Origin of the sequence: Paenibacillus sp. FSL M8-0334 (assembly GCF_038000405.1) — a bacterium.
Classification (GTDB): Bacteria; Bacillota; Bacilli; order Paenibacillales; family Paenibacillaceae; genus Paenibacillus_AQ; species Paenibacillus_AQ campinasensis.
On record NZ_JBBOCH010000001.1, the window covers coordinates 2,363,132 to 2,593,817 of the forward strand.

A 230,686-nucleotide genomic window follows, 5' to 3' on the forward strand; every position below is an offset into this window, starting at 1 on the left:
TGGATATCCGGGTGCAGGAGATGAATATCAGCCTGCTGGCCTTCCCGGGGCATAAAGGATTGCTTGGCCCGCAGGGGACAGGGGGGCTATACATCGCTCCGGATGTGGAACTTGAGCCTTTGCTGCATGGCGGCACCGGAAGTCAGTCGGAATCGATAGACCAGCCTTCAGTTCGGCCGGATCGTTATGAAGCGGGTACGCCGAATACGATAGGATATGCCGGATTACAGGCCGGGATAAAAAAAGTGCTGGAGTTGACGCCGTCTGCGATATATCATCATGAGTGGGAGCTTACGCAGTATGTGATGGAGGCGATGCTTCATCTTCGTGGCGTTCGTGTGCTCGGTCCCCGGTTAGGGGAGGCACGAACAGGCATCGTTGCTATGACATCGGACAGGTTAGGGGCGTCGGAACTTGCGTTCCGTCTGGACCGGGAGTATGGTATCGCCGTGCGTTCCGGTTACCACTGTACTCCGCTCGGACATATGGCCGCTGGTACAGAACAGACCGGAGCGGTAAGAGCAAGTGTGGGCTACTCAACGACGAAAGAGGATGTGGATCGCCTGATCATGGCGATGTCGGAAATTCATGGCTGAAGAGACAGGTCAAGATGAAGATGAAGAAGAGAAAGGAAGAAAGCATGGCAGAGTTGAATGAATTGATCATGGAGCAGCTGCATTGGTTTGTCGTCGTAATGGTCATGATCATCTTGATCTTATGGATTACAGTGATGGTTCAAGGCTTTAAGCTGAGGAAAATGAGACGTCGGTATGAGGCCATGATGGCCGGCAGCGGTGTGGAAGACCTGGAGTCGCTGCTTGTTAACTTGAAGATCCAGGTTGATCAGGCTGAAGAGAGTCAGAATCGGCATCAGACCATGCTGGAATCTATCACCAAAGAATTGAAAGGGATGAAATCGAAGGTTGGCATCATTCGCTATAATGCTTTTGGCGAGCGTGGCAACGATATGAGCTTCTCCCTGGCTATACTCAGTGAGCATGAGGATGGCGTTGTCTTAACCGGTTTGCATAACCGGGAGAGCTCTTATGTGTACGCAAAGCCTGTGGAAAAAGGGGAGTCCAAGTATCCGTTGTCTCCGGAGGAGAAAGAGGCTGTCAATCTTGCGCGGCAAGACGGATAGAGCGGCTCCACTCCTTAATCCCTGTAAAGACACAGTCGGAAATGATCTCCGACAGACGCATGACCAAACTTAACCGTGTGTTCTGCAGCACGAAGTATTCCATAAAGCCGCCTACGTTGACAATTCCCGTAACATGGATGTCGCCGACAGGCGGTAATTCTTTATGTACACCTGCTCCTGGCTTCAGCGGGCCGTCAGAGATCTGAATGGAGCCTACGCTGGAGGATTGTCCAAGACATGCGTCAATGCCGATGATAAACGGATTATCAAATCTGGTATAAATAGAGTTCAAGGTGTCCTCAAGATTCATGGCATGGACCGGTTCATCCAGTGTGCCGTAAAGATGGAACATGGAAGTTTGATAGCGGGCGAGAGAGGTTCCAACCAGGGGGCCAAGACAATCTCCTGTTGACCGGTCCGTCCCGATGCACACAATGACCAGAGGGCGATGCTGAACGCCGGCTGCGGATAAATGAAGCAGCAAACGATGAATAAGGGCTGAATGGATTTCCGGATCGGTATGTGGTAATTTTAAACTTGAAGTCTCCGCGCGAGACGTTATCTTGGATAACCGGTTCATAGAATCTTCCTTTCATCTGCTTTTGGTAGTATCAGTATATGGATGAAAGATTGTTTTTATACTTTGGGAATTAAAATGAAATGAAAAGTCGATTCTTCCTGATCATAAGACGGAAGGAGAGACATACATAAGTCATTCTCATTCCTGTATAATCAGGCTGATTGCTTCGGGTAGCGATGGCATGATTAGGGCATAGTGAAGAGGATGGAACCATGGAGGGATGACATAGTGGAAGGTGCGATGCTGATCGCTTTTGATTCCACTCAGCAGGCGCTGCGAGCAGAGATGCTGCTGGAGTATGCAGACATAGAGATTGACCTGTTTCCTACACCGAAAGAGATTACAGCAGGCTGCGCATTGTCGATTCAATTTCCGCCAGAGGCGTTAAATGATGTACAGGACATCATTGTTCATGAACAGGTGGAGATACGCGGCATTTTCAAACTGAATGAAGATCAGTTATATGTCGGTATCGACGAGTAGGAGGAGTAGACATGCGCCAGGGTATCGATTTATATATGTTGGCTAGCCTCGAGAGCGACCTTCGGGATGAGACCGACAAGTGGAAAACCATGGTGTGGAATTGGTTCACGAATGAGGCGATGTGGATGGACGTCCTGTTATCTGTCATCCGGGTGGTCCTCATCTTTCTGCTCACGCGCGTTGTAATTCGAATTGTGTGCAGGATGATAGACAACTTTATGGTGCGGCAGGAGAGAAGCCGGATACATGTCAATGCCAGACGTTTTGTCACTGTTGGGGAACTGCTCAAGAATGGAACGGCGATCGTCTGCAATTTTATAATGATTCTGATCATCCTGGCAGAGTTCAATTTCAAGCTGGGGCCGCTGCTGGCTGGAGCGGGTGTGCTTGGCCTGGCTATCGGGTTTGGTGCACAGAGCCTGGTGAAGGACGTGATCACCGGATTCTTCATTATATTCGAGGATCAATTTGCAGTCGGTGACGTGATCAAAATCGGGGAGTATCGAGGCACGGTAGAGATGATCGGACTGCGGACAACACGGGTGAAGGGGTTGAATGGAGAGACCTACATTATCCCCAATGGAATGATTACAAGTGTTACGAACTATTCCCTCTCCAATTCACTGGCTGTTGTGGATCTGCCGATGAAGAATGAGCAGCAGGTGAAAGACACCATCTCGATGATTCAGGAGGCGCTGCAAGGGCTTCAGGAGCGCTGCCCTGAACTGCATAAGGAACCGGACATCCTCGGCATTCAAGCGCTCGGTACCGCAGAGTATACGATCCGGATTGTGGCCGAATGCAGCCCGAATGCCCGGGATCTCGTCGAGCGCCAAATCTATATGGAGCTTAAACAGGCGTTGGAGGATCAACAGCGAGAAGAGTCTGCCTCTGATGCATAAGTTGGGCGTCACCGCGGCTGTATGTTATATAATAGAGATAGATAGAGATCATAGAAGTAGAATATAAAGGAGCTTGGAGCTATGGAGCGCAAGGTATTTCAATTGGGGGATATCGTTCAGATGAAAAAGCCGCATCCTTGCGGCAATAATGAAATGGAAATTATTAGGATGGGAATGGACATTCGTATCAAATGCACGAAATGCCAGCACAGTGTGCTGATCCCGCGCGCCAAATTTGAGAAGAATATGAAGAAGGTCATTCGCTCTGCCGCCAGCGCTGAGGGGGAAGGGGAGCAGTGAGAGCTACGCCTGACGCATAATAGGACTATGCATAAAGGAAAGTATAAATTTAAAATTAGCACAAAATCAGGATAAGTTTACACCACAATTCGAGACAAGCCTATTGACCTAATCAAGTCCTCATGGTATAATAAATCTTGCTGTGGAAAGGTACCCAAGAGGTCCAAGGGGGCTGACTCGAAATCAGCTAGGCGTCGCAAGGCGTGCGTGGGTTCGAATCCCACCCTTTCCGCCATTCCCGTTAACATATTCGCTGAAGCGATTTACGAACAACCTCATACATAGTTAGCGTGCTTTTGAATGATACTCAGCAGCTAACATCTTAGAGATTAGATACTCTTCACGATCAAGTGAAGGGTATTTTTTGATATTGTAGAGCAGGAAATATTGGGTTGGAGTGTCTTCCTCCGCGAAGGTCTCGACTTCTGTACCTGAGCAGGAGGGGGCAGGAATTCTTCTCTATGCTCATATTCGGTTGCTGCTGATCAAAAAAAGGAAGGACCCTTCTAGGTCCTTCCACTGGTTAGGCGGTGCTTGTGAATTGGAATTCTGGCATTCTACACGGAGTAGCAAACTACGGCAACTGCCTGGCTTTACCTAACGGAGAAGCTGCTGCTAGTTCCCTTGCGCTTGCATGAAGTGCAAAATCAGATATCCTATGCGTCGTTCAGCTGTTACGTTCAACGGAACCACACCTCTCTCATGCACCGCCTGATGTTATCATGTGCAATCGCTGGCTTTTTATGCGTGGTCATGGAACAGGTTTATTTTGGCTGAACCCGTCTCTTGTTGACCCATACCCGATCATCATTGGTGTTCTCGGGAAAGGTGTCTCCGCGTTTGAGCTTGATCTGCTGTGGATCCTCGATCCCCATCACGCGGTCACGTACGCCGGATTCGATGTATACGCCGTCATTGGGAGCTGTATCCCCGGCATGGAACTCGCTTTGTTCTCCCATATCCGTCACCATCCTTCTATATAGTTGTAGTGCATTAATTATCGTTCTCCAAAATCAATCGCTTCATGGCAGGGAAAGAGCGCCAGCACTTGCATCCGATCATCCGTTCTGCTATAGTATATTGGTGCGAGTTAGGCTCGCTCCTTGCTCTCAACATGGGATTGAGGGCCGAAGTCCATAAGGAGGTGAAAGATATGCGCAAATATGAAGTGATGTACATTATTCGTCCTGACATTGAACAAGAAGCTGTTCAAGCTGCAGTCGAAAAATTCCAAGGCATCATCTCCAACGGCGGAGAAATTACAAAGCATGATGTAATGGGTAAACGCCGTCTTGCGTATGAGATCAAGAAATTCCGTGATGGTGTTTATGTTCTGGTTAACTTCAGTGCAACTCCAGAAGTTGTAGCCGAACTTGAGCGCCTGATGAAAATTTCTGACGAAGTTATTCGTTATCTCATCACGAACGACGTTGCTTAATACGTGAAACGACCAGACTTTGTAATTGATTCGTTCTAGGGAGGGGATTGGATTGTTGAACCGCGTCATTTTAATTGGCCGACTGACTCGGGATCCCGAGCTGAGATATACTCCTTCAGGTGTTGCTGTCACACAATTCACACTGGCTGTAGATCGTCCGTTCACCGCACAAGGCGGAGAGCGTGAGGCGGATTTTATTCCAATCGTGACCTGGAGGCAGCTGGCGGAGACTTGCGCGAACTACTTGCGCAAAGGCCGTCTAACAGCTGTGGAAGGGCGCATTCAGGTGCGGAACTACGAGAACAACGAAGGTAAGCGTGTATACGTTACTGAAGTTATTGCGGACAATGTTCGTTTCTTGGAGTCCAACCGTGACAACAACGGAGGTGCTGCACCTCGTGAGGAATCACCATTCGGCGGCGGAAGCGGCGGTGGAAACCGCGGCAACAGCAGCGGTTATTCGCGCAACAATCAGGATCCTTTCTCCGACGAAGGAAAACCGATTGACATATCGGATGATGATTTGCCATTTTAATACGGAAAGGACTGACAAAGCATGGCTTTTAAACAAAGAGAAGGCGGAGACAACGACAAAAGACCGGCTCGCCGTGGCGGCCGCAACAAACGTCGTAAAGTATGTTTCTTCACTGTGAACAAAATTACTCACATTGACTATAAAGATACAGATCTGCTCAAGAAATTCATCAGCGAGCGCGGTAAAATCCTGCCTCGCCGTGTAACGGGCACAAGCGCGAAGTATCAACGCGCGCTGACGATTGCGATCAAACGCTCCCGTCAAATTGCATTGCTTCCATACACAACAGAATAATCTGTTGAGGGAATAAGCGGTCCAGCCGAACAAGGCGGGGCCGCTTTTTTATGTACTGTTTCGTTCCTTCCGGATAGATGTAAGACTGCGTGTACGATTGCAGATCGAGCAGCTGCGCTGGAGCGGAACGGTTCCAAGATGAAGGGGTTACGCTGTGTCCGCTGTCAGGACATTGTCTCCTGAGCGCGTACACTGAAAGAAGCAATATGTCATATTAATTGCAAGGTTGGAGTAACGCTTGAAAGTTTTAAAGCCCTGAAACAATGTCTTTTTATAATGGACAGTGTCTATTATAGAAAATACATATGCAATATAGGGAAATGGGGGTCATCTCCGTGCAAAGCCTGCTTAAACGGTTGAATCAAGCCATCCTTCGAAAAAATTCCTTCTATTATATATAGGTGAGTTTACAGCTCTCCTGAAAACTGAAATTTATTTATCTTAAATTACTTTCATTACATCGCCAACGGGTCTAAGAAATTAGGCAGGAAGCAAGGAGCGCTTCCGCCAGCAAGGACATGTCTTTTCAACATAAACATCGGTCCTATTACAAAGCGGTCTTCACTGAGAACGCGAAGCATACGTCCCCGTCGGGGAGCTTGCAGATGCGGACCAGTACACGGTGATGTCCACTCAGAGGAAACAAACGTACATGAGATGGTAGATGATAAATCTTGTATGGTCATGCATAATCCTCCTGCCCATTCCAAAGGCTAAAGGAAAAAGGAGGAATCCCCATGTGCAGACGTTACTCCTTGTCGGCAGGACTCGACGAGGTCAGTGAACATTTTGGAATAAGCCGGGTCAAGTATTATTATAAAAGCCGTTACAACATCAGTCCGACACAGACGGTTCCGATAGTGCTGCAGGAGCAGGAGGAGCGGACGCTCGACGAATACCGCTGGGGGCTGGTGCCGTATTGGGGAAAAGATGCGGTCAATGCGAATTTGCACACCGTGCATCAGAACCCGACCTACCGGAAAGCGATAGACACAAGACGCTGTATCATTCCGTGTAACGGATTGTATTATTGGCGGACAGTAGGCAAGAAAAGCTATGCGGTTCGCACGGTCATCGGTGCCCAGGAGCTTTTTGGCATTGCGGGACTGTATGAGACCTGGCGGGACGCGCAGGGAAAAGAGATGCGTACCTGTACGCTGCTGATGGCGGAGGCGAATGTGACCATTCGGGAATTTGATACGCGGATGCCGGCGATATTGACGAAGGATGATATTGATCACTGGCTTGACCCCGAGCGAAAGGGAATATACGCGATCGAGCCGTTGCTGCGCACTTATCATGGGCCTATGCGTGTATATCCGGTCACACCGCTCATTGCGGATGACAAGCATGACCATCAGCAGTGCATTGAGGAAATGGACTTGAAGCAAGCCTGGGTGAAACACGTCTAGTACGCGATCAAGCATGATCGAGCGACAGGGGTGGATCCGTGACATGTGAAGCTCCGAAACATGCAAACGGGTAAGACGGGTAAGAGAACGAGAACGATCCGGCCTAAGGGCCGGATTTTTATGTTGGATGGAATCTCGCAGCACATTGGGGTTATAATTTCTGCCACGGGTCACAACGGCCAATAATTCCGATTTTTCCGCTAGGTTAAAAGAACAGGTGGGCTTTTTACTAGGGTTGTCTAGGAATGAAGGGGCATCTTGCAATATTATATGTGTAATTATAAATAACATAAACATAACGTTAAAATCGCCATATATTAGAATTTGAGGTTTGCTATTGACGGATTAAGGGGTTTTGCGTAACATAAGTTTACATAAGTTGCATGCTGATTGCTGCAGTACAGTTAGAAAATGTTAAATGGAGGTTGATATTGTATACATTTTAAGTAAACTTAGGATTAACGATGGCAGCAAACCAATTCATTAACCTCTTTTGGACCGCGAAAAACATGTTTTTTTTTAAAATTGCAAAAAAGTAATTGACGTTACCTAATTTTACACGTATCATAACATTAATTTTATAGGCACCAGGTTGCTAGAGACTTTGGCACTAATTGACCAATGGTATATTTTCTGTAAGTCTTTCACTATTTTCTCAACAAGATTCGACAGCTATGAACCCATTCCCGAAATTATTCAAGGATGATTTCAATATTCGTCCTGATAATTTATAGCATTATCATTATTTAGAAGGAGGATTAGCATGAAAAAGAAAATGTCGTTACTGCTTGTGATCATGCTCATGACGGTTACGTTCCTGGCAGCATGCTCCGGCGGTGGTCAGACAGCAGAACAGCCAAGTCAAGGGGAGCAAACAGAACAAACTGAAGGCAACGGCGAAAACACAGAAACGCCGCCAGCCGAAGAAGGGGATCAGAGCCAAGGTTATTTCGAGGCTGAGAATCCTGAAGCTAACCCAGCATCAGCTCTTGCTCGTAAAGACACGCTGATCGTTGGTATGACAGCACCTAAAGGGGTATTCAACCCATTCTACAACCAAACGGTATATGACAGATATGTTGTCGACGTACTGTTTGATCCATGGGTAGTTGTTGAAGAGGACGGAACGTACACGAACCGTCTGGCAGAAAGCATTGATGTATCCGAAGACAAACTGACTTATACCTTTAAACTTAAAGAAGGCGTTACTTACACTGATGGAACGCCAGTTACAGTAAATGACTATGTGTTTGCACTGAAAGTGTATCATGACGCAAGCTATGATGGCCAAACTGATATTTTCCAAGCTAACATTGTTGGCGGGCAAGAGTATCATGATGGTACAGCTTCCGAAATTTCCGGTGTAAAAGTAATCGACGATTACACTGTTGAAGTAACAGTTTCCGAAGCAAATGCAATGACGAAAGACTATCTCAGCACAGTCTATTTCGCACCTGCACATTATTATGGTAAAGACTACAAGCAAGGCGACCTGGGCTACATGGCTGACCTCCATGACAAGCCGATTGGTAGCGGTCAGTACATTCTGAAGAATTTCAGACCGGGTCAAGAGGTTGTAATGGAAGCGAACCCTGACTACTTCCTGGGCGAGCCAAAAATCAAAAACCTGATCTACAAAACAACAACGGAAGAAACTCGCCTGGCGATGTTCCAGTCCGGCGAAATCGATATGGACCGCGTTACGGTTAATGAAGACAACATTGAAGAACTGAGAAACATGGGCTTCCTGGATATCAACATCTTCCCAACGAACGGTTATGGATATGTTGCTATGAACCATGAAAACCCTAAGTTCCAAGATGTGAAAGTTCGTCAAGCACTCCTGTACGGTCTGAACCGTGCGGAAATTGTTGAAATCATCTATGGTGACTATGCAAACGTACTGAACATTCCTCAGTCCAGCCTGTCTTGGGCATACACTGACGAAGGCATCGAGACTTATGAGTTTGATCCAGAAAAAGCGAAGCAGCTTCTTGATGAAGCAGGCTGGGTACCTGGCGCAGACGGTATTCGTGAGAAAGACGGCGTTCGTTTCGAGGTTAACTTCTCGGCAACGGCTGACAACCCGGTTATCGATGCACTGATTCCGGTTATGACTACAAACTACCAAGATCTCGGTATCAAAATTACAGCTGAGACCCTGGACTTCAACGCAATCATGGATAAGAAGGACAGAGGCGACTTCGAAATGTTCTTCGCAGCATGGGGCTTGACTCCGGATCCGAACAGCACAGTGTACACAACTGGTGGTCAGCAGAACGACCTGGGTTACTCCAACCCTGCGTATGACGAAGCGATGAGAGAAGGACTTTACGCATTCGATCTCGAAGATCGTAAAGCCGCTTATGCGAAAGCATACCAAGTGTTGAACCAAGACGTTCCAGATCTTCTGATCTATCAAAGACGTGACGCTTGGGCGATCAACAGCCGTGTAAACGGTATTGAAATTTCGCCTTACAAAGACTTCTGCGTTGATCTGTACAAAGCAGAGATCGAACAATAACAGCAGGAAACATATGCTCAGCTCGCAAGAGCTGGGCATATCCACTTATAAGCCGGGAGGAATATTATGAAGCAGTACATTATCCGGAGGCTGCTGCAGATCATTCCGACATTGATCGGAATCTCGATTCTTATTTTCACGATATCAGCAATGGTGCCTGGAGATTATATCACCGCAGTGGACAACCCGACGATGTCTGCCGAAAAAGCAGCACAGCTTCGGGAAATTTATGGTTTAGATAAGCCGCCGGTCGAACGTTATTTCACTTGGGCGGGCAATATGTTAAAGGGTAATCTCGGAGATTCCCTTCAGCACAAAAAACCAGTAACAACCGTTATGGGGAATTACGTATGGAATTCCTTTCTCGTTGCATTTGTTTCATTGATACTCAGCTGGATTATCGCGATCTTTGCCGGCGTATTCTCGGCCAAGTTCCAATATTCCTTGTTTGACAAGCTTATAACTCTCTTTGTTTTCCTATGTATGTCACTCCCATCCTTCTTTATAGGTCTTTTGCTCATCAAGTTTTTCGCGCTGGACTTGGGTTGGTTCCCGGTAGGGGGGATGACGACATCCGGAATGAACGGGAATACATGGGAACAGTTTGTTGATATCTTATGGCATATGGCGTTGCCGGTGACCGTGCTCACGATGCTTAGCACAGGCAGCCTGACGCGTTATTTCCGCACAAGCATGCTGGAGGTTATCCGTCAGGATTATATCCGTACAGCACGTGCCAAAGGATTGAAAGAACGCACCGTTGTATTCAAGCATGCGCTTCGCAATGCTCTGCTGCCGGCGATTACTTTGATGGGATTTGAATTGCCGGGACTGTTCGGCGGCGCAATCATTTTGGAGAAAATATTCATATGGCCAGGGGTTGGTCAGGTGTATCTGGAATCGATCAATATGCGGGATTATCCATTTTTGCTCGGTTTCACGATCTTTATCTCTCTCTTGACATTGATCGGTAACTTAGTATCCGATGTCTTGTACGGAGTCGCTGACCCTAGAATTCGCTTAAAGTAGGAGGAGATTCATTTGTCCGCAGAGACTGCACCACTAAATACGAATCTAACAGCTCCGAAAAGACGGCCGGATTCCCCGTGGAGAATGGCCATTCGCCGCTTTTCCAAAAACCGCCTTGCTGTCATCGGACTGTTCATACTCATTTTCATGTTTTTACTTTGTTTTATCGGCCCGCTATTCTCGCCATATTCCATGTTCGATTACAGCGTAGCTGATAAAAATTTACCCCCAAGCTCAAAGTACTGGCTGGGGACCGATAAGTTAGGGCGCGATATTTTACTGCGTATGATGCTGGCAGGCCAGATCTCGCTTACAGTCGGACTCGTAGCGACCGCGATTGCCGTTCTCATCGGAGCTACACTCGGCGCATTAGCCGGATTTTATCGTAGATGGGTAGATACTGTCATCATGCGTCTGGCTGATATTTTCATGGCGCTGCCAACACTTCCGATCCTGATTATTCTGGGTGCGGTATTGTCTGATTTGAAGGTTAATCCTGATGATCGAATATATTTCCTGATGTTGATTATCGGTGTATTGGGATGGAGTGGCATCTCCCGTCTCGTACGCGGTCAAATATTGACGCTCCGTGAGCAGGAATTTATGCAAGCTACCGAGGCGCTTGGTCTTAGAGACCGTCGGAAGATCTTCCGTCATCTGCTTCCTAACACAATTCCGATTGTGATTGTTTCTGCAACGCTGTTTGTTGCCGGTGCGATCATTTCGGAATCAGCACTGAGTTATCTTGGTATCGGTGTCGTTCCGCCAACGCCATCATGGGGCAATATGATTTCTGCCGCGAACAGTCTGATTGATTTCCGTAAGAGACCTTGGATGTGGATTCCACCTGGTACCTGTATTCTGATTACCGTTGTGGCGATTAATCTGATCGGTGACGGACTTCGGGATGCCCTTGACCCGAAAATGAAGAAGTAGGAGATGCGATATGGCCAAAGATTTAGTTGAATTTCGAAACTTAAAAACGCATTTTCAAACCTCAGCAGGCACCGTGAAAGCCGTCGACGATGTCAGCTTCAAAATTCGCGAAGGCGAAACCTTGTGCGTGGTTGGTGAGTCCGGCTGCGGTAAAAGCGTGACTGCGATGTCGCTGATGCGTTTGATTGACGTTCCTCCTGTTGGAGGAGAGATCCTGTTTGAAGGCAAAGATCTGTTGAAAATGAACAAGCGTGATATGAGTCTGATCCGTGGTAACGAGATCGCGATGATCTTCCAGGAGCCGATGACGTCGCTGAACCCTGTTCTGACGATTGGGGAGCAGATCGTGGAACCGATTATGCTTCACCAGCTCGTGAATCGGAAGGAAGCGAAGCAGCGTGCAATTGAGCTGATCAACCTCGTAGGCATTCCGCGTGCGGAGAAGATCTATGAGTCTTACCCCCATGAATTGAGTGGCGGTATGCGTCAGCGGATCATGATTGCGATTGCGCTAAGCTGTAATCCGAAGCTTCTGATCGCGGATGAGCCGACAACGGCGCTGGACGTTACGATTCAGGCTCAGATTCTCGATTTGATGCGCGATATCAAGGAGAAATTTAACACCGCCATCATGCTGATTACCCATGACCTTGGTGTCGTGGCTGAAATGGCTGATTATGTGGTGGTTATGTATGCAGGGAAGGTCATTGAGGAAGCTCCGGTGATCGAGTTGTTCCAGAGACCAAAGCATCCGTATACGAAGGGCTTGCTGAAAGCGAAGCCGGTTATTAACCAGAAGCAGGAACGATTGTACTCGATTCCGGGGCAGGTTCCAAACCCGGTTGATCTCGGGGACAACTGTCATTTCCATGACCGTTGCGAATTCTGTATGCAGATCTGTAAAGAGAAAATGCCTCCGCTTGGTACCGATCCGAACGGCCATAAGGTCGCCTGCTGGCTGTATGAAGAGGAGGGGAAAGTAGAATGAGTCAAGCACTGATTGAAGTTGATAATCTTAAAAAATACTTCCCTGTTACCGGCGGCATCCTGCAGCGTACCGTAGGCCATGTCCGGGCGGTAGACGGCGTTAGCTTCACGATCAACAAGGGTGAATCCTTTGGCCTTGTGGGTGAGTCAGGCTGCGGCAAGAGCACCATCGGGCGTACCATTCTGCGACTGCTGGAGAAGACGGAAGGCAAGGTTATCTTCCAAGGCCAAGATATTCATGAGTTGCCTAAGGAGAAACTGCGGACGCTGCGTCCGAAAATGCAAATCGTATTCCAGGACCCGTTCAGCTCCCTGAACCCAAGAATCAAGGTGGGTGAGGCGATTGGCGAGGCTCTTATTGACCATCGGTTAGTAAGCAGAAAAGATTTGAAGGCCCGGGTTATTGAGACGCTGGAAATCTGTGGACTTGCAGCGTATCACTATGACCGTTACCCGCATGAATTCTCAGGCGGTCAGCGTCAACGTATCGGGATTGCACGGGCGCTTATTATGAATCCGGATTTCATCGTAGCGGACGAACCGGTATCCGCCCTGGACGTATCGATTCAGGCTCAGATTATTAACCTGCTTAGCGATCTTCAGCGGGACCGGCAGCTGACCTATCTGTTCATCTCCCATGATCTCAGTGTGGTAGAGCATCTGTGCGACCGGATTGGCGTAATGTACCTCGGATCAATGGTGGAGATGGCGAGCAAGGAAGAGCTGTTCCGCAATCCGCTGCATCCGTACACGAAAGCGCTGCTGTCTGCGGTGCCTGTTCCGGATCCGACGCTGAAGAGAGAACGGATCGTCCTCACAGGGGACATTCCGAGCCCGGCGAACCCGCCTACAGGCTGCAAGTTCCATACTCGCTGCCCGCTGGCTTCCGACCTGTGCAAACAGCAGGTGCCGGAGTACCGGAATGTGGGCAACGATCATTTTGTTGCCTGCCACTACGCTTAATACAAATCATCGAAATCTCATATTTTCAGACTAGATGCCAGGCCTCCTCAAGTGATTCACTCGAGGAGGCCTGTTTGTCATGGCCAATGATACCGCGTTACATAAATTTCCACTTAACTTTTTTTGAAAAAATGCAGACCAAACGCCGTTTTCAACCGTCTTATATATATACGGAGGGCTTTTTCATGATGAAAAAACGGTGGCTTATTATCCTATGCATAGGTTTAGTGATATTTGTCGGTACGGTATTATTTTCAAATACAGAACGCCTCGGTTTTAAGCCTGCCATCAACGCGCAAGCGGTCGTTCTGATGGAGATTGACACAGGGCGGATTCTTGTCAATCACAATGGAGAGATGCCTTTGCCGCCTGCAAGCATGTCCAATTTGATGACAGAGCTGATCATTCTCGAAGATCTCAAGGCCGGAAGAATATCCTGGGACGACGAGGTTGCCATCAGCGAGGAAGCATCTACCATCGGAGGCGTTCAGCTGTCTCTTAAAGAAGGCGATGTGCTAACCGTTCGCGAGCTGTTTCAAAGCGTAGCGGTTTACTCGGCCAATGATGCCGCTATGGCGCTGGCTGAGCATGCATCCGGCTCCGAGAAGGCTTTCGTGCAGCGGATGAACGCCAAGGCGAAGGAGATTGGACTTTCGAGCCATACGCGCTTTAGCAGCGCATCCGCGATTGATGGCCGGGGAAGCGGGAAGGCCGGTTCAGGGCAGGATGAAGGGACTAGAATGACAGCAAGAGATACGGCGCTGCTGGCTGCGCATCTTATTGATCATCATCCCGATGTTCTCACTGCCTCGAGCCAGACACAACTGAAGATTGTGGGGCGTGATTTATACTTAAGCAACACGAACTGGATGCTCCCTTCCTTGAGAGGTCCCTACTCCTATGAGGGCACAGACGGGTTGAAAACAGGGTACAACGAACAGCTTGGCTACTGCTTTACAGGCACGGCGGAGAGACATGGAACGCGGCTGATCGCCGTCGTTATGGGAACGCCGACGAAGGAAGCCAGGTTTGAGGAAACGCGCAAGCTGTTTGAATACGGCTTCTCCAAAACATTAAGCTGGAAAGAAAGACTCGGAGACTGGATGACGCATCCGGTAGCGGCTGAGGCCGTCACTCACGAGTCTTTCTCACGCCTATAGGAATCTAGCATTCCATGTAATAGAAACTGAGGTACATGTTGTGAATACCGTCTGAGAGGTTCACATTTCACAAGCCGCTGGTTACAATAGAGCCCGGGGAGTAATGACGATGACTCACCGTTAGGTGACGTCCTGGCTCGCCAGAAGCTGCCTGTGACATGGCGTGATGACCTAGACCCAGTGTGTCAGAAGATAGCGTCCCGTTTAATAGTAAAAGGGAGGTTAGCGCCCTCTTCCCGGCGATGCCCTGGCTCTTGGAGAAGGATAAATAAATATTTTCATATAAAAGAAGGAATCTGACTCATGAAGAGGAAAACAATATATATTACCCTTGCAGTCCTGCTGGTTGCGGGTGCAACCGCATGGATGTTCCGAACCCAGCTAGCGGTGATGGCGTTCGATCTGTTCATGGCAGAAGAGGTTGAGAACTCCTTGCAGCGGTCGTATAAGCCGCTCGAAGGTAGTCAAGCGCCCGATCCGGTGATGCTTCAGAGCAAGCCGTTCTCGGTCATGCTGCTGGGAAGCGACCAGCGCGAGAATGAACCTGCCCGTTCAGACACGATGATCTATGCTGTTGTGCGTCCGAAAGAATCCAAGGTATTGCTCATATCGGTTCCACGCGACACGTATACCGACATTATCGGGCGTGGCAGCAAGGATAAGATTACGCATGCGTTTGCCTTTGGAGGCCACCAGATGGCCAAGGACACGATGGAGGCTTTCCTGGACCAGAGGATCGATTATTACGCCTCGATTAATTTCCAGGGTTTGAAAGATGTTGTTGATGCGATGGGCGGCGTGGCGCTGCCGATCGGCAAGGATATTGTCAATAAGGGAAGAGATCACGAGAAGTTCACGATAGAAGCCAACAAACCGATATATAACGGGGAAGAGGCTTTGAACTATGTAAGATATCGGGAGGATAGCGATTTTAACCGGGCCAAGCGTCAGCAGGTGTTTCTCGATGTGGCCGCCAAGCGGCTCAGACAGCCTGACCAGATTGGCAAGGTTCCGGAATTGATCGAGATTATGGGAGACAACTTCCAGACCGATATGCAGCCTAAATTTATCATTGATCTGGCCAAACAGATGCTGACCGGGGGCAAGGTCGATATGACCAGCTTTACGATTATGGGTGACGGGATGCGGATTGGCGGCATTTACTACAACGATCCCGACCTGGAGGATGTTCGCGAAGCCCGGGCGTTGATTGACAACTGGATGAATCCCGATACGAAGGCGGATCAGCTGCTGAAACCGCGCGATGCGGATGTACAAATATGACTGCGTTCCGCCGCCTCCGGCCGGACCGGATCGGCGGATTCGCGTGTCATTCCAATAATAGTGATTCAGCAGTCCGGAATTGGCTGCTGATTTTGTGTCCCCGATGAATGGGAATTGCCTCCAGCAACGTATGTATGGGTATAAGGGTAAAATGGCTTTTGGCAAAGGTCATAAGGAGGATAACAGAATGAATATCGCGTTCTTTCTATTACCGAAACAAGACGTGATTTGTTTAACGCTTGATTCCACGCTCAGGCAGACGCTGGAGCGGATGGAATACCACAGGTACACGGCTGTGCCTGTATTGAATGACAACGGGGAGTATGCCGGCACGGTAACCGAAGGGGACCTGCTGTGGCATATGAAGAACTCCGGCGGCAAGATTACTTTTGAGAACGCTTCAAAGTTTGTGCTTAAGGATGTCCCGTTTCGAATGGATATTAAGCCGGTGTCGATCGACGCCAACATGGAGGATTTAATCAATCTGGCGAAGGTGCAGAACTTTGTGCCGGTTGTGGACGATATGAACCGGTTTATCGGTATCGTCCGCCGCAGCCTGATTATTGAATATTGCGAACGATTTGTGTCCAAGGAGACGGTTGAGCCGCAAGGGGCTTCGTAAGAAGCCGGCAGTTGTACCGGCAGGGCGTGTAACCGCGATTGATGGCGGGAAGCACGTCCTATTTATTTGCAAACGGCAGGAAGAGAAGCTTATGCATCCGGGGCCGGGGGGCTTTGTGTGAGTGGGATTTTTTTGTGCTATAATGGAGAATAAAGCTTTTTCGGGGAGAGATGGGGATGTCAAATATGCCGAAAGACTTGGATGTAGCCAAACGGGCCAAAGTCATTGAATGGCTCAAAACGGAAGTGATTGACAATGTATCCCGGTTGTTCAAAGCTTTATGGGAAGGAAGTACCACCAAGGTTGCAGACAGTTTGGCAAGCCTGATGATGAGCTCCTACATACTAGGGCGCAGGCTGGGCATGTCGTATCGGGATTTAGACAGTCTCTTATTGGAGAAATTGAAAAAGCATAAGCAGGAAGGTCACCAGCTTGAGGATTGGTACCAGGACATATCCGCGCTAGAAGAACATTTGCGTAAGAGGTGAACATATTGAAACTTCGCTGGACTACAGCGGCTTGGAGCATCATCTATCTGTTGCTGCTGCTTTCGCTTGTAACACCATTTTCGATCGTGACCGCATTTTTGCTCGTTCTGCCGGTTGCGATTCTGTTTACGGCGTTAGATACTAGATCATTTATTGTGCACATCGCACCGGTATGGATTATTGCGATGTTGATTGAACCGTTTTTCCTGTTGCTGGCGCTGTATTTCTTAATACCGGGACTTGTGTTCGGGTACTTGTACCGCAAAAGAAGACCGGCGATGCAGGTGCTCAAATACGGGATCGCAGTCCTGCTGCTTGAGATGCTTGTCCTGCTGATGGTAAGCACAACCTTCTTCGAGTTGAGTTTGTCGCGGTATGTGGATGAGATCGTACAGATGACCACAGCTCCGCTGACAGAAATGGGTGTGAACAGCAGTCTGGGCAGCCAGTTCTGGACAGAGGCAGACACCGCCGCATTAAAGGACAGAACGATGCAGCTCGTGCCGTTTGCGATGATTATCAGCGCGTTCCTGATGACGGTGGTTACGCATGCGCTGGCCCGTCCGACCTTGAACAGCATGGGGCTGTCCGTACCCCGGTTGAAGCCGGCTAGAGAGTGGATGATGCCGCGCTCCTTGCTCTGGTATTACCTGCTTATTTTTTTCATAAGCTTGGCTGTCCGAAATTCGGATAACAACTTTATGCATTTGATTGTAGCCAACGCGATGCCGCTGCTGCAGATCTGTTTCATGATTCAGGCGCTGGGATTCTTCTATTTCCTCGCCCATGAGAAAAAGTGGCACCCCGTCATTCCGCTGTTGACGGCTATTCCGATTGTCCTGTTTCCACCGGCGATCATTGTCGGCATCATAGACCTGGCGTTTCCGCTTCGTCAAGCGATCAGTAAAAACAAAAGATAGGGTGATCAGTCATGCCTAAATTTCTGCAGAAACGCTGGCACGGCTATCATACCGTTTGGGCGTTCGCACTGGTACTCCTGCTAGTGATCCTGCTGTCTTACTATAATACGATTCTCGGCATCATCGCATTGCTGCTGGCGGTGGTTGGCGGCTACACGATGCTGAAGGCAGAGATGAAATTCCGCCGGGAGCTGGTGGATTACATCGGCGATCTGTCCTTTCGTATTCAGAGGGTCGAGGGCGAAGCCATCAGCGCTCTTCCAATCGGCATTGTGCTATACAGCGAAGACAAGACGGTGGAGTGGCATAATCAGTTCGTGCTGAACATGTTTCCTCACGAGAAGCTGGTCGGGCAGTCATTGAACGAACTGTTTCCGCAGCTGAGCACATCGATGCGTGATGCCAAGGATGGCAAGGAGCCTGCGCCCGAGAGGTTCCGGCTGGAAATCGCGCATGAGGACAAGCATTACGAAGCGACGGTTATTCCGGAGGAACGTCTAATCTATCTGGACGAGATTACCGAGCTGGCCGTGCTTCGTCAACGATACGAAGAAGAGCGGCTGGCGCTCGGAATTATTATGATGGACAACATGGACGAGGCTTCGCAGGGAATGGATGACCAGCAGCGGACTGCACTCATTGCCAAGGTGACCAGCGAAATTACGGATTGGGCGCGCGAGTTCAACGTATACCTGCGCAGACTGTCGTCAGACCGCTATTTGATGATGCTGAACAAGCGTTCGCTGGATGCGCTCGAGAACAGCCGTTTCGTGATTCTGGACGAGGTCCGGGAGATGACAGCGGAGCTGAAGGTGCCGCTCACCTTGAGCGTGGGGCTGGCCTTCGGCTCGGACGATATCACCGAGCTGGGTCAGCTAGCCCAGTCCAGTCTCGATATGGCGCTTGGACGGGGCGGGGATCAGGCCGCTGTGAAGGCTGGGCAACGCCTCTCCTTCTACGGAGGCAAATCCAATGCGGTGGAGAAGCGGACCAGGGTCCGGGCGCGGGTCATTTCCCATGCGCTGCGCGATCTGATGCAGGAGAGCGATCGCGTCATCATTATGGGGCATAAGCTGCCGGATATGGACGTGATCGGAGCTTCCATCGGCGTCCTGAAAGCGGCACAGCTGTACAATGTGGAGGCATTTATCGTGCTGGAGGGACTGAACCCGTCCATTCAGCGTTTGATGAGCGAGGTGCGCAAGGACGAGGCGCTCATGGACAGGTTCATCTCCCCGGAACAAGCGATGCAGCTGCTCAGCGAGCACTCCTTGCTCGTCGTTGTGGATACGCATAAGGCGTCGATGACGATGGAGCCGCGTCTGGTGGAGCGAGCCAGCCGGGTGGTCGTTATGGACCACCATCGCCGGGGCGAGGAGTTTATTAACGACGCGGTGCTTATATATCTTGAGCCCTATGCGTCGTCAACCTGTGAGCTGGTGACCGAAGTGCTGCAGTATATCCACGACCGCGTATCGCTGACGCCGCTGGAGGCCACGGCGATCCTGGCGGGTATTACGGTTGATACGAAGCATTATGCTCTGCACACCGGGTCCCGCACGTTTGAGGCGGCCGGTTTCCTGCGGCGGCATGGTGCCGACACGATGATGATCCAGCGGGTGATGAAAGAGGATTTGACGGAATTCATTGCCAAGGCAGAAATCGTGAAGCATGCTAGAATGGTATATGAACATATCGCACTTGCAGTCTCGAAGAGCGGGGAGAAGATTCCGCAGCTGCTTATAGCTCAGGTGGCAGATTTATTGCTGAATATGACCGATGTTCAAGCTTCATTCGTCATTAGCGAGCGCCCTGACGGCCGAATCGGCATCAGTGCCCGCTCGATGGGCAAGCTCAATGTCCAGGTCATCATGGAGCGGCTGGGCGGTGGCGGACACTTAACGAACGCCGCAGTCCAGCTGGATACGACGCTGGAGGAAGCAGAGGAGAGGCTGCTGGAAGTACTGGCAGACATTGAAGCGAAAGAGGGGTTATTCGAATGAAAGTCATTTTTATCAAAGATATGAAGGGTCAAGGCAAGAAAGGCGAGGTTAAAGAGGTCTCGGAAGGCTATGCAACGAATTTCCTGTTCCCGCGCGGCATCGCTCGTCCGGCGACAGAAGGCAATATGAAGACTTTGCAGCAGCAAAATGCCTCCGAACAGAAGCGGAAGGCGGAAGAGAAGGAAGAAGCGGTGCAGCTCGGCAAGAAGCTGGATGAGATGACCGTTGTGCTGAAAGCAAAAGCCGGCGAGGGCGGACGATTGTTCGGCGCCATTACGAGCAAGCAGATTGCCGAAGCGTTGGCTGAGCAGAAGATTAAAATCGACAAACGCAAAATTGAACTGGGTGAGCCGATCCGCACGCTTGGCGTAACACAGGTGCCGGTGAAACTGCATCCTGAGGTCAAAGCGACGCTCAAGGTTCAAATTACGGAGGAATAAGCATGGGGGGAGAACTCTATTTCGATCGGGTGCCTCCGCAAAACCTGGAGGCGGAGCAGGCGGTGCTGGGCGCCATCCTGCTGCAGAGCGAAGCGCTGATCACGGCGATGGAACGGGTGCAGAGCGAAGATTTCTACGACAAGACGCACCAGATGATCTACGAAGTGATGGTTCAGCTCGGGGAAGAGAATCAGCCGATCGATTTGGTGACTCTCACCTCCAGGCTTCAGGATAAAGGCCAGCTGGAGGAAGTGGGCGGCGTCAGCTATCTGGCGAAGCTGGCCCACGCGGTACCGACAGCTGCGAACGTCGACTACTACGCCCAGATTATCGAGGAGAAATCGATGCTGCGGCGTCTGATCCGGACAGCGACGCAAATCGTCAGCGAGGGCTATACCGGCGGGGATGACGTCGGTTCGCTGTTGAGCGAAGCCGAGCGGCGCATCCTGGAAATCTCGAACCGCCGTACGGGAAGCGGCTTTATCGCGATCCGGGATGTGCTGATGGAAGTGTTCGAGAAGGTGGAGACGCTGCACCAGAACCGGGGAAGCACGACGGGCATTCCGTCGGGATTCGTAGACCTCGACAAGATGACCAGCGGATTCCAGCGCAGTGACTTGATCATCGTGGCCGCCCGTCCATCGGTCGGGAAGACGGCCTTCGCCTTGAACATCGCCCAGAATGTGGCGATCCGGGCGAAGGAGACGGTTGCCATCTTCAGTCTGGAGATGTCTGCGCCGCAGCTCGTACAACGGATGATCTGTGCGGAGGCCAACCTGGATGCCGGCGTTATGCGAAACGGGGATTTCAAGGGCGACGAGGATTGGTCGAAGCTGACGATGGGCATTGCCGCCCTGTCGGAAGCGGAGATCTATATCGACGATACGCCGGGTGTGACCGTGGCCGATATCCGGGCCAAATGCCGCCGCCTCAAGAAGGAGAAGGGCCTCGGCATGATTCTGATCGACTATCTGCAGCTCATTCACGGCCGCGGCAAGCCGGGCGAGAACCGGCAGCAGGAAGTGTCCGAGATTTCGCGTACACTGAAGCAGATTGCGCGGGAACTGGAAGTGCCGGTCATTGCGCTGTCCCAGCTCAGCCGGGGCGTAGAGCAGCGTCAGGACAAGCGTCCGATGATGAGTGATCTTCGGGAATCCGGCTCGATCGAGCAGGACGCCGACATCGTGGCATTCTTGTACCGGGATGATTATTACAACCAGGAAACGGAGAAAAAGAACATCATCGAGATCATCATCGCCAAGCAGCGTAACGGTCCGGTCGGCACCGTGGAGCTGGTCTTCCTGAAGAACTTCAATAAATTCGTCAACTATGAACGTACACATGCTGATGCATTTGCCGCAGGGTGATTCAACCTTGCGGCTTTTTTGTGTGTTCTCGATGGTTCATATGTGCCGCGGGCTGTAAGATTGCGAGTATTCAAGGTCGTTTACCTGAGAGTTAACGGATTCAGTGTCCTGTTCTTGTCCTAATTCCGAACAATCATAAATTGGATAGTGGAATTGTTCGCTTTTGTATTTGACTTTGAAAATTGGGGCTGTTACACTGATATTGCTGCTTTAGTGCAGTGATGTTTGACTGATGGTCTTTTTTATCATGCCCTTATCATAAAGGGAGAGAGTCAAGGAATAATACAGGGTGTATGAACACCGACGGAGGAATGAATATGTCAACGGTAGTCGTTGTGGGAACGCAATGGGGAGATGAAGGGAAAGGGAAGATCACGGATTATTTGGCGGAAAGCGCTGACGTGGTCGCCCGTTACCAAGGCGGCAACAATGCCGGCCACACCATTCTGATTGACGGCAAAAAATTCAAGCTTAGCTTGATTCCATCCGGAGTTTTCTATAAAGATAAGATCTGTGTCATCGGCAACGGCATGGTAGTAAATCCGGCTGCGCTGATCGAAGAGATTCAATATATTCATGACAATGGCTTTACAACCGACAATCTGGTCATCAGTGACCGCGCGCACGTCATTATGCCTTATCACATGGTGCTGGATGCGCTGGAGGAAGATCGGAAGGGACCGAACAAGATCGGTACAACGCGCAAGGGGATCGGTCCTTGTTATATGGATAAGGCGGCGCGTAACGGCATCCGCATCTCGGATCTGATGGACCCGGAAGAGTTCGAACTGAGACTTCGCCATATGGTGAAGGAGAAGAATCAAGTGATCACCCAGGTATACGGCGGGGAAGCCCTGGATGTAGAAGAGATTCTGGAGCAATACCTCGGTTATGCGGAAGCCATCCGTCCGTATGTACGGGATACCTCCGTGGTGCTTAACGATGCGATTGACGATAACAAGAAGGTGCTGTTCGAAGGCGCGCAGGGCGTCATGCTGGACATCGACCAGGGGACCTATCCGTTTGTGACGTCCTCCAATCCGTCTGCGGGCGGGGTATGTATCGGCTCCGGCGTTGGCCCGTCGAAGATCCAGCAGGTGATCGGGGTAGCGAAATCCTACACGACCCGTGTGGGTGACGGTCCGTTCCCAACCGAGCTAAACAATGAGATCGGCGATTATATCCGTGAAAAAGGCCATGAATACGGCACCGTAACCGGCCGTGCGCGCCGTGTCGGCTGGTTCGACAGCGTCGTTGTCCGTCATGCTCGCCGCGTGAGCGGGATTACCGGCCTGTCGCTGAACTCGCTCGACGTGCTCAGCGGGCTGGAAACGGTCAAAATCTGCACCGCGTATCGCTATCGCGGCGAAGAGATTAGCCACTATCCTTCCAGCTTGAAGATGCTGGCTGAGTGTGAGGCCATATATGAAGAGCTTCCGGGCTGGAGCGAGGACATTACAGGCGCGAAGACACTGGATGATCTCCCGGCTAATACGCGCCGCTATGTGGAGCGCGTGTCGGAGCTGACGGGCATTCCGATTGCGATCTTCTCCGTGGGACGCAACCGTGAGCAGACGAATCAGGTGCTGCCGATTTACGAATAAGATGGAACTGAATGAACATACAGAGATGGAAGCCTGCCGGGATCGGCAGGCTTTTTCTTCATGCGGCTTCCCCTTCTTTTTTCGAGAAAATATGAAAGTCGGAGACTGAACCTATGAGATCCCGTCAATACTGGAACAAGAGAGAATCGGATCATAGAGTGGCCCGGTTTTGATGATGAGAGGGTGGGATAGAAGGAGGAAGTCCTGATGAATATGTTAAAATGGCTGCTCAAGCTATGTTTGTCTGCTATTTTGGTCAGTTTCTTAACCATTATGACGACGGGGTTCGTCGTCAATGCTTATATTCAGTCTCTGCTTGCGAGTTTTAATATTCAGCTGGAGGGGCAGCCTTTCGGCTTAAGCACGATGATGCAAAGCATGCTGGGTGATCGGGGGGCCACGGAGAAGAAGAACGCGGAATCGCCGGTCCAGAACGCCGCGGACAGCGGCCGGGGTGATGCTAACGATCCGTCCTCACATACGGCAGGGCAGTCGACCCCTGAGGGGGATGGAGCTGGCGGGGCGACGGGTCAGCTGGAGGAAGAGGAGTCCACCGCGACAGAAGGCCAGGGCGAGGTCACTGATGAAGATCAGCCTCCGGACAATTCACTCCCGGTCATGGGCGGTGTTGATAACCGATCTGAAGACTCAGGGCTGGAGAATGAGCAGCTTGTGATGACGCCGAATGATATTGTGGATAAGAAGGACAGCTTGCCTGTGGAGGACAAAGAGGAGATCTTCCTGATCCTGATGCAGCGGCTTCCGCAAGCGGAAATGCAAAAAATATCCGAGGCGATGGAGAACGGACTGACGACCGCAGAGCTGGAGGAAATCGAGCAGATTGTATCCAAATACTTGAATGAGGAAGAATTCGACCGATTGCTGACCAAGTTGCAGGAATAGACGATCATTCCGTGTTTTCGGATGCGTTGTCACGATTTTGTCACCAAATCGAATACTTTGTAAAATGGGAAAATTTATGAGACCCGCGCCTGGCGCGGGTTTTTCGCATTCTGTCGGAACTTGAAAAAAGGTTTGTGCCTGTGCTAAAGTAAACGGAGATCAAAAAGGTTAAAATTTTGATACCTTTTAAAGAATGATGTGCCAACTTACATAATCATTCGGATTAGAAATGACACTCAAAGGAGAGGGACATGAGAGGTTTCAAAGGATCGTGGTGGAAAGACAGCGCCCTGCTCAAAAAGGAAGCTCAAAGCTCTGCGGAGCCTCAGGCGTCCGGCAGTGCTTCGAAATCGCCATCCCATCCCGAACGTCGCGGGTGGTGGGCTAAGCAAAGCAAGTGGGTCTGGATCACGGCTGGAGCAATCATCATCGCCGGCTCAATTTATACAACAAGCAAAGCCTACGTTAATGCAAATACAATCCCCTACTATCATGTATATGTTGATGGCAAGCATGTGGGCGCCATCGAGGATGACGCCCAGCTCGATCAGCTATTTGAGGCTAAGCAGAAGGAATATCAGGACAAGTATCCGGGCACGTTCATGGTGCTGCAGACCGAAGGCATCACAACGAGAGCGGACCGTGGATACAAGCCGGAGATTGACAGTGAGCAGACGCTTCAGAAACTGGACGGTATGCTGCAGGCCTACGCGCGCGGTGTGGAGCTGAAGGTGAACGGCGAGACGGTGGCGGTCGTGAAGGATCAGGAGACGGCACAGGCAGCGCTGGAAGCTGCAAAGCTCAAGTATGCGCCGGATGCAGCTCAGGTAGAGACGAGCCAAGTCAAGTTCACCAAGGTCTCGGCGTCCGCTTCATCGGACAACAAGGCATCCGAGGGCAGTGAACTGAAGTCGGTTAACATTAAGGAGAGCATCGAGCTGGCCAGAACGAAGGCGAGTCCGGAGGAAGTGCTGGATGTGGAGGCCGCTGTCCAGGTGCTGACAGATACGAAGGATCAGCCAGTCATCTACACGGTGAAAGAGGGAGACACCATCTCCTCGATCGCACAGCAATACGGGATGACGAGTGCGGAAGTGATGGCGCTGAACCCGGAAGTTGAGGAAAAGTATGTGCAGATCGGCTCCGAGCTGCGATTGACCAAGCCGGAAGCGCCGATTACGGTACGAACGGTGGAAACAGTCACCGAGAAACAGCCGAGCAAGCCGGAGATCATCGTTCGCGAGAGCGATGAGCTTCCGAAGGGCACGCGCAAGGTCGTGCGCCCCGGGCGTGACGGTGTGAAGGTGGTCAACTATTCAGTGACCAAGGAGAACGGCCAGGTCGTGGCCAAGCAGTGGCTCGGCCAAGAGGTGGTGCAGGAAGCGCTGCCGGAGGTCGTCTACAAAGGCACGAAGGTTGAGAAACCTGCCGCGCCTGCGGTCCAAGCGTCAAGCAGCAAGCAGTTCGCTTGGCCGGTCAGCGGAGCAAGGGTGACCAGCTCCTTCGGCAGCCGCTGGGGAAGATCCCATGACGGGATCGATATTGTGGGCAATCGGACCATCAAGGCTTCGGCCGCCGGTAAAGTGGTATTTGCAGGCGAGCAGAGCGGATATGGCAAGGTGGTCATCGTCGATCACGGCAACGGCTACAGAACCCTGTACGGCCATTTAAACAGCATCTCCGTGCGTAATGGCCAGTCTCTGCAGCAGGGCTCTAAAGTCGGGGTTATGGGCAGCACAGGCCGCTCAACCGGCATCCATCTCCATTTCGAAATTCAAAAAAATGGAGTTCCGCAAAATCCGATGAAATATTTATAAATCTGTGATATACTTGTAGCGTCAATGTGACATAAGCCATTATGGTTTCATATATCATAACAGTAAAGCAGGCCGCTCCTTTGTTGGGGCGGCCTGCTTTATGTTTCGGGAAGCAGCTGGTAGGGGGTCGGGGATGGAGGACCGCCGTAGCGGGAATTCATCTTTCCGCCTGCAGTTGTCCGCCCTTTGCGCTGAATGAATCCGGGCAGAAGTGGCAAAGGGCTTCCAAAGGCATTCTCCAAGCTGATTTCCTCTCGCTCCGTCAGCAGCATCCCCGTCATTCATGCTGGCAGCATCCAGAAGCCTAAGCGCTGGTCCCCCAAAGAAGGAAGCGGTCCTGCTTGGGGGAGCGGGGGGGCGGGGATGGAGGGCAGCCGTAGCGGGAACTCATCTTTCCGCCTGCTGTTGTCCGCCCTTTGCTTTGAATGAATCCGGGCAGAAGTGGCAAAGGGCTTCCAAAGGCATTCTCCAAGCTGATTTCCTCTCGCTCCGCCAGCGGCATCCCCGTCATTCATGCTGGCAGCATCCAGAAGCCTAAGCAGCTGCTCCCCCAAAGAAGGAAGCGGTCCTGCTTGGGGGAGCAGGAGTGGGGATGGAGGGCAGCGGTAGCGGGAATTCATCTTTATAGGAACAGCACCCATAACGTCAGTATCCCGCTTAGGGATACCAGATAAGTCGTGACGACATGCTCCTTCGTTTCCGGGATATACTTCTTATCCATGTATCTTTTTACTCCGAGGAACACCGTGCCCCCGAGCAGCCACAGCTTGGTAGCCAGCGCCTTGTCGATGATTCCGCCCCAGTCGAGAACCATCATACTGATTACAAAAGCAATGAAACACACCAATATGCGAAAATAGCTGTCACTCCCCTCGGTATCGAAAAGCGATACCTTTTCGGTCACCAGCAGCCTGCGAAGGGCCGCTTGGAGGAAAACCAGGATAACAAAAATACCGGCAACTTCCATATAAATCGCCTCCAGAGCATCTGATTAAGTGTCCAGCCCTGCGTATACGTCTTATCTAGTTTTACGGACACTCGGCGCCTGTGGTTCCAATATCGGGTAACGGCGGCGGACAGGACGACCAGCCCAGCGAAAGGCAATACTCCAGCCAGATGAGCGGTCGAACACCGCGAGTCCCCGGGTATGGCCCAGCACCTTCCGTACGGCCGGGCAGACCGGAACTGCTTCCGTGGTAGGGTGTACCTGCGCCCTAGGTGTGGTAAAATGAAAAGAAGACCGTTCAAGTGAAGGTATGAGGTGAAAGGTATGCAGGGAACGATTCTGGTGGTGGATGACGAACAGCCCATTGCCGATATTTTAAAGTTTAATCTGGAGAAAGAGGGCTATGAGGTCATCTGCGCATTTGACGGCATCAGTGCGGTTGACATTGCGCTGACGCGGCATCCGGACTTGATGCTGCTCGACCTGATGCTGCCCGGCAAAGACGGTATGGACGTGTGCCGTGAGGTGCGTGCCGCCAACCTGCAGATCCCGATCATCATGCTGACGGCCAAGGACGGAGAGATCGACAAGGTGCTCGGACTGGAGCTTGGTGCGGACGATTATGTGACCAAGCCGTTCAGCACCAGGGAGCTGCTGGCCCGCGTGAAGGCGCAGATGCGCCGGCAGCACAAGCCGGATTTCGGTGGGGGACGAGCAGAGGAAGCTCATGACACGAGACAGGGGCTGCGGCTGTTTGACCTGTTTATTGATACCGATATGTACCTCGTCTATAAAGGCGGGGAAGCGCTGGACCTGACCCACCGGGAGTATGAGCTGGTCTATTATTTGGCCAAAAATGCAGGCAAAGTGATGACCCGGGAGCACCTGTTGCAGGCGGTGTGGGGATTTGAATATTTCGGCGATGTGCGGACGGTCGATGTGACGATTCGCCGCCTTCGCGAGAAGATCGAAGAGAATCCGAGCAAGCCGGAGTATATTCTGACCCGGCGGGGGCTTGGCTATTTGATGCGCAGCCCTAAAAACGGAGGCCTCTAATGAAATGGCTGTCCTTCTTCCGCACAATCCAGGCGAAGGTGATCATTATTTATGTGCTGCTCATTTTGATTGCCATGCAATTGATCGGGGTGTACTTTGTCAGCGCGATGAAAACCTCGCTCACCAGCAACTTCACCAAGGATTTGCAGGAGCGGGCGGAGCTGATGTCCGTGCTGGCTGCCAAGACGCTTGGCGGCGAGAATGAATCGGAGGATGACCCGGTGGAGAGTCTGCGCGTCATGGTGAACAATCTGTTCAACCTGAACGGGGCTGAGATCCAGGTGCTGGATTCGACGGGGCGGGTACTGACGACCTCGCTGCCGACACACGCGGATTATGTGGGAACGAAGAACACCCAGACGGTGGTCAGCCGGGCGCTGCAAGGGATCAGGGACAATGAGGAATACATTATTGATGATGATAACATCCGCAAAAAGGTGGTTGCCAAGCCGGTCATCTACAACGAAAAAATCGTAGGGGCCATCTACATCGTTGCGAGCATGAGCGAGCTGTATGGCACGATGCAGCGGATTAACAATATTTTTATATCCGGGATTCTGCTGGCGCTGGGATTGACCGCTGTGCTTGGCGTCATTCTGTCGCACACGATCACGCATCCGATCAAGGAGCTGACCCGGCATGCCCGTGCGGTGGCCGAAGGCCGCTTCACCGAGAAAACGCCGGTGTTCGGCAGTGATGAGATCGGCCAGCTCAGCCAGGCGTTCAATTATATGACAAGCCGTCTGCGCGAGGCTCTGTCACAGAATGAGGAGGAGAAGGAGAAGCTTGCCTCCATTCTGACCAACATGAGCGACGGTGTGATCGCTACCGACGATGCAGGCCGCGTGATCCTGATGAATCGCCGGGCCAGTGAAATGCTTGGCGTGGAGGGCGAGGAGCTGGCTGGCCGCGAGATTAGCTCCCTGCTGGGGCTGGAAGAGCCGGAGGCCGAGTCTCTCGCCAAAGGCGGCGAGGTTGGCTCGAAGCTGCTGGAGTTTGTGCCGCGCGAGGGCGGCCAGCCGGTGATGATGCGGGTGACGTTCACCCCGATTCATCGCCGGGAGATTGGCATTACAGGCACGATTGCGGTGCTTCAGGACGTTACCGAGCAGGAGAAGCTGGAGGCTTCGCGCCGGGAGTTCGTGGCCAATGTATCGCATGAGCTGCGCACGCCACTGACTACGATCAAGAGTTACACGGAAGCGCTGGAGAGCGGAGCGCTGGAAGATAAGCAGATGGGACCGCGATTTGTCGGTGTTATCCAGAATGAGACGGAGCGGATGATCCGGCTGGTCACCGATCTGCTCCATCTGTCGCGGCTGGATTCCAAGGAAGCGGCGCTGCATAAGGAGCCGACGGATATTTTGGAAATGCTGGAGGATGTAGAGGACAGGTTCTCTTTTCAAATGAAACAGAAACGCATTCGCACGCTGATTGAGATCAAACCGGGGGTATCCACCGCCATGCTGGACCGCGACGGGATTGACCAGGTGCTGGACAATCTGATCTCCAACGCCCTGAAGTATACGCCTGATGGCGGAACGATTACGATGGGAGCGGCGATCACCGAGGATGGAATGCTCTCGCTGTCCGTCAAGGATACAGGGATGGGGATCCCGAAGAAGGATCTGGACCGGATCTTCGAGCGCTTCTACCGGGTGGACAAAGCCCGGACGCGCAATCTCGGCGGGACGGGACTCGGCCTGTCCATTGCCCGGGAAATTGTAAGGGCCCACGGGGGCTCCATATCCTTGCAGTCTGAGCTTGAAAAAGGAACCGTCGTCACCTTTACACTGCCTCTGAAAGACGAAGGGGGGTCTGCGACGTGAAGGAGCGGCTCAAAACGATTGTGCTCACCGTGCTGGTCGTCAGCAGTCTGGTGCAGAGCTTCTTCCTCATCTATCGTCTGCCGGGCAACGACTCGGCCGTACAGTCCCCCAATGCCTACATCCGCACCGAGGAGATGGGGACGGAGGAAAAAGCCGAAAATCTGCTGTACCCGGATAAAATGATCGTCCATATGGGGGAGAGCAAGCATACGATTTTCTATCCGAATGATACGTTCTACAACCTGATCTACACCCGGCTCAAGGGACGCACCTTTGACAGCTTTCAGCGCCGCATGGTGACCAATATGGATTGGGAGAAGCTGCGGTCGGAAAGTCAGGGTATCGAGCTGAGCTTCGATTCCGGTGTCCCGGTCAGACTGCTGCAGCGAGTGATGCAGATTCGCCCGGATTCTACGTTTGAAGGCGAGAGCATCAACCGGATGTGGCTGTACAGCGTGGAGGGGGAGCCCAAGATTCATGTACTCTTCTTCAGTACAAAAGGGGATGCTGTCTACGAGGCGGGACAGGCCGACTTGACGCCGCAGGATGTGCAGCAGCTGGTGGATTTTGGCCAGAACTGGATGTCATACACGCTGACCGATGGCGGCTATTATTTGCCCGGTACCGATATGGATATGATCCGTGTCGACATGCCGCTTGGCATGTACACGATTGAGCAGATGCAGCGGAGCCTGTTCTTCGATCCGAGCATTACGCGCAATATCCGGGAGCGGGATGGCTCCCAGATCTACACTGACAGCAAGCGAAGCCTGCAGGTAGACCATGCCCAGAGCTGGATCAGCTATACGGATCCGGCAGCGCCGCCGTCGGGCGAGAGCAACCCCGGGAAGGATGTGCTGTCTGCGATTGATTTCGTGAATCAGCATGGCGGATGGAACGGCATCTTCCGGCTGAGCCGGGCGGATGAATCCGAGGACCGGACCCAGGTCGGATTCCAGCAGTATTATGGCGGGTATCCGATTCTGAATACGCGTGCTTTCCCGTTTGGCGTTATGGAGCTGGATCTGCAGCAGGGAACGGTCACGTCTTATGAACGCTCGCTCTTGTACTTGCAGGACGAGCCGCTGGCCAAGCAGGTGGTGAAATTGCCGGGCGGCGAGAAGCTGGCGGCAAGCCTTGAAGAACTGGTCGGCGAGGCCTCTATGGCTTCCATTGCTTCGATTGATCCGGCCTATGTTCCGGAAAGCCTGGACGATGGCGTACGGCTTAAGCCGGTATGGGCGGTAAGACTGGAGAATGGCAGCATTCGTACGGTCGCCGCTGTGGAGTGAAACCAGTGATGGCGAATCGCCAATTTCCGAGACCGGACGCAGGGTTAAGCTATATGTGAAGGAGGGAAGAAGATGGACTGGGGACGAGCCAAAAATGTGCTGATATACGCCTTTCTGCTGCTCAATCTGGTGCTCGGTTATCAGCTCTGGATTGATTATCGGGAACAGGCCGGCTCCGGTCTGGACTTCACCTCCCTGTCGCCAAGCACCCAGCGGATCATGGAGGACAACCGGATTCAGGTGCTCAGCCCGATTCCGACGGAGACGCCGCAGCTGCCCAAGATTGCGTATACGTTCAGTGCGCAGGAGCAGAGGGAACCGGTGGTGATGGACACCCCGGTGGATACGAAGCTGATCTACGCTGATGAGCGGGAGCTGCGAAGCGCGCTGGAGGGCCAGGTCGAAGAGCTGGATCAGTACCGCCATGATCCGCAGTCGGACAAGGAGAATGTATTCGTGTTCCGTCCGCTTGTGCTCAAGGAGTGGCCGCTGTTCAATGTGGAGCTTGAGTTCTATCATGAATCGCAGAAAATTCAGGCCTATCATGAGCCTGTGTTCGATATACAGCCTACCGATGATGTGGAGGAGCAGAAGGTGCTTCCGGCATCGAAGGCGCTGGAAACGTTGATTGAGCGGAATTTTATCCCGCCGGAATCGGTGGTCAGGGATATCCAGCTCGGCTACTATGGGCAATTGTTTAATACGGAGGTCCAGCTGGCCGCGCCAACCTGGCGGTTTACGCTGGATACGGGAGAAATGATCTATGTTCAGGGCATTAGTGGAGATGTCTTCACGCCCAAAAGCGATACAAAGGAGTAAACAGACTTATGGGGATTTCATTTTCCGTGCTGTCGAGCGGCTCGACGGGCAATGCAACGATTGTCCGCAACGAGGATACGACGCTGCTGATTGATGCCGGCCTTAGCGCACGGCGGATCAATGAGCTGCTGAAGGAACGGGAAGTCATGGGGGAAGAAATCGACGGCATTCTGGTCACGCATGAGCATTCCGATCATATTCGCGGCCTTGGCGCAGTGGCGCGCAAGTACAACTTGCCGATCTATGCCAATGAGAAGACATGGGAGGCCATGGAGAAGTCGATTGGCGCGATTGCGGAGGAGAACCGGATTGTGCTGGAAAGCCATGAGGTGAAGGATTTTGGCAGTCTGCGGGTAGAGCCCTTCGAGATTTCCCATGACGCTGCAGCGCCGGTCGGCTACTGTTTCTATGATGGGGATGAGAAGCTGGGCGTTGCGACAGATCTGGGCTATGTCAGTGATAAGGTGAAGAAGGCGCTGGACGGCTCTGACGTGCTGGTGCTGGAGGCGAATCATGATATCGAGATGCTGCGTATGGGACGTTATCCGTGGAACACCAAGCGCCGTATTCTTGGCGATATGGGCCATCTGTCCAACAATTCGGCAGGCGAAGCGTTAAGCGAGCTGCTGACCGGGGATACGAAGCGGGCTTATCTGGCCCACCTCAGTCTCGATCACAATATGATGGATTTAGCCAAAATGACGGTGCGCGACACAATGGAAGACGCGGGCTGTTTTTTCAAAGAGAGTGAGTTCAAGCTGTGTGATACGTATTATGACCGCCCGACGCCTTGGGATAAGGTAGGCGAGTAGAAGGGCCGTTTCTTGAAGCTGGTGCAAGATTTCATGCATGAAAGCTATCATTCCAATCATAGAATAGAACCGGGAACAAGGCTGCTTCTTCATCGAATAAGAGAGAACGCAGCCTTGGTTATGTGGGACAGCTGATAGCGGGGACAGCGGTTGGTTAAGATTTGCTCAGTTCATCCTGGGCCCGTCTGATCATCTCTCTGACCATCGGGCCGCCGATCCTGCCGCCGATTTTGCCGGCTTGCTCGGTTGTAAGGTCTCTGTTGCCCGCAGGCTTCAGAGGTATTCCCAACGAATCGGCTACTTCGTATTTCACTTCCTTCTGTGCGCTCGGATCGACATGAAAGCCTTCCTGTTTCATCACCTGGTTCATGAATTGCTGCATTTCCGGAGATCTGTGTCTGCGGGATCTTCTAGCCATCGAAGTTCAACCCTCCTTTATATGATTGCGAACAATCGCGTGTTCTTTAGCATTCCCTGCGGGGAACAAGAACATGAGTGCGGGATTTAGGAAGATCGGCCAAATATGAAACCCGAGGGCTTTTTAGCACGTATGAATAGGTATGCGCATCAGGGGATAACGGTTGTTAGAAGAGATTAGAAGGCTTGTCCGGGGCGAATTGATGAGGGGCCTACCCTTATTTTGGTTCTAAAGATACGCTGACATGAAGCTTCGCTCGTATGTTACAATAGGAGATAATGGCAGATGGAATGAGGCCGCTATAAATTCAGCATTTCTTGTTGTATAAACGGATATGCCATGCTTCGCACACCCTGTTTGTGGTAATAAAGAGTACAGGGTACTTTTTTAACAGTGGTGCGGGAACACATACCTTTTATGTATATAATTAGCAATCATTGGTTTGTCGGCTGTTTCGGTTTTTCGCACAAGCATTTCGTGAAAGAGTACGATAAGGATGCAACTTTTCGGGGATATCATCAGTTAAATACTATATAGAGATAAGCAACTGAATGTCAGGCGATCATAGATAGCTTGGACACGGTTTGATGGCAGGTTGTTTTAAGGCAAGTACGTTCGGACGTTGTCGTTCAGGCAGAATGTCTACAGCTGGAAATGTCTTGCGTTAAACAACGAGGGAGAGAGGGATCGCAATGGGATTGTTTGACGACGATTTTTATTCTACAAAAGTATCCAGACGAAGCAAAAATGCCAGCGAGGACCGATCCGAGCGAGTGAAATGGAGATCCAGCCGTCGCCGGAGGGGGCTGACTACATTTCAAATATCGGCGATCAGCTCGGTATGTAGTGCGTTGATTGCCGTCATGTTGTTCAGCTTGATCTCCGGAAGTCCGGCCGATAAGCCTGCTGTAACCTATGTGAATGGGGGACAACAGGTAGCGCAGTTCGAGGGAGACCCGTACGAGCGGCTTGCCAATGCCGCTGCGAAGGTGCGCCCGGCTGTCGTCAGTGTATTGACACATAAGAACAGGCCGCCGGTGGAAGAAGAGGATTCATCAACACTGCTGCCGGAGGAATTTGAACTGCCGGAAGGATTTGATTTTGGCGAGGATTTTGATTTTGGAGAAGAGTTCGGCTTGTCTGAGGAAGATGCGCTCGGTTCGGGTGTGATCTTCAAGAAGCTGGAGGGCAAGGCGTATATTATAACGAATAACCATGTGGTGGAAGGCGCGGACACGTATGAAGTGGTGACGGTGAACGGCGAGATCAAGCCGGCGACGCTGGTCGGCACGGATCGGGTCAGCGACATCGCCGTATTATCCATCGATGCGAAGGGCATTGACGAGATCGCCGAGTTCGGGGATTCCTCTAAGGTCAGACTCGGTGAGACGGTCATTGCGATCGGGAACCCGCTGGGGCTTGGCGGTACGCTGACCTCAGGCGTGGTGAGTTATACGAATCGCGTGATCCCGGTGTCGCTGAATCAGGACGGCATTTACGACTGGGAAGCTACGGTTATCCAGACGGATGCGGCGATTAATGAAGGGAACAGCGGCGGCGCTCTGGTCGATCTTAATGGCCGTGTGATTGGCATCAACACGATGAAGATTGCCGATACCGGCGTGGAAGGGCTCGGGTTCGCCATTCCGGTCAATGACATTACGGAGGTGGTGACGGAGCTGATGCTGAAAGGCTACATCGCCCGTCCATATCTCGGCGTATATACGGTAGATCTGGGCAATCCGTATGCTCCGCTGAGCAAGAAGGAGCGAGAGAACCTGAAGCTGCCGAAGGGTGTGACCGAGGGCGTTGTCATTCTGGATGCGCTTGGACCTGCCAAGGAAGCGGGGCTTAAGCTGAACGATGTCATCGTGAAGCTGGACGGCAAGCCGATCAATACCACGCTGGAGCTGCGCAAGCATCTGTATCGCGAGACGAAGGTCGGCAGCAGTATGACTGTTACCTTTTATCGTGAAGGGGTGCTGCAGTCGCTCAAGGTGAAGCTGGAGGAGAAGAAGGAGGATTAACCCGAGGAGCCTCGAATTGTTCTCGGCTGTGTAATCCGCTACCGGCGATGAGCTGATCGGACTGATCGGTGTAATAAATAATAGGTTAACTTAGAGAAATAGATAAATCATGAAAAAGGTTATCGAATAGACGCGGTACGGAAAGGGGCGCATCAGGCGCTCCTTTTCTGTTAAAGGCATTTCCTTTTTCCACCGAGTGTGGTAGAACAGAAGAGTGGCTATAATAGACATTACCCAACACGATGCGAAAGATAGAAAGGATGCTTAATTCATGTACGTCGTATGCAAGGAACATGTGGAGATTGCCATCGAGAATTTTGTGGACGAATACGAGGACGCCCCGGATATTGTGGATCTGAAGGAGACAGAGTTTTCGGACTGGGACCCACCGGTGAAGTGTGCGGAGTGCGAGAAGCATGCGGAATTTTTAGTTGTGTAGAGGCATCGCGCCAATGCGGCCTCAATAGCATAGATAGAGCCTGGGAAAGCGTGAGAGATCACGCTTTTTTTTGCACTTGTGGGTGGGTAGATGGATCTGAGAGGATGCGGCGGGACTGGAAGTACTCAGATGTGTTCTTTTGTGCTAAGAATGAAGAAGTGGGCGTTATGCCCTGCCGGATCGCAAGGTGTGTAACATCCAGATTGTGGATGGTAGAATGGAGCTATAGATGTTGTCTCGTGGTGATGTGAGCAGTATGGGGCGTTAGAGTTCAGGATTCGTCTGGAGAACACAGGATGGGATATATACATAATGTTGGGCGGCCTACGTACACTCAATAGAAGAAGCGGTGTGCAGGTGTGGTGTTGCGGTATATGCGATGCAGACTGCATAGGAGAAACCATAAAGGGGAGGGCTCGGGATGTCTACGGTTCATGAAGGACTGCTGCTGGAGTTTCCGGTGCTGGAAACGGCCAGACTGCGTTTGCGGGAGCTGACTTCAGGAGATGCAGAGGCGTTGTTCCGCCTGTTCGCATCGGAAGAGCTGATGAAATATTACGGGCGGTATCCGATGAGCGAGATCATCGAGGCAGAGGAAATGATAGAGCGTCACCGGCTGCTGTTCGAGGAGCTTCGCGGCATCCGCTGGGGGCTGGAGCTCAAAGAAAACGGGCAACTGATCGGAACAGCCGGGTTCCACGCCTGGGTGCCCCATTATAACCGGGCAGAGATCGGGTATGAGCTGGACTCGGTCTACCACGGACAAGGGCTTGCCAAGGAAGCGCTGACGGCAGCGATCCAGTATGCGTTTGAGGCGATGGGCCTGAACCGGATCGGAGCGTTGGTGTATCCGGAGAATGAGGCGTCCGCAGGGCTTCTGCTGAGGCTCGGGTTCGAGCTGGAAGGGCTGCTGAAGCAGTATGCACTGTTCCGTGACCGGTACCAGGATTTGAATATGTATGCGCTGCTCAGGGAGCAGTGGGAGCGTAGAGGCTGAAGGGCCCATGGCAAAGGCTGAGGGTTAGAGATTAAAGGACTGAAATAACTGAAAAACTGAAAGACTGAAAAACTAATGCAAACCCAAGGGCCAGAGGCGTCAGCCTGTGGATCAGATGAAGCAAATAGCAAATAGCATTGAACAATTACAGCGTACGATCTCGGGCAAGCCGGATATGATCGGTGATGTGATTTAGATACGTTGGATAGTTATTGAAGCAGAAACGAGGGGGCGGCAGCCGTGTTCATACAGATTGTAGGTGTCGGAAAGTTGAAGGAGAAGTATCTAGTGCAGGGCATTGCGGAATATGCCAAACGGCTCGGCCCTTATGTGAAATTCGAGATGCTGGAGGTGCCGGACGAGAAGGCGCCGGAGAATATGAGCGAAGCCGAGGTCCGGCAGGTGAAGGAACGCGAGGGCGAGCGGCTGCTCGCCCTGATCAAGAGCGAGGCGCATGTGATCGCCCTCGCCATCGACGGCAAGCTGTGGAGCTCCGAGGAGCTCGCCGCCGAACTGGACAAGCTCGCGACCTACGGCACGAGCCATGTCGTGTTCGTCATCGGCGGCAGCAACGGCCTCTCCGATGCCGTGCTGCGCCGCGCCCAGCAGAAGCTGAGCTTCGGGCGCATGACCCTCCCGCACCAGCTTATGCGCCTGGTGCTGGTGGAGCAGATTTATCGGGCGGTGAAGATAAATCGGGGGGAGCCGTATCATAAATAGTGGTAAAATAGAAAGGGATTTTCAGGACGAGACGTTTCGTCCGCAGGCGACAATCACCGGTGCAGAAGCAACGGTTATGCTTTGGCGTGCCTATCAATATGGCAATGACAACAAGAGATTGGCGGCGGGCAGACAACGACGAGTCCCACACCAACTCCATCCACACCAGCTAAAACTACACCGGACTCATCTGCACCATCTACACCTGTAGATCAACCATCTGAATCCACACCATCCGCAAAGTTTACGGTGGAAACACTGGTTGGTGGTTCAGGGGCTGGTGATGTGGATGGCCCTGTGCGGACAGCGAGAATCAAAGAGATTGACAGCTTGGTCGTAGATAAGAGCAACAATGTCTACTTCCTCACAGTTAGAAGATGAATATACGAAAATTCAATAGCTCTAACGGCACAGTAGAGACATTCAAGACGATAAATCAGGACTTCAATTGGGATTACAAGGATGCAGCTGGGAATGCGAAACACTATGACTACAAAAACCTGACACCTCTGAAGCTGGCTTACAATCCGGCCAGAAACAAGCTGTATCTGGTTGCAAAAATATCTTCAAAGACATTCATCTATGACATCACAGGCAGCGTCAGCGTAGCGGCCTATGACCTTGACCACGAAGAATCCCGTTTTGTGGACTTTATTGCTTTTTCTGATGCGGAGAGCGTCATGGCGTTACAGGCAGTCATGAATTCCATGTCTATGAAGGCAAGCTGACTCAATCACAGGTCGAGCGGATCGCCAGTAGTACAAGCTACAACGCTTTGGATTTGTCCGACTACTACGGCTATGCTCCTGTCGCCGCCGCGCATGCAACAGCGGACAGTCTGTATGTGTTTGGCCGGAGCTAGATGTACAATCTGCAACTGTTTCCTGTGAAAGTGATATGGTTGCTGAATATGCGGATATTCGATTCGACAGTGTAGCTGCGTACAACGGGAAGCTGTATATGAGCAATGCAGGAACCGTCTACGAAATGGGAACGGGCGGAAATATGACGACCATCGTGAAGATGACTTGATCTACAAGGACGGGACGCAGATTCGCCAAATGAAGCAGCTGGGCTTTGGTTTAGAGAATATATAGAACAGACACAGAGGAATGGAGTTTGCTTATCCTATATTTAGGAGCCCTTCAAGGACCGGAATTATCGGAACAATGCTAAATTCGATGGTGTATCGGTAAAATCAAAGCAATTCTGATTAAACACTCCCAATAGCATTAATTGATTATTATTTATGGTAGGGATGATTGTGGATAATACGGAATGCTCGATAAAGTTGCTCAATCAATATGGTTGTTTGCAATCCTTTGTCCATGTCCATTTGACTCAGCATCAGCTTCTCATCGTATGGTGCGGTTTCTTTGCCGATAATAATGGAGATATCCGATGTCCCCGAAACTCCTAACTTACCGATCTTCTCTGCAAGCTCTTCCGACGACAGCGATTGCTTGGTGCTGGCAACAAGTATCTTATAACTACTATCGCTGAGTTTCTTTTCAAGCTGATCTTCCCTTTTTAGATAAATCAGTTTAATGGTACAGTATTGAGTTAACCGTTTTTCGTATTCCTTAATGGCTTCAAGATAAAATTTGTCTACTCTTTCACCAATAACAAAAACTAAAAATTTCATATTGAGAACTCCATAATAAATTTAACGTCGATTGAATGTTTAAAACTAACTACTAAATAGGCCGTTCGAATTGATCTATTCAGTTTACCACAATGAATTAATAGTACATAGAGGGGATTTTTTGCAGGAAAATTGAACCAATTGTCGAAAAGGACAAATAAGAATATTAGCTAACCATATTTTTATGACGGGGGTCGAATATATGGCGGTTGTTAATGTATACAAGATTATACGTGATAGACATGAGGTCTTAAAAGCCTATTTAGATAAAGAGTATGTGGTAAAAGGAAAGAAGGAACTCAACCGCAAACATTTAAATTCTACTAACAAGGAAGAGTTAGAGGAAGTTAGTTATATTATGACTCTTTATATTGGAAGGGGCACAGATCCGAAGACATTAACCTGGAATTGGATACTTAGTGCTTTTGGTACTCAGGAAGTCACCATAGATAGAGCGCCTAAAGCTATTGTATTAATTGAGGTGGGGAATTTACTATATGCCATAACATTTGGTCATTCATACTACAAAATAGACCAGTTCTCCGATAAAGAGTGGGCATTTAATTTTGCTAGACGATTAAATTATTTAAACGTAAGAACTCTTGCTATAACCAATCCTAATTCAAAGAGGAACAGGACGGTAAATACCTACTTGGATTATGAGAATCTTGATTTAGGTAGTGGAGAAGCTTTAACAAAGTTGAAAGCAAAAATATTATTGCCAGAAGACTTTAATCTATTCTCCAATACACTTGAGATAGGAAACTCTATTAGATTAACCACAAAAAAAGAAAACTTAGAAAATATAGCTGATATAGTGAATTATATAGAGAATACCATCACTTACAATCAGGAAATAGTCAAAATACCGTATTTCAAATTGGTGAAAGACGAGGTCGAGATTAATAAGCTAAAGGAGTTAATGAAAAACGATATTGAAACCGATCCGATGATGATAGATTTTTCTGAATATCAGATACACGCTACACGTATAGTTTTCAGTGATAATCATGAATATGAATTAAAGTACAGAGAAAAAAGGAAAAAGTACGATGGGATAAACTATGCAACAGTAAAATCTTTTATCGAGGAATTTAAGTTGAATGAGCGGAATGACCTATTAGATATTAATGTAGTTGTATGGGTAGATGGAAAAAGCGAATATACAACTTCTATTGAGAACTTGATTTTCTATACGAATGATAATTCAAATTCTCTTCTCTCAGATGGGTCTTGGTATGTTTATAATGAAGACTACTTGCAGTATTTGAATGACTCCATTAGTGAAATCCCTGTGGAATACGAAGAGAAGTTTAATTATAGTAAGAAATTACATGAACAATTTGTAGAGAAGAAATTCCAAGAGGAGCGGCAAGACAGTAACTATAAAGGACTTAAGCCTGATGAGATCCGTAAAAAGATAAAACAAAAATATTATAAAGAAAGATATTACAATGATTGGTTGGTAGAACAAGATAAGAGTTATGCTAACTTTGACCGCGATCTTCAAGCGATAGGTAAGCATAAGGTTGAGGTTATGGATATTTATAGAAGTAATGAGATGTTCGCTGTTAAATTCGGGAGTACATCTAGTAAATTATGTTACGCGGTTGATCAGTCTCTGGAGGCCATAAGAGCATACCACAGAGGAGAGATAGTCAAAGATATTGTTATTGAGAATGTATATTTGTGGCTTGTACTTGAAAGAAAGGAACTGCCTTTACTAAATGGTAAACCTGATATAAACCAATTAAACTTACTAATATTAAAGAACAAGTTAGATCAGTGGAAAAAAGAGGTTCGTTTACTGGGGTATCGTCCTGTGATTAAAATAAATTACTCTCGAGAATAGCCGGAGGATTAATATGTACTTTCAAAAAACATTTGCTCACATTGAGGGGAATCCTAACCTTCGTGAACCACAAGTACAAGGATATTTAAGGGTGAAAGAATATTTTGAATCTCCAGTTGAACATAAACCAGCATTAGTTACTTTGCCAACAGGGGTTGGTAAAACGGGCTTAATGGCCATTCTGCCTTACGGTATAGCCAAGCACAGGGTGCTAATTGTTACTCCAAATCGGACAATTCGTAATACTGTTACTGATAGCCTTGACCCTAGATACGAACATAACTTCTGGTGGAATCGAAAAGTCATTAATATTCCAACCAACTTACCGGAAGTCATTGAATACGAAGGTGATCCAAGAACGCTGGAACAAGCAAAAATTGTGATCACCAATATTCATCGACTTCAATCCCACAATGCAAGTTCATTATTGCAAAAGGTTCCACGGGAGTTTTTCGATATGATTATTATCGACGAAGCACATCATTCTCCAGCAGCATCATGGGTAGAGATGGAAGAGTATTTCAATTCGGCAAAGATTGTTAAAATAACGGGTACTCCTTTTAGATCGGACAAAAAGGAAATCTATGCTGAGGATATTTATTCATATCCGCTCAGTCGGGCGATGATAAAAGGCTACGTGAAGCAGCTTGTAAAAAAAGAGTATATACCAGATCAGTTAACCTTCAAGGTACAAGGATTTCAGGAAGACGTATTATTGGAGGAAGTATTGAAACTAAAAGACAGCGACTGGGTGGAACGAACGGTAGCCTACTCAACACAGTGCAGTGAAGCTGTTGTAAAAAGAAGCCTCCAAATCATGACTGAGAAAAGAGAAGCAACAGGAGTACCTCATAAAATCATTGCTGTTGCTTGTTCCATTGAACATGCAAGGGAGATTAAACAGCTATACGAAGCGGCAGAATGTCCTGCATCAATTATACACAGTGACATGGAACCTTCTGAACAAGATCGGGAAAGGGTGGACTTTCACAATGATCGAACGCATGTAATTGTAAATGTCGGAATGCTTGGTGAAGGATACGACCATCCCTACATCTCTATTGCCGCGATATTCCGGCCATTTAAGAGCTTATCGGCATACGCACAATTTGCAGGAAGAGCACTACGTTCAATTCCGGACGCAAAAGACGCGGCAATAGATAATGTTGCACATCTCGTATACCACAACGCACTTGGACTTGAGGAACTGTGGGAGTACTACAGCAAAGAACAACAAAAGGCTGAGATCATCGATCGGTTAGAGCAGTTGTTCGAAGAGAACGAAGGTGAAGGCTCCTCTGACGGTAATGGTGGATCAGAGCCCGATGTAGGGGAAGCTAGACAATCAGAAACCTATAGAGAAGAACTGAAGACATTTGTTGGTGATGAAACCATATTGGAAGCGTACGAAGAGGCAATTCGCCAGAGCAGAAACAAGACCGAAGAAGCATTAGAAACATTAAGGTCAAAGGGTATTCCGGTTACAGACGAGATGATAAAACTTATTGAAGGGTCTACGTTTGAAGATATTGCGAAATCGAAAAGACCCGATCTTGAATTGAAAGAGCGTCGACAAGAATTAAAAACATACATTGAAAATGGAATTGCGGAAATATTAACTGCAAAGGGTCTAAACCCCAAAAGGAAAGCTGATGATATTGCTAAAAAATTGGGTTACTATCGTGATACACAATTGGCCTTAGATGGCCTCTGCGTCAAAATAATTAACGAACAATTGCTGAAGGCGATTGGGTATCCAAGAAAACAATGGTCTATTGCCGACTTCAAGCAAGCAAGACCATTGGCTGAAAAATATGTGGCTTATTTAGCGGAAAGACTTTAGAATGAGTTTATTAACCGAAAGGAGGGTAACAATTGCTTAGTGTGCAGGAATTAAAAGTAAAGTTAGCACATGTTCTTGCCAATAAGGGGATTCCTCCTTTTGTGTTGGCAAACAATATTAGCGAAGCAAATTACGATGAGATTTCCCTATACAAACGAGATCAAAGGATTATCGTTGACATGTACTGCAAAGATGAAGAAACAGGTGAGCCGCTACAATTTAGGTATATGTACAACAAGGAAGAGGTACTGCTTAAATCAGAAATGATAATAGCAGGACGTTCAAGTGTAATGTGGGATAGAGAAGCAGAAATAGCTAGTTTGAGCAAGCAAATTCTGCAAGCTGAAGCTTTGTCAAGTTAAAAGCATGAGGGGCCTAGGAGATGATCCAGGTCCCTTTGCTTTTGAGGTGTGTAGCGGAGTTTAGTTTACCCTAAAAACCGATACGGTGAGCCGTATCACAAGTAGGGCTAATTTTGTAGGTTGTTATAGAAATTGAACCAAAGTACTAATAAAGTAGAAATTATTTAGGTTATTCATTAAAGTCTATAATTATTCCAACGCGGCCGCAGTATCCACCTAATAAGAGAATACTATGAAGGAAGGGTAAATATGATAAAGAAAATCGTTGTAGATCGGTTTAAGCATTTAGATAATATTGATATTGAGTTAGGGAGAATGAACTTATTTGTAGGATCAAACAACGCAGGGAAAAGTAGCATACTTCAGGCAATACAATTTGCAATATCGGCAGTTCAGACAACCACGCTTGAGCCAAATACAAGATGGATTGAAGAAGCATTAAATACCTCGGTTGCACCTAACCAACTTGTTTATACTCCATTAAGGGACGTTTATGCACTTGCCCCAGGTGGAATTCTTAGAGAACCACGAGGTGAAGGGATAAGTGTTCAATTTATTGAAGCCGAAAGCGGTGCTGAAACTAGTGTTCTTGTTGGAAAGGGTAGAAATAAAAACTTAACTGTTAGAATATCAGGGAGAAATTTAGGGGAAAGATTACAAAGCATCAACGAACCATATAGTATATTTGTACCCGGATTAGCTGGCATACCAGCTGTCGAGGAATATAAAACTCCGGGAATTGTTAGGAAGGCTGCTGCACGAGGGGATGCGAATAACGTTTTTAGAAATATCCTGTGGTTGCTTAAGCAAAATGGTGATAATTGGGGTAGATTCGTAAACGATCTCAAAATGGTTTTTCCGTACCTTGATTTAGATGTTAATTTTGTCCCTGATAGGGATGAACATATTAACGCAAATATTAGTGTCAACCAAGTAGAACTTCCAATCGATTCAGCGGGAACGGGAGTATTACAAGCAATACAAATATTGAGCTATGTGAATTTGTATAGACCTAAAATGCTTATCTTAGATGAACCTGATTCCCATTTACACCCAAATAACCAAAGGAAACTTGCTGCAGTATTACGACAACTTACTGAGGAGCGGGATTTGCAAATTCTATTATCAACTCACTCTCGACATTTAATTGACGAGCTACTAGAAAGTAGTAAATTGCACTGGGTTCAAAACGGGAAGATAAAGATTGAGGATGATTATGATATTGTTCGCGTTCTAACAGATATTGGTGCATTAGATAGGGGGGAGAGACTTCTAAGGGATAGTATCAAGTATGTATTACTTACAGAAGATTCAGATATAAAGGGTATAAGAGCCTTGTTAATTTCTTCAGGTTATAATATTGATGAAGTTGATATATGGTCTTATGAAGGCTGTGCAAAAGTAGATATTGCTCTTGTATTAAATGCATTTATAAGAAAACATGCCCCATTAACCAAAGTCATCCTCCATAGGGATAGAGATTACTTAAACGAAGATGAAATACAAGATTATAGAACCAGAATTGAAAATACTGGTATGGCATGCTTTATTACTGAAGGTACGGATGTGGAATCTCATTTTTTGATTGCGGAGCATATAAATTTTATTTTCCACAAGTTACTAAAGAGCAAGCGCATAGAATGTTAGATGAAGCAACCAGTGAGGTTGAGAGTAAGTCATTGGAGAAATTTATTAATTCAAGGACTAGAATCGATATAAGAAGTCTAGGTCCGAATAATATTAACCCCGGAAGAATCGCAATAGATGCAAATCAGCTATATAACAGTAATAAAATCAGGTACAGGCACGGAAAGAAGGTTATGAATTATGTTAAATCAAAATTGCAACGTATAGTTGGAGGTGATATTGAAATTCTAGTTCCCTCTGTGTTTGTTAAGAGCGAATCTTTACATAGGGTAATTGATCCCGTTAGCAAATAATAAATAAGTGTATCCTCTGGACAATGTCCTGTTCGCTCTTGATGATTCTCATCAAGCATACCTCCTAAAAAAGAACATGAAGCCCCCGTGGAAAAGGGGGCTTCACTCTAGGTCACGAATATGATATATGACCAAAATTGCTTGAACCGGTTTTAAACTAACGAACAGTTTAATGACAACGCTTTTAGGATGCAACTTTTCCCTGTATGTCACGTTTGATCTAGTAGAGAATGTAAAAGGGGGGACATTGTGAGAACAAAGGCGAAGCTGCGCAGCCTCCTGATCACAGCAACCTGTTTGGTTGTAGGGTTGTTGTTTACCGCGTGCGGAAGTGACAAACAAGCTACATCGTCTTCCTTGAAGGAGTTTGTCGTTCCCATGGCGGGCGAGGAGAACGAATCCGGTATCGTTGAGGAAGATGAGAAGGCCGGTTCCGAGCAAGAGACTGATCATGTGATGGCAGATCGAACTGTAGGATACGCATTTCCCGAGTCTATCGAACTCCAGTTCAAGCCAGTAGAATTGACCGCACTTGTCAATTCGAAGATTGGGGAAGGATGGGTAAAGACCCGAACCGTTCCGTTCGGTTCGATCAATGGGGATCCCGTCGTGCTGGACGTGTATAAAGTGCCGGAAGATGATTTATGCGGATTCGATTACGAAAGAGTCGTGCTTCTAACCCACAAGAACGAGAATTACAGGTATCCAGACTGTTTTTCGTCCAGTATTGAACACGAAACTGCTGAACAACAGCAGGCGTTGTTTAGGCTGGATTATAAGCAGAAAGAGCAAGGGGTACAGTCTATTGTGCATGGAGCCGTTGAATTGGCTGCCAATGGACCAGGTCGAATGGCTTATTATTATTACGATGGCATGCAAGGAGAATGGTTCGGATTCGAAGATTGGGGTTACCCAAGGGTCTCTGATTTGGATGGCGATGGAGTCGAAGAGCTCATAAATCAATTCCCTGGGTTGCACATGAGCTGGCCGGATGTAACCATTTACCGATGGAGTGACCAAGGTCTTTCGTATAGTGATTCTATTAAGAGTACGCTCAGGATGCCGAATGTTTCCTTCAGCAGTGCCACGCTAGACGAGCAGACCAATCACATCAAGGTCACGGCCGTTATGAGCCTCGAACAAGAAGCGTATGAAGCGGCAAACTATTTTTATGAAAGAGGGAAGCTCCAGCGTCAACCAAAGTGAACCTGGACATTTATGGGTTTGTACTATACTGAGAACTGAGAGGCCATCCTTTGCAGGATGGCCTAAAACTTGCCGTTACAGACAACGAGGTGAGCCGTATCATAAGTGACGGCAAGGTTGATCCATCCTAATGCAAACTAGAAATACTTATGCCAAAATAAGATAAAAGGTTGGGATGTGAGAAGGTAATGAAAACAATTGGACTTATAGGTGGGATGAGTTGGGAATCATCTTTACTCTATTACCAAATCATTAATGAAAGGGTAAAAGAAAGGAAAGGTGGACACCACTCTGCAAAAAGTTTGATGTATTCCGTAGATTTTCAAGAAGTCAAGGATCTCCAGCATCAAGCAAATTGGACAGCGGCAACGAAGATCATGATTGAATCGGCACAAAAACTTGAAGCAGGTGGAGCAGATGTCATCGTCATATGCACGAATACGATGCACAAGATGGCGTTGGAAGTGATGAACTCGGTATCGATTCCTTTACTTCATATTGCAGATGCAACAGCAAATAAAATTATTAGCGATAAAATAAAAAAGGTGGCTTTGTTAGGGACCGCCTTTACTATGGAGGAAGAATTTTATAAGGGTAGGCTTATCAACCGGTTTGGACTTGAAGTTATGGTTCCGGATGAAGCAGATAGAGTGGTCATTCACGATATCATTTATCATGAACTTTGTCTTGGCATTATAAATGAACATTCAAAGAATAAATATTTAGAGATAATTGACAGTCTTATCCGTAAGGGAGCGGAAGCGGTTATTCTCGGATGTACGGAAATCACAATGCTCATTTCGCAAGAAGACTGCAATATCCCGATTTATGATACAACAAGACTTCATGCCGAGGCTGCCGTTGATTTTGCGTTAGGGGACGAGGCGTAAAATGAAGGCGATCCGTATGGACAGAATAGTAGAGCTGTATCATAAGTAAGCACAAACTCATCGCTAAAAGAAGCGTCAAAGAACAGTTCAATGTCCTTGACGCTTCATTTGGTTGGATGGCGCCAGCATACATAGTTATAATCTTTATCAGAACAGAGAGGGACACAATTATTTGATCAATTCTTCTAGCGAAACGGGGAATAACGGTTTTACCAACTCATAAACTGCCGCAGCATATTGTTGAATTTCATATTGTGAGTCATGGGCAAGCCTTTGATTGAGGAAGTGACAAACAGATTGAAGTGAGGCTGTCCAATAATACGCTGTGTACATTCCATACGCCGAAGGGATAAGCAGACGTGCTTGTTCAGGAGCGATATTGTTTTCTAGAGCCCATTCATAATCCTTTAGCCCTTGTTCAATCTGCCGAAGTAATCTTTGTGTGGCTTCAAGACCGATTGTATTAGTTACAGGCTCTCCGCTTCCTTGCTTGGAGTTCTCAGGCTTACTTCGCCAATCAGTTGGGTTAGGAACATAATTCTCTACATCAATCGTTATGTATCTTCTAGAAGCTTCATTCCAAGCATCCATTGTGTGGTCACTTCCCACTACGTACTTCCAATGTTGCCGAGCTACCATAAGGGGGGCGTAAACTTCAAATTGAATAGTAGCATGACGGAATGGGGACATGTGATCTTCCCTTGCTAAAAACTTGATAAGCTTAACATCGTTAGGTGTAAGTTCCTTTGATTCTTTTGCGTAGGAAACCCTTGCACTATTTACAACGGACAGATCCCCACCCATATGGTCTACGAGTCTGACATATCCTTTATCAAGCACATTGATTTTCATGATAAGGCATCCCTCCATCATATGTTTTCAAAGAAATATCATAACAAATAATGGGGAGGTGGACCAGACTCTTTAAGTGAAGATGGAACATGGTATGGTTATACTCACCCTAAATATTAATTTAAACTTTGTGGTCAAACCGTAGGACGAAGATAGCAAAAATATATTGCATCGTATCATAGCAGAGTTCAATTGACCGTAGGGGCAAGATACTCAGAATAGTGAAAGCCATTCCATTAGAGGAGTGGCTTCTTCTTTATCTACTGATGTAGATTTAGCGGTCAAGCTTTGTACTTAGATATATTGCAGAGAACCGTACAATTGTAGGAAAAAATTATTATATTGGAAAATATTGAGAAGGAGAAGCGGTATATCTTAACGAATACTATAAATTAATTTATAGATGGGGGAGGGACTCATTATGAATAGATGAATGGAAAGTCGCGGTCATACGAACGCCTACGATCAAACGTAATAATAAACTGATTAGCTACTAGGATAAGTCAGTGATTATATACTTCCTGAAGAATACCCGGATTTTGTTTAGAAGGTTTATATGTATACCGGCTTAACGAAAGCTGGTATAGCACAACTATAATCTATGGAGGTTTTAAAATGACTAATAAAAAGTTTTCTTTTAAAGCCCTCTCACTTATGCTGGTCTTTGCATTCATCGTATCCGCATTTTACCCGGCCTTGCCGGCAGATGCAGCCGCTAGAGGAGCATGGGCTCCTAATACTGCCTATGCAGTAAATGATACGGTAACGTATAACGGAAGCACGTATACCTGTCTTCAGGCACATACTTCCCTTGTAGGTTGGGAACCGTCCAATGTTCCTGCTTTATGGCAGAGAGGCGGTGGTGGAACTACACCTCCAACCACGCCACCAGCAACAAACGGCGTGACATTCTATGCAGATATAAACTATGGTGGAACAGCAGTAACCCTTGGAGTAGGTAATTATACATTGTCCCAGTTGAACGCACATGGAATTCCGAATGACTGGATGTCCTCTCTTAGGGTTCCTAGCGGTTGGACGGTTGAAGTATATGAGAATGATCATTTTGGAGGAACAAAGTGGACCTTTACCTCGGATACCTCCTGGGTCGGCAATGCGGCTAATGATAAAATGTCATCGGTTAAGATTTATACGGGCTCACCATCTCCTGGAGTAACAAAGCCTGCCGAGGTGCCGAGTCATATATGGACCTATGTCATGAATGCGGATAATGCTTACGGTAAAGGCGGGGATTTTGCTTTATTGCTAAGTGCGGTTATCAAAAAGGAAAGCAGTTTTGGAGCAGGTTTACCAGGTAGTCCATCGGCCGGCGACGGATTGATGCAGGTAGAGCCAAACACACGCAGTGCTTATTCATCTCAGTTCGTCTCAAAATTTGGCCGTGCCTATAATCACAGCAGTGAACAAGATCAGGTATACTTGGGTGCATTGATTTTAAATGATAAAATTGTTAGATTCGGCAACATATACAATGGCTTACTACACTATAACGGAGGAGATAACTGGTATCCGGGCGCAACGGACTCTTATGGCCGTCCTATTCTGGCAGATCAATATGCAAATTCAGTGTATGCCACATATAAGGGCTATGGAGGCAGGAATTAAGTCGAATAGGGAAATGCCCTGGGAAGACGCTGAGCGGATCAGCGTCTTTCTTGTGCTTGCGGGCATGGCTCATATGAGTGTTACAGCTTCCATCGGCATTTCATCTTAGTGACCGCCATGAATCAAGTCTACAACTTTACTGACAGCAGCTGTCAGTGTAGTTGTTCTATGATAATGACAACCACTCATTACAGGTGAAGGGTTGCTGTTATCTAATATGAACTTGATGAGGAGTGATTAGAAATGAATAATACCGTATATCTGTATGTTTTTGACACCATGTCCGATTGGGAAATCGGTTATTTAGCCGCTGAACTGAACTCTGGAAGATACTTCAGACGGGGTGTGGCTCCGGCCAAAATAGTCACGGTTGGGATAGATAAGATCCCGGTAACTACAATGGGCGGATTGAGAATAATGCCTGACGTTAGAGTGGATGAGTGCAGCATTAAAAGCGCAGATGCTCTGATTTTACCGGGCGGAAATACATGGACAGAAGCGGTTCATGCGCCCATATTAACAATGGCCGGGATGTGTTTAAGGGAAGGAATCATAGTTGGAGCAATTTGCGGCGCTACCTTAGGACTTGCTCAAGCAGGGTTGTTAGATTCACGTTGGCACACAAGCAATGACCTGGCCTACCTTAAAATGGTGTGCAATTGTTACACGGGCGAAGCCTATTACAAAATGGAATCTGCTGTCACCGACGGGAATTTGATCACTGCATCCGGAGTAGCTCCATTAGAATTTTCTGTTCATGTTTTAAAAGCGCTCGACGTTCTTCTTCCAAAAACATTAGACGCTTGGTATCGTCTTAACAAAACTCATGAACCTGAATATTTTTACGAGTTAATGAACTCAGTCCAATGACAGTATAGGAACTGTTGAACAGCCACATTTTCCTATAAGGCACAGCTCAGTGCTGTTCCCAAAAGCCAAAGAAGGAGCGGAGACATGCGCTCTTTCTTTCTTTACAAGTCAATGAATCGCATTCAGTTTGGTTTCGCTTTCCGTGCAGCACCGATCAGCATCGGAATAGCAATCACAAGTCCTAGGATCACCGTGACAATAGAGCCCTCCAGGCCAAAATCTCCCCCTGTGAGCCATGCTGCTCCGTGTGCCTGCACAGTAAACAACCCGTCCGCAGGGAGTCCGGATACAGGAATGCCAAGCAAACTTTCGAGTGCATTCCAGGCAAAATGCAGCCCCATGACAAACCACAAATTGCGCCGCCACAAAAATGCAGCTCCGAGCAGAACCCCTGCTTCCAGGGTGATGGCAACAGCGCTCCATAGCGTTGCTCCTGGATTTCCAAGATGGAAGGCCCCAAAGGTAAGTGAGGTTACCGCAAGTGCAATCCAGCTGCCCCCTAATTTCTGTATAGCTTGAAGCATTAATCCACGAAACACCAGTTCCTCGAGTATCGCTGCGCCCAGCGCGATTTCAATGGACGCCATGACAATAGAACCCGGATCTGCCGCCGCCGCCCATTGAAAGGAGTAGCCGCCGAGCATAACAATAATAAGCGTGGACGCTGCGATAAACATCGCCCCCGTGATGACGCCTCGGACAGCTTCCACCCCAGCATGCTGCCGGGATAGCTCTGGAATGGGCCGCCGAGCCACGTATTTCATAGTAAGCTTATATACCAGGATGGCTACTAAGCCCAACAGGAGGGTTAAGAGTAGGGAGCCAGCCCCTTCTATTCGCTGGGTAAGCACAAAGAGTAATCCTTGTATAAGAATAATGACGACTGCACCCACAAGCATCCAGATTATTGGGAAGCGAAGCAGCCTCTCTATGCTGCTGGACCTTATCTTCTTCATGTCTTTCATCAACTCCTATCACATTTGGTTAGTTATGAGTTTAGGCTGAAAAAGTCATAAAGCACAGTGCGCTTTGGTCATGACATGGTTACTTGTGATCCAATATGCCCGAATCTCGGGCTAAGCGGGCAGCTTCTCGCCTTCCCTTGACATGCAGCTTCGAATAAATCGTTGAGATGTAATTCTTAACGGTCCCTTCACTGAGAAAAAGCGCCTCGGCAATCTCCTGATTGCGCAGGCCGCAAGCACATACTCCACTTCTCTATAAGAGGTCAGCATAATAATCTTGATATCAGGTAATCGCTTCTTGATCAGGGCCGTTGCCGCCACGCCGTCCATGACAGGCATGTTGATATCCATCAGCACAATGTCGGGCTGAAACTGCTCGCATCCGTGTTAGGCCCCATTCCATGAACGGTAATATTTTTTTCATAACATCATCATACAGGAAATCCATAAACTTGGAACCATTGTAAACATATAGATAGGCTTATGTGAAGAAATCCAACAACATGCATTTATTGACTTTATATTATAAGGTTAGTACAATTTTGTTGGTCAACCAACCAAGAAAGGGCGGTATTATATGAGCACACAGGATAAAAGGAAAGCATTAATCGAGGCGGCTTACAAAGTATTTGTGAAAAAAGGATATGTTAACTCTACGATAAAAGATATCGCAAACGAAGCCAATATGACATCGGGACTTGTTCATTATTATTTTAAAAATAAAGAAGAGCTGCTGCTTTCCGTACAACATGAAGTCCAAAAGCATTACCACAGGCAATATGACAGACGGACAGAAGATGCTGTAAGCCACGAGGGACTTTTGCTTGAAATCAAATCCAGAGCGGAGGACAATCCTGACTGGTATCGTTGGAGATATGAAATTTATTCTTTGGGGATCAAAGACGAAGGTGGGCATCTTGAACAGCAAGTAGCGTCTATTCTCAAGAATGGGAGAGAAAGTCTTTCCACACCACTTCAGCACATATTAGGCGATTCCCATAATGCTTCTGCGCTTGCCAGTATACTGTTGGCTTGCTTCGATGGGTTAGCGCTTCAGAAAATTGTCGACGATGACTTTGATATTGACCACGCGTATCAATTTTTGGACGAACTCCTTGAGCTTTATTTAAGCCAGTCCCATTCTGTATAAATTCTCATGTGTTCACTTGTATATACAACTAAACTAACCCGAAAGGTGATCATATGAAAAAAATAGTAATCGGTTTATTCATCTTCCTACTCGTCGCTCCCTCCCTTTCTGTTGCCGCTCAAGATCGAGATACGGCTCAGCAAATCGAAACATTTATGAAAGAAGCGCTGGAGGAATATCGAATTCCCGGGGCTTCGTTAGCAATCGTACATAATGGCCAGACCATTTTTCAAGATAGCTGGGGAACAATGAGTGACGGGTCAACAGTAACGGAAGACACGACTTTTCTTATAGGTTCAGTAAGTAAGCCTTTGACATCTCTTGCAATCATGATGTTAGTGGAAGAGGGAAGAGTAAAGCTAGATGAACCGATAGAAGCTTACATCCCGTGGTTTAAGTATCGAACAGATGGAATGAAATCGATAACGGTGCGTCATCTATTAGAACAAACAAGCGGGATAAGCGCTTATGATGGATTGAAAGTGACAGATCAGCGAGGTCGTGATAAGGAGAAAGGTATAACTCAAGCCGTTACAGAGTTGAGTGGGGTAGAGTTAAGCCGTGTTCCGGGTGAGGCATATGAATATAATTCAGCCAATTATTTGCTCTTAGGAGCTATTATTGAAGCGGTGTCCAATCAGTCCTTCGCAGCATATATGGATACGCATATTTTCTCTCCTCTTGGCATGAACAACACGACTGCCAATTACGAAAGTGCGATAGACAAAGGATTTGTGCCCGGCTTTCATTCATGGGTCGGCAGACCCGTTAAAGGCGATGGCTTGTATGATCAATCGGGAGCGCCTTATGGTTATATGACTTCAACCGCCAGTGACCTTACCCAATTCATAAACTTCATGCTAAACGGCGGAGAATTATTAACAGAACAAAGTCTAGAACAATTACAAACCGCACCTGAACATGGCAAACGATATGGTTTGGGATGGCACTTCCCAAGAACGGGCAATACATATCCTTATCATACAGGTGCAACGCCTGAATATCGATCGGAGGTATTCTTTATACCCGAACAAAATTTGGGCGCCGTTCTTTTGACGAATAAATACCATGAATTAGAAGCTGTTTCGTATTTAAGTATCATGGAGGGAATTCGGGCCATTATGAACGGAGAGAATCCGGATTTGGCACAATTAGACGGTAGCACGCAATGGATTACACTTGGTGTTGTATTATTGTTGGCGATTGTATCTTTTCTTAGTTTATTCCGACTAAAACGTAGAACCACGATAAATAAAAAGTTATGGGTTACTATGGGTGTCTTCTCCATCACACTCGCTGTCGGACTGATTCCATTATTCACATATAGTATGGGTGTTTCGTGGAGGACGGTTGGTCTTTTCCTTCCAGACATCGAATTTCTCATTCAATGTCTGATTACGATACTGGCAATTCACGGTCTCTTAACCTTCGTTTTTATTGCAGTGAAACGAAAAAAACAACATCTGAATATCAGTCGATGAACTGGATAGCAATGAGGCTATAGTGTGTAGATCATTACCGAAACGGGTGTCATAAATACAAGTCTCTAAAAGCTATAGTATAATTGTTTATATGAATAACTGAAGAAGGAGGAATGATGGCAAGAGCGAAGCCATCGATACGAACGGAATTATGCATAAAGCTACGAATGTCTCCAGGCTCGATGAATAGAAATATTGACCAGGAGCAGAAGTAAAATAGGAACACGGACCTTGCGAGCTACTGTATTATGTTGAGGAAGGAATGATTACCATACAACTGGTGCTGGACAAGATTACGAAGCAGTTCAACGAGAAGCAGGTGCTTCAAGGTGTGGAGCATCGATTCGAGAAGGGGAAGATCTACGGACTGCTGGGACGGAATGGGGCAGGCAAAACGACACTGTTCAATTGCCTTAGCGGCGAACTGAAGATGGATAGCGGCCAATCCTTGTTAGTGACGGACGGCGAGACGCGCGAACTGCGTGAGCAGGATGTGGGGTACGTCTATTCGCTGCCGATCCTGCCGGAATTCCTGACAGGCTATGAATTCGTGAAGTTCTTCATCGAGGTGACCCGCCGTCAGCAGGTGACGATCGACCATTCGATTGATCAATATTTCGACATGATGAGCATGGCGGAGGAAGAGCGGCATCGCCTCATTAAAGGGTATTCCCACGGCATGAAGAACAAGCTGCAGATGCTGCTGTTCTTGATCACGAAGCCGCCGGTCATTCTATTGGATGAACCGCTCACATCCTTTGACGTTATCGTCGCGCTGGAGATGAAGAAGCTGCTCCGCGAGATGAAGCATAACCATATCCTTATTTTCTCTACTCATATTTTGCAGCTGGCATCCGACCTTTGCGATGAACTCGTGATTCTGAATCACGGTCGGCTGTCGTCTGTATCGCCCGAACTGTTGCGCAGTCCGGAGTTCGAGCAGAGCATCATCGAGCTGCTGAAGGACGAGAGCCATGTTGAAGGTTCTTAGTACGTTGCTCGCGATCCGGACGTCGTCAGCGATCAATTTATTCTTCTACTATTTCCAGAGGCTGCCCTTGATTGGCAAGGTGGTCAAGAGTTCCATCTATGCAAGAACAGACTTGAAGCGCTCGGCCGGTGTTCTGGTGTTCGTGGTGTTGTTCTTGTGGAGCTTTGTGTCCAAGCTGCTGTACCTATACTTTTTTGTCTATTGGCCGGTGACGGCGTTCAGCGAATGGACGCGCACTCACGATCCGCTCACGCTGTTCGTTCACGTCTTTGTACTGATTAGCTTACTGGTTGCTGGAGTCAGCAGTGCCAATGTGCTGGAACCGAAGCGGGAGAAGTATGTGGCGGTAAAGCTGATGCGAATGTCGCCCAAGCATTATATGCACGCGGCTTTGTCCTACCGTTATGTCGTGTTCTTCATCAGTTACCTGCCGGCGCTGCTGGTATTCGTGCTGCTGCTGCAGGGCACGGTGATGCTGGCGGTGATGCTTGCGGTTGCCGTCACAGGGTGGAGGGTGCTGTGCGAGTACTTCCATCTGAAGCTATTCGAGAGGACGGGGATGGTGCTGGTCAAGCAAATGGCCATTGTATGGACCGTCATTATCGTAGGCTATGCCGCTGCGTATTTGCCGTTGTTCCTCGAGAAGCTGCCGGTAGTCCAGCCACTCCCGATGCATGGGTTAACGGTGCTGGTGATAGCAGGGGTAGGAACATGGGCAGCCGTTCAGCTGATGCGGTATCGTCATTACCGGGAGGCAGTGGATGCCACCACGAAGCGGGATGACCCGTACTTGAACGTCAGTGCCATGATTGCGGATGCCAATAAAACGAGCGTTCAAGCCCAAGAGAGCGACTATGCAGAGGAAACCTTGCGGCGTGAGCCAGTGGAGGGCAAGGAGGGCTATGGTTATCTCAACGCGATTTTCTTCGCTAGACATCGCAGCCTGGTCCGCCGACCGGTCCGCAAGCGTCTTGCAATAGTGGCCGGTGTCGGTATCATCGGCTCGATCGTGATGGTGGCCATGAGCCGGATTCTGCCGGAGTCCCCGCAGTTGGAGCTGAACATGGTGTTCTCTATTTTGCCGATTGCGATGAGCTTCTTGGCGGTTGGGGAAGCAACGTGCAGAGCAATGTTCTATCATTGTGACATCAGCTTAACCCGTTACAGCTTCTACCGAGACGCCGCTTATGAGCATTTCATGATCCGGCTTCGCAAAATGCTTGGGCAGAATCTGCAAATTGCTGCTGTGGTGGGGGGCGCGCTGACGTTGTTAAGCTTCACGTCGGGCGGGGACCTGCTGCAATGGGATACCGTACTGCTATGGCTCAGCATTATTGGGCTGGCGGTCTTCTTCACCAACCATCATTTGTTTCTATACTATATCTTTCAGCCGTATTCCACGGATCTGAACGTGAAAAATCCGCTATACTTCGTCGTGACGATGGTTGTGTCGGGGATCTGTGGAGCCGCGGTCTTTATTCCGCTGCCGCCCGTTATTTTCACGAGCTTTGTTCTCGTGGTTACACTTGCTTATTTGGCGGTTTCGGCTGTATCCGTCCGCAAGTATGCACATCGAACGTTTAGAGTGAAGTAACCGGAGAGGTGATGGAATCGCGGCTATAATTCTAATGATTGTAGAGCGAATCCACGGGGGTCTGATCTCTTGACAATCGGATCTATATTCCATTAAGAAGGCACCCTCATTCGAGGGTGCTTTCTGATTTCAGTATGTTTCCTAAAGGCATTTTACATGGGGTAATAAATGGTCATACTTAAACGAGCTAATGTTACTCCGGAATTATAATAGGTGTGGGGCCGATCCGCTTTAAATCGAATAGAATCGCCATTGTTCAGCTTGTATTGGCAATCATTCACCGTAATAGTAACCTCCCCCTCGAAAACCGTAATAAATTCTTCGGTACCCTTTCTATGGGGATCTGAACTTAACTTCGCCGCTTTATCCATTTCGATAGAGTAAACTTCAAAACGTCTCTCCTCCTCAAAGGGAAAGGAGGGAAATACCCTATACCTTCCATTGTCTTCAGATAAGACCTGCATCTCATTTCTTAAAATCACTTTGGCATCAGGCTGTGGGTTATGAATTAAAGAAGTAAAGGAGACCTTTAATCCATTAGCAATTTTCCAAATCGTTGAAAGTGTCGGACTGGATTCTCCTCGTTCAATTTGTCCGATCATAGCTTTACTGACACCGCTTAATTCTGAGACCTTTTCTAAGCTTAGTTTTTCCTTCTCCCTAATCGCCTTTAAATTTCTTGCCAATATCATGTTGATTTCTTCCATAAAAATCACCCCTATGTAATTTACATTATAACGTCCGTTATGTACAATATATTGCAATAAGTTATATTGTACGTTTCATACATTATAACATACGAAAGAAGGGGGGGAGATCAACATGCCTATGTTATCATTCTTGTTGTTTGTTTTTGTGAATAGCTTTACCCCAGGCCCCAATAACTTTATGGCGATGTCGTTTGGGAACAAATATGGATTAAAGAAAACAATGACGTTTTGTTTAGGAGTAGGAGCAGGATTTTTTGCTCTTGCCTTATTGTGTAGTTTTTTTAACCTTGTGCTTATAAACCTGCTGCCAGTTATAAAGCTTCCACTGACCATTTTAGGTGTAGGATATATGCTTTATCTGGCTTTCAAAACACTTACCAGTAATAATGACAATCATCATGGTAGGGAGAGGAATGAAGGCAGGGATCGAAATCTTTTTGTAATGGGGGTATTACTCCAATTTATAAATCCAAAGGGCGTGCTTTATGGCATAACCGTGGTAGCAACCTTCCTTCTTCCTTATTATAATTCCTACTTTAGTTACTTTATTTTCTCACTCTTTTTGGGGGCGGTTGGAATAATGAGTTCTTGCAGTTGGGGCTTATTCGGCGTTATATTTCAAAAGGTTTTAGTACAGTATAGAAGACCGTTTAATGTAATTATGGCGTTGTTATTGGTATATAGTGCTATTTCAATAGTTTTGCATTAATGGGCAATGGCGGCTGCATAGCCGCCATTTTGTTTACGCCGATAGATCCGATACATGAAGAAACCGAACCCAGGCTTACAGCTCGATTTTCCAGTTGCCCATCATCTTGGCGACCTCCGGATCGCGGTACGATAAGAATAGACTCTCCCGTGTATCGAGAGCCGAAATGCGTTCCATATCGTCCGCGCTTAATGCAAAATCAAAAATGTTGAAATTCTCAATGATTCGTTCTTTGCGAACCGACTTTGGAATGACAACAATTTCTCGTTGAACAAGCCAGCGCAATACAATCTGTGCGACGGACTTGTTGTGTTGTTCAGCAATCGAAGTCAATACTTCGTTGCCGAACAGGTTGCCCCGTCCTTCCGCGAACGGCGCCCATGACTGGTGCTGCACGCCCTGCCCTTTCAAGAAGGCAGCGCTCTCTGTCTGCTGATAGAACGGATGCGTTTCAATCTGGTTGACGGCGGGGACGATTTCGTTATGCACAATCAGGTCCATCAGACGATCCGGCATGAAATTGCTGACCCCGATGGCCTTGATGATGCCTTCCCGGTACAGCTCTTCCATCGCCCGCCAAGTGCCGTAGTAATCGCCGAACGGCTGGTGAATCAGGTATAGATCGAGATAGTCCAGCTGCAGCTTCTTCAGGGATTTGGCAAACGCAAGCTTGGTACTCTCGTAGCCAGCATCCTGAACCCAGATCTTGGTCGTAATGAACAGCTCTTCACGCGGCACACCGCTGCGTTTGATCGCGCGTCCGACCGCTTCCTCGTTAAGGTAACCGGCGGCGGTGTCGATCAAGCGGTAACCGGCCGACAGTGCTTCGTACACGGCGTTCTCGCACTCTTCTGCATCGGGAATTTGGTAGACCCCGAAGCCTAGGACGGGCATTTTCACACCATTATTCAAAGTTACAGTTTGCATTGCGATTCCTCCTATGGTTCAAATGTATAACAGCAACTGGTGCGTATCCCCGAGCATCGGGGACTGGAGCGGGATTTCCGATTACGGCTCAGCTGCTTTACAATAAGCTTAGTGCCTTCGTGTAACACGAAGGCAAGAGGCTTTTATTTTTTTTAAGGGGGAATCCACATGTATACGGTCAAAGAAGCCGCTCAGATTACGGGACTCACGGAGCACGCCGTTCGCTTTTACACGGATAAAGGTTTGGTGCCAAGCATACAGCGCAATGCGCATAATATTCGATTATTCGACGAAGAATCGATCAACTGGCTGCATGGCATCAAATGCCTCAAGCAATCCGGGATGCCGATCGATGTCATTAAGAAGTACATCGATTTATGTCTCGAGGGGGATTCGACCATTCCGCAACGCTACGCACTCATGATGGAGCATAAAGAAGCAGCGCTCGCTAAGCTCGAAGAAGCCAAACGGCACGTTGCCCATTTGGTAGAGAAGACAGCGCTGTACCAGGGCATTCTGGAGAATCGCTCTCCAGATACAATGAACCCCGCGCACTGGGACAGAATTCAGCATATGCATGGGGATGTGTTTTACTCCAGCGCTGCGCGTAGAGCGTGAGATCGTTATAAGCCTCTCGATAAAAACTTTTTGGCAGGCATTGACAAGATCACCTCGCAAGAGATATATTGTGAATACACGATATGCACAATTTGGTGAGGAGGGATGGATGAGGTGCTTGCATTAGACATTCGAAATGTAAATAAGACATACCCCAATTTTCAACTTAGGAATGTATCGTTTCAGCTGGAGAAGGGCTATATTATGGGTTTTATCGGTGCGAACGGCGCAGGGAAGACCACAACGATCAAATCCATTCTGAATATGACCCGCATGGATAGCGGAGAAATTCATGTATTGGGGAGAAATATGGCCGAGTACGAACTTGAACTGAAGCAGGAGATTGGGTACGCCATGGGCGGTGTAGATTTCTACACCCGAAGCAAATTGAAGACATTGACCAATGTGATCAAGAAGTTCTATGCCAAATGGGACGAGGGAACCTACCGCAATTACCTTCGGAGATTCAAGCTGGATGAGAACAAAAGGATTGCCGAGCTATCGACGGGAATGAAGGTGAAATACAGCATTGCCATCGCCTTGTCCCACGGGGCAAAGCTTCTCATTCTCGATGAGCCGACAAGCGGGCTTGACCCGGTGGCAAGGAACGAGCTGTTGGATATTTTTCAAGGACTTGTCGCCGACGGGGAAATCAGCATTTTGTTCTCGACGCATATTACTTCAGATTTGGAGAAGTGTGCGGATTATATAACCTTCATTGTAGATGGGCAAATCGTCCACAGCGGGGAGAAGGAAGAGTTCAAAGAGTCCTATCTTCTTCTCAATGGTTCTGCAGCGCAGCTGAACCAGGTGAAGGACAGATTGATTTCCTATAGGATGAATTCTTTTGGATTTACAGGGTTGATTCCCGCGAGTGACTTCGATAACTCCTGGAACATAAAGGCGGCAACGCCGAGCCTGGAGGAGATCATGGTCTATTATGCGAAGAAGGAGGATGAGTATGTATAACCTGGTGATGAAGGATGTACGGCTGGCCGTGCCCCCCTTTTTCTTTCTGTTTCCTCTCTTGTTTGGTGCCTTAATGCTCATTCCCGGTTGGATTTACTTTGTGGTTCCGCTGTATTTCTGCTGGATCACGATTCCGAATGTGTTCAACCAATTTAAAGCGCAGAACGATTTGATGTTTACGTCGGTGATGCCTGTCGCCAAACGAGATATGGTAAAAGCAAGGGTAACCCTTGTCGTCGGCTTTGAACTGCTGCATATTGTGATTGCCGCGATCTTCGGTTCCATTTCGATGAGCTTATATCCGAATGTAACCTATTATTTTTTCCCGCCGAATATGGGTTTCTGGGGGTTAAACTTTGTCATGTTTGCGATCTTTAACCTCATCTTTATCCCGATGTTCTATAAGACGGCTTACAAATTCGGCTGGGCGCTGCTCGCCGCCGTTACGGCCGCCATGCTGTTCGCCGGAATCACCCAATGGATCGGCATTCAAAGCCCGGTTGTGAATGAGATTTTCTACGGAACCGGCGCGCAGCAAGTGAGGCTCCAGGCCTTCATCCTGATCTCTGGAATCGTGATCTTCGCGGCGCTTTCCGTCATCGCTAATCGGCTTGCGGTGAAACGATTCCTCCAAGTGGAAGTCTAATGAACATTGCAATCTCGAACGCATCGGACAAACCGATATACCAGCAGCTTTTTGAGCAAATCAGCGCCCAGATTCTGAAGGGAGAATTGGAAAACGGCTATTGTCTTCCACCGATCCGACAAGCGGCTCAGGAGCTTAGCATCAGTGTCATTACGGTCAAAAAGGCTTGGGAGGCACTGGAGCGATACGGGTTGATTCATACCGTAACAGGGAAGGGCTGTTTTGTCGCCGAACTATCTGCTGATCGAAAATTGGAGATTCGCAATGAAATGATCCTGAAGCAAATGCTTCTTGACACCCCGTATTACAAATCCTTCGGGCTTACCCTGGATGAAGCGATTGAGATGTTGAAGAAGGTATATTAGACAAGGAGGGAGCTGGTTGAGCAGCTCCTTTTTTTGCGATATGTATGAGCGAAAGAACCCCATCATATGGAAGGGTAAGGTTTTCACCTCTAAGATTTGTTCGTGAAAAGCAAAAAGCACAAGGATCTCCTTACGTGTCGGCATATACCAGATTGTTTTGTGCGATACTAACCGAAACATGAAGGATAGGGGTCGATGAAGAGATGAATGAATATCAACCGGGACAGATTGTGTATGTCATCATTCGTAACCCGCATGTCCAGGGTGTCGCGAATGTTCAGGAAGCTGCGGTAGTGAATGATCCTGACTCGCCAGGAAATTATGCGCTATTTATATATGAGACGTATTATCCATTGAACGATGAGGTCGCGGTATACTCAACAGCAAGTGAAGCTGAAGACGCTTATAGGGAGGCATTCGGTTTATCGGACATGGGGGCGTACTATGGTTAAGCCATTTGTGCCTCAACTCGTATATGTAGAGCCAAGGGCATTGGAATATCCGTTGGGACAAGAATTAATATCCAAGTTTGAAACAATGGGTATCGAAATTCGCGAGACAACCTCACATAACCAAATCCGAAACCTGCCGGGAGACAACGACTTTCAAAAATATAGAATAGCGAAGTCCACTTTAGTCGTCGGAGTTCGAAAAACCTTAAAGTTCGATACTTCAAAGCCCTCGGCTGAGTTTGCTATTCCGTTTGCAACAGGGTGCATGGGCCATTGTCATTATTGCTATTTACAAACGACGATGGGAAGTAAGCCGTACATTCGGACGTATGTCAATATTGACGATATCTTTGAAGCTGCGGATCAATATATGAAGGAAAGAGCCCCTGAGATTACAAGGTTTGAAGCATCATGTACCTCGGATATCGCGGGTATTGACCACTTAACCCATACACTTAAGAAGGCTATTGAGTATTTTGGCCAGTCTGAATTGGGGAAATTACGCTTCGTAACGAAGTTTGCCCATATTGATCATTTGCTTGATGCCAAGCATAATGGGCGGACTCGCTTTCGATTCAGTATGAACGACGAATATATTATTAAAAATTTTGAACCCGGTACATCCAGGCAGGCAGAGAGGATCGAAGCCGCCAGGAAGGTCGGGGAGGCAGGATATCCATTAGGTTTCATTATTGCCCCTATCTATTTGCATGACGGATGGAAAGAGGGTTACAAGGATATGTTCGAGAAATTAGAATCCGCACTCCCCCCTTCTTCCACTAAAGATTTGACCTTTGAGCTGATTCAGCATCGCTTTACTAAACCAGCGAAGAATGTCATTGAGAAGAACTATCCGATGACGAAGCTGGAGCTTGATGAATCCAAGAGGAAGTGGAAGTGGGGACGGTATGGAATTGGAAAATATGTGTACACCGATCAAGAGCAGGAGGATATTAAAGATACGCTAGGCAGGTATATCCAAACGTATTTTCCTAATGCAAGAATTGAATATTTTACGTAAACCCGATTCCTTCATGGATGATGCGGTTTCTCTCATTATCTGCACCGGCAAGTTATTTTTGGGCATCCAGAATAAACATAGAGGCGTCTTGTCCCATAAATAGCTTACTTCCAGAATAAAAAGTCTTGGATTGAATATGCTTATACCCTATTTTCGTCATGATGTGGGATAGCTCACCTTGATGGAATCCATTAGCGCCTAACGAAAGAGCTGGCGGAGAAATGCTACAAGTGGAGCTTGCTGGATTAAGGAGAATGCCACCCGGAATAAAATAGGAGCCGATCAGATACCCATTCCCAGGTGCATGTTCTATCCCGCTTGCGATATTATGGATGAAGGAAGTTATTGTTGGGGAGGGCATGTGATGAGCCAGGGAGTAACCGAATGTAACGTATCTTCGAAAAGGGCTTTGGCAGGCTGGACGGAGCACCGCTGTGTGCGCGTGGTTCACGAACCCATCGCAGACGTACCGTCCGATGAATGAGAAAATTCTAGTGGTGGAGGATGAACGGCAGATATCGGATGCTATCGCTTATGCGCTCAGAAGAGAGGGATATCGCGTCGAAGTGGTCGATCATGGCGCAGCGGCCATTCCGAAGATGCTTGAGTTTCGGCCGGATGCCGTTATTCTGGATGTGATGCTGCCGGGAATGGATGGCTACGATATTCTGAAGAAATTTCCTGACCGGGGCAGTACGGGCGTCATTATGCTTACGGCCAAGGAGGATATTGTCCACAAGGTGCTGGGACTGGAGCTCGGAGCGGATGATTATATGACCAAGCCGTTTGATATGCGAGAGCTGCTGGCTCGCTTGAAGTCACTGCTGCGGAGAATGCAGGCTGCAGCGGAGAAGCCGGAGCCGGAAGAGATCGACCTGGGCGGCGTGAGGCTGCATGTGGGCAGGCGAAGTGTGGTGGCAGGCGATATTCCTCTGGAGCTAACACCGAAGGAGTATGACCTATTGGCCCTATTGGCGGTAAACCCCGGCCGAGTGTATACGCGGGAGCAGCTGCTGGATTCGGTATGGGGAATGGACTACATCGGGGGCACACGCACCGTGGATATTCATGTCCAGCGAGTGAGAAAGAAACTCGGGGCGGAGTTCAGCGACCTGATCCAGACGGTTCATGGCGTCGGGTATAAAGCAGCAGGAGGGCGCAGTGACCAACAGCATAAGAATAAAATTTAGTGTTTTTCTGGCCGTCTTATTGCTGCTTACCGTATTTGTGTTGAGCCTGCTCGTATTGGAGGGAATCAAACGAAATCAGCAGAGCTCGTATGAGCAATATTTAGCCCAGCAGGCGGTCACGGCGAACATATTCTTTATCCAGACCATCCTGGCTGAACCGAGCAAGGTTCCTGAAGCGTTCCTTGCGTCCGAAGGAGAACAGTTTGCAGAGCGGCTGGCATTGATCAGCGGGCAGTCGGTTGTTCTATACGACCGGGAAGGGGCCGTCGTCAGCTCCAGGAGCCCCGCTCGTTTATCCGACGGCTTGAAGGAGACACTGACATTTGCACTTGACAATAAAACCGCTTATTGGGCTGAGCATGATTCCCTGTATTATATGACCCCGCTAAGGGTCGGTAACGATCAGGTGGGTGTCGTCCAGTTCTATTACTCCTTATCGGAGAACCTGGCGTTCTATAATCAAATCAGGCAGCTTTTTATTTGGATCGGCGGCGGCGTATTTATGCTTAGCTTTGTGCTGGCTTATGTCTATTTTAATTCATTCGCGAATACGATCATCCGGTTGAACCGCATGGTGAACAGTGTCCGGGAAGGTCGATATGAAACGACGGTCCTTAAACGCAAGGATGAGATGGGAACGCTCAGTGAAGGCATTCATGCCATGAGCGAGCAGATCAAGGGACATATCGAGCAGCAGAAGCAATTTATCGGCAACGTCACGCATGAGTTTAAAACGCCGCTCACCTCCGTGAAGGCCTATCTCGACTTGCTGGATATGTATCCGGACGATCCGAAGCTGTTGGAAACGGCAAAGGCGACTATAAGGAGCGAAACCGAGAGGCTGTACGAGATGGTCGATAAAGTGCTGCAGCTGTCTGCATTAGAGAAGTACGATTTCGAATTCAGCAAAGAGCGGCTGGATATACGGCAAGTGGTTGTACCGGTTCTGGACGGGTTGAAGGGGAAGATGGACAAGTTTGGCATTCAATTGGAACAACGTCTGACGGAAGTTTACGCCGAGGCGGATAAAGACATCCTGACCATTATCCTTGCTAACCTGTTGGACAATGCCATTAAGTACAATAAGCCTAGAGGGCGTATTGTGGTAAAGAATTACTTGAAGGACGGCCGGGCGGTCATTGAAGTTGCCGACACTGGCATCGGCATCCCGGATGAGGTGGCGCGGCAAATCTTCGAACCGTTCTATACCGTGGACAAGAACAGATCCCGGCAGAGCGGCGGGGTCGGCTTAGGGCTGGCACTTGCCAAGAAGTACGCCGAATCGCAGGAAGGCTCCGTCGAGCTGGTGCAGACCGGAACGGAAGGAACAACGTTCCGCGTCTCGTTGCCAGCCTGTGATTTCTCGGGTACGGGTGGACGGTAATATTTTCGAAACAATTGTTTACATCTTCGAAATAGGTGGCGGCGAATTCGGAAACAATCTCCTGATAGCATAAGGAGCAAGGAGGAGATGAACTTATGAAATATACAACGCTGCTAAAAGCTGTGTCGATATTGGCATTGCTGTTCACCATAACAGCCTGTGAAGAGGAGAAGGAGGGGAATACAACCGTCATTGAAAAGCCGGGCGGCACGATTACCGTCATTGAAGATGCCGGTGAACCCGCAGGCAGGCCGAGCATCAAGGTAGAGCGGATCGACCCGTATGAGAATATGCAAATTTCCGACTGGCTGGATGAAGATACGGTGATCGTTGCCAAGGACAACGAAGCTTTGGAGAAGATGAGCCTGGCAGAGCTGTCGGATGCTTACCCGAGAAGCCTGTATGTATACCATCTTGATACTAAGGAATATGAGCTGCTGAAGGAACGGGAGAACGCCTTTCTGGGGGAAGCTGCCTTATCCGCAGACAAAGGCTATCTGCTCTATAGCGAAGTTTCTTTAGGCGACCCGGTGTACTATATGATGAACCTTGATACGGGGGAGGAAGTCGGTCTTTACGGCGAATCGATTGGTGGAGCTATGAGCGCCAGATGGGCCGATAATGATACGATCATCGGTGCGGCATACAGCGGCGGTGCTTATATGGCGACTAAAGCAGGGGAGATCACAACGATTGATGAATTACAGGAGGAAGCGTTATTCATCGTTCACAAGATGAAGGATAAATGGTATTACAACACCAGTGCCGATGAAACCTTGCAGGTGCTGGACCTTGCAACCAAGGAGAAGGCAAGCCTCGGCTTGGAGCATGTGTACGATGTCGTACCATCGCCGAGCGGAGATCAGCTGCTTGTGCTGCAGCAGGTTGGGGATAGAAGCACACTGGTGTGGTGTGATGAGACCGGGGGCAATCGTAAGACGATTGCGGAAGGAGCCGAGCTTGGAGGCGTATCCTGGTCGCAGGATCAGCGGATGATTGCGTACAGCCTCAAAGCGGATGTCAGCGGGACGACTCACGGTCTTTATGTGTACGATATGCTAAGCGACGAGTCGACCCAGATTGCGGTGGGTATCGGAAATACCGTGACGCGATGGAGCCCGTCAGGCGAATCGCTGGCGTATACAGAATGGAGCGGGACGCAGTTTAATAGCCACATCGTTCATATAGATTCTTCATTGTAACTATAGTGAGTAAGAGGGGGGCTAGCCCCTCAGTACTGGCCTTGAGCGGATGTATTATAACCCGCCGCAGATGAATTCCCCGGTTGGCACGGATGAATTAGAAGTAGGGAAAGAACAGGTTGTTATGGGCCTTCGCCCGGGCATCCTTTCCGCGAATGCATATGATGATTATGCCTATTCGTTGGAAAGGAGCGATTATATATGGGGTTTTTTCCATCGCCTGGGGCCGGGGGAGGATTTCCGGGACCTCCAAGCGGGCCCGGTGTGCCGGGGGGACCGGGGATTCCAGGAGGATTTCCGGGGGCACCAGGACTTCCGGGGGGGACACCGGGAGGAGCTCAAATGCCGACAGCTCCCCCGCCGCCATTTGTACCGCAAATGCAGGCTACCCCTTTTGCCGTTGACCCTGGAGCGATCAGAGGTTGCCTGTTCCGCTACACATACGTATGGCTGAACAATGGTGAGCAATTCTGGTTCTTCCCGGTATTCGTCGGGCGCACTTCGGTTGCAGGGTTCAGATGGTTCGGTTTCTTCTGGGCGTACTTCGGCATCGATTTGAATCGGATTCGCTCGTTTACTTGCTTTTAACGCAGATGGCAGAAGGGAACAGCTTACGGGCTGTTCTCTTTTGTTATGCATCTTTCTGTATTTGAGGGAGGTCACAAGCGAACCTACTCTTCATGACCTTCGATATATAATTAGTGCTTTAGACCCGCATTAACTTGAGCTTGTAGTCGGGAATTGTCGAGAAATTGTATAGTTCTCAACGGTATAATGGGCGGGGACGCCACCAATATGGCGAATTTTACTAAATTATATTAGATGTGGTGGAGATGGCCAAGGAAAGGAGGCACAGCGACTGGCCTCTGCTCAAAATTTTAGGAGTGAGGAGATTTTCGCATTGAAACCAAAACGCAGTATAGGTAAAGCTACGATATCCTTCTGTCTGGCAGTCCTGCTTCTCTTGCAGACAGTGGTATTTCCTGCTGCTACATATGCGGACGTTGCATCCGGTTCGCCTGACGCGGCTGACTCACTGACGGTACCTGATGCGGTGAACGACGCGCCAGTCGAACCGCCAGCGGTAACTGACGCAGTGTATGATGTCCCGTCCTCTTTTGCGCTAACGGCCACGCCGGGCGACAAGACGGCGGTGTTGGCCAACGCCAATCCGACGTTTAATCTCACGGTGAAGCAGGGTAACCCTGCGGTTGTGATTCCGCTTGGAGGCGAGATTAACGGCCGGGAGGATTTTGTCCTTGAGCTGGATAATATCGCGGTGCCGACTATAGGCGACGATGTCAATGCTCCGCCTGAAAGCGTGATTCAGCAGGGGGATTATGCCATCCTGGATAAGGCGATCTACTTTCCGGATGTGAATTTGACACCTGCAGGCCCTTTAGCCATCAACGAGGGCAACCGGAAAATTGCAACCGTTCAGTTTTTTACCGATTCCATCAGAATTACGTTTGATGGCACAGAGGTATATGACGGCAGTAGACGCGACGTCAAAATCGGCTTCTCCGCTGCTGCCAAGGCTGCGGATCAGAGTCCGGGCGGCGGCGGCGATACGACCCTTTTCGGAGATGGATACAAGCTCCAAAACTCTGATTTGGTGCCGGAGTACAGCATTGACGTCAAGTCGGCAAGCAACGGTGGTGATAACAGTGAAATCAGCACCGCCCATTTTCAAGAAGGCATCATTACATGGCGGGTGGTAGTGACTGCTACCGACACAGACGATAAGACAATCCCCATGCCGCTGGATGGACTGACCTTCTCTGACCCGCTTGCGGATGTCGGTGTATATGTGCCTGGGTCCTTCAATGTAGATGGAGTTGCGGCAGATCCAATCTATGCTGCTGACCGCACAATTTCATATAAGTTCCCAGATGTATCCACGGTAGATAAAGTTAGGAACACGGCGACCATCACCTTCCAAACATGGATTCCCAAGGATAAGTATTACTATGAGAAGAACGGTGCATGGGATTCGTCTGGCTGGACTGCTGTGACCAACAGCGCAAAGCTATTGGGTGACAATGAGACCGATGTGAAGACTTCATCGAATACGCATCGGGTTGCTGTGCGTCCCAACTGGATTGTGGTGAGCGGCAAGCCTTCCAGAAGCGGCAACGATACTCTTATTACCTGGAATGTTGAGGTAAACAGGGCAATTAGCAATGGCCGGGTGCTCTCCAAAACCGGCTTGCAGAATGTTAAGATAACAGACATCCTGCCTGACGGGACAGAGTTTGAGTCGGCAACTTATAAGAACGGGGATAGTGGTGCAGTTACCCCAATTACCCGAAATGCCGCAGGCGAGTACGATATCGCAGGCGTCATCGGCGGAGATTTGGACGGCCCCCTCTATTTGACCGTTGTAACCAAGGTGTCAGACAGCAGCAAGTCAACCTTTGAATACAAGGCGCGCGCTAACTGGGAATTGGACGTTATGGATGGAGGAGATGCCATTCAGAACAATGATGCGACCGGTTGGACCGCTCCTGCTTCCGTTGTGGACATTTCGAGGGTTACCATCGGGGCACATGCTTTCACGAAAGTAGCCGAAGCAGACTCAAGCCTCGCGTACGCGCTGCACAACGTAGCCGGTGCGAAGTGGAAGATTAGTCTGACACTGCAGTACGATCTGGATAATCCGGTTGTCTATGATTTACTGATTCATGGTGATTCTCTTGCTGTATTGGATCATCTGGATACAAATCCGAATGTATCGCCGGAGACCTTGAATGCAATCAAGAGTCAAATCGACGACAAGCAGCTCTGGCAAAAGTATCGTAACAATTCGCTGACCGTGAGCAATGGGCTGACGGGTGAAGTGATCACCTTGACTGTAAATGGTGAGCCGGTCGCGGATCTTATCAAGGTAACTGGGTTTAAAGGAGAAGTAAGGGGTGATGTTTCATTCGAAACATTCACGACCAACCCGGACAACCTGTTCCGTCAAGATAGTAAAGGTGCGTGGAGCAATCGCGGCTTGCTCTTCGATGGTGACAGTTATCAGGCCAGATCTGATGCTACTGTAAAGAATTGGGTGCGAATGCTGAACAAGGAGATGCTGTATGCGAGTGCAGTTGACGAGAATGGCAATCCGCTAGGGAACATAGCTGCCGATTGGAACCGCAACTACAGCAACTGGAGCGCCAGTGTTTGGACGAGACCGATTGTCGTCAATGACCCGAATTTGTATTTGGACAACAGCCGTGGTGACAATTACGTTCTGGCAGGCTATGATCGCAAAGATAGAACGGTCACCTTCCGACTGGCAGTCAACATGCCGGGCTTCAATACAGAAGAGATGGCTAAAGACGGCGGCGTCCGCATAGCCAGCGACATCAAGCTAGTGGATACGTTGCCTGACGGATGGGAATTTGTAGATTATGCTCCCGGCGAAGCATATCGACTTTATAAAGGCAATACAGGTTATCATGGGAACGCTGGCTTGGGAAGACAAAGCGGCGGTGGTTATGGACAATATGCACAAGCAACAGAGATCATTCAGCCGAGCGATCCAAGACACGTGGTGAGCTTCACTAAGAACGGCAATGTAGGTTCTTTCTCCTTCTCCAAGCTGGAGAGTCCTTACGTCATTCTGGTGAAGGCGCGTCCAACCAATGCAGCGCTTGCGACCTATAATCTAGGCAATAATGATGCTGGTAAGAATCAGGCTGTGTTCTCCATGAAATGGGGAGACAAGCTGTATAGTGCCACCGAAGAGCACAGAATTATTGTGCCTATGAAGTCTCTAAGCAAGACGGGACAAAAGCCTGTTGCTGGTGTACAGGAATGGACCGTGAATTACACGCCACCGTTCGAGATGAAGCAAGGTGTCTATTTGCTGGATACCCTTGCCAACGGATTGAAGCTGCGCACAAATCCAGATGGCAGTCTATCTCTCGAACCTTCAGACATTGCTGTTTATCCTGGCAACCTGAAGCCGGATGGCACGCTGGAGCGTGACGGAGGACCGCTGAATCTTGCGGATCCGGATAGTGAGGTGAAGGTCACCGCGGGTACAGACCCAGCAACGGGGGGATCGACGCTCAGGTTTGATTTTGAAGACCCTAACAAGCTCTATCAGATCGTTTACCAGACCGAATCCCAGGGCATGCAGCCTGGAGCGGCCGGGAATTCCATCCGGCTGATGGGTGACGATACCCTTCCGCCGATCGAAGCACAGAGCAGTATTATGCTCGATACGAACGATGTGGCGGGAAGCTCTAATGAGAATGGTCTGCTCTATCTCTTGAAGGTTGGCCCCGACGGCAAAACACCGCTCAGTAAAGTAAAGTTCAGGTTGTTTAATCCTGACGGTACTCCAGCCCAGGCTATAGATGGCAAGCTGCTGGAGGAAAAAGAGACGGGCACGGACGGCAAGACGAATTTCATTATTCAGGTGCCGGGGGACTATGTACTCAAACAAACGTATATCGATCTCGAAACCTACTTGCCTACGACTACGGAATACCGGGTACGTATCATTGATGCGCCGGGCAAGCCTGTCCTTGTAGACGGCATCAAGGTGGATTCAAACAATCCGCTGATCGTGCCTACACCGGCCCAGGGCAAGCTCACCATCACCAATAAGGTGGAAGGCAACGGCAGCGATCCTGATAAGGATTTCGAGTTCACCGTAACCTTCACCGGCGAAGGTATGGATGGGGAGTACGCTTATAAGAAGCCGGATGATACGTATGGCACAATCAAGAGTGGTGACACAATCACCCTCAAAGATGGGCAATCTGTGGTGCTCCCTGCATTGCCTGCGGGCCTGATCTATACGGTTACAGAGGATGATTATACAACCGTTGATGGTTACACGACGGATCCGGAGACGAGAGAATGGTCCGGTACCATCGTGAATCAAGGTGACCATAAGGCAGACTTCGTTAACAAACGATACGTTCGCAATCTGATCGTCAGCAATACCGTTACAGGGGATGGCGCAGAATTGGATAAGCCGTTCAAGTATACGGTGACCTTTGACGGTACAGGAAAGGGTCAAGAGTACAACTACGAGCATTCAGACGGTACGACCGGCACGATCAAGTCCGGTGACACGTTCGAGCTCACGGATGGTGAGACCTTTACAATTCAGGATCTTCCAGAGAATTTGAAGTATACGATCACTCAGGAGGATTACCGGAACGACGGCTACGCGACTACACCTGAATGGTCTAATGAGGGAGTCATGGCGCGCGTCGATCGCCAGGCGGACTTCACCAATGAACGGACCGTGAACAAGCTGACGATCAGCAACATGGTCATGGGCAACGGCGGTGACAAGACGAAGACGTTCGAGTATACCGTCCTCTTTGAGGATACAGGCAAGGATGGAAGCTATACTTACGAGAAATCGGACGGCAGCACGGGCACGATCAAGTCCGGCGAATCCTTCACCCTTACCGATGGAGAGACATTGGAAATTGTGGGTCTGCCTAAGGATCTGAAATACACGGTAACGCAGAAGGACTACACAACGGACGAATACGTGACCCTGCCTAAAGAACGGTATTATACCGGGGTCATGGCGGGCCAAGATGAAATTGCTCCGTTCACGAACGTGCGAGTTATCGAAGGCGGCTTGATCATCAGCAACACAGTTGAAGGTAAAGACAACGACAAGGCCAAGCCGTTCAAGTACACGCTCACCTTCACAGGCGAGGGTGCGGACAAATCCTATGCCTATGAGAAGTCGGATGGCAGCACAGGAACGATCACGAGCGGAGACACCTTTGAGCTTACCGATGGTCAGATTTTCGTTATCGAAGGACTCCCGACTTATCTCAAGTACACGGTGACCCAGGATGATTATACGCAGGATGGCTATGTGACTAAGCCTGAAAGCTTCGAACACACAGGCACCATTCCGGAGAAATCAGACGCTGAGGCGCACTTTGTCAACATTCGCCCATATCTGGAAGGCGTACTGCGTGACAACAACACAGGCGAAGTCATTCCGAATGCACCGATCACGATTACGAATCTGAAGACAGGCGAGAAGCAGACGATTCAGACGAATGGGGAGGGTGAATATTCCGTCCCTGCCGAGGCGGACACCGACTACACGATCACGTATACGAAGGTGTATACAGTAGGCGGAAAAGATGTGCCTATCGAGTTCACGCAAAAAGCAAATGTGGACAGCAGTGTGACAGGCGAGACCGTGCCGGCGGATATTACGGCCGTAGGGATCGTTCTGTTCAAGCAGATGGACGGAACAACCGAGCTGTTCAATCCTTCGCTTACCAGTCAGATGCGCATCTACTTGAAGGATAAGGACGGCAATTATATTCAGGAGAACGGTCGCCCTAAGGCGTTCCCGCTGGCTTCGAACGGCACCTTCTCCATAGAAGACGAAGAGCTGAGAGCGCAGCAGTACACGATGGAAGTTCGCTATCTAGCTGACACGGGCGAGGAACTGCTCTTCAAGGTGACGCAGCTGGACGTGAAGGCTAACGGGGAGCTGAATATCTCCGAGGAGTTAGTCGACCCTTACGGTACGGTGTATGATGAAACGACAGGCGATGCCGTCACAGGCAAGAAAATTGAAGGAGCTATCGTAACCCTGTATTATGCGGATACGCAGCGGAATCGAGATAAAGGGCGTACTCCGGATACGAAGGTGACACTTCCTCCGGTTCCGAATTTCCCGCCACACGACAACAAGAGTCCAGAGCAGGATAGCGACGCAAATGGCTTCTATGCGTACATGGTATTCCCTGAAGCAGATTACTATCTGATCGTCACGAAGGAAGGATACGAGACGCACAGAAGTGATACGATTTCTGTCGATTATGACATTGTGAGATACGACGTACCAATGAAGCCGATCATTTCCGGCGGCGGACCGGGTCCTGTCAATCCTGCCCCAGAGCCGGAGAATCCAGGTCCTGTTAGCCCGGCCCCAGAGCCAGAGAATCCAGGTCCTGCCGACCCTGCTCCAGAGCCGGAGAACCCAGGTCCTGTCAGCCCTGCTCCAGAGCCAGAGAATCCAGGTCCCGTCAACCCTGCTCCAGAACCGGAGAATCCAGGTCCTGTTGATCCTGACCCTGTCAGCCCGGTTCCGAGTCAGCCTGGCAACATCGATAATGGATCTAACAACAGCGATCAGGTGACGGATCGCGAGGACAACGGCGCTGGTCATGACGGCGATGTAGCGGATAAGGATACGGGCAAAGGAAGTAACGAGCTGGACGATGCTCCGAAAACGGGAGACAACGGCCCATCGCCTATCGTCTACATGGTTCTGGCACTGATGTCCTTATTTACGATTGGATTCTGTTTATTCACAGGTAAGAAGAAGCAGCAAATTCAGTAAACGGAAAGGCGGTAAGAAGATGAGCAAGATTAAAAAAGTTCTTATCGCCGTTTCCTTCCTTGTGCTGGTATTTTCCCTTGTTAAGTTAGCGACAGCGTTCCTGGAGGGTTATGCCGAGCAGGGGAAAATCGATGAGCTGACCCAAATTTGGGAAGAATCGGACAAAGGAGAAGGGGAGGCGCTCCCCTCCCCTTTCATTATGAAAGCGAACGAGCCGGTCATGCTCCCCGAATTTCGAAAGCTCTACGAGAGGAACCCAGACATCGTCGGTTGGCTGAAGATCGACGGCACCCGAATTGAGTACCCGGTCATGCAGAATCTACAAGACGAGCAGTATTATCTCGAGCATGATTTCGATAAGAAGAAGAGCAATGGCGGCCTCCCCTTTTTGGACAAGCACAGCCGGATCCATGGTTCCGACATATTGCTGATTCATGGACATCATATGAAAAATGGCTGGATGTTCAAGGACTTGATGAAGTATAAGAAAGAAAGCTTCTATAAGGAGCATGCCACGTTCCAGTTCAGCACGCTTTACGAACAGGAAGAGTATGAGATTGTCGCCGTTATTCTGTCACAAGTGTATCGCAAATCGGATGATGTATTTAAATACTATCAGATCGAGAAGGTAAATACGCCCGCTGAGTTCGATTCGTATGTTCGGAATATCAAACAGCTTGCTCTTTACGAAACGGGGATCACCCCCCGTTATGGCGACAAGCTCATTGTATTGTCCACCTGCGAGTACTCGACCGAAAACGGTCGGTTGGCGGTGGTCGCTCGAAAGCTTAATTGACGATGTCGACATACAGCGTTCTAGCTGGAATAAATCGCGTTCTCCATTGGAGGGCGCGATTTTATTAGATTTCTAGAAAGTAATTCCCAGGTGTTGACAGGGGGCTTTATCCCATGTTAGGATCAACCTAATTGATACGAACGGAGGGGTTACGTGTGTTGAACTAATTCTTCGATATTCTTTGCACAATGAATTAAGCGGTGGTTTAAGGCTATTTAACGTGCAATCGTAATCGAAGAATGGTTTGCCTCATGGTAACCGGATTAGTTATATGCGACTGGGGATAGGGAATAATATCTCCGTTATGTCATATACAAGGATTTTAGGAGAACTCATTATATTGCGTTCATTCTCAAATTCTCTATTCGATTACAGCATGCACAGGCCAATAACCTGTGTTTTTTTATATTTCTATTAATCAGTGGAGGATTTAAATATGAACGAACGATTCATAAAAGTAGATGGAATTCATATATGTACAGACAGTTTTGGAGAGCCCGTTAATCCCGCCATTTTGTTGATTATGGGTGCCCAATCCTCAATGATTTGGTGGGAAGAAGAATTTTGCCAACGTTTGGCGGACACAGGGCGTTATGTCATTCGTTATGATAACCGCGATGTTGGACGTTCAACAACTTATGAGCCTGGTCACCCGGGCTATACATTTGAAGACATGGCTGATGATGCCGTTCGTGTATTGGATGCTTATAAGATTGAGCAAGCGCATATCATAGGCATGTCCATGGGCGGTATGCTGGCTCAAATGATTGCACTGCGGCACCCGGGAAGAGTTCTAACCATTACCCTCTTGGCAACGTCCAATTTTGCTCCGCATCTTCCTCCGATGGAGGAAAGGATTATGGATTTTTTCTCGAATATGGGGGTTATTGATTGGTCTGACAAACAATCGGTAGTCGAATTCGCAATCAATCGGTCCAAAATCTTAACGGGATCAAAGCATATTTGTAATGAGCAGAAAACAGGCATGCTGGCTGGAAAAGAGTTTGAAAGAAGTAACAATATAGCCAGCATGAGTAATCACGCCTTGGTGACTGGTGGAGAATCTTATCTGGCTCGGACGAGTGAAATCAACGTGCCCGCGCTCATTATACACGGTACAGAAGATCCCATTATCCCTTATGAACATGCAGAACATGTGGCCCAAGAAATTCCGGGCGCGGTTTTACTGACATTGGAAGGCGCAGGGCATGAACTTCATGAGGATGATTGGGATATCATCATCGATGCGGTTTCAGAGCTTACTTCAATGCCAAATTGAAAGCCCACAACTCTTGGTTCAATCCGATCACTCATCTCGACATTTAGGGTCGGCATTATTCATTAACAGGGAAGCGGAGAGGGCCTATTCAGAGGTCCCCTCCATTGTGCATTGAAGTGATCCGCGAAAGATATATAGGATTTCCGTCAATGGTTGCCGGATCCTATGAAGCGATGATATATTTTGGATAGATTTACGTCTATATCAATGAGAAAAATAATAATCGTTGAGAGAGGTGTGTTTCAACATGGGAACCACGAAGGTAAGCGTTGAAGCCGTGATTAAAGCACCGATTGAGAAGGTATGGACGTATTGGACGGAGCCCGAACACATTACAAAGTGGAATCAAGCATCTGAAGATTGGCATGCACCACGGGCTGAGAATGATTTGCGGGTCGGCGGGAAGTTCGTAACCCGAATGGAAGCAAAAGATGGCAGCATGGGATTTGACTTTTCCGGAGTGTATGACAACGTGAAGCCGCATACGTTGATTTCCTATACGATGGAGGATGGGAGAAGTGTTGAGATTGCCTTTCGATCCGAAGGAGAAGAAACGAAGGTCATTGAAACCTTTGACGCGGATAGCGCCCACCCTGTTGAATTTCAACAAGCTGGCTGGCAGGCGATCATGGACAATTTCAAAAGGTACACCGAATCACGCTAAGTAAGCCTCTGGGGGCGTATTTATTCGCAGAGGTTTCCATTTAGCTTCGGCTTATGTAAAAGCAGAAGGCACCCGATTTCATATCGGGTGCCTTCTTGAATGAAACTTCATATCTGCATTACTGTGCTTGCAGGCGCTGAATCCGGTCATCCAGGTCCGGATGCGAGGAGAACAGCATCATGCGCTTTTTCCCGCTGCTAATCTTCAGTGTGGCAAGGGATGAGGCCTCGCCTTCGTTGGCCTGATTCATATAGGCTTTAAGCGATTGGAGAGCATGGACCATTTTGTCCTTGCCGGCCAGATCGGCTCCTCCCCTGTCGGCATGATATTCGCGGTAGCGCGAGTAGGCCATGACCACCATGCTGCCGAGGATTGAGAATGCAATCTGGAACACGATCACAGCGATGAAATGAACGATCGGAGCCAGCTCTTCCTTGACAAGGCGGGATGCTGCCCATGCGGCGATGCGCGACAGGAACACCACGAACGTATTGACAACGCCCTGGAGCAGCGTCATGGTCACCATGTCGCCATTGGCGATATGAGCGACCTCATGGGCAACGACACCCTCTACAGCATCGCGGTCCATATTATCCAGCAGTCCGGTCGAGACAGCCACAAGCGAACGCTTCTTCGACGGTCCGGTTGCAAATGCGTTAACCTCTGGCGAATCATAGATGCCAACCTCCGGCATATGCATAAGACCAGCCGCCTTGGACAGGCGATCTACCATTTCGACGAGCTCGCGTTCTTCACTGGACAGATTGCCATGAGGGTCCAGAACTTGAACGTTCATCATCTTCTTGGCCATCCAGCGCGACATCGCTAACGAGATAAAGGCTCCCGTGAAACCGATGACGGCGCTGAAGGCGAGCAGCGAGCCCATGTTGAGGCCGCCTTGCTCATTAATATAGCCCCCGATGCCGAGCAGCGAGAGAATAATGCTGATCGTCACCAATACTAGAATATTCGTAAGAATGAAGAAAAAAATCCGTTTTGCCATGCGTCTCCTCCTAGCGCTTCTATTTGCACTTTGTTTCTACTATTTTAACATACTTTGCATGATGATCCCACGAGTTTTCGGGACCTTCGGCATCCGTCGGTGGCTTAAGACGTAAGAGGAGCCGTCCGATTAGGATTTGCGATCTGGTCAGCATGGCTCTCCAATGGGTTAAAGCACAACAATGATCATAAGCATACATTCAACGGGACTTATAATGGTATCAGGAGGGAGGCAAATGAATGAGTATATCCAACAGATGATCGATTGGATCGAAGAACATCTGAATGAGAAATTTTCGCTGGAGGACTTGGCTCGTTATATGGGGTATTCTCCGTATTATTGTTCTTTTAAATTTCATCAGGTAACAGGAATAAGCATGAGACGCTACATTCTTCTGAGAAGATTGTATTTATCTACAGAAGATTTAGCGAATCAGCGAAAAATTCTCGATGTGGCGCTGGATTATCATTATTCATCGCAGGAAGCCTACAGCAGGAGTTTTAAATCCGTATTTGGTGTCAGCCCAAGAGAATTTCAACGCCATCAAATGCCTGTTCAATCATTTGCCAAGCTCACAATATATCAGAGTGAGGACGGTCGTAGAATGAAAATAGCTAGAGAACATGAGGTTGAACAATTAAAGAAGAGGAAGATCGAATTATTCGACGACAATGTACTGAATATATTAAATGGTCAACTCATGTATGAGGCGTTTAAAAACAAAAAGCTCATGGGAGATTCTGATTATGCACCATTCAATGAAGCAATGTGTGTGAACGCCACGACATCATCTATTTTCGATCATGCTTTTATTAATACAAGAGCGGCAGGGCATCGTGAGTCCGTAGAAAATTACACCAACAAGGTCATAAGGCCCTTAGCTCCTTTGTTGGATAAACACTATGACTACATTGTTTTATGGTTTGGCGAAGACATGTTCTGCCAGATGAATCTTCTAACGCTCCTTGCTTATCTTGAACAGTCTCAGTATCAAGGTAAGGTGTTTTTTAATAGCTTTAGAGAGGATGAATTTAAAGTCAGCCAAACGGAGGTTCCTTTAGGAATCTATCATTCGGTCTATGAAGAAGTATTGGTCCAGCACAGGAATCCAAGCAATGAGCTGCTCCCCGTGATGTACCAGGCGATAGAGCTGTTCTTAGAGATGCAGAAAGAAGATAATCCAGTAATAAAATATATCTCAAACCATAAACACCTGCCTACAACGGAACTGCTGAAGCGATTATTTGAGGTTTTCCCAAACGTGGGATATGGAGATGCGCAGTATTTAGAGCTGATTCGCAAGGTAGAATGAACGGCCTTGTTGCTTCCGCGGTAAGCTTGTTATTCCTGCAGCTGTTATAATTATACAATATTCATATGCGTTTCAATTGCGAGAAACCAAAGGAGGGGCAAGGGTGGCAAAATGGGACAATATGCTGTCCATGCTATGGATGCTGCGGACCGGAAGGAAGCTCACAGCTGCGCAGATTGCAGACCATTTAGAGATCAGCGTCCGCACGGTGTACCGGTATATCGATGCATTATGCGCAAGTGGCGTGCCGGTGGTCGCGGAATCGGGACATGACGGCGGGATTCGCATTCTGGAGAGCTTCAAGGATACGCCGCCGTTGTTCTTCAGCGCCGAAGAGTTGAAGGCGCTGATGGATGCGTTTAAATTTGCCCAAGGTGCAGGCTATCCATATACGGAGGAGATTCTCAGCGTGCTTACGAAGGTGGAGAACGGGCTGCACGAAGAGCTGCACCATGATCTGTCCCGCCGAACGAGCGGCCTCGATGTGATTTCTCCGGCGCGGCCGCCCTCCCTCATTCCGCTGCTCAGGGAGCTCGAGCAGGCAGTGAAGGATGGGCGCACGGTCCGTATCGCTTATCGCAAAGCGAATGCGGAGCAGGAGGATGAACGTGAAGTCGATCCGTACGGGCTCGCATACGACCGGAACGAGTGGTACATCGTCGCGTTGTGCCACCGGTCGCAGGCGGTCCGAACGTTTCGCGTGGACCGAATTGCGCAGCTGATACCGACCGGGGCGCTGTTCGAGAAGCCTGAGCGCTTCTCCGCGTCCGCCTATTTCCGCGACCAGTCCAACCGGGATCGTGAGGCGGACGGACCGTTGACGGTCATCCGCATTGAGGGAGGGCAAGATGCGCTGAACGCGATTTGCCACCACTGGCATCTGCGCCATTATCTGACGGAACGTACTGATCGGGAGGCGCGGTTTCTGATCGATGCTCCGACGATGAACAAGTACCTTCCGATGTATCTGATGACGTTTGGTCCGGTTATTCGTGTCCGGGAACCGCTGGAGTTGAAGCGCCGGATTCGGGAAATGGCAAGCAGCATCGTACAGCTCTATGAGGATGTTGATCTCGTTTGAACTTCACTGACAGCCGTTGTCAGCGAACCGGGTATACGATAGAGACAGGACTTCGATAGCTTAACGACTAAAAGGATAAGGAAGGTGCATTATTCATGCTTAGACACTCAGATCAGTTATACGATTATCATGTGTGGGCGAACGATCGGGTGTTCGCTCATCTGGAGCAGCTTCCGGAGGAAGTGTTTCATGCGGAAGTCACAAGCGTGTTTCCGTCCATATCACAAGCACTCGGACATATCTACTTGTTTGATCAGCTATATCTGGATGTGCTCGGGGAAGTTCCGAATGAGGAGATTTTTGTGAAGATGCCAGGTTGGAAGGAGGAAACGCAGGGCAAGTCGGTAGGGGAGATGCGCCAGCTATTTGCGAACGTCACGGAGCGGTACCGCGACTTACTGCGTCGCATACCCGACCCCGACAAGGCGATGACGATCGAGCATCCACGATACGGACGTCTCGATACGCGTTTCTCCGACATCCTGCAGCATGTGGTGAATCACGGGACGTATCACCGAGGCAATGTCACGGCTATTCTGAGGCAGCAAGGGCATCCCGGGGTCCCGACTGATTATTTATTTTATTTGATGGAGCGGCAGGGATAACCGCTGGAATCGGCCCATGATTTATGGGCGGCTTTGCATGTTGATCCCTTGTGATCAAGTCGTGAAACGGGCGGAGGAGGCGAAGATGTTTCCCTCCTGCCCGTTTTGGGTTCCCTCTTATTCTTGAATCCGAATCTATACCTGGTCCTAGTGGTCATCCCCTTCTCTCAAACCACTTCTCCCTGAACGAAAGGGATAGCGATGCAAGGAGGGGGAGAAGACGGGACTTCTGTTTCCCTCATATCCATCCGTTCACCGCCTGCTTGGACGATATGAAGCTGCCTAGCTGCTTCCGCTTAGTGCGGGTGTGGTAGTGAACCTTTGTTCAACCTCATGCTATTGGAGTGTGACCTCAGGGTTGAGTGTGATTTCAAAGGCGCGCCACCAGATGAAATCCGGATTGTCGTAAGCAAGGCAAGCGCTGCTGTATTCTGCCAACGTCCACGCACACCCGTTTATCTCCTTGACACTGCATGCCGGAGCGGAGGTGCCGATTAGGAAAGCGTTCCTTCCGGCCAGTGTTGTCGTATGAATCTGCATTTGATCCCGGAGGATCGTGAACACATGCTGGTAAGCTGACTCCGTGTTAAAGAGACGCATGTTCTGATCAGCGAACGAGGCTTGCAGATTATCATAACGAATATGGCTTGGCGTTCTGGAATAGCTCCGGACTTCGGCTATAGCTAGCCTTTTATAGTAGTAATCCTTCAAAAACCGTTTGAACAGCAGCGATCCATGCGCGTTAACGGCCGACTTCAGCTCGGAGGCAGCGGTCTCTGTGACCAAGAAAGCATACCGTGCTTGCCCCATGCCAAGCGAGAGGCCCATAATGTTCCCGGCCGTATTCCATGCGCTATAACCCAGCAACCGTCCCGTATAATTGCTATCCAGCAGCGGTTCCGTAACCGCCTGATTGGCTGCGCCTCTTCCGGTGAAATCCATAACTACCGTTGCTATGGAGCTTTCTCCATTGGCATCGATACGGTTTACGGCACTGGACACCTGGGTTTCGTCTGTAATCGCCACAATTTCAATGTCTGGTGTGCTGTCTACATATAGGCCGTCAATCACATCGATATGACGAAGAATGTTGTGATGTACAGTCATGTATTCATAGTTGTTGATGATTGTGGAACCATGAGGACCGTAATATTGGATGGAAATTTTCGTTTTACTGCCTCCGCGATGCAGTTGATTAGCCATCCGTGCTACCAGCGAGTGACCCAGCCCGTCTGCATCAGGCAAAATAACAGCACGATCCGGATTCTGCCCCTCGCAACCGCCTAGATAAGTGTCAATGTAGTTCTCGACAAATCTAATTTCATTGATTTGCACACCTTCCTTGTTGGCATCGTCGACACCAATGGCCAGGAAATCGATATAACCGTGACGTACAAGCTGGTCGAGTACATAGTAGTTCGTTTTAAACTTATGTTGTCTAGTGTTATAGTAATGGCTTTTATTAAAATGAATGGTTTCGCCCAGCTCCGTGCCATCACTGGATACATTATAACCGCTCACAATGTCGCCAAAGTCTGTATATTCTCTTCGAGCTATACCCATGAAGCTACGAGACTCGGTGTACGCATCGTAAGAGAGTCCTTCCACATAAGAGGTGGTAGCGAGTCGCATAATGGTATCAAGCACATAGACCGGCTTGTCCGGATAAAGCTGTTTAATCTCACGGATCACATCAAGCAAGTCCGTGGTCTCCGAATCATAATGGGGATACGTCCCTGTTCCGCTTGTACGCAAACGTCTACTGCCGATTAACCCTCCATAAACAAGCATATCGATCGAAATAATGAAGCCCTGGACGGAAGAGGCATGGCGCTTTATGAACTGACGAATTTGTTCCGGTTTACCATAACTAGGAGCCGAGGTACCTATAAGCTGGGTGCCCGAAGCGTCTGCGACCGAATCAATTCGGTTGCGGATATCGTCCGCATTTGGCGTAATGAGGTTTAAGCCTGATGCTTGTCCCAATGTGATGACATCATCGAGGTTTACCGGACGATCATCCAAGGGTACATACAATACATTTTTCATTGGTCAACTCTCCTTTGATGATTGTGAAGTGGTATTCATTATATATATAGATAAATCTTTTGTTTCATTAACAATCATAAATTGTGTATTTATGAACTTTAGCATCAATAAAAAGGAGACCGGGGAAGTGCGAAGAATCATTTTAATAAGGGAGAGGTGAATGAGGAATGGATAAAAAAGCAGCGGCTATTGCAGCGAATGAAATGCCTGAAGGAACGCAGGTGATTTACGGACAGTACGCCGAACGAGGGGCTTATTATTCCTGTTCTTACCGGCCGGATATCGTATATGCCCAGTACGGGGATGTACAGAGACGGCTTCAGATTATTATGCCGCATCGTGCGGGGGCTCGTTTTCCTTTAGTTGTCTTCGTTCAAGGCTCGGCTTGGAGGAAACAAGACATTCATGTCAACATTCCAAACCTGTGCCATATTGCAGCGAAAGGGTATGTGGTAGCCAGTGTGGAGATTAGAGAGTCGGACATAGCGCCGTTCCCGGCCGCTCTTGAAGATGTGAAATGCGCGATCCGGTTTATGCGCACGAACGCAGCAGAGTACGGGGTCGATCCCAAGCGGGTTGCGGTATGGGGAGATTCATCGGGCGGGCACCTTGCCTTAATGACGGGACTTACCATAGGCGAATATGATAACGGCCTGTATAGTGAGCAGACAGATGAGGTGTGTGCAGTCATCGACTATTATGGCGTTACGGATCTGCTTACTCTAGGGAAGTATAATGACATTCTTGACCATGATGCAGCCGATTCACCAGAAGGGTTATTCATTGGAGGAAGAGTGCCGGACCACGTGGAACTGGCGAAGAAGGCTAGCCCCTTCCATCAGGATCTGGATAAGAAACTCCCACCATTTCTCATCATGCATGGAGACAGCGATAACATTGTCCATGTGAATCAGAGCATAGCGATGTACAAAGCGCTCCAGGAGCATGGACAGAGCGTGGTGTTCTATAAGGTGCTAGGTGCGGATCATGGGACAGGCTTTTGGAATCCGCAGGTGCTGGAGATAACGGAGAGATTCTTGTCAGCCCATTTATATCGTCCCATCCTTGATCCACCGCAATTTCAGCATGATCAGCATGAGGAATGAAATAAGTTGTACAGTGAGCCTTCCATCATACGTGGGGGGGCTTTCTTTTTCAGCGGGAACTTGCTATGATGAAATCACTTATTAAACGCGTTTAATAAGTCTCCGGAAGGATGGGATATTGTGCAATACAAGAAGCATTGGTCGATTCGGAAGATAAGAATTGGTAATGAAATCTGAATGGAGTCTAAGAATGGGAGCACACACAGGATGAGTACGCTTTTGTTATTGATAATTTATTTGGCCTTTATCAGCCTTGGGCTGCCCGATTCTCTGATAGGCGCATCGTGGCCTGTGATGCGGCAGGAGCTGGGCGCACCGATCGGAATGGCAGGACTGCTGTCGATGATGGTGACGGCGGGCACGATTGTATCCAGCTTGGTGAGTGGATTCGTTGTAAGCCGGTTTGGCACAGGCCGCGTGACGCTGGCGAGCTGCATTATGACGGCTGCGGCGCTGATAGGATTTTCTTATGCGCCATCGATCGCGTGGCTGATCGTGTGCGCCATTCCGCTCGGGCTCGGTGGAGGCGCGGTCGATGCCGCGCTGAATCATTATGTAGCGGCGCGCTATAAAGCCCACCATATGAGCTGGCTGCATTGTTTCTGGGGCATCGGAGCGACGGCCGGTCCGATGATTATGGCTGCATATTTGTCCGGAAATGCATCTTGGAGAGAGGGATATTTTGCCGTAGGGAGTATACAGTTTGCGCTGGTGATCATTCTGTTCGTTTCGCTCCCTTTATGGGGCTATATCGCCAAGCATCACTCCGGAGGTACGGAACGGCAGCCATCGGGCGGGCAGGAGCCCCACGATCTTACGGCGGGGAGCAAGCTTAAGAATGCAAGGGGAGTCAAATATGCCTTGGCCGCCTTTCTATTCTACTGCGGAGTGGAGACAACGGTGGGTCTGTGGGGGAGCAGCTATCTGGTCAGGGTACACGGGCTTCCGGCTGAGGAAGCCGCATTGTGGGTTTCGATATACTATGCGGGCATCACGATCGGAAGGTTCATCACCGGATTCATCACGTTCAAGGTCAGCAATCTGCTGCTCATTCGAACAGGTCAGATTATGACCTTTGTCGGCGGACTGCTTCTGTTGCTGCCGCTTCCGCCAGGCTTCGCGCTAAGCGGATTGCTGATGATCGGACTAGGACTCGCACCGATCTATCCGAGCATGCTGCATGAGACCCCTGCCCGATTCGGTGAGCGGCATGCAGGGAAGATCATGGGGTATCAGATGGCTGTTGCCTATACGGGGACGACGCTGTTGCCTCCGTTTCTGGGGGTGTTGGCCGGTTATACAACAATCGGCATATTCCCGCTCTATATCCTGTTTCTCGTTGCGGGAATGCTGTTATTCTCTGAAATTCTGAATTTCCTGATCAAGGGACGGAGTGAGGAAGGCCAAACCTGAGTCGATCGTGGTTCGAAAGGGAATAGAAACAACGGAGCACAATAATACCCCGGCGATCTTCGCCGGGGTATGTTATGTAATATGGAATTGCGCATACAAAAACACTGTGGTATGATAAAAAAACCGCCACTGCATCTTTTTGAAAAGATCATAAATAACCCATCTTATCTTTAATTTAATCTTAGCATCTGGTGCGGTGGTTTGTCAAATGTTTTTTTCGGAATAATCTGAAGGGGAGTGTGCGCTCGCATATGGTCAATGAGCAGGATTGGATTCAGGAACAGGAACGGCTGCATGTCGTAACGCAAAAGCTGCAAGCAAGAATTGCTGAGCTGGAGCCGGAGGTAGCTGGACTACAGAGTCACACGGCGGAAATTCGCCGACGCTTCTGGGAGGAAGTGACGGTGAATACAAGCACGGATGAGGATCTTGAAGAGACATTCTACAGCATTAAACAGCAGGAGGCATTGTTATCAGAGCGGGAGCGAAGCTACCGGCTGCGCGTGCAGCAATGGCACAACTTGAACCGGCTGCTCAAGTCGCCCTACTTCGGACGCATCGACTTCCAGGAGGATGGGCTCGGCTATCGTGAACAAATCTATATCGGTGTGTCCTCGTTCGTGGAGTCGGACGGGTTGAATTTTCTGATCTATGACTGGCGTACCCCCATTGCGAGCATGTATTACGATGCTTCCCCTGGACCTGCTGCATACGACACACCTGGCGGACGGATCACGGGAACGATGGAATTGAAGCGTCAATACCAGATTAAGGATGGTCAGCTTCTTAACGTGTTCGATACAAGCTTAACGATTGGCGACCAATTGCTGCAGCAGGTGCTGGGCAAGGGTGCGGACACACAAATGAAGAGCATCGTGGCTACCATCCAGAAGGAGCAGAATGCGATCATCCGTGACGACACCAGCCGAATGCTGATTGTGCAAGGGGCGGCAGGCAGCGGGAAAACCTCGGCGGCCCTGCAACGGGTCGCTTACTTGCTCTATAAACACCGGGAACGGTTAAAGGCAGACCAAATCGTTCTGTTCTCGCCCAATCCGATGTTTAACAGCTATGTATCAACCGTCCTTCCGGAGCTTGGCGAGGAAAATATGCAGCAGGCGACGTTTCAGGAATATCTGGAATACGGACTGGGTACAGGGCTGAAGTTGGAGGACCCGTTCGACCAGATCGAATACGTGTTGACAGAGCAGCACACACGCCAATACGAGGCCCGTCTGAAGGGGATTGCATATAAAGCTTCCGCGGAATTCCTCCAAGCGCTGAAGAATTATTCAGTGTGGCTAGGACGTGAAGGCATGTGCTTCAACAGCATCCGGTTTCGGGATCGCGAACTGATCGCTGCGAAACGGATGGAAGAACAGTTCTACAGCTATGATCCCTCCATCCGCCTGGCCAATCGCGTAGCGATGCTGCAGGAGTGGCTGCTGAAGGAGCTAACCTTGCTGGAGCGTAAGGAGCGGGAGGAGGATTGGGTCCAGGAGGAGCTGAATTACCTCGACAATGAGCAGTACGATGCCGTCCACAAAGAGCTGCACCAAGAGCGCGGGGTCTTCGATTTCGCCGAGCAATATGAGCAAATTCAGGAGAAGCTGCAGAACAAACGCCGCCGTGATGAAGGCGACTTCGATTATGCCGAACGGGAGGAAGAGCTGCTCGTCCGCGAGATTGTGAAGGCGCAGTTTCTACCGCTGAGACGAAGTGTAAAACGGATGGCGTTCATTGACATGCTCGGGTTGTATGCCCAGCTGTTTGGAAGCCAGGACGCATATACGAGAATGACGGGCGGGGCAGAAGTTCCGGAGTTATGGGCGGACATAGGCGAGCAGACCAGGGAGAAGCTAGGCCGATATGAACTGTTTTACGAGGATGCCACGCCGTTTCTGTATCTAAAAGAGCTGGTTGAGGGCATGCGCATGAACACGGAGGTCCGGCATGTCTTCGTTGATGAAGGGCAGGATTACTCCATGTTTCAATACGAATTTCTCAAGAAGCTGTTTCCCCATGCCCGCATGACGGTGCTTGGCGATTTCGGTCAGGCCATCTTCACACAGGCAACGGAGCTCTATGGCACGAACTCACCCTTGCTCCGGTTATATGGCGAGTCAGACACCCGGCTGATTCGGCTTGTGCGCAGTTATCGCTCCACCCGTGAGATTGTGGAATTCACCCGAGCGCTGCTGCCGGGCGGTCAGGATATCGTGCCTTTTGACAGAAGGGGGGCGAAGCCGCTTCTTATCAAGGCAAGCAGCAGCGGGGACCTGGTCATGCGAATGGCAGAGGATCTTGCGGCGCTTGAGGCCGAGGGCTACCAATCCATTGCTGTCATTACGAAGACCGCCGCCGAGAGCAGCGAAGCCTGGCATCGTCTAGAAGAGAGCGGTGCGTCCGTGCGGTTGGTCACGAAACAGACGCCTACCTTCGAGCATGGGGCGGTCGTCTTGCCCGCCTATCTGGCCAAAGGTGTTGAGTTCGACGCCGTTCTGATCTATGACGCCTCGGCACGGGTCTATCACCGGGAACGGGAGCGCAAGCTCTTTTATACGGCCTGCACTCGTGCTATGCACCGGTTACAGTTATATACGTCAGGGGAGTGGTCGCCATTCATTCAGGCGCTGGATGCATCGCTGTATGAGGTCCGGGCTGAAGGCGAGGGAGATTCCTCCGAAGTACCGGCAGAAGGCCGTTGAGGCCCATGACGGCTGTGCGCTGATCGTCCGTTCGCTCACACGAACCATTCACCCATCTAAACAATTCGATTCACACAACCCATTCGTCAATAGCCGATTCATGATCATGAATGAGCCATCCGCTCGGGATGGCTCTCTTTCTGTTTCTACAACCCTGGATCAGTATGGGGCTGTCCTCATCCAGACCTCAGTTAAATCTCCGAATCGATCGGCAGTTTCTTGATCGGGGCATAGATGTGGTAGGCGGCATCCAGATGCTGAACATCATCAAACACTTGAATAAGCTCGATATGCGAATCCTCGGTCTCCTGTCTGGTGATTTTCAGAAATCTTGCATAATCAGTTTTCAGCACGTCCCCAATGTCCAGGATATCTCCCGTATATTTGAATTTGGCACAGAAGAGCTGGGGGACATCCACGGTGAAATAATACGGCAGATCGATCTGCACTTCACGCGGAATGCCGAACAGCACCTTGAACCGGGTGGAGTGGGGCTCGCAGTTGGAATAGATCACATAGCATGGGTCGTCCGCGGTATCATCCATGTGATTGAACAGCATTTGGGCATGGGTTCGAATCCGCGCTTTGTAATCCCCGGCCAGGTCCACTTCAAAGGCGATGCCGCTCACCCGGAGCGTGCCCAGTTCCGTCTGAGTGAAATCGGTGACAATATCCCCGTTCACGTTCTTGACCGGTCTTTGTACAACAGCAGGAATCGGTTCAGGCGTAATAACGGCCTGCTCTGCTCGTAACGATTTGGGCGGCACCCCGTACTGACGCTTGAAGGCGCGTGTGAAAGAAGCTTGTGTACCGAAGCCCAGCTCATATGCGATGTTTGTCAGGGACATTGTTTTGTTGTGGATGAGCGGCAAGGACGCATTCAGCCTTCGCTTCAAGATGTACTGGCTTAACGAGCACCCCATCATCGCCGAGAACAAGCGGTGGAAATAAAATTTTGACATATGAAAAGCATCTGCAACGGAATCCAGTGACAAGGGCTGCTGCAAGTTGTCCTCGATATGCACCAGAGCCTGCTCGACCACTTTGTGATGGTCCATCGTCACCCCCCCTTCCGGGTTCTAGTGAATGTTGTGGTCAGTATACCACACCGCAATTAGCGGAGGATCAAATGATTTGTAAAATCAGAAGAACACGCTGCGGAGCCTGCATTCACCAGCCCCTGTCTTTACTGCGTTCCTTCCGGGGAGCAGCGTAGTACCGGCGCATTACAGCAAGATTTGAAAAGTAATGACGGGCTGGCCCTGGTACATTGGTGTCATACGGGAGGGCCAGAGGATATTTGCCTGGGCAAAATGGTCGCACACACCTTGGCATCTGGTCAGCATGCACCCCCGGTCATATAGATACTTGAATGGAGGTCGTCTCAATGGATATCAAGGATAACAAGCAAACAGGCAAGCCGCATATAACCGCATCCGGCCTGATGCGCGGTACCGGTGTATTTGCCATCTTGGCTGGACTGTTATACATCGCCATTCAGTTTATTCATCCTGCTGAGGAACTGTCCGCTGTCCGTACTGCCCCGTGGGTCATGGTTGCCGCTTTGAGCATGCTTATGTCCCTGTTCTTCCTGATCGGGTTGACCGGGATTTATGTGAAACAAGCGCAGGAGGCGGGCTGGCTCGGGGTGGCAGGATATCTGATCTTCAGCCTGTTCTGGCTGGCCTCGACCGCCTTCAGCTTCGTGGAAGTGTTTGTGCTGCCATTGCTGGCCACCGACGCACCACTATTCGTGGAAGGGTTCCTTGGGATTTTTGGCGGTGGCAGCAGCGAAGCTGACCTGGGCGCCCTTCCGGCATTGGCGCCAATAGCAGGGGGGCTGTACTTGCTGGGAGGTCTGTTGCTGGGGATCGCTACCTTTCGCTCCGGTGTTCTGCCCCGTGCGGCGGGGGCCCTGCTTGCGTTCGGGGCGGTGGTGACGCTCGCTGCTGCTGTCATTCCTCATCCGCTAGATCGGATTCTGGCCATTCCGATGGGGCTGGCCCTGATATGGCTGGGCTATGTGCTCAGCTCGGGTCGCGAGCGAAGTGCCGGTGTGTGAATGAAACCACAGGTTCATGATGGCCGGGGGCTCAAGCTTCCCGGTTATTTCCCATGTTCCCATAGGACAACAAGCTTCGGCGACCATATCATATATATGTCGTAACATCCAGTATCCGAAGGAAATCAAGCCCCTTCGTCGAACTGATATATAAGTAGCGAACGGAATAGTATAAATGGAACGCGCTTATATGCAGAGCGGGAAGAGAGGGGCGTGCGGGCAGCAATGAAGGACATTTTGAATAAATATATGAACAGACTGACCTCACTGAGTGAAGAGGAGCAGCAAGCCATTATCGAGGAGCTGAATATCGAGCACTTTAACAAAGGGGAGGTCCTGATTCGGCAAGGGGACATCCCCACGAAATGTTATTTCATCCTGCAGGGCTGCGTAAGGCAGTACTCGGTGGATGAAGAGGGACGGGAGATTACTTCGAATTTTTATACCGAAGAACAGGCGATAGCGGTTTTCAATCATCACCGGGAAGACAAGTCGTCAGACCATACATTCACCTGTGTGGAGGATGGCGTGATGGTTGTAGGCCAGCTCGACATTGAACAGGACATGTACAACAAATACACGCAATTAGAGACGATGACTCGCAGAATGATTGAAGAGAACTTAAGTCAGGTTCAGGCCGAGTTTGCCGTCTTTATCGCCTCATCGCCTGAAGAACGCTACAAAACGCTGTTGAAGAAGCGCCCTTCCCTCATCGACCGTGTGCCCCAGCACCAGCTGGCAAGTTATCTGGGGATGACCCCGGAGTCCCTGAGCAGAATCAAGAAGAGGGTGTTTCGGGACTCGATGTAGCCGGGGAGTCACGCAACGGACGCTTTCCTGTTCCCCCTCTGAACAGCAGCCATAGGGCGAAGCCCGCTTCTCCGGCTGTCATCGGCAGCATAAATACCATTTCAAGCACTGAGCCGATCCCCTCATGCTCCGCAAAAAAGATCTGAGCCCCGTGAACCAGGCCATAACCGGCTGAAGCAATCAGCAGCAGAATGCCAATCCATCTGGGCACATGGCCGGATTTCAGAGCCAGCAGCCCTAGAATCAGCAGGTGTCCGCCAAAGATAATTAAACCCACCGACCATATCTGTTCAAACGCTTCGAAATACAGCAATACCTGTGCTCCAACCTGCTCTTGCGTAAAACCCGATGACACGGCATCACCGCCGACCAGCAGCTGAACGAACAGCAGCTGCATAATCGCTATGCCCAGAATCGCCGAATACGTGATCCGAAGCCACCCGCCTAGCAGGGATAGATGGGGATGAGTAGGTTTGAAGAAGACATAACAGGCCCAGGCCACAACAATATCGCACAGTAAAATGACGAGCCAGCCCAAGATCTCTCCCCGAAAAAGAGCGCCGCTGGTGGTTACATGATTCAATGTGGCAGCTGCATCTCCAGGAACGAGCAAATTTCCATGGACATATCCATATGAAAACGCCGCGGCGATCATCATGATCACAAGTGCCGTACCGGCAATGAGCGCTGGTTTTCGCCGTCCCGCAATATCGTTTCTTAAAGGATTCATTCAGGCATTCCTCCCGATTGGTGATGACCCCATTGTAGCCGGTCAGGGCGGGATGTTCATTGACTTAAGTCAAGAGTTCGATTGAATGGACGGAGACCTTTCGAATACAAAAAAAGGCCTCAACGCCCACCATAAAGTGGGGATGAGGCCTTTTTGATTAAAAAATTACTGATTTCTTCTTTTCTCCAGTTCTTGCATGAATGCTTCTTCATTCTCAAACAATTCGACACCCATAAGGTAGGAGAGAATGCGCGGCAGGTTCGTGTTATCGATCAAACCAACGAATTCGTTGGCGCCTTTGCCGTACGCATACAATGGAAGCTCTTCTCCTGTATGATGACGGGATCCCCAGCTGATCAATGCGTGACCGGATACCACCGTTCCGACTTCATTAATGAGCGTAGTGGCATTATTCCAGTTGACGCTTGTCAATTGAGCAACATCCTCTTCGGTCAGCTTGAAACCAACAATAGGTTCAACAACTTGCTTCACATCAACCCAATAGGCTGTTGTAACGTTGCCATCTTCATCTTGTCCATAGGCTACTTGCAGTCCAATTAATTCGGCGATGGATTTCAGGTTGAAGTACGCTGTGCCATTCTCCACAAAGAAGTCGGATTCTTGCTCCTGCGAAGCAACTTTCACCGATTTCTCTGGCAGATTCACCGTAAATGCCGAATTCGCAATTTCAACATCGACAGTGAGATCAGTACCGTTGTAATCCAGTTTTCCGTCCAGCTGGTCAACGACTTCTCTCAGCGGCATGTAGATGTCATGATTAACTACCCGAACCGAGCTGCCAACATCGGTGGTGATTGCCTTGGAGAGCAGTTCCGCGCCGACGGTATTCACGCTTCCGGTTGCATTCTTCAATACAGCGATATTTTCTTGGTACCCGCCTGGCGTGTTACCGATGTTCATACCGCCTGTTTCGTGGTCGCCAACGACAACAACCAGCGTGTCCGAGTTTTCTCTGGCAAACTCAAGCGCGACGTCAACCGCTTCTTCAAATGCCAGCATGTCAGTAATCAGGGCGATAGGATCGTTGGCATGGCCGGCCCAATCAATCTGACTGCCCTCAACCATGAGAAAGAATCCTTTATCGTTCTTGCTAAGCGTATCCACTGCCAGCTTCGTCATTTCAGCCAAGCTTGGGACATTTTCTTTGTCGCGGTCAATTTCATACTTCAGATCACTCATGGCAAACAAGCCAAGAATTTGGTCTCCGTCTACTTGTCCAATTTCGCTGCGATTTGTAATATACTCATAACCCGCAGCCTTTGCTTCCTCTACCAAATTACGCTCCGGCTGTTTACCACCCTCAGACTCAGGCAAGAACATATCACGGCCACCGCCGAGAATAATATCGACATTATTGATATATTCAGTAGCAAGTGCCACTTCATTGCCGCGGCTTGGATCATGTGCCGTGAATACCGCAGGCGTTGCATGCGTAATCCGAGAAGTAGCAACCAGTCCCGTTGACTTGCCGCTCTCCCGAGCTGCGTCGAGAATCGAATCCGGTTTCACACCGTCCGGCGTAACCGAGATCACACCATTATTCGTTTTGTATCCGGTTGCCATCGCTGTACCTGCGGCGGCAGAATCCGTAACATTGGTATCTGCGGAGGCAGTCTTCATTAATCCTTTCACATAGCGTTCAAAGGACAGTTCCTCTCCCTTGTAAATCCGTGTTGCTGTCAAATAGCTGATACCCATGCCATCCGGAATTAACAGAATCACATTTTTTGCGCTGCCCTTTTCTTCCGCTCCGACAACGCTTACTAAACTGGTCCAAATGAGTACCGCTGCAATGAAAACCTTTGCGGATCTGCTGTAGAATTTCGAGAACATAATCTAACCTCCTACTAATCCATTGGAATAGCTTTACTATAATAGCAAAATATTAACGTATTATTCGAGGGAGGTTAAGATATTGTTAATTAAGGGTGTTTGTCTAGTCATTAAAATGATAACTTTAGTGTTTACAATCTGACTGTAGTCAGGTAGTATGTTTCCATACTGTAATTTTGGAGGTTCATATGGAAACGAAAGTGATAGAAGTCAGAAGGGCTGCTTTATGGGGGAGATCCTTTATTTTTATTATGGCTGCCAATGCCCTTCTGTTTATGGTGTTTGAAATGATGCTTCCGACATTACCACTGTTTGTCTCGCATCTTGGCGGAGGGGCTTCGGAAATAGGGATGGTAACGGGGGTGTTCATGTTCTCGGCGATCTTAATTCGTCCATTTACTGCGAAATTGGCAGCGCGTATAGATAAAAAGTATCTGCTGTTGATCGGCATCGCAATATGTGCGGCAATGACAGGTCTATACTACCTTGCGTCAGGTACGGCGATGATTTTGGTCCTCCGGGTCATCCATGGGTTTGGGTTTGGAATAGCGACCACGTACTTCGCTACCTTAGCGACAGAGAACATTCCAGTGGAACGCCGCGGGGAAGGAATGGGCTATTTTGGGGTAGGGGAGACCGTGGCGGTCTCGGTCGGACCTTTAATCGGGATGAGTGTGTTGACTCAATATGATTTTCACGGCCTCTTTTTCGGAGGGATGTTTATTTTGCTCCTGGCACTGCTGATGGCTGTGTTCGTCTCCCGGAAGCCGCATACTGGCACTGTGGAAGACCAACCGGAAGTTCCCTTTAAGCTGATTGAAAAAAGAGTACTCTTTCCTTCACTGCTCATCATGCTGATAGGGGTTGCGGCAGGCTCGATCATGTCGTTCATCGCGCTATACGCTGCCGAAAAAGGATTTGATAAGATAGCCTGGTTCTTCTTTATCGTTGCTTTGGCCAGCTTCGCGGTTCGCCTTGTATCCGGAAAAATGTTCGACCGTTTCGGCCCAGGCTCCGTGCTTGTACCCTCAGCTGTATTTATGGGTGTAGGCATCTGGTTGCTTACACAATCCGGAAGCGAAGCGTGGTTTCTCGTGTCGGCGGCCGTCTACGGACTAGGTTTCGGCGCTGTTTTTCCAGCGATTCAGACCTGGTGCATCAATCTGGTTGATGAACATGAGCATGAGAATGCGATGGCTTCCTTCTTCAACTTTTTTGACCTTGGCATAGGTGGAGGGGCGATGATTCTGGGCCTGGTTGCTTCAGCATTCTCCTATGAAGTAGTGTATGATGTAGCTATAGCCATCATGATCTTATACTTGCTTTTGTATATTGGTTATGCCAGAAGGAAGAGAAACGGATAAGTGAATGCATTGTGTCGGAGGTAAATCTAGTTGAGTAAAGACAAAATTAAGGAAATTGCGATTCAACACTTTAATCGTTACGGGTACGAGGGGACCCGGATGGCAAAGATCGCCGAAGAGGCAGGGATCCGCAAGCAGTCCCTTTCGTACCATTATTCGAGCAAGAAGGAGCTGCTGCTGGAGCTGTACGCGGAAGCAGTGCAAAGTGAAATCGAATTTGTGCATCATTATTTTCACCGTGCCGGCGGATGGTCTTGGGAAGACAGATTGTATAACTTCTTGGTGGAGCATAAGAACCGCTTCTTGATGCATCCTAACGTAAACTTAATGTTTGTGTTTTCATTTATCCCGCCACTTGAAGTGAATGACTATGTCTTATCTCAATACAGACGCTATCTTGCCGTGCTAAAAGGGGAGCTGACCGCGTTATTTGAGGAGGCTGGACATCCATCACCGGAGGAATGCTCGGTAGCCTATGTTACCCTATTGGACGGACTTGATGTGCAGCTGGTCTATGAGACACATCAATCGTACGAGCGCACGATGGCGATTGCTTGGAGCGTATTTCTTGCCGGAATACGGCATGTCTAAGCTAGATTCGGCGGCTAAAGGTACCTTCCATACACTATAAAACAAGAGGCTGTCCAGAAAGTCAGTGAAACCTGACTACTGGCAGCCTCTTTTTTTGTAAAACGCTAAAAATATGCGCAAAAAAACCGTCTTTTCCTGTAAAATGAAAGTTACCACACAACCATTTCAGAAAGGGACGGTTTTTATGCGTAATCAAATGACTACTACTAAACATTATAACATGCAACTCACATTTCCTCTAGAAAATATAGAAGGAAACATAGATTCTAAACGAAAGCTCACACCTGCTTTTAAAGCTTATGATAACAAGCAGATGCATATGATCTTGGATCTAGAATCACTAATCCCTTCCCACCATGTCGCTCGTATCATTGATGAAATGATTGAATCTATTCCTGACGAGCTGTTGTTTGCTCATTATGTTGGCGGTGGCCGTAGTTCCTACCATCCTAAAATGATGCTCAAAGTGATTCTTTATGGCTACTCTCAAAAAGTCTATTCCTGCCGTGGCATTGAAAAACTATTACAAGAAAACCTACCGGCGATGTGGCTAGCTGCGATGCAACAGCCGGACTTCCGCACCCTGAATGACTTCCGTGGTGTGCGAATGAAGAGCCTTATGGATGAGCTCTTTCAAACGATGATTAAAAAGCTCATCAACGACAATTTTATTACCATGGAGAACTACTTCTTGGATGGCACAAAGATTGAAGCTAATGCCAACAAGTATTCTTTTGTGTGGAAAAAATCTACGTTACGCTTTGAAGAGAAACTCAAAGAAAAGGTGCAGGCAACCCTTGCGCATATTCATACGCTCACGCAGCAAGAAGCTAGTGAAATGGTAGCTACCGATCCAGATGAGCTTCCTGTACAGCTTGAAGAAACAGCTGTTATTCTAGAAGAACAAGTAGAGCGCTTAACTGAACAGATCGCTCAAACCAATGACAGTGAAGCGAGAAAAGCCTTACGAAAAGAGCGTAGTGCCTGGAAACAGCCTCTGAAAAAGATTCGTCAAGACTTTCTTCCACGTCTGGCCAAGTATGATCAGCAGAAAGCTTGCTTTGGTGATCGCAATAGCTACTCCAAGACCGATCCAGACGCTACGTTTATGCGAATGAAAGAAGATCACATGAAAAATGGTCAACTTAAACCAGGTTACAATGTACAGATGGCAACGGAAAACCAATTTATTTTGTTTTATAGTCTTCACCAACGACCAACGGACACACGCTGCTTCATTCCGCATATGGAGCAACTTGCTGCGTCTTCTTTACCCATGCCTAAAACCGTGATTGCTGACGCTGGTTATGGTAGTGAGGAAAACTATTTGTACGCGTTAGGCGAAGAAAAAGAGACGCGATTTGATTTTCTTATTCCATATGGCAGCTATATGCACGAACAAACCAGACGCTACAAAAAGAACATGAAGCATGCAAGCAATTGGACGTATGAAGAGTTAGACGATCGCTTTATTTGCCCGAATGGTCGATACGTTTCGTTTAAGAAGTACCAGACGAAGAAGACACGCTCCGGCCTAGAGCAAAGCTTTAAGATTTACGAATGTGAGGATTGTAGCGATTGCCCATTAAAGGCAGCATGTACGAAAGCAAAGGGAAATCGTCAAGTACACTGGAACACGGTATGGGAAGAATTAAAGGCAAAGGCAAAAACAGCCCTTGAGGATGACGAGAAATCCGCGATCTATGCTCGACGTAAAGTCGAGGTTGAGAGTGTATTCGGTCACATCAAGGGCAATCGGTCGTTCCGCAGATTTTCCTTGCGGGGTCTAGAAAAAGTTCATACAGAGTTTGGGATTGTGGCCTTGGCCCACAATCTACTGAAAGTAGCAGGCATTCGCCTCGCTACATTCTTTCAAACGCAGGGACGTAAAAAGGTTGGACGGAGAAATGGTTCTCTTCTCGTCCAACCTTTTTACTTTAGGGACTTATTGGACAGCCCCATTCGTGCATCATAAGCGCGCGTTCCTGCTTATATGGATTATTCGGTTACTCCGGTCTGCCTTGCGTAACGCCGTGCACATAGGTGAACCAAGGCGTATCGAGCGCTCCCTGGCCCGGGTTATAGGTGAAGAAATACTCCACCGTATCCCCGTGCTGCAGGTTGTTCACCGGATAGGTGAAGTTTCCGTTTCCGGTTGGATGCATCGCCACATTCAGCTGACCGCCGTTATTGATCTTGTAGTGCAGATCAGCAAAGGTCGCGCCGTTGACATAGAACAACAGATCATCACCAGTCCGCTTCAGGCCGCGTACCTCATCGCCGATCACGATGGTGGAAGGCGATCCGGGGCCGTCCGGATTCTGTCCGCCTCCCCCTCCGCCTTCGCCGCCTTCTTTATACACACGTACATAGTCTACTTGAAGCGTAGCCGGGATGTCGCCCGGATTTGGCGCACGGCCGCCATCGAAGGTGCCGCCGAGGGCCAGGTTCACAATGAGATAGAACGGCTGGTCGAACGGCGCGTTCGGATTGTTCGGTGCAGCAAGCGAATACCATTGTTCTCTCGTTACCTTGAAGAAGAACTTGCCATCTACATACCATTTAATGTTGTCCTCTTCCCAAACGACAGAATAGACATGGTAGTCATTGGCGATGGTCTGTCCTTCAGGGAAATGATATTCACCGGACAGATGCGTGTTTGACGGCCATTGTCCGCCGAAGTGAACCGCGCCGGTGGAGGTTCCAGGCAGACGTCCTCTTGCTTCCATGATGTCAATTTCACCGGAGGATGCCCATGTGCCGTAGACATTGTCCTGCGGAAGCATCCAGAATGCCGGCCAGACCCCGTTGCCTGTCGGCAGCTTCGCGCGGAAGTCCACGCGGCCATACTGCAGGGTGAATTTATCCTTGGTGTTAATTTTGCCGGAGGAGTATGGTGCCACTCGGCCCGGGTCTTGAGGGAACGTTTTTGGATCTTCCAGGGCCCGGATATTTAGGTTACCACCTTGTACGAAAATATTTTGGGTGCTGTCCGTGTAATGCTGCAGCTCTGCATTACCCCAGCCCCATGTGTTCGGATCGTCATTGAGATAATACCCGACCTCATAATTCCATTTGCTATGGTCAAGCTGGGTTCCGTTAAATTCATCGTGCCAGATCAGGGTCATACCTTCAATATTCGGGTTGTCCGGCGTGCTGAGCGGAATGTCCTCCTGATCGCTTACGTCTGGACGAGGCGCGTTCGGATTGCCGATAAACGTGTAATAGACATAGTTATCGCCAATATTCCCGCCAGCCTGCCCGTTCAGCGGATAGCCGATGCGGATCTGCATGTCTTCCTGAATCGGCTGGAACCACAGGCCGTAGATATAGTCGGACCAGTAGCCCCACTGATTCGCATCGGACATGTTGTTGTAGCCGTTAGCAGAGTAAGAGAAGCCGCTTTGCGCGGAGTCGCTCAAGTCCACCCATTGTCCGTTTCTGTTGATCTGGTATACAAAATTTCCAAGCTCGGATGCAATTGGCGCACCGCCGTCAATTTTAGGCAGCGGAATACCGATTGCACCGCTGTTATCTGCCGTAAAGGTTGTGCCTTCATATGGAGTAATCATGTATGAATTCCTCACCGGTTCATTAAAGATGATGGTATAGATGACATTGGCCGAAGAGGTTTTCGACTCAAGCTTCACATGGATCGATTCGGTGACCGTGAACCAGTAACCGCCGCCGCCATCGGTGAATTGACCGAAGTTGCGGTCATAGATCCAGCCGCTGGCCGCATTGTTGTCGATATCAATCCATTCGCTGCTGTTGACAGGCTTGACGTACACCTTCAGATCATCGGCTACAGCCTCATAAGGAATGGCCGGATCGTTGTTGAAGATCGGATAGGTGAAACCGGCGCCGCCTGTAAAGCCTGCTGTGATCTCCGGTCCTTGTGTAGGCGTCATCGCCGTAATGGTCGTTCTGTTGATGTTCTGGAATTGAAGCGTGTAATTCAGCGTCACGCCATTCGCTTTGGAGAACAGTTGAATCTCTGTCGTTTCAGAGATGGTAAACCAGTAGCCGTTGAAGCCGCCATCGCTCCAGTGGCCCCAGTTCTGGTTATAGACAAAGCGGCTTACGCTGTCGATATCGACCCAATTGCCGCCGACTCTCACATTGACGCCTAAATCCTGGACAACATCCTGCAACGTGGCAGAGCCTCCGTTGAATATAGGCATGACAAATCCGTAGCTAGCCTGACCAACCCCGGATTTGGAAATGACAGGCCCGTCTGCTGGCGAAAAGTAATCCATAGAGGTAATGGTGGTTGCCGCTGCCTGAGCCTTCGATGCCGGCAACAGACCTACGCTGGCCACCATGACTACCGCTAAGAACAAACACCACACTTTTGACACCAAACGCTTCTCCGAAGAGTAAGATCGCCTCATAAATACCCTCCCTAAATAAAATAATAGTAGATGTCCTGGCTGAAAGGTCTCATAGGAAAACGCTTACACCAGAAACATCTTTATTCTATCGATAACGTCATCAGATGGATAGGTGCCATTTTTTTGGTTAGGTCCCATTATTTCGGGTCGTAAAACACAAGTCCACCATTGCCAAGACCTTGGACGTATGATAATTTTCGTGTATACGAGTAGAAAGGTGTAAGAGGGATCATCCACGCTGAAAGGAAATAGTACATTATGCCTAAAACCATTGTAGAGAAGCTGAATTTGCAAAAGTATCAGAAGACAGCCGTGTTGAATACGCCGGCAGGCGAGGAGAGTCTGGTTGAGCTGTCGGATGCGGATCACGAGCTAATCCAGGAGCAATACGACCTGATTTTTGCCTTCGTGCTGGATATGAATGCCTTTCAGCAGCTTATCGGGACCATCATCGCCGGGAATCGATTGCGTGAGGGCGGTCTCTTATATGCCGCCTATCCTAAAAAAGGAAACCGAGTATACCCGACTTATATTCACCGGGATTCGCTATTTGAGGGGGTTGGGGCGGACGAAGATGGCTATATCGGGACAAGCAGTCTCAAATTCAATCGCATGGTGGGGATGAACGAGGTATTTACGGTGGTAGGCTTTAAAAATGAAAGGAAAAAGGCCGTCTCGGGATCTGCGAAGCCAAGTCAAAGCGTGGATGATTACGTTTCCTTCATCCCGCAAATCGAAGAGGATTTGAGCGGTGCGCCGGCGGAGCTCGCGTTCTATCGTTCGCTTACGCCAGGGTATCGCAAGGATTGGGCCCGTTATGTATACAGCGCGATCCAGGAGCAGACGAGAGCGAAGCGCAGAGAAGAAATGATCGCTGTTCTGGCTCAAGGCTATAAAAGTATGGATCTTTATCGGCGGGGAAAAAGGTAACGCTGTTCGGCCAGGCAGGTTGTACAGTTTTTGTACAGAAGCGGTTGTTACAATGTGCTGGGACTCTATTCCCTCTAATAAATCATGAATGACCAAGATATAGGCGTCCTGTTGGAATGGAGGTAGACGGCTTGAACTGGCGAAGTGGACGCAAAGCGGTGTGGATAGGGCTATGCATATTGCTGGGGGCGGCTCTCGGAATCGGAGGCTGGCTGACCCGGGCGGGGGGAGAAAATCTGACGAAGCGTTTTATCATGACCCATATGACGAATCCGAACGGCACGTTGGCCACGTATTTACAAGGGGCCGATTCTGTCGTGCCTGAGCTGGCGGCTGGGCGAGAAGCGCTGTCCGAGTCCCTTGGGTTCTGGATGCAGGCGGCGCTGGCAAGTGATGATCTTGCCGAGTTTGAGAGAAGCTATGAACAGCTGGTCCAATACTTTATTGCCTCCGAGCCCCGCTACATTGCATGGAAGCTCAGCGGTGAGGGCGAGGCGCAAGTAAGCACGAATGCGCTTGGGGATGATTTGCGGATTATCGGGGCTTTGCTGGAAGGTGCCCGCAAGTGGGAGGAGCATCCTGAATGGATAGAGACAGCCCGCCAGCTTACGAATACATTATTAAGCCGCTCCGAGAAGAACGGCTACCTGGTGGATTTCTACGATTTTGCCAGAGCGGAAGCGCCGGACACGCTGAGTCTCGCTTATGTGGACTTGCCGGTGCTGGAAGCTCTTATGCAAGCGGGTCTGCTGGATAAGGAAGCGTACGGCCGATACCATGCGCTGCTGCAGGACATGCCGGATGACGGTGTATTTTTCCCCAAGTCCTATAACGTGGTGAGCGGGGAATACACTTATGTGTCCGAGGTGAACATGATTGATCAGCTGCTGGTGGCGATCTATGCGGGTGAAACGACAAAAGCGCAGTCGCTGCATTCGTTTCTGAAGCGGGAGTATGAACAGACCGGAATGGTCGCGGGACAGTATCGGCGGGCTGACCGGACAGCGGCGGTGGACTACGAATCCTCATCGGTGTATGGCCTGGCGATCGTATACTCGCTTCAGCAGGGAGACCCGGTGTTCGCTAACAAGCTGTATGAACAGATGCAGAGACTCAGGGGGCAGGATGAACGTTATCCCGGAGGGTATGTGTTTGAGGGAAATACGCATATTTTTGATAACTTGCTTCCTTTATTAGGGGAGTATGCAATTCGTAGGGGTGGACATGGAAAATAAAAAACTGATTCAGCGGATGGTGTGGGGCTACGTTCTGCTGCTTGCTTTGGCCATTGCAGGAAACGCTGGTTTATATCCATGTATTCATAAACCAGTCTTTCACCTGGATGGAGCTCGTGTTCGCCATAGGCTGCCTGGCTGCTCTGCTGCTCGGATTTCTGGCTCCTGCCGGCTTCTCGGCTGTGGTTACGTTCATATATATTGTTGCTTATTTTGTATGGCTGGCCACCTATGCCGAGGTGAACGTGTTATCCTTCTCCTTGCTGTGGCAGATCCCGGCCAATGTGGCTGCAGCGGCATTCATCAAGGCGGGGCTCGTTCGCAATAAACGGATGATGGAGAGGCTGGAGGAGCTTCAGCACAAACACCCGGAAGTTGACCTGGCGACGTTGCTGGGCAACAAGGAAGCTTTTAAAGAAACGCTGGTCAAGCAGTCGAATCTGGCCCATCGTTATTCGGAGACGTATAACTTTTGCCTGGCCATGTTCAAAATCGAATTTCTCCCGATGGTGCAAGAAGCGCTCGGCTCCCAAGGGTATGCCCGGCTGCTCGCGTCCTTGTCGGAAGCGATCCGGAAGCAAATTCGGTATGAAGATTACAAATTTGCCCTGGACGAGGGCAGGTTCATTGTGCTGCTGCCGATGACCAACCAGGCCTACCTAAAGGCGCTGACAGACCGGATCAAAAATGCCTTGATGGATATTCCGTTTCAGGACCGGAATGGCCGGGAGCTGAAGCTGGTGATCCGCGCCGGGGCGCTTGTGTTTGCCATTGTGCGGCGCTGGCGCTGCTCATCGCTACACTGACCTTCCGGGTTCGTGTCCATCGTAGATATGACCGGAGGAAGAACAGTGGCTGATCTCTTATTGGTTTTTTGCATACTGAGTATCTGGGCGGCGGTATTTCAGTCCATCGTCATTATGGGAGGGGCGGTCCGGTTCATTTTCAGACAGAGCCGCAAGGAGTGGGATATTCCGTCTCAGGATGAAATGGAGCACTTCCCCAAGGTGACCGTGCTCGTCCCTGCACATAATGAGGAGCTGGTGATCGCGGCTACGGCAGAGCATATTCTGCGGCTGAATTATCCGAAGGATAAAGTGCAGCTGATTGTCATTGCCGACAATTGCAGTGACCGCACGGCAGCGAAGCTCAAGGAGCTGAAGCAGAGGGAAGCCTACCGCGACCGGGACTTCATGATATTCGAACGCACGGGAACCGGCGGCAAGTCGGGAGCGCTGAACGATGCGCTCTTGCATGCCAAGCATGAGTGGGTATGCGTGTTTGATGCGGATGCGGCGCCGGAGCGGAACGCGCTGTATTTTTTGATTGAAAAAGCGCTGGAGGACCCGGACAGATACGGGGCGGTTTTTGGAAGGAACAAGGCGAGGAACCGCGGACAAAATTTTCTCTCCAAATGCATCAATCTGGAGCTCGTTACCGCACAGCGTATTTACCATACCGGGCTATGGGAGCTGTTCAGGCTGGGGACGATCCCCGGCACGAACTTTATTGTGAAGACGGAGCTGATCCGCGAAATCGGCGGCTGGGACACGGAGGCGATCACTGAGGATACGGCGATTTCCTTCGAGATTATGACGAGAGGTCAGCTGATCGCGCTGGCGCCTCAGGCGGAAGCCTATCAGCAGGAGCCGGAGCAGCTCAGCGTGTACCTGAAGCAGCGGGAGCGCTGGGCGAAAGGGAACTTTGCGGTTGTGATGGAGAATATCCACCATCTGTTTGGACGCTCAAGCTGGCGCATTAAGCTGCAGGTGCTGTATTATGCGGCGAGCTACTTCTGGTATCTGCTGTCCATTATCATCTCGGATATCATTATTGTCGTCAATCTCGTGTACTGGGGGATCTCGCTGTTTCATCCGGAAGTGGTATCCCCGTTCCAGTTCGCCGACGATCTGTATATTTACCTGATGATCGCCTGGGGGTTGATGTACTACCTCTTCGTATTACAGATCAATCTCGCGCTGGCGACGGATATCGGACAAAGCACGACGCAAAACTTTATTCTCTCCTGCTTGTCCTATTTCACATATGCCCAGCTGTTTGTGCTGGTGTCCATACGCGCGTTCTGTTCCCTGTTGATTGATAAGGTGACAGGGCGAAAAGTGAAATGGTACAAAACGCAGCGCTTCGGCTAATAGTAGAGCTCATAAGAAGCTCATGAGAGCCGCCCGATTTGCACCCACGTCGACTGCGCGCGCGAGAACAGCCTGTGAATATAATAGCTCAGGCTTGGCGAATCATGATAACCGTAGGACATCAGCGCCTTGGTATCCATGAAGCGCGCCTCGGTTGTAGGACTGCCCATGACAACGGAAATAAGCCGCTTCCCGTCTCTGGCCGCCGTTCCGGTAAAGCAATATCCGGCTGCGGCGGTATAACCGGTTTTCAGCCCGTCCAGTCCTTGGACGTGGTAGGACGGGTTCGTTGAATGCAGCATGTCGTTGGTGCTGAATACCGAAAGATCCCTGAACTCCAGCTCATACGCCTGGACCGCGCTGTAGTCGAGAATTTCCGGGAAATCGTTCACAAGATGGAAGGCAAGCGCCGCGACATCGGCGGCTGTCATCATCGTATTGCGCCCGGTTGCTTCCTCCGTGAGCCCGGTGGCATTCACAAATTGGGTGTAGCTGGACAGACCCAGCTCCCGGGCTTTGTTGTTCATCATGCGCACGAATTCAGTCTCGCTGCCGGCAATATGCTCGGCCAAGGCGACGGCGGCATTGTTGGCGGAGGGCAGGGCCATCCCGATGAACAGATCACGCACACGGAGCTGGTCCCCTGCCTGAATGGCGATGGAGGCACCGGTCGTGTGGGCTGCCTTACGGCTGACAGTCACATGCTCCTCCCACGTCAGGGCTCCGTTTCGGATATGCTCCAGGACGAGATATTCCGTCATCATCTTGGACATGCTCGCCACAGGATATGGCGTGTCTGTATCCTTGGCGTAGATCACTTCACCTGAGCGGGCATCGATCAGAATCGCAGCTCTTGCCGATACTTCAGGTCTCTTGCCGTATGTATGCCAGATAAGCAGGAACAGGGCAATGGCCAGGCAGACAAACAGCAGAAACAGCTGCCCCTCTCTGATTTTTCTCGTGCGTCGGGTTCTTTTCTTCATCGATCTTTGCTCCTATCCATACATGATTAAGGTCATTGTAATGGAGCGGATTAAAGAATCCGGAAGAAAATTCTAAAGAAATATAAAGATTGTTACGACTGCTTGTTCAGAAGCTGCAACTGGACGGTGAAGCAGGTCTTTTCACTGCTGCTGGACACGTCAATGGTGCCTTGATGCAGCTCGATAATATCTTTGGCAATGGCCAGTCCGAGCCCCGAACCGCCGGTTTCGGCCGATCTGGACTTCTCCACCCGGTAGAAGCGGTCAAAAATATGAGGCAGGTCGATCGCAGGAATCGGATCGCCGTAGTTCACAATGTCGATGATCAAGGTATCATCCTCATCCTTCAGAAAAATATCCAGGTATTTACCGTCTTTGCCGTAATGAATCGCATTGGAGAACAGATTCTCGAATACGCGCGCCAGTTTGTTGCTGTCACCGAGTACATATTTCTCCTCCGTCGAGTAAAATTGTCGGCATTCCACCCCGCTGCGCTCCAGCTCCAGGCGAAACTGCTGCTCCATCTGGCTGAGCATCTCCACCATATTGATCGGAATTTTCTCGAGGGATACGGTTTTGTTCCTCAATTTCGTGTATTCGAACAGATCATGAATCAGGTTGTTAAGCGCAGAAGCCCTGGCATATACAATTTGGGTATAGTAGCGGAGCTCGACCTCGTCCTTGTACTTGTCATTTTCAATCAGCGACAGGTAGCCCAGAATGGACGTCATCGGCGTTCGCAGGTCATGGGAGACGTTGGTGATCAGCTCGTTCTTGGTCATCTCCGCCTGCAGCTCCTCCTTCATCGATTGCTTCAGGCGATCGACAACGATCATGATATGGTCGGATAACAGGGCCAGGTCCTGGAAGGGCATCTCTTTCAGCCTGTCGTTAAAATTCCCCTCGGCAATAAACGCCACATCCTGGATCAACCGTGAGACACAGCGATCGTAGTAGGCTCTTCTTTCCCTGCGGTAGAACAGGTACAGGTACAAGAGCGTAAGCATCATCCATAGCACGAGATAGACCACGGGCTCTACCACCTGCAGCAATCGGTCCCACTTGCGGGGGCCAACGATATCTATAAAAGCATTTCTCGTATTGGTGAATACGAGGGAGTTGTATAAGATACTGGTGATGATATTCTCCAATAAGAGAAATGTCAGCATAGCCAGCCCTCCGGCCAGCACGATCAGGAATATTATTCTCCATCTCGGAAGGTCGCGCAGCAACCCCAGCAGTTGTTTATTCAATTTTATATCCCACTCCCCACACAGTATGAATGATCGACAAGCCGTTCATGGCAGACTCCAGCTTCTCCCTCAGGTTGCTTATGTGCACCATGACGGTCTTGGTGGACGCTGGTCCAGGCTCTTTCCATACCAATTCAAAGATCTCCTCCGAGCTGAACACCCGGCCGGGATGTGATGCCAGTAAATGCAAAATGCCAAACTCCAGCGAGGTCAGCTTGATCGTCTGCCCATCGACCTTGACGGTATGGGTCTTCTTGTTGATGGCCACATTGTGAACGACAATTTCGTCCTCTGAGCTGCTCATCGGCTTCGGATAGGCCCGCCGCAACAAAGCCTTCACCCGGACCACCAGCTCGAGCGGGTTGAACGGTTTGACCATGTAGTCATCGGCCCCGGTCATAAGGCCGTGGATCTTGTCCATATCCTCGGCTTTGGCGCTCAGCATTAGGATGGGGACGTTGCTCGTTTTGCGAATATGCTTGCAGACTTCAATCCCATCCACGTTCGGCATCATGACATCCAGCACGATCAGATCAATAGGGTGCCGGGCAAATTGGGACAAGGCATGCTCGCCGTCCTTGGCTGTATGAAGAGTATAGCCTTCGTTGGCCAGGTATAATTCGAGCAGCTCCAGAATTTTATCATCATCGTCTACGATTAGAATATCGGTCATGACTCATTCAATCCTCCACTTGGTATGCCGCAAAGGCGGATATCCCCGCGCTTGCCTGTCATCACATCAGTATGCACGGGAATTTATTTTATCTTAACACGGATTGTAAAGAAGAGAGATTCGAGGGTTCAAGGGAGGCGGCCTTCGGAGAAAAAAAGATAGGCTGTAGTCCGCGGAGGGGATGTTGTGATAAGCTCTCCTTATACGCGATGAGAGAACGGCGTGCTCGGTTTCACGGATGCCAGGCATCCTGCACAAATGACCACAGACGGGAGTAGAAGAACACGATGAGCAAATGGAAATTGGCTGTTATTGGCCTTGGGCATATGGGCAAGCATATGATTCATCGCTTGCTGCCACAGTTTACGGACAAGATCGAACTGGTGGCGTTATGCGACAATGACGAAGCAAGTTTGCGGCGCGAAGCAGAAGCGGCTGGAGGGAGCGCCCCTGCGCTATACACAGACTATCGGCTGCTGCTGGAAGAGATACCGCTCGATCTGGTCTATATCGCGGTTCCGCCATCCCTGCACTACAATGTGGCGCGGATCGCTTTTGAGAAGGGGATTCACGTCTTTCTGCGAGAAGCCGCTGGCCAACAGCCTAGCGGAGGCGAAGCGACTGCTGGAGCTGGCTGAGCAGGCACGGGTGAATCATGTGATTCACTTCTCGCTTCCGCTCGATCCGGCTGTACAGAAGCTGCAATCGCTCGTTCAGGAACGGGCCATCGGGAGCATTCAGCGTATGGAGCTCTACCTGGAGTTTCCGCAGTGGCCAAGAGCCTGGCAGCAGAATGCCTGGATTACGTCCCGGCATGAGGGCGGGTATTTGCTGGAAGTGGGCATCCACTGGATCAATATGATTCAGCAGGTGTTCGGCCCAATAACCCATGTTCAGAGCGAGGTCGAGTTTCCGGCGGATTCGAAACAATGCGAGAGCACCGTCAAGGCAACGATGCGGCTGCATCATGGCGTGGATATCCAGGTGTCGGGTACGGATCATCGTGAAGGGGAAGAGCGTGTCTCCCTGGTCGTTCACGGGGACGAGGGGACAATAGCGCTGGAGAACTGGCGCCATCTGTTCAAGGGCGGTAAGGGAGAAGAATTACAGCCTGTACCGGCCGAAGCGGAGGAGAGCAAGCTGCCCATCTTGAAGCAGATTCTTCGGATATTAGACGGGGAGCCGGGCCAGGTCTATGATTTCTATGATGGATATAACGCCCAGGTGGTGCTGGAAGCATTGCGCAAACCGGGGGAAGGCTTCACGGACTTGAGACCGCTGCTGCAGTCCAAGTGACGGATTTGACGATCTCGGGTCCGGATGGAAATTGTCCTCCGACTCAAGGTTATCGGGATGACATCGGGTGATTTGTATGCATGGTCGTACAAATCACCTTTTATTCGTTGAACTGGGCCGTCTTGTACAACAAATCGTATAAGTCATCCTGAGGCGAAGCATGCCGCGATCCTTTCTGTCTGAGCTGTAATCCGTGCGACCTCATGGCTTATAAAGAGGATGCAGATGCTCCCAGCAGGCTCTTCCTCTTGATCCCCTTTACGAGGGATTAATTTCCTTATAGATATCGTTTATAATGTAGGAGATTGTGGAAGAGAGCTTAGGCTAGCAAAATAATAGGGGTGAATGCGTTTGAAAAACAACAGTTCAAAAAGAATGGCGAGTTTTCTGATCTTATTTCTTGTATGTCATATTGCACTATTTCAACCAGTAGGTATGTCGGCTGCAGGGTCAGAATTCACGCAGTCCAGCACTCCAATAAGCTTAAGCTCCAGTACTGAACGGACCGTGGACTACATTCATAATCAGGATGGGTTTAGTTATAGCGGACTTATTCCGGCTCAACCGCTAGGCACAGAGATTGAAATGACGGGCTATCAGGATTGGCCGAGCGGTTTTACCAAAGATGGTTATGCCTTTGCTGGCGGGGTCTTTGACGGTCAGAGCATTTGGATGCTTCCTTTCAATGTCGATCAGGTTGTGAAAGTGGATAGCGTGACCGGCCAGATGACGGGGTACAACGACTGGCCTGCGAATCTTGATCTAGGGGGGAGCTACGGGGGCTTCTTCGTCGGGTCATTCAAGGGCGGGGCGTTTGACGGTGAGAACATCTGGATGGTCCCTTATAATGCCAGTCAGGTTGTTAAGGTGAACAAAGCAACGGGTGAGATGAGCGGCTATGAGAACTGGCCCGTGGGATTTACTAAAGGAGAAAATGCATTTTCAGGCGGGATCTATGCTGGATCAAGTCTGTGGCTTATTCCTGCGTCAGCTGATCGCGTTATCGAACTGAATACGGAAACGGGTGAGATGACCGGTTATGACGCTTGGCCCGCCGGATTTATGAAAAATCAGTATTCCTTTACGGGCGGTGTATATGACGGTCGAAATATTTGGCTGATTCCATACAATGCAGACCGGATTGTGAAGCTGGACACGGAAACAGGCGAGATGACAGACTATGACGCTTGGCCGGCCGGATTTACGAAGAATCCGTATGCCTTTGCGGGTGGTGTGTATGACGGTCAGAACGTTTGGCTGGTTCCTCTTAACGCTTTGCAGGTGTTGAAAGTCAATACGCTGACAGGGGAGATGACTAGCTACGACTTGCCTAGGGATGCTTGGCAAGGAGCCGGTGGGAGCATCTTTCAAGGTGGCGTGTATGATGGTCAAAGCATCTGGCTCCTTCCCTATTCGGATGGGATTGGGGTCGTGCGAATTGATAAAACGACAGGCGAAATGGCAACCTACAAGAATTGGCCAAGCGGCTTCTCAAAGGGGTTAGCTGCTTTTAATAGTGGTGTATTTGACGGCCAGAATATCTGGATGATCCCTTATAGTGCTGACCGTATCATCAAACTATTTTCGCTGACGTATACCATAGAGGAGATCCAGGATCAGCAAATGACTCCGCTAACGGTAGGGTATGAGCCGGGGACACCGGAAATCAAGACCATGACGATCACAAGGAATGGAACAGGGGAGTTAACAAGCCTTGCGGTGGCCTTAAGTGGAGCGGATGCTGATGCGTTTGAGATTAGCCAGCCCGCAGCTACAGCATTAAATCATGCAGCAGCGTCAACGACCTTTACCATTCAGGCGAAGGATGGACTGGCGCCAGGTACATACACAGGCTTAGTGACGGTCTCGGCCGACCATATGGAGGACGTTACCTTTACCATAACGCAAGTGGTTGCCGGAGTGTACGATAGTGTGATAAGTCCCGTAATGGCAAGTTTTGACAAAAATGTGACCTCTGCAACGTATGCCGATATAACAACAGAAGTAACATGGAAGGGAAATACGTTACTTGCGATAGAAAATGAGGGAGTGGCGCTGGTTCCTGATATAGATTATACGCTGGCAGATAACCTCGTAACGATCAAAAAGGAATACTTAGCCGGTCTGCCTCTAGGCGCCACGAGTCTGACGTTTACCTTTAGTGCAGGGGAGCCGCAGACACTGGTTATCACGGTCAGTGACTCGACACCCGTTATTGACGATGTCCCTGACAATGACGGTCCAAACGACGGTTCAAACGGTGGTCCAAGCGGCGGTTCAAATGGGGGCGCAACTGGCGGTACAAATGACGGCAGGGGGAGTAGCATGCCTCCAAATACCCACCTGATTTCGAAGGCTGGGGCAACCATTTCTTTTCAGGGGGGCCAGATTGTAATTCCTGAGGGAGCTTGGAACACATCCTTTTACCTTACGATTAACCGGCTGCGCAGCACAGAGGTTCTGGCTCTGGCCGATACACTCTCTTTAACAGGGAAAGAGCGGTTTGTTAGTGAAGTCATCGAGCTTAAAAAAGATCAAGCAGGGAAGTTTCATAAGGAAGTTACCCTACATTTGGAGTTAACAGAGGATGAGGATTTTGTTAATAGGGAAGGCATGAACGTGTCCCTTTACGGGTTGGACGGAGCAAATCAGGAATGGGTCGAGCTCAATAACGTTAAAGTGGACGAGGAGAAGCATAGCATCAGCGGAACGGTCGACCATTTTACTAAATTTGCGGCGATCGCCTCACAAGAGGAAGAGAAAGAAGCACCCGTACCTGTACCTGCTGTTCATTTATCCGATATTAGCGGACACTGGGCCGAGGAGAGCATCCATCGTCTGGTAGCTATGGGGGCCATTAGCGGTTATCCGGATGGAACCTTTCAACCGAATCAGCCCGTGACAAGATCAGAGTTCGTGACCATCTTGGTGCGAGCGTTTCAGCTTAAGCTAGAAGATGGACTTACGGCTTCGCCTCCTTTTGAAGATGTACAAGCGCATTGGGCGATTGAAGCGATCTCCGCCGCTTACGCTCACGATATCATTCAGGGCTATAGCAATACTTCCTTTGGTCCAGAGGATCGCATGACGCGCGAGCAGATGGCGGTTATGATCGGTAAGCTGCTGGGATTAGAAGCGACCACGTTCAACTCCATATTCGTGGATCAGGGGGCCATATCTGATTGGGCTAATCCAAGAGTGATGGCCGTAGTACAGCGCGGGATCATGAACGGGTATTCGAACCAGGCGTTTAGACCGGAAGCTTATGCTACAAGAGCGGAGGTCGCGGCTGTTATCCTTCGAGCTTTGGAGATAAAATAAGCATAATTCGCAGACGTGAGCGCTATGCGATCGAGCAGCCCTGTCATGCGGATTTAAGAAAAAGAAACCTATCCTTGGTAAAATGGCGGATTACCCAGCCACTAACCGAACAGGACAGGTTTCTTTTTTGTGCAGCTACCCGCGGATCCTCGTTTCTGCTTATGAATCTTTGCGGAGAATACCCCGCCAAATCACGTCGTTCGTGTCAACAACGCCGCCATTCCACCCGCATCTACTGGCGCTGCAGCGTGCGCATGAAAGCTTCGAGATTGCTGTGCAGGAAGCCAGTGTCCATCTCCATGCCGGTCATGCGGGCTTGAACGTCCCGCACAAAGCTCGTCAAGTCGCTGGTTGAAGTGCGGTCGAACCGGCCGGGGCCCGTGCTTCTCTGAAGCTCCTTCATCTGGTCGGCGGCGGCTTGTCGATATTCCGTTACCCAGTCCTCGCGCGCAGCCACCTTCCGGGCAAAGGTATCCAAGATGCTGCCCCAGTCGCCTCCGGTGGCTATCGCCTCCTGAAGCTGGGTCATGGTGTCCGGCTCGAATCGGCGCATCATCTCGCCCAGGTCGACATAATCATCAGGAGCGCCGACCGGTCTCTGTGCCGGAGTGTCATAACGGATGACATTGGTGTCAGGATCGACGGTGCCCGTGTTAGAGATCGCTGCGATGAGACGCATCGTATCCATCCATTGTGCAGCCGCATCCTTGTCCATGTAGTTGTCAGCTATGAATTGAGCCTGAGCAAGACCGAGCTCCACAAGTGCAGCCCGCTTATCCGTGTCTGTCTCGTTGGTGATGAAATTGGATTGAATAATGCCGTAAGCAGCCTCGCTTACCTGTGCCGGCTGATCCTGCAGCAGCTGCTTCAGCGAATCATGAATTTGAGCCGTTCCAAAATAAACAGCCGAATGATGCACAATAGCGGAATCGGCCAGCTGACGCGCACCGGGACTGATCTCGACCGAGTCCTTGTCATGCGGCCGCACGGGAGGCGCATCGGTCACTAACGCAAGCCGGTCGGGATGTGATTTGCGGGATGTGTAGAGATTCATGATGGTGTGTGGAGCATTTCCATTTACGTTCATCGTTATCTCACCCTATTACCTTCAATATTTACCTCTTATATCCATTTATATCGGACAAGTGAGCCGACATTTGAATATCCGCGGAAGAAAAAAAGCGGCCAGCTTGGCCGCTTGCAAGGAAATTCACGTTCGGGCATCATTACCCGCGGATGCTATAGGCAAAATGATATACGCGATCAATGGTATTCACGCTAGGCCGATCGGTCACTCTGGCCAGTACGCCGCAAAGATCAAAGTAGTGGGTGAAATTAATCGCTCCCGGCAAGAACTGGCTGAGGCTGGCGGTGGGAGACGGGAGAGATAGCGTAATGCTGAATTCCCCGCGGCTGTTGGTTGTAACAGTTCCGCTCCGATATCGATTGCCGCTGCCCTCGGTCCAATAGCTGTTCTCCCAGATCACTTCCACCTCTGCATTGGCTACAGCATAGTTATCGGACGTGGCCACCACGCCGTTGACTGTGAAGCTGTTTCCGGTAATCCGGTAGAATCGCCCGTAAGCATAGCTTGGATAATCGTTCGGACCGCCATTTGAGTTGTAACCGGTGATCACAATGCGGTCAGCCCGGAGAATCGGCTGTACATGGAGTGTGTAATTGGTATCGGAATAGCTGTTGGTTGTATACACCCGAAGGTAATAAGTGCCGGTACCTACAGCGGCTTTGTCAGTGTCGGAAGAGATCCGTGTCATGCGATTGCCGCTTAAGGCGCCGTACAGCTCCGCTTTGTAGCCGGCCGCGACAGAGGCCTGGTCCAGACTGATCTGGAATGCGTCATAATTGCGACTGGCTGGAACGGTGATTGCGTACCAATCCTGGTCCACTTCGGAGTTAATGGAGCGGCTGACAATGCTGGAACCTCCAAGCGCCACGGTGAACGGGTAAGCACGGAAAGCATTCTCATCCGTCTCGAACGGGTCATAGGTCGAACTCGTGGAGACCGTTAAATAGAACGGCTCGTTGATGCTTGCTCCGACCGCTCCATATACCTCCATCAGGTAGGCTTTAGGGGCGGAGGTCGTGTTCTTGGTGCCGACGTTCTCGGACAAGGTTCTGGCGCCGTCGGCATAGTTGTTCAGATGGGTTCCATAGATGGAATAATCAATAGGATTGGGGTTCAAATCACCGGTAGACATATCGAATTCATAAAGGTACAGATCGTAGTCGAGCTGTGCGAGTGCGGGGCTGTCAAGCTGAACCTGCAGGATATCTCCGGGATTTACGTAAAACGGGTATAAAAAGGCGGAGGTTCCTTCCTGCTGGATATAACCGATGTATGTAGAAGTCTCTGCCGAGGTGCTGATCGATTGCGGTGAGGCGTTCATTTCATGGGCGGATGATTTCGATTTTGTTGTGATCGAGTTCAGTGTTGCAGATAGGTCCGTTTGATGCTGCTTCAATTTCGTAGTATCCATCTCTGACTCGCTCTGGACAAGCTCGGTGATCATTTCTTCACTGGGCTGTAGTACCTCCGGTGGCGCGGCCGCCTCAAGATCTTCGCCGGTGATGACCGGGCCTTCCGGCAGGGGATCAGCAAATACCTGAAAGCTAAAGACGTGGATAACGAGTAGAATCATGGCCATGGTGAGGGAGAGTTTCTTTTTCATCAATTAGAACTCCTTTCAACCATCTAGAATATTTTAAATACAATTCCAGTATATTCTAAATATGATAGTTTGTTAAGGAGTTTCATAGATTGTTACATATATAGTCGTATTTCAACTATAACCATAAGCGGAACCTCTCTTGTAGCTGATGCGACATGTTCTGGTGGTAGTCCTTATCACGTAGATAGAGGCCGGTCTAAAGGGAATCCCGCAAGCGGCGAATGTCCCGAATTGGCGGCTGGCCGTACATGCGGGCATACTCGCGGCTGAATTGGGAGGGGCTTTCATACCCGACTTCGAAGGCAGCATCAGAAGCGTCCATCGAGGAAGAGAGAAGCAGGCGGCGCGCCTCTTGCAGGCGCAGCTGTTTCTGGTATCGGAGCGGGCTCATGCCTGTCACTTCTTTGAAAACTTCATAGAACGACGACTTGCTCATGGCCGCTTCTGCAGCCAGGTCGTCGATGCATAGCCGCTTCGCGAAGTTTCGGTTAAGCTGTTCGAGAACGCTCGCGATGCGCTGAGCATGACTGCCGATAAGAGCAAACTGCCTCATGCTGCCGCCTTGGTCGCTCTGAAGGATGCGGTAGATGATCTCGCGGATGATCATCGGGGCAAGAACCGGGATATCCTGCGGGGCATCGAGCAACCGGACAAGCCTTATAACCGCGTCGTTCAGCCCATCGTTCATCCGGCTGATGACCAGGCCACGCCGGGCCCCGGGTTCGGCGGGCGCCGATAATCCAGCCGTTTGGATGACATCCAGTAATCCGCGACGATCCAGCTGTAGTTGGAGGCATAGATAAGGGGCTTCCGGGGAGGCCTCAATCACTTGTCCGACAATCGGCAGATGAACTGAAGCCGTCAAATAACTGGACGGGTCGTAGCGGTAGCTCTCCTCCCCCAGCATCGCGATCTTGGCGCCCTGGGCTACGATGCAGAGCGATGGTTCGTATACAGAGTGCACAGGCTCCGACACCTGCGAAGACCGGATGATCCGCAACGACGGGATTGTGGTTTCATGGGTGCCGTCGGCAGCTGCGTATCGCTTCATCGCTTCAACGAGCTCCGCACTTGGGCCCGGCAGTTTATCAACCATCATTCATGCCCTCCGTTCCTGTTAGTCTACTCCTACCATTGTATGAATTTCCGGAAGATTAGGCAAACGGGGTGTAATATCCGGCTACCGCTGGCCTTCCTGCAGGCGTCATAATGAGTGTGTAAGTGATGTATGAGGTGAAGGGAGAGGGAAGAATGGGCAATCACGATCATCATCCGTACCCGCATCCGTATGTCGGCATGTGGGTCACTAGAGACGGATTCATACGGCATGAATTGCTGCCGAACGGACGCTATGACGAAGCGCGCGGCACCCGCCAAAGCGCTTATCAGGGCCGCTACACGATAGACGGGGACCATATCGAGTATGTGGATGATACGGGCTTTACGGCCGACGGGGATTTTCGGGAGGGTGTTCTGTATCACGCCGGCATGGTGCTCTATCGCGAAGAACGACATGAGAATGAGGAGGCATAAGACCATGTTGCCTATAAAGGATAAAGTGATCATCATTACAGGGGCGAGCAGCGGAATTGGGGAAGCGACCGCGCGTCTGCTCGCCAGCCGCGGTGCCCATGTCGTGCTGGGGGCTCGGCGGACAGAGCGACTGAAGGCGCTGGTATCCGCTATTGAGGCGGACGGCGGCTCGGCGGTGCATCAGGCGCTTGATGTGACCGATCCCAAGCAGATGGAGGCCATCGTCGCGCTGGCCCGTAAGCAGTATGGGCGGGTCGATGTGCTTGTGAACAACGCGGGAGTGATGCCATTGTCTCCGCTAGAAGCGTTGAAAATTGATGAGTGGAACCGCATGATCGACGTGAACATTCGTGGAGTCCTTCACGGTATAGCCGCAGTGCTGCCTGTTATGAAGGCTCAAGGAACCGGCCAGATCGTGAACATCGCTTCCATTGGCGCATATGAGGTATCGCCGACCGCGGCGGTTTATTGTGCAACGAAGTACGCGGTGCGTGCGATCACCGAGGGGCTTCGCCTCGAAGCCGGTCCGGGCATTCGCGTGACGCTTGTGTCGCCTGGTGTTACGGAGTCCGAGCTGGCGGACAGTATATCGGATGCGGGAGCTGCCGCGCTGATGAAGGAGTACCGCCGACATGCGATCCCGGCCTCAGCCATCGCAGGTGCGATCGCCTATGCGATTGAACAGCCCGCGGATGTGGATGTGAATGAACTTGTTGTGCGGCCTGCCGCGCAGCGGGCATAACGCCTTAAGCTGTCCGCTGCCTAAGCGGCGGGAAATGCGTACTGTCTGCCGCATATGCCAGCGTAGACGAAGCCCAGCCGTGAGGCTGGGCTTTTTTTGGGGCTATCTGTATATGCCAAGTTGGGGAGATTCGGATTAGGCTCGCATCATTCCTTTCCGAACAGCCCTTTATTAATCAGATGATACAGAATTTCCGCGATTTCCCGCGGGGACTTGTCCATGTCATTGCTGAGCCAAGCCTTCATCACATGGATGCATCCGCTAATAACGAATGTGCTCATGTATTCGGACAGATCCTCGTCAAGATGCTTCACGGCAGACCAGTGCTCCATAAAGTATTGATGGGCAAACGTCATGACCTTTAGCTGGAAGGAAGAATCCATTCTCTCGTTAAGCAGCGTTTGGCAGGTGTCTCGCTTGGAAGCAAAGTACTCCAACAAGTTTTCAAGCACGGGAAGGGCATCCTGTTCATTCTCATACTGGAACTGGTTCAGATATCCGGCCAAATCCTTTATAATTTCTTCCTCAATTTGCTCCAGCAGATCATATTGATCGGCATAATGAGCATAAAAAGTAGAACGGTTGATATCGGCCAGTTCGCAAATGTCCTTCACGGTAATGGAGGATAGTGGTCTTTCCTTCAATAGCTGGATCAAGCTGTCTCTAAGCACCATCCGTGTGTATTTTTTACGCCGGTCTAATGCAGCCATATCGAGCTCCTTCTTCCGTTTATCCAACATAATTCCCGATTGTGTCGGGTAACTTACGGATTCTAATGAACTGTATGTTGAGTAAGCAACACCGTGTCGATATAATGATAGCGTGTAGATGAATAATGGGCAAGAGAGGGTGCATTAGAATAAGTATGGCAGCAAGAATTCTCAAGTATAAAAAAGCCGTTGCGATCGTATTCGCTATACTTACGGTGATCTGCATCTTCGCACAGTTCGGGGTATCGGTCAATTACGATATGAAGGACTATTTGCCCGAAGGTGCTCCGTCCACAGCTGCGATGGACACGATGGAGAAGGAATTCGAAGGGAGTGTTCCTTCCAATCGTGTGATGATCCATGATGTCACGCTCCAAGAGGCGCTTGCGTTCAAGGAGGAGCTTGCGGCGATCGACGGCGTATCGGATGTAACCTGGCTTGATGATGCGTTCGATCTGAAGACGCCGATTGAAATGGCGGATGAAGAGACAGTAAGAACGTATTACAGGGACGGAACAGCCTTGTATATGTTCAGCATCCGGGATGGGGATGAAGTGGCGGTTACCGACGCCATATACAGCCTGATCGGCGAGGATAACGCCATGGCAGGGGAATCGGTGAACACGGCCACACAGCAGAAGATGGCAGGTTCGGAATCGCTGTTCGCAGCCGCGCTGCTCGTTCCGATCATTATCATCATTCTGGTGATCTCCACCACATCATGGGTGGAACCGCTGCTCTTTTTAACGGCAATAGGTGTCTCGATTCTCATTAATATGGGCACGAACCTGTTCCTGGGGGAAGTCTCGTTTATCACCCAGTCGGTCGCCCCGATACTGCAGCTGGCGGTGTCGCTCGATTATGCGATCTTCCTACTGCACAGCTTCTCTGACTACCGGAAGAAGGTAGCGGATCCGCAGGAAGCGATGCGGCTCGCGATGAAAAGCTCCTTCCCGGCGATTGCGGCCAGTGCATCGACGACCTTCTTTGGGTTCATTGCACTGTCGTTCATGAAGTTTGAAATCGGTTCGGACCTGGGCATTAATCTGGTCAAAGGAATTCTGCTCAGCTTCATTAGCGTCATGGTGTTCCTGCCTGCATTGACGCTGCTCTTCTACAAATGGATTGACAAGACCCAGCACAAACCGTTCATTCCGGCCATTAAAAATGTAGGCAAAGCCGTGGTGAAGGTCAGGGTTGGCAGCCTGCTTGTCGTTCTTCTGCTGGTGGTGCCAGCATTTCTCGCACAGGCGCAGACCACGTTCACTTATGGCATTGGCGATCAGCCCGAGACGACAAGAGCGGGCAAGGATATAGCCCAGATCAAGGCTCATTTCGGGGAAAGCACACCGATGGTGCTGCTGGTTCCTAAGGGGGATGTTGCCAAGGAAGAGGAGCTGGTGCGGGATCTGGAGGGCATTCAGCATGTTACAAGCGTGCTGGCATACGTCAACACCGTCAGTGCGGCGATTCCTCCAGAGTATCTGGACGCTTCGATCACGGAGCAGTTTTATTCCGAGCATTACAGCCGGATCATCCTCCAGACCAATACGAAGAATGAGGGCGAGGAGGCCTTCGGCTTAATTGAGAAGGTGCAGGAAACGGTGGCTTCTTATTATTCCGAGGATGTACATCTGGTCGGGGAAAGCGTGACCTTGTACGATATCAGAAATACGGTGCAGGAAGATAATCGACAGGTCAATCTGTTAACTCTTCTGACGATTGCCTTGGTGCTGCTGATTACCTTCAAATCGATCTCCATTCCAGTGATCCTGCTGTTAACGATTCAGTCAGCTGTGTGGATCAATCTGTCGGTTCCGTACTTCTCGGATACAACGCTGGTGTACGTAGGGTATCTGCTGATCAGCATCATTCAGCTGGCGGCAACCGTAGACTATGCGATTCTGCTTATGGATGCGTACCGGGAGCACCGGCAGGAGCTGACGGTTCGCGAAGCGATCAAGAAGACGCTGGATGAGAAAATATTTGCCATTGCGATTTCCGCTTCGATTCTGTCGAGTGTCGGGTTCATATTGTGGATCACCTCCTCCAACCCGATTGTAGGCTCGATTGGACTGCTGCTGGGAAGAGGCGCACTGCTTGCCTTTATTATGGTTATTTTCTTCCTGCCGGCATGTCTCGCAGTGTTTGATAAGTTGATTGCCACAACGACCTGGAAAGCAAATTTCTATAAGGAGAAAAGATGATGAAGAGTATACAAAGGGTTCTGCTAGTCTTCGCTGCTGTCATTCTACTGCTTCCGTCTTTTCTTGTGACAGCTTCACAGAACAGCAATAGCAGCACATCCAGTGAAGAGGTAGTGCAAGGGGCGGGGGTTGTCTCCGCCAAGGATGAAGTGGTTTATGCAAGGCTGGGGGCAACCGGCGATAAGCAAGAAATATATGTTGTCAACGTTCTGGACGTTGAACAAGCGGGGACAATTACAGATTACGGCACGTACACCAGCCTGAAAAATTTGACTGACATGTCCCCCCTGGAGCAAACAGGCGATGCGGTCGAAGTGGCCGCGCCGAAGGGGAAGTTCTATTATCAGGGGAATATGAACGATGCGGCATTGCCTTGGAATATTTCCGTGTCTTATCTGCTGGACGGGAAGGAGATTGCCCCTGAGGATCTCGCCGGCGCAGAGGGCCACGTGCAAATTAAGATTGAGACATCGTCGAACGAGGAAGTGGACGAGGTATTTTTCCAGAATTACTTGCTGCAGGTGTCGCTCTCGCTCGATACGAAGATTTTCCGCAATATCCAGGCACCTGACGGTGTCATAGCCAACGCAGGGAAGAATCAGCAAGTGACCTTCACCGTCATGCCCGAGAAGCATGCGAATCTGCTTGTCGAGGCGGATGCAGCCGGGTTCGAGCTGGACGGGATTGATATCACCGCCATTCCTTCCTCCATGTCGATCGACGCGCCGGATCTGGATGGGATGACGGAGGATATGGGCGCATTGACGAACGCCATCGGCGAAGTGCATGAAGGCGTCGGGGAGTTGCTGAACGGGGTCCATGAATTAAACGATGGCATGAAGGAACTCCACAGCGGCTCAGAGGAATACAAGAACGGCATTTCCACGATTCATCACTCCTCATCCGAGCTGGTGAATGCGTCCGGCAGCATCGCTCAGGCGCTCGATACATTGCATGCATCCCTGGACGGAGGGATGGACGAATCCGGTCTCGGGGACCTGAATCAGCTTGTGACCGGGCTTTCCCAGATTGCCGGCGGGCTTAGAGAGACCGCCACGGGGCTCGGTACTTTGCAAGAGAATTATGCGAAGGCGCATACCGCCTTGCAGTCGGCCATGGCGGCGATTCCGGAACAGGCGATATCGGAAGCGGACATTCAGCAGCTGTACGGCAGCGGGGCAGACCCTGCGGTTGTCGAGCGGCTGGTTGAGACGTATGCGGCCGCCCAGACCGCGAAGGGGACTTACTCGGCAGTGAAGGCAGGCCTTGATGCGGTTGATGGCGTGCTGGGACAAGTGCGCGCTTCCCTGGCCGAGATGGCCAATCAATTGGATGCGATGTCCCAAGGGCTGGCCGCTTCGCAGGGCGAGGCAGATGCTGCCGCAGCTTCATTCGTCCAGCTGCAGGAAGGAATCAAGCTCCTGTCTACGAATTATAAGGAGTTTCATGCCGGACTGGTCGAGTACACCGGGGGCATCAGCCAGCTGTCCAGTTCTTATGAAGAGATGCACAGCGGCCTAGGCGCGCTGTCCGAGGGCACCGCTGAGTTTGAGAACGGCATAGGCAAGCTGCATGACGGCACCGACGAGCTCTATGCTTCCACGAAGGATCTGCCGGATCAGATGAAGGACGAGGCTGACCGGATGATGGCCGAGTTCGACAAATCGGACTTTGAGCCGGTCTCCTATGTATCGCCGAAGAATACGACGATCAACACGGTTCAGTTTGTGTTCAAGACCGAAGGGATCAAGATTCCGGAGGTTGAAGAGACAGAGGCTCCGGAAGAGGCCAAGGCGGGCTTCTGGGACCGCTTCGCCAATCTGTTCAAAGGTTGGTTCTAGCTCGCTAGAATAGATTGGATTTGAGAGACATCCCGCATAGTGGCACCAGCCCGACAATGCTATAATGCTTGTAGATACTAGAGATAGAGATGAGAACTGACTCATAAACAGAAGGGGAGCCGACATCATTGAATATCGATATTGTCATTACGTTGTCGGTGCTGGTGCTGGCATCGGTCTTGTTTATATCCGGCAAGGTGCGCTCGGACATGGTGGCGATCGGCGCGTTGATTGCGCTGATGCTGTTCGGAATCTTAACCCCAACCGAGGCGCTGTCGGGCTTCTCCAGCACCGTGGTGATCATGATGGCCGGCCTGTTCGTGGTCGGCGGGGGAATCTTTCAGACTGGACTCGCCAAGCTGATCAGCGGCAAGCTACTCCAGCTGGCGGGGACGAGCGAGACCCGGCTGCTCATTGTCATAATGTTGGCGACAGGCTTTATGGGCACATTCATCAGCAACACGGGAACGATTGCGGTCATGATGCCTATTGTGGTCAGCATGGCGATGAGCGCCGGCGTCAATCCGGCTCGGCTGCTGATGCCGCTTGCGTTCGCCAGCAGCATGGGGGGAGCGCTCACCTTGATCGGGACACCGCCCAATCTTGTCATACAGGATGTGCTGGTGGCCGGAGGATTCGAAGGGCTGCGCTTCTTCTCCTTCACGCCGATCGGTCTGCTCGCCCTTGCCGTCGGGATCATCTGCATGCTGTTTCTGCGCAGGTGGCTGCCGAGGCAGGAGGATGGGCTGACGCAGCGATCGGAGGCTCGCTCCACGAAGGCGATTGCGGCGGAATATCGGCTGGGGCAGAATCTGTATCGCGTGCAGGTGAATGCCGATTCGCCACTATGCTCAAAAAGGTTAAAGGAACTGCGGTTGTCGGAACGGTATCATGTGAATATCATCGAAGTCCGGCGCAGGATGTCCATGAAGAATCAGTTCTTCAAGACGATTCCGCAGGAAGTGGCCACTTCGGAGACGGAGCTGCAGGAAGGGGATATTCTGTATGTTCATGGCGCCTTTGAAGATGTAAAGGTGCTGGCCGAGGATTGCGGGCTGATGCTTCTCGACCATCAAGCTGCAGAAGCTGCGCTCACCACTGGGGATATCGGGATAGCAGAGGTGTTGCTTGCTCCCTCCTCAACGCTCATTCACAAGCGGGTGGCCGAATCAGGATTTCGGGAGAAATTCCGGCTGAACATACTGGGGATCCGGCGCAAGGACGAGGTCATCCTGCATCATCTGAAGGATGAGCGGATGCGTTACGGAGATGCGATGCTGGTCCAGGGAGCGTGGAAGGATATCGCGCTGCTGGCCGAGGAGACAGATGTCGTTGTTGTCGGACAGCCTGCTGAGGAGGCGCGGAAGGTAACGCTTGACCATAAAGCGCCGATTGCCGCCGGCATTATGCTGCTCATGGTCGGCCTGCTCATTATTGATGTGATTCCGGCGGTAGCCTCGGTCATGATCTGCGCCGTCCTGATGGTGCTGTTCGGCTGTCTTCGCAGCATGGAGGATGCCTACAAAACGATGAACTGGGAAAGCATCGTATTGATTGGCGGCATGCTTCCTGTATCCATTGCGATTGAGAAGACGGGGGCAGCCGGCCTGTTATCCAATGGACTTGTGGACATGCTGGGAAGCTTCGGCCCGCATGTTATGCTCGCGGGAATCTATGCTCTAACATCGCTGCTGACGCTCTTCATCAGCAATACGGCGTGTGCCGTGCTTGTGGCACCGATCGCGCTGGCTTCCGCAGTGGAGCTCGGGGTCAGCCCGTATGCGTTCCTGTTCGCGGTGGCCATCGGAGCCAGCATGTGCTTTGCGGTTCCGTTCTCCACACCGCCGAATGCCTTGGTGATGTCGGCAGGACGTTATGCCTTCATGGATTTTGTCAAAGTGGGCTTACCGCTGCAGGTGATCGTCGCTGTAGTGATGATTACGGTGCTGCCGTTGTTTTTCCCGTTTTAAAAGGCATGATTTCCAGGCGTTAATAGTTGTGATTAGTCGTGATTTTCAGGCATTATATATTTCGGTAGACCCCTCGCAAGAGGGGTTTTTTCATATACCCACGAAGATGATTGGACATGGCCAAGTGGGCCATGCTGCCCGGTGATTGCCAGATGGCCGCGGGGGTGACCGGCTACCGAGAAGGGACATTGTGGGTGAGCCGCAGCATAAGGCTTGCTTATTGCTAAGGCATAAAGCTTGGTGTACCAGCCGGACGCATGCCTTATATGACTTGGCGATTCCGTCTTTTCTCTTATGGCTGATGCGAGCCCAGTCTTTTTCGGGCGGAATTGTTCTTGGGGGTCACCGGGATGTGCGGCATCGCTTTTCCGAGACCGTACTTCGGCATGTTTCTGTACATCGCTTCATAAGCACCGCCCTGCAGCTGATACGTTTCATGATATACGCCGACGGCAGGGTTATGGCCGACATGCTTATTGAAATTCTCCCATGCAGCCATGTGCTTCTTGTTATGGGCATAGGCAATCAGATCATCCACCGAACGCCAGTACTGGATCATCGCCGTGGTACGCAGCCCAAAATAACTCTCCATGGATAAGAAGCCCAGCTCCTCCTTGTGGGTATACAGCTCGCGAATCATGCCGGGCATAGCGTGAAACACAGGCAGCCACTTATGAACAGCCAGCGGCTTGTTAATCCGCATACCAATGATAAATACTACGATGTCCTCGCTGTTGTCCGTCGTATAGGGCCCTGTGAAAATAGAATTTCCCATCGTACCTCCTCTAATCAGCTTGAGTCATTTGCTTCCATCATACAACGCATTATATTGGAGGAGAACGGGAATGGCTGTGAAAATGCTGAATGAATGACTCCATAATCATTTACAAACCAACGGTCGGTATTTATAATGAGTGTATCACTTACTTTTGCATGGGAGGGGACCTATTGAAACAGGAGGAACGCAGACAACAGACGACGAGACGTTTAATGGAGGCGACCCGGGCGCTGATTGAAGAAAAGGGTTGTAATTCCATTACGATGCAGGACATCGTGGGCCGGTCCGGCCTGTCCAAGGGAGCGATTTTTCATTATGTGAAAAGCAAGGACGAGATCTTTGTATGGCTGCTGCAAGAAGGGCTTGAGGAAACAAACCAGCGTTTCATGAGCGAGATTGAGCAAGGGCACCGCCGCTTTGAGGAGCCGATGCAGCAGATCGCGGAAAGCATTATCCAATATGAGAATCCGCTTAACGTGACCAACAAGGTGCTGCTGTATTTGCTTGGCAAGGAAAAGGACCCTGTCGTTGGGGAGGCCTTGAAACTGTATTACGATCGGTCGGTGTATCTGTCCAGGCTGTGGATCGAGACAGGACAGCGCTACGGTGTTATTCCTGAATCGGTCGAGGCGGACAAAACGGCAGAGATGTTTACGCTGATGACGCTCGGTCTCCGGATCCGCTCCAGCATCCCGGGTACAGAGGCGGTCTTCAAAGCGCATGATATCACCGCGTGGATGACCAGTATGTTGAACCCTCCGAAAGAGGGGAAATAGAAAGGATGAGCGTATTATGGGAATGTGGTTAATCGTACACTTGATTGGTGTCCTCTTCATGGTCGGAAATGTGGTGACTGCGGCATTTTGGAAAATCAAGGCCGATCAGACCGGGAATCCGCATGTGATTCATCACACGGCCAAGCAAGTCATGTTGGCGGACTATGTGTTTACGATACCGGGCCTCGCCCTGATTATCCTATCTGGCGGGGTGATGGCCGGCGTATCAGGCTTCTCATGGTCGGGTCTGAACTGGCTTACGCTTTCACTAGGCCTGTTTGCCGTGACCGGAGTGATCTGGCTGGCTGTGCTCATTCCGCTCCAGCGCACAATGATCCGGCTGAGCGGCGAGAGTGCCAAGAGCGGTGTAATCTCTGCGGAATATAAGCGGGCATCCCGTTTATGGGCGATATATGGGACGGCCGCCACTTTATTACCGTTAGTCATTCTTTACTTGATGGTGATGAAAGGGTTTTAGGTTTAGGGGTGACGCTCGGTGGAGGGGTCTCGGGTGCGCATCATGCTGAGCAGGCTAGTCCCCCCGAATGCCAGTTGCCAAAATGGCCATGATTCGTTATGCTAGTTCCAAACTGAATAGAATGCGGGTGCTGGATGAAGTCCGGCTGAGATCAGAGCCTTGTGCTCGGGACCGTTAATCTGATCCAGGTAATGCTGGCGTAGAGAATATCGTTCGAATTGTTATAAGCCATTCGTGTATTCTCGAATGGTTTTTTTGCATATTCGGGAGAGAACGGGGCTAAGTTGTCCCGCCAATCCAGTGTCGTTCTCTGGATCGAACGTCGAGCTGTGATCAGGAATTTTGATAGATGCGGGAGTGATCCGACTTATGGGGAAGGAAAGTGGACTGAAGGAGCGTTATTCCAGACAGATGCTGTTCGCTCCGATTGGCGAGGAGGGCCAGCGGAAGCTTCTGGAAAGCACGGTTTGCATTATAGGGATGGGCGCGCTCGGCACGGTGCTGGCTAATCATATGGTTCGTTCCGGCGTCGGACGCGTTCGAATGGTGGACCGGGATTATGTAGAACCAAGCAATCTGCAGAGACAGATGCTGTTTGATGAAGCGGATGCGGCCGAGGCGCTGCCGAAAGTGGTGGCAGCCCGGAACAAGCTGCAGCGTATAAATTCAGAAATTGAGCTGGAAGCGGTATTCACGGACGTGACGCCAGCGAACGTGCTTGAACTGATTCAGGATGTGGATCTGGTGCTGGACGGAACGGATAATTTCCAGACCCGTTTTCTGCTGAATGATGCTTGTTTCTCGAAGCGCGTTCCGTTCGTGTATGGCGGGGCGGTGAGCTCGCGCGGGATGAGCGCTGTGTTCATCCCGGGGGTAACGCCATGTCTGCGCTGCTTCATCCAGTCGGCGGACGCCGGTGGGCAGACCTGTGACACGGTTGGAGTCATCTCGCCGATTGTCGATATTGTGGCTTCTTATCAGGCGGTGGAGGCGCTGAAGTACTTGAGCGGAGCCGCGGAGGCGAGAAGGGACAGCCTGCTGACACTGGATATATGGCATAACCAGTATTATGCGATGAAGCTTGGCAAGCCGAGGGAAGCCTGTCCTTGCTGCGGACTTAAGCAGTATCCGGCGCTCCGGGAGGAGGAAGCGACGCTGCTGTCACTGTGCGGCCGGGATTCTATCCAAATCTCGGGGCATGAGCCGTTTGACCTTGCGCTGTGGCATCAGCGCCTGAGTCCGGCTGTGCGGAACACGAAGGTGAATGATTATCTGCTCCGGGCGACGCTGCCGGAAGGCGAACGGCTGGTGCTGTTTGCAGATGGGCGGCTGCTCGTTCAGGGCACGGACGACCCGGCCAGGGCGAAGACGCTTGTGGCCCGTTATATCGGAAGCTGATGAATATGAGCAAGGAGGGTATCTAGACATGGTTGATTTTAGCTTGTACGCCATTACCGGCGAGAACTTCCATCCAGGTAGAGATCTGGTGGAAGTGATGGAGGAAGCGATCTTGGGCGGGGCGGATATTGTACAGTTCCGGGACAAGACAAGCAGCAAGGCCGAGATGTTGCATAAGGCGAAGGCGCTGCGGGTGTTAACACGCAAATACGGAATACCGTACATCGTGAATGATGATGTCGAGCTGGCGCTGGAAGTGGACGCAGACGGAATTCATCTTGGACAGGGAGATATGCCGATTGAAGAGGCCCGGCGGCGTGTCGGGGGCAAAATCATCGGCATCTCGACCCATGCGCTAGAGGAAGCGAGGCTGGCAGAGCAGCAGGGAGCCGATTACATTGGAGCCGGTCCGGTCTATGCGACGAAGACCAAGGCGGACGCTGTCAGCCCGGTTGGCTTATCCTATATTACCGAAGTGGCGGAGAACATCTCGATTCCCTTCGTGGCCATTGGCGGCATCAAGCTGAGCAATGTGGATGAGGTGATCCGTGCGGGAGCACGGCGTGTCTGCGCGATCAGCGAAATTGTCGGCAGTGATGATGTTACGGGCACATGCAGGGCGTTCATCGAGAAGCTAAAAAGCGAGGGGATGAGGGAATGGAGCTGATCATTAACGGCAGCAAGCGGGAGCTTCAGCTGGAGTCACGTACACTCGCTGAAGTGATCGACAAGCTGGGGCTCTCCGGCAAGCCGGTGGTGGCCGAGGTGGATGGCGAAGTGCTGGTGGCGGAGCAGTGGCCGGCTTTTGCAGTCATGCCAGGGATGAAAATCGAACTGGTTCATTTTGTAGGAGGGGGTTGAGCAGATGAGTGCAGATACTTGGCGGATCGGGAAGCATGAGATGTCGTCCCGCTTCTTTCTAGGAACCGGCCTGTTCCCGAGCCCGCTCGTGCAGCAGGAAGCCATTTCCGCCTCTGGCGCAGAAGTGCTGACCTTCGCTATTCGCAGAGTCAATCTGGATGCGGTCGAGGATGATTCCATTCTTCAGCATATCGAGCCTGGCGCATTTATCTTTCTTCCGAATACGTCCGGAGCCCGGACGGCGGATGAAGCTGTACGAATTGCCCGTCTCGCCAGAGCGTCAGGGCTGAGCGACTGGGTAAAGGTGGAGATCAGCGCAAGTGAGCGGACACTGCTGCCAGATCCGATTGAGACGCTGCGGGCGACGGAGATTCTGGTTCGTGAAGGATTTACGGTTCTTCCCTATATTTCGGATGACCCGATCATTTGCAGGAAGCTGGAAGAGGCCGGCGCAGCGGCGATTATGCCGGGCGGCGCTCCGATTGGCACCGGGCTCGGGATTCTGAATCCGTATAACATCGGTTTGATTGTGGAGGAGGCTCGGGTGCCGGTCATCATTGATGCCGGTCTGGGGACGGCCAGCGATGCTTCCCTTGCTATGGAGCTGGGCGCGTCCGCTGTTCTGATGAATACGCCGGTGGCCAAAGCGAAGGATCCTGTAGGCATGGCGAAAGCGATGAGGATGGCGATTGAGGCGGGCCGATTAGCGTACGTGTCCGGCCGGATGCCGAAGAAGCGGTATGCGTCCGCAAGCAGCGGCATGGCGTCACTGATCGTCAAATAAAGCCGCTCACTCCGCGCAGCGAAAGGGAATCATCCGGCTGCTGATGGGCTTCAACGGTCGTAATGGAGAGGCGGTGGGGGTGATGCCTGCCGGGTAACTCCTGCGCTAGGGTAGCTTTGGTGGCCGGGGCACCGTACAGTGGCGGGGGAAATTCCCGACTACAGGGGATAGAAAAAAGGAGCTGAGAAGATGAACGACACGATCATCGTCATGGGCGGCGGAATTATCGGGTTGTCCTGCGCGCTGGAGCTGCGCCGGCGCGGCGCAGAAGTGCGCCTGCTGGAAACGGCCTCCTGCGGCGGGCAGGCGTCGGGCGCAGCGGCCGGCATGCTGGCGCCATATTCGGAGAATCTGGAAGCTCCGGATGCGTTCTTTATGCTCTGCAGGGAAAGCTTGCAGCTGTATCCGGCCTGGCAGCAGCAGATTCGGGAGCTGACCGGAATGGACTTTGAGTATACCGCGTGCGGCAGCCTGTATGTTGCCTATCATGAAGCGGACCTGCTGGCGCTCGAAAGCCGAATGAACTGGCAGCGGGACTACGGCTCGAGCGCGGTTGTTTTGCAGGACCAGGAACTGTTTGACGCGGAGCCGGGACTGTCCCGCAAGGCGATAGCCGCGCTCCTGACGCCGGAGGAACACCATATTTATGCTCCGGATTTCGTCAAAGCGCTGAAGGCAGCCTGTTTGCAGGAAGGGGTTCGCATTCATGAGCATCTGGATGCTCTGGATCTGGTCGAGTGGAAGGATCGGATCGAGGTTCGGGCCCGCAGTGGTCGTGCTTTCACAGGAGATCAGCTGCTTGTCTGTACCGGAGCCTGGGCGGGCGCGATGTCGGACTTGCTCGGCGTCCGGATTCCTGTGCAGCCGATCCGGGGCCAGATCTGTGCTTACGCCTGGGGTGAGAACAGGACGCCGCTGAACCATATGGTTTTTTGCAGCCAAGGGTATATGGTGCAGAAAGGAAACGGTACACTGGTGTGCGGCGCGTCTGAAGATATCGCGGGCTTCGATTCCAGCGTGACTGAGCGCGGTATCCGCCGTCTGATGCAGTGGAACCATAAGGTGGTGCCCGTGCTTGAAGGGCTGAAGCCGTTTCACCGCTGGGCAGGGCTGAGGCCGTCGACGCTGGATGGCCAGCCGCTGATCGGCCGCCTGCCGCATGCGGATCGGGTGCTGCTGGCGGCAGGGCATTACCGCAACGGCATACTGCTCAGTCCCGTGACGGCGATGCTGGCTGCGGATTGTGCCGAGGGCAAGCCCCTCCCGGCATGGCAGCAGGCGTTCCGTCCCGACCGATTCGGGACGGCGGTCACCCGGGTGGATGCTGCTGGTGCTGCCCACGCAATGAGAAGGAGCTGCCCCTAGTTAGTTAGGGACAGCTCCTTTTGCTGTTGTCTGCTTTGGCCGTGGTGGTCCGGCCATGAGGCGATCATCAGTGATAAGCCAGCCCGAAGCGGCACGGCTTCTGGCTCTGTATGTATCGAGCGGAACGTCGATGATGACTAGAAAGATGGACCGGGAAGGCCGGCAGCGGTCGGAACAGACCTTGGCGGTTTATTCGGATCATTCCATGGCCAGACACCGGTGCTTCGGACTCTTAATGGCTAGCTTATATGCTTATAGTCTGTCTTCTGCTGGAACATGCCGGCTTCGAGGATCGCGAGATTGGCTTGTTCATTCAGACGCTGCTTCTCCGCGTATTTCCATTCATCTGCGGGGGAGGTTTTCAGTTCTCCACATACGTCGATGCCGACCACGTTCTTGCTCATGATGAGTGTGTGCAGTGCCACAATCAGCTGTTTCAGGCGCATTTTGCCATGATCCCAGTTGGTGACTGCATCAGCTTCATCCAGCACATCCTTGTCGATGCTGATATATATATCGTTCGTGCCAACGGCGGACAGCAGCTGCTCGGGATGTTTCAATTCAGGTAGCAGCACGGTTCTGGAACGATTGCCAGAACAGGATGGAAACGGGTCAGAGCGGACGCCTACCCAGACGACCTGCCGCATCGAGGGAAGATGGGCCATCGCTTCTGCTACCCATGAGCCGCATGTCAACATTCCCGGAAGCTGATCCGAACGCTTGGCATCGGTATGATTGTCGAATAAGACGAGGGTGAACGGGCGGTCAATCTCGCTGAGCAGGGCATAAGACACATAATGATAGTTGCCGCTGCCGATGTAGGTAATCCCGCTCGTCTTCCGGGCCGCCAGCCTGCGGCGGATCTCTTCCATCGCTTCTTGGGTGCAGAACAGATTGGTGGCCTCGATATTGGACAAATCAATCCACGCGTCGGCCCGCTCCGTTAGAGCAGGCTGCTGCTCGTACACATGATCAAAATCAAGCACCGTCACATCATGATGTAGAAGTCCCATGATCATCATCTCCTTACAGAAATAAGACTTCATGTTCATTCCGAATCGTTAAGGATGAGCGCTGCCATGATTAAGTTTATCATAAAATTTTGCCGTTTCTCATGTACAAGGTCACACGACTGTGTTCATCACTGCAGAGGAAGCAGCGACGGAGCGGATGTTCCCGGAGGCTCATGCCCAATATCGCTTCCTCTCGCCGCTCCAGTTCACCAGTGGGGAGCAGCCGGAGATGTCGGTCATGCTGGTCAGGATAGAGGCAGGCAAGTCGGACTATGATGAAATGGTCGTCCATGATTTTGTGGAATTTACCCCAAAGGGCGGGAACACGGGCGCCGTCGTTGATGGTTCGTGGGCCTGCCCTATTCCAATGATTCGGTTATAAGTCATGCGCCTATCCAATCTATAAAAAATTTAGATAAATATGATATTAAAATCTACAAATAATAGTGATACACTAGGAATAGGACATCTTGGATCCGAAGGGTGTGGCATGCTATGCAAGCGCGCCCTGGCTTATTGTGGCGTCTGAGCAGGAGCGCCTTTCATCCTTCCTGCAAAATCGTAGGGTAGAGGGACGGTAAATATGGACAACCGACAAACGAAAACCGACGTAATTTTAATTGGTGCGGGCATTATGAGCGCAACTTTGGGATCACTGCTGAAACAATTAGTACCCGAATGGGACATCACCGTATTTGAGAGGCGCTCGGCCGCAGGGGAGGAAAGTTCCAACGAATGGAACAATGCCGGAACCGGGCATTCTTCGCTGTGTGAGCTGAACTACACCGTGGAACAGCCAGACGGGTCTATCAATATTAGCAAAGCGATTCAAGTGAATGAAGAGTTTCAGTTCTCCAAGCAGTTCTGGGCTTATCTCGTCAACAGCGGCGTCATATCCAATCCGAAGGATTTTATTATGCCAGTGCCTCACATGAGCTTTGTTCAGGGGGAGTCGAATGTCGCTTTTCTGAAGAAAAGATTTGAAGCGCTTTCGGTTAATCCTCTGTTCGAGGGCATGGAATACTCGGATAATCCGGATCTGCTGAAGCAGTGGGTTCCGCTGATGATGAAGGACCGGATCGTGGATCAGCCGATTGCGGCTACACGGATTGAATCAGGCACCGATGTCAACTTTGGCGCTTTAACACGTTTACTATTTGATCATCTGCAGAAGAACAATGTCGGTATGCATTTCAATCATCAAGTTGATGATATTAAGCGAAATAGCGAAGGTTTATGGGAACTTAAGGTGCGGGATCTTGCCAGCGGCGCCGTTCGCCGTCATGCAGCCAAGTTCGTCTTTATCGGCGGCGGAGGCGGCAGCCTGCATTTGCTGCAGAAATCGGGCATTCCGGAAGGCAAGGGTATCGGAGGATTTCCGGTGAGCGGGCTGTTCATGGTATGTCACAATCCGGAGGTTGTGGCCCAGCATCATGCCAAAGTGTACGGAAAAGCGGCAGTAGGCGCTCCGCCGATGTCGGTTCCGCATTTGGATACCCGCGTCATTAACAACAAAGAGTCGCTGTTCTTCGGGCCATTCGCTGGCTTCTCGCCGAAGTTTCTGAAGTACGGCTCGATATTTGATCTAATCACCTCGGTGAAGCCGCATAATCTGGTGACGATGCTGGCTGCGGGTGCGAAGAACTTCCAGCTCACCAAATATTTGATCGGGCAGCTGATGCTGTCCAAGGAGCAGCGCCTCGAAGCGCTGCGCGAGTTCGTCCCTAATGCCAAGGGCGAGGACTGGGAGCTTGTGGTGGCTGGCCAGCGCGTTCAGATCATCAAAGATACAGCTTCCGGGAGAGGAACCCTGCAATTCGGGACGGAAGTGATCAGCGCTGCCGATGGTTCGATTGCTGCACTGCTCGGCGCCTCGCCGGGCGCATCGACCGCCGTGTCGGTCATGCTGGAGGTAATCTCCAAGTGCTTCCCGCAGCATATCAAGGCATGGGAGCCGAAGCTGAGAGAGATGATTCCTGCATACGGCACCTCCTTACTGCAAGAGCCTGCGCTGCTTCGGGAGATCCAGGCAGAGACATCGCGGACGCTGGGATTAACGAACGGCAATGGCGCGTCGGGTCACGGAGACAAGACATCTGCGCTTGCATAAGAATTATCTGTGAATAACATGAAAGAGGTTCGATTATGCTCGTCATGGAGCAATCGAACCTCTTTTTTTTTTTTGCATATCAGCTTCATGCTGGATGATGGCGATACTCGGGACAAGATACTTATAGCACTTTTGACAGAAAGGAACGGGTGCGTTCCTGCTGCGGGTTGGAGAACAGCTGATCAGGCGGCCCTTCCTCCACAATGCTTCCGCCCTCCATGAAGATGACGCGGTCTCCGACTTCACGGGCGAAGCCCATCTCATGCGTGACGACCACCATCGTCATGCCTTCCCGGGCGAGATCCTGCATGACCGTCAGCACTTCGCCGACCATCTCGGGATCAAGCGCCGACGTTGGCTCGTCAAACAGCATCACCTTCGGCTCCATCGCCAGCGCACGGGCAATGGCCACGCGCTGCGCCTGACCGCCAGACAGAGAGGCAGGATACATATTCGCCTTGTCCTCCAGGCCGACCTTGCGGAGCAGCTCCATCGCCTTCGCTCTGGCCTTGTCCGGCGCCCACTTCCGAACCCGGAGCGGAGCAAGTGTAATGTTATCCAAGACCTTCATGTGCGGAAACAGGTTGAACTGCTGGAATACCATACCGACTTCGGCGCGCATTTCAGTGATGTTGGTGTTCTTGTCCATCAGCGACTGGCCTTCGATGCTTATGTCACCGTGCTCGGGTACCTCAAGCAGATTGAGACAGCGCAGAAAGGTCGATTTGCCCGAGCCGGACGGCCCGATCACAACGACAACCTCCTGGGGCATGATGCGGGCATCGATCTCGCTTAGCACCGTAACCGAACCGAAGGACTTGCTCAGCTTCTTCACTTCGATGATAGGCTGCATGCTACATTCTCCTTTCGATATAGTTCAGCAGCTTGCTGAGGCTATAAGTCAGGATGAAATAGACCAGGGCCGCGGTCAGGTAAGGCTCCCAAATGCGGTAATACTGCCCGGACATCGCCTGGCTCCAGTACATGAGCTCCTGCGCCGCGATGACGGCCACCAGAGAGGAGTCCTTGATCAGCACGATGAACTCATTCCCGAAGGCCGGAATCATTCGTTTGATGGCCTGGGGCAGAATGACATATCGCATCGCTTGAACATTCGTCATGCCCAGCGACTGAGCGGCCTCCCGTTGCCCTTTATCAATGGACTGAATCCCGGCACGATAGATCTCTGCCGTATAGGCAGCCGAGTTGAGCGAGAGGGCGGTTATGGCTGCTATGAAAGGATCGGTGCGTCCAATAATCGCCGGAATTACCCCGAAATGGACGATAAAGATCTGAACAAACAGCGGGGTGCCCCGGAAGAAATTAATATAACTTTGAAAAGGCCATCTGATGTACCAGCGGCTTGACATCTTTCCGAATCCGATTCCAAGTCCAAGGATGGAGCCGAGAATGATCGAGAGGATCGAGATTCCGATCGTCAGCATCGTTCCCCGGAGGATCAGCGGCATGTAGTCGATAATAATGTCGAATCTGAAATCCATGCTATTCGCTCTTCCTTTCTGTCAATAAAAGAGCATGCGTGGTGTGATGCGTACGCATGCTCTTTCAGTGCTTATTGCGAAAGCCGGCCGCTGCTTACTCGGCCGCTTCCTGAAGTACCGTAATGTCCGGTGTTTCACCGAACCACTTCTCATAAATCTCGGCATATTTGCCGTTTTCGATCACCGTTTTGATCGCTGGGTCAAGCTTGGCCTTGAGCTCGCTGCCCTTCGGCAGGAGGATGGCATAGAACTCCGAACCGAAGTTCTCGACATCGGTAATGCCGATGAAATGCTTGGTCGGGTTGTTCTTGATGTACTCGCCCACGATGGCGTTGTCAGCGACTACGGCGTCAGCGCCGCCTTTGTCCAGCTCCATCAGCGCGACGGTGTTGCTGTCGAAGCGGCTGATATTCGGGTTGTTCTGTCCGAACAGCTCGCTGACGATAATGTCGGCCGTGGTGCCGCCCTGAACGGCGACCTTCTTGCCTTCCAGATCAAGCGCGCTCTGGATGTCGCTGCCTTCCTTCACCATGATCATGTTCGTGGATTCAAAATAAGGGATCGTATAATCATAGCTTGCCTTGCGGTCCTCCGTAATCGATACGGAAGAGATGCCTGCCTGATACTCGGTACCCTGTCTCACACTGGCTAGCATCGTATCCCAGCCGGTATTGGCAACTTCATACGGAAGGCCTGCCTCTTCCATGACCGCAGCCAGAAAATCAATGTCAAAGCCAACGATCTTGTCTTTGTCCATGTACTCCATCGGTGCATAGTTCGCGTCGGTCGCGAACTTAATCACTTGTTCTCCCTCTGAGGCGCCGCCTTGCGCACCTTCGCCGCTGCCGTTCGAATTCGATCCGCAGCCGACAATCGACACGGTCAATATGGCGGAGATGAGGAACAAACCCCATTTCTTCATGTTCATGTAAGAATCCCCCTATTTTTATGGATAACATCTTAAAGAGATTTTAGCAGAATCAGGTCAGTGTGACAATTAACTTTTCTGAACTGCGTGAGGTAATCTAACATGTGAAGGAATGCACATGTGGAAGGAACCGCCATCCCAACCCTTTGACCATGAAAAAAAGCGGCACGACGTTGTTCAACGTTGCACCGCTCATCGCTTGCTGCTTCAATAAATGTCTGTTACAGGGTGGTCTCCCCATCATAAGTAATGATTCGCTTGTACAGCTCAGGACGGCGGTCGCGGAATACTCCCCATTCGATCCGCATCGTCTCCAGCTCATCCAGATCGAACTCGGCGGTCAGCACCGTCTCCTCGGTCCGTCCAGCTTCGACGATTTTATTCCCTTGCGGTCCAGCGATGAAGGAAGAACCGTAGAAGTCAATGGCTGAATCCTCATCTTCCTCGCGGCCAATCCGGTTGGAGGCGATGACGGGAATCAGGTTGGCTGCTGCATGGCCCAGCATGCAGGTCTGCCAGTGATCCTTGGAATCGATGCTCGTATCCTGCGGCTCTGATCCGATCGCGGTCGGATAAAGCAGCAGTTCAGCGCCCATCAGCGCCATGACGCGGGCGGCTTCCGGATACCATTGGTCCCAGCAGATGCCTACGCCGATTTTGCCGTAACGGGTTTTCCACACCTGGAATCCGGTGTCGCCGGGGTTGAAATAGAACTTCTCTTCATAGCCCGGACCATCGGGGATGTGGCTCTTGCGATAGTGACCGAGCACTTCGCCATCGGCATCGATAACGGCCAGCGAGTTATAACGGGCATAGTTCTTCTTCTCGTAGAAGCTGATCGGCAGCACGACCTTCAGTTCCTTGGCCACCTGACGGAAATGATTCACCGCTTTGTTATGCTCAAGCTCTGTAGCATACGTATAATAATCCGACTTCTCCTTCTGGCAGAAATACGGGGTTTCGAACAATTCCTGAAGCAAAATAATTTGCGCACCCTGCCGGGCCGCTTCCCGAACGAGCTTATCCGCCTTGGCGATATTCTCTTCGATGCTGCCCGAGCAGCTCATTTGTGTCGCTGCAACCTTTACTTTTCTCAAGCGGTTCCCCTCCTTGTATCGTTTATCCCTACATTAGCTCGTCAGCTGCTGTTACGATCTTGCCGGCATTTGCTGGGTGATGCAGTGCACGTTTCCGCCCTCACCGATGATGGCCATGCCGTCGATCGTGCGAATTCGGCGATCCGGGAATACGGCCTGAAGCGTCTCGACCGCCAGACGGTCGGTTTCAGCAGCAGCGCCCCCGAATACCGGCAGGATGATTCCGCCATTCACGAAATAGAAATTCAAGTAGCTAAGCGTCAGGCGGCTCTCCTTGTAAAAGGCCTTCGGCGGCTGCAGGAGCTTCACAATTTCAAGGGCGCGTCCGCGCGCATCGCGTGCCTGCTCCAGAATCTGCAGATTTTCCTGGGTGATGGCGTAGTTCTCATCCTTCGGATCTTCGCACACTTGGAGAATGACTTTCCCCGGTGCCGCGAAGCAGGCGATGTTGTCAATATGACCATCGGTCTCGTCCCCATCCAGTCCGCGCTTTAGCCAAATGACCTTCTCGGTACCGGTATAGGCTTGTACCAATTCTTCGATTTGCTCCCGGCTTAGATCCGCGTTCCGATTCCGGTTCAGCAGGCATTCCTCGGTCGAGAGCAGCGTCCCGTCACCATCAACATGAATGGAGCCACCCTCCAGGATGAGCGGAGCATCGAACTGCTTGACGCCATAATGCTTCAGCAGCGCTGTAGGCACCGCGTTGTCCAAATCCCACGGCGCATATTTCTCGCCCCATGCGTTGAATTTCCAGTTCACACCCGCCAGCTCGCCCGATTCGTTCTTCACGAAGGTCGGGCCGTTGTCGCGCAGCCAGGCGTCACTGTGTTCCAGGGGAAGCAGCTCAATGTTGTCCTCACCCAGCATAAGCGATACTTTCTTCACTTCCTGAGGATCGACCAGAACGGTGACCGGCTCGAACTCAGCGATCGCCTTGATCACCTCGGCATAGCCGTTGCATACCGTTTCATAATCCTCCGGAAAAGTCATTGACTCCTGCACCGGCCAGGAAATCAGGGTTCGTTCATGCTCTGCCCATTCGGGCGGCATTCTATAATTTAACGCACTCGGATTCATCTCGTGTCCTCGACTCACTTTATTTAAAATTTGAAGGACCGGCACCCGGCCGGTCTCCCTAACCATAATACAATAAGATGTCGACTGTCTCAAACGATAAATTCAGCGGGATTATTCGAAAGATCATGCCGTCAGGCAGGGTCATCTGTTCGAGTTTAAGTCCAGCGGCAAAATGACTTGCTATTGGTCCGACTCAAGGAGGGGGTCAGGGCAATGTCTGCTCGTGGATACCGCTTGTTTCTTACTGTGTCCCGTTTCCAGCCTGACTATGAGCCTGAACCGGGCATAACCTTTTCGAACATAACAACACCGCCTTGTTAATAACAGGGCGGCATTGATGAGGGGGGACTTGTATCAAGCGTTCAGATCGTGCAGGCCAGGGCTGTGTTCATTAGGCATCTCGGGCATCATTGGTAGCGGGAACCCTTCCGGAGGCTGGGTGACCTGCAGACTGCCGCCGTTTCTGCTCGGCGTCTGGCCGCTGAATATTTCGCCAATGCGCGTGTTGTCGAGGCGGAAATTGAATTGGGCATTATGGAAGCCCATGTCGACGTATTTCTGACATTCCGGGTACTTGTGAATATCGTAATTCGGTACCGGGAACAGTTTGCCCCATTCCACACCGAGCGTTTCCAACGCCTTGGCAAACGCATTTTGATGGGCATTGTCGCGAACGATCAGAAAAGCAAGGGTTTCCCGAAACGTTTTATTGGTGCTCATCTCATAAATTCTTGATTTCTGAAGCACGCCTGTGGATTCCAGCACAAGATTGTCCATGAGATTGGCTACGAGATTCCCGTGATCGTACACATAGTTGCCGTTCCACGGGTTTCCGGCTGCATCAACCGGCAGGGAGCTTTGCGCGCCCATAATATAGTGGTGGGGGTTCGCATGCTTCACAGCTTCATCTAGCGGAGCGCCGTCAGCGCCAGCGTCGCCAACGCCTTCTGCTCCAGATCCCGTCAGCAGCTGGTTGATCGTATGCTGTACCAACTCCACATGGCTGATTTCTTCCAGGAACACACCGCGGATCAAATCGCGGAATTGCGTTGCCTTGCCCCGATAGTTGTTGCTCTGGAAGAAGAATTGCATCATCGTCCGCATTTCTCCGAATCTTCCCCCGAGCGTCTCCTGCAACACTTTGGCGGCCGCCGGGTCTGGCTTGTCCGGCACAATGATATTGATCAGGTCTTCCTTGTAAAAGTACATATCGTTTGCCTCCGATTTCCTGGGATGGTGAGTCATCTTCAGTTTTATTCGCTAACGCCGGTTCTATGCGGTCTGTTTGCAAGCAATCATTTCCATGCGGTGTGCCGGTTAGTCTCCATGAAGGGGATGCAATGATCTTCGGCCTGGAAGCATGAAATGGACGATTTCAGCGCATAATGGCATTGTTTCAACACCATGATTAAAGGAGCTGGACAGTATGGGAATATTAAGCGGCAACCCGAAGGACGAGCCTTTGCATTACGGTGAAGTATTCAGCATATGGGAAGCGTCCATGATGGCAAAAGGAAGCATTTCATGTTACGAAGCGTTTATGTATCATGCTGGGGACAAGGAGCTGAAAAAGCTCATTCAGGACTTTCTGGATCAAGCCAGGCTGGAAGTGAAGGAATGCGACGAGCTGCTGACGGATAACGGAATCTCTCCGTCGCCTATGCTGGCGGAACGCCCTGCTGCAGAGCTGGAGGACATCCCTCCAGGAGCCCGGTTCACCGATCCGGAGATCGCAGCCAAGCTGGCGGCGGATAATGCACTGGGTCTTGTCTCCTGCAGCAAGACGATGGGGCTTAGCATTAGGGAGGATGTAGGAGCTCTGTTTGCGAAGTATCATGTGACCAAAACAGCACTGGGACTTCGTGTTCTGCGTATGAACAAGGAGAAGGGGTGGCTGGTGCCGCCGCCGCTGGTTGCTAAACAACCGGAATAACCAGGCTAACATATCCAAATAGCAAAGAGGCTCCGCAGATCGTATGCAGAGCCTCTTTGCTATGGGTTCATGATGGAATGTTCAAAGCGGTTTGAATATTGGTCAGATCCCGCTCAATCTGTTCATTCATCTCATAAGGCTTGTAGAAGCCGCGTTCCATCATGTAGCCGATGATTTTCTCATGGGTGTCTACCGCTTCCTCCAGCTGCTGGATCAGAATGGACTTGATCTCCGGGCTGGCGCATTCGGTTACAGCCATCGCATAGTTTCGGACCCCGGTTTTGGCGCTAATGAGAAAATCCATGGCCACCATCTCGTCCGTCAGTTTATCCAGCCCCATAATGCGCTCAATAATTGGATTCACGATCTCATCTCCCTTATGTCCGAGTTGGCTAAAATATGGCTAAGCTCCTGGAGCTGCCTAGTAGATATCTCAACGTCATCCAGTAAAATTTGCTTCAGCTCCGGGTCAGACACGAGCAGCTTCATCGCTTTGGCTTTGGTCATGCAGAGCGTCTTGAAGGCTGCCAGTTCATGCACCTCCAGTGTCTCATGCAAACCGTAGGCGGCTGTATTCATTTGCGTTCTCCCTCCTAAAGTTATAATGGGTCATGGCTTCAGCACCACTTTGATGCAATTGTCTGTCTTGGTATCGAAGATGTCATACCCATGCTTCGCTTCGCTAAGCGGAATGACGTGGGTAATAATGTCGCTGGCATTGATTTTGCCGGAGGTGATCAGATCATACATATGCGGCATGTAGTGAATGACCGGTGCCTGGCCGGAGCGGATATTGATGTTGCGCAGCATGATGTCACCGAGCGGGAATCCGTTATAGCGTCCGCCATACACCCCGGTTATCTGAATCGTGCCGCCTTTGCGTACCGCCTGGGTGGCGATCACGAGCGCACTCATCGTCCCGCCCTGAAGCTTCAGCCCGCTGGCCAGAAACTCCATATCGCTCATCTTGCCGTCCATCCCGACGGCGTCGATGACGACATCCGCACCGCCTTTGGTGATCTCCTTGAGATAGGCGCCTACGTTCTCTTCCTGCTCGAAATTGACAATTTCTACGTTGTTGGTGCGCTTGGCGTGCTCCAGACGGTAGTTGACGTAATCAACAGCAATGACGCGCGAAGCGCCTTTCAGCCATGCGAATTTCTGGGCAATCAGCCCTACAGGGCCGCATCCGAGGACGATCACAACATCTCCCTTTTTGACGCCTGCGTTGTCCACACTCCAGAATGCGGTGGGCAGGACATCACTGATCAGGCACAGGTTCTCATCGGGCACCTCGCAGCTTTCCGGGATTTTGAAATGGGTGAAATTCGCGAACGGAACGCGCAAGTACTCGGCCTGTCCGCCGGGATACCCGCCAGCATTGCCGGAATAACCGAAATAGGCGCCGATCTGGCCGTTATCATTGGAATTGTCGCATTGGCTTTCCAGCTGATTTTTGCAGAAGAAGCATTCCCCGCACGCGATGGTGAAGGGGATGATGACACGGTCGCCTTTTTTCAGATGCGTAACCTCGGGGCCGACTTCTTCCACAATCCCCATCGGTTCATGGCCGATAATATAGTTCTCCTGGAGATTGGGGATCATCCCGTGAATCAGGTGCAGGTCTGAGCCGCATATGCCCGTACTCGATACTTTAATCACGATATCGTCAGGTTTTTCGATTTTGGGATCAGGGACGTCTTTGACAGTTACATTTTTAATGCCTTGGTAAGTTACGGCTTTCATGCTTGGTGTCCTCCTACATGCTCATCGGGCGTGCGATCGAACATCCCCTTGCGGCTGGTATCGTCAGGGAAGAGGTTCATCTGTCCAATCATGATGGTGTTTTTGGCAGCAAGCTGATCAAGCTGGTACTGTTCGGTCAGCTCATAAGGATGGAACCATTTCTTGCGCATCATCAGATCGGTAATTTCCTGGTGCAGTGCAATTCCTTGGCTTAACTGACGGCGGAGCAGGGAACGGGCTTCTGGCGATACGGTCTCGGTCAGCGCGATAGCCGTGTTGCGGACGCCTTCCTTCGCACGCATCAAGAAATCGACCGCGAGTGTCATATCGGCCATCTCCGGCATGTTAAGCGCGTTAATCGGATCCAAGTAATCGTTATTCATTGAAGTGGTCCTCCATCATTCAGGATGGGTTCCGGCCGACTTTCGGGTACTGGGGCCTGAAAAGGAACGCTTTCGTAGACCGACTGCAGCTCTTGAATCGCCTGTATGGATTGTTCTACATCTTTTTGCATCAGCGCCTTGAGCTCCTGGTCAAACACAAGGCCTTGCATCAACTTGGATTTGGCCAGGCACAATGTCTTAAAGTTGAGCACCTCGTGAAGGTCCATCGACTCATGAGGGGCGAGTGTACGTGGTTTCATAGCGATCGGGAGCACCTCCATCTTTTTTTCAGCGATAGCTTTCCCTTACGCCTGAGAGTTATGCTTTGGGCTTGTTCAGCGTCTGACATGGCGTTACTTGTGGGCAGGCAAAAGCGGGGAATAAGCGGCTTTTCAAATGATGGCGGGTGGCGGTAAGGTTCTAAGAGGCAGTTAGGACGGAGAAGTCGGAGAAAGAACGGTATAGATATGGGGACGGTTGTGGGGAAGGAAGGACGGCCAAGAGCTGTGATTGGCTCGCAGCCGCCCCTCGGTAATGCTCGGGGGATCAACCTTTTTCAACTCGTTGGTTGTGGGGCAGGTGAATATGGCGGGTTTCTTGTCTATTGGACATCAAGCTGTGCAGTGCCATTCCGATCATGACGATGATTACACCGCACCATGCTAAGGGAGAAGGGATCGGCATGGATAGAATCCAGAGCTCGCCGGCCAGGGCGAATAGCACCTCCATCGACTGGGTTGCCTCTACGGCAGCCAGCTGCTGCATATTTCCCCGCACCATGTCAGTCGCCTTGAAGAAGAGTACCGTAGCGATTACACCGGAGAGAAGCGCAACCAGCAGCGCCTGAAAGGTCTGCCCGGTGCTAGGCATCCCGACGGTCACAGCGCCGTAAACGGAGAGCAGCAGCCAGAACGGCAAACTGGCGATGGTCATACCTAACACACGCTGGGTGGTATCGAGCCGTCCTTCGCACAGTTCCATCATTTTGCGGTTTCCGAGCGGGTAGGCGAAGGAAGCGATCAGCACGGGCACAAATCCGAACAGCAGGTCACGGGTAGAAAGGCTTCCGGCATGATCCAGCTGCATCAGCACAATGCCCAGCAGGATGATGAGCGACATGCCCAGCCCCTTGATCGGAAGTGCTGCCCGGGCCTGGACAGGCCCTTGCGGTGTATGCCTCGTTTCGAAAAATAAAGGGGTCAGAAGCGCGCCCGATATGATGGTGATCTGCCAGGTGCCTGCAATCAGCCAGCCAGGCGAATACGCGGCGGCAAAGCATAGCGGGGCGTAAAACAAGCCGAACCCGATACAGCTCCATAGCAGCCATGCGCCGGGCTTTCTTCGAATCTCGTGCCAGAGCGGGCGCAGCTTGCGCCCTGCAAGCACGATGATTAAGAGAAAAGGAAGCATAAAGAGATACCGCAGCGAGGCGCTCCAGATCCAGCTGCCTCCGGACAGCTGCATCGATGAGTTAAGCACAAAGGTAAAGGCAAAAAAGAAAGCCGCGCCCATTCCGATCAAGACAGGTCTCAATAAAGACTCACCTCGGCTCCGTTGGTTGTGTCAGCAATTCGCCAAGACTTAACCAGTTTTCTTCGACAAGCCGAACCGTCTTCTCATACTCCTTGTTGCGGAGTGCCGACAGGATGCGCCGATGCTGCGCTACCGATCCGATCCCTTTAACATGATTGAATTGCGCGACCTCCAGACGGTGAATCTTCGGAACACAGCGCTCCAGGGCCAGCAGGATCTCCGGATTGGCAGCCGCATCAAGGAAAACGTGATGAAACCGGGTATCCGCCTCTATGGCCTGAATAACATCGCCCTGCTCAATGGCCAGCCGCAGTTCTTCATTGATCGCTTCCAGAGCGGCGATGTCCTCCTCCTGCATAATAGGACATGCGAGCCTTGCTGCTAATGCGTGCAGCGCGGCAACCACCGTAAATGCATGCTTCGCCTCCTCGAATTGGATGGGTGCCACAAACGTTGAAGAACCGGGGAGTGATCCTATAAGTCCTTCGTCTTCAAGCCTTTTCAATGCCTCTCTGACCGGGGTGCGGCTAATGCCGAACTGGTCGGCTAACTCCTTGTCGCTCAGCCGCTGGCCTGGCTGCAATTCCAGTGTGATAATCGACTTTTTTAATGCATGATAAACCTCATCGCGCAGGGACAGTCGTTTAATGGGTTTAATATGATTCGTATTCATAAAACCAATATATCGGATATCGCCTTTGGTTGCAATGCGGAGAAGTTGGATGTCGTGTTATTTTGGGAACATAAATAGCCCCCAACCGTCAGATTGGGGGAGAGTGGTTGGGGGCTAAGGATTAGATGTTGTTCATATGGAGACTATGACTTACTCGACGATGGTCTCACCGCCGTCATTCCGAGTGATATAGCTGTGATCCCGGGACGCTTCTTCAATATGATGGAATGCCCAGTGGGTCGTAGCTACATCGGTCCAAGAGGCTGTGACTTCGTACAGTGGGCCTCTTTGGAGAAGACGGTTGAATACAACCACCGCTTCAGCACGCGTTAATGTTTTGTTAGGCTGGAAGCTGCCATCCGGCATTCCTTCCATGTACCCAGCTACATATACATTCGCGATGTTGCCTTCAGCCCAGTGGCCGCGCACATCACTGAAGCTGTGATTCGCTTCTCCCGTCAGATTCTGCAGACGGGCAATGATGGTGGCCATTTCTGCACGGGAGATCGCTTTTTCCGGTTGGAAGCTGCCATCTGGCATTCCCTGCATTAGGCCAGTGACGGTCGCGAAACGAATGGCCTCGCTTGCCCAATGTGTTTCGGTTACGTCAGGGTAAGCGACAGCTGTACCTGCTGCCGGCAGATCCAGCACCCGAGACAGAATGGTAGCGATTTGGGCACGGGTCAAGGCTTGAGCCGGTTTAAAGGTTCCGTCCGGGAAGCCGACCATATAGGCGCTGTGTGTGCCTTCTGCACCCTGGTCCAGATTCAGGATCGTGAATGTGCTGAACTTCCCGATTTCAAACGTTAGACCTAGAACGCCTTCTGCATATTCGCCAAGTTCAGGTGTAACCAGCTTGCGCTCTCCATCACTATGCTCGATGAAGATGGCCAGATTCGACAGGAACAACGCCCGTTTAGAGGCATCTGCCGGAATATGGCTGCTGTTCATTGGCAAGGTGATCTGTACAGGACGGCTAGGCATGTTCGTTTCGATCGTGAATGGACGATCGACGACATAGATATTGCCATCATTCAATACTTCTCGAACGAGCTGTTCCTTCTTGGCCCGTTCTTCCACTTGCTTGCGCTCATCAACTTGCTTGATAGGCACGAGATGGAAGTACAGATTTTGATTCAAATCACGAAGCGATGCATTCGGAATGGTGATCATCCCGTTATCGGTGAAGATTTCGAGATGGAGTCCTGACTCGTGTACGGTTTTAAGTGCCGCCACAGGAAGCTCTACCCGTACATCCTTCACTTCGTCATTCTCATCAGGAATGACAATGCGAACTGCGGTTGAGCCTGCTGCCAGTGTTTTCTGGACGGCTTCAGTCGCCTTGGACGATTCAAATGTTACTTTATCACTCTTGGTGCCATCGGCATTGCTTGTCCGTTCGATAACGGTCTGAGCCACGACGCCTTTTCCGCTAGCTTCGACATTGACCGTAATTCTTTCAACATTAGACGGTGCTGGGCTAGGAGGAGGTGTAGTGATATTTCCGCTGCCTCCATTATTGCCGCTATTGCCGCCGTTTCCACCGCCATTGTTACCTCCACCGTTCGGAGCAGCTGCTCTCGTTACGTTAATGGTGTATGTGGAGGTTGTTCCGTCTTTCTCTGTAATAACCATCGTGATTTCATTACTTCCTACATTCAGAGCAATAGCCTCACTGGCTTGTCCACTGTTTACTACGATGCCATTCAATGTAATCGTTGCATCTGGGGTTACCGGATTTACCGTGAATCGAAGCTCGGTTGTGCTGTAGTCCACGTTCATCGAGTATTCATAAACATCTGCAGACACATTCGGATGAAGGGCGCCCGTAGATGGTATGATGAGCTTTCGTGCCAGTGCATTTCTTGCATCGCGTACTGCCTGAAGTGCTTTATTAACTTGCTCTTGTGTAGCATTTCCGTCATTGAGTACCCGGTTAGCTTCGTCCAGCGCATCCTGCAGAGCCTGCCAGGTGGCTGGTGTGTATTCTGCCTGAACCAGGTTTTCGTTGTTAATTTCGGTCACTTTGTTTTCTAGCGCCGTTTTATTGACGGTAGGAATGCGTTCGAGCTTGCTGCGTGCGTCTTCCAGAGCAGTAAGCGCGTCATCGACCTGCTGCTGTGTAGCATTTCCGTCATTGAGTACCCGGTTAGCTTCATCCAGTGCATCTTGCAGAGCCTGCCAGGTTGCTGGTGTGTATTCCGCCTCAACCAGGTTTTCGTTGCTAATTTCGGTCACTTTGTTTTCCAGCGCCGTTTTATTGACGGTAGGAATGCGTTCGAGCTTGCTGCGTGCGTCTTCCAGAGCAGTTAGAGCGTCATCGACCTGCTGCTGTGTAGCATTTCCGTCATTGAGTACCCGGTTAGCTTCATCCAGTGCATCCTGCAGAGCTTGCCAGGTTGCTGGTGTGTATTCCGCCTGAACCAGGTTTTCGTTGTTGATCTCGGTCACTTTGTTTTCCAGCGCCGTTTTATTGACGGCAGGAATGCGTTCGAGCTTGCTGCGTGCGTCTTCCAGAGCAGTAAGCGCGTCATCGACCTGCTGCTGTGTAGCATTTCCATCATTCAGTACCCGGTTAGCTTCATCCAGTGCATCCTGCAGAGCTTGCCAGGTTACTGGTGTGTATTCCGCCTGAACCAGGTTTTCGTTGCTAATTTCGGTCACTTTGTTTTCCAGCGCCGTTTTATCTACTACTACAAATTGTCTATTTACAGGTTCCGACTGAGTTTTCTTATTACTTGCTGAAACTGTGATCGTATATGCACCTGGATTGAGAGTATCATCTAATGGGAGTTCCCAGTTCCCGTTCGCGTCAGCGGTCCTTTTCTCAGTGATGACAAAAGACGGATCTGCTGGACTAACGATCTCAATAATGACTTCCGCAAAAGGTTCTGTTACACCCGTTCGCCGTCAGCGTTGTCCCCGTAATCTCACCATCGGTACTCGGTTGGCTTATTTCATTCTTGAATGATCGCCATACCAGAGTATTGTTTGCATCATAACTTGCAAGAAGAGCACCAGAGTCGGCAAACAGATTTTCAATACTGCCCAAGCCGGCATCTGTTGCTTGTCCAAACTGGGTCCCTGCTGTCATACTCTGTGTGGTAATACCTGCCTCTCCAGTAAACGGACCATCTAAAATAAGACTTTTATAGTTTGCCATATTAACGTTTAACGCTTTGCCCGTACTATTGGTATTCCCCGTGATCCGTGCCTCACCCGACATTACGAGCATACCACTAGGATTACTGCGGAAAGAAATTCCTCCACCAATATTGTCCGTGATTAGGCCCCCGGTCATAATAAATTGTGATCCACTATCCACCAAGACCGCCGCGCCGGTAGAAATATTTTCTCTAATTTCTCCACCTTTCATTTCTACGACCGATCCTGTGTTGTCGACATGAATTACGCTTCCAGAAAATCCTGAGTTACTTCCACGTAAAACAGCCCCTTCTTCGATAATCAGTCGTGAACCTCCAAAGACATTAACTATTCTTCCACTGATCCTCTGATTATTGAAATTGCTATCAATGATAATATTTTTTAATGTTAGCTCTCCTGAAGTTAAATCAAATTGCGTGTCTAGAGCGTTATTACCGCTTGGCTCACCACGCTTAATCATAACAGTATTTACTCCAGGAGCCGTTGTTATCGTAACGCGCTTGTCTAAATTAAGCTTAAGTGCCTCTGAGTTTTTAGTAGTTTGTGTGATGTCGTCCAGGAGATATATCGTTCCCCCGTCACTAACCTCTGTATAGGCCGTCTTTAAGGTAGCGTATGGCGTCGCTTCAGATCCATCACCATTGATGTCATCGCCCTTGCTACTGGATACGTAAACTGCCGAAGAAGCGGCATAGCTTACCGGAGCTCCTAAACTTACGCTAATGCCCGTAAAGACTAGCGTAAAAATCAGAAACATAATCCCGATTTTACGCAAATTAATATGGTGGGCGTGCATTCAGATCATTCCTTTCTAAGATGTCTCTAGTGTTACTATCGTACGTCGTTTTACGATTTCGATATCGTTGTCTTATGATCCATTTTCTTCATACACGTAGTTGCTTGATTATTCACCTTCCTTATTAAATGTAATGAAAAAACTACCCAAGATTTCACATGATTTCGCTAAAAAATATCAAAATTCGTCATTGTTAAATTTATCAAGGGGAACTCTACAAAAACTCTACAAAAACTCTACAACCTTGTTATCAAATTGAATTAACGATTAAATGGGCCTTGTTTTCAAGCCAGTTGCATAAAAATAACACCAACCGTGAAGGTTGGTGTGTCAGGATTCACCTTTTCTATTCATTTCGGATTCACTCTCACCTGCGAGCCTTTGCCGCTCGTCTGAATGCCGCTCTCTTTCACTCCGACATCCTTCAGGTCCATCAGCAGCCGCTCCAAAACCGCCTTGGCGGCGGCAGCTTCTTTGGCTCCGGTCGCTTTGACGACGAGCTGAACAGGCTTGCCTGAGCGGAGGTGTTTGTCTGCCTGGCGAAGCTTGGTGTCGTAGTCATGCTCCTCGATATGTGCAGTGAAGCGGAACTCCTTCACCTTTTCCTTGGCGCTCTTGCTCTTCCCGCTATTACGGCTGGCGTCCGGCTTGGTTGACGCTGCTTTCTTCTGTGCCAGGGCCTTTCCTCGACCTTTGGGAACCAAAGTGCATGGCGGAGGACTACTCATGAGCGAGGTGCAGACGAGATCCAGTCCTTGTGACCGTGCCATCGCGAGTGCTTCCTCTCTGGATACCACCCCGAGATGCTCACCGCTTAAGCCGGTTAGATCAACTTCGGAAGCTCTGATTTGTTCATTAATAAGTACTGCCACGTAGGATGCCTCCCAGAAATATAGTTACAGCTATCATATATGCAAGAGCTTTAACATTTCAAATAAAAGCGGGATACTCCCGGGGGGAACTGAACCAATGTTGATGCTAGAATATACCTGCTTAGTCATCTGAACCTCTATCCGTTTCCAGAAGAAGGAAATCATGTTATCTTTAATGAAGGGACCTGGACGTGTCATCATGCATGATGCTGATCAAGCTGCTAAGGCGTACCGGGGGAAATATAGCCATAGGTAGGAGGAGAGGATGATGTCCGTCGGAATTTTAGCGCATCTGTTGGGGAAGCAGCCGTATAAGGAGCTGGCACGGAAGGTCGCTGAATATGGGTTTCCGTATGTTCAGCTTGCGCTGTCCAAAGCGATTACGGATGTGGACTGCTCACTTGGAAAGCTCAGCCCGGGCTTGGCGAGTGAGATTGGCGGTGCTTTTGCGGAGCATCAGGTTCGTATAGCGGTGCTGGGCTGTTACGCAAGCCTGGTTGAACTGGATGATGACGTCTATCGGCATAATATCGACCGGTTTAAGGAGCATCTCCGCTGTGCGCGGCATTTTGGAGCTCCGATCGTGGCTACGGAGGTGGGTAAACCCGAGGATTCTGCTCGCTTGCCGCAATATTGGGAGCGGCTGCATCATGCGCTGGAGGAGCTGGTGGAAGAGGCCGAACGGTGGGGCGTAACGATTGGACTGGAGGCTGCGCAAGGGCATCTGATAGACTCGCCGGATACGATGGCCGCAACGCTCGAACGCTTCCCCTCCTCATGTGTAGGAGTCGTTATCGATCCGTGCAATTTATTAAACGCTTCCAATTATGAACGCCAGGACGAGGTTATCCAATCTGCCTTTAAGCAGTTCGGATCTCGCATCGTTAGCGCCCATGCCAAGGACCTGATCCTCCGTTCGGATGGAGAACTTAAGGAGACAGCGGCAGGGCTTGGAGAACTGCATTATCCGCTGTTTTGGGAGCTGCTGGAGCAGCATAAGCCGCATGGATTTGTCACGTTGGAGGGTGTTCGTGAGGAGCAGTGTGCAGCTGCGGCACAATTCGTATTCGAAGGCAGGACAGCAGCGAGAAGCAGCCGCTGAAGGGAGCTGCCAGGAGGCAGCCAGCGAGCGGTCCATTGTTGCTATAGCGGACGCTGTTCAGAAGTCGCCCCCAATGCAGCCAGAATTGACGTGAAAGCGTCACCGGCAAAGTGGAGAGGCGGCTGTCAAGAATGATATAATTTGCATAAGGGATGATAAGGTAGGAGGCAGAAATGATGCGAGAGGATTTAATCGAACAGCTGGAAACATGGCATGAGGAAGATGAATTCGAAGAAATTGTAGATGCCATCACGGAAATACCTGAGGAGGAAAGGGATTACGAGCTGATCAGCCATTTGGGGCGGGCGCTTAACAATCTGGAGCGTTACGAGGAAGCGGTGGAGCAGTTTCTCTTGATCGAGGAGGAAGGACGGGAGGACGCGTTGTGGCATTACCGCATCGGTCTGGCCTATTACTACTTGAAGCGCTACGAGGATGCCCGTCGTGCCTTTGAGCATGCAGATCGTCTGGAGCCTGACGATGAGGACACGCTGGAGTTCCTGGACTTGATCAAGAAGAAGGAAGAGAAGGCGAAGGCAGCCGCTGCTCGGGCCGCTCGATCAACTGCTGCCAGGAATGTCAGCGCAGCAGATTTTTGGGATGACAGTCACCCTGCGGCTGAACAATATACGATGGCTTCTCCGACAGATGGGCTGATCGCCTCGGTGGAAGAAGAGCTCGTATTCAAGCTGCCGCCGCATTATGTACATATGATGAAGCAGCATAATGGAGGAATTCCCCGCAAGCGCCTCTTCGTGCTCGGGGGGACAGGCTCGGAGGAGAAGGAGTCGATTACAATTTCAGGCATTCTCGGCATCGGACGGGAGAAGAAGCTTTCCCTTTGCGGATCCGCTGGCAGCCGGCATATCATTGAGCAGGGCGGCTACCCTGAGATCGGTGTTGTCATTGCAACATGTCCGTCGGACAGCGAGGTGGTCATGCTCGATTATCGTGAATCCGGTAACGACGGGGTTCCCGAGGTTGTCCATGTGGACAAGGCAGACGGTTACCGCATTACCCCGCTGGCGCCAAGCTTTGAGGCGTTTGTGAACGGCCTGCAGTCCGAGAACTGAGCAGAGTGCGAAAGCACGGAGCGTCTTAAGTCAAGACCAAGACAGCCGGAGACGGAGGTTTTGGTCTTTTTGCGTTGTCTGTTTATTTTGGGTCCGGCTTGCTTAACCTAACGTTGAAACAATCAACCACGAAGAACTGGAGTGAGAACAATGGCGAATGGTCAAACAACGGCACATCAGGAGGCAGTGGAGACGGTCCGGGAGCTGATCAAAGGGATTGATATAGCTATGCTGACAACCGTTTCTGAGGACGGGCTCGTTTCGCGCCCTATGAAGACGCAGGAGGTGGAGTTTGACGGTGATCTTTGGTTTCTGACCAAGGAAGATACGGACAAGTACCATCAGCTTCAAGACAATCCGCATGTCAACGTGGCTTATGTCGGGAAATCCTATGTTTCGATTCGCGGACAAGGCGAACGGATTGAGGATCGGGCGAAAATCAAGGAACTGTGGAACCCGGGATATGCCAAGCTGCTGCAAACGACAAGCGATGATCCGCAGCTTGTTCTGATCAAGGTGAAGGCGGAAGCGGCTGAATATTGGGAGACAGGCAACTGGACCAAAATGATGAAGCGGATGTTCTCCCAGCTTACAGGCGCCCGCTCTGAGACCGAGCTCAACCACACGGTCAATCTGAAGTAGCCGGAGGATCACATTTTTTCCTTCTTGCCGCGATCGCGGTGTATCACAGGGCCGCCCGCGAGGGCGGCTCTTCTACTTTCTAATATCATAAGAACCAGCTGCTCCTCGATTTCTGTTAAATCCAGCCCTTCTCCTCCGCAATCTGAACCGCCTGCTGTCGCGAGTCGGCTTCCAGCTTCTGAATGGCTGAGGATAGATAGTTTCTGACGGTGCCCTTGGTAAGATACAGGGCTTTGCTAATTTCGCTGGTGGTCATGCCTTTCTTGGTCAGGCGGAGCATTTCCACCTCCCGGTGGCTCAGCGGATTCTCTTCTCTCATGAAGAGCGCAGCTGCGAGATCCGTGCTGATCACGCGCTCGCCGGCGACTACCCGGCGGATGGCTTCAATCAGGTAATCAATCGGCTCATCCTTGAGCAGATAGCCTTCGACCCGGGCGTCCATCGCTTTTTGCAGGTAGCCGGGGCGGGCGAATGTGGTTACAATCATGACCTTGCAGGGCAAATCGGCTGCCCGGATACGCTCTGCCAGCTCCAGTCCGCTGATGCCTGGCATCTCAATGTCGAGCACGCATACATCAGGCTGATGGCGCTGGATCGCTTCCCAGGCCTCATTTCCGTCCGGCACCTCGGCAGCAACCTCGATATCTTCTTCAAATCGAAGCAGCGAGGTGAGCGCTCCTCGGAGCAGTTGCTGATCCTCGGCAATCACCACTCGAATCATGATGGCTTCTCCTCCTTCTCTTGCTGGCGGAACGGAAGCAGCAACGACACCACGGTCCCCCCGCCCTCAGCATCGTCCACGGTCAGGCTTCCCTGAAGCGACTTCATTCGCTCCATCATGGACGAAATTCCATTTCCGCTATTTCTTCCGCCAAGCCCTACACCGTCATCAGCAATCGTGACATGAACATGATCGCCGGCGGTATCAATTCGGATGAAGCAATGCTTGGCCTGGCTATGCTTGATAATGTTCGTTGTCGCCTCACGGACGCAGAGCGCAAGCATCGTCTCCTCGACGCTGGAGAGCAGCGGCAGCGTGCTGTGCCCCGCAGCCTCCAGCTGGATGCCTGCGGTTCTCAGCAGCTCCCGGGAGCGCTCGATTTCCTGAGTCAGGGAGATGAACTTCATGTCGGACACGAGCTCTCTCACCTGCTTCAGTGCGGTTCTTGATGAGGTCAGAATGTCCATCAGCTCCGCCTTGGCTTTGGAGGAGTCCCGATCGATCCAGCGGGCAGCCAGCTCGCTCTTCAGCTTGATCATGGCCAGGGTCTGTCCCAGCGTATCATGCAGATCTCTTGCAATTCGCTGCCGCTCCTCCTGCTGGATATAATGCTCCAGCTGCTGGTTGGCTGCATCCAGCTTGCCCTGGAGGCTTTTGGTACGCTCTATGATATGGATGACGACAGGCAGGATCATCTGCACAATCATGACAGGTAGAAAGGTAATGCTCTGTACAAAAGGATCATCCGCCTCGAGCCGCGAGACGATAAATGTCATGAGACCAATGGCTGCAATTCCGATCGTAATATGCCACTTCGACCTCGCTCTTCCCAGCAGGTCTGCGAACACAAATCCAAACACCAGCATGCTTGCACTAAGATGCACACCGAGCAGTGTCAGTATTGCAACGCCGGCAAGCACGGCCACCAGCAGATAGAAATCCCGCCGCCACAGCGCGACATAGAAGGCGATGAGGTAGGCTGTCAGCAGCCCCAGCTTCGCCCACAGGCCAAGCGCCGAAGGGGCGGTCAGCACCATATATAACAAAAACACGAGTGCGATGACATCAATGAGCAGATATTGCTTGATCTGATCCCGCGGGTATATTTTACTGATCATCCAACCCCTCCGCTTCTCCCATCCGTTTATCTTGAAGTGATCCCGCTGAGTAGACGCCTCCGTACAGCCTCCATCGGACCGAGCTTACAATAGCGCAGCCACAGCGAAGCGAACGTTAACTGTAGGGCGGATAGGGCAAGCCATATGAATAGGATGGCCCATGAGTCGAGCCTTCCTCCCAGTCCGAGCCCCCAGCCATAGAAGATGCAGGAAGCGATGATATTCTGCATGACATAACAGCTGAGCGACATTTTGCCGGCGTTCTCAAGCAAGTGCCACAGTCCGTTCCATTTGGTATATTGTATCATTTTTCCGATGAGGGCTATATAGCCGAGCGACAGCAGCGGAGCGAAGAGATAGCGCACGGTCAGGTCGAAGGCGCCGCCGGGAACAAATATAAGAAGGTTTAACGGAAGGCCCAGATAGAGCCCGATGGCGAGCAGTCTGGCGCGAATCTTCTTTCCCTTCTCGTCCGGTGCGAACGCACCTGCGCGCATGAGCCGAACACCCAGCAGAAATAGAAATATATTCATCGGAATCGTGAAAATAGCTTCCAGTCGCAGCACCAGGAAATGGGATAGGCGGTATTGTACTTGTTCCAGCCAAGTTCCGCTCTGATAGAGGGCGACCACTCCGGAATCGCTGCCGAACGATATGTTGCCACCTGCAGCGAGAAGGAGCGCGAGAATCGCCAGCATGAAGGCGGCATGGAGGCTCCCGATCAGGGCCATCGTCCGCTTGATCCACCGTTCGCCGCCTTTCACGATGAAGGCCGATATGAGCGCCGTAACGGCATAACTCATCAGAATATCGTACTCCATCACGAAGATGAAATGCAGCAGGCCTTCCATGAACAGAAACAGGACTACCCAGATGTACACGCCAGGCCAGGGCTTGCCCCGCCGCATAGCCTGACGGTACTTCAATTCCATCCCGACGCCGAACATGATGGTCAGCAGCCCAAGCAGCTTGCCGTTCACCAGAAACAGCACGATCATGCGGAGAAGATCGTTGCTTTCCCACCACCCGCTCTGATTGAAGGTTGTAATGAAAGACAAGTCCCCGAGATGGGCGAATATCCATATGTTGGTTCCCAGCGTGCCGAGAATTGCGAATCCTCGAAGAATGTCCAGGAGGCGAATCCGTTGAGGTTGTGTTTCCATCATTCTCACTCTTTCTATACATTAGGATAGGATGCCATTCTAGTGTAGCGAGACAGGAAGCAGTGGAACATTCACAGCTGTAAAGAGATTGATATGACAGGTGTCATCCATCCCCATTTCATTGTGCATTCTCACTATGATACAGTGGATACAACACGGTAAGGAGAAGGGCAGGTTATACGAGTCATGCAATTTCTAACCCGGGAGCTGGCACAGGAAATCGTGGAGCGCACGATGAGCATTCTAAACCGCAATATTAATGTCATGAATGAGAGCGGCGTCATCATCGGTTCGGGGGATCCGGAGCGAATCGGTCAGCTTCACGATGGCGCGCTGCTGGTGCTCAGGACAGGAGAGCGTGTCGAGATCGACCAGTTAAGGGCGGCGGAGCTGAAATCTTCAAGACCGGGCATCAATCTGCCTATCAGTTTTAACGGCCAGACTGTCGGCGTTGTAGGAATTACAGGAGAGCCCGAGGACATTCGCAACTATGCTGAGCTGGTCAGAATGGCAGCCGAGCTTGTACTGGAGCAGTCGTTCCTGCTTGAGAATGTTCAGTGGAAACAGCGGATTCAGAATGACATTGTCAACCAGCTGATCTCGGAAGAGAACGTGGATGAAGAGAGTGTCATTGAGCGGGCGAGAGCGGTAGGGATTGCGCTCAGGCAGCCGCGGATGGTCATTGTGCTCGATGGGCCTGATAGTACGGAAGCAGCAGTGCAGAAGCGGGTTCGGGCCGTTCAGTATGAAGTTGGCAGGTCGGATCTGATCGGTGTCACCTTCAATCATGAAATCGTCATTCTTAAATCGGTGCCTGAGGCGCCCCAAGCGCAAAATACGGAGCTGACACTGTTTCTGAAACGGCTCCTGCAGGTGGCGGGCGGCAGCGTTCTGATCGGATGCGGCAGTCTGGCTGAACGACCGAAGGGACTGCAAGCTTCCTTTAACCAAGCAAGAAGCGCGATCCAGGTTGGAGGCAGGCTCCGGGCCGGAGCGAGGGTATACCGGTACGAGGACTACCGGCTGGAGATTATGCTATCCCAACTCGCTTGGGAAGAGGAGGATCAGCAGGCTTTTGCCTTCTACGAGCAACTGCTGGGTCATGAGAAGAAGGGCGAGCTTGCGCATACGCTGGAGGTGTTCATCGAGGAGGGCGGGGAGCTGCACAGCATCGCGGAGCGATTGTTCATTCACCGAAACACACTGCGCTACCGGCTCGACAAAATTACAGAACTGACCGGCAGAGACCCCCGGAACTTGAAGGGATTGATGGAGCTGTACATCGCGCGGCTGTGGCATCACCTTCGTTAATTGTGCATATGCACAATAGATGCCGGGTTTTACGCATCATTTTTCATCCTGTCCGCCAATGTAATCGCATTCGGTAAACGCTTACAATAAAGGTGAAGCTTCACTATAACGTCAACATCGGGGAGGAATTCGCCGTGGAAGTAACCGTAAGCGCTTTGGGAGCTATATGTGCCTTAATCATAGCGATTGTATTGATTCTGAGAAAAGTGCCGCCAGCCTACGGCATGATCGCCGGTGCCTTAATCGGCGGGCTGATTGGCGGTGTCGATATTGCCAGTACGGTCAATCTGATGGTGGAAGGAGCCAAGGGCATTATTCCGGCGGTGCTGAGGATTATGGCAGCGGGCATACTTGCAGGCGTGCTGATCGAGTCAGGAGCCGCATCGTCCATCGCCGAGACCATCGTCAAGAAGCTGGGGGAATCGCGTGCGCTGCTCGCGCTGGCGGTGGCGACGATGATTCTGACCACGGTCGGGGTGTTCGTCGACGTTGCGGTCATTACCGTATCGCCGATTGCGCTGGCTATTGCGAGCCGCGCACAATTGTCCAAAACCGCCATACTGCTGGCGATGATTGGCGGCGGTAAAGCCGGCAACATCATGTCGCCGAATCCGAACGCCATCGCAGCTTCGGATGCATTCGGCATCCCGCTGACATCGATCATGGCTGCAGGGATCATCCCGGCAGTGTTCGGCATTGCGGTGACGTACATGCTGGCCAAGCGAATGGCGAACAAGGGCTCTGCTGTTTCGGACCGGGACATTGAAGCCTCCGGAGACAGCAGAATGCCGACTTTCCTGACGGCCCTGATCGCACCGCTGGTGACGATAGTCCTGCTGGCACTGCGGCCGCTGTTCAACATCAACATTGACCCGATGATCGCGCTGCCCGTTGGCGGACTGATTGGCGCGATCGCGATGGGGAAGGCAAGGAAGATCAACGAGTACGCAATTTCCGGTCTTGGCAAAATGTCGGGCGTCGCCATCATGCTGCTCGGTACAGGGACGCTGGCCGGCATTATCGCCAACTCATCCTTAAGAGATGTCATTATTGACGCGCTGAGCGCATCCGGTCTGCCGGCATATCTGCTGGCACCGATCTCCGGTATCTTCATGTCGGCGGCGACAGCCTCGACAACAGCCGGAACGGCGGTGGCCAGCGGCGTGTTCAGCAGCACCATTCTTGGACTCGGCATATCTGCACTGGCAGGGGCGGCGATGATTCATGCGGGAGCCACGGTGCTCGACCATATGCCGCACGGCAGCTTCTTCCATGCAACAGCTGGAAGTGTGAACATGAATATCAAGGAGCGTCTGAAGCTGGTGCCGTACGAGTCGGCTGTCGGTCTGACGCTGGCGGTGGTTTCAACCCTCCTGTTCGGTGTCTTTAAACTCTGGGGTTAGTGCGCATCGGCGGTTCGGTCATGAAGGAGAATGCCACAAAAAAGGGAGATGTCAACGATGAAGATAGTCATTGCTCCGGATTCGTTCAAGGAGAGCTTGTCCGCGCTGGAGGCGGCGGAGGCGATTGAGAAGGGGTTTCGATCGGTGTTTCCTGATGCCGATTATTATAAAATGCCGATGGCTGATGGAGGCGAGGGAACCGTTCGTTCCCTTGTTGACGCCACGGGCGGCACGATCATGGAACGGGTGGTTACAGGCCCGCTCGGCGAGCCGGCTCAGGCCTTCTTCGGCATCACGGGCGATGGCCGGACCGCGATCATCGAAATGGCCGCTGCTTCGGGCCTGCACCTCGTGCCTGCCGAGCGTCGCAACCCGCTCCTCACCTCAACCCGGGGAACCGGTGAACTGATTCGGTTCGCCCTGGAGGAGGGGGTGGAGCATATGATCATCGGGATTGGCGGAAGCGCCACGAACGATGGCGGGGCGGGGATGGTCCAGGCCTTGGGCGGCAGGCTGCTGGATCGCTCGGGAAGAGAGATTGGCCCCGGAGGCGGCGCGCTTTCCGACCTGCATGAGGTGGATATGTCCGGACTGGATGCCAGACTGGCGGGTGTTCGGATCGAGGTGGCCTGCGATGTGGATAATCCGTTAACGGGACCGCGAGGCGCATCGGCCGTGTTCGGCCCGCAGAAAGGCGCAACTCCGGATATGGTGCAGCTGCTGGATCGGAACCTGTCTCATTTTGCAGATGTAGCAGAGCAAGCGCTTGGCAAGACATTTCGGGAGAAGGAGGGCGCGGGGGCGGCAGGCGGCCTTGGCGCCGGACTGATCGCTTTCCTGAATGCGGATCTGCGGCGGGGAATCGATATCGTCCTGAATGCTTCACGCTTTGAGGACATCGTGAGGGATGCGGATCTGGTCATCACCGGGGAAGGCCGCATCGATCGTCAGACGATCTATGGCAAGACCCCGATCGGAGTTGCCAAGGCCGCGAAGAAGTATGACGTGCCAGTTATCGGGATCGCCGGCTCCTTGTCTGACGACAGCGCCGTCGTCCATGATCACGGCATCGACGCGCTGTTCAGCATCGTGCCCGGAGTGGTTACTTTGCCCGAGGCTTTTGAATCCGCCGCTGTGAATATGGAGCGGACGGCCAGGAACATTGCTGCCTCCATGAAGATGAGCTTGCGTATCACTCGGGCTATACAGTGACGACCCAGTCCAGTCAGGGACTGCAGCCGCCATCAGCACGCTTGAAGCCGCCGCAGTGCGTAATAAGGGGAACACACGGATGATGAGGAGCCTGCGGGGAACCGCGGGTTCTTTGTCATTTCTTCATGTTTTTCGTGCCAGTAAATGTTATATTCTCTATAGTCATGTGGAAGCCTACGAAGGATCAGATGAGATCGTCTTTTTAGTTCGGATTGTAGATAAAAGCCTAAGGTCACTGGTTAGGCAGAGGCCGAAGCAGGGTTATAGTTGAATAAGCATAAGCACATGGAAGGCATGGCCTGTCCGTGCCTTAGGGAAAGGAAGATTCGATGACGGATAAGGACGTTGGAACTGACAAGCGTGCAGGATGGAATCTGGATAACAGTTATGCCGGCCTGCCGGAGGTGATGTTCAGCAGGCAGGAACCGGAGCCAGTGGCATCGCCGAGGCTGGTGGTATTGAATGACTCGCTGGCGGCATCGCTCGGACTGGATGCTGCGGCGCTGAGAGTGAAGGATGGTGTAGAAGTGTTCGCCGGCAACCGGATACCGGAGGGGGCGGAGCCGCTCGCGCAAGCGTATGCGGGCCATCAGTTCGGTTATTTCACCAAGCTGGGGGACGGTCGTGCCGTGCTGCTCGGCGAGCAGCTGACTCCGCAGGGCGAGCGTGTGGATATTCAGCTGAAAGGGTCCGGCAGAACCCCGTACTCCCGCCAAGGGGATGGCCGGGCTGCGCTCGGCCCGATGCTGCGCGAATATATTATCAGTGAAGCGATGCACGCGCTTGGCATCCCGACGACGCGCAGTCTGGCGGTGGTAACGACCGGTGAGCCCGTCTTCCGCGAGACGGAGCTGCCTGGGGCGATTCTGACCCGCGTGGCGGAGAGTCATATTCGCGTCGGGACGTTTCAATATGCGGCCCGCTGGGGGACGGTGGAAGATTTGCGCGCGCTCGCGGATTATACGTGGCAGCGGCATTATGCGGATCGGGACCCTGGAGAGAACCGCTACGTATCGCTGATCCGGGAAGTAAGCGAGCGGCAGGCATCCCTGATCGCCAAGTGGCAGCTTGTCGGGTTTATTCACGGCGTTATGAATACCGATAATATGACGCTGAGCGGAGAGACAATTGATTACGGCCCCTGCGCCTTCATGGACATCTACGATCCGGCGACGGTGTTCAGCTCAATCGACACCCAAGGGAGATATGCGTACGGCAACCAGCCGGAGATCGGGGGCTGGAATCTGGCCCGCTTGGCCGAGGCGCTGCTGCCGCTGCTGCACGAGGACGAGGCGCAGGCGATTGCCATGGCAGAGGAGGCGCTGGGCCATTATGTGGACAGCTTCCATCGCCACTGGCTGGACGGCATGAGAGCGAAGCTGGGGTTATTCCATGCAGAGCCGGAGGACGAAGCGCTGGTGAAGCGCCTGCTTCAAGTGATGTACAAGCAGCGTGCTGACTACACCAATACGTTCCGGGCATTAAGTCTGGCCGAGCCGGAGAAGACTGTGCTGGCTGACATTGACGCATTCCAGGAGTGGTACAGCCAGTGGCAGTCCCGGTTAAGCAGGCAGGAGGAGTCTGCGGAGTCGGCCTATCAGCGGATGCGTCAGCACAATCCGTCCGTCATCCCGCGGAATCACCGGGTCGAGGAGGCACTTTCGGCAGCCGTGGAGCAAGGCGATTACCGTGTGATGCAGCAGCTCCTAAACGCACTGGCGCAGCCGTATGCTTATTTGCCCGAGCAGGAGACGTATTGCCGCGTTCCGGATCCATCCGGAAGGCCGTATCGCACTTATTGCGGTACGTAACTGATCCTCATGCAACACAATAAAGGGCCGTTTGCCTATGAGGCAAGCGGCCTTATTTGTATGAAACGTTCGTTCCTTATTTGTATGAAACGTTCGTTCCTTATTTGTATGAAACGTTCGTTCCTTATTTTGTATGAAACGTTCCTTATTGCGGAGATGGAGCTTACGTGCAGATGAAGTTAGTTGTGCAGTCAACGCTTATTGTGCGGATCGTTCAGATTATGCAGACGGCGTATGTCGTACTGATAATACGATGATGCAGAAGATTCTATGGAGAAATTCCCTGGCATGGCGCTAGTCCGCGATTTTGTAGCTGGGTCCGATGACATCAATGCGATTCGTCCATATGCCTCCGGTATACCCGTCCGGCAGCCGCTCAAGATCCTCCAAGGTGTCATAGCCCTCTGACCATTCGCCGTCGCCTCCCACGAGAATGACGCGTGTATTTACCTTCTCCATCCGGCTCAGGAATTTGTCCGGCCACCCCCATAGAAGACGTGCATATTTCTCGGGAATATGCAGCTGCGTGTTCCGGCACACGGCAGGGACGTACCCGGTCCAGCCCGCCCCTTCATAGGAGATGAGACAGCTTTTTAAGGTTTCTTTGGACATGGCCCGAACGGTGGGCAGCTCATTTTTTAACGTGTAGACCGGCATATCTCCCCCGTATACCGACAGGCGGCTGCGCTGCTCGGCAGGCAACCGGCGCAGAAATTCGGCGAGAAGAGCGCCTTCCTCGGGATCGTTGCTTTTGATATGCAGAAGGAACTCTCCTTCAGGGATGTCGCGCAGCACCTCGTCCAGCGAGGGCATAAGTCCAATTCCTTTTCCTCGGAACGGGTAGGTCTTACCGCCGTCAGCCGTGTATCCGTAACCGATATCCAGCTGCTTCAGCTCCTCCATCGTATAATCCTTGATCGCGCCGGCAGCTTCGGTTCGGCAATCGAGGGATGCATCATGGAACACCGCAAACTGCTGATCCTTGGTCATCTGGATATCCAGCTCGACGATGTCGGCGCCCGCCTCAAAGGCGGCCTTCATCGACGGGATCGTATTCTCCAGATAGGGGTGCTCCGGCTCGAATATCCACTCTGCCGTACAAGTGTCCGCTTCGATTCCCTCCATCGGGAAGGTCTGCCCAAGGCCGCGATGGGCCAGCAGCAGCGGCTCGCTGTCAGGGCTTTTTGTAAATATGGATGTATTATTGAGAAATAGAAACCCTGCTATCATGATGCCCACAAGCAAGAACTTTCGCGTTATTTTCCACTTTTTTTGTTTACGCACAGTATGATCCTCCTGAAACCAATTGAAATGTACGGTATGATAGAAATAGATTCTTCTTATGATGGTAGTGATTTTGGCAGCTTACTCAATAGATGAACTATAATAATTGCATGATAATTGATGGCGAATCATTCGCTGACGGCAGGAACAGGAGGGAAAAGGATGGATAGGTCCTCCTTTTTGATGGTGGAACGGGGCAATCCCTATGAACATGGAGATGTTATATTGCTGACCCGGCCGGTGACGGTGCTTGGCCGAAGAGGGACACAAGGGGCGCCGGATGTTTCCTTTGATAATATCTATGTATCTCGGAGGCATGCGGCCATAATCTACCGGGACGGCGGTTTCTTCATTCAGGACTTGGAGAGCAAGCATGGTACCTTCGTCAACCAGCGGCGGCTCGCACCGGGCGAAGAGGTTCCGCTGGCCAGCGGGGATTCCCTGGCGCTTGCGCGGGATATGGTAGCCCTCCGATTCTCGGTGCTCAGCACAGATGAGACGATGGACATGACCCCGTTTATGAAACAGCTGGCGTTGACGGAGAGCGGAGCGATCCGGCTCGATCCCTACAAGCAGGAGCTGATCTTCCGCGGGGAGACGTATGCTTTTTCCGAGAAGGAGTTCAAATGTGTGGAGCTGCTGTTTCATCATAAAGGGCAGTTTGTATCGAAGGAGCAGGTGAAGCTCTCGGTCTGGCCGGAGCGAAGCTATGGGGAGGATGAAATTCCGGATGTCAGCACGGAGGAGCTGAATGCGCTCATCTACCGGGTCCGGAAGAAAACAAAGGATTTGTTCCAGATTGAGAGCATCCGTGGCCGAGGATATATTCTGGACGTGGAAGAAGAGCAATGAGGTTGTGCCAGGGCAATGATATTCGGGACGCCATACATGTGACAAGCGGTTGAACAGGGGAGCGTTGTAGACGGTATTTCCTCTGGTGCGGATAGGCGGTTTCGGTGTTCGTTCACTCCGGCGGCTCTCCATTGCCGAACTACGGAAGTGTTCTTGTGCGCATTGGGTATACTTGGTGGAGTTGCGGGTTTGGTGATTTGGTGTTAGGTGTTTGGTGTTCGGGGGCTGACCTCCGTCTTGTGGTTATATGAATCACCGTATGGTGGATTTGTATGATTATTCGTACATAACACACCTTTATTCGATGAAATGGGCCGTTTTATATGATTCGTCACACAAAATTGGAGCTTTATATGAGCTGACAGGATATTTGTATGATAAATCGTACAAATGGATTGTCATCGCTGGATGTAGCATAGGCTTTGTACGATACATCGTACAAAGTCACCTGTGGCGCAGCACGCCCCGATCCTTCTGCCTGAGCAGGAGTGAGCGGGGCGTTGTTACTGTGCTGTGGCCTGTTTCCGTGTCGTGCACCCTATTAGCGTGCTATGCGCCTTGTTCATCTGCCTTGTCCCTGTCCTCGTTAATGCTCCTGTTTAGGCGTTGTGTCCCTGTTAATGAGCCGGGCTGCGGTCAACTTCCATTCGGGGAGTCTTCCCTGACGATGCCGACATAATCTCCAGCCTCGCCCGGGCATTTCTTCAACCGAGAACATGTTCCTTTTAAAAGTTGTCAACAATATTCATGACGAAACCGGGTTTTCCTTTCGTTGAGCCTTGGGTCACTATGTCTTAACATAGAGATGTCAGAGTTTCAAGACCACACATAAGGTTCAATTCATCATACAGGAGGTTAATATAATGTCCAACGAGACAAATAAAAACGCTTCCGGCGGCATTCGAGTCAAAGTACAGCAGCTCGGCCGTCTCCTGAGCGGCATGGTAATGCCTAACATCGGGGCGTTTATCGCTTGGGGACTCATTACCGCGCTGTTCATTCCAGACGGATGGTTCCCGAATGAAGCGTTTGCAAGCCTTGTCGGCCCGATGATCAACTATCTGCTCCCGCTCTTGATCGGTTATACCGGCGGACAGATGATCCACGGCAAGCGCGGTGCGGTTATCGGTGCGATTGCAACGATCGGGGTGATTGTAGGCTCGGACATTCCGATGTTCCTCGGCGCCATGATTGTAGGTCCGATTGCGGCCTGGATCTTGAAGCAATTCGACAAACTGGTTGACGGCAAAATCAAATCCGGTTTTGAAATGCTGGTCAACAACTTCTCGCTGGGGATCATCGGTGGCGTTCTGCTCCTCATATCCTACAGCGGTATCGGCCCGCTGGTTCAGGGCATCACAAGAGTTCTTGCCTCCGGCGTGGATGTTCTTGTCAATGCGAACCTGCTCCCGCTGGTCAACATCATCATTGAGCCGGCGAAGATTCTGTTCTTGAATAACGCAATCAATCACGGGATATTGAACCCGATCGCGGCGGAAGAATCCGCACGTCTGGGCAAATCGATTCTGTTCATGCTGGAATCGAACCCAGGACCGGGCCTTGGTATTCTGCTGGCCTTCTGGCTGGTGGGCCGCGGTTCGGCGAAATCCTCGGCGCCAGGTGCGGTTGTGATTCACTTCTTCGGCGGGATTCATGAGATTTACTTCCCTTACATTCTGATGAAGCCGGTTCTGATTCTTGCGGCGATTGCTGGTGGTGTATCCGGTACATTCACCTTCCAGCTCCTCGGTGCAGCGCTTAACGGACCGCCATCCCCGGGCAGCATCATTGCCTATCTGACTCTGGCGCCTAAAGGCGGGCTGATTCCGGTTCTGGCCGGTGTGCTGGTAGCAACAATCGTCTCCTTCCTGGTTGCGGCTGTGCTGCTTAGAACAGGCAAGAAGGATGAGGAAGAGCTTGATCTGCAAGAAGCTTCTGCGAAGATGAAAGAGATGAAGACCGGCGGCATGAACGATCAGGTTGCTCCTGCATCGGCAGCGGTTGCGAACGCACAGAAGGAGAATGTTAACAAAATCGTATTTGCATGCGACGCAGGAATGGGTTCAAGTGCCATGGGCGCTTCTGTTCTCAGAAAGAAACTGCAGCAGGCGGGTGTCGATATCACCGTCACGAATTCCGCGGTCAGCGAAATTCCGGATGATGCCGATATTGTTATTACACAGAAGACGCTGACGGATCGGGCGATTGCCAAAAATCCGAATGCCGAGCATATTTCGATTGACAACTTCCTGAAGAGCCCAAGATACGACGAGCTCGTAGAACGCTTGAAGGATAAATCATAATCCATGCCTTATGACACGCTGGCGCGTATGTGCCGGCGTTGTCTCCATTTCATGAGAAGAGGGGGGCAAGAATCCTGGGACAATTAACTGCTAGACAACGCCAGATCCTTCTGCTTTTGCTGAATAGAACCGAAGGGATGACCGCTGCTGAGATCGCCTCCGACATTGGCGTGAGCGTTAGAACGGTTCATCGGGAAATGGAAGAGATCGAAAGCGGGCTGCAGGGAGTCGGGGTTCTGCTTCACAAGAAGTCGGGAACAGGTATCCGGCTGGAGGGGAGTTCCCCCGAAGCGGTCACCGGCTTGAGGGAGCGTCTTCTGGCCGGCATGCCTGCCGACTATTCAGCCGAGGAGCGCAAGGTGCTTATTCTCTGCGCGCTGCTGGAGGCGGATGAGCCGATCAAGCTGTTTGCCCTTGGGCACAGCCTGAAGGTAACGGTAGGAACGATCAGCAATGATCTGGATGAGCTGGAGTCCTGGCTGGCCCGGTTTGAGCTGCAGGTGATCCGGCGCAGAGGGTACGGTGTCGAACTGGAGGGGACCGAGACCGAAAGGCGGCGGGCCATCTGCCGCTTAGCCTCTGAATATTTGGATTATTCGGATCTAATCGGGGATGGGGAAGCGAATCATCTTCAGCCGGTGACCGCGCGGCTATTGACGATGATTGGCAAGCCAGTCCTCCTGGATGTGGAAAGAAGTCTGTGGGATATGGACTGGGGCTGGACCGAGCGGCTTAACGAAAATGTATACACGCAGCTTCTGATCGCACTGTCCGTAGCGGTCAGCCGAATTCGCCAAAGGCATGATCTGGAAGTAACCGATCCAGTGACTGAAGATGCCCGCACGCCGCCTATGACAGAGGGGGCGCGGCAGTTTGCCGACAGGCTTCAGAAGACGCTGGGGCTATCGATGTCAGAGGCCGAGACGGCGCATATTTCAAGGCTGTTCGACGAGGCGAGGGAGCAGTCGGAAGGAACCGAATTGCCCCATGTCGATGTGGAGACGATGGAAATCGTCCATCGGCTGGTTGAGGCGGTTAGCAGGCGCACGGGCTTTCCGTTCGGGGAGGATCGCACGCTTCGGGACGGACTTGTGGAGCATGTCGGCAATGCCGTGAAGAGGCTGCGCGAAGGAACGCGCATCCGCAATCCGCTGCTCAGTCCGATCCGCAAGGATTACGAAGAACTGTTTACGGTCGCAAGACAATCGGTGGATGAGATTACGCAGGGGCTTGACGTGCCCGATGAGGAGATCGGCTTTCTCGTGATGCACTTCGGTGCCTCCATGGAACGTCTCAACCAGCTGGGCCACCATCTGAAGGCGATTCTCGTATGCTCCAGCGGGCTCAGCTCGTCGAGGCTGCTCGGGATTCGGTTATCCAAGGAGATGCCGCAGATTGAGGTGCTTGGCAATGCTTCCTGGTATGAGGCGGCCCGCATTCCGGAGGACGACTATGATCTGATCATCTCTACAATCGACCTCCCGCTGCCAGGCGAGAAGTATATCAAGTTAAGTCCTCTGCTGACGGCCGAGGACAAGGAGAAGCTGCTTCAGTATATACAGAATGAGGTTGCTCCCGCCGGGAGCAGACCGGTCATCAAGCGGGAAGAACAGCGGAAGACCGCCTCGCTGGAGCGCCTGCGGTCCCAGGCGCTGCTATTGAATGAGGTCGTGTCCCTGCTCGATGACTTCCATGTGCATCAGCTGGATAACCGGCCTCGGGATTTGGAGGGGACTCTGGCTGCGGCTTTGGCTATACTAAGCAAGCAAGGCGCAGTCAGCAATGCGGCGCATGTCAAGGCGCGCCTGCTGGAGCGGGAGCGGATGGGCACTCAGCTGATCCCCGACACCGCGCTGGCTCTGTTCCACACGCGCAGCCGGGAGGTTGCGAAACCTTCATTGTCTCTGTTCAGACTGGCCGCTCCCGTGCCGCTTGAAGACGGGGCGGAAGCGCGGGTCATTCTGATGATGCTGGCGCCTAAGAAGCTTCCGAAGGAGAGTCTTGAGGTGCTTAGCGAGATTAGTGCGATGCTGCTGGGCACCGAGCTGATTGAACTGATGGAGCGGGGCGGGGAGGAAGAGATCAAGTCTTATCTAGCCGAAGAGCTGCAGCTGTTTTTTCGTGACTGACCATATAATCAACTTACAGAAAGAGGGAGAAACAATGAGCAACATACTGTCGAAAGATAAAGTGATTCTGAATGGTACGGCACAAGACAAAACCGAGGCGATCCGCATGGCGGGCGAGCTGCTTGTGAAAGCAGGTCATGTGTCGGCCGATTATGTAGACAAAATGCTGGAGCGCGAAGAGATTGCCTCCACGTATATGGGGGGCGGACTGGCGATTCCTCATGGTACGAAAGAAGCCAAGAGCATGGTGGCTTCGACGGGGCTGTCGATCGTTCGTTTTCCGGAGGGTGTTGATTTTGGCGGCGATGAGCCGGCCTTTGTGGTTATCGGGATTGCCGCAGCGGGTGGCGACCATATGGAAATTCTGACGAATGTCGCGATGATCTTCACCGATGATGAGAGCATCGGCAAGGTGATGGACGCTACAACCGAGGAGGAGATCCTTGCCATCTTCGAAGGGGGCATGGGAGCATGAAGGCGGTCCACTTTGGAGCGGGGAATATCGGGCGCGGCTTCATCGGACTGCTGCTGTCACAGGCAGGATATGAGGTCTGCTTCCTTGATGTGAATGAGGGACTTGTGTCCGAACTGAAGCAGCGCGGGGAGTATCCGGTAACGCTCGCCAGCGAAGGCCAAGAGACTACGATTGTAAAAGGGGTCACCGCGCTGAATAGTGCCGCTGAGCCTGAAGCGGCGGCGCGCGCGGTTGCGGAGGCGGACCTGGTCACAACGGCCGTCGGGGTCAACATCCTTAAATTTATCGCTCCGACGATTGCCGAGGGATTAAAGCTCCGGGCGCAGTCCGAAGCAGCGCCGCTGCATGTCATCGCCTGCGAAAACGCCATTGGCGGAAGCACGCAGCTGAAGGAGCATGTCTACGGGCTGTTGGATGAGAGAACGAAGGCATGGGCGGACCGGGTAGTGGCTTTCCCTGATGCAGCTGTTGACCGCATCGTTCCGCTGCAGCAGCACGAGGATCGTCTCAAGGTGGTTGTTGAGCCGTTCTATGAGTGGGCGGTGGACCGTTCGCAAATGCTGGAGGGCTTCGTGCCTGTGGAGGGCGTGCATTATGTTGATCGCCTGGAGCCTTACATCGAACGCAAGCTGTTCACGGTGAATACCGGCCACTGCTCGGCGGCCTATGTAGGTTTTCTGAAAGGCTATGCAACGATTCAGGAAGCGATGAAGGATGAAGAAGTGGCCGGGCATGTCCGTGCCGTGCTGGAGGAGACAGGCGCGGCGCTGATCCACAAGCATGGCTTCGATCAGGCGGAGCACCAGGCCTACATCCGTACGATTCTGGAACGGTTTGCGAACCCGGCGCTCACAGATGAAGTGTCCCGTGTAGGACGCTCCCCAATCCGCAAGCTGTCCCCTGGAGATCGGCTCGTTTCCCCGGCAATGCTGGCTTTTGAGAGCGGGCTATCCTATAAGAGCCTGGCAAAATCGATGGCGGCAGCGCTGCTGTTCGACGTCCCTGGAGACCCGGAAAGCGTGGAACTGCAGGCCTCTGTGAAAGAAATCGGAGCCAGCGATACCGCGTCCAAATATACCGGCATTGCAGGAGAGCATCCGATTATGGGCGAGCTGATGAGCCAATATGAAGAGCTGCAAGCCGCGGTATCATAAACGATCGAATTGAACGAAGCCCCTTGATTCCATTGTCATGGATCAGGGGGCTTCTTTTAGTGTGGAGTTGTAATCATGAGTGAAGCGGGAAATCGACAGGATAAGCGTAGAAAATAAAACGCTCCGGTGCGTTCCCCAGGTATCGGAACGGATAGCAAGTGGAGACAACTAGCACCTCTGTGCCCATCGGGCGAATGACAGTGGTGTCGTCTTTATCTACAATATCCGTGCTCTGAATTTCATATTCGAACACCCCGTAGGGCAGCTTCACCACAAAACGGTCGCCTACGGACAGTTGGTCAAAATCGCGAAACACGGTGTCGCGATGCCCGGACAGCAGAATCTGCTCGTTGTCCGATGGAAGGGCGGTCGAAGTATAGTGGCCGACTCCGCGCTCAAGCATTTCATCATCCGTTCCCTCGACAATCGGAAGCTCTACGTCAAGCTGGGGAACATACAGCACACCGATGGCTTCGCCCAGCTCCGGCCGAAATTCGGTTCTGTCCATAAGCGGCCCGAATTGCGTTCCCTCAATGAAATTCTCCGCAAGCAAATCCCAGTTGGAGCTACTGCTTGGCTTTTCCCCGCTGCTGCGCAGCGTCGGGGAATGGAAAGAGACCTTCACCCGTTGGTATGACTGCTCACCAAGCATTCGGGCAACTGAAATTGGGTTTAGCCGTTGGTGTCAGCAGTTACAGAGCTGGTATTCAACCGACACAGACTATCTCTTTGAATTGTCAACCACTAATTTTTAGATTGAGTCTTTTAATCATTGAAGCTTTTTTATATGCCTAAAACGCCGACATAGAATGTAGAAACAGAGATTCGCTCAAGAGGAGTCCGATCGCGTATCAAGGTTCACTTTATTTCCGTTCTTGTTATCCATAATTCTTCTATATTTTCGATATTATGTTTCTGTAAGTATTCTTTGGTTCGTTCCTCCAACCCAGCTATGGCTTTGATCCAATTCGAATTATCTAGACCTAAATTTTGAATGCCAAGCTCCTTCGTCTCTAACCATTCATGATTTAAAATGGAGAATTGTCTAATGATCCCCTTTAATTCTTTATCCACAATGGTTTCATTAATCTCTGAAAAAAACAAAGCGATCTTCTGAGCATTCAAGGACGACAAACTGTAGGCAAAGTCCTCCTCTTTATAATCAAGTTTCACAGCCCGAGTCGCATTTTCTAAAATAATTCGTGAAATGGTTTCATTATTATAAGCCAATAGGTATGCCTGATCCGAAGACAGGGCACCCGTGCCTAAAATTGCCTCATAAATGTTGTTATTCTCATATAAGATTGTATTTAAAGACTGAAGATTTTGCATAATATCGCTTGAAATATAGGATTTATATTTTGCCTTGGCCTGATATTGGGTAATTGCTGCTATCATTAAGCAAATAATAAGTGCCGTCACGAATAAGCCTTTAATTTTGCTTTTATTCACATACCTATTCATATTTATCAAATCACCTCTGAATGTGTTAGTTACTTATAAGATATTCAGCATGACAGCAAAAATACGGCGACTATCTAGTCGCCGTCGTATTAGGCAGTTTATTTTGAAACATTATATTTAAAACTAACATCTTTACTACTTGAATTATACAATAATCCATCATAGTAAACATCCCATTTTGCTTTCATTACGCCGTTAGCTGTTGCAGAAGTTCCAGTCGAACTCTCATATTGAACTGTAGTTTGCAATAATAAATGATGACCAGTGTTAGCTCCAGAAATATCAGTATACTTAAACATCTGATGATTCCCTGAATTAGCACTTTCAACAACTGTTGGATTAGAGTTCAATTTAATATTAGTAGTCCCTAATTTTATAGTCTTATTGGTTCCTGTATCTATGATCGCATTTATCCATCCTGTAATTTCACTTATTGAAGGTAGGGCAGGAAGTGCAGTTGACCATGCCTTTTCTGCAATTTTCATTACGAGTGATGATCCAGTACTATAGCCGGAAAGTCTTCCATCTACGATGGCGTTAACAATTGTAGATTTTGCTCCAACACCTGTGCTTAATTTCACGTTTCTATAACGAAATGGATTATCTACATTTCTATTAGTGGTTCCATTTATAGTGACATGCTCTGCAATCTTAAAACTATTTGTCCACGTTGATTGATTGTTCACATCAAGCGCCTTCCACGAACCATAGGGTAGAGACCATGCTTGTACATAATCAGAACCGATATAGAACGACTTATAATATGTTGTGGTGTGGGTCCAGTCCGAGAAATAACCCACCGCATTTGGAGAAATTATTGATTTTTGAACTCCAAGTTGGTTCATTAATTTCTCATTCGTTGGAATTTCTTTATCCTCAAAAGGCTTAATTACATTAATAAACCAGAAAAAATCCTTTTCCGTTGCAATTCTCTCATCACTATCAATACTAATTGTTCTCAGCTTCTCTGGTATGTCTAATTCAAACAACAATATATTCCCTTTATTATCTGTTAAATATAATTTTAAATGAGGTGTTTGTTCGTATTCTTGGCTTGTAATAACTTTATCGGGAGAAGAGTCGTTATATATATCAAAAAGAAGTATTTCAAAGTTACCATTTCTATCCTTAAGATCCCCTACAACACTATTAATAAAATCTTGTCTTTTGTAACTATTATAAAGATATCCTTCAGCAAACATTTCATACTCTTGGTTACCATAGCTAATATTAGCATTTAAGCGAAGATTGTTCTCATGAAGATCAACACTATCTATCTTTATTTCTGCGTTTTTTTCAAGGTTTTTGAGTATATCAGGAGAACTATCTGGTGTTCCATAAAGTTCATTAAACTTGTCTACAGACACAACAATCCCTGATCCAGAAAGTTCGCTAGAAGTATCCTTTTCAGCGTAGGAAGAGATGGTAGAAGAAAGCGTTACTAGAACAAGCAATAAGGTAATAGCAATTTTTTTCACAAAATTCATCTCCTACTCTTAATATTGTGGCTTTGTTTCCACTAGTTCTATAGGGGTATCAACTGATGCTTCCAAAAAATCAAATGAACATTACACTAAACGTTATCGTACAAAACCTCCTTCCCAAGTCTAAAGCAGATATAATCTATAAATTCATTTTCTATTATAATATAAATTACCATTGGAGTAAATAATATAAATTATTGGGATTTTATGGTTTTCTCTTAAAATAAGAATATAATTACAGAATCATAGAAACAGCAACCAAGGCCAGAGTGAACTGTGACCTAGTTGAAATAAACCGCCTAGAGCTGTAGCTAGCAAGCAGATGACCTCTGAAATCATCGAGGGTCATCCTTATTAATGTCCACTGGTATCTTTCTGAGTTGTAATAGCTTATGTATTCCTTCACTTGCACTCTCACTTCATCAATAGTGTGGCAGTCGCTAAAATCAACGTCGTCTTTCAAGCGACCGAAGAATGATTCCATTGGGGCGTTGTCCCAGCAATTTCCTTTGCGCGACATCGACTGCTTAAATCCTTCATCAGCAATAAAAAGACGAGTTTTAGGATGCGTGTAATGCATCCCTTGGTCAGAGTGCAGGATCGCTACTGGATGAATGTTTCCATCTAATCGCTCTAAAAAGATGTTGTAATGTCTGCTCGACAATCGGAAGTCCGAGTGTTGCTGTCACGTTGTCGGCAAGGATCGGCAATTGTTGTGACACGATATAAATAAACTTGAAAGTGGTTCACAAAAGGTTCAATATAAAGATATATAATATTAAAAGTTTTAGAAGGATATGCAATAACCAACTTGATATGATTAATGGAGGGAATAGGATGGAGATCGGAATCAGTTCGTTTGTAGAGACATGGCCGGACCCCGTGACTGGAGAGGTGATGAGTCACGATCAGCGAATTCGCGAGGTTGTAGAGGAGATCGTCCTCGCCGATCAGGTAGGACTTGATGTATACGGAGTAGGAGAACATCATCGCAAGGATTATGCGGCCTCTTCTCCAGCGATGGTGCTGGCAGCAGCAGCGTCAATGACCAAATATATTCGCTTAACCAGTGCGGTTACCGTGCTGTCATCGGATGACCCGGTCCGTGTGTTTCAGGATTTTGCCACCTTGGATGCTATTTCGAACGGACGTGCAGAGATTATGGCAGGGCGCGGCTCGTTTATTGAGTCCTTCCCATTGTTCGGCTATGATCTGAATGATTATGACGAGCTTTTTGATGAAAAGCTGGACCTGCTTTTGAAGCTCCGGGAGTCGGAGAAGGTCACATGGTCCGGCAAGCATCGTCCGCCGATTCATAACCTGGGCATCTATCCGCGTCCGGTTCAGCAACCGCTGCCCGTATGGATCGGCAGCGGGGGCAACACGGAATCGGTCATTCGTGCAGGATTGCTTGGATTGCCGCTGGTGCTGGCGATCATTGGAGGAAGCCCGCTTCAGTTTGCCCCTCTTGTTAAGCTGTACAAGGAAGCGGCTGCGCATGCCGGCCATGATCCGGCGAAGCTGTCTGTCGCATCGCACTCCCACGGGTTCGTAGGGACGGAAACGGAGGCGGCTGCGGACAAGTTCTTCCCATCCACCCAGGTATGTATGAATGTGCTGGGGCGGGAGCGCGGCTGGGGCTATTATGATCGCGGCAGATTTGACGCTGCACGAAGCTTTGAGGGAGCACTTTATGTAGGGGATCCCGAACTGGTAGCCCAGAAGATCATCCACCTCCGCAAGCATGTCGGCATTACCCGCTTCATGCTTCATGTGCCTGTCGGAACGATGCCGCATGATGATGTAATGAACGCAATAGAGCTGCTTGGAACCGAGGTCGCGCCAAGGGTCCGTGAAGAGATCCGCCGCTGGGAGGCCGCTGGAGCGCCTGAAGAATAACCAGGGCAAGAACATAAGGGAAGGTAAGCAGCCTTATGACTATGCCTCTATTCCGTACAGGAGGCCGAATCGGAACGAACGAAAGTGCCCGTAAGATGGAGATCTTACGGGCACTTTTTCAATCGAGATCATGACTTTACGGGAATTGTCATCTCCAGCTCTTTAATATAATGTTTGATGACATTGCCCTCACTGTCCAATTTATATAGGCCGGAATTGTCTTCTTTAAACTCAGGCTTGTATGGCTTCACGGTGATGGACTTTGCGCTCTTATCCAGTCCCTCCAGAATGAAGTCATGGTACATGTCGTCATTCTTGTTGTTCTCATCCGTGCCTTTTCCGCTGAGCATCTTCAGCTCGTTTCCTTGGTCATCCACAAAATCGTAAGAGATGCTTTGATACTCTCCGCGGGTTTTCATATATCCTTTCAAGATCAGCTGTACTCGGGAAGAAGTGGACGTAAGAGATGCCTTCTTGAGCATCATGGTCATTTTACCCGATGTTTTGGTTACATTCGGCTGTAGCATAATCGGTTTCTCTGCCGACTTTTGGATCGGAATGTTCAGCTTAAATGGTTCTTTGGAACCTTTCAAGTGCACCTTAGCGGTGAGCGTGAACTTGTCCGGCAAAGCTTTGATATTGTCACCAAGCCAAGAAGCGTCGGTTAATGAGATCAGGACAGCGTTTTCGCCTACAGCGCTCCAACGCAAGTCCGGTCTATTAGCATGGCTGCTGCCGAGGCTATGGAGTGGCTTGCCGTCGATCAGCATCTCCATATTATCGATGGAACCTTCAGCATAGATCACTTCTTCGAGCTCAGGATCATATTTCCCGGTCATCTCGCCGGAGAACTCTTTTCCGCTCCGTACAAGTTTGACTTGGATGAGGTTGCCGTCGTGAATGGCCTTGGTAGCGCTGAGGGTAATCCCTCCTTGGGTCGTGCTGGCAATCGCGGAAGCTTTCTTGGTCTCCTTGTTTTGGACTGCTGTTTTGGCCGGAGCTGCTTCAACGTAGCTCCAAGCCGCTCCCCCCAGCATGATGGCTGCAAGTGCAGCGGTCGATAGAACTTTATATGCTTTTTTCATAATACCCTCCGTGGTTGTTTTCTTCTTTCTTGCGAATGGTGATGATGTCTCCGTCCGCATTTACTGCTGGCCGTACATTTTTTTCAGGCTGGCCCGATCTACAGGTACCGTGATTTCTAGATCCTGTACGTATGTTTTGATAATCTCGCTATTCTCATCGAGTTTATATGGACCGCTATTTGCGGAAGGGTCCTCGAACTCGGGCAGAAACGCTTTGAGTGTGATGTGAGCCGGCGCGTCTGCAAAGCGGTCAAACAGCAGTTCATCTCGCTGATGCTTTTGGCTGTTATCCTCGTAGACGCCCATACCGCCTACCATTCCGAGCACCCGGCCCTGATCATCCCATATCTCATAGAGCAAGCTATCGCTGTTGAGGCTTTTTGCTGAATCGGTCCGCTCGATATTCATTCGGATTACCGTTGTGATCGGTGTAAATGTAACCTCTTCGAGCGTCAATCGGAGACTGCCCCATTCCCTTGTCTCTCCTGAAGGCATCACAATAAGTTCATTGTTTTTGCGAACAGGAATTTCCATAATAAACGGCTCCGCAATTCCTTCAAGCGCGATCTTGGCCGTTAATTGAAACTGATCGGGGATGGCTGCTTTCCCACCGTTCAAGTAGGAGTAATCAAACAGTTCATACAGTACAGCATGAGGATCCAAGGTCGGCTTACCGATCAATGCCAGCCTACCCCCGTTGGATTCGTTATTCATGGTTTGGCCGTTGATAAGCACATTAACATCACGTATGGATCCTCTAGCTGATGTGCTTTCGTTATGATCCATCATCCCGTGGGCCAATCCTTCACCTTCCCGCTTCACGGCCATGGACAAGCGAATTCCATCATATGAGACCTCCGGGATGCTAAGCGTGACCCCTTCATGGGTAATCCTGGTATCCGTCATAGCTACCAGACCTCGTTCTTCTGCCGTTTGTAATCCCAGGTTGTTGGTTAGTTTAAAAATACTGCCGATCACTGGTATTCTCTTGAGCGATTCGGCCATGGCCGGGGATAGATACGCGCTGCTCATCACCCCAATGAAAGCAGCCGCGGCTACGGCTCCAACGACTCTCCGTATCTTTTTGCGAGAGCGGTGTTTTCGATCGGCCTTGGTCTGCATCGGGATTTCAGCCAAGGAAGCATAAACCTCATCCTGCCGGCGGCGAATCATATCGGGAACCTTGGGATGCAGCTGTTTTCCCGCTTCCCGGAGTTCTTTATCCAGTTCAATGTGTTTCATAAGACAGCTTCCCCTCCCGAGTATGCTTTACCCGATCCGCCAGGATCCCACGCGCTCTGTGAAGGCGCGCTCGAACCGCTCCCTCTGAAATATCCAATACGCCTGAGATCTGTTTGATGGGCAAGTCCTGAAAATAAAACAAATGAATCACGATGCGCAGCGATTCGTCCAAGCTCTCAACCGCTTCATGAAGATCGAGCTTGTGACTGTCTTCGTAATAACCAGCGGATCTTGACGCTTCAGGCACTTCAGCCATAGCTACGGTCTTAACACGATTCCGAAGCAGCTGATTGCACTCATTGATCAAGATTCGGATTACCCAGGTTTTGAAATACTTAGGTTTTTGCAATGTTGCCAAAGATTTATACGCCTTCAGTGTCGTTTCCTGAAATGCGTCCGCAATATCTTCATCACGTCTTACAATGGACTTTGCCAAGCGGTACAACTCGGGCTCCAGCCTCCGGAAGAGCCGGATGAAAGCTTCCCGATCCCCTCGCTGTGCTCCCTTGACTTCCAGTTCCATATCGTGCACGACTGTCATCTCCTTTTGAGGGCCCTCTATAAGATTAGATGGACCAGCATGCCTAAATGTTATATTTAGACCTGAAAAATGTATTTCTTTTGAATTCCGTATGGGCGATAAGCTGCCGAATCGCGTGATTGCCGGGAACCGCTGGGAGTAATTGCGGTGTACGGGCTGCATCTTTTCGATCGGTTTATTTTGTCATAGGAGCTTCGCTTTCGGCAATAAAACTTGCAGGTGAGGGATCAGGGATGTCCTATCAATGTAAAAGCTTCCTAGCTTACAACAGATGATAGATAAAATAATAGGCCTGCTAAAAAAGAAGGAGGCTTATTTATTATAGAGAGAAGTTCTCCTAACAGTCTTTCGCAAATCTTGCGTATGGCAGGTTGGAGATCTGTATATATGTGGGCAGGATCTAAGAGCTGTAAGTAAATAAATATCAGGAAATGAACTGGCTGTCGAGATCTATCGGCAGCCGGTTCTTTTATTAAGTCATACGACAATAACATGCAAAAGACCGAGTCTCAGAGGTTGAATCTTCTCAGGATTTACCTCACACCCACTATCAAAAGTGGCTGGGTGAATTCGAACCTCTCTACCGGTATCATTAAAAAAATCAAATCTCATACGAAACCCCTTCTCGAAGTAGCCATCTGCATGGCGATCATCATCACAGAACAAAGAACTCCTGTGTGAATACAGGAAAATATCATCATTTAGGCTGGGCCAATGGTTTGAATAAATAAGACGTGACAGGATTGATCACGATACTCGATCGATCCGATCACGTCTTATAGCTATTGGATCACAGCGATTCTTTAATCAATCGTTTGTAATACAGCACCGACAGGAAGCCGAAGATCGAATACAGCGCGGTGTACAGCAGCATAACGATTACCATCGGCGTCCACAGCTCGGTTCCGAAGAGGAACCAGCCGGACTTCACGGCGAAGTAGCTGTGCAACAGCCCGACGATCAGTGGGATACCGAAGTTGAACAATTGCTTGATCTGAATGCCGCGCAGCAGATTGCCTTGGGTAAAGCCGAGCTTTCGCAGAATGGTATAGTTCGGTTTCTCCTCTTCGCCTTCGTCCATTTGCTTGAAGTATAGAATACAGCCCGAAGTTATGAGGAAGGTCAGCCCCAGGAAACCGACGATGAACATGATCAGCCCCATACTGCTTTTCTGGTCGAATATCAACGCCGGCTGGGACATGTAACCTGATTGTTCCGAGAAGCCGAGGTCATGAAATATCGCGTCAGCCTTCCCCAGCATGGAAGCATCGGGAATATCGATCCCGATATACACGGAGCTTTTGGACTGGAGCTTGGGGTCCAGATCTTGAGCTAGCTGCGCATAGATGCTTTGGTCCACGATTGCGGTGGGCAGACCCAGCGAGAAATACTGGGATACGACCGCGTCCTTGTCCACTCCAACCAGTTGTTGAGGAATGGACAGGGTCAGCCCCCTCAGTTCGATCTGACCTGTGGAACGCAGTGACATGAACTGGTTCAGGGCATTGTTCGAGCCGGTAAACAGCGTCTCTTCAGGGGATACGTCGACCCCTTCCACCTGATGGTCGCTCACGACAGGGAGGATCATCGTATTGCCGAATTCTTCCCCGAGATCTGAGCCTACAATGCCGGCAACGTCAGCCTCGATCTGGATCACGTCCCGCCGCGTCTCAGTATATTCAATGTTCTCCCCATTCAGCGCTTGTGTAAACTTGGCCGCATCCTCGGGCAGCAGTAAGGAGAAATGATTCGGTACGCTGTGCCGAGCGGACTGCTCTGTTGAGTAATAGGCAATATAGCTAAGCGACAGCAGGCCGATGGCCAGCGCGGATACGGTCGTAATGATGGTGAGCAGCAGGGCGTTCGATTTCATCCGGAACATGATCGACGACAGGGATAATACGTGGTTCAGTGACAGGTAACCGCCTTTGCTTTTGCGAATGGCATTAAAAATAAAGCTGACCGACCCCTTGTAGAACAAATAGGTGCCGATAATGACCGAGCCGAGAATGAAGATCATCGTGGCGAACAGCTCGGTGGTGCCTGTAAGCTTACCTGAGAACAGGATGGAGGACACGTAGTATCCTGCCAGAATCATCACCATGCCGAGCAGACCGATGAGGATCTCCAGCACGGACATCCTTTTCACCCTGATCTCCGCTGTGGATACGACCCGGAACAGGGAGAGAATGCTCTGCCCCTTAATGAACATGTAGTTCATCAGCATAATGAGCAGATAGATGCAGCCGAACACAATCAGTGTCTGCCTCAGGGCGCCGGATGAGAAAGAGAGCGTGGCCTGTGCCTCCAGCCCGACCAATTTGAACAATATCATCAGAATCAGTCTGGAAAAGGAGAAGCCCAGAAATATCCCGATCAGTATGGAGCTGAAGTACAATATCAGATTCTCGCTGCTTAGGATTCGGAAGATCCGCCCCTTGGTCAGGCCGATCAGTTGAAACAGGCCGATTTCCTTGCTGCGGCGTTTAATAAAGATCGTGTTCGCATACAGCAGAAAGACGGCAACGATGGCTACCAACAGCACTGACGAGGCTCCAAGCGCCGCGGCACCTTTGATGGAGCCCTTGTACTCTTCCATAGCCGGGTCATATTGCAGGGTGACAAAAGAGAAATAGAGCGCCACGCTGAAGATCAACGCAAAGACGTAGAGATAATAGTTCTTTATATTCTTTTTCAAGTTCCGGAAGATGATGTAGTTGAGATTCATGCCTGGACACCGCCCAATACGCCCTGGGTACGGATAATATCGTTGAAGAAGTGTTGGCGCGTTTCCTCGCCCTTGTTCAGCTGGGTGTAGATTTGACCGTCTTTAATAAACACGACCCGGCTGCAGTAGCTGGCGGCCACCGGATCATGCGTGACCATAATGATGGTGGCGTTGATCTTTCGGTTCAGCTCGCTCAGCTTGTTCAAGAGATCCGAAGCGGATTTGGAATCGAGTGCTCCGGTCGGCTCATCCGCAAAAATAATGCTCGGATCATGGATGAACGCCCGTGCGGCCGAGGTACGCTGCTTCTGTCCGCCGGATATTTCATTCGGATACTTGCTTGCGATCTCGTAGATCCCAAGCTCGGAGGCGATCTGCTGGAACTTCTGATCCGCTTCCTTCTTCGATACCTTCATGATGGATAAAGGAAGCAGCACATTTTCCTTCACGGTGAGCGTGTCGAGCAGGTTGTAATCCTGAAAAATAAACCCCAGATGCTGCTTCCGAAATTCAGCCAGCTCCTTCTCCTTCATGCCGGTAAAATCTTTTCCTTCGATCTTGATGCTGCCAAGGCTCACCTTATCGATGGAGGACAGCACGTTCAGCAGTGTGGTCTTTCCGGAACCGGATGCGCCCATAATGCTGACAAACTCGCCCTTCTCCACGCGAAGGTCGATTCCTCGCAACACCTCCTGTTTGTTGAATTTATTTCCGTAGCTTTTATGAATTTGGGTTGCTTCCAATATCGCCATGTGTATCACTCCTTGAGCTTATCATAACCCGGCCTGGTCCTTGTTTTCCTTCGATTGAACGAACAAAAGCATAAAGGCATGTGACATTGTTGTCACATGCCTGTCGTCTGAACCACATCCTGGCTGCGGGGAAAGGTCAGCGTGAAGGTCGTTCCGGCTCCTAACTTCGATGCAACCTCGATCCGAATGGAGAGGGCATCGGCTGCTTTTCTGGCCAGATAGAGTCCCATGCCGGTCGACGCGGTATCCTTGTGCATGGAGGTCGAGGTGAAGCCTTTGTCATAAATCCGCGGTACATCCTTCGGGTCAATCCCGCGTCCGAAATCCCGGACGTGAAGCTGCACATGGCCCTCGTCATCCCAGCCGCTTGTCACGGAGATATCGGAGCCGTCGCTACTGTATTTTACCGCATTGGTCAGCAGCTGCCGGACGATAAACCCAAGCCATTTGGCGTCTGACAGCACCTCACTGCCCGGGATGTCGAGTTCAAAACCGAGGCCTTTTTGAAGGCACCAGGACTGCAAGGACTTGATCTCCTTGGAAAGGATGGGGGCAAGCGGGATTGTCTCGATGAACAAGTCATTCTCGATAAAGGCGATCCGCTTCTGGTGGAGCTGCTGATCCAGCAGCAGGTGCACACGGAGCCACTCGTACATCAGTCTGGACTTCAGTGAGGGGTCCTCCAGCCGCTCGATCATTAACTGCATCGTCGTCAGCGGGGTTTTCACTTCATGAATCCAGGACATCAGGTCGTCCTTCTCCCCCTCCAGCTCAGCCTTGTAGCCTGATACTTCCCGCCGATAGCGATTCGTTTGCTGGTGGAGAGCCTGCATGACGAGTTCCTCAAACGGACGTTCAGGGTGAGCAAGTGCACCCAGGTCATACGTGTCGTCCCAGGCAGCCAGTTGTCTGTAGAACCGGGTTTCCCTCTGGTATCTGACAAACAGGAACACAATGAACACGAGCGTTGACAAAAACACGATATACAGCAGGGAGCGAAGCGGGATCGAAATGTCGATGGCGGCCACGGACAGCACGAGCAGCTGCAGGAACAGGAACAACCCGATCCAGCTGAGCCGCTCCCGTAGATATTGCCTGATCATAGCTCGCCGGCCTCTTCCGTGGCGATATACCCTTGACCGACCTTCGTTTCAATGAACGAGGCCAGCCCGATGGACTCCAGCTTCTTGCGCAGCCGGTTCACATTGACGGTCAGCGTATTGTCACTGACAAACTGCTCGTTATCCCACAGGCTCTGAATGAGCTCTTCGCGGCGGACAATCTGATTTTTGCGCTCGATGAGCATCTTCAGAATATACATCTCGTTCTTCGTCAGCTCCACTGTGCCCGCTTCGTTCGTCATTGTATTCTTCACATATTCGACGGTGGCGCCGCGCCAGGTTCGCAGATCGATTCGCTCTGTATTATAGTTGTACACCCGGCGCAGGGTGGCCTGGATCTTCGCAATCAGCACCTCGAAATGGAACGGCTTCTGAATGAAGTCATCGGCCCCGAGCTGCATCGACATCACCATGTCGGTTGGATGGTCCCGCGAGGACAGAAAGATAATCGGCACATTGGAATGGGCCCGGATCATTCTGCACCAATGGAAGCCGTCGAACTTCGGCAGCTGGATATCGATGATGACCAGATCGGGCTGAATGTCAGCAAATTCCTGCATGACCTTCCCGAAGTCCTGTACGCCATAGACGTTGTAGGACCACTGCTGCAGCCGGTCTCTAATTTCATGGTATAGCGTGATATCGTCCTCAATGAGCATAATTTTAAACATGGAATCACCACATTTCTTGTCATCAGCTTGTCTTTATAGTGTATAGCAAAAGCGTGGGATGATGCTATCTACGCTTCCAGAATCAGATTCCGAGGAATGTTAGGTTTGTAGAGAAATTGTAAAGAACCCAACTATCCGCTGTATGAAGCCACCCACCGTCTTATTGTGCAGGGTCGGCTAATAGAAGGCTAGGGGCTGCTGTTTCTGTATCAAGTTGGCGGATAGATTGGTTATAAACAATTTTTCCCTACCCATCCATATATGAGCATGCCATAATGAAGGAGTATAGCGACTGGGGAGGGGGGTCACCTGTAGTGACCAGTACAATCCGGCCGCTGCAGCTCCCGGAGGATTACGAGGGGATTGCACGGCTGTTAAACAGTTATTGGCCTGAGCCGACGACGGCAGAGCGGCTGATGGAAGACGATGCTAAGATGTATACCGAGGGCCACACCTACCTGAATGCGGATGGACTGCTTGCAGGCTATGATCGGACTCGTAGGGTAGCCGTAACAGCGGCGGGTGAAATTGTTGGTTATTTGTTATCGTGGCGTGCTCCTTGGACTGAGCCTGGGCAGATCAACAATACGTTAATTGTGATGAAATCTTATCGCCGACAAGGAGTCGGTCAGCTCTTGGCTAGGCATGCGGCCCTTTGGAGCCAGGGTCTAGGCGCGAAGAGGCTGGTGTCAGAGATATGGGACGATTGTGAGGACTCGTTGCGCTTTGCCAGACATCAAGGATTCACTGTAGAGCGGCATACATACCAATCTGTCTTACCAATGGAGCATTTCGATAGGAGCAGCTTTGGCGGAGTGGAGCTATTTCGAAAGCTGGAAGGGCGCGGACTGAGATTTACAACCCTGAAAGATGAGTTCACCCCTCAGAATGAAGAAAAGCTGTATGAGCTATATAAAGAGACACTTGTTGATATTCCAGGCTTTCATGAGGAGGTGCCTCCGATTAGGGAATGGAGAACATGGCTTCTGGAAGTCGATGGTTACGCTCCGGATCAGGTGCTCATTGCAGCAGATCGTGACCGGTATATTGGCGTTACTAACGTGCTGTATAATCCGAGTACCAAGGGGATGTATCATGAGTATACTGGCGTTAGCAGGAAGTACCGGGGCCAAGGGATTGGGCTGGCATTGAAGCTGAAAGCGATACAGCTCGCCAAGCAGCGGGGGGCTGTGTACATCCGCACTGACAATGACTCTTTAAATGAGCCTATTCTGAGAATTAACAGTCAGCTCGGCTACAAACCTCTACGGGGACAATATAAAATTACCGCCAATATTGAAGATATAGTTCGCTGCTCGTCTTAACAAACGAGTGATCTGAACCCAAAAGAAGAATGCCATGCCTGTTCGTTGGTATTCTTCTTTTTGTTTTGTTTAAAATATCGATATGTATGCTGCATGCTGATTAAGGGAAGGCTTTGAACGTCGCTTTGGGGATAAAGGCTATAGATTGCCTTTTTCACACTATTGACGAATCACATGAAATACTATAGTATTATCTTTAAATTAAGAATTATTATTTAAAATTAAATGAGGGAGCCGGAAGGAACTTGTCGTTAACCAGACTTCCTATATATTTGGAGATGGAGGGCTTCAATCATGAATCAATTAAAAGGGATACATCACGTTACAGCCATTACGAGCAGCGCGGAGAAGAACTACGAGTTCTTCACCTATGTACTGGGCATGCGCCTCGTGAAGAAAACGGTGAATCAGGACGATATCCGGACCTATCATTTGTTTTTTGCCGATGACAAGGGAAGTGCCGGGACGGACATGACGTTTTTCGACTTTCCGGGAATTCCGAAGGGCATGCATGGCACGGACGAGATTTATAGAACGTCATTCCGGGTGCCAACCGATGCGGCGCTGGACTATTGGGTTAAACGCTTTGACCGGCTGCAGGTGAAACACAGAGGCATTCAAGAGCTATTCGGGAAAAAGGTGCTGGTGTTTGTCGATTTCGACGATCAAGAGTATCAGCTTATCTCTGATGAGCTGAACGAGGGCGTGGCATCGGGCACACCATGGCAGAATGGCCCGATTCCGCTGGAGTATGCGATTACCGGCCTAGGTCCGATTTTTGTCCGCGTCTCGAACTTTACGCAGTTCAAGGAAGTGTTGGAGAAGGTGCTTGCGTTCACCGAGATTGACCAGGCGGGCTCCCTGCATTTGTTCGAGGTCGGAGAAGGCGGAAACGGCGCGCAGGTTGTCGTTGATTACAACACGGTTCTTCCCCGGGCGCGCCAAGGCTTCGGTACGGTTCACCATGCAGCCTTCCGCGTGGAGGACCGCGCTGCACTGGAGCACTGGATCGAGCGTCTGGACAGCTTCAATTTCCGTCATTCGGGACATGTGGATCGCTTCTTCTTCGAATCCTTGTATACCCGGGTGGCTCCGCAGATTCTGTTTGAGTTCGCCACGGACGGCCCCGGCTTTATGGGCGATGAGCCTTACGAGACGCTTGGCGAGAAGCTGTCGCTGCCTCCGTTCCTGGAGTCCAAGCGGGAGCAGATCGAGCGAATGGTACGGCCGATTGATACGGTACGAAGCACGAGAACGTTCGTGAAGGAATAATCGCTTGGCACAGTAAGTGATGAATATGGCCCGGACAGCGGAAGAGGGGAGAGCGTTCCCGGATTTTGCTGTCCGGGCTTTTATCGTATGTTCAGCCGTTCCCCGCACTTGGGTCTCGAAACCCAGCTTCCCCAATTTACCGATTAAGTACATCAAATTTGGTTTAAAAAGAAATACTGAACAGAGTACGATAAACCAGATCAGGTTGGGGTGACACATATGAAAGGGAATCTCCTGAAAAATACGGTGTTTACTGTTGCTGCAATCATTATTGCGGTTCTCGCCGTATTAGGAGCCGTGATGCCGAACGCGTTTGGCGCAACCGCCAGCTTTTTATTCAATGTCACAACAAGCAGTTTCGGCTGGTTCTATCTGTTGTCCGTGTTCGTCATTATCATCTTTCTGATATGGGTGGCGGCGAGTAAATACGGAAACATCCGGCTCGGCGGCGATAAGCAGAAGCCCGATTATCCGTTCTTTACCTGGATCGGGATGCTGTTCTCTGCGGGCTTTGGGGTAGGTCTGGTGTTCTGGGGGGTTGCAGAGCCGATGAGCCATTTCTTCACCACACCGTTCTCCGGGGTGGAGCCACAGACCGAGTCAGCCGCACGGTTGGCGATGGGATATTCGTTCTTTCACTGGGGGATCAGCCAGTGGTCGGTATTTGCGCTGGTCGGGCTGGTGATTGCTTTTCTGCAGTTTCGCAAGGAGAAGAATGGGCTTGTATCTACGGCGCTTGAGCCTGTGACGGGGAACAAGCCTGCGGTGAGGAACACGATTGACATCCTGGCGGTCATCGCCACGGTGATGGGGATTGCGACTTCCATCGGGCTCGGTGTCATGCAGATGAGCGGTGGTCTGAACTCCATTATGGGTATCGGCAACAGCGTATGGATTCAGCTCGGACTTCTGGCGTTTATTTTTGTGGCCTATATGATCTCCTCCACGACGGGACTGGATAAAGGCATCCGGTATTTAAGCAATGTGAACCTGGGGCTGGCGCTTGTATTTCTGCTGTTTGTCTTTATACTGGGGCCTACTGTCTTTATTCTGGAGACCTTTACGCTGGCGCTCGGCGATTATGTGACGAATTTTGTGCAATACAGCCTTCGTTTGCAGCCTTATGTAGGCGGAACCTGGGTGCGCGACTGGACGATCTTCTACTGGGCGTGGGCGATTGCCTGGTCGCCTTATGTAGGCGCCTTTATCGCCAGGGTATCCCGGGGACGGACCATTCGCGAGTTCATCGTCGGCGTCATGGTTGTACCGCCGTTCATTGCCTGTCTGTGGATTGCGGCATTCGGCGGCACAGCCATCTGGTATGATCTCCATGGCGGGGCAGGCATCGCCAATGCGGTGCATGAGGATGTGACCTCGGCTTTGTTCCAGCTGTTCAATCAACTGCCGTTATCGACAATAACGTCGATTCTGTCTGTCCTGCTGATTCTGACCTTTCTGGTCACGTCGGCGGATTCGGCAACGTATATTTTGTCCAGCATGACCACCTTCGGCAGCCTGAACCCCCCGATGTTGATCAAGCTGGTATGGGGCACGCTGATGGCTGCGATTGCCGGGGTGCTGCTTTATACCGGTGGCCTGGAGGCGCTCCAGACCGCGTCGCTGATTGCAGCGCTTCCGTTCGCCGTACTGCTCCTGCTGCTGATCGTAGCGGTGGTTAAACTGCTGCGCCGCGAGCCGCTTCCGATTCGGAAGTCGGACCTGAAGCGATTTCGGCGCCTGGAGGAAGCGGCAAACAAAGAAAGGAAGTAAGAACAGGAAGCATCCAGTAGCAGTAAATAAACAGCCCCTATCCCGTTGCACATGCTGGATAGGGGCTTTCGCGTTATTTCTTTAGCAGCAGATACACAAAGTATGGAGCGCCGATCAAAGCGACCATAATGCCGCAGCAATGCCGTCAGGATCGGCCAGATTGTGCCCGATGGTGTCAGCCAGAAGCAGCATCCAGCCGCCGATCAATATGGCGACCGGAATGTACAGCTGGTTGCGCGAGCCGACCAGCGCCTTGGCGATATGCGGGCCCCGCATGCACTAACGACCAGCAGCGGCAAGAACCATATCCACTTCCGGCTCTTGTTCAAGTAGGTGGTTATCCTCTACTTCTCCTTTTAGCAAATGATAAGTGATGCATACAGGCTTTCCGGTCCGAGGGTCACGGCCGATCTCAGCATCAATATTGAAAACCTTTCTAAGCACGTCGTGAGTAATGACTTCTTCACTTGATCCAGTCTTTACAATCTGGCCATTCTTCATGGCGATGATGTAATCGGCAAATCGCGCCGCATGGTTAATATCATGGAGAACCATAACGATCGTCCGTTGCTGCTCTTCGTTCAGCTTCTGAAGAAGCTCAAGCACCTCAAGCTGGTGGGCCATATCCAGGTAAGTTGTAGGCTCATCCAGAAAGATCATTTCCGTTTCCTGTGCCAGCGCCATGGCGATCCACACGCGCTGACGCTGTCCACCGGACAGCGCATCCACGGAACGGTATTTATACTGCTGGGTTCCTGTTACTTCAAGCGCCCAGTCGATAACCTCCATATCCTGCTTTGACAGGCGTCCGAAACCCCGCTGATGAGGGAAGCGCCCGTAGGATACCAGCTCGCCTACCGTCAATCCGCCCGGTCCTTCCGGCGTCTGAGGCAGAATGGCCATCTTCTTGGCCAACAGCTTCGTATGTACCCTGGAAATGTCTTCGCCATCCAGTACCACGGAGCCGCCCTGATGCGGGATAATGCGGGTGATCGCTTTCAGCAAGGTCGATTTCCCGCAGCCGTTCGAGCCGATGATCGTTGTGATCTTCTTGTCGGGGATATCTACATTAAGACGGTTCAATATGAGGTTTTCACCATAGCCGACGTTTAATCGGTCGGTACTCAGGCGGGTCATATGAAAAGCACCTCCAAAGGTGGGATTTATTCATGATAATGATTCTCAATATCAGCCATAATATTAAACGCAGGCTTTCTTTTTGTCAATAAACTTCTTAATTATAAATTTAAAAAATATTAATTTATATAGGAAATAAAAATAATTTATGTTCATTTTTTTGACGAAAGCGGGGACGATTAAGCTTGTTTTTCTAAAGAAATCAGGCTTTAAAGATGAGGAAAAGATGAATATTTCATAAATCCGACATTGTAATTGGAGTAGATTGCACGTATACTAAATGATAATGATAATCATTTACGTTATTGGCTGAGAACAGGCCATGAATAATAGATCGGGAGTGAAGATGGATGAGCAATGAGATTTTTGACGTGACCGTCATCGGCGGTGGGCCAGCGGGACTGTATTCGGCTTTCTACAGTGGCCTGCGTGGGATGAAAACCAAGATTATCGAATATCAGCCGATGCTGGGCGGCAAAGTCCATGTGTATCCGGAAAAGATGATCTGGGATGTTGGCGGGCAGACGCCGATTCCCGGTGCGAAGCTGATTGAGCAGATGGTTCAACAGGGCTTAACTTTCAATCCGGAAGTGTTCCTGAATGAGAAGGTGGAATCGATTTCCCGAAATGCAGAGGGATTGTTTGAGCTTCATACGTCCAATTCAGGCATCCATCTGTCCAGAACCGTCATTGTGGCTGTTGGTGGCGGTATTCTGAATCCGCAGAAGCTGCAGATTGATGGCGCGGATCGCTTCGAGGTCTCCAATCTGAACTATACGGTCAAGTCGCTTCAGCACTTCAAGGGCAAAACGGTCATTGTATCCGGCGGCGGCAATTCGGCGGTCGATTGGGCCAACGAGCTCGAGCCGGTGGCGAAGAAGGTGTACCTTGCTTACCGCAAGGATGCGCTCAGCGGTCATGAAGCCCAGGTTGACCAGCTGCTGAACAGCTCCGTCACCTGCTTCTTCCACACCGAGATTACCAAACTGCTGGCCTCGGATAATCATGAGATGATCGAGCGTGTGGAGCTAACGAACAGCCAGACCGGCGAGGTTACTGTGGTTCCGGTGGATGAGGTCATCATCAACCACGGCTATGAGCGTGACATGTCGCTGCTGGAGAACAGCCAGCTGGACATTTCCCGGGTTGATGACTTCTATATCGCAGGCAATGCCCATTGTCAGTCATCCATTCCAGGCCTTTACGCAGCGGGGGATATCCTGCATTATGACGGCAAGCTGCATCTGATTGCAGGCGCATTCCAGGATGCGGCCAACGCGGTTAACAGCGCGAAGCGGTACATAGATCCGGAAGCGCATAAGAGCGCGATGGTATCTTCCCATAATGAAGTGTTTAAGGAACGGAACCGGGAGCTTGTGAAGCAGATGATCAAATCGTAGAGTGATGCATGCTGATCGCTTGGCAATGTTAGGAGCCCCGCTCTTTGCGTCCGATCCCTGGATCTGTAGGCCCTAGGGGAGGCAGGGACATGGGGGTGTAAGCTCCTGAGTTGCTGCATGGATCTATCCCAATTAGCTATATGATTTAAACATAGAGAGGAACCAGCTATTGAGCTGGTTCCTTTCTATGTTTCTATTTATGGTTTATTTTATTGGATCGTTAACATTTCTAGTATTGGCTCGTTGGAATTATCGCTAGGAATCGTTAATGTTAACCCTCCTAAAAAGGAGTGTACTAATAAAAACCAATATTATGTCCGCGGCAAAATCTTTAACTTCTAGTTTCAAAGCAGAGCGGGAAGTATAAGGATAGATAGACAATGAAGAAGAAGGGGGGACCCCTCATGAGCAAATGGAAGGCTACATCACAGGTTAAACGGTATGCAGGGATCAGCATCCTGCTGGGCGGCGTCCTGTTCATCATTGCTACGCTGATGCATCCTCCGGCCACAAATCCTTGGACAGGACATCATGTCATCGCTATGATATCCGACATGCTTGTCTATTGGCAGTGGGATCATAGTCTCATGCTGGCGGCGGTCATTCTGTGGCTCGGGGGCTTGTCCATGAGCGAGAGCTTCGCGGTTAACAGGCCGGCGGCAAGGATGGCTGCCCGGTTGTTTGTGGCAGCTCTGACGATCTGGGTTCTTGTACTAGCGATGGAACTGACAACCCTGCCTTCCCTTGCTCTGGAATGGCACCGGGTGGACGCCGGAACGGCAGCGCTTGGCGCAGGCTTGTTTGCCTTCGGCATCATGGCAGGCGACTTTGCCATGATGCTGGCATGGATTGGTATCGTTCTGCTGGGCTTTTCGCTGCTTGCAGAGGAAGCGATGAAGCCTGCCATCGCATGGGCGGGCATAGCTGCGGGCGCATGGGGAGCCGTCGGAATTCCGGCTGCACTGCTGCTTCCCGAGTGGAGTATAATGATCTACCCGGTGACTTCGGGTCCCGTGTTTCTGTGGACGCTTGTATTGGGCATCTGGATGGTGACCAGGCCGCGGGCTTGATGCAGTCTGTAACCAGTAATGGGCGTAAAGTAAGAACTAGGGAAGGCTGGTTGAAATATAAAAGGCCGCCTAAGCATGCCACCTCCCTGCCCATTCGATGTTACGCCCGTTTGAACCACAGCGAGCGGTAATCCACCCGTCCGTTGCTAGTCAGCCTCACCCCCTGCAGATGGCTGCCTGTCTTCACATATACATAGTGAGATCGGTGATACAGGTAGTGGATAAAGTGCTCCTGAAGAAGCTGCTCCTCCAGCTCCAGCATTTCTTCCCATGCACGCTCTGACCCGGATATCATTCGGGAGAACGTCTGATCCACAAGGTGACGGTAGGAAGGCGCAAGCTGTTTCAGAATAAAGCTGGTGTCGCTCTGATAAGTTCGGATAAAACTTACAAGCGGACTTTGGGCAAAAACGACCCCTGCTACCACCACATCGACTTCGGCAAGACGTTCGGGACGCATGAGTTCGTGGATGGGCACCACGGACACCCGACATCTTACGCCGAGTTGTTCCCACTGACGCTGCAGCCACAATGCCACCGGCCTGTGATCGGCTTTAGGACGCAATTCGGTGGAACAGATGTGCACGAGCTCTCCGTTGTAGCCTGATAGTCTCACCCATTCTCTTAACTGATGAATCGTCGGTCGGCTCGGGCGGAAAGCACTGCGCTCCTGACTGACATCGTAGAATAAGCTGTAGGCCGGCATGTATCGTTCCGAGTCCATCTCCTTGTCGATCCGCTCAATGGGAAGCGCCAAGCACAGCGCTTGTCGCAGCAGCAGGTTCTGATGCGGCCCCTGTTTATTCATGTTAAAGGTAAAATAAGATGCCCCATCCTCTATATTCTCAAGCTTGTCCCAATCCTCGCTATCACTGCAAGTTCCTTTGCGGTCACCGTCATCCGTCTGTTCCGGCGATCCGGCGAAGTTGTATTGATACCTCAGCAGCTCGCTTTCCTCTCGGGACAGGTCAGGTACCGTCAAGATTTCCACCCTGTCTAGCTCTGCCCGCCCCAGAAAATAAGATTCAAAGGCCTCAAGCACCAGCATCGTCCGGTCATGTTTGGCGATTCGAAAGGGGCCTGTTCCGACAGGCATGCGGTGAAAGGCTTCCGGATCCCTCTCCCATATGTCATAAGGAATAATAGAGGTTGCCGGAGAACGGAAATATTGTGGCAGAATCGCGCTTGGCACAGCCAGGGTAAAAGCCACCGTATGGCTGCCGAGCGCCTTCATATCGCTGATCTTCAACTGCTCCCAGAAGCTCCGGGTTAAGCGGTTAAGCTCGGGAAAACGCAGGAACGTCTGCACCACGTCCTCCGCGGTCAGCTCCCTTCCATGATGAAACCGCACACCTTTGCGAAGGTAGAATCTCCACTCCATCCCCCCATGAAGCCGTTCCCAGTGATGCGCCAGATGAGGCACGATCCGGTGTGTGCTGCGATCATACTGCACAAGCGTGTCAAACACATGCTCCACATAGTGACTGTCATGACGAGACAGAATGTAAGCCGGATCAAGGCTTACGATGCACGGATAGAAAGGATACCTGAGCACATCCAGCTCCTTGTTTCCCTCCATTTCCATCCGGTACCCCAATTGATGCCCGAGCCATGCATGAAACTGCTCCTTGACCCGATGATCGGCTTCTGAGATGACGGTTAACGCCATGTCATACTTTCCTTCCCGTACCCACTGCCGGGCCTCCTCTGCCTTCGCTTCATCTGGATGCACCAAGAAGGTGAGCTTGGAGGCTTTGCCCCGGCCTCTGGCAGCCTCCCACTGAATCCATTGCTGCTGCTGAAACTGCTTGATCAGCCATTTGGCATGCCGCGTGGTACAGCATAAGCAGTTCTGGATATCTTCCATCTTGGTCAAGCGGGTGAGATGAACCCTTCCATCTTGATCCTGTAGGTCAGAAGTGATGTAGGTTTCGTAAAGCCGGGTATAGTGCTCAATTAATTTCATGTCGACATCCTCTTCAAAAGGTGAGATTAAATCATAACCAGTTTACACTTTTTCCTCACCTTTTTTAACTCTACACTGAGATCACATAGAGAAACGGCTGGTTTAGCCGTGTAGAACAGGGGGATTTACACATGGATAAGAACACCAGGCTACCGAGGGTTGGTCCCAAAGCTGCTCCGTCGACCGCGCCGGCTTCGCTGTGGTCTAATCGGAACTTTTTATATTTATGGACAGGAACCATTCTTTCCAATTTTGGTTATCAAATCTATCTGGTGGCGCTGCCACTGTTGATCTATGATATGACGCGCTCGGCTCTGACGATGAGTATGATGCGGGCGATTGATTTCTTTCCGAACATTATGATCGGGATGGTTGCGGGTGTCATTGTGGACCGCTTCTCCCGGAAGCGGGTCATGTCGATCAGCGTGCTGTTGAGACTGTTTACATTAGCGGGAATCATGTTCTTGCTGTATGCCAATCGACTTGAGCTGTGGCATTTGTACGTGCTGGGATTTGTTTTGTCAGCGGCGGGTTATACATTTGGCAACTCGCATCACTCGGTGCTGCCCTTGCTGTTGGATAAGAAGCAGCTGACGGCAGCCAATGCTCAGCTCACCTTCGTAGATACCCTGATCATGATGGTTGGCCCCGGCGTTGCTGGGGTCCTGATCGCGGCTTTTTCCTATGAGGTCAGCTTTGGCATCTTTCTTGCCTGCATTGTACTGCTGTGGATTTGCGTTAGTCTGACTCGGATTCCGGAGACGGCGAGCAGGGCAACAGGCGCCAAATTCTCGGTTTGGAAGGAGATGAAGGAGGGCATAGATGCTCTCCTTGACAATAAAGTGCTGCTGACGCCTACGCTGGCGGTTCTCTTTAACAACTTCTCAGCCAGTCTGACCTCGGGGGTGCTGATGTTTTTTGCGGTGGATGTACTGCATGCCACCGATCAGCAGGTCGGCCTTATGATTGGTATGGGTGCTGCCGGCGGAATGGTGGGTTCCGTGTGTATTCCGTGGCTGCGGAAACGGTACGGTCGCGGCAGGCTGTATGTCGGCTGTGTGCTGACAGAGGTGTTGGGTTTTCTGCTGCTCGTATTTGCCTATGCTTGGTGGGTCATAGGCTTTGGCCTCTTTATTCGAACATTTGCCATTACGATGTCCAATGTCGTCTATTTCACAATTCGGCAGGAGTTCACGCCTAATCATCTGCTTGGCCGGGTGGCAGGAACCTCCTCCATGCTGATGAAGCTGGCTCTGCCCCTGGGCCTGTTTATTTCAGGAATATGGGCCGAGTACCTGCCGATTCCGTTGCTGTTTCTGATGTCGGCGGTGCTCACGTTCATGATGTTTTTGATCCTGCGGAAGCATTCGTTTGTCAACGTACAATAATTCCAGAGCATGAACCTTCGCCCAGGCTTGCGCATACGATGTAGGTACCAAACTTGCTGCCTGGAAAGGGCGTGAACATCGTATGGGGATTCACTTGACGGCAATACACTGGGTATACTTGGCTTTTATCGTGCTGATCATCACACTGCTGATCAGGCGTCGCGATACGACGATGGTGTGCATCACAGGTATTTTTGCGCTCGGGCTGCTGGCGGTCGGGTCGCTTAGCGGCTCCGTGTCCGGCGTCTTCGAGTCTTTCATCTACGCAACGAAAGAATTGATGGGCACCATCATGATCATATCCATCATTGTGGCGATGAGCAGGGTGCTGATTCGCACCGGTATTAATGAGACGATGGTCGCCCCATTAACCCGGTTTCTGAGAACACCTGCGATGGCCTATTGGGGAATCGGGCTAATTATGATGGTGACATCGTTCTTCTTCTGGCCATCCCCGGCTGTAGCGCTCATCGGCGCTGTGCTGCTGCCGGTAGCGATTCGGGTCGGGCTGCCTGCGATTGGAGCGGCCATGGCCATGAATCTGTTCGGACATGGAATTGCGCTATCGGGTGATTACATTATCCAGGGAGCACCTAAATTAACGGCCGATGCTGCAGGTCTTCCGGTGACGAGCGTGATGGCGGCAAGCGTGCCGCTGGTCATCGTCATGGGCGCGGTAACGACGTTCACAGCATTCTGGATCATGCGAAGAGAACAGCAGTTGGGCACTTTCAGAGACGGGCTGATCGCCGCCAACAACACGAAACATCCGCTCACGGAGCCTAAAGACGAAGGGGAAGGGATACAGCCGATTTCTCCAGGTATGAAAAAAGGGCTTGCCATCGCCATCCTGCTGTTGTTTGCGCTGGATGTGGCCACGATGTTTCTGCTGAATTTGCAGGGCGGTGACGCCACGGCCTTAGTGGGCGGTACAGCGGTGCTGATTCTGATGGTAATTACGCTGATGGCCCATCGGAATCGGGGGCTGGAGCAGATGACCTCCTACCTTATTGAAGGATTTATGTTCGGATTCAGAGTGTTCGGGCCTGTCGTTCCCATTGCGGCTTTCTTCTATCTTGGCGATGCTGCTTTCACTGAAATGTTCAGCGGTGATGCCCTCCCTGAGGCCTCACACGGCATTGTCAATGATCTGGGGCTGGCGCTGGCCAATACCGTTCCGCTCAATGGCGCGGTTGGCGCAGTGACGCTGACCATAACCGGGGCCATTACCGGACTGGACGGGTCCGGATTCTCGGGCATATCGCTGGCGGGCTCCATCGCCCAGCTCTTTGCCACGGCGATTGGTTCAGGCGCGGCGACATTGACAGCGCTGGGCCAAGTAGCAGCCATTTGGGTTGGCGGCGGCACGCTGATCCCCTGGGCGCTTATACCTGCTGCGGCGATCTGTGGAGTCAGTCCGTTTGAGCTGGCCAGACGGAATCTGAAGCCGGTCATGCTTGGCTTGGCTGTTACTACGGTTGTGGCTATGCTATTGATATAACCTTGTATTTATTCTTTAGAGGAGCCATAGTCAATAATAGTCATCTTTATGTCGTAAGAGATGGGGACGTGACTGAAAATATCATCCCAGTTGTCCTTCACCTTCTTCCAGACCTTGGGGTGCGAGATGCGAATCTGCTCTCCGAAGCCCGCAGCATCGGTATGATAGACATTCTGCAGCTTGTACAGAGCCTGTCCGAGCTGTTTGCGGGCTTGTTCCTCGAATTTTTCCTCGAGCTTCTGTAAAACAGTTGTCTGTTGAGGTGTGATGTCGGGCTGGCTCCAATCCTCAATCAGTCTGCCCTCCGAGCTAATTTTAATCTGAAAGGAGATGTCGTCTCCAGATACGATGGGGACGACCTTGGCGGAAGCATTCTTGATTTCGTAGGTAATGGCACGTCCATCTATCGTGTAGGTTTTAACAACACCACCAAATTTTTTTTCCGTAATCCAGGACAAACCTTCGACTTCCGCCTCGCTTAATTCACCGACCCACTTGTTGGTCTCCCCTTTGATAATGGCTGCACCTGATAGGTACTGTTCTCCTTCAGCGGACACGATATTTTGGAGCATGAAGCTGGATTTGGATCTAACGTTGTTTTCAAGCATGACCAAGGTGACTGGAGGTAGAATTTTCTGATTGCGGTAACGGTTGCGGTGGGCATCTCTTAGCCTGAAGGCCGGAATTTCTCCGGGGTGTTGGGAATTTAACACCTCAGAAGCTTTGCCGTGACTGATCATAACCAGACAGCTCTCTCGAATGTCATTATCCCTGAATATGGAGTCAAAGATCTGTCCCATGCCGTACTGCTTGGCCAGTTCGCTGGACACTACAACGACCTTCAGGTGAAGTCCGACCAACGGCCGTTCATTCCGTAATGCGAATTGGCGGAACACCTGTAGGATCGAATCTCCGGTCAGCTGTTGATTTTGATAGGACCCCCCTTGTGAACCGGATGAGGGGCTGCCTTGACCGCCTTGCTTCTGAGAACTTCCGGCCGGGGCAATTTGTACCGTGACTGTCACTGTGTTCATTTTGGGGTAGTGGCCACCCTGTTCGTTGGCTTCCTGTTCAAATTTTGAAGGACTACCTACATCGAGTCCAAGCCCAATGTATACACTCTGATCCTCTATTTCTCTGTGCCCCCAGCAACCGGTTGTAATCACCTGCAGCACAATGAAGGTCAGCATCAGCCCAATTCGCATGGTTCTGCTCATTTCCGCCTCATTCCTTTCTTTCGGATGACGCTGACAAGGAGAAGTATAGGCGGAAAGCCGCCGAACAAGATGATCGATGCTACACCTAGCATTTCCCCCAGCTTGACGGTCTCCATAAGAGTTTTCGGGACCATGGATACAATAAAGATCAATGGCAGCGTCACAAACAGGAGTGAATTTGGTTTTTTATTAAACATCGTCGAACATCCAAGAGAAGCAGCGTAGTGCATAATTGAGAAGGAGGTGAACATCTGCATAATCCAAATAACCAGCATCAGCGATTCGAAGCGTTCAAAGATGAGTCCTTGGTATTCGTAGCTCCGAACAAGAGTAAGGGTTGGATAGGTTTTGTTTGCGGTTGCATATAGGCCTAGGACGCCTATGGATAGAATCACTGTAATCAAAATGATCATTGTGGGTATCCATACACCGGCGTGCAGGGCGCGTATTCCTTGTTTCGGTGTTTTCATAAAAGCTATGAGAATGAATAGAATCTCGTAGCCGGTAAGGGCCGAAAGAGCAGGCATGATCCCGTGAAGAACAGGTGTGATGCCTGCCCCCAGCACGGGCCGCAACTGCTTGATATCGAATAGGTTTAGGCTGGACAGAATGCACACCATGAAAAAAATAAGGGTAATCGGCAACACGATTTCATTAAGCCTGGCCATGCTGTTGATGCCGCCAACGTTCAGGTAGAGGGCAATCCACATAAAAGCCATAATAATGGACCATCTTGGCGTGCCTTCAAGCAGAAAATCGCTGGTGACTTCGGTCATCATTCTGAGCTCATAGGCAGACATGGTGATGAAATAGACGATCATAATAATGATAATCACATAGGCTACCGATTTCCCTGTAATTTCCGGCATGAACTCATAGAGCGTCTTTCCCCTGAATCGCTGGCATAACCAGAGGATGAACAAGCCCGCCAAGAAGCAGATGAGGCCGCTAAGGATGACGGATATCCATATATCCGGAGTCCGGGCGGCTTCAAGCAGGTTCCTCGAAATCGTCATAATACTAGCGCCGAGGGTATAGTTAATCACTAGAACAGCTGCCTGTGCAGTGGTGATTTGATCTGTATGTTTGTTCGTTGTGCTGACCATAGAAGCAAACCTCTTTCTACTCAGTTCGTCCTGCGATCCTTATCACGGGGATTAAGCATGGCTGGGCGCTGTTTTAAGATTTTCAAAGGGGAGCGGATAACATAATCCTTCCAGTCCCGAAAACGATACGGCACCAATGGACTTAGATATGGGATGCCAAAGCTCCTCAGTTTCACCAAGTGAGAGCAGATCAGGAGGAAAAACATGATCACACCATACAACCCGAATATGCCTGCAAAGATCATAGCGGTAAAACGGAGAATGCGAAGCGTGATACCCGCACTGTATACAGGGATGGTGAAAGAGGATATCGCCGTTACCGCTACGACAATGATCAGAAACGGACTTACGATCCCGGCATTGACAGCCGCATCGCCAATGATAAGACCCCCGACGATACCCATGGCGGGGCCGATCGGCTTAGGCAGGCGGATCCCGGCCTCACGAAGAATCTCTATCGACAGCTCCATAATGAAGGCCTCGATAATGGACGGGAAAGGCAGCCCTTGTCTAGACTCGACGATGGACAGCGCAAGGCTGGTTGGTATCATACCGGAGTGATACGATATGAACGAAATGTACAGCGACGGGGCCCATAAGGCCAGGAATGCGGCAGAAAACCTCAAGAGTCGAACGAAGGAGCCTGAGATCCATCGTTCATAATAATCCTCCGGGGATTGCAATAGCATGCTGAACGTAACGGGCATGATTAAGGCAAACGGCGTCCCGTCCAGCAAAATAGCGGCTCTGCCTTCGAGAATAGCCCCGATAACTCTGTCCGGTCTCTCCGTATTTTGCAGTTGCTGAAACGGGCTTAGCGTGCTGTCCTCTATCAGCTGTTCGATATACCCTGAATCCATAGGGTCATCGATGGCCATTCTGCGTATCCGCGAATCAATCTCGTTGATCAGCTCCTGGTTGGCAATATCCTTCATATAGATGAGAACAAGCTCCTTCTTAACGCGGGTGCCCACCTCGTACTTCTTCATTACCATTCCTTCATCCTTGCCATGCATACGGAGCAGCCCCATGTTCTCGCCAATTCTTTCCGTGAATCCGATGCGTGGGCCGCGAAGGAGCGCTTCTGAAATAGGGTCCTCCACGTTTCGACTTTTTCCTTTGGCCATTCCGACGAGGAAGAATCCCTTCATACCCTCAATCAGCAAGCCTGAGCTTCCGTTCAGTACTCCCTGCACGAACGGTTGTAGCTTCTCACCCCATCGAAGATGACTGACGGTGAGGAGGTGGCTTTCTAAATAAGCTTGGATTGACTCGCTGGACTGCTCGAAATCCTCCCGGTCTGCCTCGGGGACTCCTTCTCTCATTAATGGAGCGATCAGATGGCTGTCAATCAGGTTGCTGTTCGCTAATCCTTCCACATAGACAACGACGGCCCGGCAGGAGGTTCCTCTGATGGTGAATTCGCGAAAATGGACATCTGCATTATGCGCCATGCTTTCTTGAAGCATTTGCAGATCTTGGTCGTATTGCCCTGTTCCCGAAATTTCGGATAGACTTGATTCCCGCTTAACATTCTTGCTCTTGTCTAAATGAAGGGAGAACACGGACCGAATGGAGTCTCGCAATCTTCTCGAGACCCATACAAACAAGATGGGGATGAGGATAACGAGGGTAGATTGTACAAAAACACTCCATTTCGGAATATAGAACATTACGGTAGACAGCAACCTGATCACCCCGATTCTGGCATGGTAGATATCAGGTGTATTTTTACCACAGGTTGGAGTGTTTATTCCTTTATTTTCTTTTCCACGCATAATTTATGAAACATATCGATATGCATAAGGCCGGTCGGGGGCGTGTTGCCCGCGGTTGCATACCGATGTAAGGACTGCGGAACGGGTCGCTGCGTCCGTGCATCTGCGTCCGATACGGCAGGGATGTTCTTCGAGCATCCACCGTGCCGCGGCCGTTACTCGCCAGAGAGCAGACATCCTAGCGGCATTGGCGCATGCCAGGAACTCCCCTTGTGTTTATGCGGAAATTTTGGGACAATAAAGAGCGGATGTTAAAAACCAAGGCACGCGCCATCATGCATCGTGCTTCATGAATAGAAAGAGGAAGATCAATGAACAAACCATCCATTTATGGATTAACTTTTGAACAGTTAACGGACTGGCTCGGTGAACGGGGACATCGGAAGTTCCGGGCAGGGCAGGTATGGGAGCAGCTCTATCGCAAACGGGTGTCGGCTTTTTCCGATATGACCGAGGTGCGGGAGGACTGCGTGAAGCTGCTTGAGGATCATTATGAGATTATGACCTTGAAGGAGCATACGAAGCAGGAGGCGCTCGACGGAACCGTCAAGTTTCTGTTCCAATTGGTGGACGGAAATCTGATTGAGACCGTGCTGATGCGGCATAAATTCGGCTTGTCCGTCTGTGTGACGACCCAGGTAGGCTGCAACATCGGGTGCAGCTTCTGCGCCAGCGGCCTGTTGAAGAAGAGCAGGGACCTGACCTCGGGTGAGATTGTGGAGCAGGTGATGCAGGTTCAGCATCATCTGGATCAAGTCGGCAAGGGCGAGAAGGTCAGCCACATCGTTGTGATGGGCATCGGCGAGCCGTTTGACAATTATGTGCACATGGCGAATTTCATTCGCGTCATTAAAGATCATAAGGGGCTGGCGATCGGCCCGCGCCACATCACAGTCTCGACCAGCGGCCTGGCGGATAAAATCGTGGAGTTTGCCGACAGCGATCTGAACGTGAATCTGGCGATTTCGCTGCACGCTCCGAACAATGAACTGCGTACTCGCATTATGAAGATTAATAAAGCCATTCCGATCGAGAAGCTGATGACCGCCATTGATTACTATCTGGATAAAACGAATCGGCGCATCACGCTGGAGTACATCCTGCTCAAGGATGTCAACGATCAGCCGGAGCATGCGCTAGAACTGGCCGAGCTTGTAGGTGAGCGGCGGCATCTGGCTAACGTCAACCTCATCCCGTACAATCCGGTCGATGAGCACAGCCAGTATCAGCGCAGCTCCAAGGAGACCATCACCGCTTTCTACGATACGCTCAAGAAGCAGGGGATCAGCTGCAGCGTGCGTCTGGAGCACGGTACCGATATTGATGCCGCCTGCGGGCAGCTGCGCAGCAAGCAGATCAAGAAGGCGCAGTGATCGGGGAAATCATCGGAATTACGAGAAAATCCGCTAGAAATAGCGGATTTTTTTGTTGAGAATAACAATTGAACAACCTATGAAGTGGGTTTTGAGGTAAAATATAACTGAATCATTACATAGAGATGCTACTGAAGGCGAACGATGGCCGAGTGTATTCAGCAATAAGTGAGGGGACGACGACGTGCATTATTTTTTAGTCTATATCCTGTCGATGCTGTTAGGAGTAGGGCTAATCATGTATGGAAACCGAGGAAACAAGAGGCTGGAGAAGTACACGGGCATTTTCATCGTTAGTTTAAATGTGCTTGTTCCGGTCTTGGGTTTTATTGCCGGTGTGATCGACGGATTCAAATCGTAGTGAGGGTGGCTTGAATTTCAAGCCGATATCGCAATTGGAGGGAATATGAAGGACATTGTATATATACTGTATGTCGTTATCCTAGGCGGCATCGCGGTGTTCACGGGGGAGATTGTCACGTTTGTTATGCTGGGCGTCATTCTGATTGCTCTGCATAATATACTGAAGGTTCAACAAGAAATTTCAAGGAAGCTGGATCGTCTGAATCAGCGAGAGAGGGAATAGCTCCCGAGCCCGATCGACGCATTAGAGGGATATCGTCCGATAAATTGTACACCGTCGTCCAGTGACGAACAACGCCCCAATCCTTTCTGCCTGAGCAGGAGTGATCGGGGCGTTGTTTAGTATAGAGCAACGTATGGGATTATACAGCCAGTGTGAATGAACCGCATCCCATCCTCAAGGCAGTCTCTCGAATCTATTCTCTTGGGCATCAATTAACGCTAATTTGTAATTCAGCTTCTCCAGCGCTTTCATGAGCCTGCTGATTTGATCCTCCACTTTGTTCTTCTGGCTGAGGAGCATCATTTTTCTTAGAGGCAGTGTCCGATTTCCGCTTTTGTACAGCTCGGCATACTCTTTGATCTCGGCCAGAGGCAGTCCTGTCGAACGAAGGGCTTGAACCATCTCAACACAATCGACGTAGTGGTCGCTGAATTTGCGAACGCCGTTAGCGTCCCGGTCAACAGCGGGCAGTACGCCTTCTTTCTCATAGAAACGGAGTGTATACGGGGAAATGCCGGTTCTTTCCACAACTTCCTTCATCGTAAAAGCCATAAGCTATCGTCACCGCCTTTGTGTGCTTAGAGGTACTCTAATCTTATTGTACAGTCCGCGCTTGCTTTCCGTCCAATCTCCTCCCGCCGTTACAGGCATCAGGGTATGCATTTGACTTCGAGCAACTGTAACCCGGTAAGCTTAGAGAGAAATCTGAACTGAGGAAGAGGAGGGTTTACCCGTGACCAAAACAGTATTGATTACAGGCAGCTCCACCGGGCTTGGTTATACGGCAGCACAGAAATTTGCCCGAGAAGGATGGAATGTCATTGCGACCATGCGCAAGCCGGATCAAAGGCTGGCGGAGATCTACCCGGAGCGGATTGCCGTCTACGAGCTGGATGTGACGAAGCCGGCGACGATTAAAGCTGCGATCCAGGCAGGTGTGGAGAGGTTCGGCCGGATTGATGCGGTCGTGAATAACGCCGGTGTCAGTGTCCTGTCGATATTCGAAGCAACACCGATGGAGGTGGTGCGCAGCGTTTACGATACGAATGTCTTCGGCGTCATGAATGTCATCCAGGCGATTACGCCCTATTTTCGTGAACAAGGGGGTGGAACGATCGTTAACGTCACCTCGAATGTCGGCTTCACATCCAATCCGCTGTTGTCGATTTATGTGTCTACCAAGCATGCGGTTGAAGGGCTGACTGAATCTCTGTCCTACGAACTGGAATCGCAAAATATCAAGATTAAGCTTGTGGAGCCGGGCGCGATGCGCACGACAAACTTTGCTGCGAATACGATGGCTGCGACCGAAGGTGTGTCGGTCCCGCCCGCGTATAAGCCTTATTATGATTATATGATGAATACGATGATGAACTATCCGTTTGATAATGCGGACGAGAACCAGGTTGCGGATCAGGTGTATGCCGCTGCCTGTGATCCGTCCATTCGGCTGCGCTACCTTGCAGGGCCGGATGCGGAGGAAACGGCGAGACTGAGGTGGACCCGCTCGGAAGAAGAGTATATGGCGACGATGCGTGATTTGCTGGGACAAACGGCTTGGCGCAACAGCCGGCCTGATGTTGAACAATGATGTGCAACTCTCTGTGACAAAGGTGGCTTGGAACATGGAAGATAGACTGCATCCTGAACTGAAGTCGATGTTTGCTGGTTTGCCGGAAGTTATCTACACGAGGGAGAACCTGGAGGAGAAAAGAATGGAGATGCAGCAATTTGCTGCGGCCATGGCGGCGACGCTGCCTGTGCATGAGGGGGTTCTGACCTCGGAACGGTATATTCCATGCGTGGCGGACGGTCCGGACGTCCGGATCAAAATTTACGAGCCGCGAGAGAAGAAGGGCGCGCTTCCGGGCCTTCTCTATATTCATGGCGGCGGATATATCCTCGGATCCGCTGATATGATGGATCCCGCTATGAAGCAGATGGTATCCGAGCTCGAATGCATCATCGTGTCAGTAGATTATCGGCTAGCGCCTGAGCATCCGTATCCGGCACCGCTGGAGGATTGCTATGCCGCGCTGAAGTGGTTCGCGGACCATGCCGAACAACTGGGAGGTGACAACTCCCGAATTGCTGTGATGGGCCCGAGCGCCGGCGGCGGATTGACCGCTGCGCTCTCCCTCCTGGCCAGAGATCGGCAGGGGCCTGCGATCATGTTCCAGATGCCTCTATATCCGATGATCGATGATCGGATGGTTACCCCGTCCAGCCAGACGATCACGGACGACCGGGTATGGAGCAAGGCCAAGACAGAACTGGCCTGGTCGTTGTATTTAGGGGAACGCGAAGACGGAGCGATCTCTCCCTATGCGGCCCCGGCTCGCGCAACCGACTTGTCCGGTCTTCCTCCAACGTATATCTGCGTTGGCGATCTGGACCCGTTTCGCGACGAAACGATCGAGTATGTGACCAGGTTGGCCGAGGCAGGAGTGCCTACGGAATTCCATCTCTACCCGGGGTGTTTTCATGGCTTCGAGGAGTATGTTCCCGGCGCCGAGATCAGTCAGCGTGCTGTGAATGAATACAAGACAGCATTGAAGCAAGCCTTGCATAAGTAACGATGCATGTGCATCCGCATGCGCCGGCATGATATAAGGATACGGGGAAGAAGCTGTGCACCATCCCGATCAGGTTAGCCAACAGCGGATTTGGGATATATACAACAATGTCGCGGTCAGCGCAATGCTGACCGCGACATTGTTTAATGTTTCGGGCGAATCCTTACTATAATGGGGCTCCGGTCTGCTCCTGGCGATAAGGCGGCTTGCCATTGCTGCCGGGGCTCTTCTTCTTCCTTCCCTGCGCGCCGATCAGCAGTGAACCGAACGGCAGCAGGCTGGCCAATTTGGCGATGCCAATCGAGCCTGCGGCAACGATCAGGAAGGTGATGAGGGTCGCGATCAGATGCGAGCCCTCCAGCTGCATCGGCCGGGTGACCCCGGAGACCAGCATCAGCACAAACGCATGGGCGAGGAATCCGCCGAATGAATGGCGGCCGACGAACAGCATGAACCGCTTCATCATCCCGCCATGCCGGTCGATGATGACGGCCAGGCCATAGACAGCCATCAACTGGGCGACAATGAGCAGGAAGATGGTCGGCCGCAGGTAAGTAGAGGCCCCCAGCATCATGCTCGTTGTCGATATCCCCAGCAGCTCATATCCCGCCCAGATGTACAGGAGAATGAACGCCAGTCCGCTTGCCAGCAGACTGCTGACGGCAACCCGGCGAAACCGGTCCAGTCCGTACGCGCACACCGCTCCGAGCAGAAAATAGAAGAAATAGAACACAAACCATTTGGACCGATGGACCATCAGCCATTCCCAGAAACCCCCGATGGCGGCAGCGCTGGCGCCGGCCCGGTAATAGGAAAACCAGGTCAGTGCCCCGTATACGATAGCCGCACCTGCCACCAGCATAAGAGTGCGCCGGAATGCCTGCTCAGGCTCCCGCTGAATGAAGCTGTGCACAGGCTTGGCCAGTCTCAGCAGCAGCGGCAGCAGCAGGTAAAACTGGAAGATCATCAGGATGAACCACAGATGATAGCCATAGCTTGGCTCTACCAGCTGACGGACAAGCGTGGTCCACGTGCCGGCTGCGGTGAACGAATGGCCGGATATGATGCTGACGGACACCCAATAAATGACGGTCCACGTCAGGAACGGTACCAGAATATCGGTTGCCCGCTTCCGCACGTACGTTAGATAATTCAGCTTCTCCGCGTAGTTATAGAACAGGATCAGCCCGGACAGAAACACGAAGGTCGGCGTGCCAAACCGGGTGAAGTGAAACAGCATGCCCAGCATGACCGCATCCGGCTGCGCGATGTCCGGTCTATATATATATTCTGCAATGCAATGCTGCATTGTGATCGCCATGAAAGCCATTGCCCGCAGCAAGGTCACTTCCTCAATGCGCTCTTTTCTCATCGTCTCCCCTCCGTTCTCTCTATTTACAAATCTGTGAGATGATGTCATGTTCGTTCGAGCCATTATAACAAAAAAACTGCGAAAAAGGCACACCTCATCCAGTTCCATATTCATCCCCCTGTTCTTCAAAGCAAGGCGCTCGAAAAATCACATTGACAATCGAGCAAGCCCGGCGATAATATATACTGAACGTTCGGTATAAATGAATGAATACACAAGAGATGAACCTGGGGGAGCGAGAGATGAAAGCATTGGCAACCAGAAACAACGGAGCGATTTTATTGCTCATGTTTAATATATTTATAGGATTTGTAGGTGTCGGTCTGGTCATTCCGATCATGCCAACCTATATGAATGTGCTGGGTATTTCCGGAACGATGGTCGGTTTTCTCGTGGCTGTATTTTCGTTAACTCAATTTCTGGTGGCCCCGTATGCGGGAAGCTGGTCAGATCGTTATGGGCGTAAATGGATCATCGTTGCCGGCCTGTTCATATTTGCGTTATCCGAACTGCTCTTCGGTCTGGCAACGAATGCGCTGCTGCTCTTTATCGCAAGAATGCTCGGCGGCGTATCCGTCGCCTTTATCATGCCTGCTGTCATGGCTTATGTAGTCGATATTACGACAGAGGAGGATCGCGGCATGGGCATGGGCTGGATCAATGCGGCGATCTCGACCGGTTTTATCATCGGGCCGGCCATCGGCGGCTTTCTTGCCGAGTATGGTCTGCGGGTGCCTTTCTTTGCAGCGGCGGGAGCTGCAGCCTTGTCCGGTCTCGTGTCTATGCTGATTCTGCCGGAATCGCTGGACAAGAGCACGCGACTTGCCGCACAGAACCGGGAGGAACAGAAGGAGTCCCAGCTCGTGCAGCTGATGGGGTCTTATCGTACGCCTTATTTTACCGGGCTGTTGATCATCCTGATCATTTCGCTCGGACTATCACAGTTTGAGACGGTGCTGGGACTTTTCGTAGATCATAAATACGGGTATACCCCTGGCCAAATTGCGTGGCTGATCGCGGTTGGCGCTATCGTTGGCGCGGTGATGCAGCTCACCCTGTTTGGGCGATTGATCCATTGGATCGGGGAGAAGAGGCTGACGGTATATTGCCTGTTATTGATGGCCATATTCATGGTAACCACGATTTTCTCCGCGCAATATTGGATGATGCTCGTATCCGTGACGATCGTTTTCCTGGCGGTCGACTTCGTACGTCCGGCCATCAGCACGTATTTTTCCAGGATAGCGGGGAATGAGCAAGGGCTTGTCGCCGGGCTGAATGCGTCCTATACCAGTCTGGGGAATATCGGCGGCCCGATTCTGGCAGGAGCCCTGTTCGATATCGAGATCAACTCTCCGTTCCTGCTCGGCAGTCTCATCGCCCTGGTGGGCTGGATGTTCAGCCTGCGCTGGATTCACAAACCGGTGGAGCGGCCAGCCGATACGGCAAGATAAGCGGGCTTGTTGATGTCGGGGCGCGCATGCGCCCCGGGCGGTTAATCCAGCGAAAAGCACGAAGGAGAGATAATGAAGGGAGCAAATTCGTGAATCGAAAAAAGGAGCAAGGGGAACAAACGAAGAAACAGGTAGCTGAAGCAGCCAAACATTTATTTGCCCAGAAGGGCTACAAGGGAACCTCCATCGAGGACATCGCAGCGGCCACGGGCAAGAGCAAAGGCAACATCTACTATCACTTCGGCAGCAAGGAAGGACTATTTCAATATCTGCTGGATGAATGGGACCGGGATTGGCTGGAGCAATGGAGAGAGAGGGAATCCACCTGGTTCACCATTACCGAGAAGCTCCAGGGTCTGGCTGAACATATTGTGAAGAATGACCTGAACCATCCGCTGACCAAAGCGATGGACGAGTTTCTCAGTAGCGAGTGGGACAACAGTGAAGTACAAGACAAGGTGACGGAGTTCTATACGGCGCAGATTACCTTCTATCAGGAAATTTTGCAGGCGGCCATGGCAGACGGGCAGATCCAGCAGCATGATGCGCGGATGCTCGCCGTCATTCTTGGTGCCCTGATGATGGGCCTTGGCGAGATGTCCCGGCGCACCCAGGTGAAAGATACACTCGAGCTGTATCGCCAAGCGATGCATGTCTTTCTGCAAGGGACGCTGGACCCGGGGACCTGAACAGATCAGGGCGTAGGGATGGCCTACGCCTCGACCTGCATATGCGGACATCTTTTCTTCAATTCATCGATAAACCTCTCCGGCTCCTCCGGCGAAATCTTCACACTCCCAAACGCCGCTGTCGTATAGAAGATCTCAAGCCCCTCGCGCGCGGACATCACCCGATAACCGGTATAGATGGCTGTTGTCGGCGCAGTCTTAGTGATGCTCTGATAAGGAATTCGGCTTCGAAACGGACCTCCGCTCACAAGTAAATCCTCTTGACGAAATACATATTTAATGGACAAGGTGCACCACAACAGAAAGGCTGTTATCGCCCCGAATATGCAGCTCAGAACGACAATGACCTCCAGTATATTGCCCCCCTCAAGAAATAGCGGCCAGAAGGTTGCGAGCGCCAGGATCAGTATGATGATCATAAGAAATCTTTTATAAAACCGGTCTACTTTCGAACGATAAATCATCCCATGATCAGCCCCTTTAATAAGTGATATGGAAACAGCTTTGAACGTCTATTATATCGCATTCTCCGCCGCCTTAGCGTCATTACTTAGGATAAGCCGTCATGGCATATAATGAATATCGGGCAATTATACCGAACGTTCGGCTGGAGGAATGTTGCAACTGTCATAGTCAAGGCCGGATATGTAAAGTATAGTAAGAACATCAGCGGCGGATTTCAAGTTCGATCTGCGGGCACGTTTATTTATGAGACGATCGGCTGGAGAGAGCGCTGGCGGATGTGCAGACCTATCTGCCGAATATCCAAATTGTCGTAAATATTTAACAGCAAGCGTCAACAAATTTACATCACTGTAAACCTCTTGAGGCCGGAATTATGTTATCCTAGACATACTTAGCTGTGCGCCCGGATCAATGTGTGCGCATTCATATTCCAATTAGGGAGGGGATAATCCGTGAATATTGAAGTGCGTTTATGCCCGAAGGAACAGTCATTTATCATTCATAACTTGTATCCGCTGTACTTGCATGACATGTCTGAGATATGGGGAACCCGACCTAATCCGTACGGTATCTTTGATGAAGATGCCGGCGTAAGAACGCTGAGTGAGTTGAGCGAACGGCATGAGAACTGGTGGGAGCAGCCATCCGATCTCTTTCCATACCTGATCACAGTGGACGGCAGCGCAGCGGGATTCGCGCTTGTGACTGATGAGTCGGAGGCATCCTCCCCGAACACAAAGTATCATCTGAACGATTACTTTGTGCTGCGCGCTTATCGGCGGCAGGGTGTCGCTCAGAAGGCAGCGGTGCAATTATTCAACCAGCTTCAAGGCGGCTGGGAGCTTCAGACGAATTCGAGCGAGCGGAATATGACAAGCCAGATTTTCTGGCGGAGAACGCTGGATACGTATACCGGCGGGAAATACACCGAGGGCAAAGGCGTTCACCCGAAAAAAGGAGACATGCTGGTCTTCCGGTTCAGCAGCAACAGATAAACGCCCCGGTGACACGGAATCAGGCGGGGACTGCGTATAAGACGGTCTGGCGCCTCTTGACGGAAGCCGATAGTTGGGATAGACTAATAAAAATTTGAAATGCACTGATGAGGAAGCCGATATCGTTGGAGCTGGTTCAGAGAACTGCTGGCAGGTGCGAAGCAGTCAGCGGCGATAGAGATGGCCGTCGCCTCGGAGCAGGTGCGCTGAAGGTTACATAAGCTGTGTAGGCGCATCCGGAATCCCGCCGTTATGTATCGGGAAGCATCCGCTTAGGAGTCTTGCGAATGATGCAGGCTTCATGCGGTGTTGAGGCGCGCGCCGGGAACGGTGCGAAGTTGGGTGGTACCGCGGATTGAACTCCGTCCCTTGTGGGGCGGAGTTTTTTGGTGCAGCTGGAGGGTTATAGGCCAGATACTTATTAGGAACGAGTATCGTTTGGCATGATTCAATAAATAACTAGAACATGAAGGCATATAAGCCGATAGCACTGTTCTAAGAGGAGATGGATAACAATGGTTCATACAATTGCAATCGAGCCGACAACCAACAAGAAGCCGAAGCCTTCGGGCGAGCGCCTGGAGTTCGGGACGGTATTTACCGATCATATGTTCATGCTTGATTATGATGAGGGCAAGGGCTGGCATGACCCGCGCATCGTGCCGTATCAGCCGATTGAGCTGGATCCGGCGGCCAAGGTTTTCCATTATGGCCAGACCGTATTTGAAGGGCTGAAGGCCTACCTGACGGAGGATCAGCGAACGCTTCTGTTTCGTCCCAACAAAAATATCGAGCGTTTGAACCTGTCCAATCATCGTCTAAGCATCCCGGCGCTGGATGAAGAGCTGGTTATGCAGGCGATTTCGGAGCTCGTGCTGATTGACCGCGACTGGATTCCTTCCGAGCCGGGAACGTCGCTGTATATTCGTCCGTTCGTGTTTGCAACCGAACCGCTGCTGGGGGTTGCCCCATCGCGTCAGTATAAGTTCATGATCATTCTGTCCGTCGTTGGCTCCTATTATCAAGAGGGCATTAACCCGGTCAGCATCTATGTGGAGCCGAATTATGTCCGGGCCGTAACCGGCGGCGTGGGGCATGCCAAGACGGCAGGAAACTACGCGGCCGGCTTGAAGGCACAGGAGGAAGCCCATGAGAAAGGGTATTCGCAGGTGCTGTGGCTGGACGGGGTTCATCGCAAATATATCGAAGAGGTCGGGAGCATGAACGTCTTCTTCAAGCTGGGGGATACCGTTGTGACCCCGGCGCTGAACGGAAGTATCCTGAACGGGGTGACGCGGAATTCGGTGCTGGAGCTGCTGCGCCACTGGAACATTCCGGTCGAGGAGCGGGCGCTGTCCATCGACGAAATTGCGGAAGCCCATCGCAGCGGCCAGCTGATTGAAGCGTTTGGCACCGGCACGGCAGCTGTAATCTCACCGATTGGCGCTTTGGAATGGCAGGGGAATAAGATGGTCATTCACGGGGGAACAACCGGCGAGCTGTCCAAGCGGGTGTATGATACGATTACGGGCATTCAGCGCGGAACGATGGAAGATCCGTTCGGCTGGACGGTGGAGCTATCCCGTTAATCATCCGGCGCGCGGCGGCTGTGAGGATCGCACTGCGTCTGCTCGCGGTCAAGCGAGGTGATCCGGTGCCCCGGGCCGTTGTAACCAAGCGGGGAAAAGAAAAAGGACCTTGCCGCTTATGGGAGATGGATTCCCGTGAGCGGACAAGGTCCTTGTTGTTATGCTCTTACGATCAGCGTGCAGAGGGGATAGAGCCCGGCGACTGACTGGAGCCGGAACTAGAGCTTGAGCTCGCGCTGGCGCGCAAGGCCTGGTGCCAGCATTCATATCTGTTCCAGGCGGCGCCGCGCTCGAGCAGGGACTTGCATGTATAGATCCCTTCCTCGATTGAATCGGCGCTGCCGCACAGGTGGAGCCGAACCGCCGCATTCAGCAGCACCTGATTGGTGAAGGCGATGTGCGCCTGGCCTTGCAGCACTTCCTCGGCGGTCTTCAGCTGCTCGGCTGCGGTCCAGTCCTTGTCGGGGGGAGTGGCCTCCAGGCCGAAGGTCTCCGGATCAATCATATGCATGTGCGATTCCCCGTCCTGGATCAGATGGACGCGGGTCGCCCGGTGGATGAACAGATCCTCTGATCCCTCTGTACCCTGCACGATGAGCGCTTTACGGTATTTGAGCGTCTCCATCAGCTGGCCCATCCGGTCGAACACGGTGCTGTGAAATACGCCATACACGATATAATCAGCGTGACTGTAATCCAGCAGCTTCTCTGCGGTATTCAGAATCGTTCGCATGCCAAGCTCCTCCCGGAGAGGCCGGAGCGCTTGCAGCGGCGGACACCACTGCTCGGCATCGACCAGCAGCACGCCGCTCTGTTTGGCTGCCATCAGGGCATGGTCGGGCAGGACGCTTGCCGAGTCGATGCCCTTCTGTCGTAGCAGATCCATCAGGGTTACGCCCCATTTAGGAGGCAGAGAGGCCATCCCGTGCAGCGTTACAGGTACACCGGCCGCGGCAAGCAGAAACGCGGTGGGGAAGGTGGCGTAAAAAGATGATTTTCGCCCGTCATACGGACCCGCGCAGTCCAGGCCCGCATGAGCCGATGAGCGGTATGTCCGCTCCCGCAGCACGTGCACGAACGCCTCCAATTCCTCGGCACTCTCCATCTTCATGCGTTCCGCAACGAAGAACGCTCCGATCTGGGCGGGAGTTGCTGTTCCATCTATTATCGACTCGGCTGCGGCAAGAGCTTCGCTGTAATTCAGATCACGGGCGCCCCGCTTGCCTCTGCCGACCTCTTTCAATATATCGATCATCGTCATCATCAGGACCTCCGTTTCGTCAATCACGTTCTCTCCCGCTACGACGAGGAAGCGGCCGATCGGTGGATCTCTTGGCCTGTTGGCCTCGCTGGGCAGGGAGTCTTGTCACATAGGACGTCACGCCATCAGGTGCTGATGAGCCTTAACAATGGAAGTCGCCACATCGACAATCCGCTTGCGCTCATTCATGGCTCTACGCCGCAGCAGATCATAGGCCTCCGCCTCGGATATCCGGTTAATGTCGCATAGAATGCCTTTGGCCATGTCAATCCATTTTCGCTCTTCAAGCTGGGCTCGCAGCTGCCGTCTTTCCGCATCCCACTGCTGCCGGTCGAAGAACTGCTTCGCTCCAATATGCAGCGCCCAGTGAAGCTCGGCGGGGCTCATGGTAGGCGTCATAATGCCATCGATTGGAACATCGTCCTCGCATGCGGCTGCTGATGCCGTTGCGGCGTACGGGCTGCACCACCACAGCAGCGGCATGGACTTCCACTCATTCAATGTCCTGTGCCAGGTGTTAAGCCTAGCCATAGGCAGATGGACGACCGCGGCATCGATGTCGTGAATACAGCGGGGGACATCCGCTGCGGAACAGGCGGTATATACTTGGTATCCACACTCGTTCAGGCTCTCCTCGGCCACCGCAGTGGATTCGATCGAGGTCTGTTCCTGCCCGGCGGCAGCGGAGCCCTGTTCATGAATAAGGAGTAAGCAGCGCATCGAAAGAAATCCCCCCTCATTGAGAAGCTGATTATCATCAGTTGCAATCGTACATGTCAATTAATATAACATATAAATCAAGGCTTGTTTCACGGGACGTTTAAGTTTCAATCCCAGTGTACTCCAGATGATAACTTATTTTCATTTTTTCATAAAGAGGGTAATTTCCCTGCAGCATCAAGAAAAACGATGGTTCCATCGCAGTTTGCAGTTCGGTCGATTAGGAAAAACGCTGCGGCTGTAGCGAATTTCCAATCCCGGGTGATAGGTAATAAAAGATTACGCAAGGATAGAAAAAATTTTTTTATCTCGAAAATTATGTAATGTATATTGACATGAAAACCGGCGTCTTATATAGTTAAGAGCAATAAAACCATAAAAACATTGTTCACGGATACAACGGTGTGTCCGGGTAGAAGCGGCAACGAAGCCTGCCTTCGCCAGATCAGAAGAGAGATGATGGATCTTTTTTCTTGGCGAATGCGGGCTTTTTCTGTTGTTTTTCACCCCTGAACATAGCCGAAAAGGAGAGAACCTGCGATGAACGAACCTAAGAAGTTAGTGCTGGTTGGCAACGGGATGGCGGGCGTAAGAACGATTGAGCATGTGCTGAAGCTGTCGCCCGGAGCGTATGAGATGACGGTATTTGGCGCGGAACCTTATCCGAATTATAACCGGATTATGCTCTCCAAGGTTCTGGCGGGCGGCACGGATATGAAGGAGATCATAATCAATGATCTGGATTGGTACGAATCGAACGGCATTCAGTTATATAAAGGAGATGCCGCTGTCCGGATTGATACGGACAACCGCAAGGTCATCTCTGAATCCGGTGTCGAGGCCTCGTATGATGCGCTCATTATCGCAACGGGCTCGAATCCGTTCATCCTTCCCATCCCGGGCGCCCGGAAGGAAGGCGTGATTGGTTTTCGGGACATCCATGACTGCAACAAAATGATCGAGGCGGCAAAGTCATACAAGAAGGCGGCGGTCATCGGCGGCGGATTGCTCGGACTGGAGGCGGCGCGGGGCCTGCTGAACTTGGGCATGGACGTCACGGTGGTCCATCTTGGCAAGCACTTGATGGATCGCCAGCTGGATGCCCCGGCTTCCGAAATGCTGCGCCGCGAGCTGGAAGAACAAGGCATGAACTTCCTGATGGAGAAGCAGACGGCTGCGATTATCGGCAGGCGCCGGGCTGAGGGGCTGGAGTTCGCGGACGGGAGCAGGCTGGAGGCCGATCTGGTGGTGATGGCCGTTGGCATTCTGCCGAATGTGGAATTGGCTAAATCGGCCGGGCTTCAGGTCAACCGCGGCATTATCGTGGATGATTACCTGCAGACAAGCGCTCCGGGCGTGTATGCGGTCGGGGAGTGTGCAGAGCATCGGGGGATTGCCTACGGGCTAGTCGCGCCGCTGTATGAGCAAGGGGCTGTGCTGGCCAAACGCCTGGCCGGCGTGGACACAGACGGATACGCGGGCTCGGTCACTTCGACCAAGCTCAAGGTATCGGGTGTGGATGTGTTCTCTGCCGGGATGTTCAATGATGCGGAGGGCACCCGCTCGCTGCGGTATCAGGATGACATTGACGGTGTATATAAAAAGATCGTGCTCAAGGACGACAGGCTGATCGGCGCCGTCTTGTTCGGGGATACGTCAGACGGTGCATCCTTATTCTCCCTGATCAAGAGCGGCGAATCTGTTGCGGGACGGGAGAAGGAGCTGCTGCTCGGCTACCAGACCGGACAGTCCTCGCTGTCGCCGCTCGCCCGGCTTGAGTCCTGCTCGGAGGATGAGATTATATGCGGCTGCAACGGTGTGACGAAAGGGCGCATCGTCGAGGCGATTGCCGACGGCAATCACACGGTAGGAAAGATCAAGGGCTGCACTAAGGCGTCGGCCTCCTGCGGCGGCTGCAGACCGGAGGTGGAAGGGCTGCTTCAGCTCTACGGCGGGGATATGGCCGGTGAGCCGGTCAAGGAGGGCATCTGCGGCTGCACGTCACTGAGCCGGGATGAGATTGTATCCAGCATCAAGGAGCTTCGCCTGCTCAGTGTCAAGGAGACGATGAACGTTCTGGGCTGGAGCGAGCCCGAAGGCTGCTCGAAATGCCGCCCTGCGCTCAACTACTATTTGGGCATGCTGTGGCCAGCAGAGTACGCTGACGAGAAGGAGTCGCGGTTCACGAACGAACGGTACCACGCCAATATTCAGAAGGATGGGACGTATTCGGTTGTGCCGCGGGTGTACGGGGGCGTAACCTCACCGGCTGATCTGAAGAAGATCGCGGCGGTAGCGGAGAAATACAATGTGCCGATGGTGAAGTTCACAGGCGGACAGCGGCTGGACCTGCTCGGGGTGAAGAAGGAGGACCTGCCGAAGATTTGGGAGGAGCTCGACATGCCGTCAGGCCACGCCTATGGCAAGACCCTTCGGACCGTGAAGACCTGCGTGGGCTCGACCTTCTGCCGATTCGGCACGCAGGACTCCATCGGGATGGGCATTGAGCTGGAGAAAGCATTCGAGCGTCTCAACACCCCTGCGAAGGTGAAGCTGGCGGTATCGGGCTGTCCGCGCAACTGTGCGGAAGCCACGATTAAAGATCTCGGTGTGGTTGCGATTGACGGCGGCTGGGAAATCTACGTCGGCGGCAATGGCGGGGTCAAGGTCCGGGCAGCGGACTTGCTCTGCACGGTGAAGACCGAGGAAGAAGTGATGGAATGGACCGGAGCCTACCTGCAGTACTACCGCGAGACGGCCAACTGGAATGAGCGGACTTCGGTCTGGCTTGAACGGGTGGGGCTTGATGCCATCAAGGCGGCTCTCGAGAAGCAGGAAGACCGTCAGGCGCTCGTATCCCGGATCGAGGAGACGCTGAGCCGGACAACCGATCCGTGGAAAGAAATCATCGAGAATCCGGAACTGCGCAAGAACTTCATGCCGCTGGCTGAAGCCGGAGCAGGTGCCGGTGAAACCTTGGGAGGTAGAAGGTCATGAGCAAAATATTTGTTGCGAATCTGGAGGATATCGATCCCAAAGGCGCGCGCACGCTTCGTATCGAGGATACGGAAATTGCGTTATTCAAGCTCAGTGACGGCAGCGTAAAAGCGGTGGAGAACCGGTGCCCGCATAAAGGCGGCAAGCTGTCTGAGGGCATGGTATGCGGAACGGCGGTGCACTGCCCGCTGCACGATTGGAAGATCGACCTGGCCAGCGGGCGCGTGTACGAGCCGGATGACGGATGCATTACGACCTTCCGGACGGAAATTGACGGCACAAGCGGTTCGGTCTATATCGTCCTCTAGACCGGATGCAGGTGCCGCGCGCGTGCGCTTAACAGAACGGTCTGGAGCTTCATGAATGACAATTACAGGGGGTGCGCCATATGCGGACAACAGGCAGGGTCAGTATCGTTGGAGCGGGACCGGGGGATCCGGAATTCATCACCGTGAAGGCGCTGAAACGTATACAGGAGGCCGACGTGATCTTGTACGACCGGCTGGTCAATGAAGAGCTGCTGTCCTATGCGCCGCCAGAGGCGATCCGCATATACTGCGGCAAAGCCCCGGGGGAGCATGCGGTGCCCCAGGAGGGGATCAACAAGCTGCTCATCCGTTATGGGCTGCAGGGCAAGCGGGTGGTCCGGCTCAAGGGCGGCGATCCCTTCGTGTTCGGTCGTGGCGGGGAAGAGGTGCTGGCGCTTGCCGCCTACGGCATTCCGCATGAGGTCATCCCCGGAATTACATCCGCCATCGGCTCGGCGGCTTCGGCGGGCATTCCGCTAACCCACCGCGGTGTGGCGGCATCCTTCGCCTGTGTGACAGGCAGCCGCTGTCACGGTGATGGTACGCCGGTCCGGTGGGATCTGCTGGCGCACAGTGTGGATACGCTTGTGATCTATATGGGCGTCAAGCAGATACCGTTCATCCGGGAGCAGCTGCTGCTTCATGGCAAGCCTGGTGCGACCCCGGTTGCCTTCATTGAGCAGGGAACGACCCACCTGCAGCGGAGCTTCCTGTGTACCGTGGAGGATATGCAGGAAGTGGCTGCGCAGGTGAAGCTGGGCAATCCGGCGCTGATCGTAGTCGGTGAGGTAGCCCATATTCCGGAGCAGGTCGCAGCGCTGCAGAGCGCTGCGTCCATGCGAATTGGTTAATGGCGGGGGACGCTCGCCGAATCTTAGGTTAAGTCAAATTCTCAAGGCTGTTCAGAGGCAGGTCATGCGGCGGGGCATGGCCTGCTTTTTGTTGCAGGCCTGCTTCCCGGCAGAGGTGCTATCGCGCCTGGTAAATTGCATTTATTATCCGTGGCGGTTCTTGAAGTCGCGTGGTAGGATGGGGGTAATTGAATGGTTTCGTGAATATTCATAATCCAGGAGGTGCCGGCAATGGACCGCCCGCAAAGCATTTTGCCTGACCAGATTGCATTTACCCATGCTGCATTTCCGTTCACAGCCTCCACCACGAGAGGGATCTTCATCGGGGCTCAGCGCCTTCACTGGCATCATGCGCTGGAGCTCAATTATATCCGCAGCGGCACGGGCTATATTGTGATCAATGGGATGAGGCTGTCGTTCAAACAGGGCGACCTTATTCTGATCAACAGCAATGATCTTCACCGGGCCTACGAAACGGACAACCTGGTGATGGACGTGATGATGTTCGAGCCTTCGCTGCTTGCTATCGATTTGAAATATGATCCGGATCTGCTGCTGCCGTTTCGTGCTTTGGGAACGCGTTTCCCGCATGTCGTGAATGCCGACTCGCCGATATATGACGAGCTGGTGCTGCTGTTCAGCCGGATGATGGAGGAGAACCGCATCAAGGGGACGTCCTTTATGAGCCTGATTCGTTCGGATCTGATCCGCTTCTTGAGCCTGGCGAATCGCCATCTCACGGCACCGGCTCAGGAGAAGCAGCGAGTTCCGGTTCCTGTTCGCGGAATGCATGCGCTCAAGGAGGTGCTGCGGACGATGGAGCTACATTTTGCCTACGGGTGGACGCTGCGCGAGCTGGCCGATCTGACGCATCTTAGCCCATCCCGCTTCAGCGCGCTGTTCCAGCAGGTAGTCGGAACGTCGCCGCATCATTATTTGATCCAGCTTCGGCTGACTCATGCCGTTCATCTGCTGGAGACAACGGATCATAAAATTATCGAGATCGCTGAAAGCTGCGGTTTTCGCAATCTGTCCAATTTCAACCGGCTGTTCAAGCTGCATATCGGGGCTTCGCCGAGCGAGGTTCGTGAACGCGCTTATACGGGGGCAGGGGGTTATCCCGGTCCCCAATTGTCTCCACCTGATAAACAGTAAGATTGTATCACTCCCCGGTGGTATAGCGGTAGAAGGAACCGCCCTGCAAGCGGTATGGTAAACGTATACCACCACATGACGCAGCCCAAGGGCGGCGGTAGGAGTGAGACGATGAGTTTGTATCTGGGAGTGGATGCCGGGGGGAGCAAGACGCACGCGGTCATCTGCGATGAGAATGGGAATATTGTAGGTAAGGGAATGTCCGGTAACGGCAATCATCAGACGACTCGCGAGGCGGAGCGCAACATTCAATCGGCCTGTGAGGCAGCGCTGCGGTCGGCCGGGGCGGCTCAGGAAGAGATCAGCTATGCGTATTTTGGGCTCGCCGGCGCGGATCGTGAAGCGGACTTTGCCATTCTGCGTCCGATGATAGCGCGTCTTGGCTATGCGCGGCATGCGATCGCCTGCGACACGATCATCGGCATGCGGGCAGGCACCAGCCGGCCATACGGCGCGGCAATCATCTGCGGTACGGGATTTAACAGTGCGGCCCGAAACCGGGCGGGCGAGGAGTTTCAATACGGAGGATTCGGCTTTGTCTACGGAGACGGCTATGCCGGAGGGGCCGGTTTTGCCCAGCTGGCATTTCGCTCGGTCATTCGCGCCTGGGATGGGCGGGGGCCTAAGACGCTGCTCACGCCGCTGGTGCTCCGGCATCTCGGCTATGACGAGGTGGAGCCGATGTATGAGGATGTCTTGTACGGCAACATTTCGATTCCTCCGAGTCTGGTGAAAATCGTATTCGAAGCGGCCGAGGCCGGCGACGAGGTGGCCACGCGAATTCTGGTCAGCGAAGGAGAAGAGCTGGCCAACGCCGTATGTACACTTGTTCGGCGTCTGGACATGACGCAGGAGATCTTTGACATCGTGTATATCGGCAGCGTGCTGAATCGTCCGAACAGCTCGATACTGACCAGCGCCATCGAGCGGGTGGTGGCAGAACGGGCCCCGGGCGCCCGCTGTGTCCGATTGACATCTGACCCGGTTGTAGGGGCGTTGATGTGTGCGATGGAAGCGGACGGGCGGACGATTAAACCGGAGACGGAAGTCAGGCTTAAAGCGTTTGTGTTTGATGAAGAGAGCGTATGAGGGAATCTGAGGCCATATTAGGGAACGGAACAATCATGGGAGGCGATTTGACGTGAAGCATTCGTCGGGCTTGAAAATAGCGGTGATCGGAGGAGGCTCCTCCTACACGCCGGAAATTGTGGAGGGCTTTATCCGTCATTATGATCAAATGCCGGTTCGCGAGCTGTGGTTCGTGGACATTGAAGAGGGCAAGCATAAGCTGGATATCGTCGGCAATCTGGCGAAGCGGATGGTGAAGGAGTCCGGGCTGCCGATCGAGGTCCATCTGACGCTGGACCGGAGACGGGCGATTGAAGGGGCGGATTTCGTTACGACACAGATGCGGGTCGGTCTGCTGGCCGCCCGGAAGCTGGATGAGCATATTCCGATCATGCATGATGTGATCGGGCAGGAAACGACCGGACCTGGCGGCATGATGAAGGCGCTGCGCACCGTGCCGGTCATCCTCGACATTTGCCGGGATATCGAGGAGCTGGCGCCGAACGCATGGATGCTCAATTTTACGAATCCGGCGGGTATTGTGACGGAGGCGGTTGCCAAGCACAGCCGGGTGAAGTCGGTCGGGCTGTGCAACTCCCCGATCAATTTCCAGAAGTTCTTGGCGGCGGAATACGGCGTGCCGGAGAAGGACGTGCTCGCTGAATTTGTCGGCATCAACCATCTGCACTGGGTTACCTCGGCTATCGTAAATGGGGAGGAGAAGCTGCCGGAGCTCCTGGACGGGGGCAAGACCTATACGGCCCGTAATGTGCCGACCCTCGGCTGGGATGCTGAGTTTCTGCAATCGCTTGGTGCGATCCCGACCTACTATTTGAAGTACTTCTATATGACTGACAAGATGCTGGCTGATATGAAGGCATCGCTTGCGAAGGATGGCACCCGGGCGGATGTCGTCAGCCGGGTTGAGCAGGAATTGTTCGAGCTGTATAAGGACGAGAATTTGGCGGAGAAGCCAAAGCAGCTTGAGCAGCGGGGCGGTGCCTACTATTCCGAAGCGGCTGTCAATCTGATGAACTCCATCTATAACGACCGGCATGACATTCAGACGCTGAACGTATCCAACGGCTCGATGTATGACTTTCTGCCTGCGGATGCCAGCATCGAGATCAACTGTGTGGTGACCGGACAAGGGCCAATTCCGCTTGCGCCACAGCATGTTCCGGAGCATGTCAAAGGATTGATGCATGCGGTTAAGGTTTACGAGCAGCTGACCATCGAGGCGGCGATTACAGGAGACCGGGGCATAGCGCTGCAGGCGCTGGTGCACCATCCGTTAGTGCCGTCGGTCACCGTGGCCAAGAAGCTGCTGGATGAGATGCTGGAGGCGAACAAGAAATATTTGCCGGCCTTTTATCAAGCGTAGTTTACGAACAGCGAAGAAAAAATGAATTATGACCGATTATAATCCTGACAGCCTTGTTGTCAGGATTATTCGTTTAGGATCGATAGCAGATGACCCACACTTCACCAACCGAAGGAGGGATGCCCGTGAGACTGGATCGTTTGCTTGGAATTACGCTGGAACTGCTGGCCAAGAAGCGGGTGACCGCAGCGACATTGGCTGCCAAATTTGAAGTATCGGTACGCACGGTCTACCGTGACGTGGAGTTGATTAATCAGGCCGGTATTCCGGTTGCATCATTCACCGGCGCAGACGGAGGATTTGAGCTGATGGATGGATTTTATCTGACGAGGCAGCACTTCTCGGTTGACGATTTGTCGGTCATCTATACTCGCACTCGGATTTCGTCCGGAAGTCGGCATCCCGGGTGCGGTAGCTGCACTGATCTACGTCCTCCTTTTCGCTTATTGCACGAGCTGGGTATTCGCGTTTGTCGGCAATACGGTCAGACGGCCGGAGACGGTATCGGGCACAAGCATGATGGTGGTCTATCCGCTCCTGTTCGCCAGCAATGTGCTTGTTGACACCTCGACGATGCCGAGCGGTCTTATGATGGCGATTGACTGGAATCCGATCAGCGTGGCCGTGAGCTTGACGCGGGGACTGCTTCACGGCACGGCGAGTGCTGCCGATAAGGCGGCAGGCCTCGGGGTCGGCCTGCTGCTGCTCGGTATTTTTGCTCCGCTAACGATCTACGTCTACTTACGGAAGCAGTAGCGGCCAAAAGCAGCTCTAGCGCTATACCCCCGAATAGGCCATGAAACCGCCATCAACCGGAATGACCGTGCCGGTCACAAAGCCGGACGTATCGTTATCGACCAGCCACAGCAGCGTGCCGAGCAGATCGGTGGGAACACCGAACCGTCTCATCGGGGTGTGGGTGATGATTTTGCGGGAGCGGTCTGTCAGTGATCCGTCCGGCTGAAGAAGCAGGTCGCGGTTCTGCTCGGTCAGGAAAAATCCCGGTGCGATCGCATTGACGCGAATGCCGGATTCCGCCAGATGAACAGCGAGCCACTGTGTGAAGTTGTTGATCGCTGCTTTGGCTGCGCTGTAGGCCGGAACCTTGGTCATCGGGCTTGGCGCGCTCATGGAGGAGATGTTCAGGACGACTGCTCCCGGGCGGTCCACCATGCTTTCGGCAAATATCTGGGTCGGGATCATCGTGCCGATAAAATTCAGGTCGAACACGTCGCGGAACCCGGAAATGCTCAGTCCGAAAAAGGTGGTGACATCCGGCTGCCCCATATCCTCCGGCCGGAAAATCTCATGGGTGGTGTTGGCATCCTTGCGGTTGCCGCCAGCTCCGTTGATCAGAATGTCGCAGGGGCCGAAGGCCTCGAGAACCGCGGCCTGCGCCTGCCGGACGCTGTTCACATCGGTGACATCACAAGCGACCGCAATCGCTTTGCCGCCAGCGGTCTTGATCTCATCGGCGACATGCTGGCCTTTCTCCACGGTGCGATTCAGCACCGCGACGCTCACACCCTGCCGCCCCAGTTCAAGCGCCATCGCACGGCATAAGACGCCGGAGCCGCCGGTAATGACGGCGGTTTTGCCGGCTAGCGACGGGTGCAGCGGGAGAGCGGGAGCCTCCTGCTCAGCAAGGCCGGCATGGCTGCCTGCGCCTCCCTGATCTGGGCTGACAGGGTGCGCTCCTGCGGAAGGTTCGCGCCCGTCATCTGCGTGATGGGCCGGACCTGATGTTTGTTCATGCAAACTCATCGTGACTCCTCCTTATTTTACAGCGGATTCATTCCTGCGGTAGGCATCCCACAGGCCCCACAAGTACATGATGCCGAGGGCACGGTCATACAGGCCGTAGCCTGGTCTGCACTTCTCGCCCCACAGATGGCGTCCGTGATCCGGTCTGCAATAGCCGGAAAAGCCGTTCTCATGATACGCCCTGACGATGCCGGAAATATCGACGGTTCCGTCCTGTGTCCGATGAGAGGTTTCAATGAAGTCGCCGTTCTCATACACGCGCACATTCCGGATATGCGTGAACGGGATGCGGTCATGGAATTCATGAATCATGGAGATGATGTCATTGTCCGGATTGGCTCCGAGGGAGCCGCTGCACAGGGTGATGCTGTTGGCCGGGCTATCGTACAGGCTCAGAAATCTGCGGAGATTCTCTTGTCCCGTAATGATGCGGGGCAGCCCGAAGATCGACCAAGGCGGATCATCCGGATGAATCGCCATGCGGATGCCGTTTTGCTCCGCAACCGGAATGACGGCCTGTAGAAAATAGTCCAGGTTGCGCCACAGATCGTCGGCGGTTACGCCGCGATAGGCCTCGAACAGGGAGGTGAGATGCATCAGCCGCTCGGGCTCCCAGCCCGGCATCGTCAGCGCGCTGTTCTCGCTGATGTTTCGGACGAGGTCCATCGGGTCAATGCCGTCGATTCTGGATTTTTCGAAGAAGAGGGCGGTTGATCCATCCTCCATTTCCTTGAACAGCTCGGTGCGCGCCCAGTCAAATACAGGCATGAAATTGTAGCAGATGACCTTGACGCCGACCTTGGCCAGCTTCTCGATCGTACGGATGTAATTCTCGATGTACTGGTCCCGTGACGGAAGCCCGAGCTTGATGTCCTCATGCACATTGACGCTTTCCACAACCTCGATATGAAGTCCGTAGCGCTTGGCTTGATCCCGAACCTCCTCGATGCGTGCCAGCGGCCATTCTTCCCCGGCCGGTATGTCATGAAGCGCCCATACAATGCCTTCTACCCCGGGGATTTGTCTGATCTGATCCAGCGTGACTGTATCGTTGCCCTCGCCGAACCATCTGAATACCATACGCAAAATTGTCCACCGCCTTTAACAGGATAAAGATGTACACAGCCTGAAGTTAAGTAAAGATTATATATCTTCCTTGTTTCCGGAAGGCAATTCAAAATACGTCATTTAAAATAATCGGGATGCTTCTCTCGAAGCACGGTCAGATTAGAGATCATGAGGCTGAGATGATGCTGCATCACCTGTTCGGCCGTATCGGCATCCTGCCGCCGGATAGCCTCCGTAATTTCACGGTGCTGTTCATACAGCTGACCCCAGTGCGGATCGGTGGACAACCACAGCATCCGGCTCCGGTTCAGATGGGCATTCATCTGCTGCAGCACGCTCCACGTTCCCTGCTTGCGGCAGCCCTCGAATAGAATCCGGTGAAAAGCCTCATCAAGCTCGAACATTTCACGGCCGTCATGCTTCTCGATGCTATGCTTCTGAGCGGACAGATTGGCATCCAGCTCGGCCAATCGCTCCGCCGGGAACTCGGCGCAGGCGAGCCGGACGACGGCCTTCTCGAGCTGCTCGCGCATGAACCGGGCTTCCTCTACCAGGTCCGGGTCAATGAGCGACACTCGCGTGCCCCGCTGCGGAAGGACGACGACGAGATCTTCCTGAGCGAGCCGAACGAAGCTCTCCCGAACCGGCGTGCGGCTAACTTCGAAGGCAAGCGAAACCTCCTTCTCGGATAAAGCGGTTCCGGGAGGCAGCTCCAAGCTGACAATTTGCTGCTTGAGACGGGAATAGACGTTGTTCCCCGCTGAGCCCGGTTGTGACCGCCAGGATTCAACCATGACATCACCTCCTATTTTGTTCCATACTACCATACTTGTATGGTAGTATGGAACAAAAATTTTAAAGCGCTTTACATTCCGAGGAGGGAATGAATACTGCGTGATCTGAAGCATATCGAATGAACCTGGCCATTGAGAAGGCAACCAATGACAACGGAACAAATGACAAAAAATGATGGCGATCCACTCTTATAGGGTGGGGGGCTATATGATATACTAGAGATAACAAGAACGGGACGGCATCATCGGTTGTTGTGCTGCTGAATTGATAATCGAGGCCGATGCCAAGCCAAGGACCAAGGGGGAAAGGGAATGTCAACAGAGAGCCATACACATGAGTGCGCGGTAACAAGTGAGCGGAAGAGTCACCATTCCGAGAAGACGAAGAACAATCTGATCAGCAGATTGAACCGGATTGAAGGCCAGATTCGCGGTGTGAAGGGCCTGATCGAGAAGGATACGTATTGTGACGATGTTCTGAACCAGATTTCCTCCATACAGTCGGCCTTGAACGGGGTCAGCAAGCTGCTGCTGGAGCACCATATGAAAAGCTGTGTGGTAGAGCGGCTGCAGGAGGGTGACGAGGAAGTCATCACGGAACTGTTAACGACGATGAACAAATTGATGAAATAAACAAAGGCTGGCTTCCAGCCTGCCGCGCGGGCTGAAGCCGGTTCTGTGGGCAGCCTTCGTTCAGCGCATGGGAAGGAACACAGAACCGGGCAGCGCAGGATGGATTCCTTCAAGTCCGCATATGGGCGGACTTGAGATTGGGCTAGAAACGTCCCGGCAGCGTACGGTGGTGATTGGAGGTTATTTCTTGGTCTGTAGCAGCGGGCATCGTTGTTTTTCAGCCCAAGTATGAAAAATCCATTGACGAAATATAGGGTAGGGGGGTATTCTAAATTCAACAACAAAATTAGAAAAAGAGGAGGGATTGACGGTGGAACAGGCAACAATCAGGGTAGAGGGCATGTCGTGCAGCCATTGTGTGAGCTCGGTTGAGGGCGCGTTGAAGGCAAACCATGTACAAGGCACGGTTGATTTGGCGACAGGGACGGTCTCCATACAATATGACCCGGATAAGATCAATCTGGATACGATCAAGAACGTTATCGAGGAGCAAGGCTATACCGTGCGTTAACGACAACAGCGAAGAAATGGGGTGAATCGGCATGGGAACAGATGCAGCCGACAAGGATTATAAGAAGACATCGCTGCAGCTTACCGGCATGACATGTGCCGCTTGTGCGAACCGGATTGAGAAGGGGCTCTCCCGTATGGAAGGGGTGCAGGAGGCCAGCGTTAATTTTGCCTTGGAGAAAGCAGCGGTCGTATATGATCCGGGGGTTGTGACGGTACAGCAGATGGAAGAGAAGATTGAGAAGCTCGGGTACGGCACTGCCAAGGAAACGGCGGATCTGCAGCTGGCAGGCATGTACTGCGCAGCCTGCGCCGTGAAGATCGAGAAGGTGGTCAACCGGATGCCGGGCGTGCAGGAGGCCACCGTCAATTATGCCATGGAGACGGCTCGGGTGGAATATAATCCGGCGGAGGTGTCACTCCAGGATATCCAGCAGCGTGTGGAGAAGCTCGGCTATCAGGCCGTGCCGAAGCAGGAGGCTGAAGGGCGGCAGGATCACCGGGAGCAGGCGATGACTATGCAGAAGCGGAAGTTCATTCTGTCTGCCGTGCTGTCGCTGCCGCTGCTATGGGCGATGGTTGCGCATTTCTCCTTCACCTCCTGGATCTGGATGCCGGACTTGTTCATGAATCCATGGTTCCAGCTGGCGCTGGCCACTCCGGTTCAGTTCTATATCGGCAAGCAGTTTTACGTCGGCGCCTACAAGGCGCTTCGGAACCTTAGCGCCAATATGGATGTGCTGATCGCGATCGGGACATCGGCGGCGTATTTCTATAGCCTGTATTTGACGCTGGATTGGGCAATGGCGGGCGCTTCAGCCCATCATGGGCCGGCGATGTACTACGAGACAAGTGCCATCCTGATCACGCTGGTCATTCTGGGCAAGCTGTTTGAATCGCTGGCGAAGGGACGGACCTCGGAAGCGATTAAAGCGCTGATGGGGCTTCAAGCGAAGACGGCGCTGGTCGTCCGGGACGGCCAGGAAATGACGATTCCGGTGGAACAGGTGCTGGTTGGCGATACGGTCATCGTGAAGCCCGGCGAGAAAATTCCGGTGGACGGCCGGGTCGTGGACGGCATGTCGGCTGTGGATGAGTCCATGCTGACAGGTGAAAGCATACCGGTGGAGAAGAAAGCCGGGGACACGGTGATCGGGGCGACCATGAACAAGAATGGGCGACTGACGTTTACGGCTACCAAGATTGGCAAAGAGACCGCCCTGGCTCAAATTATCAAGGTGGTGGAGGAGGCCCAAGGCTCTAAAGCGCCGATTCAGCGGATCGCGGACGTGATCTCGGGCATCTTCGTACCGATTGTTGTCGGCATTGCCGTGCTGGCCTTTATCGTATGGTATTTCTGGGCTGCGCCGGGCGACTTTGCCCATGCGCTGGAGATCGCGATTGCCATTCTCGTGATTGCGTGCCCTTGTGCGCTGGGCCTGGCCACACCGACCTCGATCATGGCCGGCTCCGGCCGGGCCGCCGAATTCGGTGTGTTGTTCAAGGGCGGCGAGCATCTGGAGGCGACGCATAGGATCGATACCGTCATTCTGGACAAAACGGGAACGGTAACGAAAGGAACTCCGGAGCTGACCGACGTGGAGCCATACGGCATGGAGGAGTCGGAATTCCTCCGTTTGACAGGGGCTGCGGAGAAAGGCTCGGAGCATCCGCTTGCCGAGGCGATCGTGGCCGGAGTTGAGGCCGCGGGGGTGCAGCTGCCGCAAGCAGAGCAATTTGAAGCGATTCCGGGTCACGGCATCCGTTCGGTCGTCGACGGGAGAGAGGTGCTGGCCGGAACAAGAAGGCTGATGGCCGCGAAGCATGTCTCCGTGGAACCCGCGCTGGGCCGCATGTCCGAGCTGGAGTCAGCGGGCAAAACGGCCATGCTGGTGGCTGTCGATGGCAAATATGCCGGACTGGTTGCAGTTGCCGATACGATCAAGGAGACATCGCAGGCGGCGGTGGCGCGCTTGAAGCAGATGGGGATCGAGGTCATCATGATTACCGGCGACAATGAACGCACCGCTCAGGCGATTGCTGCACAGGCCGGAATCGATCAGGTGCGGGCAGAGGTTCTTCCCGAAGGCAAGGCGGATGAGGTGAAAAAGCTGCAGCAGCAAGGCCGGAAGGTGGCGATGGTCGGCGACGGCATCAACGATGCTCCGGCGCTTGCAGTGGCCGATATCGGCATGGCGATTGGCACAGGCACGGATGTCGCCATGGAGGCGGCAGACGTCACCTTGATGAAGGGCGATCTGGGCAGCATTCCGGATGCCATCTATATGAGCCGCCGGACGATGGGCAATATCCGGCAGAACCTGTTCTGGGCGCTGGCCTACAACTCGCTCGGCATCCCGATTGCCGCCATCGGGCTTCTTGCACCCTGGGTTGCCGGGGCGGCGATGGCACTAAGTTCCGTATCGGTGGTGTTGAATGCGCTCCGCCTGCAGCGAATGAAGGTATAATGCACACCTTCGTATGAGCGTATCGCACCGCCCGGAACAAGCGGGGTGGCCTGAAAGCGGATGGTAGGAGAGTCATGAGAAGCCGAAGGCGCTGACGGTTGAGGCAAGTGGTCCGGGGGCTAATCATTTGGCCGGAATACAGAATGGGGCAAGCTGAACGTTGAAATGGGAGTGAGAAGAAGTGGCTATGCGAAAATTTGCGGTAACGCCGGGATTTGAGGTTGGCGGAACGCTGTTCAAGCCGGAGCAGCTGGCCGTGCTGGGCTCCATTGTGGGAGAGAACGCCCGCATCGAGCTGACCACATTTAAGCAGCTGTACGTGGAGATGGACGAAGAACGGATCGAGGAGGTGGAGGTGCAGCTTAAGGAGACGGGGCTGCAAATTCATCCGGCAGGCTTTGTATCCAAAAGTCTGATCACCTGCAACTTTTGCCGAGGGGCTGAGGATTCCGGACTGGATGTTGCCCTGATGCTGGATGAGGCCATCGCAGATCATCCCGTACCGAATCCGCTCAAGATTGGGTACGCCGGATGCGGGCTCGGGACAAGCGAACCTTTGCTTAAGGATATTGCCGTCGTGAAGATTCGGGAGGGTTATGACATCTATGTCGGCGGTGAACCGCGTGGGCTCAAGGCCGGTATTGCCAAGCAGCTGCATTCCGGGCTATCCTCCCGGCAGCTCGTTCCTGTCATTCGGCGGCTGATCTCGGTATATCAGGAAGCCGGCAAGAAGAAGGAGAAGTATTCCCGTTTTGTGGAGCGGATGACGGTGGAGAAGCTGCGCGTGCTGACGCAGGCCGAACTGGAGGCCGTTTAACTGCGAGGCTATAGATTCTTCTCGCCCTGTCATCACTCCTGTATAGGACGAGCTTATTGGCAGCTGTGAAGTACGAAAAGAGCGATCTGTTGTGGCGGCTAGATGCCGCAGGACAGATCGCTCTTTTTGGCTGTTGGAACAGTGGACGCCCCGGCTATCCACAAGACAGCATCTGAATCCGCCATATGCAGTGTGCTGACCGGGGCTATCGCTTGGGTTTACGTTTATGCTTGGGGTTTAATCCCCGTAATATCAGCAAGCAGCTCATAGGAGCGCAGGCGGGCATCGTGATCATAGATTGCCGAGGCCACGATAATCTCATCGGCATTCGTCATTTGCTGGAACTGCTCGAGCTGGGCGCGCACGGTCTTCGGACTGCCGATGGCAGAGAAGCTGAGCTGCCCTTTCACAATGGCCCGCTCCTGTATCGACCACAGTTCCTCCATATTGTCGACCGGAGGCTGCAGCTGACCGGTGCGCCCGCGAATAATATTCAGGAACTGTTGGTAAGCTGAGGTTGCCAGACGCTCAGCTTCCTCATCCGTATCAGCACAGATGACGTTAACGCCGATCATGGCATGCGGATTCGCCAGCTCCTCGGATGGGCGGAAATAGCTGCGGTACAAATCCAAAGCCTGCAGCAGGAAATCCGGTGCAAAGTGGCTGGCAAACGCAAACGGCAGACCCAGCTGTGCAGCGAGCTGGGCACTGAAGCCGCTGGAGCCAAGCAGCCAGATCGGAATGTGGAGTCCTTCACCCGGAATCGCTCTTACCCGCATGGAAGAGCCGGATATCGGGTTGAAGTAGGTGCGCAGCTCGCCCAGGCGATCGGGGAAGTCCTGTCCGTCGCTGCCAGGACCGCGGCGCAGCGCACGGGCGGTCAACTGATCTGATCCCGGCGCGCGGCCAAGACCGAGGTCGATGCGGCCCGGATATAGAGATTCGAGTGTGCCGAACTGCTCGGCAATAACCAGCGGAGCATGGTTAGGCAGCATGATGCCGCCTGATCCGACGCGGATGGTGCTGGTTCCGCCGGCCACATAGCCGATGACCACCGATGTGGCGGAGCTGGCTACGCCTGGCATATTGTGATGCTCGGCCAGCCAGTAGCGGTGGTAGCCCCATTTCTCCGCATGCTGGGCCAGGTCGAGTGTATGTCTTAGCGAGACCGCTGCGGTGCTTCCCGTTGTGATGGATGCAAGGTCCAGGATGGAGATCGGAACGTCGCCAAGCTGTTTGGGACGAGCGGTGTGCTGCTGTTGTTCGGGTTCTGACATTAGGATATGCCTCCTTAATCATAAAGTGGGCGGACATCAATGTATCCATACCGTTCCGTCATTCACCGTCCTGCAGTGGAATGAAAGCGGACTGTTCAAGTGCTATAGCAGCCTGGCGCTCATCTGACTGGCATGGGTGGCCAGTTGTTGCTCGAGCAAACCAAGCTATAGAAACATACAGCGTCGCCAACGCCGCGGTTTGGCCGCGATTGGCGAAACAGGAGGGCCATGCAGCGTATTGGCTCCGGTAGAAGCAGAAAGCGCAGAGCCCACTGTATCGCTATTATATCCTTACTTTTTCACAGGAACAAATGAAAGAACAGCCCTTATTCAGGAACCTGACTTAGAAAACAGGGGATAGCAGCACCCAGAAGGCCGATGGATCGTGATATCGGGTTGACAGTATACTCTGTGATACCTAAATGTCAGTCGTTATGATGCTGTATTGTCAGCTCCTTTATTCCGTTCATATAGGGACGCAGCGCTTGCGGGATATAAATCGACCCGTCTTCCCGCTGATGATTCTCCAGCAGCGGGATCAGAATGCGCGGCGAGGCAACCGCCGTATTGTTCAGCGTATGGCAATAGCGCAGCTGGCCTTCGCTATCGAGGTAGCGAATGTTCGAGCGGCGAGCCTGGAAGTCGAGCAGATTCGAGGACGAATGGGTCTCGCCATAGGCCTGGCGGCTTGGCATCCACGTTTCGATGTCGTACTGCTTGTAGGTTTTCTGCGACATATCGCCTGTGCAGACCGCCACGACGCGGTAAGGCAGCTCAAGCAGCTGCAGCAGCTCTTCGGCATTGGCGGTAATCTCCTGCAGCAGCCGCTCCGAAACCTTTTCGTCCGCTTCGCACAGGATCACCTGCTCCACCTTGGCAAACTGATGCACGCGGTACAGCCCGCTTACATCTCTTCCCGCCGAGCCAACCTCGCTCCGGAAGCATAGCGAAGCGGCTGCCAGGCGGAGCGGCTCGCTCACATCAACAATCTCCCCGCTGTAGAAATTGACCAGCGGCACCTCCGATGTGCCGACAAGCCAGCGGTCTTCGTCTGCGATGGCAAATGCCTGATCCTGTCCCAGCGGGAAGAAGGCCGTGTTCTCCATGGCGGCTGTTCGCACCATCAACGGCACATCGAGCAGCATGAAGCCTTTGTGCATCAGCCTATCCAGCGCCAGCTGCTGAACCGCCCGGTGCAGGAGCACGCCGGCTCCCTTCAGATAATACCCGCGCGACCCTGCGGTTTTGACGCCGCGCCCGATATCCATCATCCCGTGAAGCTCACCGAGCTCGACATGGTCCCTCATGGGGAATGGATACACGGCGGGCTCGCCGATGCTGCGCACCTCCACATTATCCTGATCCGACGCCCCAACAGGGGTATCCGGCGAGACGATATTCGGAACGAGGGCCAGCCTTTCGTTGAAGCGGGCCTCCACCTCCCGGAGCTTCTGCTCCTGTTCGCCGAGCACAAGGTTGATGTGTTTGATTTCCTGCTTTTTCAGCTCAGCCTGATCCTTCGCTCCCTGCTGCATGAGCAGACTGATCTCCTGCGATCCTGCGTTTCGCCGCTGGCGCAGCTGTTCGACTTCCTGGAGCCGCCTGCGTCTGTCGTTGTCCAGATCCAGCAGCTCCGCGACCGATAATTTGATGCCTTTGTGGTCAGCGGCCAGCTGAACCCGTCTCTGATATTGCTCACTTTCCCGAATCGATTTCATATCCAACATCGACGATCCACTCCTTATTCATGAAAATAAAAAAAGCGTCCTTGTCCGTATGGGACGAGGGACGCTTGTTGCGCTCGCGGTGCCACCCAAATTGATTGAACGCTCTCCCGGTCAATCTGCTGACGGGCCTTGTTCAATCCACTTTGAATCCGCGGTAACGGGCGGACCCGGTTAACTTAGGGGGATCATAGCTCGGC

General features: G+C 51.3%; 207 protein-coding genes, 1 tRNA gene and 3 pseudogenes (1 of these 211 only partly in view). 138 read left to right on the forward strand and 73 right to left on the reverse strand.

The genetic code is table 11. The features are described from left to right. Both MKX64_RS10315 and MKX64_RS10320 read left to right on the forward strand, forming a co-directional pair. Positions 1–596, forward strand: the 3' portion of a protein-coding gene (locus MKX64_RS10315; RefSeq protein WP_155618986.1) for an aminotransferase class V-fold PLP-dependent enzyme. 553 nt of this gene lie to the left of the window's left edge; only the last 596 of its 1,149 coding nucleotides appear in the window; its start codon lies off the left edge, out of view; the stop codon is at positions 594–596. A 44-nt stretch (positions 597–640) separates the two neighbouring features. Beyond that, positions 641–1,141 carry a DUF4446 family protein gene (locus MKX64_RS10320; protein WP_095266740.1) on the forward strand — a complete coding sequence of 167 codons (501 nt, stop codon included), beginning with the start codon at positions 641–643 and terminating at the stop codon, positions 1,139–1,141. On the opposite strand, the gene yyaC is transcribed toward MKX64_RS10320, so the two are convergent. Further along, positions 1,116–1,721, reverse strand: coding sequence for a spore protease YyaC (gene yyaC, locus MKX64_RS10325; protein ID WP_095266661.1), 606 nt, complete (start codon positions 1,719–1,721; stop codon positions 1,116–1,118). The genes MKX64_RS10320 and yyaC overlap by 26 nt on opposite strands. Positions 1,722–1,961: 240 nt before the next feature. On the opposite strand from yyaC, the gene MKX64_RS10330 reads away from it, so the two are divergent. The 4 genes from MKX64_RS10330 to MKX64_RS10345 all read left to right on the forward strand — a co-directional run bounded on the left by MKX64_RS10330 (position 1,962) and on the right by MKX64_RS10345 (position 3,641). Then, entirely contained in the window at positions 1,962–2,204 is a 243-nt protein-coding gene (locus MKX64_RS10330; protein WP_155618994.1) for a DUF3343 domain-containing protein, read from the forward strand. A gap of 11 nt (positions 2,205–2,215) precedes the next feature. Further along, positions 2,216–3,106 (forward strand): mechanosensitive ion channel family protein, encoded by an 891-nt coding sequence (locus MKX64_RS10335; RefSeq protein ID WP_413773639.1) that lies wholly within the window; start codon positions 2,216–2,218, stop codon positions 3,104–3,106. 81 nt (positions 3,107–3,187) lie between these two features. Further along, positions 3,188–3,406: a DUF951 domain-containing protein gene (locus MKX64_RS10340; RefSeq protein ID WP_095266663.1), complete on the forward strand. Its 219-nt coding sequence runs from the start codon at positions 3,188–3,190 to the stop codon at positions 3,404–3,406. A 144-nt stretch (positions 3,407–3,550) separates the two neighbouring features. Beyond that, positions 3,551–3,641, forward strand: a tRNA-Ser gene (locus MKX64_RS10345). A 529-nt stretch (positions 3,642–4,170) separates the two neighbouring features. Here MKX64_RS10345 and MKX64_RS10350 read toward each other — a convergent pair. Further along, positions 4,171–4,365, reverse strand: a complete 195-nt coding sequence (locus tag MKX64_RS10350; RefSeq protein ID WP_095266664.1) for a YjzC family protein — start codon at positions 4,363–4,365, stop codon at positions 4,171–4,173. Between the two features lie 194 nt (positions 4,366–4,559). Between MKX64_RS10350 and rpsF the strand changes: the two genes are divergently transcribed. The 20 genes from rpsF (at position 4,560) to MKX64_RS10450 (ending at position 26,132) form a co-directional block, all read left to right on the forward strand. Next, positions 4,560–4,844: a 30S ribosomal protein S6 gene (gene rpsF / locus MKX64_RS10355; RefSeq protein ID WP_095266665.1), complete on the forward strand. Its 285-nt coding sequence runs from the start codon at positions 4,560–4,562 to the stop codon at positions 4,842–4,844. Positions 4,845–4,896: 52 nt separating this feature from the next. After that, a complete protein-coding gene (gene ssb / locus MKX64_RS10360; RefSeq protein WP_095266666.1) occupies positions 4,897–5,379 on the forward strand; it encodes a single-stranded DNA-binding protein in 483 nt (160 codons plus the stop codon). A 21-nt stretch (positions 5,380–5,400) separates the two neighbouring features. Next, on the forward strand, positions 5,401–5,673 hold the full coding sequence (rpsR, locus tag MKX64_RS10365; protein ID WP_006207333.1) for a 30S ribosomal protein S18: 273 nt from the start codon (positions 5,401–5,403) through the stop codon (positions 5,671–5,673). Positions 5,674–6,410: 737 nt separating this feature from the next. After that, on the forward strand, positions 6,411–7,085 hold the full coding sequence (locus tag MKX64_RS10370) for an SOS response-associated peptidase (protein ID WP_341035725.1): 675 nt from the start codon (positions 6,411–6,413) through the stop codon (positions 7,083–7,085). Between the two features lie 763 nt (positions 7,086–7,848). Continuing rightward, complete coding sequence (locus MKX64_RS10375; protein ID WP_341035726.1) at positions 7,849–9,609, forward strand: ABC transporter substrate-binding protein; 1,761 nt, start codon at positions 7,849–7,851, stop codon at positions 9,607–9,609. 66 nt (positions 9,610–9,675) lie between these two features. Further along, on the forward strand, positions 9,676–10,638 hold the full coding sequence (locus MKX64_RS10380; protein ID WP_341035727.1) for an ABC transporter permease: 963 nt from the start codon (positions 9,676–9,678) through the stop codon (positions 10,636–10,638). 12 nt (positions 10,639–10,650) lie between these two features. Beyond that, positions 10,651–11,574 carry an oligopeptide ABC transporter permease gene (opp4C, locus tag MKX64_RS10385; protein ID WP_341035728.1) on the forward strand — a complete coding sequence of 308 codons (924 nt, stop codon included), beginning with the start codon at positions 10,651–10,653 and terminating at the stop codon, positions 11,572–11,574. Positions 11,575–11,584: 10 nt separating this feature from the next. Then, positions 11,585–12,562: an ABC transporter ATP-binding protein gene (locus MKX64_RS10390; RefSeq protein WP_341035729.1), complete on the forward strand. Its 978-nt coding sequence runs from the start codon at positions 11,585–11,587 to the stop codon at positions 12,560–12,562. Then, positions 12,559–13,524, forward strand: a complete 966-nt coding sequence (locus MKX64_RS10395) for an ABC transporter ATP-binding protein (RefSeq protein WP_341035730.1) — start codon at positions 12,559–12,561, stop codon at positions 13,522–13,524. Before MKX64_RS10390 ends, MKX64_RS10395 begins: the two co-directional genes overlap by 4 nt. Before the next feature lie 185 nt (positions 13,525–13,709). Beyond that, positions 13,710–14,684 (forward strand): D-alanyl-D-alanine carboxypeptidase family protein, encoded by a 975-nt coding sequence (locus MKX64_RS10400; RefSeq protein WP_413773636.1) that lies wholly within the window; start codon positions 13,710–13,712, stop codon positions 14,682–14,684. Positions 14,685–14,987: 303 nt separating this feature from the next. Further along, positions 14,988–15,968, forward strand: a complete 981-nt coding sequence (locus MKX64_RS10405) for an LCP family protein (protein ID WP_341035731.1) — start codon at positions 14,988–14,990, stop codon at positions 15,966–15,968. A gap of 187 nt (positions 15,969–16,155) precedes the next feature. After that, positions 16,156–16,590, forward strand: a complete 435-nt coding sequence (locus MKX64_RS10410) for a CBS domain-containing protein (protein WP_095266674.1) — start codon at positions 16,156–16,158, stop codon at positions 16,588–16,590. 185 nt (positions 16,591–16,775) lie between these two features. After that, positions 16,776–17,078 (forward strand): MazG-like family protein, encoded by a 303-nt coding sequence (locus MKX64_RS10415; protein WP_176475605.1) that lies wholly within the window; start codon positions 16,776–16,778, stop codon positions 17,076–17,078. Continuing rightward, positions 17,075–17,998 (forward strand): DUF2232 domain-containing protein, encoded by a 924-nt coding sequence (locus MKX64_RS10420; RefSeq protein WP_341035732.1) that lies wholly within the window; start codon positions 17,075–17,077, stop codon positions 17,996–17,998. Before MKX64_RS10415 ends, MKX64_RS10420 begins: the two co-directional genes overlap by 4 nt. An 11-nt stretch (positions 17,999–18,009) precedes the next feature. Continuing rightward, a complete protein-coding gene (locus MKX64_RS10425) occupies positions 18,010–20,001 on the forward strand; it encodes a DHH family phosphoesterase (protein WP_155618896.1) in 1,992 nt (663 codons plus the stop codon). Beyond that, positions 19,998–20,441 carry a 50S ribosomal protein L9 gene (rplI, locus tag MKX64_RS10430; protein WP_155618897.1) on the forward strand — a complete coding sequence of 148 codons (444 nt, stop codon included), beginning with the start codon at positions 19,998–20,000 and terminating at the stop codon, positions 20,439–20,441. The genes MKX64_RS10425 and rplI overlap by 4 nt, the downstream gene beginning before the upstream one ends. A 2-nt stretch (positions 20,442–20,443) precedes the next feature. Continuing rightward, positions 20,444–21,808 carry a replicative DNA helicase gene (dnaB, locus tag MKX64_RS10435; protein ID WP_095266679.1) on the forward strand — a complete coding sequence of 455 codons (1,365 nt, stop codon included), beginning with the start codon at positions 20,444–20,446 and terminating at the stop codon, positions 21,806–21,808. Positions 21,809–22,125: 317 nt separating this feature from the next. Beyond that, positions 22,126–23,412 (forward strand): adenylosuccinate synthase, encoded by a 1,287-nt coding sequence (locus MKX64_RS10440; protein ID WP_095266680.1) that lies wholly within the window; start codon positions 22,126–22,128, stop codon positions 23,410–23,412. Positions 23,413–23,619: 207 nt separating this feature from the next. Next, on the forward strand, positions 23,620–24,315 hold the full coding sequence (locus tag MKX64_RS10445; RefSeq protein ID WP_341035733.1) for a hypothetical protein: 696 nt from the start codon (positions 23,620–23,622) through the stop codon (positions 24,313–24,315). A 251-nt stretch (positions 24,316–24,566) separates the two neighbouring features. Then, on the forward strand, positions 24,567–26,132 hold the full coding sequence (locus MKX64_RS10450) for a peptidoglycan DD-metalloendopeptidase family protein (RefSeq protein ID WP_095266682.1): 1,566 nt from the start codon (positions 24,567–24,569) through the stop codon (positions 26,130–26,132). Between the two features lie 622 nt (positions 26,133–26,754). On the opposite strand, the gene MKX64_RS10455 is transcribed toward MKX64_RS10450, so the two are convergent. After that, on the reverse strand, positions 26,755–27,099 hold the full coding sequence (locus MKX64_RS10455; RefSeq protein WP_341035734.1) for a DUF4181 domain-containing protein: 345 nt from the start codon (positions 27,097–27,099) through the stop codon (positions 26,755–26,757). 303 nt (positions 27,100–27,402) lie between these two features. Here MKX64_RS10455 and yycF point away from each other — a divergent pair, with 303 nt between their 5' ends. From yycF to MKX64_RS10480, 5 genes are all read left to right on the forward strand, one after another. Further along, a complete protein-coding gene (gene yycF / locus MKX64_RS10460) occupies positions 27,403–28,134 on the forward strand; it encodes a response regulator YycF (protein WP_341035735.1) in 732 nt (243 codons plus the stop codon). Then, positions 28,134–29,963: a cell wall metabolism sensor histidine kinase WalK gene (gene walK / locus MKX64_RS10465; RefSeq protein WP_341035736.1), complete on the forward strand. Its 1,830-nt coding sequence runs from the start codon at positions 28,134–28,136 to the stop codon at positions 29,961–29,963. The genes yycF and walK overlap by 1 nt, the downstream gene beginning before the upstream one ends. Next, a complete protein-coding gene (locus MKX64_RS10470) occupies positions 29,960–31,255 on the forward strand; it encodes a YycH family regulatory protein (protein ID WP_330164052.1) in 1,296 nt (431 codons plus the stop codon). Before walK ends, MKX64_RS10470 begins: the two co-directional genes overlap by 4 nt. Before the next feature lie 72 nt (positions 31,256–31,327). After that, a complete protein-coding gene (gene yycI, locus MKX64_RS10475) occupies positions 31,328–32,074 on the forward strand; it encodes a two-component system regulatory protein YycI (protein ID WP_095266691.1) in 747 nt (248 codons plus the stop codon). Positions 32,075–32,082: 8 nt separating this feature from the next. Then, positions 32,083–32,886 carry an MBL fold metallo-hydrolase gene (locus MKX64_RS10480; RefSeq protein ID WP_095266693.1) on the forward strand — a complete coding sequence of 268 codons (804 nt, stop codon included), beginning with the start codon at positions 32,083–32,085 and terminating at the stop codon, positions 32,884–32,886. Between the two features lie 154 nt (positions 32,887–33,040). Here the strand turns inward: MKX64_RS10480 and MKX64_RS10485 are convergent, their stop codons facing one another. Beyond that, a complete protein-coding gene (locus MKX64_RS10485) occupies positions 33,041–33,304 on the reverse strand; it encodes an alpha/beta-type small acid-soluble spore protein (protein WP_176475600.1) in 264 nt (87 codons plus the stop codon). Between the two features lie 692 nt (positions 33,305–33,996). Here MKX64_RS10485 and MKX64_RS10490 point away from each other — a divergent pair. From MKX64_RS10490 to MKX64_RS10515, 6 genes are all read left to right on the forward strand, one after another. Continuing rightward, complete coding sequence (locus tag MKX64_RS10490) at positions 33,997–35,331, forward strand: S1C family serine protease (protein ID WP_341035737.1); 1,335 nt, start codon at positions 33,997–33,999, stop codon at positions 35,329–35,331. A 271-nt stretch (positions 35,332–35,602) separates the two neighbouring features. Beyond that, complete coding sequence (locus tag MKX64_RS10495) at positions 35,603–35,770, forward strand: CxxH/CxxC protein (protein WP_095266697.1); 168 nt, start codon at positions 35,603–35,605, stop codon at positions 35,768–35,770. Positions 35,771–36,191: 421 nt separating this feature from the next. Then, positions 36,192–36,767 (forward strand): GNAT family N-acetyltransferase, encoded by a 576-nt coding sequence (locus MKX64_RS10500; protein WP_095266698.1) that lies wholly within the window; start codon positions 36,192–36,194, stop codon positions 36,765–36,767. A gap of 240 nt (positions 36,768–37,007) precedes the next feature. Next, positions 37,008–37,487 (forward strand): 23S rRNA (pseudouridine(1915)-N(3))-methyltransferase RlmH, encoded by a 480-nt coding sequence (rlmH, locus tag MKX64_RS10505; RefSeq protein ID WP_095398732.1) that lies wholly within the window; start codon positions 37,008–37,010, stop codon positions 37,485–37,487. Between the two features lie 377 nt (positions 37,488–37,864). Next, positions 37,865–38,215 carry a hypothetical protein gene (locus MKX64_RS10510; protein ID WP_341035738.1) on the forward strand — a complete coding sequence of 117 codons (351 nt, stop codon included), beginning with the start codon at positions 37,865–37,867 and terminating at the stop codon, positions 38,213–38,215. A 169-nt stretch (positions 38,216–38,384) separates the two neighbouring features. After that, complete coding sequence (locus MKX64_RS10515) at positions 38,385–38,519, forward strand: hypothetical protein (RefSeq protein WP_341035739.1); 135 nt, start codon at positions 38,385–38,387, stop codon at positions 38,517–38,519. 211 nt (positions 38,520–38,730) lie between these two features. Here MKX64_RS10515 and MKX64_RS10520 read toward each other — a convergent pair whose 3' ends face one another. Further along, positions 38,731–39,132: a 23S rRNA (pseudouridine(1915)-N(3))-methyltransferase RlmH gene (locus tag MKX64_RS10520; protein WP_341035740.1), complete on the reverse strand. Its 402-nt coding sequence runs from the start codon at positions 39,130–39,132 to the stop codon at positions 38,731–38,733. Positions 39,133–39,334: 202 nt separating this feature from the next. Here MKX64_RS10520 and MKX64_RS10525 point away from each other — a divergent pair, with 202 nt between their 5' ends. From MKX64_RS10525 to MKX64_RS10550, 6 genes are all read left to right on the forward strand, one after another. Continuing rightward, positions 39,335–40,984, forward strand: a complete 1,650-nt coding sequence (locus tag MKX64_RS10525) for a DUF6119 family protein (protein ID WP_341035741.1) — start codon at positions 39,335–39,337, stop codon at positions 40,982–40,984. 13 nt (positions 40,985–40,997) lie between these two features. Then, positions 40,998–42,827, forward strand: coding sequence for a DEAD/DEAH box helicase (locus MKX64_RS10530; RefSeq protein WP_341035742.1), 1,830 nt, complete (start codon positions 40,998–41,000; stop codon positions 42,825–42,827). Positions 42,828–42,859: 32 nt separating this feature from the next. After that, entirely contained in the window at positions 42,860–43,189 is a 330-nt protein-coding gene (locus tag MKX64_RS10535) for a hypothetical protein (protein ID WP_341035743.1), read from the forward strand. Positions 43,190–43,438: 249 nt separating this feature from the next. Further along, on the forward strand, positions 43,439–44,836 hold the full coding sequence (locus MKX64_RS10540; RefSeq protein WP_341035744.1) for an AAA family ATPase: 1,398 nt from the start codon (positions 43,439–43,441) through the stop codon (positions 44,834–44,836). 542 nt (positions 44,837–45,378) lie between these two features. Continuing rightward, positions 45,379–46,335 carry a hypothetical protein gene (locus tag MKX64_RS10545; protein ID WP_341035745.1) on the forward strand — a complete coding sequence of 319 codons (957 nt, stop codon included), beginning with the start codon at positions 45,379–45,381 and terminating at the stop codon, positions 46,333–46,335. A gap of 188 nt (positions 46,336–46,523) precedes the next feature. Continuing rightward, positions 46,524–47,225 carry an aspartate/glutamate racemase family protein gene (locus MKX64_RS10550; RefSeq protein ID WP_341035746.1) on the forward strand — a complete coding sequence of 234 codons (702 nt, stop codon included), beginning with the start codon at positions 46,524–46,526 and terminating at the stop codon, positions 47,223–47,225. A gap of 168 nt (positions 47,226–47,393) precedes the next feature. Here the strand turns inward: MKX64_RS10550 and thyX are convergent, their stop codons facing one another. After that, positions 47,394–48,077, reverse strand: a complete 684-nt coding sequence (thyX, locus tag MKX64_RS10555) for an FAD-dependent thymidylate synthase (protein WP_095266701.1) — start codon at positions 48,075–48,077, stop codon at positions 47,394–47,396. 615 nt (positions 48,078–48,692) lie between these two features. On the opposite strand from thyX, the gene MKX64_RS10560 reads away from it, so the two are divergent. Together MKX64_RS10560 and MKX64_RS10565 are read left to right on the forward strand one after the other, a co-directional pair. Continuing rightward, positions 48,693–49,703, forward strand: a complete 1,011-nt coding sequence (locus tag MKX64_RS10560) for a carbohydrate-binding protein (protein WP_155618903.1) — start codon at positions 48,693–48,695, stop codon at positions 49,701–49,703. Between the two features lie 243 nt (positions 49,704–49,946). After that, entirely contained in the window at positions 49,947–50,573 is a 627-nt protein-coding gene (locus MKX64_RS10565; RefSeq protein WP_341035747.1) for a type 1 glutamine amidotransferase family protein, read from the forward strand. Between the two features lie 122 nt (positions 50,574–50,695). Here MKX64_RS10565 and MKX64_RS10570 read toward each other — a convergent pair whose 3' ends face one another. From MKX64_RS10570 to MKX64_RS10580, 3 genes and pseudogenes are all read right to left on the reverse strand, one after another. Further along, entirely contained in the window at positions 50,696–51,283 is a 588-nt protein-coding gene (locus MKX64_RS10570; RefSeq protein ID WP_255223055.1) for a CPBP family intramembrane glutamic endopeptidase, read from the reverse strand. A gap of 334 nt (positions 51,284–51,617) precedes the next feature. Then, the gene (locus MKX64_RS10575) at positions 51,618–51,767 is read right to left on the reverse strand and encodes a response regulator transcription factor (protein WP_341036287.1); all 150 of its coding nucleotides are present in this window, start codon (positions 51,765–51,767) and stop codon (positions 51,618–51,620) included. A 56-nt stretch (positions 51,768–51,823) separates the two neighbouring features. Beyond that, positions 51,824–51,889, reverse strand: a pseudogene (locus MKX64_RS10580) (DNA-binding response regulator); the annotation flags it as partial. A gap of 226 nt (positions 51,890–52,115) precedes the next feature. Here MKX64_RS10580 and MKX64_RS10585 point away from each other — a divergent pair. From MKX64_RS10585 to MKX64_RS10600, 4 genes are all read left to right on the forward strand, one after another. Then, entirely contained in the window at positions 52,116–52,688 is a 573-nt protein-coding gene (locus MKX64_RS10585) for a TetR/AcrR family transcriptional regulator (RefSeq protein ID WP_341035748.1), read from the forward strand. 53 nt (positions 52,689–52,741) lie between these two features. Continuing rightward, a complete protein-coding gene (locus tag MKX64_RS10590) occupies positions 52,742–54,169 on the forward strand; it encodes a serine hydrolase domain-containing protein (RefSeq protein WP_341035749.1) in 1,428 nt (475 codons plus the stop codon). A gap of 262 nt (positions 54,170–54,431) precedes the next feature. Beyond that, entirely contained in the window at positions 54,432–55,160 is a 729-nt protein-coding gene (locus MKX64_RS10595) for an ABC transporter ATP-binding protein (protein ID WP_155618909.1), read from the forward strand. Further along, the gene (locus MKX64_RS10600) at positions 55,144–56,754 is read left to right on the forward strand and encodes a hypothetical protein (RefSeq protein ID WP_341035750.1); all 1,611 of its coding nucleotides are present in this window, start codon (positions 55,144–55,146) and stop codon (positions 56,752–56,754) included. Before MKX64_RS10595 ends, MKX64_RS10600 begins: the two co-directional genes overlap by 17 nt. A gap of 152 nt (positions 56,755–56,906) precedes the next feature. Here the strand turns inward: MKX64_RS10600 and MKX64_RS10605 are convergent, their stop codons facing one another. Further along, positions 56,907–57,518, reverse strand: coding sequence for a helix-turn-helix domain-containing protein (locus MKX64_RS10605; protein ID WP_095398757.1), 612 nt, complete (start codon positions 57,516–57,518; stop codon positions 56,907–56,909). Between the two features lie 58 nt (positions 57,519–57,576). On the opposite strand from MKX64_RS10605, the gene MKX64_RS10610 reads away from it, so the two are divergent. Then, the gene (locus MKX64_RS10610; protein ID WP_095398758.1) at positions 57,577–58,173 is read left to right on the forward strand and encodes a LysE family translocator; all 597 of its coding nucleotides are present in this window, start codon (positions 57,577–57,579) and stop codon (positions 58,171–58,173) included. A gap of 75 nt (positions 58,174–58,248) precedes the next feature. On the opposite strand, the gene MKX64_RS10615 is transcribed toward MKX64_RS10610, so the two are convergent. Further along, a complete protein-coding gene (locus MKX64_RS10615) occupies positions 58,249–59,100 on the reverse strand; it encodes an aldo/keto reductase (protein WP_095398759.1) in 852 nt (283 codons plus the stop codon). Positions 59,101–59,268: 168 nt separating this feature from the next. Between MKX64_RS10615 and MKX64_RS10620 the strand changes: the two genes are divergently transcribed. The 14 genes from MKX64_RS10620 to MKX64_RS10685 all read left to right on the forward strand — a co-directional run bounded on the left by MKX64_RS10620 (position 59,269) and on the right by MKX64_RS10685 (position 77,028). Continuing rightward, the gene (locus MKX64_RS10620; protein WP_095266731.1) at positions 59,269–59,718 is read left to right on the forward strand and encodes a MerR family transcriptional regulator; all 450 of its coding nucleotides are present in this window, start codon (positions 59,269–59,271) and stop codon (positions 59,716–59,718) included. Between the two features lie 114 nt (positions 59,719–59,832). After that, positions 59,833–60,687, forward strand: a complete 855-nt coding sequence (locus MKX64_RS10625; protein ID WP_095266750.1) for an ABC transporter ATP-binding protein — start codon at positions 59,833–59,835, stop codon at positions 60,685–60,687. Then, positions 60,680–61,333, forward strand: a complete 654-nt coding sequence (locus tag MKX64_RS10630; RefSeq protein WP_341036288.1) for an ABC-2 transporter permease — start codon at positions 60,680–60,682, stop codon at positions 61,331–61,333. The genes MKX64_RS10625 and MKX64_RS10630 overlap by 8 nt, the downstream gene beginning before the upstream one ends. Next, complete coding sequence (locus MKX64_RS10635) at positions 61,333–61,698, forward strand: GntR family transcriptional regulator (RefSeq protein WP_155619055.1); 366 nt, start codon at positions 61,333–61,335, stop codon at positions 61,696–61,698. The genes MKX64_RS10630 and MKX64_RS10635 overlap by 1 nt, the downstream gene beginning before the upstream one ends. A gap of 203 nt (positions 61,699–61,901) precedes the next feature. Beyond that, a complete protein-coding gene (locus MKX64_RS10640; RefSeq protein ID WP_095398762.1) occupies positions 61,902–62,150 on the forward strand; it encodes a transcriptional regulator SplA domain-containing protein in 249 nt (82 codons plus the stop codon). Continuing rightward, positions 62,143–63,171, forward strand: a complete 1,029-nt coding sequence (gene splB / locus MKX64_RS10645; RefSeq protein ID WP_095398763.1) for a spore photoproduct lyase — start codon at positions 62,143–62,145, stop codon at positions 63,169–63,171. The genes MKX64_RS10640 and splB overlap by 8 nt, the downstream gene beginning before the upstream one ends. Positions 63,172–63,647: 476 nt before the next feature. Continuing rightward, positions 63,648–64,361, forward strand: a complete 714-nt coding sequence (locus MKX64_RS10650; RefSeq protein WP_095398781.1) for a response regulator transcription factor — start codon at positions 63,648–63,650, stop codon at positions 64,359–64,361. Continuing rightward, the gene (locus tag MKX64_RS10655; protein ID WP_176475606.1) at positions 64,333–65,745 is read left to right on the forward strand and encodes a sensor histidine kinase; all 1,413 of its coding nucleotides are present in this window, start codon (positions 64,333–64,335) and stop codon (positions 65,743–65,745) included. The genes MKX64_RS10650 and MKX64_RS10655 overlap by 29 nt, the downstream gene beginning before the upstream one ends. A 95-nt stretch (positions 65,746–65,840) precedes the next feature. Further along, a complete protein-coding gene (locus tag MKX64_RS10660) occupies positions 65,841–66,947 on the forward strand; it encodes a hypothetical protein (RefSeq protein ID WP_095266737.1) in 1,107 nt (368 codons plus the stop codon). A 201-nt stretch (positions 66,948–67,148) separates the two neighbouring features. Next, positions 67,149–67,535 (forward strand): collagen-like protein, encoded by a 387-nt coding sequence (locus MKX64_RS10665; RefSeq protein WP_341035751.1) that lies wholly within the window; start codon positions 67,149–67,151, stop codon positions 67,533–67,535. Positions 67,536–67,848: 313 nt separating this feature from the next. After that, on the forward strand, positions 67,849–74,289 hold the full coding sequence (locus tag MKX64_RS10670; protein WP_341035752.1) for a DUF7601 domain-containing protein: 6,441 nt from the start codon (positions 67,849–67,851) through the stop codon (positions 74,287–74,289). Positions 74,290–74,308: 19 nt separating this feature from the next. Continuing rightward, positions 74,309–75,085, forward strand: a complete 777-nt coding sequence (gene srtB, locus MKX64_RS10675; RefSeq protein ID WP_095266754.1) for a class B sortase — start codon at positions 74,309–74,311, stop codon at positions 75,083–75,085. 436 nt (positions 75,086–75,521) lie between these two features. Beyond that, on the forward strand, positions 75,522–76,364 hold the full coding sequence (locus MKX64_RS10680) for an alpha/beta fold hydrolase (protein ID WP_095267991.1): 843 nt from the start codon (positions 75,522–75,524) through the stop codon (positions 76,362–76,364). A 247-nt stretch (positions 76,365–76,611) separates the two neighbouring features. Further along, a complete protein-coding gene (locus tag MKX64_RS10685) occupies positions 76,612–77,028 on the forward strand; it encodes an SRPBCC family protein (protein WP_155619049.1) in 417 nt (138 codons plus the stop codon). Positions 77,029–77,146: 118 nt separating this feature from the next. On the opposite strand, the gene htpX is transcribed toward MKX64_RS10685, so the two are convergent. Next, on the reverse strand, positions 77,147–78,031 hold the full coding sequence (gene htpX, locus MKX64_RS10690) for a protease HtpX (RefSeq protein ID WP_095267993.1): 885 nt from the start codon (positions 78,029–78,031) through the stop codon (positions 77,147–77,149). Positions 78,032–78,266: 235 nt separating this feature from the next. On the opposite strand from htpX, the gene MKX64_RS10695 reads away from it, so the two are divergent. The 3 genes from MKX64_RS10695 to MKX64_RS10705 all read left to right on the forward strand — a co-directional run bounded on the left by MKX64_RS10695 (position 78,267) and on the right by MKX64_RS10705 (position 81,029). Beyond that, positions 78,267–79,343: a helix-turn-helix domain-containing protein gene (locus MKX64_RS10695; protein ID WP_095398770.1), complete on the forward strand. Its 1,077-nt coding sequence runs from the start codon at positions 78,267–78,269 to the stop codon at positions 79,341–79,343. 103 nt (positions 79,344–79,446) lie between these two features. Continuing rightward, positions 79,447–80,424: a helix-turn-helix transcriptional regulator gene (locus MKX64_RS10700; RefSeq protein WP_095398771.1), complete on the forward strand. Its 978-nt coding sequence runs from the start codon at positions 79,447–79,449 to the stop codon at positions 80,422–80,424. Positions 80,425–80,519: 95 nt separating this feature from the next. Beyond that, positions 80,520–81,029: a DinB family protein gene (locus tag MKX64_RS10705; RefSeq protein WP_095267996.1), complete on the forward strand. Its 510-nt coding sequence runs from the start codon at positions 80,520–80,522 to the stop codon at positions 81,027–81,029. 336 nt (positions 81,030–81,365) lie between these two features. On the opposite strand, the gene MKX64_RS10710 is transcribed toward MKX64_RS10705, so the two are convergent. Beyond that, positions 81,366–83,078, reverse strand: coding sequence for a DUF4127 family protein (locus MKX64_RS10710; RefSeq protein WP_341035755.1), 1,713 nt, complete (start codon positions 83,076–83,078; stop codon positions 81,366–81,368). Positions 83,079–83,245: 167 nt separating this feature from the next. Here MKX64_RS10710 and MKX64_RS10715 point away from each other — a divergent pair, with 167 nt between their 5' ends. From MKX64_RS10715 to helD, 3 genes are all read left to right on the forward strand, one after another. Continuing rightward, positions 83,246–84,184 (forward strand): alpha/beta hydrolase, encoded by a 939-nt coding sequence (locus tag MKX64_RS10715; protein WP_341035756.1) that lies wholly within the window; start codon positions 83,246–83,248, stop codon positions 84,182–84,184. Positions 84,185–84,391: 207 nt separating this feature from the next. Beyond that, positions 84,392–85,597: an MFS transporter gene (locus tag MKX64_RS10720; protein WP_095398774.1), complete on the forward strand. Its 1,206-nt coding sequence runs from the start codon at positions 84,392–84,394 to the stop codon at positions 85,595–85,597. A gap of 251 nt (positions 85,598–85,848) precedes the next feature. Beyond that, the gene (helD, locus tag MKX64_RS10725) at positions 85,849–88,305 is read left to right on the forward strand and encodes an RNA polymerase recycling motor HelD (RefSeq protein WP_095268000.1); all 2,457 of its coding nucleotides are present in this window, start codon (positions 85,849–85,851) and stop codon (positions 88,303–88,305) included. Positions 88,306–88,496: 191 nt separating this feature from the next. On the opposite strand, the gene MKX64_RS10730 is transcribed toward helD, so the two are convergent. Beyond that, positions 88,497–89,363: a helix-turn-helix transcriptional regulator gene (locus MKX64_RS10730; protein ID WP_155619046.1), complete on the reverse strand. Its 867-nt coding sequence runs from the start codon at positions 89,361–89,363 to the stop codon at positions 88,497–88,499. A gap of 329 nt (positions 89,364–89,692) precedes the next feature. Between MKX64_RS10730 and MKX64_RS10735 the strand changes: the two genes are divergently transcribed. Continuing rightward, positions 89,693–90,367 (forward strand): hypothetical protein, encoded by a 675-nt coding sequence (locus MKX64_RS10735; RefSeq protein WP_341035758.1) that lies wholly within the window; start codon positions 89,693–89,695, stop codon positions 90,365–90,367. 225 nt (positions 90,368–90,592) lie between these two features. Further along, entirely contained in the window at positions 90,593–91,177 is a 585-nt protein-coding gene (locus MKX64_RS10740; protein WP_095268003.1) for a Crp/Fnr family transcriptional regulator, read from the forward strand. Here MKX64_RS10740 and MKX64_RS10745 read toward each other — a convergent pair. Together MKX64_RS10745 and MKX64_RS10750 are read right to left on the reverse strand one after the other, a co-directional pair. After that, positions 91,146–91,907, reverse strand: a complete 762-nt coding sequence (locus MKX64_RS10745; RefSeq protein ID WP_341035759.1) for a DUF4386 domain-containing protein — start codon at positions 91,905–91,907, stop codon at positions 91,146–91,148. The two genes, MKX64_RS10740 and MKX64_RS10745, sit on opposite strands and share 32 nt — an antisense overlap. Positions 91,908–92,072: 165 nt before the next feature. Further along, entirely contained in the window at positions 92,073–93,761 is a 1,689-nt protein-coding gene (locus MKX64_RS10750; RefSeq protein WP_341035761.1) for an alkaline phosphatase, read from the reverse strand. 188 nt (positions 93,762–93,949) lie between these two features. Here MKX64_RS10750 and MKX64_RS10755 point away from each other — a divergent pair, with 188 nt between their 5' ends. The 3 genes from MKX64_RS10755 to MKX64_RS10765 all read left to right on the forward strand — a co-directional run bounded on the left by MKX64_RS10755 (position 93,950) and on the right by MKX64_RS10765 (position 97,691). After that, a complete protein-coding gene (locus MKX64_RS10755; RefSeq protein ID WP_095268006.1) occupies positions 93,950–95,125 on the forward strand; it encodes an MFS transporter in 1,176 nt (391 codons plus the stop codon). Positions 95,126–95,155: 30 nt separating this feature from the next. After that, a complete protein-coding gene (locus MKX64_RS10760) occupies positions 95,156–95,716 on the forward strand; it encodes a TetR/AcrR family transcriptional regulator (protein WP_095268007.1) in 561 nt (186 codons plus the stop codon). Between the two features lie 319 nt (positions 95,717–96,035). Beyond that, on the forward strand, positions 96,036–97,691 hold the full coding sequence (locus tag MKX64_RS10765) for an IS1182 family transposase (protein WP_445670834.1): 1,656 nt from the start codon (positions 96,036–96,038) through the stop codon (positions 97,689–97,691). A gap of 31 nt (positions 97,692–97,722) precedes the next feature. Here MKX64_RS10765 and MKX64_RS10770 read toward each other — a convergent pair whose 3' ends face one another. Continuing rightward, positions 97,723–100,110, reverse strand: coding sequence for a glycoside hydrolase family 16 protein (locus MKX64_RS10770; RefSeq protein ID WP_341035764.1), 2,388 nt, complete (start codon positions 100,108–100,110; stop codon positions 97,723–97,725). A 258-nt stretch (positions 100,111–100,368) separates the two neighbouring features. Between MKX64_RS10770 and MKX64_RS10775 the strand changes: the two genes are divergently transcribed. From MKX64_RS10775 to MKX64_RS10790, 4 genes are all read left to right on the forward strand, one after another. Then, positions 100,369–101,040, forward strand: a complete 672-nt coding sequence (locus MKX64_RS10775; protein ID WP_341035766.1) for a YdeI/OmpD-associated family protein — start codon at positions 100,369–100,371, stop codon at positions 101,038–101,040. Between the two features lie 131 nt (positions 101,041–101,171). Then, on the forward strand, positions 101,172–102,275 hold the full coding sequence (locus MKX64_RS10780) for a glycosyl hydrolase family 8 (protein ID WP_095265170.1): 1,104 nt from the start codon (positions 101,172–101,174) through the stop codon (positions 102,273–102,275). A 41-nt stretch (positions 102,276–102,316) separates the two neighbouring features. Further along, positions 102,317–103,081 carry a GGDEF domain-containing protein gene (locus tag MKX64_RS10785; RefSeq protein ID WP_230875793.1) on the forward strand — a complete coding sequence of 255 codons (765 nt, stop codon included), beginning with the start codon at positions 102,317–102,319 and terminating at the stop codon, positions 103,079–103,081. Positions 103,082–103,126: 45 nt separating this feature from the next. After that, complete coding sequence (locus MKX64_RS10790; RefSeq protein ID WP_330164026.1) at positions 103,127–104,428, forward strand: glycosyltransferase family 2 protein; 1,302 nt, start codon at positions 103,127–103,129, stop codon at positions 104,426–104,428. Between the two features lie 20 nt (positions 104,429–104,448). Here the strand turns inward: MKX64_RS10790 and MKX64_RS10795 are convergent, their stop codons facing one another. The 3 genes from MKX64_RS10795 to MKX64_RS10805 form a co-directional block, all read right to left on the reverse strand. Beyond that, entirely contained in the window at positions 104,449–105,411 is a 963-nt protein-coding gene (locus tag MKX64_RS10795; RefSeq protein WP_155618636.1) for a D-alanyl-D-alanine carboxypeptidase family protein, read from the reverse strand. A 92-nt stretch (positions 105,412–105,503) separates the two neighbouring features. Continuing rightward, positions 105,504–106,664, reverse strand: coding sequence for a sensor histidine kinase (locus MKX64_RS10800; protein WP_095399310.1), 1,161 nt, complete (start codon positions 106,662–106,664; stop codon positions 105,504–105,506). Continuing rightward, complete coding sequence (locus MKX64_RS10805) at positions 106,657–107,337, reverse strand: response regulator transcription factor (protein WP_341035770.1); 681 nt, start codon at positions 107,335–107,337, stop codon at positions 106,657–106,659. Before MKX64_RS10805 ends, MKX64_RS10800 begins: the two co-directional genes overlap by 8 nt. Positions 107,338–107,624: 287 nt before the next feature. Here MKX64_RS10805 and MKX64_RS10810 point away from each other — a divergent pair, with 287 nt between their 5' ends. The 3 genes from MKX64_RS10810 to MKX64_RS10820 all read left to right on the forward strand — a co-directional run bounded on the left by MKX64_RS10810 (position 107,625) and on the right by MKX64_RS10820 (position 111,954). Continuing rightward, positions 107,625–107,975 (forward strand): Gfo/Idh/MocA family protein, encoded by a 351-nt coding sequence (locus MKX64_RS10810; RefSeq protein ID WP_341035771.1) that lies wholly within the window; start codon positions 107,625–107,627, stop codon positions 107,973–107,975. Next, on the forward strand, positions 107,893–108,633 hold the full coding sequence (locus MKX64_RS10815; protein ID WP_341035773.1) for a Gfo/Idh/MocA family protein: 741 nt from the start codon (positions 107,893–107,895) through the stop codon (positions 108,631–108,633). The genes MKX64_RS10810 and MKX64_RS10815 overlap by 83 nt, the downstream gene beginning before the upstream one ends. Positions 108,634–108,984: 351 nt before the next feature. After that, a complete protein-coding gene (locus MKX64_RS10820) occupies positions 108,985–111,954 on the forward strand; it encodes an S-layer homology domain-containing protein (protein ID WP_341035774.1) in 2,970 nt (989 codons plus the stop codon). 232 nt (positions 111,955–112,186) lie between these two features. Here MKX64_RS10820 and MKX64_RS10825 read toward each other — a convergent pair whose 3' ends face one another. The 3 genes from MKX64_RS10825 to MKX64_RS10835 all read right to left on the reverse strand — a co-directional run bounded on the left by MKX64_RS10825 (position 112,187) and on the right by MKX64_RS10835 (position 115,740). Further along, on the reverse strand, positions 112,187–113,041 hold the full coding sequence (locus MKX64_RS10825; protein WP_341035776.1) for a hypothetical protein: 855 nt from the start codon (positions 113,039–113,041) through the stop codon (positions 112,187–112,189). Between the two features lie 139 nt (positions 113,042–113,180). After that, positions 113,181–114,644, reverse strand: a complete 1,464-nt coding sequence (locus tag MKX64_RS10830; protein ID WP_155618633.1) for a hypothetical protein — start codon at positions 114,642–114,644, stop codon at positions 113,181–113,183. A 196-nt stretch (positions 114,645–114,840) separates the two neighbouring features. Continuing rightward, positions 114,841–115,740, reverse strand: a complete 900-nt coding sequence (locus MKX64_RS10835; RefSeq protein ID WP_155618641.1) for an AraC family transcriptional regulator — start codon at positions 115,738–115,740, stop codon at positions 114,841–114,843. Between the two features lie 155 nt (positions 115,741–115,895). Here MKX64_RS10835 and MKX64_RS10840 point away from each other — a divergent pair, with 155 nt between their 5' ends. Next, positions 115,896–116,177 (forward strand): Atu4866 domain-containing protein, encoded by a 282-nt coding sequence (locus tag MKX64_RS10840; protein WP_095265162.1) that lies wholly within the window; start codon positions 115,896–115,898, stop codon positions 116,175–116,177. A 4-nt stretch (positions 116,178–116,181) separates the two neighbouring features. Then, positions 116,182–116,919, forward strand: a complete 738-nt coding sequence (locus MKX64_RS10845) for an SDR family oxidoreductase (RefSeq protein ID WP_095265161.1) — start codon at positions 116,182–116,184, stop codon at positions 116,917–116,919. Positions 116,920–117,065: 146 nt separating this feature from the next. On the opposite strand, the gene MKX64_RS10850 is transcribed toward MKX64_RS10845, so the two are convergent. Continuing rightward, the gene (locus tag MKX64_RS10850) at positions 117,066–117,629 is read right to left on the reverse strand and encodes a TetR/AcrR family transcriptional regulator (RefSeq protein ID WP_230875791.1); all 564 of its coding nucleotides are present in this window, start codon (positions 117,627–117,629) and stop codon (positions 117,066–117,068) included. A gap of 155 nt (positions 117,630–117,784) precedes the next feature. On the opposite strand from MKX64_RS10850, the gene MKX64_RS10855 reads away from it, so the two are divergent. The 3 genes from MKX64_RS10855 (at position 117,785) to MKX64_RS10865 (ending at position 123,647) form a co-directional block, all read left to right on the forward strand. Beyond that, positions 117,785–119,836, forward strand: a complete 2,052-nt coding sequence (locus tag MKX64_RS10855; protein WP_341035778.1) for an efflux RND transporter permease subunit — start codon at positions 117,785–117,787, stop codon at positions 119,834–119,836. Further along, positions 119,833–121,677 carry a YhgE/Pip domain-containing protein gene (locus MKX64_RS10860; protein WP_341035779.1) on the forward strand — a complete coding sequence of 615 codons (1,845 nt, stop codon included), beginning with the start codon at positions 119,833–119,835 and terminating at the stop codon, positions 121,675–121,677. The genes MKX64_RS10855 and MKX64_RS10860 overlap by 4 nt, the downstream gene beginning before the upstream one ends. A 128-nt stretch (positions 121,678–121,805) precedes the next feature. Next, the gene (locus MKX64_RS10865) at positions 121,806–123,647 is read left to right on the forward strand and encodes an SLC13 family permease (RefSeq protein WP_095265158.1); all 1,842 of its coding nucleotides are present in this window, start codon (positions 121,806–121,808) and stop codon (positions 123,645–123,647) included. 292 nt (positions 123,648–123,939) lie between these two features. Here MKX64_RS10865 and MKX64_RS10870 read toward each other — a convergent pair whose 3' ends face one another. Further along, positions 123,940–124,422 (reverse strand): DUF4188 domain-containing protein, encoded by a 483-nt coding sequence (locus MKX64_RS10870; protein ID WP_095265157.1) that lies wholly within the window; start codon positions 124,420–124,422, stop codon positions 123,940–123,942. 173 nt (positions 124,423–124,595) lie between these two features. Here MKX64_RS10870 and MKX64_RS10875 point away from each other — a divergent pair, with 173 nt between their 5' ends. The 7 genes from MKX64_RS10875 (at position 124,596) to thiO (ending at position 130,087) form a co-directional block, all read left to right on the forward strand. Continuing rightward, a complete protein-coding gene (locus MKX64_RS10875; RefSeq protein WP_095265156.1) occupies positions 124,596–125,201 on the forward strand; it encodes a TetR/AcrR family transcriptional regulator in 606 nt (201 codons plus the stop codon). A 16-nt stretch (positions 125,202–125,217) separates the two neighbouring features. Next, complete coding sequence (locus MKX64_RS10880) at positions 125,218–125,679, forward strand: DUF2269 family protein (protein WP_341035781.1); 462 nt, start codon at positions 125,218–125,220, stop codon at positions 125,677–125,679. Positions 125,680–126,048: 369 nt separating this feature from the next. Then, complete coding sequence (locus MKX64_RS10885; protein ID WP_095265154.1) at positions 126,049–127,077, forward strand: ThiF family adenylyltransferase; 1,029 nt, start codon at positions 126,049–126,051, stop codon at positions 127,075–127,077. Between the two features lie 28 nt (positions 127,078–127,105). Continuing rightward, entirely contained in the window at positions 127,106–127,744 is a 639-nt protein-coding gene (gene thiE, locus MKX64_RS10890) for a thiamine phosphate synthase (protein WP_095265153.1), read from the forward strand. Next, positions 127,735–127,938 (forward strand): sulfur carrier protein ThiS, encoded by a 204-nt coding sequence (gene thiS / locus MKX64_RS10895; protein WP_095265152.1) that lies wholly within the window; start codon positions 127,735–127,737, stop codon positions 127,936–127,938. Before thiE ends, thiS begins: the two co-directional genes overlap by 10 nt. Before the next feature lie 4 nt (positions 127,939–127,942). After that, positions 127,943–128,722, forward strand: coding sequence for a thiazole synthase (locus MKX64_RS10900; RefSeq protein ID WP_095399323.1), 780 nt, complete (start codon positions 127,943–127,945; stop codon positions 128,720–128,722). A gap of 189 nt (positions 128,723–128,911) precedes the next feature. Next, positions 128,912–130,087: a glycine oxidase ThiO gene (thiO, locus tag MKX64_RS10905; protein WP_095265150.1), complete on the forward strand. Its 1,176-nt coding sequence runs from the start codon at positions 128,912–128,914 to the stop codon at positions 130,085–130,087. A gap of 239 nt (positions 130,088–130,326) precedes the next feature. Here thiO and MKX64_RS10910 read toward each other — a convergent pair whose 3' ends face one another. After that, on the reverse strand, positions 130,327–131,100 hold the full coding sequence (locus tag MKX64_RS10910; RefSeq protein WP_179292094.1) for an arginase family protein: 774 nt from the start codon (positions 131,098–131,100) through the stop codon (positions 130,327–130,329). Positions 131,101–131,221: 121 nt separating this feature from the next. Here MKX64_RS10910 and MKX64_RS10915 point away from each other — a divergent pair, with 121 nt between their 5' ends. Together MKX64_RS10915 and MKX64_RS10920 are read left to right on the forward strand one after the other, a co-directional pair. Beyond that, on the forward strand, positions 131,222–131,482 hold the full coding sequence (locus MKX64_RS10915; RefSeq protein ID WP_144029255.1) for a hypothetical protein: 261 nt from the start codon (positions 131,222–131,224) through the stop codon (positions 131,480–131,482). A gap of 201 nt (positions 131,483–131,683) precedes the next feature. After that, on the forward strand, positions 131,684–133,210 hold the full coding sequence (locus MKX64_RS10920; protein ID WP_095265147.1) for a malate:quinone oxidoreductase: 1,527 nt from the start codon (positions 131,684–131,686) through the stop codon (positions 133,208–133,210). A 121-nt stretch (positions 133,211–133,331) separates the two neighbouring features. On the opposite strand, the gene MKX64_RS10925 is transcribed toward MKX64_RS10920, so the two are convergent. The 6 genes from MKX64_RS10925 to MKX64_RS10950 form a co-directional block, all read right to left on the reverse strand. Beyond that, positions 133,332–134,054 (reverse strand): amino acid ABC transporter ATP-binding protein, encoded by a 723-nt coding sequence (locus MKX64_RS10925; RefSeq protein WP_095265175.1) that lies wholly within the window; start codon positions 134,052–134,054, stop codon positions 133,332–133,334. 10 nt (positions 134,055–134,064) lie between these two features. Continuing rightward, positions 134,065–134,712, reverse strand: a complete 648-nt coding sequence (locus MKX64_RS10930; RefSeq protein WP_095265146.1) for an amino acid ABC transporter permease — start codon at positions 134,710–134,712, stop codon at positions 134,065–134,067. Positions 134,713–134,806: 94 nt separating this feature from the next. Further along, entirely contained in the window at positions 134,807–135,634 is an 828-nt protein-coding gene (locus tag MKX64_RS10935; RefSeq protein ID WP_095265174.1) for a basic amino acid ABC transporter substrate-binding protein, read from the reverse strand. Positions 135,635–135,861: 227 nt separating this feature from the next. Then, positions 135,862–136,737: an N-carbamoylputrescine amidase gene (aguB, locus tag MKX64_RS10940; protein WP_095265145.1), complete on the reverse strand. Its 876-nt coding sequence runs from the start codon at positions 136,735–136,737 to the stop codon at positions 135,862–135,864. A gap of 51 nt (positions 136,738–136,788) precedes the next feature. Continuing rightward, a complete protein-coding gene (locus MKX64_RS10945) occupies positions 136,789–137,817 on the reverse strand; it encodes an agmatine deiminase family protein (protein ID WP_095399187.1) in 1,029 nt (342 codons plus the stop codon). 354 nt (positions 137,818–138,171) lie between these two features. Continuing rightward, positions 138,172–139,026 carry a manganese catalase family protein gene (locus tag MKX64_RS10950; RefSeq protein ID WP_095399188.1) on the reverse strand — a complete coding sequence of 285 codons (855 nt, stop codon included), beginning with the start codon at positions 139,024–139,026 and terminating at the stop codon, positions 138,172–138,174. A 217-nt stretch (positions 139,027–139,243) separates the two neighbouring features. Between MKX64_RS10950 and MKX64_RS10955 the strand changes: the two genes are divergently transcribed. After that, the gene (locus MKX64_RS10955; RefSeq protein WP_341035794.1) at positions 139,244–139,750 is read left to right on the forward strand and encodes a DUF3231 family protein; all 507 of its coding nucleotides are present in this window, start codon (positions 139,244–139,246) and stop codon (positions 139,748–139,750) included. A 67-nt stretch (positions 139,751–139,817) separates the two neighbouring features. Here the strand turns inward: MKX64_RS10955 and MKX64_RS10960 are convergent, their stop codons facing one another. The 10 genes from MKX64_RS10960 to infC form a co-directional block, all read right to left on the reverse strand. Further along, positions 139,818–140,114, reverse strand: coding sequence for a spore coat protein (locus MKX64_RS10960; RefSeq protein ID WP_095265141.1), 297 nt, complete (start codon positions 140,112–140,114; stop codon positions 139,818–139,820). Further along, positions 140,111–140,329, reverse strand: a complete 219-nt coding sequence (locus tag MKX64_RS10965; protein WP_095399190.1) for a hypothetical protein — start codon at positions 140,327–140,329, stop codon at positions 140,111–140,113. Before MKX64_RS10965 ends, MKX64_RS10960 begins: the two co-directional genes overlap by 4 nt. A gap of 30 nt (positions 140,330–140,359) precedes the next feature. After that, entirely contained in the window at positions 140,360–141,496 is a 1,137-nt protein-coding gene (locus tag MKX64_RS10970; RefSeq protein WP_155618630.1) for a zinc-dependent alcohol dehydrogenase, read from the reverse strand. Next, a complete protein-coding gene (locus MKX64_RS10975; RefSeq protein ID WP_095265138.1) occupies positions 141,493–141,879 on the reverse strand; it encodes a spore coat protein in 387 nt (128 codons plus the stop codon). The genes MKX64_RS10970 and MKX64_RS10975 overlap by 4 nt, the downstream gene beginning before the upstream one ends. Then, positions 141,876–142,139 carry a spore gernimation protein GerQ gene (locus tag MKX64_RS10980; RefSeq protein WP_095265137.1) on the reverse strand — a complete coding sequence of 88 codons (264 nt, stop codon included), beginning with the start codon at positions 142,137–142,139 and terminating at the stop codon, positions 141,876–141,878. Before MKX64_RS10980 ends, MKX64_RS10975 begins: the two co-directional genes overlap by 4 nt. 286 nt (positions 142,140–142,425) lie before the next feature. Continuing rightward, positions 142,426–143,412, reverse strand: a complete 987-nt coding sequence (locus MKX64_RS10985; protein WP_155618629.1) for a DMT family transporter — start codon at positions 143,410–143,412, stop codon at positions 142,426–142,428. Positions 143,413–143,419: 7 nt separating this feature from the next. Next, entirely contained in the window at positions 143,420–144,085 is a 666-nt protein-coding gene (locus MKX64_RS10990) for a GntR family transcriptional regulator (RefSeq protein WP_341035798.1), read from the reverse strand. A gap of 150 nt (positions 144,086–144,235) precedes the next feature. Then, positions 144,236–146,959 (reverse strand): S-layer homology domain-containing protein, encoded by a 2,724-nt coding sequence (locus MKX64_RS10995; protein WP_341036291.1) that lies wholly within the window; start codon positions 146,957–146,959, stop codon positions 144,236–144,238. After that, entirely contained in the window at positions 146,952–148,046 is a 1,095-nt protein-coding gene (locus tag MKX64_RS11000) for a hypothetical protein (RefSeq protein WP_341035799.1), read from the reverse strand. The genes MKX64_RS10995 and MKX64_RS11000 overlap by 8 nt, the downstream gene beginning before the upstream one ends. A gap of 350 nt (positions 148,047–148,396) precedes the next feature. After that, complete coding sequence (gene infC / locus MKX64_RS11005; RefSeq protein WP_095399193.1) at positions 148,397–148,918, reverse strand: translation initiation factor IF-3; 522 nt, start codon at positions 148,916–148,918, stop codon at positions 148,397–148,399. 265 nt (positions 148,919–149,183) lie between these two features. Between infC and MKX64_RS11010 the strand changes: the two genes are divergently transcribed. The 3 genes from MKX64_RS11010 (at position 149,184) to MKX64_RS11020 (ending at position 151,735) form a co-directional block, all read left to right on the forward strand. Further along, positions 149,184–150,020 (forward strand): sugar phosphate isomerase/epimerase family protein, encoded by an 837-nt coding sequence (locus MKX64_RS11010; protein WP_341035801.1) that lies wholly within the window; start codon positions 149,184–149,186, stop codon positions 150,018–150,020. 176 nt (positions 150,021–150,196) lie between these two features. Further along, positions 150,197–151,093: an SMI1/KNR4 family protein gene (locus MKX64_RS11015; RefSeq protein WP_155618638.1), complete on the forward strand. Its 897-nt coding sequence runs from the start codon at positions 150,197–150,199 to the stop codon at positions 151,091–151,093. Positions 151,094–151,243: 150 nt separating this feature from the next. Further along, the gene (locus MKX64_RS11020) at positions 151,244–151,735 is read left to right on the forward strand and encodes a pyridoxamine 5'-phosphate oxidase family protein (protein WP_095265129.1); all 492 of its coding nucleotides are present in this window, start codon (positions 151,244–151,246) and stop codon (positions 151,733–151,735) included. 115 nt (positions 151,736–151,850) lie between these two features. On the opposite strand, the gene MKX64_RS11025 is transcribed toward MKX64_RS11020, so the two are convergent. Genes MKX64_RS11025 through MKX64_RS11035 form a run of 3 tightly spaced genes read right to left on the reverse strand, consistent with a single transcriptional unit; the run spans position 151,851 to position 154,737 of the window. Then, complete coding sequence (locus MKX64_RS11025) at positions 151,851–152,456, reverse strand: response regulator transcription factor (protein WP_095265128.1); 606 nt, start codon at positions 152,454–152,456, stop codon at positions 151,851–151,853. Further along, complete coding sequence (locus MKX64_RS11030; protein ID WP_095265127.1) at positions 152,453–153,574, reverse strand: sensor histidine kinase; 1,122 nt, start codon at positions 153,572–153,574, stop codon at positions 152,453–152,455. The genes MKX64_RS11025 and MKX64_RS11030 overlap by 4 nt, the downstream gene beginning before the upstream one ends. Before the next feature lie 26 nt (positions 153,575–153,600). Then, a complete protein-coding gene (locus MKX64_RS11035; protein ID WP_095399217.1) occupies positions 153,601–154,737 on the reverse strand; it encodes a DUF418 domain-containing protein in 1,137 nt (378 codons plus the stop codon). Positions 154,738–154,923: 186 nt separating this feature from the next. Here MKX64_RS11035 and MKX64_RS11040 point away from each other — a divergent pair, with 186 nt between their 5' ends. From MKX64_RS11040 to MKX64_RS11055, 4 genes are all read left to right on the forward strand, one after another. Continuing rightward, positions 154,924–156,048, forward strand: coding sequence for a CdaR family transcriptional regulator (locus MKX64_RS11040; RefSeq protein ID WP_095265126.1), 1,125 nt, complete (start codon positions 154,924–154,926; stop codon positions 156,046–156,048). Positions 156,049–156,182: 134 nt separating this feature from the next. Further along, the gene (locus MKX64_RS11045) at positions 156,183–157,451 is read left to right on the forward strand and encodes a GntP family permease (protein ID WP_095265125.1); all 1,269 of its coding nucleotides are present in this window, start codon (positions 156,183–156,185) and stop codon (positions 157,449–157,451) included. A gap of 57 nt (positions 157,452–157,508) precedes the next feature. Further along, on the forward strand, positions 157,509–158,663 hold the full coding sequence (locus tag MKX64_RS11050; protein WP_341035806.1) for a glycerate kinase: 1,155 nt from the start codon (positions 157,509–157,511) through the stop codon (positions 158,661–158,663). Between the two features lie 329 nt (positions 158,664–158,992). Then, complete coding sequence (locus tag MKX64_RS11055; RefSeq protein WP_341035808.1) at positions 158,993–160,474, forward strand: protein adenylyltransferase SelO; 1,482 nt, start codon at positions 158,993–158,995, stop codon at positions 160,472–160,474. 294 nt (positions 160,475–160,768) lie between these two features. On the opposite strand, the gene MKX64_RS11060 is transcribed toward MKX64_RS11055, so the two are convergent. After that, positions 160,769–161,758 (reverse strand): glycerophosphodiester phosphodiesterase family protein, encoded by a 990-nt coding sequence (locus MKX64_RS11060; protein WP_244908145.1) that lies wholly within the window; start codon positions 161,756–161,758, stop codon positions 160,769–160,771. Between the two features lie 162 nt (positions 161,759–161,920). On the opposite strand from MKX64_RS11060, the gene MKX64_RS11065 reads away from it, so the two are divergent. From MKX64_RS11065 to MKX64_RS11085, 5 genes are all read left to right on the forward strand, one after another. Further along, complete coding sequence (locus tag MKX64_RS11065) at positions 161,921–162,610, forward strand: FHA domain-containing protein (RefSeq protein ID WP_095265105.1); 690 nt, start codon at positions 161,921–161,923, stop codon at positions 162,608–162,610. A gap of 863 nt (positions 162,611–163,473) precedes the next feature. Next, complete coding sequence (locus MKX64_RS11070; RefSeq protein ID WP_095265104.1) at positions 163,474–164,913, forward strand: PTS mannitol transporter subunit IICB; 1,440 nt, start codon at positions 163,474–163,476, stop codon at positions 164,911–164,913. A 116-nt stretch (positions 164,914–165,029) separates the two neighbouring features. Next, positions 165,030–167,042: a BglG family transcription antiterminator gene (locus MKX64_RS11075; RefSeq protein ID WP_230875789.1), complete on the forward strand. Its 2,013-nt coding sequence runs from the start codon at positions 165,030–165,032 to the stop codon at positions 167,040–167,042. A 34-nt stretch (positions 167,043–167,076) separates the two neighbouring features. After that, positions 167,077–167,517, forward strand: coding sequence for a PTS sugar transporter subunit IIA (locus MKX64_RS11080; RefSeq protein WP_095265103.1), 441 nt, complete (start codon positions 167,077–167,079; stop codon positions 167,515–167,517). Next, positions 167,514–168,671, forward strand: a complete 1,158-nt coding sequence (locus MKX64_RS11085; protein ID WP_095265102.1) for a mannitol-1-phosphate 5-dehydrogenase — start codon at positions 167,514–167,516, stop codon at positions 168,669–168,671. Before MKX64_RS11080 ends, MKX64_RS11085 begins: the two co-directional genes overlap by 4 nt. 73 nt (positions 168,672–168,744) lie before the next feature. On the opposite strand, the gene MKX64_RS11090 is transcribed toward MKX64_RS11085, so the two are convergent. The 4 genes from MKX64_RS11090 to MKX64_RS11105 form a co-directional block, all read right to left on the reverse strand. Further along, the gene (locus MKX64_RS11090) at positions 168,745–169,296 is read right to left on the reverse strand and encodes a class D sortase (protein ID WP_255223097.1); all 552 of its coding nucleotides are present in this window, start codon (positions 169,294–169,296) and stop codon (positions 168,745–168,747) included. 233 nt (positions 169,297–169,529) lie between these two features. Next, positions 169,530–170,135: a hypothetical protein gene (locus MKX64_RS11095; protein ID WP_095399200.1), complete on the reverse strand. Its 606-nt coding sequence runs from the start codon at positions 170,133–170,135 to the stop codon at positions 169,530–169,532. Positions 170,136–170,233: 98 nt separating this feature from the next. Then, positions 170,234–171,613, reverse strand: a complete 1,380-nt coding sequence (locus MKX64_RS11100; protein ID WP_095399201.1) for a hypothetical protein — start codon at positions 171,611–171,613, stop codon at positions 170,234–170,236. 241 nt (positions 171,614–171,854) lie between these two features. Further along, positions 171,855–172,199 carry an IS3 family transposase gene (locus MKX64_RS11105; protein WP_445670835.1) on the reverse strand — a complete coding sequence of 115 codons (345 nt, stop codon included), beginning with the start codon at positions 172,197–172,199 and terminating at the stop codon, positions 171,855–171,857. 257 nt (positions 172,200–172,456) lie between these two features. Between MKX64_RS11105 and MKX64_RS11110 the strand changes: the two genes are divergently transcribed. Further along, positions 172,457–173,518 (forward strand): LLM class flavin-dependent oxidoreductase, encoded by a 1,062-nt coding sequence (locus tag MKX64_RS11110; protein WP_095399203.1) that lies wholly within the window; start codon positions 172,457–172,459, stop codon positions 173,516–173,518. 128 nt (positions 173,519–173,646) lie between these two features. Here MKX64_RS11110 and MKX64_RS11115 read toward each other — a convergent pair whose 3' ends face one another. The 7 genes from MKX64_RS11115 to MKX64_RS11145 all read right to left on the reverse strand — a co-directional run bounded on the left by MKX64_RS11115 (position 173,647) and on the right by MKX64_RS11145 (position 181,658). After that, positions 173,647–174,603, reverse strand: coding sequence for a DUF5643 domain-containing protein (locus MKX64_RS11115; protein ID WP_095399204.1), 957 nt, complete (start codon positions 174,601–174,603; stop codon positions 173,647–173,649). Between the two features lie 60 nt (positions 174,604–174,663). Continuing rightward, the gene (locus MKX64_RS11120; RefSeq protein WP_095399205.1) at positions 174,664–175,845 is read right to left on the reverse strand and encodes a DUF4179 domain-containing protein; all 1,182 of its coding nucleotides are present in this window, start codon (positions 175,843–175,845) and stop codon (positions 174,664–174,666) included. Further along, positions 175,832–176,368 (reverse strand): sigma-70 family RNA polymerase sigma factor, encoded by a 537-nt coding sequence (locus MKX64_RS11125; protein WP_445670836.1) that lies wholly within the window; start codon positions 176,366–176,368, stop codon positions 175,832–175,834. Before MKX64_RS11125 ends, MKX64_RS11120 begins: the two co-directional genes overlap by 14 nt. Before the next feature lie 808 nt (positions 176,369–177,176). Next, positions 177,177–179,114: an FtsX-like permease family protein gene (locus MKX64_RS11130; protein WP_341035818.1), complete on the reverse strand. Its 1,938-nt coding sequence runs from the start codon at positions 179,112–179,114 to the stop codon at positions 177,177–177,179. Beyond that, positions 179,111–179,866: an ABC transporter ATP-binding protein gene (locus tag MKX64_RS11135; protein WP_095265096.1), complete on the reverse strand. Its 756-nt coding sequence runs from the start codon at positions 179,864–179,866 to the stop codon at positions 179,111–179,113. Before MKX64_RS11135 ends, MKX64_RS11130 begins: the two co-directional genes overlap by 4 nt. Before the next feature lie 92 nt (positions 179,867–179,958). Next, complete coding sequence (locus MKX64_RS11140; protein WP_341035821.1) at positions 179,959–180,969, reverse strand: sensor histidine kinase; 1,011 nt, start codon at positions 180,967–180,969, stop codon at positions 179,959–179,961. Next, entirely contained in the window at positions 180,966–181,658 is a 693-nt protein-coding gene (locus tag MKX64_RS11145) for a response regulator transcription factor (RefSeq protein WP_095399209.1), read from the reverse strand. The genes MKX64_RS11140 and MKX64_RS11145 overlap by 4 nt, the downstream gene beginning before the upstream one ends. A gap of 314 nt (positions 181,659–181,972) precedes the next feature. On the opposite strand from MKX64_RS11145, the gene MKX64_RS11150 reads away from it, so the two are divergent. From MKX64_RS11150 to MKX64_RS11160, 3 genes are all read left to right on the forward strand, one after another. Beyond that, positions 181,973–182,983, forward strand: coding sequence for a GNAT family N-acetyltransferase (locus MKX64_RS11150; RefSeq protein WP_176475641.1), 1,011 nt, complete (start codon positions 181,973–181,975; stop codon positions 182,981–182,983). 294 nt (positions 182,984–183,277) lie between these two features. Next, a complete protein-coding gene (locus MKX64_RS11155) occupies positions 183,278–184,255 on the forward strand; it encodes a ring-cleaving dioxygenase (RefSeq protein ID WP_341035823.1) in 978 nt (325 codons plus the stop codon). 219 nt (positions 184,256–184,474) lie between these two features. Then, positions 184,475–186,025 carry a BCCT family transporter gene (locus MKX64_RS11160; protein ID WP_095399214.1) on the forward strand — a complete coding sequence of 517 codons (1,551 nt, stop codon included), beginning with the start codon at positions 184,475–184,477 and terminating at the stop codon, positions 186,023–186,025. A 73-nt stretch (positions 186,026–186,098) separates the two neighbouring features. Here the strand turns inward: MKX64_RS11160 and MKX64_RS11165 are convergent. Then, positions 186,099–186,301, reverse strand: a pseudogene (locus MKX64_RS11165) (iron chelate uptake ABC transporter family permease subunit); the annotation flags it as partial. 3 nt (positions 186,302–186,304) lie between these two features. Continuing rightward, complete coding sequence (locus tag MKX64_RS11170; protein ID WP_095265089.1) at positions 186,305–187,162, reverse strand: ABC transporter ATP-binding protein; 858 nt, start codon at positions 187,160–187,162, stop codon at positions 186,305–186,307. 350 nt (positions 187,163–187,512) lie between these two features. Here MKX64_RS11170 and MKX64_RS11175 point away from each other — a divergent pair, with 350 nt between their 5' ends. Both MKX64_RS11175 and MKX64_RS11180 read left to right on the forward strand, forming a co-directional pair. Next, positions 187,513–188,562, forward strand: coding sequence for an NAD(P)/FAD-dependent oxidoreductase (locus MKX64_RS11175; protein ID WP_095265088.1), 1,050 nt, complete (start codon positions 187,513–187,515; stop codon positions 188,560–188,562). A 404-nt stretch (positions 188,563–188,966) separates the two neighbouring features. Then, the gene (locus MKX64_RS11180; protein WP_341035826.1) at positions 188,967–189,632 is read left to right on the forward strand and encodes a hypothetical protein; all 666 of its coding nucleotides are present in this window, start codon (positions 188,967–188,969) and stop codon (positions 189,630–189,632) included. A 100-nt stretch (positions 189,633–189,732) separates the two neighbouring features. Here MKX64_RS11180 and MKX64_RS11185 read toward each other — a convergent pair whose 3' ends face one another. Further along, positions 189,733–191,598 (reverse strand): ABC transporter substrate-binding protein, encoded by a 1,866-nt coding sequence (locus MKX64_RS11185; protein WP_095265083.1) that lies wholly within the window; start codon positions 191,596–191,598, stop codon positions 189,733–189,735. A 131-nt stretch (positions 191,599–191,729) separates the two neighbouring features. Here MKX64_RS11185 and MKX64_RS11190 point away from each other — a divergent pair, with 131 nt between their 5' ends. Both MKX64_RS11190 and MKX64_RS11195 read left to right on the forward strand, forming a co-directional pair. Continuing rightward, on the forward strand, positions 191,730–192,986 hold the full coding sequence (locus tag MKX64_RS11190) for an MFS transporter (protein WP_095265082.1): 1,257 nt from the start codon (positions 191,730–191,732) through the stop codon (positions 192,984–192,986). An 82-nt stretch (positions 192,987–193,068) separates the two neighbouring features. Continuing rightward, positions 193,069–194,487 carry a hypothetical protein gene (locus tag MKX64_RS11195; RefSeq protein WP_095265081.1) on the forward strand — a complete coding sequence of 473 codons (1,419 nt, stop codon included), beginning with the start codon at positions 193,069–193,071 and terminating at the stop codon, positions 194,485–194,487. A gap of 8 nt (positions 194,488–194,495) precedes the next feature. On the opposite strand, the gene MKX64_RS11200 is transcribed toward MKX64_RS11195, so the two are convergent. Genes MKX64_RS11200 through MKX64_RS11210 form a run of 3 tightly spaced genes read right to left on the reverse strand, consistent with a single transcriptional unit; the run spans position 194,496 to position 198,498 of the window. Continuing rightward, positions 194,496–195,704, reverse strand: coding sequence for a Ger(x)C family spore germination protein (locus MKX64_RS11200; protein WP_341035827.1), 1,209 nt, complete (start codon positions 195,702–195,704; stop codon positions 194,496–194,498). After that, complete coding sequence (locus MKX64_RS11205; protein ID WP_095398854.1) at positions 195,701–196,810, reverse strand: GerAB/ArcD/ProY family transporter; 1,110 nt, start codon at positions 196,808–196,810, stop codon at positions 195,701–195,703. The genes MKX64_RS11200 and MKX64_RS11205 overlap by 4 nt, the downstream gene beginning before the upstream one ends. 20 nt (positions 196,811–196,830) lie before the next feature. Beyond that, positions 196,831–198,498, reverse strand: a complete 1,668-nt coding sequence (locus MKX64_RS11210) for a spore germination protein (protein WP_425320438.1) — start codon at positions 198,496–198,498, stop codon at positions 196,831–196,833. A gap of 401 nt (positions 198,499–198,899) precedes the next feature. Here MKX64_RS11210 and rlmN point away from each other — a divergent pair, with 401 nt between their 5' ends. From rlmN to MKX64_RS11225, 3 genes are all read left to right on the forward strand, one after another. Beyond that, positions 198,900–199,961 (forward strand): 23S rRNA (adenine(2503)-C(2))-methyltransferase RlmN, encoded by a 1,062-nt coding sequence (rlmN, locus tag MKX64_RS11215; RefSeq protein ID WP_095265077.1) that lies wholly within the window; start codon positions 198,900–198,902, stop codon positions 199,959–199,961. Positions 199,962–200,199: 238 nt separating this feature from the next. Further along, positions 200,200–200,322: a hypothetical protein gene (locus MKX64_RS11220; protein WP_255223066.1), complete on the forward strand. Its 123-nt coding sequence runs from the start codon at positions 200,200–200,202 to the stop codon at positions 200,320–200,322. 45 nt (positions 200,323–200,367) lie between these two features. Further along, positions 200,368–200,547, forward strand: coding sequence for a hypothetical protein (locus MKX64_RS11225; protein WP_095265076.1), 180 nt, complete (start codon positions 200,368–200,370; stop codon positions 200,545–200,547). Positions 200,548–200,721: 174 nt separating this feature from the next. Here MKX64_RS11225 and MKX64_RS11230 read toward each other — a convergent pair whose 3' ends face one another. Beyond that, positions 200,722–201,099 carry a MerR family transcriptional regulator gene (locus tag MKX64_RS11230; RefSeq protein ID WP_095265075.1) on the reverse strand — a complete coding sequence of 126 codons (378 nt, stop codon included), beginning with the start codon at positions 201,097–201,099 and terminating at the stop codon, positions 200,722–200,724. A gap of 181 nt (positions 201,100–201,280) precedes the next feature. Between MKX64_RS11230 and MKX64_RS11235 the strand changes: the two genes are divergently transcribed. Both MKX64_RS11235 and MKX64_RS11240 read left to right on the forward strand, forming a co-directional pair. Further along, positions 201,281–202,138 (forward strand): SDR family oxidoreductase, encoded by an 858-nt coding sequence (locus tag MKX64_RS11235; protein ID WP_095265074.1) that lies wholly within the window; start codon positions 201,281–201,283, stop codon positions 202,136–202,138. Positions 202,139–202,172: 34 nt separating this feature from the next. Next, positions 202,173–203,123: an alpha/beta hydrolase gene (locus MKX64_RS11240; protein ID WP_095265073.1), complete on the forward strand. Its 951-nt coding sequence runs from the start codon at positions 202,173–202,175 to the stop codon at positions 203,121–203,123. A 166-nt stretch (positions 203,124–203,289) separates the two neighbouring features. Here MKX64_RS11240 and MKX64_RS11245 read toward each other — a convergent pair whose 3' ends face one another. Beyond that, positions 203,290–204,495 (reverse strand): acyltransferase, encoded by a 1,206-nt coding sequence (locus tag MKX64_RS11245; protein WP_095398856.1) that lies wholly within the window; start codon positions 204,493–204,495, stop codon positions 203,290–203,292. 242 nt (positions 204,496–204,737) lie between these two features. On the opposite strand from MKX64_RS11245, the gene MKX64_RS11250 reads away from it, so the two are divergent. Further along, on the forward strand, positions 204,738–205,949 hold the full coding sequence (locus MKX64_RS11250; protein WP_095265071.1) for an MFS transporter: 1,212 nt from the start codon (positions 204,738–204,740) through the stop codon (positions 205,947–205,949). Between the two features lie 89 nt (positions 205,950–206,038). Beyond that, entirely contained in the window at positions 206,039–206,638 is a 600-nt protein-coding gene (locus tag MKX64_RS11255) for a TetR/AcrR family transcriptional regulator (RefSeq protein ID WP_330164076.1), read from the forward strand. 23 nt (positions 206,639–206,661) lie between these two features. On the opposite strand, the gene MKX64_RS11260 is transcribed toward MKX64_RS11255, so the two are convergent. Next, entirely contained in the window at positions 206,662–207,102 is a 441-nt protein-coding gene (locus MKX64_RS11260) for a PH domain-containing protein (protein ID WP_095265069.1), read from the reverse strand. Positions 207,103–207,555: 453 nt separating this feature from the next. Between MKX64_RS11260 and MKX64_RS11265 the strand changes: the two genes are divergently transcribed. After that, the gene (locus tag MKX64_RS11265) at positions 207,556–208,098 is read left to right on the forward strand and encodes a GNAT family N-acetyltransferase (RefSeq protein WP_095265068.1); all 543 of its coding nucleotides are present in this window, start codon (positions 207,556–207,558) and stop codon (positions 208,096–208,098) included. 515 nt (positions 208,099–208,613) lie between these two features. After that, positions 208,614–209,687, forward strand: a complete 1,074-nt coding sequence (locus MKX64_RS11270) for a branched-chain amino acid aminotransferase (protein WP_095265067.1) — start codon at positions 208,614–208,616, stop codon at positions 209,685–209,687. Between the two features lie 172 nt (positions 209,688–209,859). On the opposite strand, the gene MKX64_RS11275 is transcribed toward MKX64_RS11270, so the two are convergent. Beyond that, complete coding sequence (locus MKX64_RS11275) at positions 209,860–210,948, reverse strand: anthranilate phosphoribosyltransferase (RefSeq protein WP_341036294.1); 1,089 nt, start codon at positions 210,946–210,948, stop codon at positions 209,860–209,862. A gap of 117 nt (positions 210,949–211,065) precedes the next feature. After that, complete coding sequence (locus MKX64_RS11280; RefSeq protein ID WP_095265066.1) at positions 211,066–211,668, reverse strand: ANTAR domain-containing response regulator; 603 nt, start codon at positions 211,666–211,668, stop codon at positions 211,066–211,068. Positions 211,669–212,208: 540 nt separating this feature from the next. Here MKX64_RS11280 and nirB point away from each other — a divergent pair. From nirB to MKX64_RS11320, 8 genes and pseudogenes are all read left to right on the forward strand, one after another. Then, entirely contained in the window at positions 212,209–214,665 is a 2,457-nt protein-coding gene (nirB, locus tag MKX64_RS11285; protein ID WP_095265065.1) for a nitrite reductase large subunit NirB, read from the forward strand. Beyond that, the gene (nirD, locus tag MKX64_RS11290) at positions 214,662–214,973 is read left to right on the forward strand and encodes a nitrite reductase small subunit NirD (RefSeq protein WP_095398861.1); all 312 of its coding nucleotides are present in this window, start codon (positions 214,662–214,664) and stop codon (positions 214,971–214,973) included. Before nirB ends, nirD begins: the two co-directional genes overlap by 4 nt. Positions 214,974–215,053: 80 nt before the next feature. After that, the gene (cobA, locus tag MKX64_RS11295; RefSeq protein WP_095265063.1) at positions 215,054–215,824 is read left to right on the forward strand and encodes a uroporphyrinogen-III C-methyltransferase; all 771 of its coding nucleotides are present in this window, start codon (positions 215,054–215,056) and stop codon (positions 215,822–215,824) included. Positions 215,825–216,055: 231 nt separating this feature from the next. Then, positions 216,056–216,979: an AraC family transcriptional regulator gene (locus MKX64_RS11300; protein ID WP_095265062.1), complete on the forward strand. Its 924-nt coding sequence runs from the start codon at positions 216,056–216,058 to the stop codon at positions 216,977–216,979. Positions 216,980–217,090: 111 nt separating this feature from the next. Beyond that, positions 217,091–218,068, forward strand: a complete 978-nt coding sequence (locus tag MKX64_RS11305) for an N-acetylglucosamine kinase (protein WP_095265061.1) — start codon at positions 217,091–217,093, stop codon at positions 218,066–218,068. 52 nt (positions 218,069–218,120) lie between these two features. Further along, entirely contained in the window at positions 218,121–219,431 is a 1,311-nt protein-coding gene (locus MKX64_RS11310) for a 6-phospho-beta-glucosidase (RefSeq protein ID WP_095265060.1), read from the forward strand. A 125-nt stretch (positions 219,432–219,556) separates the two neighbouring features. Next, a pseudogene (locus MKX64_RS11315) lies at positions 219,557–219,826 on the forward strand (helix-turn-helix transcriptional regulator); the annotation flags it as partial. After that, a complete protein-coding gene (locus MKX64_RS11320) occupies positions 219,777–220,187 on the forward strand; it encodes an ABC transporter permease (protein WP_095265059.1) in 411 nt (136 codons plus the stop codon). The pseudogene MKX64_RS11315 and the gene MKX64_RS11320, both read left to right, overlap by 50 nt. 21 nt (positions 220,188–220,208) lie before the next feature. On the opposite strand, the gene MKX64_RS11325 is transcribed toward MKX64_RS11320, so the two are convergent. The 3 genes from MKX64_RS11325 to MKX64_RS11335 all read right to left on the reverse strand — a co-directional run bounded on the left by MKX64_RS11325 (position 220,209) and on the right by MKX64_RS11335 (position 223,057). Continuing rightward, entirely contained in the window at positions 220,209–221,195 is a 987-nt protein-coding gene (locus MKX64_RS11325; protein WP_341035840.1) for an SDR family oxidoreductase, read from the reverse strand. 12 nt (positions 221,196–221,207) lie between these two features. Continuing rightward, positions 221,208–222,281: a mannonate dehydratase gene (uxuA, locus tag MKX64_RS11330; protein WP_095398864.1), complete on the reverse strand. Its 1,074-nt coding sequence runs from the start codon at positions 222,279–222,281 to the stop codon at positions 221,208–221,210. A 98-nt stretch (positions 222,282–222,379) separates the two neighbouring features. Beyond that, positions 222,380–223,057 carry a GntR family transcriptional regulator gene (locus MKX64_RS11335; protein ID WP_095265056.1) on the reverse strand — a complete coding sequence of 226 codons (678 nt, stop codon included), beginning with the start codon at positions 223,055–223,057 and terminating at the stop codon, positions 222,380–222,382. Positions 223,058–223,369: 312 nt separating this feature from the next. On the opposite strand from MKX64_RS11335, the gene MKX64_RS11340 reads away from it, so the two are divergent. The 4 genes from MKX64_RS11340 to MKX64_RS11355 all read left to right on the forward strand — a co-directional run bounded on the left by MKX64_RS11340 (position 223,370) and on the right by MKX64_RS11355 (position 227,485). Continuing rightward, on the forward strand, positions 223,370–223,690 hold the full coding sequence (locus MKX64_RS11340) for a metal-sensitive transcriptional regulator (RefSeq protein WP_095265055.1): 321 nt from the start codon (positions 223,370–223,372) through the stop codon (positions 223,688–223,690). Positions 223,691–224,000: 310 nt separating this feature from the next. Beyond that, positions 224,001–224,201: a cation transporter gene (locus MKX64_RS11345; protein WP_095265054.1), complete on the forward strand. Its 201-nt coding sequence runs from the start codon at positions 224,001–224,003 to the stop codon at positions 224,199–224,201. Between the two features lie 31 nt (positions 224,202–224,232). Next, on the forward strand, positions 224,233–226,668 hold the full coding sequence (locus MKX64_RS11350; RefSeq protein ID WP_341035841.1) for a heavy metal translocating P-type ATPase: 2,436 nt from the start codon (positions 224,233–224,235) through the stop codon (positions 226,666–226,668). A 181-nt stretch (positions 226,669–226,849) separates the two neighbouring features. After that, positions 226,850–227,485, forward strand: a complete 636-nt coding sequence (locus MKX64_RS11355) for a nitrite reductase (RefSeq protein WP_330164058.1) — start codon at positions 226,850–226,852, stop codon at positions 227,483–227,485. A gap of 224 nt (positions 227,486–227,709) precedes the next feature. On the opposite strand, the gene MKX64_RS11360 is transcribed toward MKX64_RS11355, so the two are convergent. Continuing rightward, the gene (locus tag MKX64_RS11360) at positions 227,710–228,762 is read right to left on the reverse strand and encodes an LLM class flavin-dependent oxidoreductase (protein ID WP_095265051.1); all 1,053 of its coding nucleotides are present in this window, start codon (positions 228,760–228,762) and stop codon (positions 227,710–227,712) included. Between the two features lie 425 nt (positions 228,763–229,187). Further along, positions 229,188–230,489 (reverse strand): serine--tRNA ligase, encoded by a 1,302-nt coding sequence (serS, locus tag MKX64_RS11365; protein WP_155618924.1) that lies wholly within the window; start codon positions 230,487–230,489, stop codon positions 229,188–229,190. Between the last annotated feature and the right edge of the window lie 197 nt (positions 230,490–230,686).

Bases quoted from the DNA above. Each gene is read 5' to 3' on its own strand.
- MKX64_RS10320 (WP_095266740.1), top strand. From the start codon at position 641: ATGGCAGAGTTGAATGAATTGATCATGGAGCAGCTGCATTGGTTTGTC.
- yyaC (WP_095266661.1), bottom strand. From the start codon at position 1,721: ATGAACCGGTTATCCAAGATAACGTCTCGCGCGGAGACTTCAAGTTTA.
- MKX64_RS10330 (WP_155618994.1), top strand. From the start codon at position 1,962: ATGCTGATCGCTTTTGATTCCACTCAGCAGGCGCTGCGAGCAGAGATG.
- MKX64_RS10335 (WP_413773639.1), top strand. From the start codon at position 2,216: ATGCGCCAGGGTATCGATTTATATATGTTGGCTAGCCTCGAGAGCGAC.
- MKX64_RS10340 (WP_095266663.1), top strand. From the start codon at position 3,188: ATGGAGCGCAAGGTATTTCAATTGGGGGATATCGTTCAGATGAAAAAG.
- MKX64_RS10350 (WP_095266664.1), bottom strand. From the start codon at position 4,365: ATGGGAGAACAAAGCGAGTTCCATGCCGGGGATACAGCTCCCAATGAC.
- rpsF (WP_095266665.1), top strand. From the start codon at position 4,560: ATGCGCAAATATGAAGTGATGTACATTATTCGTCCTGACATTGAACAA.
- rpsR (WP_006207333.1), top strand. From the start codon at position 5,401: ATGGCTTTTAAACAAAGAGAAGGCGGAGACAACGACAAAAGACCGGCT.
- MKX64_RS10370 (WP_341035725.1), top strand. From the start codon at position 6,411: ATGTGCAGACGTTACTCCTTGTCGGCAGGACTCGACGAGGTCAGTGAA.
- MKX64_RS10375 (WP_341035726.1), top strand. From the start codon at position 7,849: ATGAAAAAGAAAATGTCGTTACTGCTTGTGATCATGCTCATGACGGTT.
- MKX64_RS10380 (WP_341035727.1), top strand. From the start codon at position 9,676: ATGAAGCAGTACATTATCCGGAGGCTGCTGCAGATCATTCCGACATTG.
- MKX64_RS10390 (WP_341035729.1), top strand. From the start codon at position 11,585: ATGGCCAAAGATTTAGTTGAATTTCGAAACTTAAAAACGCATTTTCAA.
- MKX64_RS10395 (WP_341035730.1), top strand. From the start codon at position 12,559: ATGAGTCAAGCACTGATTGAAGTTGATAATCTTAAAAAATACTTCCCT.
- MKX64_RS10400 (WP_413773636.1), top strand. From the start codon at position 13,710: ATGATGAAAAAACGGTGGCTTATTATCCTATGCATAGGTTTAGTGATA.
- MKX64_RS10405 (WP_341035731.1), top strand. From the start codon at position 14,988: ATGAAGAGGAAAACAATATATATTACCCTTGCAGTCCTGCTGGTTGCG.
- MKX64_RS10410 (WP_095266674.1), top strand. From the start codon at position 16,156: ATGAATATCGCGTTCTTTCTATTACCGAAACAAGACGTGATTTGTTTA.
- MKX64_RS10415 (WP_176475605.1), top strand. From the start codon at position 16,776: ATGCCGAAAGACTTGGATGTAGCCAAACGGGCCAAAGTCATTGAATGG.
- MKX64_RS10425 (WP_155618896.1), top strand. From the start codon at position 18,010: ATGCCTAAATTTCTGCAGAAACGCTGGCACGGCTATCATACCGTTTGG.
- rplI (WP_155618897.1), top strand. From the start codon at position 19,998: ATGAAAGTCATTTTTATCAAAGATATGAAGGGTCAAGGCAAGAAAGGC.
- dnaB (WP_095266679.1), top strand. From the start codon at position 20,444: ATGGGGGGAGAACTCTATTTCGATCGGGTGCCTCCGCAAAACCTGGAG.
- MKX64_RS10440 (WP_095266680.1), top strand. From the start codon at position 22,126: ATGTCAACGGTAGTCGTTGTGGGAACGCAATGGGGAGATGAAGGGAAA.
- MKX64_RS10445 (WP_341035733.1), top strand. From the start codon at position 23,620: ATGAATATGTTAAAATGGCTGCTCAAGCTATGTTTGTCTGCTATTTTG.
- MKX64_RS10450 (WP_095266682.1), top strand. From the start codon at position 24,567: ATGAGAGGTTTCAAAGGATCGTGGTGGAAAGACAGCGCCCTGCTCAAA.
- MKX64_RS10455 (WP_341035734.1), bottom strand. From the start codon at position 27,099: ATGGAAGTTGCCGGTATTTTTGTTATCCTGGTTTTCCTCCAAGCGGCC.
- yycF (WP_341035735.1), top strand. From the start codon at position 27,403: ATGCAGGGAACGATTCTGGTGGTGGATGACGAACAGCCCATTGCCGAT.
- walK (WP_341035736.1), top strand. From the start codon at position 28,134: ATGAAATGGCTGTCCTTCTTCCGCACAATCCAGGCGAAGGTGATCATT.
- yycI (WP_095266691.1), top strand. From the start codon at position 31,328: ATGGACTGGGGACGAGCCAAAAATGTGCTGATATACGCCTTTCTGCTG.
- MKX64_RS10480 (WP_095266693.1), top strand. From the start codon at position 32,083: ATGGGGATTTCATTTTCCGTGCTGTCGAGCGGCTCGACGGGCAATGCA.
- MKX64_RS10485 (WP_176475600.1), bottom strand. From the start codon at position 33,304: ATGGCTAGAAGATCCCGCAGACACAGATCTCCGGAAATGCAGCAATTC.
- MKX64_RS10490 (WP_341035737.1), top strand. From the start codon at position 33,997: ATGGGATTGTTTGACGACGATTTTTATTCTACAAAAGTATCCAGACGA.
- MKX64_RS10495 (WP_095266697.1), top strand. From the start codon at position 35,603: ATGTACGTCGTATGCAAGGAACATGTGGAGATTGCCATCGAGAATTTT.
- MKX64_RS10500 (WP_095266698.1), top strand. From the start codon at position 36,192: ATGTCTACGGTTCATGAAGGACTGCTGCTGGAGTTTCCGGTGCTGGAA.
- MKX64_RS10510 (WP_341035738.1), top strand. From the start codon at position 37,865: ATGAATATACGAAAATTCAATAGCTCTAACGGCACAGTAGAGACATTC.
- MKX64_RS10515 (WP_341035739.1), top strand. From the start codon at position 38,385: ATGGTTGCTGAATATGCGGATATTCGATTCGACAGTGTAGCTGCGTAC.
- MKX64_RS10520 (WP_341035740.1), bottom strand. From the start codon at position 39,132: ATGAAATTTTTAGTTTTTGTTATTGGTGAAAGAGTAGACAAATTTTAT.
- MKX64_RS10525 (WP_341035741.1), top strand. From the start codon at position 39,335: ATGGCGGTTGTTAATGTATACAAGATTATACGTGATAGACATGAGGTC.
- MKX64_RS10530 (WP_341035742.1), top strand. From the start codon at position 40,998: ATGTACTTTCAAAAAACATTTGCTCACATTGAGGGGAATCCTAACCTT.
- MKX64_RS10540 (WP_341035744.1), top strand. From the start codon at position 43,439: ATGATAAAGAAAATCGTTGTAGATCGGTTTAAGCATTTAGATAATATT.
- MKX64_RS10550 (WP_341035746.1), top strand. From the start codon at position 46,524: ATGAAAACAATTGGACTTATAGGTGGGATGAGTTGGGAATCATCTTTA.
- thyX (WP_095266701.1), bottom strand. From the start codon at position 48,077: ATGAAAATCAATGTGCTTGATAAAGGATATGTCAGACTCGTAGACCAT.
- MKX64_RS10560 (WP_155618903.1), top strand. From the start codon at position 48,693: ATGACTAATAAAAAGTTTTCTTTTAAAGCCCTCTCACTTATGCTGGTC.
- MKX64_RS10565 (WP_341035747.1), top strand. From the start codon at position 49,947: ATGAATAATACCGTATATCTGTATGTTTTTGACACCATGTCCGATTGG.
- MKX64_RS10585 (WP_341035748.1), top strand. From the start codon at position 52,116: ATGAGCACACAGGATAAAAGGAAAGCATTAATCGAGGCGGCTTACAAA.
- MKX64_RS10590 (WP_341035749.1), top strand. From the start codon at position 52,742: ATGAAAAAAATAGTAATCGGTTTATTCATCTTCCTACTCGTCGCTCCC.
- MKX64_RS10595 (WP_155618909.1), top strand. From the start codon at position 54,432: ATGATTACCATACAACTGGTGCTGGACAAGATTACGAAGCAGTTCAAC.
- MKX64_RS10600 (WP_341035750.1), top strand. From the start codon at position 55,144: ATGTTGAAGGTTCTTAGTACGTTGCTCGCGATCCGGACGTCGTCAGCG.
- MKX64_RS10610 (WP_095398758.1), top strand. From the start codon at position 57,577: ATGCCTATGTTATCATTCTTGTTGTTTGTTTTTGTGAATAGCTTTACC.
- MKX64_RS10615 (WP_095398759.1), bottom strand. From the start codon at position 59,100: ATGCAAACTGTAACTTTGAATAATGGTGTGAAAATGCCCGTCCTAGGC.
- MKX64_RS10620 (WP_095266731.1), top strand. From the start codon at position 59,269: ATGTATACGGTCAAAGAAGCCGCTCAGATTACGGGACTCACGGAGCAC.
- MKX64_RS10630 (WP_341036288.1), top strand. From the start codon at position 60,680: ATGTATAACCTGGTGATGAAGGATGTACGGCTGGCCGTGCCCCCCTTT.
- MKX64_RS10635 (WP_155619055.1), top strand. From the start codon at position 61,333: ATGAACATTGCAATCTCGAACGCATCGGACAAACCGATATACCAGCAG.
- MKX64_RS10640 (WP_095398762.1), top strand. From the start codon at position 61,902: ATGAATGAATATCAACCGGGACAGATTGTGTATGTCATCATTCGTAAC.
- splB (WP_095398763.1), top strand. From the start codon at position 62,143: ATGGTTAAGCCATTTGTGCCTCAACTCGTATATGTAGAGCCAAGGGCA.
- MKX64_RS10650 (WP_095398781.1), top strand. From the start codon at position 63,648: ATGAATGAGAAAATTCTAGTGGTGGAGGATGAACGGCAGATATCGGAT.
- MKX64_RS10660 (WP_095266737.1), top strand. From the start codon at position 65,841: ATGAAATATACAACGCTGCTAAAAGCTGTGTCGATATTGGCATTGCTG.
- MKX64_RS10665 (WP_341035751.1), top strand. From the start codon at position 67,149: ATGGGGTTTTTTCCATCGCCTGGGGCCGGGGGAGGATTTCCGGGACCT.
- srtB (WP_095266754.1), top strand. From the start codon at position 74,309: ATGAGCAAGATTAAAAAAGTTCTTATCGCCGTTTCCTTCCTTGTGCTG.
- MKX64_RS10680 (WP_095267991.1), top strand. From the start codon at position 75,522: ATGAACGAACGATTCATAAAAGTAGATGGAATTCATATATGTACAGAC.
- MKX64_RS10685 (WP_155619049.1), top strand. From the start codon at position 76,612: ATGGGAACCACGAAGGTAAGCGTTGAAGCCGTGATTAAAGCACCGATT.
- htpX (WP_095267993.1), bottom strand. From the start codon at position 78,031: ATGGCAAAACGGATTTTTTTCTTCATTCTTACGAATATTCTAGTATTG.
- MKX64_RS10695 (WP_095398770.1), top strand. From the start codon at position 78,267: ATGAATGAGTATATCCAACAGATGATCGATTGGATCGAAGAACATCTG.
- MKX64_RS10705 (WP_095267996.1), top strand. From the start codon at position 80,520: ATGCTTAGACACTCAGATCAGTTATACGATTATCATGTGTGGGCGAAC.
- MKX64_RS10710 (WP_341035755.1), bottom strand. From the start codon at position 83,078: ATGAAAAATGTATTGTATGTACCCTTGGATGATCGTCCGGTAAACCTC.
- MKX64_RS10715 (WP_341035756.1), top strand. From the start codon at position 83,246: ATGGATAAAAAAGCAGCGGCTATTGCAGCGAATGAAATGCCTGAAGGA.
- MKX64_RS10720 (WP_095398774.1), top strand. From the start codon at position 84,392: ATGAGTACGCTTTTGTTATTGATAATTTATTTGGCCTTTATCAGCCTT.
- helD (WP_095268000.1), top strand. From the start codon at position 85,849: ATGGTCAATGAGCAGGATTGGATTCAGGAACAGGAACGGCTGCATGTC.
- MKX64_RS10730 (WP_155619046.1), bottom strand. From the start codon at position 89,363: ATGGACCATCACAAAGTGGTCGAGCAGGCTCTGGTGCATATCGAGGAC.
- MKX64_RS10735 (WP_341035758.1), top strand. From the start codon at position 89,693: ATGGATATCAAGGATAACAAGCAAACAGGCAAGCCGCATATAACCGCA.
- MKX64_RS10740 (WP_095268003.1), top strand. From the start codon at position 90,593: ATGAAGGACATTTTGAATAAATATATGAACAGACTGACCTCACTGAGT.
- MKX64_RS10745 (WP_341035759.1), bottom strand. From the start codon at position 91,907: ATGAATCCTTTAAGAAACGATATTGCGGGACGGCGAAAACCAGCGCTC.
- MKX64_RS10750 (WP_341035761.1), bottom strand. From the start codon at position 93,761: ATGTTCTCGAAATTCTACAGCAGATCCGCAAAGGTTTTCATTGCAGCG.
- MKX64_RS10755 (WP_095268006.1), top strand. From the start codon at position 93,950: ATGGAAACGAAAGTGATAGAAGTCAGAAGGGCTGCTTTATGGGGGAGA.
- MKX64_RS10765 (WP_445670834.1), top strand. From the start codon at position 96,036: ATGATCTTGGATCTAGAATCACTAATCCCTTCCCACCATGTCGCTCGT.
- MKX64_RS10770 (WP_341035764.1), bottom strand. From the start codon at position 100,110: ATGAGGCGATCTTACTCTTCGGAGAAGCGTTTGGTGTCAAAAGTGTGG.
- MKX64_RS10775 (WP_341035766.1), top strand. From the start codon at position 100,369: ATGCCTAAAACCATTGTAGAGAAGCTGAATTTGCAAAAGTATCAGAAG.
- MKX64_RS10795 (WP_155618636.1), bottom strand. From the start codon at position 105,411: ATGAAGAAAAGAACCCGACGCACGAGAAAAATCAGAGAGGGGCAGCTG.
- MKX64_RS10805 (WP_341035770.1), bottom strand. From the start codon at position 107,337: ATGACCGATATTCTAATCGTAGACGATGATGATAAAATTCTGGAGCTG.
- MKX64_RS10810 (WP_341035771.1), top strand. From the start codon at position 107,625: ATGAGCAAATGGAAATTGGCTGTTATTGGCCTTGGGCATATGGGCAAG.
- MKX64_RS10825 (WP_341035776.1), bottom strand. From the start codon at position 113,041: ATGAACGTAAATGGAAATGCTCCACACACCATCATGAATCTCTACACA.
- MKX64_RS10830 (WP_155618633.1), bottom strand. From the start codon at position 114,644: ATGAAAAAGAAACTCTCCCTCACCATGGCCATGATTCTACTCGTTATC.
- MKX64_RS10835 (WP_155618641.1), bottom strand. From the start codon at position 115,740: ATGGTTGATAAACTGCCGGGCCCAAGTGCGGAGCTCGTTGAAGCGATG.
- MKX64_RS10840 (WP_095265162.1), top strand. From the start codon at position 115,896: ATGGGCAATCACGATCATCATCCGTACCCGCATCCGTATGTCGGCATG.
- MKX64_RS10845 (WP_095265161.1), top strand. From the start codon at position 116,182: ATGTTGCCTATAAAGGATAAAGTGATCATCATTACAGGGGCGAGCAGC.
- MKX64_RS10850 (WP_230875791.1), bottom strand. From the start codon at position 117,629: ATGGCTGCATTAGACCGGCGTAAAAAATACACACGGATGGTGCTTAGA.
- MKX64_RS10855 (WP_341035778.1), top strand. From the start codon at position 117,785: ATGGCAGCAAGAATTCTCAAGTATAAAAAAGCCGTTGCGATCGTATTC.
- MKX64_RS10860 (WP_341035779.1), top strand. From the start codon at position 119,833: ATGATGAAGAGTATACAAAGGGTTCTGCTAGTCTTCGCTGCTGTCATT.
- MKX64_RS10870 (WP_095265157.1), bottom strand. From the start codon at position 124,422: ATGGGAAATTCTATTTTCACAGGGCCCTATACGACGGACAACAGCGAG.
- MKX64_RS10880 (WP_341035781.1), top strand. From the start codon at position 125,218: ATGGGAATGTGGTTAATCGTACACTTGATTGGTGTCCTCTTCATGGTC.
- MKX64_RS10885 (WP_095265154.1), top strand. From the start codon at position 126,049: ATGGGGAAGGAAAGTGGACTGAAGGAGCGTTATTCCAGACAGATGCTG.
- thiE (WP_095265153.1), top strand. From the start codon at position 127,106: ATGGTTGATTTTAGCTTGTACGCCATTACCGGCGAGAACTTCCATCCA.
- thiS (WP_095265152.1), top strand. From the start codon at position 127,735: ATGGAGCTGATCATTAACGGCAGCAAGCGGGAGCTTCAGCTGGAGTCA.
- MKX64_RS10900 (WP_095399323.1), top strand. From the start codon at position 127,943: ATGAGTGCAGATACTTGGCGGATCGGGAAGCATGAGATGTCGTCCCGC.
- thiO (WP_095265150.1), top strand. From the start codon at position 128,912: ATGAACGACACGATCATCGTCATGGGCGGCGGAATTATCGGGTTGTCC.
- MKX64_RS10910 (WP_179292094.1), bottom strand. From the start codon at position 131,100: ATGGGACTTCTACATCATGATGTGACGGTGCTTGATTTTGATCATGTG.
- MKX64_RS10920 (WP_095265147.1), top strand. From the start codon at position 131,684: ATGGACAACCGACAAACGAAAACCGACGTAATTTTAATTGGTGCGGGC.
- MKX64_RS10930 (WP_095265146.1), bottom strand. From the start codon at position 134,712: ATGGATTTCAGATTCGACATTATTATCGACTACATGCCGCTGATCCTC.
- MKX64_RS10935 (WP_095265174.1), bottom strand. From the start codon at position 135,634: ATGAAGAAATGGGGTTTGTTCCTCATCTCCGCCATATTGACCGTGTCG.
- MKX64_RS10945 (WP_095399187.1), bottom strand. From the start codon at position 137,817: ATGAATCCGAGTGCGTTAAATTATAGAATGCCGCCCGAATGGGCAGAG.
- MKX64_RS10950 (WP_095399188.1), bottom strand. From the start codon at position 139,026: ATGTACTTTTACAAGGAAGACCTGATCAATATCATTGTGCCGGACAAG.
- MKX64_RS10955 (WP_341035794.1), top strand. From the start codon at position 139,244: ATGGGAATATTAAGCGGCAACCCGAAGGACGAGCCTTTGCATTACGGT.
- MKX64_RS10965 (WP_095399190.1), bottom strand. From the start codon at position 140,329: ATGAATACAGCCGCCTACGGTTTGCATGAGACACTGGAGGTGCATGAA.
- MKX64_RS10970 (WP_155618630.1), bottom strand. From the start codon at position 141,496: ATGAAAGCCGTAACTTACCAAGGCATTAAAAATGTAACTGTCAAAGAC.
- MKX64_RS10975 (WP_095265138.1), bottom strand. From the start codon at position 141,879: ATGAATAACGATTACTTGGATCCGATTAACGCGCTTAACATGCCGGAG.
- MKX64_RS10980 (WP_095265137.1), bottom strand. From the start codon at position 142,139: ATGAAACCACGTACACTCGCCCCTCATGAGTCGATGGACCTTCACGAG.
- MKX64_RS10990 (WP_341035798.1), bottom strand. From the start codon at position 144,085: ATGAATACGAATCATATTAAACCCATTAAACGACTGTCCCTGCGCGAT.
- MKX64_RS11000 (WP_341035799.1), bottom strand. From the start codon at position 148,046: ATGCACGCCCACCATATTAATTTGCGTAAAATCGGGATTATGTTTCTG.
- MKX64_RS11010 (WP_341035801.1), top strand. From the start codon at position 149,184: ATGATGTCCGTCGGAATTTTAGCGCATCTGTTGGGGAAGCAGCCGTAT.
- MKX64_RS11015 (WP_155618638.1), top strand. From the start codon at position 150,197: ATGCGAGAGGATTTAATCGAACAGCTGGAAACATGGCATGAGGAAGAT.
- MKX64_RS11020 (WP_095265129.1), top strand. From the start codon at position 151,244: ATGGCGAATGGTCAAACAACGGCACATCAGGAGGCAGTGGAGACGGTC.
- MKX64_RS11025 (WP_095265128.1), bottom strand. From the start codon at position 152,456: ATGATTCGAGTGGTGATTGCCGAGGATCAGCAACTGCTCCGAGGAGCG.
- MKX64_RS11030 (WP_095265127.1), bottom strand. From the start codon at position 153,574: ATGATCAGTAAAATATACCCGCGGGATCAGATCAAGCAATATCTGCTC.
- MKX64_RS11035 (WP_095399217.1), bottom strand. From the start codon at position 154,737: ATGGAAACACAACCTCAACGGATTCGCCTCCTGGACATTCTTCGAGGA.
- MKX64_RS11040 (WP_095265126.1), top strand. From the start codon at position 154,924: ATGCAATTTCTAACCCGGGAGCTGGCACAGGAAATCGTGGAGCGCACG.
- MKX64_RS11050 (WP_341035806.1), top strand. From the start codon at position 157,509: ATGAAGATAGTCATTGCTCCGGATTCGTTCAAGGAGAGCTTGTCCGCG.
- MKX64_RS11055 (WP_341035808.1), top strand. From the start codon at position 158,993: ATGACGGATAAGGACGTTGGAACTGACAAGCGTGCAGGATGGAATCTG.
- MKX64_RS11065 (WP_095265105.1), top strand. From the start codon at position 161,921: ATGGATAGGTCCTCCTTTTTGATGGTGGAACGGGGCAATCCCTATGAA.
- MKX64_RS11070 (WP_095265104.1), top strand. From the start codon at position 163,474: ATGTCCAACGAGACAAATAAAAACGCTTCCGGCGGCATTCGAGTCAAA.
- MKX64_RS11080 (WP_095265103.1), top strand. From the start codon at position 167,077: ATGAGCAACATACTGTCGAAAGATAAAGTGATTCTGAATGGTACGGCA.
- MKX64_RS11085 (WP_095265102.1), top strand. From the start codon at position 167,514: ATGAAGGCGGTCCACTTTGGAGCGGGGAATATCGGGCGCGGCTTCATC.
- MKX64_RS11095 (WP_095399200.1), bottom strand. From the start codon at position 170,135: ATGAATAGGTATGTGAATAAAAGCAAAATTAAAGGCTTATTCGTGACG.
- MKX64_RS11105 (WP_445670835.1), bottom strand. From the start codon at position 172,199: ATGCATTACACGCATCCTAAAACTCGTCTTTTTATTGCTGATGAAGGA.
- MKX64_RS11110 (WP_095399203.1), top strand. From the start codon at position 172,457: ATGGAGATCGGAATCAGTTCGTTTGTAGAGACATGGCCGGACCCCGTG.
- MKX64_RS11115 (WP_095399204.1), bottom strand. From the start codon at position 174,603: ATGAAAAAAGCATATAAAGTTCTATCGACCGCTGCACTTGCAGCCATC.
- MKX64_RS11120 (WP_095399205.1), bottom strand. From the start codon at position 175,845: ATGAAACACATTGAACTGGATAAAGAACTCCGGGAAGCGGGAAAACAG.
- MKX64_RS11125 (WP_445670836.1), bottom strand. From the start codon at position 176,368: ATGGAACTGGAAGTCAAGGGAGCACAGCGAGGGGATCGGGAAGCTTTC.
- MKX64_RS11130 (WP_341035818.1), bottom strand. From the start codon at position 179,114: ATGAATCTCAACTACATCATCTTCCGGAACTTGAAAAAGAATATAAAG.
- MKX64_RS11135 (WP_095265096.1), bottom strand. From the start codon at position 179,866: ATGGCGATATTGGAAGCAACCCAAATTCATAAAAGCTACGGAAATAAA.
- MKX64_RS11140 (WP_341035821.1), bottom strand. From the start codon at position 180,969: ATGATCAGGCAATATCTACGGGAGCGGCTCAGCTGGATCGGGTTGTTC.
- MKX64_RS11145 (WP_095399209.1), bottom strand. From the start codon at position 181,658: ATGTTTAAAATTATGCTCATTGAGGACGATATCACGCTATACCATGAA.
- MKX64_RS11155 (WP_341035823.1), top strand. From the start codon at position 183,278: ATGAATCAATTAAAAGGGATACATCACGTTACAGCCATTACGAGCAGC.
- MKX64_RS11160 (WP_095399214.1), top strand. From the start codon at position 184,475: ATGAAAGGGAATCTCCTGAAAAATACGGTGTTTACTGTTGCTGCAATC.
- MKX64_RS11170 (WP_095265089.1), bottom strand. From the start codon at position 187,162: ATGACCCGCCTGAGTACCGACCGATTAAACGTCGGCTATGGTGAAAAC.
- MKX64_RS11175 (WP_095265088.1), top strand. From the start codon at position 187,513: ATGAGCAATGAGATTTTTGACGTGACCGTCATCGGCGGTGGGCCAGCG.
- MKX64_RS11180 (WP_341035826.1), top strand. From the start codon at position 188,967: ATGAGCAAATGGAAGGCTACATCACAGGTTAAACGGTATGCAGGGATC.
- MKX64_RS11185 (WP_095265083.1), bottom strand. From the start codon at position 191,598: ATGAAATTAATTGAGCACTATACCCGGCTTTACGAAACCTACATCACT.
- MKX64_RS11190 (WP_095265082.1), top strand. From the start codon at position 191,730: ATGGATAAGAACACCAGGCTACCGAGGGTTGGTCCCAAAGCTGCTCCG.
- MKX64_RS11195 (WP_095265081.1), top strand. From the start codon at position 193,069: ATGGGGATTCACTTGACGGCAATACACTGGGTATACTTGGCTTTTATC.
- MKX64_RS11200 (WP_341035827.1), bottom strand. From the start codon at position 195,704: ATGAGCAGAACCATGCGAATTGGGCTGATGCTGACCTTCATTGTGCTG.
- MKX64_RS11205 (WP_095398854.1), bottom strand. From the start codon at position 196,810: ATGGTCAGCACAACGAACAAACATACAGATCAAATCACCACTGCACAG.
- rlmN (WP_095265077.1), top strand. From the start codon at position 198,900: ATGAACAAACCATCCATTTATGGATTAACTTTTGAACAGTTAACGGAC.
- MKX64_RS11220 (WP_255223066.1), top strand. From the start codon at position 200,200: ATGTATGGAAACCGAGGAAACAAGAGGCTGGAGAAGTACACGGGCATT.
- MKX64_RS11225 (WP_095265076.1), top strand. From the start codon at position 200,368: ATGAAGGACATTGTATATATACTGTATGTCGTTATCCTAGGCGGCATC.
- MKX64_RS11230 (WP_095265075.1), bottom strand. From the start codon at position 201,099: ATGGCTTTTACGATGAAGGAAGTTGTGGAAAGAACCGGCATTTCCCCG.
- MKX64_RS11240 (WP_095265073.1), top strand. From the start codon at position 202,173: ATGGAAGATAGACTGCATCCTGAACTGAAGTCGATGTTTGCTGGTTTG.
- MKX64_RS11245 (WP_095398856.1), bottom strand. From the start codon at position 204,495: ATGAGAAAAGAGCGCATTGAGGAAGTGACCTTGCTGCGGGCAATGGCT.
- MKX64_RS11250 (WP_095265071.1), top strand. From the start codon at position 204,738: ATGAAAGCATTGGCAACCAGAAACAACGGAGCGATTTTATTGCTCATG.
- MKX64_RS11260 (WP_095265069.1), bottom strand. From the start codon at position 207,102: ATGATTTATCGTTCGAAAGTAGACCGGTTTTATAAAAGATTTCTTATG.
- MKX64_RS11270 (WP_095265067.1), top strand. From the start codon at position 208,614: ATGGTTCATACAATTGCAATCGAGCCGACAACCAACAAGAAGCCGAAG.
- MKX64_RS11275 (WP_341036294.1), bottom strand. From the start codon at position 210,948: ATGACGATGATCGATATATTGAAAGAGGTCGGCAGAGGCAAGCGGGGC.
- MKX64_RS11280 (WP_095265066.1), bottom strand. From the start codon at position 211,668: ATGCGCTGCTTACTCCTTATTCATGAACAGGGCTCCGCTGCCGCCGGG.
- nirB (WP_095265065.1), top strand. From the start codon at position 212,209: ATGAACGAACCTAAGAAGTTAGTGCTGGTTGGCAACGGGATGGCGGGC.
- nirD (WP_095398861.1), top strand. From the start codon at position 214,662: ATGAGCAAAATATTTGTTGCGAATCTGGAGGATATCGATCCCAAAGGC.
- cobA (WP_095265063.1), top strand. From the start codon at position 215,054: ATGCGGACAACAGGCAGGGTCAGTATCGTTGGAGCGGGACCGGGGGAT.
- MKX64_RS11300 (WP_095265062.1), top strand. From the start codon at position 216,056: ATGGACCGCCCGCAAAGCATTTTGCCTGACCAGATTGCATTTACCCAT.
- MKX64_RS11305 (WP_095265061.1), top strand. From the start codon at position 217,091: ATGAGTTTGTATCTGGGAGTGGATGCCGGGGGGAGCAAGACGCACGCG.
- MKX64_RS11325 (WP_341035840.1), bottom strand. From the start codon at position 221,195: ATGAGTTTGCATGAACAAACATCAGGTCCGGCCCATCACGCAGATGAC.
- MKX64_RS11335 (WP_095265056.1), bottom strand. From the start codon at position 223,057: ATGGTTGAATCCTGGCGGTCACAACCGGGCTCAGCGGGGAACAACGTC.
- MKX64_RS11340 (WP_095265055.1), top strand. From the start codon at position 223,370: ATGTCAACAGAGAGCCATACACATGAGTGCGCGGTAACAAGTGAGCGG.
- MKX64_RS11350 (WP_341035841.1), top strand. From the start codon at position 224,233: ATGGGAACAGATGCAGCCGACAAGGATTATAAGAAGACATCGCTGCAG.
- MKX64_RS11360 (WP_095265051.1), bottom strand. From the start codon at position 228,762: ATGTCAGAACCCGAACAACAGCAGCACACCGCTCGTCCCAAACAGCTT.
- serS (WP_155618924.1), bottom strand. From the start codon at position 230,489: ATGTTGGATATGAAATCGATTCGGGAAAGTGAGCAATATCAGAGACGG.